Origin of the sequence: Streptomyces sp. NPDC048291 (genome assembly GCF_043201715.1) — a bacterium.
Classification (GTDB): domain Bacteria; phylum Actinomycetota; class Actinomycetes; order Streptomycetales; family Streptomycetaceae; genus Streptomyces.
Genome location: NZ_JBICZC010000017.1, coordinates 56,083 through 281,025, shown reverse-complemented (window position 1 = coordinate 281,025; position 224,943 = coordinate 56,083). Strand labels below are relative to the sequence as shown.

The window sequence follows — 224,943 nt, the reverse complement described above, 5'->3', positions numbered from 1 at the left end:
GAGACGTCCGTGGGAAAGGCCGCGAAGAACGCCGACACCGGCGGCAGGTCGATGGGCAGCCTCGGCAAGGGCCTCAAGGGCGCCTCCCTCGCCCAGAAGGGTCTGAATCTCGCCATGTCGGCGAGCCCCTTCGGGCTGGTGATGACACTGCTGACCCCGCTCATCGCCCAGTTCGTCAACATGGACAAGATCACCGCGCTGCTGCAGAAGGGCGTCTCGTACGCCATGAAGCACATCGGCACGGCCGTCGGCAGCCTGGTGAAGAACGCCGGCCCGCTGCTGCGGGGCCTCGGCAACGCCATGCTCGCCCCGATGACCGGCCTCGCCACCGCCCTGAACGGCCTGCTCGGCGCGCTCGCCGGCATCCACATCAGCATCCCCGACTGGGTCCCGAAGTTCGGCGGCCGCTCCTTCGGCTTCCCCCGCCTGAGCGTCCCGGTCCCGCACCTCGCCACCGGCGGTATCGTCACCGCCCGCAGCGGAGGCACCCTCGCCCTGCTCGGCGAGGCCGGCGAGAACGAGGCGGTCATCCCGCTGTCCAAGCTGGAGCGCATGCTCGGCCACGGCGGCCGCCTGCGCACCCTCACCGCGGCCGTGGAGAAGCTCGCCGAGCGCCCGGTCGTCGTCCAGGTCGACTCCCAGGAGATCGCCCGCGCGGTGTTCCTGGGCCGGCGCCAGCTCGCCCGCCGCTAGCGGAACCGGAGCCCCCGCACACGTACGCCGACGGCCACCCCGTCGGCTTTTTTCATGCCCTCCGCCAGGAACCTTCAGGAGTCCCCATGGGAAACCTCTGGATCGGCCGCCCCGGCTCCATGACCGAGATCGACCAGGCAGCCAAGTCCTTCGACCGCAGTGCCGACCTCGGCGTCAGCGAGTTCAAGTCGCTCGGCGGCCGGGTCACCGTCACCCGCAACCAGGCCCCCGTCCGCCGCCTCAAGCTGTCCTGGGACCTGCTCGCGCCGGCCCACGCCCGCGTCCTGGACCGGCTCGCCCGCCGCGTCGACGGCTCCGGGCCGGTGTACGTCTTCGACCCCGCCGCCGGCAACGTTCTCGCCCCCGCGCAGGCCCTCGGCCGCGGCGTGTCCGGCGCCACCGACATCACCGGGCTCGCCCAGTGGTTCCGGACGACGTCCACGGGCACCGTCGCCGAGAGCACGACGGCCGCCGGAACCTTTGGCTTCACCGCCGCCGACGCCACCAGCGCGGTGGCCTGGCGGTGCACGGCGACCGCCGGGACCTTCCCGGTCGCCCCGGGCCTGGTCGTCTCCTTCCGCGCCCCGACCGCGATCGCCGCGCTCGGCACCACCGCCAAGGTCGGCATCGACTACAAGAAGGCGGACGGCAGCTACCTCGGCTCGTCCACCGCCTACGGCCCCCTCGTCACCGGCACGGCCCCCGCGGACGCCGTCTACGCGACCCCCACCGCCACCCCCGGCGCCGCGGGCACCTACTCCCTCGCCGGCGCCTGCCTCACCTACGGCGGCACCGCCGAGGACGGCGTACCCGGCGACGGCCTCCCCCCGCTGGCCATCACCAACTACAGCGACGCCCCCGGCCGCCCGCTGCCGTACCGGAACATCGGTCTCGACCTGGTGGAGGTGTCCGGTGCAGCAGGCTGACGCCACAACGACCGCCGCGCTCGCGGCCGGTGAGCGCACGACCGCCCACAGCACCCGGCTCGGCGGCACCGACGTCTCCGCGCAGATGCAGTCCTGGCAGCTGGAGCGGTCGTACGCCACCGATCTGCCGCCCGCGATGCGGGCCTTCGCGGGGTCGTCCGCGGCCCAGCTCCAGCTCCAGGTGTCCGGCGGGAACGGCACCCCGGCGCCCACCCTGTACGCCCCCTGGGCCGACCGGACCACCGGGGACGTCGCCCGCCCGGGCCAGTCGGTCGTACAGCGCGGCAGCGTGGGAGGCGGCGCCGCACTGCCCGCGTTCCGGGGCACCGTCCGTACCCGGTCCGCGCAGGCCGGCACGGACACCGTGCAGCTCACCGCGCTGGACGGCGCCGAGCGGCTGCGCGGACCGGCGCTGCTGCCGAAGCCGTACGCCGGATTCCGGCTGGGCCGTCCGGTGGCCACCGCGACCTGGTGCGTGGACGAGCTGCTGCGCCAGGCGGGCGTGTGCTCCAGCCCGCCGCCCCGCTACCCGGACTTCGCCGAGGGCCGGCCGCTCACCCTCGTCCACGCCACCCTGCACGGCGGCTTCGCGACCCCGTACGGCCAGCCGGAGACGCTGCCCGAGGCGGACCAGTACACCTGGACGCGGGACGGTGCCCCGCACGCGATGGCGCTGCTGCCGCTGAAGACCGGCGTCACCGCGAGCTGGTTCCCGCGCTCCCGGGTCACGGTGCCGGGGAGCCGGCTGCTGCTGGAGGCATGGGTCAATCCCGCGACCGGACCGGGCGACACCGTCCGCATGGACCTGGTACTCGACCGCACCGGCGGTGCGACCGGCACCCTGCGGCTCCAGGTGAACTTCGCGACCGGGCAGCTCACGGTCGGCTCGGGCACCACCGACGGCGCGTTCCTCAACGCCAACTGGAACAACATCACCTCCGTGCAGGCGCTCAGGGGCGTCTGGCACATCGGTGTCTTCATCGACACCGTCACCACGGGCACCACCGTCTACCCGACCGTGCAGCCCCGGCTGACCGGCCCGGACGGGACGGTGTTCATCGGGTCGCTGTACACGATCACCAACGACTACGGGATCCAGCCGGCCTCCGAACTGCGCGAGCTGAAACTCGTCACCGACCTGGCCGTCGAGGGAATCCAGCTCACCAGCGGGCTCACCGCCATGCCCACGGCGCCGGTCTTCGACCAGACGGACACGTGGACGAAGGCCGTCGAACTGGACGACGCGGTGGTGCCGTTGTACTCGGTGCCGCGGGTGTCCGGTTCGCAGTGGGAGGTGGTCGGGCAGATCGCCAGAGCGACCATGTCGACCGCCGAGTTCGACGAGCGGGGCATCTTCCGCTGGCGCAACCACACCCGCTTCGCCACCACACCGACCGCTGCGGACCTCACCCTCACCTCGGTACGGGACATCGCCTCGCTCACCCTCACCGAGGAGATCGACGCCTGCCGCAACTACGTCAGCCAGCCGGCCAAGATCTGGGAGGACTTCGGCGTCGACTCGGGCACGACGTATTCCGACACCGTCGTGCGGACGGTCCCGGCGAACGGCACGCTGACGGTGTCGTACGTCATGGCGGACGAGGAGTTCGACATCGGTCCGCCGAGCACCGACGACGACTCGGTCACCACCGCCGGCAGCCAGGTGCGTTTCGCCACCACCAAGGCCGGCACCACGGCGGTCAAGGGCGCGGTCGACGTCCTGACCCGCCGTGAGGACGGCTACCTGGTGGTCCGGTTCACCAACCGCACCTCGCAGGCCCTGTACACGGCGAAGAAGGACGGCACCGGGTCGGTCTATCTGGAGACGCTCAAGCCGCGGGCGGATCCGGTGGACCGGTCGGCCGTCGCCTACGTGGCGGGGACGGCCAGCGAGCGGTTCTACGGCCGCCAGGAGCACACCGGCGAGAGCACCGACTGGATCCAGGACCTGGCGTCCGCCCAGGCCATCGCCGACACGCTGTACGCCGCCGGGGCGTACCCGGTGCCGGTCATCGGGGACGTCGAGGTGCTGTACGACCCCCGGGTGCAGCTCGGGGACGTGATCAGGCTGACCGACACCTCCGGCACCCTCCTGGACACCCTGGCCTGGGTGATCGGCATCAGCACGACGGCAGCGGCCGACGGCGGCGTGCAGCAGACCCTGACCCTGCGCGGCACCGAGCCCAACGGCACGCCCGCCGACTACGGGCTGACCCCCGACGCCCCCGACGCCCCGCCCGTGGTGACCCTGTCCACGTACGCGGCGGTCACCGCCGCCTTCCCGACCCTGTCCGCACTCACCGCCTCGGGCCTCACCTGGGGCGAGATCATGGAGTCCGCGTATGTCTGAGACGGCCACCGATCCCGTCCCCGTCACCCTCGACGACGAGCAGCTCGCCCGGCTGGCGGCCGCGGTCGCGGCCGGGCTGGCCGAGTACCTGGCACCGGAGTCCAGGACGGCGTCGCCCACGGAGGTGACCGAGGCGGTCGCCGAACCGCCGGAGGAGGAACCGGCCGACCCCGGAGCGGGGGACGGCGCGGACGCCTCCGCTCCCAGCGAGGAGATCCCGCTGCCGGCGGACTCCGCGACGGAGACGACGCCGGCCGACCCCGCGCCCGCGGAGGAGTAGCGCTCCGCCCCGCCGCACCCCGAGACCTCGCACCGAGACCCCGCCCCGAGCCGATTCCGGCCGGGGTTTTCTCGTGCCCGCATCCCTCCAGGAAGGCACCCCATGGCCACACCCCTCTCCGCAGACGCCCTCCTGTCGGCCCTCCAGGCCGAAGGCGTCCCCGTCGTCGAGCACGACGGCTGGCGCACCCACAACAGGGCCGGACACGGCGCCTGGGGCCCGGTGAACGGCGTGATCATCCACCACACCGTCACCTCCGGCACCACCACCTCCGTCAGCATGTGCTTCAACGGCCGCTCCGACCTGCCCGGCCCGCTCTGCCACGGCGTCATCGCCAAGGACGGCACGGTCCACCTCGTCGGCAACGGCCGCGCCAACCACGCCGGCAGCGGCGACGGCGACGTCCTCGCCGCCGTCGTCGCCGAGAGCGCCTCGCTCCCCGCCCCCGACGAGAACGACACCGACGGCAACGTCCACTTCTACGGCTTCGAGTGCGTCAACCTCGGCGACGGCAAGGACCCCTGGCCCGACGTCCAGCTGGACACCATGGTCCGGGCGTCGGCCGCGCTCTGCCGGGCGCACGGCTGGAGCGCCCGGTCGGTCATCGGCCACAAGGAGTGGACGAACACCAAGATCGACCCGCGCGGTTTCGCGATGGCCGACTTCCGCAGCCGGGTCGCGGCCCGCCTCGCGACGCGGGTGCCCTCCCCCGGCACCCCCGCCCACCAGCCCTTCCCCGGCGCCGAGTGGTTCAGGAAGAACCCGAAGTCGGCGATCGTCACCGCGATGGGCAGGCGGCTGGTCGCGAGCGGCTGCTCGGCGTACACCTCCGGTCCCGGCCCCCAGTGGACCGACGCCGACCGGGCGTCGTACGCGAAGTGGCAGCGCAGGCTCGGCTACACCGGCTCCTCGGCCGACGGCTGGCCGGGGGCGAAGTCCTGGGCGGCGCTCAAGGTCCCCTTCGTGAAGGAGGTCTGACCCGTGACGGAACCGACCAGGCGCACCCTGCGCACCGTCGTGCAGACAGCCGTCGGCCTGTGCGTCCTGCTGCCGGCGGTCGTCGACGCCGCCGGCATCCCGGACACCCTGCCCTGGGCCGCCGGCGCGCTCGCCGTCGCCGCCGCGGTCACCCGGGCGATGGCCGTGCCCGCCGTACAGGCGCTGCTGCCCTCGTGGCTGCGGACGGGGGGTGCCGATGACCGACCCTGATCCGAACGACCCGATCACCGTCGCCCTGGAACTGGAGCGGCTGCGCGGCACGCTGGAGGCCGGGTTCGCCCGCGTCGACGGCGCGCTCGCGCTCCTCGTCCAGCGCAGCGACCAGACCGACAGGCAGCTCGCCGACCACGAGCGGCGGCTGGACGCCCTGGAGCGGACCCGGTGGCCGCTGACGAGCATCGGCGCGCTGGCCGCCGTGGCGGCCGTGGTCGTCACGGCACTGGAGATCACCGCGCGCTGACAGGGCACGGAACGCCGAAGGGCGGTCACCCCGTACGAAACGGGGTGACCGCCCTTCAGAACCAACTACTACTGGTTGTACGGACCGTAGTCGTAGTCCTCCAGCGGAACGGCCTGGCCGGAGCCCGTGCCGAACGGCGAGTAGTCGATGTCGTCGTAGCCGACGGCCGAGTACATCGCGGCCTTCGCCTCCTCGGTCGGCTCGACCCGGATGTTGCGGTAACGGGACAGACCCGTACCGGCCGGGATGAGCTTACCGATGATGACGTTCTCCTTCAGACCGATGAGGCTGTCGGACTTGGCGTTGATCGCCGCGTCCGTCAGGACTCGGGTCGTCTCCTGGAAGGAGGCCGCGGACAGCCACGACTCCGTCGCCAGCGACGCCTTCGTGATACCCATCAGCTGCGGACGGCCGGAGGCCGGGTGACCGCCCTCCTGGACCACACGACGGTTCTCGTGCTCGAACTTCGAGCGCTCGACCAGCTCGCCGGGCAGCAGCTCGGCGTCGCCGGACTCGATGATCGTCACGCGGCGCAGCATCTGCCGGATGATGATCTCGATGTGCTTGTCGTGGATCGACACACCCTGCGAGTTGTACACCTTCTGGACCTCGCCGACCAGGTGGACCTGGACGGCACGCTGACCCAGGATGCGCAGCACGTCGTGCGGGTTGGTGGCACCCACGGTGAGCTTCTGGCCCACCTCGACGTGCTCGCCCTCGCTGACCAGGAGACGGGCACGCTTCGAGATGGGGTAGGCCATCTCGTCGCTGCCGTCGTCCGGGGTGACGACGATCTTCTTGGTCTTCTCGGTCTCCTCGATCCGCACGCGGCCCTGGGCCTCGGAGATCGGGGCGACACCCTTCGGGGTACGGGCCTCGAAGAGCTCGACGACACGCGGCAGACCCTGGGTGATGTCGTCACCGGCCACACCACCGGTGTGGAAGGTACGCATCGTCAGCTGGGTACCGGGCTCACCGATGGACTGGGCGGCGATGATGCCGACCGCCTCACCGATGTCGACCAGCTTGCCGGTGGCCAGCGAGCGGCCGTAGCACATGGCGCAGGTACCGACGGCGGACTCGCAGGTCAGGACCGAGCGGGTCTTGACCTCGGAGACGCCACGGGCGACCAGCTCGTCGATGAGCACGTCACCGAGGTCGGTGTTGGCCGGGGCCAGCACCACGCCGTCGACGACGATGTCCTCGGCCAGCGCACGGGCGTACACGCTGGTCTCGACGTTGTCCGCCTTGCGCAGCACGCCGTCCGCGCCGATCTCCGCGATGTGCAGCTTGAGGCCGCGCTCGGTGCCGCAGTCCTCCTCGCGGATGATGACGTCCTGCGAGACGTCCACCAGACGACGGGTCAGGTAACCCGAGTCGGCGGTACGCAGGGCGGTGTCGGCCAGACCCTTACGGGCACCGTGCGTGGAGATGAAGTACTCAAGCACGGACAGGCCCTCACGGAACGAGGCCTTGATCGGACGCGGGATGGTCTCGTTCTTCGCGTTCGACACCAGACCACGCATACCGGCGATCTGCCGCATCTGCATCATGTTTCCTCGGGCACCCGAGTCAACCATCATGAAGATGGGGTTCGTCTTGGGGAAGTTCTCGTTCATCGCCTCGGCGACCTCGTTGGTCGCCTTGGTCCAGATCGCGATGAGCTCCTGAGTGCGCTCTTCCTTGGTGATCAGACCGCGCTCGTACTGCTTCTGGACCTTCTCGTCCTGGGCCTCGTAGCCGGCGACGATCGCCTTCTTGGCCTCGGGGACGACGACGTCGGAGATGGCCACGGTGACACCGGAGCGGGTGCCCCAGTAGAAGCCGGCCGCCTTCAGGTTGTCGAGCGTCGCCGCCACGATGACCTTGGGGTAGCGCTCCGCCAGGTCGTTGACGATCTCGCCGAGCTGCTTCTTGCCCACCGAGTAGTCGACGAACGGGTAGTCCTCGGGCAGCAGCTCGTTGAAGAGCGCGCGGCCCAGGGTGGTGCGCAGCCGGAAGGTGTCACCGGTCTGGTACTCCGGCTCGCCCTCCTCGACGGCCGGCGGGGTCCAGCCGCGCGGCGGGATGGTGCCCACCGGGAAGCGGATGTCGATCGCCGACTGCAGCGCCAGCTCGCCGGCGTCGAACGCCATGGTCGCCTCGGCCGTGGAGCCGAACGCGCGGCCCTCGCCCTTGGTGTCACGGAGTTCACCGTCGGTGGTGAGGAAGAACAGACCGAGGACCATGTCCTGGGTCGGCATCGTCACCGGACGGCCGTCGGCGGGCTTGAGGATGTTGTTCGAGGACAGCATCAGGATGCGGGCCTCGGCCTGCGCCTCCGCGGACAGCGGCAGGTGCACGGCCATCTGGTCGCCGTCGAAGTCCGCGTTGAACGCGGTGCAGACGAGCGGGTGGATCTGGATGGCCTTGCCCTCGACCAGCTGCGGCTCGAAGGCCTGGATGCCGAGGCGGTGCAGGGTGGGCGCACGGTTCAGCAGCACCGGGTGCTCGGCGATGACCTCTTCGAGGACGTCGTACACGACGGTGCGGCCGCGCTCCACCATGCGCTTGGCGGACTTGATGTTCTGCGCGTGGTTCAGGTCGACCAGGCGCTTCATCACGAACGGCTTGAAGAGCTCCAGCGCCATGGCCTTGGGCAGACCGCACTGGTGCAGCTTCAGCTGCGGGCCGACGACGATGACGGAACGCGCCGAGTAGTCGACTCGCTTGCCGAGCAGGTTCTGACGGAAACGACCCTGCTTGCCCTTGAGCATGTCGCTCAGGGACTTCAGCGGCCGGTTGCCGGGACCGGTGACCGGGCGACCACGACGACCGTTGTCGAAGAGGGCGTCCACGGCCTCCTGGAGCATGCGCTTCTCGTTGTTCACGATGATCTCGGGCGCGCCGAGGTCGAGAAGCCGCTTCAGGCGGTTGTTGCGGTTGATCACACGGCGGTACAGGTCGTTCAGGTCGGAGGTCGCGAAGCGGCCACCGTCCAGCTGCACCATCGGGCGGAGGTCCGGCGGGATGACCGGCACGCAGTCGAGCACCATGCCCTTGGGGCTGTTGCTGGTCTGCAGGAACGCGGAGACGACCTTGAGGCGCTTGAGCGCACGGGTCTTCTTCTGGCCCTTGCCGGTGCGGATGATCTCGCGGAGCTTCTCGGCCTCCTCGTCGAGGTCGAAGGACTCCAGGCGCTTCTGCAGCGCCGCGGCACCCATCGAGCCGTCGAAGTACGTGCCGAAGCGGTCACGCAGCTCGCGGTAGAGGAGCTCGTCGCCCTCCAGGTCCTGGACCTTGAGGTTCTTGAAGCGGGTCCACACCTCGTCGAGGCGGTCGATCTCGCGCTGCGAACGGTCGCGCAGCTGCTTCATCTCACGCTCGGCACCCTCGCGCACCTTGCGGCGCACGTCGGCCTTGGCGCCCTCGGCCTCCAGCTCGGCCAGGTCGCTTTCCAGCTTCTTGGCGCGGGCCTCCAGGTCGGCGTCCCGGCGGTTCTCGACCTGCTGGCGCTCCACGGAGACGTGCGCCTCCAGGGAGGGCAGGTCGCGGGTGCGGCGCTCCTCGTCGACGAACGTGATCATGTACGCCGCGAAGTAGATGACCTTCTCGAGGTCCTTGGGAGCCAGGTCGAGCAGGTAGCCCAGCCGGCTCGGGACACCCTTGAAGTACCAGATGTGCGTGACGGGCGCGGCCAGCTCGATGTGGCCCATCCGCTCACGGCGCACCTTGGCGCGGGTCACCTCGACGCCGCAGCGCTCGCAGATGATGCCCTTGAAGCGGACGCGCTTGTACTTGCCGCAGTAGCACTCCCAGTCCCGGGTGGGGCCGAAGATCTTCTCGCAGAAGAGCCCGTCCTTTTCCGGCTTGAGGGTGCGGTAGTTGATCGTCTCGGGCTTCTTGACCTCGCCGTGGCTCCACTGACGGATGTCGTCCGCGGTGGCCAGGCCGATCCGGAGCTCGTCGAAGAAGTTGACGTCGAGCACTATGCGTCAATCCCTCTCAGGGTTGTGAGTCTTCAGGTCTGAAACGGGGGCCTGGGGGTCGGCGGGCCCTGATGGCTCAGGGCCCGCCGGACTCCCGTCAGACCTCTTCGACGCTGCTCGGCTCGCGCCGGGACAGGTCGATGCCGAGCTCCTCCGCCGCGCGGAAGACGTCCTCGTCGGTGTCACGCATCTCGATGGACATACCGTCGCTGGACAGCACCTCCACGTTCAGGCAGAGCGACTGCATCTCCTTGATGAGGACCTTGAAGGACTCGGGGATGCCGGGCTCGGGGATGTTCTCGCCCTTGACGATGGCCTCGTAGACCTTCACGCGGCCGGTGACGTCGTCGGACTTGATGGTGAGCAGCTCCTGGAGCGCGTAGGCGGCGCCGTAGGCCTCGAGGGCCCACACCTCCATCTCGCCGAAGCGCTGGCCACCGAACTGCGCCTTACCACCCAGCGGCTGCTGGGTGATCATCGAGTACGGGCCGGTCGACCGGGCGTGCAGCTTGTCGTCGACCAGGTGGTGGAGCTTGAGGATGTACATGTAGCCGATGGAGATCGGGTCCGGGAACGGCTCACCGGAGCGGCCGTCGAACAGCCGCGCCTTGCCGGTCGGCTGCACCAGGCGGTCGCCGTCCCGGTTCGGGATGGTGTGCTGGAGCAGACCCGCCAGCTCGTCCTCGCGGGCACCGTCGAAGACCGGGGTCGCGACGTTGGTGCGCGGGGCGACCTGGTCGGCGCCGATGGCCTGGAGCCGCTGGGCCCAGTCGTCGGCGAGACCGGAGACGTCCCAGCCGCGGCTGGCGAGCCAGCCGAGGTGGATCTCCAGGACCTGTCCCGGGTTCATTCGGGACGGCACACCGAGCGGGTTGAGGATGATGTCGACCGGGGTGCCGTCCTCCAGGAACGGCATGTCCTCGATCGGCAGGATCTTGGAGATGACACCCTTGTTGCCGTGCCGGCCGGCGAGCTTGTCGCCGTCGGTGATCTTGCGCTTCTGCGCGACGTAGACGCGCACCAGCTGGTTCACGCCCGGCGGCAGCTCGTCGCCCTCCTCGCGGTCGAAGACGCGCACACCGATGACCTTGCCGGTCTCGCCGTGCGGCACCTTCAGCGAGGTGTCACGGACCTCACGGGCCTTCTCACCGAAGATCGCGCGCAGCAGGCGCTCCTCCGGCGTCAGCTCGGTCTCGCCCTTCGGGGTGACCTTGCCGACCAGGATGTCACCGGCGATGACCTCGGCGCCGATGCGGATGATGCCGCGCTCGTCGAGGTCGGCGAGGACCTCCTCGGAGACGTTCGGGATGTCCCGGGTGATCTCCTCGGGGCCGAGCTTGGTGTCACGGGCGTCGACCTCGTGCTCCTCGATGTGGATCGAGGAGAGGACGTCGTCCTGCACGAGGCGCTGCGACAGGATGATCGCGTCCTCGTAGTTGTGACCCTCCCACGGCATGAACGCCACGAGCAGGTTCTTGCCGAGCGCCATCTCGCCGTTCTGGGTGGCGGGACCGTCGGCGAGGACCTGGCCCTCGATGATCCGGTCGCCCTCCAGGACGATGACCTTCTGGTTGACCGAGGTGCCCTGGTTGGAGCGGGCGAACTTGGCCAGGCGGTACGTGATGTACGTGCCGTCGTCGTTGGCGGTGGTGATGTAGTCCGCGGAGACCTCCTGGACCACACCGGCCTTCTCGGCCTTGACCACGTCGCCGGCGTCGACCGCGGAGCGGTACTCCATGCCGGTGCCGACGAGCGGGGACTCGCTCTTGATCAGCGGCACGGCCTGGCGCATCATGTTCGCGCCCATGAGGGCACGGTTGGCGTCGTCGTGCTCCAGGAACGGGATCATGGCGGTCGCGACCGACACCATCTGGCGCGGCGAGACGTCCATGTAGTCCACGTCGTCACCGGCGACGTAGTCGACCTCGCCGCCACGGCGGCGGACGAGGACACGGGCCTCGGAGAAGCGCATGTCGTCGTTGAGGCCGGCGTTGGCCTGCGCGATGACGAAGCGGTCCTCCTCGTCGGCGGTCAGGTAGTCGACCTCGTCGGTGACCTGGCCGTCGACGACCTTGCGGTACGGGGTCTCGACGAAACCGAACGCGTTGACCCGGCCGTAGGAGGCGAGCGAGCCGATCAGGCCGATGTTCGGGCCTTCGGGGGTCTCGATCGGGCACATGCGGCCGTAGTGCGACGGGTGCACGTCACGGACCTCGAAGCCGGCCCGCTCACGGGAGAGACCACCCGGGCCAAGAGCCGACAGACGGCGCTTGTGGGTGAGACCCGACAGCGGGTTGTTCTGGTCCATGAACTGGGACAGCTGGCTGGTGCCGAAGAACTCCTTGATGGAGGCGACGACCGGCCGGATGTTGATCAGGGTCTGCGGCGTGATCGCCTCGACGTCCTGGGTGGTCATGCGCTCGCGGACGACGCGCTCCATACGGGCCAGGCCGGTACGGACCTGGTTCTGGATGAGCTCGCCGACGCTGCGCAGACGACGGTTGCCGAAGTGGTCGATGTCGTCGGTCTCGACGACGATCGTGCCACCGCTGTCGCCGACCGTCTCGGTCTCGCCCGCGTGCAGCTTGACCAGGTACTTGATCGTCGAGATGACGTCCTCGACGGTCAGCACACCGGCGTCCAGCGGGGCGTCCGCGCCCAGCTTCTTGTTGACCTTGTAGCGGCCGACCTTGGCGAGGTCGTAGCGCTTCGGGTTGAAGTACAGGTTCTCGAGCAGCGTCTGCGCGGCCTCACGCGTGGGGGGCTCGCCCGGACGCAGCTTGCGGTAGATGTCGAGCAGCGCGTCGTCCTGGCCCTGGGTGTGGTCCTTCTCCAGGGTGGCGCGCATGGACTCGTACTCGCCGAACTCCTCGAGGATCTGCTCGGTGGTCCAGCCGAGCGCCTTGAGCAGCACGGTGACCGACTGCTTGCGCTTGCGGTCGATGCGGACACCGACCATGTCGCGCTTGTCGATCTCCATCTCCAGCCAGGCACCCCGGGAGGGGATGATCTTGGCGGAGAAGATGTCCTTGTCGGACGTCTTGTCGATGGACGAGTCGAAGTAGACACCGGGCGAACGGACCAGCTGCGACACCACGACACGCTCGGTGCCGTTGATGACGAAGGTGCCCTTGTTCGTCATGAGCGGGAAGTCGCCCATGAAGACCGTCTGGGACTTGATCTCACCGGTCTCGTTGTTGGTGAACTCGGCCGTGACGAAGAGCGGGGCGGCGTACGTGAAGTCGCGCTCCTTGCACTCGTCGATGCTGTTCTTCGGCGGCTCGAAGCGGTGGTCGCGGAACGTCAGCGACATCGACCCGGAGAAGTCCTCGATCGGGGAGATCTCCTCGAAGATCTCCTCCAGACCGGACTTGGTGGGGACGTCCTGACCGGACTCCAGAGCCTCCTCGACCCGACTCTGCCAGGCGGTGTTGCCGAGCAGCCAGTCGAAGCTCTCGGTCTGCAGCGCGAGCAGGTTGGGAACCTCGAGAGGCTCCTTGATCTTTGCAAAGGAAATGCGCAGCGGGGCGGTGCTGGCGCCGTTGTTCATATTCGCGTTCGAGGCAGTGCGCGAGGCGGCCAAGAGGGGGTCCTTCCGAGGGCTCGGACTCACTACGCGCTCCCCGGTCCCTTCCCGGACACAGAGACAGAAACCCCAGTTCAGAGGAGGTTCGGTCGTCGGCATTCGGGTGAGGGCAGACCCCTGGTGACGGGCAGGGGATAGCTAACAGGCAGCGCAAAGGGTCAGTGTAGCCACTTGGCACACTGATGTCCAGTCCCCATTTTCTGAGACCCTCTTCATCGTCAACGCCTGCGTCATGCCTGCCCTCAACGCACGTTGATACTGCCCTCTTCGTCGCCGATCCATGCCTCGGATTCGGACCGTTCTGGCGACGCGTCCTGAGAATTGCGCGCTGCGTGCGGTTCGTCAAGGCCCCCTTGCGCAAACCCGGTGCGCCAGGGACACGACGAAGATCACCATACCCCCCGCCGTCACGGGTGCAAGGCAACCGTGGTCGGCCTCCCGGGAACGCCGAAGAGCGACCACCCGGATGGATGATCGCTCTTCGCGGTCTGCGCGTTACAGCCCCCGAGGGGGTGTTTCAGCACACAGGGGTCTGGACGACCCCGGAGGTGTTACTTGACCTCGACGGAGGCGCCGGCGCCCTTGAGGGACTCGGCGGCCTTCTCGGCGGCGTCCTTGGCGACCTTCTCGAGGACGGGCTTCGGGGCGCCGTCCACGAGGTCCTTGGCCTCCTTCAGGCCGAGCGAGGTCAGCTCACGCACGACCTTGATGACCTGGATCTTCTTGTCGCCGGCGCCGGTGAGGATGACGTCGAACTCGTCCTTCTCCTCCTCGACCGGGGCGGCGGCGGCCGGGCCGGCCGGGGCGGCGGCAACCGCGGCGGCGGCGGTGACGTCGAACTTCTCCTCGAACGCCTTCACGAACTCGGAGAGCTGGATCAGGGTCATCGTCTCGAACTCGGCGAGCAGTTCGTCCTGGGTGAGAGCCACGATGGCTTTCCTTCCACTAATTCGGCTGGTGCCGTATGTACATGTCTGGCGGGCGTACGTTCGGCCCGCTACGACCGTTGCCTTCGGCGGGCTGCCTCAGGCGGCGGTCATTTCGCGAGCCGAGTTACTCGGCACCGCCCTGCTCGTCCTGCTTGGCGCGAAGCGCGTCCACGGTGCGGACGAGCTTCGACGGGAGCGCCTGGAAGAGCTGAGCAGTCTGCGTCTGCTTGCCCTTCAGGGCGCCCGCCAGCTTGGCGAGCAGAACCTCGCGGGACTCGAGGTCCGCAAGCTTCTTGATCTCGTCGGCGGACAGCGCCTTGCCGTCAAGGACACCGCCCTTGATGACGAGGTTCGGGTTGTCCTTGGCGAAGTCACGAAGACCCTTCGCCGACGTCACCGGGTCACCGGTGATGAAGGCAACCGCCGTCGGACCGTTGAACAGGTCGTCGAGCGTCGAGATCCCGGCCTCGTTGGCCGCGATCTTGGTCAGCGTGTTCTTCACCACGGCGTACTGGGCGTCTTCACCGAGCGAACGACGCAGCGTCTTGAGCTGCGCCACGGTGAGACCCCGGTACTCGGTCAGCACGGCGGCGTTCGAGCTACGGAACTGCTCCGTCAGCTCGGCTACCGCGGCAGCCTTGTCGGGCCTTGCCATAGAGCGTCGGCCTCCTTCCGGGTGATGAGGACCGCTCAGAAGGGGCCGGGAAAAACGAAACGCCCCGGCGCAGGCGCACGGGGCGTAGCTCGACCGAAATCACATACGCGACGCATGCGGCTCCGGGAGCACTTCCACAGTCACCTGCGCGGGTCGTCCGCGGTTCAGCGGATCCTTCGGCCACCGCACCCTCTTACGAGCACACGGCAACGACCAGCGGTCTTTGGCTTCTCCGGAAGAGTACGGGACCTGTGCGCCGTCGAGCAAATCGGTCCCCTGCCGCCGACCGCTCAGGAGGTCAGCCCGGTCGCGCCCTGCTTCTTGAGCAGCGACTCGAAGTCCTCGGTGTCGCCGGCCGGGGGCTTGCGGGCGCTGACCTTCACGCCGTAGTCGCTGTAGTGCGCGGTCTGGGTCATCGTGCCGGTCGCCGTGGCGGCCTTCTCGGTCTTCTTGACCAGCAGGTCCTGGTCGTTGACCCAGATGTCGACGGTCTCGGTGCTGACGCCGGCCTGGGTGAGCTGCTTCTTCAGGGCGGCCAGCTGGCCCGCCGTGAGGCTGCTGCTCCGCCCGGCCAGGTCGGCCACGTCCACGGTGCCCGCGTAGTGGGTGGTGGCCTGGCCGTCGACCGTCTCCGCGCCGACCTTCCGCACGTCGCCGGAGGCCAGCAGCATCTGCACCGACTTGTTGGGCGTGGTGTTCTGCATCTGGTCCTTGAGCAGGGCACCCGAGCCGCCGGCGACGGAGGCCAGGTCGTCGTACCCGTACCGGATCCAGTGCTTGCCGCCCGTCTGCGCGGCGAACGTGTCACCCATCTTCGCGTAGTAGGCGTCGGGCAGATAGCGGGCCTCCATCGACGTCGTACCGAGCTTGCGCATCAGCTCGGCCGTGCTGCCGCCGGTGTAGGTGATGGTGACGGTGCCGGATATGCCGTCGTCCCAGGCGAGGCTGCCGTCCGTCGTCATGGACAGCAGGGAGCCCATGGTCGTGGTGGAGCGGACCCGGGCGGAGTCGGCCTTGTCGGTGGACTTCTCCGCGGAGCGCAGCGCGGCGATGGGGCTGACCCTGGTCGCGGCGCGGGCACCGGCCCTGTCCTCCTTGCCGGAGCCCCCGGACCCTCCCGAGCTCCCGGAGCCTGCCGCCGAGCTGCAGGCGGCCACTCCGGTCAGCGCGGCCGCCACCGCGACCGAGACGGCCGTACGACGCACTCGCCTGCTCTTCATCCCGCCCACCCCCATGAAGGTCCCGTCCCCCGGTCCCGTACCCCGACGCTAACCCAGGGCACCGACAACGCGCCGGGAGTCGCTCAAACAGCAGGACGGGCCCCGCGACCTCTCGGTTGCGGGGCCCGTCCTGTTGGTGTCGCGTCCCTGACGCGGCTACCGGACCGAGCGCGGGGCTCAGACGGCGGCCGGGTCCTCCTCGGTGAGGAGGTTGCGGGTGCGGTTCGGGTCGACCGGGATGCCGGGGCCCATGGTGGTGCTGACCGCGGCCTTCTTGATGTAGCGGCCCTTGGCGGCGGACGGCTTCAGACGGAGGATCTCCTCCAGCGCGGCGCCGTAGTTCTCCACCAGCTTGTCGTCCTCGAAGGACGTCTTGCCGATGATGAAGTGCAGGTTCGAGTGCTTGTCGACGCGGAACTCGATCTTGCCGCCCTTGATCTCGGTCACAGCCTTGGCGGTGTCCGGGGTCACGGTGCCGGTCTTCGGGTTCGGCATCAGACCACGCGGGCCGAGGACGCGGCCGAGGCGGCCGACCTTGCCCATGAGGTCCGGGGTGGCGACGACGGCGTCGAAGTCCAGACGGCCCTTCGCCACCTCGTCGATCAGTTCGTCGGCGCCGACGATGTCGGCGCCCGCGGCACGCGCGGCCTCGGCACGGTCACCGGTCGCGAAGACCAGGACCCGGGCGGTCTTGCCGGTGCCGTGCGGGAGGTTCACGGTGCCACGGACCATCTGGTCGGCCTTGCGCGGGTCGACACCCAGGCGGAAGGCGACCTCGACGGTGCCGTCGAACTTGGTCGTGGAGGTCTCCTTGGCGAGACGGACGGCCTCGAGCGGGGCGTACAGCTTCTCCCGGTCGATCTTCTCGTCCGCAGCGCGGAGAGCCTTGCTGCGCTTGCTCACAACTTGCTCCTGTGTGTTCCGAAGGAGTCGTGGTGTACGGGCCGAGCAGGCCCTACCACGGTGGTTCTACGAAGGTGGGGTTCAGCCCTCGACCGTGATGCCCATGGAACGGGCGGTGCCGGCGATGATCTTCGACGCGGCGTCCAGGTCGTTGGCGTTCAGGTCGGGAAGCTTCGTCTGGGCGATCTCCCGGACCTGCGCCTGGGTGATCTTGGCGACCTTGGTCTTGTGGGGCTCGCCGGAGCCCTTCTCGACACCAGCGGCCTTGAGGATCATCTTCGCGGCCGGCGGGGTCTTGGTGACGAAGGTGAAGGAGCGGTCCTCGTAGACCGTGATCTCCACCGGGATGACCCAACCGCGCTGCGACTCGGTCGCGGCGTTGTAGGCCTTGCAGAACTCCATGATGTTGACGCCGTGCTGACCGAGCGCGGGGCCGACCGGCGGGGCCGGGTTCGCCGCACCGGCGTTGATCTGGAGCTTGATGAGCCCCGTGACCTTCTTCTTCTTGGGAGGCATAGCTCTCCGGGTCCTTTCATTTCGGGTCCTGCCTACGCGAGGGGACCAACCCGAACGCAGGCATACCGCACAACGATAACGGGTATAGATGCGCGGCCAAAAACCGAGCAGGTCAGGGGCCGGAAAAAGGCGCCTGACCTGACACGGACGTCCTTCGGGGCGCCCCGAAGGGGGCGCGGGGAACTGCGCGAACAGCCCCCACCGACCCGCTGCTGAGGTAACTACCTCAGTTCTTCTGGATCTGATCGAACGAGAGCTCGACCGGCGTCTCGCGCCCGAAGATCTCCACCAGACCCTTGACCTTCTTGGAGTCCGGGTTGATCTCGTTGATCGTCGCCTGCAGCGTGGCGAACGGACCGTCGGTCACCGTCACCGAGTCGCCCACCTCGAAGTCCAGCACCTGGACCTCGACCTTGCGCTGCGGCACCGGCTTGCCCTCGGCCTCCGCCGCCTCGCGCGCCGCCTTCTCCTCGGCCTCCGGCGCGAGCATCTTGACGATCTCGTCCAGGGTCAGCGGGTAGGGGTCGTACGCGTTGCCGACGAAGCCGGTGACGCCGGGGGTGTTGCGGACGACGCCCCAGGACTCGTTGGTCAGGTCCATACGGACGAGCACGTAACCGGGCAGCTTGTTCTGCTTGATGGTCTTGCGGTCGCCGTTCTTGATCTGGACGACCTCTTCCTGCGGCACCTCGGCCTGGAAGATGTAGTCCTCGACGTTCAGCGAGACGGCGCGCTGCTCCAGGTTGGTCTTCACGCGGTTCTCGTAGCCGGCGTACGTGTGGATGACGTACCACTCGCCGGGGAGCAGCCGCAGCTCCTCGCGCAGCGCCTGGACGGGGTCGACCGGCTCGGCGGGCTCTTCCTCGACGACGTCCTCGACCTCTTCGGTCTCGTCGGCGTCCTCGTCCTCCACCGCGTCCTCGTCCTCGACGTGGACGGCGGTCTCCTCGGCCGGCTCCCCCAGTTCGGCCTCGGCAGCCTCGAACTCGTCCTGCTCGTCCGCGCCCTCGACGATGTCAAGCTCGTCTTCGACGGCCTCTTCGGGCTCGACGGCCTCGACGGCGTCGTTCAGGTTCGGGTCAGACACGATGGCTGCTTCTTCCTGGATACATAGGGGTGGAACATGCGAAAACGGGCGCCGGTACCACGGCGCCCTTCGCTCTGTGCTCAGCCGAAGACGTACTTGGCCGCGTGGTTGAGTCCATAGTCAATCACGGTCACCAGAGCGATCATGATGGCGACGAAGAAGATCACCACGGTGGTGTACGACGTCAGCTGGTTTCGAGTCGGCCAGACGACCTTGCGGAGCTCCGCGATGATCTGGCGGTAGAAAGTGGCAAGACGCTTCAGCGGACCCTTCTTGGCCCGCTTGCCGCCCTTGCGGCCCTTCTTCTTGGACTCCTGCACCTCATCGGCATCAGGCGTGTCGATGGAGCCCACGGCGTCCGTCATTCGTCCTCACCTGGTCCCGGGTCATGGCCGTGCCGCGCCCGGTTTCTGGAGCCGCACGGCGGTGCAATGCTTGTACGTACATGCGCACACATCCTGGCGGTGTGTGTAGCAGGGCCGGAGGGACTTGAACCCCCAACCGCCGGTTTTGGAGACCGGTGCTCTACCAATTGAGCTACGACCCTTTGCTGTGTCCCCAACGTACCGCATCCGACCGGGTGCCCGGTGTGCACCGGCTCAGGCACGGCTGTTGGAGGCCAACGAGTGGAGAGTGTACGTGGTCCGCGGCGCCGCGTCGAACAGAAAGCGGCAGTCCGGGCCGACCGTACGGAAGATCGTCCTGGCCCGGGGGCGGATCCGCACGCTTGTTCATGGTTCGGCCCGTAGTTGTTCAGTCCGTGAAACCGGCGTGCCGGGCAGGTTTCCGGTCTGAAACGATGGGCCCCATGAGCGCTGCAACCCCTCCCACCGAGCGCCGGGTCTCCGCCCGAGTCGGCGCGATCTCCGAGTCCGCCACCCTCGCCGTGGACGCCAAGGCCAAGGCCCTCAAGGCCGCCGGGCGCCCGGTGATCGGCTTCGGCGCCGGTGAGCCCGACTTCCCGACGCCGGACTACATCGTCGAGGCCGCCATCGAGGCCTGCAAGAACCCGAAGTACCACCGCTACACCCCGGCCGGGGGCCTGCCCGAGCTGAAGACCGCGATCGCCGCTAAGACGCTGCGGGACTCCGGCTACGAGGTCGACGCCTCCCAGGTCCTCGTCACCAACGGCGGCAAGCAGGCCATCTACGAGGCCTTCGCCGCGATCCTCGACCCGGGCGACGAGGTCATCGTCCCCGCCCCGTACTGGACGACGTACCCGGAGTCCATCCGCCTGGCCGGCGGTGTCCCGGTGGAGGTCGTCGCCGACGAGACCACCGGCTACCGGGTCTCAGTCGAGCAGCTGGAGGCGGCCCGCACCGAGAAGACGAAGGTCGTGCTCTTCGTCTCCCCGTCGAACCCGACCGGCGCGGTCTACAGCGAGGCCGAGACCGAGGCGATCGGCCGCTGGGCCGTCGAGCACGGCCTGTGGGTCCTCACGGACGAGATCTACGAGCACCTGGTCTACGGCGACGCGAAGTTCACCTCGCTGCCGGCGATCCTGCCCGAGCTGCGCGACAAGTGCATCGTCGTCAACGGCGTGGCGAAGACCTACGCCATGACCGGCTGGCGGGTCGGCTGGGTCATCGGCCCCAAGGACGTCGTCAAGGCGGCCACGAACCTCCAGTCGCACGCCACGTCGAACGTCTCCAACGTGGCGCAGGTCGCCGCCCTGGCCGCCGTCACCGGTGACCTGGAGGCCGTGGCGAAGATGCGCGAGGCCTTCGACCGGCGCCGCCAGACGATCGTCCGGATGCTCAACGAGATCGACGGCGTGGTCTGCCCCGAGCCCGAGGGTGCCTTCTACGCCTACCCGTCGGTCAAGGCGCTGCTCGGCAAGGAGATCCGCGGGAAGCGCCCGCAGGACTCGGTCGAGCTGGCCGCGCTGATCCTGGAGGAGGCCGAGGTCGCGGTCGTCCCCGGCGAGGCCTTCGGCACGCCCGGCTACCTGCGCCTGTCGTACGCGCTCGGCGACGAGGACCTCGTCGAGGGCGTGAGCCGGATGCAGAAGCTGCTGGCGGAGGCGAAGGGCTGACCGCCCACAGCGCACAAGCGGGTCCCCGGCCGAGCCGGGGGCCCGCTTGTGCGTTCAGGCACGCGCCCGTTCGGGAAACTCGCTGCCTGGACCAGGATTTCTACGGCAGGATCCTGGAGTGACTCCGCCCCTGAGGGCTTCCCGTTCGGCTGATACCCAACGGCGGACAAGCCCTGTCCGGCACCTTTCGGCACGGAGCGGAGCCTAGCGCACACGGAGAGTTCATGGAGACGGTTCGAGACGTCCGGCTGCTGCCGAAAGCCCACCTGCACCTGCACTTCACTGGTTCCATGCGGCCGAAGACAGTCCTGGAACTGGCCGACAAGTACGGCGTACGCCTCCCCGAGGCGCTCACCGACGCACTGACCAGCGGCGAACCACCGAGACTGCGGGCCACCGACGAACGGGGCTGGTTCCGCTTCCAGCGCCTGTACGACGCCGCGCGCTCCTGCCTGAGAGAGCCCGAGGACATCCGGCGCCTGGTCCGGGAGGCCGCCGAGGAGGACCTGAAGGACGGCTCGCGCTGGCTGGAGATCCAGGTGGACCCGACCTCGTACGCCCCGCGCCTGGGCGGTCTGATCCCGGCCCTGGAGATCATCCTGGACGCGGTCGAGACGACCTCCCGGGAGACCGGCCTCGGCATGCGCGTCCTGGTGGCCGCGAACCGCATGAAGCACCCCCTGGACGCGCGCACGCTGGCCCGGCTCGCCGTCCGGTACGCGGACCGGGGCGTGGTCGGCTTCGGGCTCTCCAACGACGAGCGGCGGGGCATGGCCCGGGACTTCGACCGGGCGTTCCACATCGCGCGCGAGGGCGGGCTGCTGGCGGCCCCGCACGGCGGCGAGCTGACCGGCCCGGCGTCGGTCCGGGACTGCCTGGACGACCTGAACGCCTCCCGGATCGGGCACGGCGTGCGGGCCGCGGAGGACCCGAGGCTGCTCAAGCGGCTGGCGGACCGGGAGATCACCTGCGAGGTGTGCCCGGCCTCCAACGTGGCCCTGGGCGTCTACGAGAAGCCCGAGGACGTCCCGCTGCGCACCCTCTTCGAGGCGGGCGTCCCGATGGCCCTGGGCGCCGACGACCCGCTCCTGTTCGGCTCCCGGCTGGCCGCGCAGTACGACATCGCGCGCGTGCACCACGCCTTCACCGACGCCGAACTGGCCGAACTGGCCCGCCAGTCGGTCCGGGGTTCGGCGGCACCGGAGGACGTGCAGGCCGGGCTCCTGGCGGACATCGACGCCTGGCTGGTGGCCCCGGTCGCCTGATTCCCGGTCACGCCCCGGTGGCGGCGAGCCCGCCGAGCAGGGTGCGGGCGATGCGGGCGGCGAACGTGTCGACCGGCGGGCGCTCGCCGGTCTCCGTCGCCTCGTAGGAGAAGACGCGCTGGACGCAGGCGCCGAGCAGCAGGGCGGCGGCCGCGGACGTGTCGGCGTCGGCCCGGATCCGGCCGTGCGCCTGCTCGGCGCGCAGGTAGCCGTCCAGGGCCCTCATCGGTACATGCGGTCCCGCGCCGATGGTGCGCAGTTTGTCGTCGAGCTTCCGCTTGAGCTGCTGCTCGGCGTAGAGGGAGGCGGCGATCGGGAAGCTCGCCTCGTAGAAGAGGGCGGCCTGCCGGGCGATCCGGGTGAGGTTGTCCTCCAGGCTGCCCCGGCCGGGTTCGACGGTGAGCTCGCCGAGGAGCGGGAGAAGCCGCGGCAGCCGCTCGGTGAGCACGTGCACGAACAGCTCTTCCTTGCTGGGGAAGTACTTGTAGAGGGCCGCCTCGGAGCAGCCGGCCGCCCTGGCGATCTCCTTGGTGGTGGCACGGGCGAGCCCGACGGTGCCCATCAGCTCGTGAGCGGCGTCGAGGATGCGGACCCGGGCCGGTTTCTGCTCCATGGCATTCAAGGATCACATGCCCCTTCCTGCGGCTTCGACGGACTTCCCCGAAGGGCCTTGACTGGTGAGTGAATACTTACCCACTCTAGGAGGAGGCACGGGTGAGTGAATACTCACCCACCACCCTTTGCCGTGCTGGAACGGGAGCAGTCATGAATCTCACTGTGTTCGGCGCGACCGGCGGGATAGGCCGGGAGCTCGTCCGTCAGGCGCTGGCCTCCGGCCACCGGGTCACGGCGGTCGTCCGCGACCCCGCCCGGCTGACCGTGACCGGCTCCAGCCTGGAGGTGGTCCGCGCGGACCTCACCGACCCCGAGGTGATCCGCCCGGCAGTGACCGGCCGGACCGCGGTCCTGTCCGGCCTGGGCCCGCGCAGCCGCGGCGACGCCGGCGTTGCCGCCCGGCTGACCCGCACGGTCCTGGCCGCCATGGAGGCGGAGGCCGTACGACGGCTGGTGGTGGTCAGCGCCGCCCCGGTGGGCCCGGAACCGGACGACGGCCTCCTGGACCGCTCCATGCGCGGCCTGGTCTCCGCCGTCCTCAAGCCGGTCTACGACGACCTGCGCGAGATGGAGGCCGACCTGTCCCGCAGCGGCACCGACTGGACCTCCGTACGCCCGCCGCGCCTGCAGGACAAGCCGCTGACCGGCACCTACCGCACGGTGGTGGGCGGCTTCCCGCGCAAGGGACGCTTCATCGCGCGGGCGGACGTGGCCCACGCGATGCTCGCGATGGTCGAGGACGCGGGGACCGTGAAACAGGGGGTGGGGGTGGCCTACTGAGCCCCCGGCCCGTGGCGCCCGCCTCGCTAGAGGCTCACGCCGACGGTCACCGGTTCGTTGACCAGGGTCACGCCGAAGGCCTCCCGGACCCCGGCGACGACCTCCCGAGCCAGCTCCAGCAGCTCCTCGGTCGTGGCCCCGCCCCGGTTGGTCAGCGCCAGTGTGTGCTTCGTGGAGATCCGGGCCGCGCCGCTGCCGTACCCCTTGGCGAACCCGGCCCTGTCGATCAGCCAGGCCGCCGAGGTCTTGGTACGCCCGTCCCCCGCAGGGTAGGCGGGCGGCTCGGCCACGTCGCCCAGCCGCTCGCGCACGCGCGCGTGGAAGGCGGCGAACTGCTCGTCCGTGAGGATCGGGTTGGTGAAGAAGGACCCCGCCGACCAGGTGTCGTGGTCCTCGGGATCCAGCACCATGCCTTTTCCGGCACGCAGCTTGAGCACGGCCTCGCGGGCGTCGGCGAGCGGCACCCGGTCCCCCGGCTCCGCCCCGAGCGTCCGCGCGGCCTCCGCGTACCGCACCGGCGCCGACAGCCCGCCCGCATCCTCCAGCCCGAACCGGACGCGCAGGACGACGTACCGCTCGGGGTCGGCCTTGAACCTGCTGTGCCGGTACGAGAACGCGCACTCGTCGTTGGCCAGCGTCACCGTCTCGCCGGACCGCCGGTCGTACGCGACGACCTCGGTGACGGTCGAGGAGACCTCCTGCCCGTACGCCCCCACGTTCTGGATGGGCGTGGCCCCCGCGGACCCCGGGATGCCTGCGAGGCACTCGATGCCCGCGAGGCCGGCTTCGACGGTGCGGGCGACCGCGTCGGTCCACACCTCACCGGCCGCCAGTTCCAGCGTCGTACCGCGCAGTTCGAAACCGGTGGTGGCGATGCGCAGGGCGGTGCCCTCGAAGCCCTTGTCTCCGATGACCAGGTTCGATCCGCCGCCCATGACCAGCAACGGGGTCCCGCTGTCGTCGGCCGCGCGGACGGCGGCGACCACCTCGGCGTCGGTGGTCGCGGTGACCAGCCGGGCGGCGGGGCCGCCGAGCCGGAAGGTGGTGAGGGGGGCGAGGGGGGCGTCGTGGAGTTCCTGCACGCGCCCAAGACTACGAGACGCCGCCGGCGGCCCCGCCGCCACGAGCCGCACGTGCGCGTGGGGCCCCGTCTCCGGCGGAGACGGGGCCCCACGCGCACGTGCGGTCAGCGGTCGTCAGCCGCTCACGGTCTCCAGCGCCGGGGCCGGCTCGCCTTCGGCCACGAGCCGCGCGGCCCGCCGCCGGCCGGGGATGGCCAGGGCGGCGATCCCGGCGACGGCCACCACGGCCGAGCCGGTGAACAGGGCGGGCTTCAGTCCGTCCACGAAGCTCTGGGCGCTCTCGTAGCCGCCCTGGGCGGAGAAGATGGACGACATGACCGCGACGCCGAGCGCGCCGCCGACCTCGCGCAGCGCGTTGTTGGCACCGGAGGCGATGCCCTGTTCCTTCGGGCGTACGGCGGACATCACCAGGTTGGCGGCCGGGGCGAAGTACAGGGCCATGCCGATGCCGCTGACGATCAGGCCGGGCAGCTGGGCCGCGTAGGAGGCGTCGGCGGTGACGACGTAGGCCAGGTAGCCGAGCCCGGCGGCCTGCAGGAAGAGTCCGGCCGCGACGACCGGACGGCCGCCCATGCGGTCGGACAGGATGCCCGCGATCGGCGCGACGATCATCGGCATGCCGGTCCAGGGCAGCATCCTGAGGCCCGCCTCGGTGGGCGAGTAGCCGAGCACGCCCTGCATGTACTGGCTGAGCAGGAAGATCGACCCGAACATCCCGAGGAACATCAGCAGGCTGGCCGCGTTGATCCCGGAGAACGCGCGGGAGCGGAAGAGCCGCATCGGCAGCATGGGGTTCTTGGCGCGGCTGCCGTGCAGGACGAAGCCGATGAGCAGGGCGGCGCCCGCGAACAGCCCGGTGAGCACGAGCGGGCTGGTCCAGCCGTCGGCGGGGCCGCGCACCAGGCCGTAGACGATCCCGAAGAGTCCGCCGCTGGCGAGCAGGGTGCCGGGGAGGTCGAGCGGGGCACCGGTGCCGTGCGACTCGGCGAGGCGGAGGCGGGCCAGCGGCAGCAGGGCGAGGCCGAGCGGCACGTTCAGCCAGAAGATCCAGTGCCAGGACACGTGTTCGGTGAGGCTGCCGCCGATGAGCGGGCCGGAGGCGACCGCGAGCCCGTTGACGGCGCCCCAGATGCCGTACGCCATCCCGCGCCTGGCCTCGGGCACGGCGGCCGTCAGCAGGGTGAGGGTGAGCGGCATCATGACGGCCGCGCCGACGCCCTGCACCGCGCGGGCGGCGATCAGGGAGTCGATGCCGGGCGCCATGGCCGCGGCGGCGGAGGCGCCGGTGAAGACGGTGAGTCCGACGAGGAAGAGCCTGCGCCGGCCGAAGCGGTCGCCCAGGGCCGCGCCGAACATCAGCAGGACGGCGAAGGTGAGCGTGTAGGCGCTCACGGTCCATTCGAGGTCGTCCAGGGCTCCGCCGAGATCCTTGCGGATGGACGGCAGGGCGGTGGTGACGACGAGGTTGTCCAGGGCCGCCATGAATCCGGCGACGCTGGTGATGACGAGCGCCCATCCGGCGCCCCCGCGACGTGCGGTCTCTTGTGACATCGCTCCCCCAGAGCGTGTTCTGTGTCGATGAGACACTGATTAGTTATTGATCACTAATTTTCTGGCCCGTGAAAAAGGGCCCGGGCCGGGAACGGCGGACCGCCCCGTCACCCGTCGCTGCACTTGTCCAGCCGCCCCGTGGTCCCGGCGTCCTGGTACATCCCCTGCCAGACCCGGTGCCCGGGCGGAAACCCCATGGCCGCATAGGTGTTGATGAGCATCCCTTTGGCCAGGAAGGTCGTGGTGCGGTCGACGTCCGCCCCCGAGATCAGGTGGACGGTGTCCCACAGCCGCTCCCAGCCGGCCCGCACGAGCTCGCCGAACTCGTGCTCGCCCTCCGCCTCGGCCGCCGCGACGGCGATGTACGTCTGCATCTGCATCTGGAGCCGCTCCGGCCGCTCCTGGATCAGCTGCACATACGCCTCACCCATGGCGTGCAGGGCCTCTTCGTCCCGCAACCCCTCGGCCGCCTTCTCGAAGAGATCGCACATCTCGTCGATGCAGCGCAGCGAGGCGACGGCGAAGATCGCCTTCTTGCCCGGGAAGAGCCGGAAGAGATACGGCTGCGAGACCCCGACCCGCTTGGCGATCGCCTCGGTGGAGGTGCCGTAGTAGCCCCTCTGCGCGAACTCCGCGATCGCCGCGCGGATGACGCTTTCGCGCCGCTCCTCTGCGCTCATCCTGACCATGCGAGAAAGTTAGTACTCAATCACTAACTACGTCAAGGGGGTCCGACCGCCGCGTTCCAGGAGCCGCATGCGCGAGCGGGGCGGTCCCGTACACGTAAGGGGTGCCCCGCCATGGAGGGCACCCCTTACCGGGTCGCCGGGCTCAGCCCAGCCGCACGACCGCCCGTGACATGCCCAGCACCTTCTGCCCGGCGCTCGTCGCCGTCAGGTCGACGCGCACGGTGTTGTCGTCGAGCTTGGCGGCGACCTTGCCGCTGACCTCGACCAGGGCGCCCTGGTCGTCGTTCGGGACGACTACGGGCTTGGTGAAGCGGACGCCGTAGTCCACGACCGCACCCGGGTCGCCGGTCCAGTCGGTGACCACCCGGATCGCCTCGGCCATGGTGAACATGCCGTGCGCGATGACGTCCGGCAGGCCCACCTCCCTGGCGAACTTCTCGTTCCAGTGGATCGGGTTGAAGTCCCCGGAGGCGCCCGCGTACCGCACCAGCGTGGCGCGGGTCACGGGGAAGGTCTGCGCCGGCAGTTCGGTGCCGACCTCGACGTCCTCGTACGCGATCTTCGACGTCATCGGATCCTCACGCCCCGCCTTCTTCTTCGTCCGCCGCGCGGGCCACCAGCTTGGTCAGGGCGCTCACCACGAGCTCGCCGGCCTCGTCGTGGACGTCGCCGCGGATGTCGATGATGTCGTTGCCCGCGAGGGACTTGACGGCCTCGATGGTGGAGGTGACGCTCAGTCGGTCACCGGCGCGGACCGGGCGCTTGTAGGCGAACTTCTGGTCGCCGTGCACCACCCGGCTGTAGTCCAGGCCGAGCTGCGGGTCCTCGACGACCTGGCCGGCCGCGCGGAAGGTGATCGAGAAGACAAAGGTCGGCGGGGCGATCACATCGGAGTAGCCGAGCGCCTTGGCGGCCTCCGGGTCCGTGTACACCGGGTTGGTGTCACCCACCGCCTCGGCGAACTCACGGATCTTCTCCCGGCCCACCTCGTAGGGCTCGGTGGGTGGGTAGGTCCGTCCCACGAAGGACTGGTCGAGCGCCATTGGCCCGGCACCTCCTGATGTCTGCTGTGCTGCCCCACAAAGTAGCGGGAAAGGCATCGGCCGAAACGCCGTGAGGCCGCCCCCGAGTCGGGGACGGCCTCACGGACGAGCCTGTTTGTTATCGCGTTTCGCGGTGCGCAGTGTGCGCGTTGCAACGCGGGCAGTGCTTCTTCATCTCAAGACGGTCCGGGTTGTTACGCCGGTTCTTCTTGGTGATGTAGTTCCGCTCCTTGCACTCCACGCAGGCCAGCGTGATCTTCGGGCGGACGTCGGTGGCAGCCACGTGAGTGCTCCTTGACGAACGGGTGGGATGGTTTAACGCATAGAAGAGTAGCCGATCGAAGGACCGACCCCGCAATCGGCTACCGTCAGTAGCGGTGACCGGACTTGAACCGGTGACACAGCGATTATGAGCCGCTTGCTCTACCGACTGAGCTACACCGCTTTGATGAGATCAGTCCCCGCCTCGCGACGGGAACCTCTCACACCAGAGCCCCAATACGGAATCGAACCGTAGACCTTCTCCTTACCATGGAGACGCTCTGCCGACTGAGCTATTGGGGCGAGCGATGAAGACATTACACGCTCGGCCGCCGTTCGCCCAAATCCGTTTCCCGCCGCCCTTCCCGGCCCCTTCCGCACGGCTCACGACGGCCTCCCGGGCCCCTTCCGGCACTCCCCACGCGCGCGTACCGAACCGTTCCCCGCAGGTCCGACGGCTCCGGTACGACTATTGCGCTCCTCCCCGCCCCGCGCGGCTCGCCACCCTAGGCTCGACTCACTCTGCGTGATCTTGAGTCCCATGCCTGGACCGACCCTCATGGAGCGCGATGCCCGACAGCCAGCCGCAGCCGCCCTCGTCGTCGTCCAATCCGCAGGGTTCCCCGGGCCGGCCCGACCCCGCCGCACTCCTGCTGTGCGGGGCGCGGCTCACCGACGGCCGGACCGTGGACGTACGGCTGGGCTGCGGACGCATCGAGGCGGTGGGCACGGCAGGCAGTCTGGCGCCGGGCCCGGCGCGCACGGGCGGCACGCGCGTGGACCTGACCGGCTACCTCCTGCTCCCCGCCCCGGCCGAACCGCACGCCCACGGCGACACCGCGCTCTCCGCCGAACACGACGGCCCCGTCTCGTACGAACCCGAGGACGTGCAGCGCCGCGCCACGGAGGCGGCCCTGTTGCAGCTGGGGCACGGCGCGACGGCGGTACGCGCGCACGTGCGCGTGGGCGACGTCCAGGGGCTGGGCGCCCTTGCCGCAGTCCTCCAGGCGCGCCGCTCGCTGCGCGGGCTCGCGGAGCTCACGGCGGTCGCGATGCCGCGCGTGCTCACCGGGATCGCCGGCGCCGACGGGCTCGCCATACTGCGGGACGCCGCGAAGATGGGCGCTTCCGTGATGGGCGGCTGCCCCGACCTCGACCCCGACCCCACGGGCTACGCGGAGGCGGTCCTGGAGGTGGCCTCCGAACACGGCTGCCCGGTCGACCTGCACACGGACGCCACCGACCCGGCGAGGCTGGCCAGGCTCGCGGCGATGACCGCCGGCATGCGCCCCGGCGTGATCCTGGGACCGTGCGCCGGGCTCGCGCGCCTGCCCGCCGAGGTGGCCGCACGGGTCGCGGACCAGCTCGCCGCGGCCGGGGTCACCGTGGTCTGCCTGCCCCAGGGCGGCTGCGGTTCCGTGGACCGCCGCGGCACGGCCCCGGTACGGCTGCTGCGCGCGGCCGGCGTCCGGATCGCCGCGGGCAGCGGCGCCCTGCGCGACCTGTCGAACCCCGTCGGCCGCGGCGACCCCCTGGAGGCCGCCTACCTCCTGGCCTCCCGGCACGGCCTGCGCCCCGAGGACGCCTACGACGCCGTGAGCGGCGCCGCCCGCGCCGCCCTCGGCCTTCCCGAGGTCCGCGTCGAGGCCGGCTTCCCCGCCGAACTCCTCGCGGTACGCGGCGACCACCTGGCCGGCGCGCTCTCCCTCGCCTACAGCCGGATCGTGGTGCACCGGGGGCGCGTGGTGGCACGCACGAGCGCGGTCCGTGAGTACTGCAACTCGGCGGTGGCGGCGGAACTGGGCCTGCCCCGGCAGGGGCGTGGGGAGTTGTCCTGAGGGACTCGGGAACGCGGGCGCCGACGCGCGGGCCGGGGCGCGGGAGCGCGCGCCGCGGAGGGGGGCTCCCCTCAGCACGTTCGAGCCGGACCGGCGCGCCAGGCGGAGCCACCCGGGCGCGTGGGGCGCGTGAAGTCGTGCAGCGGATGCGGGGCTTCGGGCGTACGGTCTGAAACATGCGCATTGTCATCGCTGGTGGTCATGGTCAGATCGCGTTGCGGCTGGAGCGGCTGCTCTCCGCGCGCGGGGACGAGGTCGTGGGGATCATCCGGAGGGCCGAGCAGGGCGACGACCTGCGGGCGGCCGGCGCCGAACCGGTGCTGCTGGACCTGGAGTCGGCGTCGGTCGAGGAGGTCGCGGCGCTCCTGCGGGGGGCGGACGCGGCGGTGTTCGCGGCGGGCGCGGGACCGGGCAGCGGCACGGCCCGCAAGGAGACGGTCGACAAGGGCGCGGCGGTGTTGTTCGCGGACGCGGCCGTGCGCGCGGGCGTGCGCCGTTTCGTGGTCGTCTCCTCGATGGCCGCGGATCCGGCGCACCGGGGCGACGGCGTCTTCGACGTGTACCTGCGGGCCAAGGGCGAGGCCGACGCGTACGTGTCCCGGCAGGACGCCCTGGACTGGACGATCCTGCGGCCCGGTTCGCTGACGGACGCGCCGGGCACCGGTCTGGTGCGGCTGGAGGCGCACGCGGGCCGGGGCGCGGTCACCCGCGACGACGTGGCCGCCGTACTGGCGGAGTTGGTGGACACCTCGGCGACGGCCGGCCTGACCCTGGAGCTGATCGGCGGGTCGACGCCGGTCACGGTGGCCGTGAAGTCGGTGGCCGGGAACTGAGTTCTCAGAACAGCGGCAGCTGGCCGGGGAACTCCGGCACGACGTAACCGTCCAACGCGGGCTCCACGGCCCCGATCAGGGCCTGCTGCCGCGAACCGGAACAGGAGACCAGTTCCCCTGCCTCGCGCGCCCCGGGCGGGTCGTGCCGCGCGAAACGGCCCGCCACGACGGCGATTTCACGGCGGCACACCGGGCAGGTTCTGCGTCGGGAGGACATGTGTTCAGTGTGCCCCGGGACGGGGCGTCCGTGACGGACCGCTCCCCGGCCGCCTCGCCGACGAGGCGCCTCCATGATCTTCATCACGGGCTTCCACGCCAAGGCGTACACACGGGCACATGACGATGGGCCCGTGACCTGCTTGGTAGCAGGTCACGGGCCCATCGTTCCCGTGTGGCGGCGCCAGGATTCGAACCTGGGAAGGCTGAGCCGGCAGATTTACAGTCTGCTCCCTTTGGCCGCTCGGGCACACCGCCGGGGTTTTGTCATCAGCTCGAACCGCTTTGCGGCGGTGCTCCCTGGCAACGACGTAAACAATACCCGATTCACAGGGGTGCTCCGCCACCCGATTGATCGCCGCCCGCGGGACGCGGGATGGCTAGGCTGGTGCGGATACGGCCCGGTCCCCACCCCGGGCCCGGCGGCCGCCGTCGCGTGCCGCAACGCATCCCGTCACACCCCCCGATACAAGGAGCCACAGGACATGGCCGACTCCAGTTTCGACATCGTCTCGAAGGTCGAGCGGCAGGAGGTCGACAACGCCCTCAACCAGGCCGCCAAGGAGGTCTCGCAGCGCTACGACTTCAAGGGCGTGGACGCCTCGATCGCCTGGTCCGGCGAGAAGATCCTGATGCAGGCGAACTCCGAGGAACGGGTCAAGGCGATCCTCGACGTCTTCCAGTCGAAGCTGATCAAGCGCGGTATCTCGCTGAAGGCCCTGGACGCCGGTGAGCCGCAGCTCTCCGGCAAGGAGTACAAGATCTTCGCGTCGATCGAGGAGGGCATCTCCCAGGACAACGCGAAGAAGGTCGCGAAGATCATCCGCGACGAGGGCCCCAAGGGCGTGAAGGCCCAGGTCCAGGGCGACGAACTGCGTGTCAGCTCCAAGAGCCGCGACGACCTCCAGGCCGTGATCGCGCTCCTGAAGGGCCAGGACTTCGACTTCGCGCTCCAGTTCGTGAACTACCGGTAGGCAGCGCCTTCGAAGTACGAGAAGGGCGGGCACCGCGTCGTGCCCGCCCTTCTGGTGCTTCCGGTGCTTCTCGTGCTTTCCGTGCGTCGGCTGCGGCCGGGGGTGGTCAGTCGCGCGCGTTGCCGAACAGGATGCGGTAGGCGATCAGCAGGACCAGCGAGCCGCCGATCGCCGCCGCCCAGGTCGCGCCGTCGTAGAAGTTCTTGGTGATCGGGTGGTCCAGCCAGCGGGCCGATATCCAGCCGCCGAGGAACGCGCCCACGATGCCGATCAGGGTCGTGCCGATGAAGCCGCCCGGGTCGCGTCCCGGCAGCAGGACCTTGGCGATGGCGCCGGCCAACAGTCCCAGGATGATCCAGCTGATGATGCCCATGACCTGAACCTGCCCTTCCGCGCTGTGTTCTCACTGTTCCGGCCCTGTGATTTCGGTTCGGGCCGGCTGTGCCGGACGGGTGGTGCCGGGCGGGCCGTCCGAGCCGTCCGCATGTGTCCGCAGCGCGTGTGTTCGTGCCTTGTCGATGACGAGGACGCCTGGGCGATACCGCACGGTTGCGGTGATCAGTAGGGTGCGCCGCATGGCTTCCTCTCCTCCCTCTGACCTGCGGCGCACGCTGGGCGTGCACGACGCCGTGATCGTCGGCCTGGGCTCGATGGTCGGGGCCGGGGTGTTCTCCGCACTGGGCCCCGCGGCCCGCGCGGCCGGGTCGGGGCTGCTTCCCGCGCTGGCCGTCGCCGCGCTGGTCGCCTACTGCAACGCCATGTCCTCGGCGCGCCTGGCCGCCCGGTACCCGCAGTCGGGCGGCACCTACGTGTACGGGCGGGAGCGGCTCGGCGCCTTCTGGGGATACCTGGCGGGATGGGCGTTCGTCGTCGGCAAGACGGCGTCCTGCGCGGCGATGGCGCTCACCGTGGGCGCGTACGTCTGGCCGGGGCAGGCACACGCGGTGGCGGTCGCCGCCGTGGTGGCGCTGACCGCCGTGAACTACGGCGGCATCCAGAAGTCGGCCTGGCTGACGCGGCTGATCGTGGCCGTGGTGCTGGCGGTCCTCGCTTCCGTGGTGGTCGTGTGCCTGACGTCAGGGACGGCGGACGCGGGGCGGCTGGACATCGGTCTCCCGGCGGGCGTGGGCGGGGTACTAGAGGCCGCCGGCCTGCTGTTCTTCGCGTTCGCCGGGTACGCGCGGATCGCGACCCTCGGCGAGGAGGTGCGGGACCCTGCGCGCACCATTCCGCGGGCGATCCCGCTGGCCCTGGGGATCACGCTGGTGGTGTACGCGTGCGTGGCGGTGGCCACGCTCTCCGTGCTGGGCACGGACGGGCTCGGCCGGGCGGCCGCGCCGCTGACCGATGCGGTGCGGGCGGCCGGGGTGCCGGGGCTGGTGCCCGTGGTGCGGGTGGGAGCCGCGGTGGCCGCACTCGGCTCGCTGCTGGCGCTGATCCTGGGGGTGTCGCGGACGTCGCTGGCCATGGCCCGCGACGGTCATCTGCCTCCGGCGCTGGCCGCCGTGCACCCGCGTTTCCAGGTCCCGCACCGCGCGGAACTGGCGGTCGGCGCGGTGGTCGCCGTGGTGGCGGCGACCGCGGACGTACGGGGTGCCATCGGTTTCTCCTCCTTCGGTGTGCTGGCGTACTACGCGGTGGCCAACGCCTCGGCGTGGACGCTGGATCCCGCGTCGCGTTCGCGGGTGGTTCCGGTGGCGGGACTGCTGGGGTGCGTGGTGCTCGCGTTCGCGCTGCCGGTGGCCTCGGTGGTCGCGGGGGCGGCCGTGCTGGCGGTGGGTGCGGCGGCGTATGCCGTACGGCGGTGGGTGGCGGCCCGGTAGACACGGTGGCCGCGGACACGGCGGCCGCGCTGGGAGCCCCCGTCTCTCAGAGGGCCTGCTGCGGGGCCGTGCGTCTCCGGAAGTCGGCCCAGAGTGCCAGGTCCGTGCCCTCGTTGGTCTCCTCGTACCAGCCCGTGCCCTGCAGCCAGACGTGCAGCCAGTCGGTGAGGCTGGGCGCGTCCACGAACCAGGCGCCGTCGGCGTCGTCGGCGTTGGGCTCGTAGAGCAGGACCGTGGCCTGCGGTGCCCGGCAGTCCACGCACGCGTACATGCCACAGCCCCAGTGGGATATCGGCAGGACGCCCTCGGGCCAGGGCCAGTCCGGGTTCTTGCGGCCGTACTCGCGGTTGGTGAGGTACTGGGCGACGGCGGCCGGCTCCCCCGAGGGCGCGGAGTCGAGCAGGGGCAGCAGGCCGTACGACGGGCCGAAACCCCCGTCGCCCACCCGCTCGTAGAGCGCGGCGAGGAGGGGTGGGAGCGGGAAGCCCAGGGTCTGACCGGCGCGGTCGAGCGTGGCGGCGTCGACGGGCGCGGGGAGCGAAGGCCAGCCCCACGGGCGGGAGTTGCGGGCCTGCACGGTCACCCGTGTCAGCAACTGCTCGATCTCGGTCATGGCTTCATGATGCAGGCCGGCACCGACAATCGGGCCGGCCTGTGGACAACCTCCCGCCGACGTGCGGTCAGCGGGTCGCGAACGGCTGGTCCGTGGGGACGATCTCGCGTCCGAGCGGGAGCAGCGAGACCGGGATCAGCTTGAAGTTGGCGATGCCGAACGGAATGCCGATGATCGTCAGGCACATCGCGATGCCGGTGACGATGTGGGCGAGGGCCAGCCACCAGCCCGCGAGGACCAGCCACAGCACGTTGCCGATGCAGGAGGGGGCACCCGCGTCGCGGCGCTCCACCGTCGTGTACCCGAAGGGCCACAGGGCGTACACGCCGATACGAAAGGCGGCTATGCCGAACGGAATGCCGATGACCGTGATGCAGAGGATCACGCCGGCCAGCAAGTAGCCGAGGAACAGCCAGAAGCCGCTCAGGACGAGCCAAATGATGTTCAGGATGGTCTTCACTGCGGGCGACCTGCCATCTTCTCTAGCCGGGCGATCCGTTCCGCCATGGGCGGGTGCGTCGAGAACATCTTGGACAGTCCCTGGCCCGGACGGAAGGGGTTCGCGATCATCATGTGGCTCGCGGTCTCGATCCGGGGCTCGGGAGGCAGCGGGAGCTGCTTGGTGCCGGCGTCCAGCTTGCGCAGGGCGCTCGCCAGGGCGAGCGGGTCGCCGGTGAGCTGGGCGCCCGAGGCGTCCGCCTCGTACTCCCGGGAGCGGCTGATGGCGAGCTGGATGAGACTGGCGGCGAGCGGGCCCAGGATCATGATCAGCAGCAGGCCGAGGAAGCCGGGGCCGTCGTCGTCGTCCGAACGGCCGACCGGGATCAGCCAGGCGAAGTTGACCAGGAACATGATCACCGAGGCGAGGGCGCCGGCGACCGACGAGATGAGGATGTCGCGGTTGTAGACGTGGCTGAGTTCGTGGCCGATGACGCCGCGCAGTTCCCGCTCGTCGAGGATGCGCAGGATGCCCTCCGTGCAGCACACGGCGGCGTTGCGCGGATTGCGGCCGGTCGCGAAGGCGTTCGGTGCCTCCGTCGGGGAGATGTACAGGCGGGGCATGGGCTGGCGGGCCTGGGTGGAGAGGTCGCGGACCATCCGGTACAGGGCCGGGGCCTCGAACTCGCTCACGGGGCGTGCGCGCATCGCGCGTAGCGCCAGCTTGTCGCTGTTCCAGTACGCGTACGCGTTCGTGCCGAGGGCGACGAGGACCGCGACGATCAGACCCGTTCGGCCGAAGAAGCTGCCGATGACGATGATGAGTGCCGACAGTCCCCCGAGGAGAACTGCGGTCCTGAGCCCGTTGTGCCGGCGGTGCACGGTACGCCCTCCAAGTCGTGCGGCAGGGGAACCCTTTGCCTGCGGTGCTGCCTTCCGGTCTGCGATGCCACCGGTGTCGTGGTGTCACGTCCAGTGGACCCTTCCGCACTGGTCAACGCCAGGCGGCGGCCACTAGTTCCCTTGTGTCCGCTGTGTGCGGGGTGGGCCGACCGGGTGAGAGCCGTGCCCGGGCGCGCGTGTCGGTCCCCACGCGCGCGTGGGGACCGTCAGAACAGGCCGGCGGTGGCGAAGCGGAGTACCAGCTGCGGAGCGCCGGAGAGGACGACGCCGAGGGTGCCGGTGAGGGCGAGCGCGGCCGTGAGAGGGGCGGGGAGACGGTGCCTGACCGGTTCGCCCTCGGGGGCTCGGAACAGCAGGGCCGTCCACTGGAGGTAGTAGTAGAGGGCGATCACGACGTTGACGGCCATGACGACGGCGAGCCAGCCGAGGCCGGCGTCGACGGCCGCCGAGAAGACGGTGACCTTCGCGAACAGGCCGATGACGCCGGGCGGGAGTCCGGCGAGGCACAGCAGGAAGAAGGCCAGGAGCAGGGCGGTGAGCGGGTTCCTGGCGTACAGGCCGCGGTAGTCGGAGATCCGGTTGAGCCGCTCGGTACGGGCGACGGCGGCGGCCACGGCGAAGGCTCCGAGGTTCACGGCGGCGTACATGAGGGCGTAGGCGACGGTGGAGCCGACGGCCTTCCGGGCGTCGCCGGTGTATCCGGCGGCGGCGATCGGCACCAGCAGGTAGCCGGCCTGGCCCACCGACGACCAGGCGAGCAGCCGTACCGCGCTGTACGCGCGCGTGGCCTGCTGGCGCAGGGCCGCCACGTTGCCGACGGTCATGGTGAGCGCGGCCAGGGCGGCGAGCGCGGGGCCCCAGACGTCGGCGTACGACGGGAAGGCGACGACGGTGACCAGGATCAGCCCGGAGAAGCCGACGGCCTTGCCGACGACCGACAGGTAGGCGGCGATCGGCAGCGGGGCGCCGACGTAGGTGTCGGGCACCCAGAAGTGGAAGGGGACGGCGGCCGTCTTGAACGCGAAACCCACGAGGGTGAGGACGACACCCGTCTGGGCGAGGGTGTGCAGCTGTCCGTCGACGTGCTGGATCCGGTCGGCGACCTGGGTGAGGTAGAGGCTGCCGGTGGTGGCGTACACGAAGCTGATGCCCATGAGGCTGACGGCGGTCGCGGTCACCGAGGACAGGAAGAACTTCAGGGCCGCCTCGGAGGACCGCTTGTCGCCGTGCCGGATGCCGACGAGGGCGAAGGCGGGCAGGGAGGCGACCTCCAGGGCGACGACCAGGGTGGCGAGGTCGCGGGAGGCGGGCAGCAGGGCGGCACCGGCGGCCGAGGAGAGCAGCAGGAACCAGAACTCGCCCTGGGGGTAGCGGCTCCTGCCGTCCTTGAGGGCGGTGACGGACAGCAGGGCGGTGAGCAGGGCGCCGCCGAGGACGAGGAACTGCACGACCAGGGTGAACCGGTCGGCCGTGTAGCTGCACGCGTGCGTGGTGCCGGTCAGGCAGAAGGTGCTGCGGTCGTGGCCGAGGAGCGGGAGCAGCAGGAGGGCGGCCGCGGCGAGTCCGGCGACCGAGATCCAGCCGAGGAGCGGTTTCCTGGCCTCGGGTACGAACAGGTCGGCGACCAGGACGGCCAGGCCGACGACCGCGGTGAGGGTGGGCGGGGCGATGGCGAGCCAGTCGACGGACTGGACGAGGTTCGCGGCCAGTGGCTGGGCCAGGGCGCTCATCGGGTGCCTCCTGCGAGGAGCTGCTGCACGGCCGGGTCGGTCAGACCGAGCAGGGCCTTCGGCCAGAGTCCGGCGACGACGGTCAGGGCGACGAGCGGGGTCCAGGCCGCGAACTCGTAGCTGCGGACGTCGGCGAGCTTCGGCACTTCCCGCGATGCGGCGCCCATGCAGACGCGGCGGACCACGGCCAGCATGTAGGCGGCCGTCAGCAGGGTGCCGAAGGCGGCGATCGCCATGAAGGTCAGGAAGGCCGGGCGGCTGAGTCCGGCGGCCGGCTCGAAGGCGCCGAACAGGGCCAGCATCTCGCCCCAGAACCCGGCGAGGCCGGGCAGTCCGAGCGAGGCGACGGCGGCGAACGCGAGCAGTCCGCCCAGGCGCGGTGCCCTGCCGTAGAGCGCGGCGCCGGTCTCCTCGGCAAGGGTGTCGAGGTCGGTGGTGCCGGTGCGGTCCTTCAGGCCGCCGACCAGGAAGAACAGCAGGCCGGTGATGAGCCCGTGGGCGATGTTGGCGAACAGGGCGCCGTTGACGCCGGTCGGGGTCATGGTGGCGATGCCGAGCAGGACGAAGCCCATGTGGCCGACGGAGGAGTAGGCGATCAGCCGTTTGAGGTCGCCCCGCGCGCCGCGTTTGGCCAGGTTCAGGCAGGCCAGGGACCCGTAGATGATGCCGACGACCGCGAAGGCGGCGAGGTAGGGCGCGAAGGTGCGGAAGCCGTCCGGTGCGACCGGCAGCAGGATCCGGACGAACCCGTAGGTGCCCATCTTCAGCAGGACCCCGGCCAGCAGGACCGAGCCGACGGTCGGCGCGGAGGTGTGGGCGTCCGGCAGCCAGCTGTGCAGGGGCCACATCGGGGTCTTGACCGCGAGCCCGATCCCGATCGCCAGAACGGCGATGACCTGCACGGACGCGGTCAGCGACCGGCCGTTGTCAGTGGCGAGTGCCACCATGTCGAAGGTGCCCGCCTTGATTCCGATCAGGAGCAGGCCGAGCAGCATGACGACGGATCCGAGCAGGGTGAAGAGGATGAACTTCCAGGCGGCCCGGGTCCGGCCCGCGCCGCCCCAGCGGGCGATGAGGAAGTACATCGGGATGAGCACCGTCTCGAAAGCGAGGAAGAACAGCAGCAGGTCGAGGACGGCGAAGCTCGCGAGGGTGCCGGTCTCCAGGACGAGAAGCAGGGCGACGAAGGCCTTCGGGGAAGGCCCGGAGGGGCCCGCGGGCGGGTTGAAGTACGAGTAGAGCGCGCAGAGGAAGGCCAGCAGCGCGGTCAGGACCACGAGGGGGAGGGAGATGCCGTCGATGCCGAGGTGGATGCGCACGTCGAGTGCGGGGATCCAGCTGATGTCGGTCGTGGCCTGCATCCTCGACGGGTGGTCGTGGTCGAAGCCGAGCGCGAGGACGATCGCGGCGACGAGGATCGCGCCGGTCACGGTCACGCCGTGGCGGAGCACGGCCTGCTCGGGCGACTTCCCCTTCAGTCCGGGCGGGGCGGGCAGCAGGGCGGCGACGGCGCCGAGAAGCGGGCCGACGACGATCAATGCCAGAAGGACTTGCATCACGGACTCGCTGATATCGATCACGCCTGCTCACGCTCCCGTGGCGACGAGGAGGACGGCGATCGCCAGGACGACGGTGCCGGCGAGCAGCGCGCTCACATAGGTCTGGACGTTGCCGGTCTGGGCGCGCCGTACGGCGGCGCCGAGCAGGCGGGGCAGTGCTCCCGCCCCGCGGACGTAGGTGTCGACGACCTCGCGGTCGAGGAACTGGACGAGGCTCGCGGCGGCCAGCACCGGGCGGACGAACAGCGCGTCGTAGACGGCGTCCAGGTGGAAGCCTTCGGCCGCGTGCCGGTGCAGCGGGCCGAGCAGCAGCCGGCCGGGGTCCGCCGGGTCGGGTGCGTAGGCCACGTCGCCGAACGCGGGCCGGTGGGCGGCGACGGCCTCGGCCTCGACCAGTCCGGCGGCGCCCTCCGGGTGGGCGGCGACGGCACCCAGCGGAGCGCGGGCGGCCAGGGTCCTGGTGCGCTGCCAGGCGCCGTAGGTGACGAGTCCGCCGACGAGCGCGAGGCCGGTGCCGAGGACCGAGGTGGTGAGGGTCGGGGTGAGGGCGCGGCCGTCGAACCAGCCGGGCAGCGAGCGGTAGGCGAACCCGCCGAAGGCCAGGGAGGGGACGGCCAGGACCCACAGCACCGCGGTCATGGACAGCGGCTGCCGCCCGTGGTCCGCGGCCTCGGAGCCCCGGCCGCGGAAGGTGAGCAGCCACAGCCGGGTCGCGTAGGCGGCGGTGAGCAGGGCGGTGGCCAGGCCCGCGATCAGGACGATCCAGCCGGCGCTGCCGGGGGCGTGGTCGGTGTGGCCGGTGGCGACGTGCTCGGCGGCGCCGAGGACCGACTCCTTCGAGAAGAAACCGCTGAAGGGCGGGATCGCGGCGAGCGCGAGCAGGGCCACGGTCATCGTCCAGTAGGCGTCCGGGACGCGGTCGCGCAGGCCGGAGGTACGGGACATGACGGCCAGCGAGTTGGTGCCCGCGGCGTGGATGATCACACCGGCGGCGAGGAACAGCAGCGCCTTGAAGGCGCCGTGGGACAGGAGGTGGAAGACGGCGGCTCCGCGGTCGCCGACGGCGAGGGCGCCGGTCATGTAGCCGAGCTGGCCGATCGTCGAGTACGCGAGGACGCGCTTGATGTCGTCCTGGGCGAGCGCGGCGAGGGCCGAACCGACCATCGTGACGGCGCCCATGGCGGCGAGGACGACCATCACGGCCGCACTGGCCTCGAAGATCGGGAGGAGACGGGCGACGAAGTAGACACCGGCGGCGACCATCGTCGCGGCGTGGATCAGCGCGGAGACCGGGGTCGGGCCGGCCATCGCGTCGGGGAGCCAGGTGTGCAGCGGGAACTGCGCGGACTTGCCGGCCACGCCGCACAGGAGCAGCAGCCCGACCAGGGTGGGATGGTGCAGCCCGCCGTCGGCGACGGTGCCGAGGACCGTGGTGATGCGGAACGACCCGGCGTCGGTGGCCAGCGCGAACAGGCCGATCAGGAACGGTACGTCGCCGAGCTTGGTGACGAGGAAGGCCTTCATGGAGGCGGCGCGTGCCTCGGGGGTCTCCCAGTAGTGGCCGACCAGGAAGTAGGAGCAGATGCCCATGACTTCCCAGCCGACCAGCAGCACGATCAGGTCGCCGGAGTAGACGACCAGCAGCATCGCGGAGGTGAACAGGGAGACGAGGGCGGCGTACGAGGGGTAGCGCGGGTCGTCGCGGAGGTAGCCGGTCGAGTAGATCTGCACGCAGGTGGCGACGAAGGCGACCAGGACGGCGACGAGGGCGGCGAAGCCGTCGATGTGCAGGGCGAGTTCGATCGGGACCGAGCCGGTGGGAGTGAGCTCGGTGTGGGCGTCCACGGCCTGCCCGCCGCCCTGGTCGGCGGCGACCGTGCAGGCGAGGGCCAGCGCGGCGAGGGTCGGCAGGACCGCGAGCGGGCGGACGAAACCGGGGGCGGTGCGCCCCAGGAGCAGGCCGGCGGCGGCGCCGAGGAACGGCAGGAGGGGGACGAGGACGGCGAGGGTGGTCGTGGTCACGCGGTGGCCTCAGCCTTCTCGTCGGCCGACCCGTCAGGGGGCGTGCCGGCCGTGCCGTCCTCGTGGCCCTCGGCGGTGTCGCGGAGCCGGTCGATGTCGGAGGTGCCGCGGTTGCGGTAGACGGCGAGGACGATCGCCAGGCCGATGCCGATCTCGGCGGCGGCGATGGCGATGGTGAACAGGGTCAGGGCCTGGCCGGAGTGCAGGGTGTCCCGGGCGGTCTTGCTCAGCCAGACGTCGAAGGCGACGAGGTTGAGGTTGACGGCGTTGAGCATCAGCTCGACCGACATCAGGACGAGGATCGCGTTGCGGCGGGCGAGGACGCCGTACAGGCCGGTGCAGAAGAGGAGCGCGGAGAGAACGGCGGGATAGGCGAGGTGCATCAGCGGGCGCCTTCCTGCTCGGATTCCTGCTCGGGTTCCTGCTCGGATTCCTGCTCGATCGGGTGAATCCCGGATCCTGTGACGGATGGGGAACTCTGCGTGACGGCCCGGCCGTTCACAGGGGGCGGGGCCGACTCCGCCTTCGCCTTCCGGGACAGGACGATCGCCCCGACCAGGGCCGCGAGGAGGAGGACGGAGAGGGCCTCGAAGGGCAGCACCCAGTTCTGGAAGAGGCTGGCGCCGGTGACCTTCGTCGAGCCGGCGGCGGCGCCGTCCAGGTCGATCCAGGTGGTGCGGAAGGCGTCCACGACCACCCAGACCAGAGCGACCGCGGCGGCCACGGCGACGGCCAGCGCCACCCAGCGGTTCCCGGAGTCGGCGTCCGGGGAGCGGCCGATCGGGGCCCTGGTGAGCATCAGACCGAAGAGAAGGAGGACGACGACGGAACCCACATAGATGAGGACCTGCACCCAGGCGATGAACTCGGCGGTGAGCAGAAGGTATTCGACGGCGAGCCCGCCGAGGGCGACCACCAGCCACAGGGCGGCGTGCACCAGCTGGCGGGTGGTGACCGTGACGAGGGCCGCGCCGAAGGTGACCAGGCCGACGAGAAGGAAGGCGATCTCCACGCCGGTCGGGGACAGGAAGCCGTGCGGCGCTTGGGCGAGCGGGCTCACTCCTCCCCCTCCCCCGGTTCGACCCGGTCGGCGGCCTGGGTGGCCGCGAGCTTCTCGGCGGTCTTGCGGGCGGCGGCGATCTCCTTCGGCTCCTCCGCACCGGGGTCGAGGGCGGGCGGGGCCGGGACCGTCCACATCCACTCGCGGAGCTTGTCGCGCTCGTGGGTGAGCTCGCGGATGTCGGTCTCGGCGTACTCGAACTCCGGGGACCAGAACAGGGCGTCGAAAGGACAGACCTCGATGCAGATACCGCAGTACATGCACAGGGAGAAGTCGATGGCGAAGCGGTCCAGGACGTTGCGGCTGCGTTCCCGGCCGCCCGGGGCCGCCGCCGGGACGGTCTCCTTGTGGGAGTCGATGTAGATGCACCAGTCGGGGCACTCACGGGCGCAGAGCATGCAGACCGTGCAGTTCTCCTCGAACAGCCCGATCACGCCGCGGGTGCGCGGCGGGAGGTCCGGAAGGGTGTCCGGGTACTGCTCGGTGACCGACTTCCGGGTCATCGTGCGCAGGGTGACGGCCAGGCCCTTGGCCAGGCCCGAGCCGGGGATGGGGGCCACTAGGAGATCACCACCTTGACGATGCCGGTGAGGGCGATCTGGGCGAGAGACAGGGGGACGAGGAGGGTCCAGGAGAACTTCTGCAACTGGTCCTCGCGCAGCCGGGGATAGGTCACGCGGAGCCAGATCACGACGAAGGCGAGGAGCGCCGACTTCAGGAGGGTCCACAGCCAGCCGAGACCGTCCGCACCCCACGGGCCGTGCCAGCCGCCCAGGAAGAGGACGGTGGTCAGGCCGCACAGGACGACGATCCCGGCGTACTCGGCGAGCAGGAACAGGGCGAAGCGCAGGCCGGTGTACTCGGTGTACGCGCCGAAGATGATCTCCGAGTCGGCGACGGGCATGTCGAACGGGGGCCGCTGGAGTTCCGCGAGGCCGGCGATGAAGAAGACCAGGCCGCCGGTGATCTGCCAGGGCAGCCACCACCAGTGGAAGGAGCCGACGATGCCCGGCAGGGAGACGGTACCGGCCGCCATCGCCACGGAGGCGGCGGCGAGCAGCATCGGGAGTTCGTAGGCGAGGAGCTGGGCGGCGGTGCGCAGGCCGCCGAGGAGGGAGAACTTGTTGGCACTGGCCCAGCCGGCCATGAGCGAGCCGAGGACGCCGACGCCCATCACGGCCAGCACGAAGAACACGCCCGCGTCCAGGACCTGGCCGACCGCGCCCTCACCGGGGCCGATCGGGATGGCGAGCAGCACGAGCAGATACGGGAGGAGGGCGACCGCGGGGGCCAGCTGGAAGACACGGCGGTCCGCGCCGGCCGGGACCACGTCCTCCTTCTGCGCGAACTTCACGCCGTCGGCGATCAGCTGGGCCCAGCCGTGGAAACCACCGGCGTACATCGGACCGAGGCGGCCCTGCATATGGGCCATCACCTTGTGCTCGGTCTGCCCGACGATCAGGGGGAAGGTGAGGAAGACGACGAACACGACGAGGAGTCGCAGGGCGACGTCCAGAGCGTCGTTCACTGCGGGCCTCCTGGAGGGTCGTCGTGGGCGGCGGGGTGTTCGGGGGCGGGGTCCTCGCGGGGCGGGGCTTCGGGAGCGGGCTCGGGAGCGGGGGCCTCGGAGGCCGGAGCCTCCGGAGGGGGTTCGGAGGCCGGAGCCTCCGGAGTCGAGGGTTCGGGGGCGGAGTCCTCGTGTGCCGTCGGCTGCGCCTCGGGCGCCTCGGGCGCTACGGGCGCTACGGGCGCCTCGGGCGCCGCGGATACAGGCTCCTCCGTCCCAGTCCCAGTCCCAGTCCCCGGCTCCGTCCCCGCGCCCGGCTCCTCGGCCTTGGTCCCGGTCCCGGCTGTCCCGGTCCCGGCTCCTTCCGCCGGGTCGGCCGTCGTCTCGCGCGGCGTTCCGGCCTCCGGTTCCTCGAAGGCCGGACGGGCGTGGTGCCACGGTGCGTCGGAGCTGCGGGGGGCTGCCGGGCGAGCCGGAGTGGTCGGCGTTTCCGTCTCCTCTGCACGCTGGGAAGCGGAGCCGCCCGAGGCAGTACGCGTCCGGCGTGGCCCCCGGGGAGCAGCCGGCGGCCCCGCCGCAGCCGCCGCGCCCGACTCCGCAGTCACCTCGGCCCCTTCGGCACCCTTAGCCGCCTCGGTCGCCTCGGTCGCCTGGCTCGTCGAGCCCTCCGCGGCTGTGCGGGAGCGGCGCGCCGGGCGGTCGTCGGCCGCGCGGGGTGGGCGGGGCGGGCGGTCGCCGGTCGTGCGGCTTGGCGCGGTGCGGGCCGGGCGGGCGGGGGCGGCCGGGAGCTGGCCCTTGAGGGGGCCCCACTCGTTCGGGTCGGGGACGCCTGGGGGGAGCATCTGGCGGCGCTTGGGGCCGCCGTGCTCGGACTCGCCCGGTTCCTTGGCGCCGGGCCAGGCCTTGGCGACGCGGGCAGCGAGCACGAAGTCCTTGCGGAGGGGGTGGCCTTCGAAGTTCTCCGGGAGGAGGAGGTGGTCCAGGCCGGGGTGGCCGGTGAAGCGGACGCCGAACATCTCGTGGGTCTCGCGTTCGTGCCAGCGGGCGCCCGCGTAGACGCCGACGGCGGAGGGGAGTTCGGGGGCGGTGTGCGGGACGGTCGTGCGCAGGAGCAGGCGGCGGACCGGGGCGAGGGCGACGACGTGGGCACAGACGCGGAAGCCGGTGCCGGGTTCGTCGACCGCGCTCAGCCAGTCGAAGTAGGTGCAGGAGAGCGTCGTACGGGCGGTCTCGAGGGCGGCGAGCCAGGAGGAGGGAGGGACGTCGACCGTCAGGACGTCGTAGGACTCGTCGGCCGTGGCGTCCGTGCCGAAGAGTTCCTCGACGGGGGCCGGCAGCCAGCCGGGCGGGGCCGTCATCGGGCGTCCCCTTCGCCCTCGGCTCCGGTGGGCGCCGGTGGCCGGACCAGGTCGCTCTGGAGGGCCGCGGCGGACGGGCGGGAGGTGCCGTAGCGCTCGCCCAGGGACTCGGCCGCGATCTTCTCCTGGAGTTTGAGGATGCCCTGGAGGAGCGCCTCGGGGCGGGGCGGGCAGCCGGGGACGTAGACGTCGACGGGGATGATCTGGTCGACGCCCTTGGTGACGGAGTAGGAGTCCCAGTAGGGGCCGCCGCAGTTCGAGCAGGCGCCGAAGGAGATGACGTACTTCGGTTCGGGCATCTGCTCGTACAGGCGCTTGACCGCCGGGGCCATCTTGTCCGTGACCGTGCCGGAGACCACCATCAGGTCGGCCTGGCGGGGGCCCGGCGCGAAGGGGATCACGCCGAGGCGGATGAAGTCGTGGCGGGCCATCGACGCGGCGATGAACTCGATCGCGCAGCAGGCGAGGCCGAAGTTGAAGACCCAGAGCGAGTAGCGGCGGCCCCAGTTGAGGACGACCTTCATCGGTTCGGGGGCGAGGCGGGCGAGCGTGCCCAGCCGCTTCGGCTCCGGCAGCGGAACAGGCTCCGACGCGGTCGCGTCCGGCGTCACGTCCATGTCAGGACGCCCTTCTTGTATGCGTACAGCAGGCCGACGGCGAGGAAGCCGAGGAAGATGAACATCTCCACGAGGGTGGTCGCGCCGTAGCCGGGGGCGGCGAAGACCGTCGCCCAGGGGAACAGGAAGATCGAGTCGACGGCGAAGATGACGTAGAGGAAGGCGTAGACGTAGTAGCGGACCTGGGTGTGGGCCCAGCCCTCGCCGACGGGATCGACACCGCACTCGTAGGTGAGGAGTTTCTCGGGGGTGGGGACCACCGGGCGCAGCAGCCGGCCGGCGCCGAAGGCGACGGCGACGAAGACCACGCCGACCAGCATCAGCAACCCTACGACCGAGTAGGACGCGAAGTAGTCCGCGGCGAGGACCGCGGTCGGTTCACCGCCCACCGTCTCCCGCATCGCCCGTCCCTCACTCCCTCGACAGACCACGGACCGCAGGCCCGACCGGACCGGTGCCGTGACCTCAGTCAACTCTTGATTCGACGATCTGTACGCACGGGAGTCTAGGCCCTGATAAAGACACGGTAAGCAGGCCGTCACGCGGTGGGGCACGGCGGGACACGGCGGGAGACGGGACCGGGGCCGCCTGGTGGGGTTTTCCCCAGGGCGGCCCGGGCGGCGAACTCCATGGCGTCGTGCCACGGCACGCGGCACGCTGGCCCGTATGACCGCACCAGCACCCAGATCCCTCAGCAGCGCCGACGACGGAGAGGACCGTGAGCGGCTGCCGCCCGTGCGCTTCGCCTTCGACGGTCACACGTGGAGGGAGATCGCCCATCTCCTGCTGAACCTGCCGATGTCGCTGTTCGGCTTCGTCTACGTCGTCACGACGGTGTGGGTGAGCGGTGTCCTGACGCTGACGGTGATCGGCATACCCCTGCTCGCCGCGACCCTGGTGGGCGCCCGGCAGCTGGGGAAGCTGGAGCGGGCACGCGCGCGTGCGCTGCTGGGGGTGCGGGTGGAGGAGCCGACCCCGCTGCCGTGGTCCGGTCGCGGTGCGGGCACCGGGCGGCTGTGGATGGCGTTGAAGGACCCGGTGGGCTGGCGGACGCTGCTGTACGACTTCATCCGGCTGCCCTGGGGCGTCCTCACCTTCTGCATCACGCTGGTCTCGCTGTTCGTGCTGTGGCCGGTGCTGCCGTTCGTCGCGCGCGGGCTGGCGAACGTGGACCGGGCGATGGTGCGCGGCCTGCTGTCGCCCTCCGACGAGCTGGAGCGCCGTATCGCCGAACTGGAGTCGGACCGCGGAGTGGTCGTCGACACGGCCGCCGCCGACCTGCGGCGCATCGAACGGGATCTGCACGACGGGGCGCAGGCCCGGCTGGTCAACCTGGCGATGGGGCTCGGCCTGGCGAAGGAGAAGCTGCTGGAGGATCCCGACGCGGCCGCCACGATGGTCGAGGAGGCGCACGGTGAGGTGAAGCTGGCGCTGCAGGAGCTCAGGGATCTCGCCCGCGGCATCCATCCGGCGGTGCTGACCGACCGGGGGCTGGACGCGGCGCTGTCCTCGGTGGCCTCGCGCTGCACGGTGCCGGTCCAGGTGACCGCCGACCTGCCGGCCAGGCCGGCGCCGGCGATCGAGGGCATCGCCTACTTCACCGTCTCCGAGCTGCTGCAGAACATCAGCAAGCACAGCGGGGCGCGTACCGCCTCGGTGGACGTGTGGCGGGCCGACGACCGGCTGCTGATCCAGGTACGGGACGACGGGCGCGGCGGGGCGAGCCTGGACGGCGGCTCGGGGATGCGGGGGCTCGCGGACCGGCTGGGCGCGGTCGACGGCCTGTTCGTCGTCGACTCGCCGGCCGGCGGTCCCACGACGGTCACCGCCGAGCTGCCCTGGCGCGACCGGTCGTAGGCCTGCGCGGGGTAGCGCGGGAGTGGCGCGGGGGGGGTGGGGAAAACCCCCCTTCCAAGACGCCGACGGACTCCATGGTTCCGCGACCTGCGACAGAGCAGGGTGGAGATACGGCAGGACAGGGCTGATCAGGCTGGGAGAGGACGGGACGGCGCCGATGGCCACGGAGTACGGGCACGAGTACGGACACGGCTACAGGAACGGGCAGGACCAGGGACACGGCTACGGCTACGAGCCGTACGGCGGGCGTCGGCACCGGCTGCCGGCGGTGCTGCGGGCGCCGTTCGAGGCGCGCAGCCGGCGTGAGTTCGGCTATGTCCTGCTCGGTCTGCCGGTCGGCGTCACGCTGTTCGTGTGGGCCGTGACGATGGTGTCCCTCGGCGTCGGTCTGGTGGTGACCTTCATCGGGATCCCGCTGCTGGCGGTGGCCCTCGCCGGGTGCCGCGGCTTCGGGACACTGGAACGGGCACGCGCGCGTGGGCTGCTGAAGCTGGAGGTGGCCGATCCGGAGCCGCTGCGGATGCGCAAGCCGGGGTTCTTCGCCTGGGTCGGGGCGGTGCTGAAGAGCGGCACGTCCTGGCGTCATCTGCTCTACGCGGTCCTGCAGTTCCCCTGGTCGGTGTTCTCCTTCGTCGTCGCCTTCAACTTCTGGACGTACGGCTGGGCGCTGCTGACGTATCCGCTGTGGTTCTGGGTGTTCCCGGTGTGGGTCGGGCAGGGCGGGATCCAGCTGTACGGCGACGCGCACCACCACGTCTACCTCGACAACCCGTTCGAGATCACCGTGACCGCGCTGGTCGGACTGTTGTTCACCCTGGCCACGCCGTGGATCGTCCGGGCGCTGACGCTGGTGGACCGGGTGATGGTGACCGGGCTGCTGGGGCCGTCGAAGCTGGCTTCGCGGGTGGTGGAGCTGGAGTCGGACCGGGGGGTCGTGGTGGACACGGCCGCCGCCGACCTGCGGCGGATCGAGCGGGATCTGCACGACGGGGCGCAGGCACGGCTGGTGGCGCTGGCCATGGATCTGGGGCTGGCGAAGGAGAAGCTGCGGGAGGATCCGCAGGTCGCGGCGCGGATGGTGGACGAGGCGCACGGTGAGGTGAAGACCGCGCTGCAGGAGCTCAGGGACCTGGCCCGCGGGATCCATCCGGCGGTGCTGACCGACCGGGGGCTGGACGCGGCACTGTCCTCGGTGGCCTCGCGGTGCACGGTGCCGGTGCGGGTGGAGGTCGATCTGGTGGAGCGGCCGGCGGCGGCGATCGAGGGGATCGCGTACTTCACGGTGTCCGAGCTGCTGCAGAACGTCAGCAAGCATGCGCGGGCGAGGGGGGCGGAGGTGGATGTGTGGCGGAGTGAGGACCGGTTGATGCTGCAGGTCGTGGACGACGGGGTGGGGGGTGCGGACACGGCGAGCGGGTCGGGGCTGGCGGGGCTGGCCGAGCGGCTGGACGCGGTGGACGGGATCCTGGTGGTGGACTCGCCGGTGGGCGGGCCCACGCGGGTGACGGCGGAGCTGCCCTGGCGTGGCTGAGGGCGGGTTCTCCGCCCCCGCCGCCCCTACCCGTCCCGTCCCTCCAGGGGGTGGGCCCCCTTCGACCGCCCGTTCCGGGGGCTGCCGCCCCCGGACCCCCGCATCGGCCTCCGGCCTCGTCCTCAAACGCCGGACGGGCTGACACATGGCGCCGAGCGGCCTTCGCTTCGCCCCCAAACGCCAGACAGGCCGAAAGGGGTGCGGACCGGTCTTCGTCCGCGCCTCGCGGCCTGTTTTGGTTTGCGTCCTGTCGTTACCCGCGGGCACTCCGATCCGAATGCTGGAATGCTGGACTTTCCGACAGGGCAGGCATGTACGCCGGACGGGCTGTGGGGGGCCGGGAGATCGTGGAGGACAGGGTGCGGGTGGTCATCGCCGAGGATTCCGTGCTGCTCAGAGAGGGGCTGACCCGGCTGTTGACGGACCGGGGGCATGACGTCGTCGCGGGCGTCGGGGACGCGGAGGCGCTGGTCAAGACCATCGCCGACCTGGACGCGCAGGACGCGCTGCCGGACGTGGTCGTCGCCGATGTGCGGATGCCGCCGACACACACCGACGAGGGCGTACGGGCCGCCGTACGGCTGCGGAAGGCACACCCCGGGCTCGGGGTGCTGGTGCTGTCGCAGTACGTGGAGGAGCGGTACGCCACCGAACTGCTGGCCGGTTCCAGCCGCGGCGTGGGCTATCTGCTGAAGGACCGGGTCGCCGAGGTCCGGGAGTTCGTGGACGCCGTGGTGCGGGTCGCCGAGGGCGGTACGGCGCTCGATCCGGAGGTCGTCGCCCAGTTGCTCGGGCGGAGCCGGAAGCAGGACGTCCTCGCCGGCCTCACCCCGCGGGAGCGGGAGGTGCTGGGGCTGATGGCCGAGGGCCGGACGAACTCGGCGATCGCCCGGCAGCTGGTCGTGAGCGACGGGGCCGTCGAGAAGCACGTCAGCAACATCTTCCTCAAGCTGGGGCTCTCCCAGAGCGACGGTGACCACCGGCGTGTTCTGGCCGTTCTGACGTATCTGAACTCCTGACGGGCCGACGGCACCGTGTCGGTACCGGAAGGCGGCCAGGGGGAGGGAAAATCATGACAAGTCAGGGCGACAGGTCGTCTCAGAACTCCGTCCAGCATGCGAGCGGGCACGGGAAGGCGACCCTAACCGACGTAGGGTTGATTGCGGGATGGTCGGTGGGACGGCCACCCCCGGACAGCCGCCTCGAAGGAGGTCCAGTTCAGTGACCAGCCAGGTCAGCAGGACAACGGAACAGGCCGACGGAACCGTCGTTGGAGAGCAGCGCAAGCCGGGCGGTGTGAAGGCCGTCCGGCGCCTCGATCGGGTGATCATCCGGTTCGCGGGGGACTCGGGTGACGGTATGCAGCTCACCGGTGACCGGTTCACGTCGGAGACCGCGTCCTTCGGCAATGATCTGTCGACCCTGCCGAACTTCCCCGCCGAGATCCGGGCCCCCGCAGGCACTCTGCCGGGGGTTTCGTCTTTTCAGCTGCATTTCGCCGACCACGACATCCTCACCCCGGGGGACGCGCCGAACGTGCTGGTCGCGATGAACCCGGCGGCGCTGAAGGCGAACATCGGGGATCTGCCGCGCGGCGCGGAGATCATCGTCAACACGGACGAGTTCACCAAACGGGCGATGCAGAAGGTCGGCTACGACACCTCGCCCCTGGAGGACGGTTCGCTCGACGGCTACAGCCTCCATCCGGTGCCGCTGACCACGCTGACCGTGGAGGCACTGAAGGAGTTCGACCTCAGCCGCAAGGAGGCCGAGCGCAGCAAGAACATGTTCGCGCTCGGCCTCCTGTCGTGGATGTACCACCGGCCGACCGAGGGCACGGAGAGGTTCCTCCAGCAGAAGTTCGCCCGCAGCCCCGAGGTCATGAAGGCCAACCTGGCGGCGTTCCGCGCGGGCTGGAACTTCGGCGAGACGACCGAGGACTTCGCCGTCTCCTACGAGATCGCCCCGGCGACGACGGCGTTCCCGGTCGGTACGTACCGGAACATCTCCGGGAACCTGGCGCTGGCCTACGGCCTGGTCACCGCGTCCCGGCAGGCGGAGCTGCCGCTGTTCCTCGGGTCGTACCCGATCACCCCGGCCTCCGACATCCTGCACGAGCTGTCCAAGCACAAGAACTTCGGTGTGCGGACCTTCCAGGCGGAGGACGAGATCGCCGGCATCGGCGCGGCCCTGGGGGCGGCGTTCGGCGGCTCGCTGGCCGTGACGACGACCTCCGGTCCCGGTGTCGCCCTGAAGGCGGAGACGGTCGGGCTGGCGGTCTCGCTGGAGCTGCCGCTGCTGGTCGTCGACATCCAGCGGGGCGGGCCGTCCACGGGGCTGCCGACCAAGACGGAGCAGGCGGACCTGTTGCAGGCGATGTTCGGACGCAACGGCGAGGCACCGGTCCCGGTGATCGCCCCGCGGACACCGGCCGACTGCTTCGACGCGGCGCTGGAGGCGGCCCGGATCGCGCTGACGTACCGGACGCCGGTGATGCTGCTCTCCGACGGCTACCTGGCCAACGGCAGCGAGCCCTGGCGGATCCCGGAGCTGGAGGAGCTCCCGGATCTGCGGGTGCAGTTCGCGAGCGGCCCCAACCACACCCTGGACGACGGCACCGAGGTCTTCTGGCCGTACAAACGGGACCCGCAGACCCTGGCCCGGCCGTGGGCCGTCCCGGGCACGCCCGGCCTGGAGCACCGCATCGGCGGCATCGAGAAGCAGGACGGCACGGGCAACATCTCCTACGACCCCGCCAACCACGACTTCATGGTCCGCACCCGGCAGGCCAAGATCGACGGCATCGACGTCCCCGACATCGAGGTGGACGACCCGGACGGGGCGCTCACCCTGGTGCTCGGCTGGGGATCGACGTACGGGCCGATCACGGCGGCGGTACGGCGGCTGCGCGCGGCCGGCGAGCCGATCGCGCAGGCGCACCTGCGGCACCTCAACCCGTTCCCGAGGAATCTCGGCGCGGTGCTGAAGGGGTACGACAGGGTGGTGATCCCCGAGATGAACCTCGGTCAGCTCGCCACCCTCATCCGGGCGAAGTACCTGGTGGACGCGCATTCGTACAACCAGGTCAACGGCATGCCGTTCAAGGCCGAGCAGCTCGCCACGGCGCTCAAGGAGGCCATCGATGACTGATGCGATCGACGCCACCGACCAGTTGCTCCAGCTCGTGCCGAAGGCCGAGGCCAAGCAGTCCATGAAGGACTTCAAGTCGGACCAGGAGGTGCGCTGGTGCCCGGGCTGCGGTGACTACGCGATCCTCGCGGCCGTACAGGGGTTCATGCCGGAGCTGGGGCTGGCGAAGGAGAACATCGTCTTCGTCTCGGGCATCGGCTGCTCGTCGCGTTTCCCGTACTACATGAACACGTACGGCATGCACTCCATCCACGGCCGTGCCCCCGCCATCGCGACCGGGCTGGCGACCAGCAGGCGTGACCTGTCGGTGTGGGTGGTGACCGGTGACGGTGACGCGCTGTCCATCGGCGGCAACCACCTGATCCACGCGCTGCGCCGCAACGTCAACCTGAAGATCCTCCTCTTCAACAACCGCATCTACGGGTTGACGAAGGGGCAGTACTCACCGACCTCCGAGGTCGGCAAGGTCACCAAGTCGACGCCGATGGGCTCGCTGGACGCCCCGTTCAACCCGGTGTCGCTGGCGATCGGCGCGGAGGCGTCCTTCGTCGCCCGCACCATCGACTCCGACCGCAAGCACCTGACCGAGGTGCTGCGCGCGGCCGCCGCCCACCCGGGTACGGCCCTGATCGAGATCTACCAGAACTGCAACATCTTCAACGACGGCGCCTTCGACGCGCTCAAGGACAAGCAGTCGGCCGAGGAGGCGGTGATCCGCCTGGAGCACGGCAAGCCCATCCGCTTCGGCGCGGACAACGCGCGCGGTGTCGTGCGCGACCGGCTCACCGGCGACCTGAAGGTGGTCGACGTGACCGCGGACAACGAGTCCGAGGTCCTCGTCCACGACGCCCACTCCCCCTCACCCACCACGGCCTTCGCGCTGTCCCGGCTGGCCGACCCGGACACCCTGCACCACACGCCCCTCGGCGTCTTCCGCTCGGTGGAACGGCCCGTCTACGACGTGCAGATGTCCGAGCAGCTGGACACCGCGACCGAGCAGCGCGGCAAGGGCGACCTCGCGGCGCTGCTGGCCGGCGGGGACACCTGGACCGTCGTCGGCTGACCCCACGGAGTCAGGAGTGTGGGCGGGGCCCGGACGACGCGCGTCCGGGCCCCGTCCGCGTCCCCAGGGGCCCCTCAGGCGCGCTTGGCGTCGTCGTACGCCTCCCTGGCCCGCTCCACGTCCGCCATGCGCCGCTCGGTCCACAGGGCCAGGTCCCGTACCTGCCGGGCGGCCTCGCGGCCGAGGTCGGTGAGGGAGTAGTCGACGCGCGGCGGGATGACGGGCTTGGCGTCGCGGTGGACGAGGCCGTCGCGTTCCAGGGTCTGCAGGGTCTGGGTGAGCATCTTCTCGCTGACCCGGCCGATCGCGCGGCGCAGCTCGCTGAAGCGGTGCGGGCGGTCGAGGAGCCGGATGAGGACCAGGACGCCCCAGCGGCTGGTGACGTGCTCCAGGACCAGACGGTACGGGCACATCTCCTCGCCGACGACGTACGTCTCGGCCCTCGGCGCTGCTTCGACTTCGGTCTTGGCTTCGGTTCTTGCTTCGGTCTTGGCTTCGGTTCTTGCTTCGGTTCCGGCTGCGGTTCCGGCTGCGGTTCCGGCTGCGGAGACGCTTACTGGCATGCCAGTACCTTACTTCAAAGTGGGTACTTTCTTTTGGTTAGCGCTCGCCCTAGGGTTAGCGACACCGGAACCCCACAAGGAGATCGCACACCATGAGCATCGTTGTCACCGGAGCCACCGGACACCTCGGCCGTCACGTCGTGACGCAGCTGCTGGACAAGGTCCCGGCCGAGCAGATCACCGCCGTCGTGCGCGACGAGGCCAAGGCCGCCGACTTCGCCGCCGCGGGCGTGACGATCGCCGTCGCGGACTACAACACCCCCGAGACCTTCGACGGTCTCTTCGCCGCCGGCGACAAGGTGCTGCTGATCTCCGGCAACGAGTTCGACAAGGGCCGCCCGGCGCAGCACAAGGTCGTCATCGACGCCGCCAAGGCGGCCGGCGTCGCCCTGCTGGCGTACACCAGCGCCCCGGGCAGCCTGCACGCCTCGCTGGTGGACGACCACCGGGCCACCGAGGAGGTGCTGCTCGCCTCCGGCCTGCCGTACACCCTGCTGCGCAACGGCTGGTACCACGAGAACTACACCGAGAACCTCGCCCCCGTCCTCGCGCACGACGCCGTCGTCACGGCCGCAGGCGAGGGCCGGGTCTCCTCGGCCTCCCGCGCCGACTACGCGGCCGCCGCGGTGGCCGTGCTCACCGGCGAGGGCCACGAGAACCAGACGTACGAGCTCGGCGGCGACGTCGCCTGGAGCTTCGCCGAGTACGCGGCCGAGCTGTCGAAGCAGACCGGCAAGGAGATCGCCTACAACTCCGTGCCCGCCGAGGCGATGCAGTCCATCCTGACGGGCGCCGGCGTGCCCGAGATGTTCGCCACGATCCTGGTCGACGTCGACGCGTCGATCGCCAAGGGCGAGCTGGTCGTCGACTCGGGCGACCTCTCCCGCCTGGCCGGCCGCCCGACCTCCCCGCTCTCCGAGGCGATCACCGCCGCGCTCAAGTAGGCGCACGGAAACCCGTCACCCCGGCCTGTCATGACCGTATGCCGATACGGCCATGACAGGCCGGGGTACTCGGCGCTACCTTCGTCCCGGCGTACTGACGAAACTGGGGTGAGGAGGGCCGGTGGCCGACATATCGAAGGGTGAGCGACGGACAGGGCTGGTGAACGGCTTCGCGGCCTACGGGATGTGGGGGCTGGTCCCCCTGTTCTGGCCGCTGCTGAAGCCCGCCGGGTCGATGGAGATCCTGGCCCACCGGATGGTGTGGTCCCTCGTCTTCGTCGCCGTCGCACTCGTCTTCGTACGGCGCTGGGCCTGGGCCGGCGAGCTGCTGAGGCAGCCGCGCCGGCTGGCCCTGGTGACGGTCGCCGCCGCCGTGATCACCGTCAACTGGGGCGTCTACATCTGGGCCGTGAACGCCGGGCACGTGGTCGAGGCGTCCCTCGGCTACTTCATCAACCCCCTGGTGACCATCGCCATGGGCGTGCTGCTGCTGAAGGAACGGCTGCGGCCCGCGCAGTGGGCGGCGGTGGGCGTCGGATTCGCCGCCGTCGTCGTACTGGCCGTCGGTTACGGGCAGCCGCCGTGGATCTCCCTCGTCCTCGCCTTCTCCTTCGCCACCTACGGACTCGTCAAGAAGAAGGTCAACCTCGGCGGCGTCGAGTCACTCGCGGCAGAGACCGCGATCCAGTTCCTGCCGGCGCTCGGCTATCTGCTGTGGCTGGTCGGCCACGGCGAGTCGAGCTTCGTGAACGACGGCGCCGGGCACGCCGCCCTGCTGGCCTCCACCGGCATCGTCACCGCCGTCCCGCTGGTCTGCTTCGGCGCGGCCGCGATCCGCGTCCCGCTCTCCACCCTCGGCCTGTTGCAGTACCTTGCGCCGGTCTTCCAGTTCCTGCTCGGCATCCTCTACTTCCACGAGGCGATGCCCGCCGAGCGCTGGGCCGGCTTCGTCCTGGTCTGGCTCGCCCTCGCCCTGCTCACCTGGGACGCGCTGCGCACCGCCCACCGGACCGCGCGGGCGCTCGCGGCGGCGCCTCTACCACGGCCGGCCACCCCGGTCGCGGAGACTCCCGCAAGTCAGGTGTGACTGTCGGAGCCGTCGGCTATAAGTGGGCGGCATGACGCAGACGCCCGCACCCCTGCACTGGAAGCTCGTCGTCGACGCCCGTGACCCGCACGCGCAGGCCGACTTCTGGGCCGCCGCGCTGCACTACGTGGCCGAGGACAACAGCGCGTTCGTGGCACGGCTGCTGGAGCTGGGCGCGCTGCCGGGCGCGGCCACCCTGGAGTACCAGGGCCGTGCCGCCTTCCGCGACCTGATCGCCGTACGGCACCCGGACGACCCGTACGACGAGGAGCGCGGGACGGGGCTGGGGCGGCGGCTGCTGTTCCAGCGGGTGCCGGAGACGAAGTCCGGCAAGAACAGGCTCCACATCGACCTGCACGCCGGGGAGGGCAGGCGGGCGGACGAGGTGGCGCGCCTGGAGGCGCTGGGCGCGGCCGTGGTACGGCACGTCTCCGAGCCCTCCGGGGCGTGGACCGTGATGGCCGACCCGGAGGGCAACGAGTTCTGCGTGCAGTGACGACGCTCAGGCGTTCCCGGCCGCGCGGCGGGCACGTTCGGTGAGGCGGGCCATCCGGGCGCGGGCCGACTCCAGCTCCTCGGCGTCGGCGGCGGCCGGGCCGTCCTCGGCGGTGAGCTGCGCCCACAGGTCGATCAGCTCGCGGCCCAGGCGCAGCCCGTGCTCGGGGTCGCGCACGGCGCGCCAGGCGGTCGCCGCGCTCCGCACGTTCCCGTACGCCGCCTCGCCGTCCCCTGCGTGCCGGCGCTGCCGGGCCAGGTCGAGGGAGAGGTGGAAGGCCCGCACCGGGTCGCCCGCCAGGTAGGAGATGTACGCGGTCAGCTCGCCCAGGTGCAGCACCTCGGTGTGGTTGTCGCCGAGGACCGCGGCGGCCTTGGCGACGGTGCGCTCCGCGAGCTCGGCCGCCGCATCGATACGGCCCGTCCGGACGGCCTCGTTGATCCGCGCCACCGGCTCGGTGAGCAGCGCGGCCCCCTCCGCCGTCAGCGTCACGGGCTCGTCCCCGAGCACCTCCTCGGCGACCGCGTCGAAGCCGCGGGCGGGAGTGGGAGTGGAGCGAGGGTCCGGGTCGGGACCGGGGTCGGGATACGGGTCGCGGTCGGCCGCCGGTGCTTCGGGGGCGGTGGTGACGGCCGTCCCGGAGGCCGGAGCGGGGGCAAGGGCAAGGGGGCTCATCACGGGCGGCGGGCCGAAGACGCCGGTGGGGGGCCGCACGGTGCCCGGCGCGGGCGGCAGGGGCGGGACGACGGACGGCGGGGCGGGCGGGGCCGACAGGGCGGGCAGGGCCGACAGAGCCGGCAAGGAGGGCGGTGCCGACGGGGCGGCGGGCGGTTGCGGCACCGCCTGCAACGCCTGCTGCGACTGCTGCGACCGCTGCGACCGCTGCGGGAACGTCGGGGCCGCGGCCCGCGCGGGTTCCTTCGGGGCTGATGCGGTCGGTGCCGTCGGTGCCGTCGGTGCGGGTTGCTCCTTCGGTTCGGCGACCTGTTGGGCCAGTCGTACCGGGTCGCCGGTGAAGCTGCTGGAGCCGTCCAGGTTCACCTGGAGGGGGACGACGTAGCCGATGCGGGTGTCATGGACCGTGGCGAGGACCGGGCGGCCGGTGGCGCGGGCGAGGCGCTGGAGGTGGTTGAGGACCGCCTGCTGGGGTTCCTCACCCGGGCCCGTGAACAGCGGTACGCCGTCCACGGACGCGGTCGCGCCCGCCACCCGGACGTCGACCGGTGCCAGCCGCCCCTCCTGCTGGACTTCCCGCTTCTCCTCGCGGCTGAGTCGGGACATCGGCCCTCATTCCCCCGGCGTCACCATCCGGTCGTACCCAGGTCGTACTCGTGCGTACGATCCAGTGTCTCCGCTCGGCACGACTCGCGCGTCACCGCGACGTCACAGCCTCGCACCAGGAAGGAGCGGACCGTGCGGGCCCCGCTAGGGCCTGTCTGACCATTCCCGTCCGCCTCGCGACGCCATGCACGCTCCCCCAGCCTTCGGCCGGGGGGACCCCCACTCGCCGCACCGGGCGCACACCCGAGTACGTCCGGTACGAGGGCCTACGCCCGGCACGCCGAGAGCACGCACCCGACGCCGCGAGCCCGCCCTCCGGGCGACGACGGGAATGGTCAGACAGGCCCTAGGCGGTGATGTCCCTCGTGGTGAACCGCGCCCAGGCCGCCGATCCGAACACCGCCGTGTACAGGGCCTGCAACTCCAGGTTCTTGACCAGGTCGTCCCAGTAGACGGGGTCGCGCATCAGGTCGGCGAAGGACAGCCAGTAGTGGGAGAAGAAGTACGGCTGCAGCGCGTGCAGCTGGGGTATCTGGTCAAGGATCTGGACCGTGATGAGCAGGCCCACGGTCGTCGCCATCGCCGCGATGCCGCTGTTGGTCAGGGTGGACACGAACAGGCCGAGGGCGGCGACGCCGGCCAGGGACGCGGCGACGACCAGGGCGATCAGCAGGGCGCGGCCGAGGCCGTCGGCGAAGGAGATCCGGGTACCGGAGATCGTGGTCAGGTCGCCGAGCGGGAAGAGGAGCGCGCCGACGGCGAGCGCGGAGGCCGCCACCACCAGGGTCGCGACCAGGCAGAAGGCCATCGTCGTCGCGTACTTGACGAGCAGCAGGCGGGTGCGGCCCGCCGGCGCGACCAGCAGATAGCGCAGGGTGCCGGCGTCGGCCTCGCCCGCGACCGCGTCCCCGGCGACCACCCCGACGGCCATCGGCAGGAAGAACGGGAGGGTCGCGGCGAGCGCCGTGAACACCAGGAACAGTCCGTTGTTGGTGACCTGGGCGATGAACGCCGGGCCGTCGCCGCCGCCCCGGCCGGCCTCCCCGCCGCCCCGCGTCTCGATCCTGACGGCGATCCCGACGAGGATCGGCACCGCCGCCAGTACGCCGAGCAGGGCGAGGGTGCGCCAGCGGCGGAACGTGGTGACGAGTTCGCTGCGCAGCAGGCCGAGGCTCCACAGCGGGTTCGGCCGTACGGCCGCTGTGTCCGCCGGCTCCACGACGGTCAGGTCAGCCCGCGACATCGAAGCCCTCCCCGGTCAGTGCCACGAACGCGTCCTCCAGCGAGGCCCGTTCCACGGTGAAGCCACGGACCCGGACGCCGGCCGTGACGAGCGCCGCGTTCACCTCGGCGAGGTCGCGCTCGGGCGGCTCGCCGGTCACCCGGTCCTCGGCGACGACGACGTCCGCGACGCCCTGTTCCTTGAGCACCCGGGCCGCTTCCCCGGGGTCCGGGGTGGTCACCACGAGCCGGCCGCGGGCCCCGGCCGCCAGGTCGGCCACCGCGCCCTGGGCGATCAGCCGTCCCTGTGCCATGACGGCCGCGTGCGTGCAGACCTGCTCGATCTCGTCGAGGAGGTGGGAGGAGAGGAACACGGTGGTGCCGTCCCCGGCCAGTTCCCGGACCAGGGTGCGGATCTCCCGCATGCCCTGCGGGTCGAGGCCGTTGGTCGGCTCGTCCAGGACCAGCAGCCTGCGGGGCTGGAGCAGCGCGGCGGCGAGGCCCAGGCGCTGCTTCATGCCGAGGGAGTAGGCCTTCGCCTTCTTCGCCGCGGCGGCCCCGAGGCCCACCCGGTCCAGCGCGGCCTCGACGCGGGCGCGCCGGGTGCGCGGGTCGGCGGCGGGGTCGGCGGCGTCGTACCGCAGCAGGTTGTCGCGGCCGGAGAGGAAGCCGTACAGCGCCGGGCCCTCGATGAGGGCGCCGACGTGCGGCAGTACGGCGCGGGAGGCGCGCGGCATCGGGTGGCCGAGGATGCGGGCGGTGCCCGAGGTGGGTGCGATCAGGCCCATCAGCATGCGGATGGTGGTGGTCTTGCCGGAGCCGTTCGGGCCGAGGAAGCCGAAGACGCTGCCCGCGGGGACGGTCAGGTCGAGACCGTCCACGGCGAGCTGTCCGCCGCGGTAGCGCTTGGTGAGGCCGCGGGTGTCGATGACACCCGCGGCCACCGGCGCGCCCTCCGCCGGGTCACCCGGGCCTCCGAGGTGCCCGGAGACCGCGGAGCCCGCGGAGTCACCGGGGTCCTCGGAGCCCCCGGGGTCCTCGGAGCCCCCGGGGTCCCCCGGGTCCCCGAAGTCCTCCGGCTCCCGCTCCGCGGCGGACGGTCGGTCCATCGGCTCCCTCGATTCGTCGTGCGGCGGAGGGTACTGACCGCACCCGCGCCGCCCTCTCTGCTACCCCGCGTCGGCGGCCTTCACCAGCGCGGCCTTGTCCACGGCGCCGACGTACACCTTCCCGTCGTCCGTGATCAGGGCGTTGATCAGCCGGGTGGAGAAGACGGTGCCCTTGCCGAACTTGCCGGAGACGGGGTCGCCGAGCGAGCCGAGGAAGCCGCTCAGGTCGCCGCTGCCGGAGGCGGAGCCCGAGGCGGAGCCGGTGGGCACGCCGCCCTTGCTGCCGCTGTCCAGGACGGCTATGGAGTTCCAGCCCTTGCCGAGGACGTCGAAGCCGGACTTGTCGAGGCCCTCGGCGGAGCCGTGGCCGGGCACCTCGGAGGCCTTGCCGCCCCGGTCCTGTCCGTCGGCCTTGCCGCCCTCGGCACCCTTGCCGGTCTCGTCGCCCTCGGTGACCTTGGCGCCCTTGGGCGGGGTGAAGTCGAAGGTCGAGGCGGCCGGCTTCGCGAAGCTGACCTGGGTGTAGCCGGCGTCGACGACGGCCGCGCCGCCACTCGACGGGGTGAGCGTGAACTTCAGCGGCGTACCGGTCTTGGCGTCCACCGCGATGCTGATCGCGCCGACCGTCGTACCGGACTGCTTGGGCTTGATGACGAGCCGGTAGGCGTCCCGGCCGGCCACCTGGGCGGTGCCGTCGACCGTGACCGACGTGGTGTCGTCGACCGACTTGAGGACCTCGTCGGCGAAGTCCTTGGGCGTGGCCGGGGTCTCGTGCCGCTCGGCCTTGCCGGAGTCGGCGACGGTGGAGTGGTAGACCTCGTCGGACTTGCTGTCGTAGCCCCACACGTCGGTGCCGTTGTGGATGAGGCTGTACTCGGCGCCGCTCTCCAGCACCGACACCTTCTGCTTCTCGGGGCCGTCGGCGGCCACCCGCAGGGTGTGCGTGCCGGAGGCCAGCTCGGTGAGCTTGCTGGTCGGGTCGGCGGACGAGCCGTCGCCGCTGCCCTGCGTCGCCCCGGACAGCAGGCCGCTCTCCAGACCGCCGAGGTCGGGCAGGCCGAGGTCGGTGCTGATCTTCACGGTGCCGGACAGCTGCTGCACGTCCGACTTGGCGATCTTGTCGATGAGTTCCTGCGCGGTGATCTTCGGCAGGTTGGGGTCGCCCGAGCTGGCGAGCGCCGGGACCAGGCCGATGGTGGCCGCGGCCACGCCCACCACCGCGACCGGAACGACGTACCGTGCGGTCTTGCGCCGCCGCTCGGCGCGCAACTCGGCGCGCAGCTCGTCCTCGGCCTGCGCGGCCCCCGTGCTGTCGTCGGATTCGTACGGTGCCATGTGTGCCTTACCTCCGTCGTCGGCGGCGGCCGTCCTCGCACGTGTCCCACCCTGAGCCGCCATTCTCACCCGAATCGGTGAGCGGTGGTGATTTCCGTGGTTTCCATCTCACCAAATCGGAGGCGGGCAGGCGTCAGACCACGGAGCCAACTCGGCGTACACCTGCGGTATGACACAAGGGCGAAGGCGCCTCCCCCGACCCGTAGGGGTCGTGTGGTGAAGGCGCCTCCCGGCACGCGCTGTGCCTGCGCAGATCACGTGCCGTGTCCGCTCAGTGCTGCACGAACACGTAGTCCGCCCGGTAGGGGACGCCGACGACGGCGCCCGGGGTGCAGGTGCCGGCCGGGGCGACGCCGCCGACGGTGTTGAGGCGCAGGATCTCGCCGGTGCGGGCGAGCAGCCCGTGCTTCTTGCCGGTCCGGGTGGCTTTGAGGTCGAGTTCGGGGATGTTTCCGGTGCCGTTGGCCGTCTTGGTCAGGACGGCTCCGGTGACCGCGGTGCCGTCGGGTGCGACCCACTGCGGGGTACCGGAGTTCGGTGCGGTGAAGGAGTGGCGGATGCCGCCGCCGAGCCTGGCGCCGACGTCGCGCTGGGCGAAGGCGTAGCCGCCGCCGTCGGCGGGCTTGCACTCGTAGATCTGCTTGCCGGTGACGACGGAGGCCAGGAAGCCGCCGTTCTTCAGGTCGGAGACGGTGGTGACGGTGTGCAGCTGGCCGCGGAGGGCGCCGCCGGGGAACTCGGCGGTGTGCAGGTTGGCGTAGAAGGCCCCGGGGTCGGTGGTGAGCTGCTTGAGCAGGGCCTTGTCGGTGACCTTGACGGTGCCGGTGACGCTGTGACCCTTGGCCGTCTTCAGCAGTTTCCCGAAGTCGATCTTGACGCCGCCGTTGGTGCCCTTGGCGCCCTGATGGATGTGCAGGTCGGTCGGCCCGCCGGTACCGCGCCAGGTCACGGCGACGGTCACCTTGTCCCCCTTGACCCGGATGAACTCCAGCGCCGCGCCGTCCTTGTCGCCGACGGCGGGCCCACCGGCGACGGGCACCTCGTTGGCACCGCGCAGGCCGGCGACGAGGACGACGGAGGTGGTGGCGCCGTGGCCGGTGGAGCTGTGGCCGGTGGAGCTGTGGCCGGTGGCGGCGGATGCCGGGACGGCGATACCGCCGAGAGCGGTGACGGTGATGGCAGCGGCGACGAGGCTCTTGCGGCGCGTTGCGTCGATGACCATGATTCCGTTTTCTCCCCCTGTGTCAGCCGACGCCCCCTGCGTCGGCTTCTGGGTGGGAGTACGGAACGCGTCCCGGATTGGACTCAGTCCAACAATGTGACCTGAGCCACATATCGGACTATCCGGCTATCCGGCTCGGTGCACCACCGCATCGCACAGCTCGACCAGCGCCGTCTTCGGGTCGCACTCCGGCAGCGGACCCAGCGCGGCCCGCGCCTCCTCCGCGTACCGGACCGCGTCCCGGCGGGCCTGCTCAAGCGCCGGATGCGCCCGCAGCGCCGTCAGGGCCTCCGCGTGCCGCGCGTCGTCCGTGAGGTCGGAGTCCAGCAGCTCGCACAGGGCGATGTCCTCGGCCAGCCCCAGCCGGGCCGCCCGCTCCCGCAGCCGCAGCACCGGAAGCGTGGGCACGCCCTCACGGAGGTCCGTCCCCGGGGTCTTGCCGGACTCGCGCGAGTCGGAGGCGATGTCCAGCACGTCGTCGGCGAGCTGGAAGGCGACACCGAGCCGTTCGCCGTACTGGGTGAGGACGTCGACGACCGTCTCGTCGGCACCGGACAGCATGGCTCCGAAGCGGCAGGAGACCGCGACCAGCGAGCCGGTCTTGCCACTGAGCACGTCGAGGTAGTGCTCGACCGGGTCACGGCCGTCCGACGGGCCTGCCGTCTCCAGGATCTGACCGGTCACCAGCCGCTCGAACGCGAGGGCCTGGACCCGGACCGCCTCGGGTCCGAGGTCGGCGAGGATCTGGGAGGCCCGGGCGAAGAGGAAGTCTCCGGTGAGGACGGCGAGCGAATTGCCCCAGCGGGTGTTGGCGCTGTCGACACCGCGCCGCACGGCGGCCTCGTCCATGACGTCGTCGTGGTACAGCGTGGCCAGGTGGGTGAGCTCGACGACGACGGCCGACGGCACGACACCGGGTGCGTACGGGTCACCGAACTGCGCGGCGAGCATCACCAGCAGCGGGCGGAACCGCTTCCCCCCGGCCCGCACGAGGTGCTGCGCCGCCTCCGTGATGAACGGGACCTCGCTCTTGGTGGCTTCTAGCAAGCCCTCCTCGACAGCCGTCAATCCGGCCTGGACATCGGCTTCCAGAGCCTGGTCCCGCACGCTCAGCCCGAACGGCCCGACGACGGTCACGAGGGGTCTCCTGTCTGCTGGTGTCTACTGGCGATTACACGGTTTGTCGATAGGTCGCTGCCATCACTCAAGTCAGCGTATCCGGTCAGGTTTCGATCACCGATAGCGCCCACGGTTACACCCCGGGCGCTATCGGATCACGACCGTTATGTTTTTGATCAGCTGATACGACCTGACATCCAATGACTTAACAGGAAGTGCGGGCAGTTGTCCCGAACCGAGGCCCGGGCCGTGTCCCGAACCGGACCCCGCACCGGGCTCTCCGGACGACCGCCGCCCGCGATCGACCCCGCTCCCCCGGACCGACGTCACCTGCCCGGGCGCACCCGTCCGTACACCCTTCCTCCGCGAGAGCATGCACGACGACCTCCCCGATCCGCGTTCTCCCGACCGCGCGCGTGACGCTCGGGCGTCCACCAAGTCAACGACGGGCACCGCAGGGGAGGTTCCGCCCTCACGGTGGACACGCGCACCGGACTCCGATTCCCCGACACCCCCCTTCGACCGACGTGACGAGAATCACGCGCGCCCCCGACACCCGGACTCGCCAACCGACCGTCCCGGCCACCCCGTTGAACCCGATGAGCAGCATGCACGCGTCGCCGCAAAAACCGACAATACGGACTAATCTCAATAATTATTCGCATTGATTACCCCCAGGGAGGCAATCCGAACGAATACGAGCGAGACGCTATTCCCTCGAACCAGGAAAAGGCCGGATTCCGCGAATCCCACATGTCCCAATTTGCCGTTATTGCGGATTCGTGAAGTAGGTCACGTGGACCCTGGGGCCACAGAGGCCGCCAGGCGACCCTTCCCTCCTTTCCCTGTAGGCCAGTTGAGGGTTGGCAACAGCAAAGGATCAAGTGCCCCATACGGCACAGATCAAGGTCAATCAGCATGTTGTGTGAATCAGCCTCTTGTTCCGGACATGTGCTCTCGCATACGTTCCGGCTCGCCGGGCGGACGCCGAATCCTGCCGCCGCCCGTAGTGACCCATCAACGAGTTCATTCGCTTGGCAGGAGCGGGGGACCCAGGTAAGTCGCCGGACCGGGCGGCCGACGTCACAGAACAGACGTCGTTCCGGAACGGCTAGGGGTGAAGTCGCATCGCCTTCGGGCGGTGCGGCCGGGCACTCCCCGGGCCCGAACCCGACAGCTCACCTCGCAGGCGACGGAGAGGAACTTCGCCATGCCTGCTGTCGCTCAGCACCACCGTCCCCGCCGTAACCGCATCGTCCGCACCCTCGCCGTCGTCGGCACCGGTGCCGCCGTACTCGCCCTGCCGCTCATCGGGGCGACGGCCGCGTCCGCCGCCGGCTCCTCCACCACGACGGCCTCGACGACCCTCGCCGGGTACCCGAACAACCTCGACGGCTGGATCCGCGAGTCCCTCGCGATCATGCGGGAGAAGAACATCCCGGGCACCTACAACGGCATCTACCGCAACGTCATCCGGGAGTCCTCCGGCAACCCGCAGGCCATCAACCTCTGGGACTCCAACGCGGCCAAGGGCATCCCGTCCAAGGGCCTGCTCCAGGTGATCGACCCGACGTTCAAGACCTACCACGTGGACGGCACGTCGTTCGACGTCTACGACCCGGTCGCGAACATCACCGCCGCCTGCAACTACGCGGCCGCGCGGTACGGCTCGATCGACAACGTCCACGGCGCGTACTGACCGAAGTCCCGTCGACGTCCCTTCGGCGTCCCGCCGAGGTGCCTTCGACGTCCTACGTCAGTCGAAGAGTCTTTCGAGGACGACGGCGATGCCGTCGTCCTCGTTCGACGTGGTGATCTCGTCGGCCACCGCCCTGAGTTCGGGGTGGGCGTCGGCCATCGCCACCCCGTGGGCCGCCCACTCGAACATCGGGATGTCGTTGGGCATGTCACCGAAGGCGATGGCCTGTTCGGGGCTCAGCCCCAGACGGTCGGCGGCCAGCGCGAGCCCGGTCGCCTTGGTCACCCCGCACGGCTGCAGTTCGACGGTTCCCGGGCCCGACATCGTGACCGTCGCCAGCGATCCGACCACCGAGCGGGCCGTCGCCGCCAGTTCGTCGTCGGACAGGGTGTGGTGGCGCAGCAGCACCTTGCTGATGGGCGCGCACCACAGGTCGTCGCGCCGGGCGACGCGCAGCGCGGGCAGCGTGGGGTGGGGCATCAGATAGCCCGGCTCGATGAGCGTGAGCCCGTCCACGCCGTCCTGGTCGACCGCCGCGTACACCTGGCCGATCTCGGCCTCGATCTTGCCGAGTGCGGTCTCCGCCAGTTCCCGGTCCAGGGTGACCGACCACAGCAGCCGGTTCGACCCGGCGTCGTACACCTGCGCGCCCTGACCGCAGACCGCGAGTCCCGTGCAGCCGAGGTCGTCGAGGAGCGGGCGCACTCTCGGGGCCGGACGGCCGGTCACCACGAGGTGGCGGGCACCGGCCCGGCCCGCTCGCCCGAGCGCGGCCAGCGACCGTTCCGAGAAGGTGTCGTCGCCGCGCAGCAGCGTGCCGTCCAGGTCGGTGGCGATCAGTGAGTACGGGGAGGGTGCGACCATGATCAGAGAATACGGACAGCGCGGCCCTGGGACTCACTGTGCGTTTCGGCCTCAAGTGGCGCCCGCCGCCTCCGTGATGGGGCCGCTGTCGGTGGCGGGCGTGATGTTTTCCGAGATGCCCGAGAACTGTGCCTACTTCATGGCGGCGCTGGAACCACGGCGGTTGGTGCGCCACAGCTGGTAGAGGTGCTTCGCGCCCGGGCGCACGAAGCGGGCGAGCATGGTGACGAACGGCAGCGGGTCGTCGCCCGCCAGCCAGGCCAGCTCGGTCCCGCTCGGCCGCTTCGGTGCGTGCGGTGTCGTGTAGCCGCTGCGGCGGTAGGCGAGGAGGGCGGGCAGGTCGATGTTCTCCACCACGTAACGGTGGCCGGCGCGCTGCTCCCCCTCCGGAACGCGGCGCCCGGTCAGGTCCAGATGCATGGCGCGGACGACGTCCACCCCCGACTCGCTCTCGAAGAGCCGGAACTGGGCGCCCATGCGCGGATTGAAGTCGAGCAGCTTGTACTGCCCGTCCCGCCGGTCGAAGCGCAGGTCGAGGTCGATGACGCCGGTGAAGCCGATCTGCTTGATGAAACGCGCGGCAAGGTCGGCGAGTTCCGGGTTGTCGACGACGTACGCGTTCGCGGTCATGCCGGCGTGCGGCGGCCAGGAGCGGACCTTGACCCCTGTGAACAGGGCGCACGGATTGGAGTCGGCGTCGAAGTACGCGTGCACGATCCAGTCCTCGGCCTCCTCCCTCGGGAGGTACTCCTGGAGGATGACACCCGGATGGGTGCCCCAGTCACGGGCGAGGGTGAGCAGCCCCTCCCGGGTGGCGATCCGCGTCGTTCCGTTGACGGCGGGCTGCTTGCGCCGGACGAACGCCTCGCGGTTCTTGGCGACGATCGGGAAGCGGGCCTTCTCCGCGAAGTCGGCGATCTCGTCGTACGAGTCGGGGAAGGCGGCGGCCGGGCTCGGGATGCCGTGCTCCACGCACAGTTCGTGCAGGCCCTGTTTGCTCGCCAGCCGGCGGGGCAGTTCCGGGTCCACGCGCGGGAAGAGGAAACGGTCGCCGAGCGCGTCCTGGTGCTCGGCGATCAGGACCGCGGCCTCCTCGTCGGTGGGGATCAGCACGGTCGGACGGCCGATGCGGCGGCCGATGCGCAGCAGTCCCTCGACGAGATGGTCCGGTTCCTCGGCGCCTGTCGTCGGCCACACGAACGCCCGTTTGAGGTAACGGGACGAAGCCGCCGGCGTGTACGCGTCCTCGGTGATCGCGTACATGGGAACGCCCAGGCGGCCCAGACTGCGAATCGCGCCGACCCCGCCGTGATGCAGCGGATAGTCGCCGAACTTGACGATCAGGCCCGGCACGTCACGGTCCGCCTCGAACGGCACGCTGACGGCATTCCTGGCCACGGGTCCCCCCACGTGTCCCCCTCTACGGACCGGATCCACCCCGTCCGTGTCCCCCAAAGGACGCTAAGCCGGAATTGCCCCCTCCGACAAGGGCTATTAGGACATTGCGAACTCTTTAGACACTGCCACGACAGCCAACTCACCCGTAACGTGTGGCGCGACCACATGGAACGCCGCGCAACGCCATAGTGACGTCGCCACATGGCCAACCCCCGCGCGGCACGGATGAGAGCGAGGCAGTCACCCCATGCCCCCCTTGACCCCCTTCGAGGTCCCCGAGGGTGACCCCTTCGGCCCGCACAACCTTCCGTATGGCGTGTTCTCGACCTCCGGGAGCACGGAACGGAGGGTCGGCGTCCGCCTCGGCGACCATGTCCTCGACGCCGGAGCCGCGGCCCTCGCCCTCGGCTCCCCGTACGCCACCCTGCTCGCCCGCCCGACCCTCAACCCGCTGCTGGCCGCCGGCCGCACCGCCTGGTCGGACGTGCGGCGCGCCCTGACCGCCTGGGTGACCGTGCCCGCGCACCGCGAGACGCTCGCCCCCCTCCTGCACCCGCTGGCCGGGGTGACCCTGCACCTCCCCTTCGAGGTCGCCGACTACGTCGACTTCTACGCCTCCGAGAACCACGCCCGGAACGCCGGCCGCGTCTTCCGCCCCGACGCCGCCGAACCGCTCACCCCCAACTGGAAGCACCTGCCGATCGGCTACCACGGCCGCGCGGGCACGGTCGTGGTGTCCGGGACGGACGTCGTACGGCCCTCGGGACAGCGGAAGGCGCCCACGGACCCGGCGCCGGTGTTCGGCCCTTCGGCACGGCTGGACATCGAGGCCGAGGTCGGCTTCGTCGTCGGCACGCCCTCGCGGCAGGGCAGCACGGTGGCCCTGGCCGACTTCAGGGAGCACGTGTTCGGCCTGTGCCTGCTCAACGACTGGTCGGCACGGGACATCCAGGCCTGGGAGTACGTCCCGCTCGGCCCGTTCCTCGGCAAGTCGTTCGCGACCTCGGTGTCCGCGTGGATCACCCCGCTGGACGCCCTGGAGGAGGCACGGGTCGCCCCGCCGCGGCGGACGCACCCGCTGCTGCCGTACCTCGACGACAGCACGGAGGAACCCACCGGCTACGACCTGCGGATGTCGATCGCGATCAACGGGCAGACGGTGTCCGAGCCGCCGTTCTCCACCATGTACTGGACCGCCGCCCAGCAACTCGCCCACCTGACGGTCAACGGTGCCTCCCTGCGCACCGGCGACCTGTACGGCTCCGGCACGGTGAGCGGCGCGGAGCCCGGACAACGCGGATCGCTGCTGGAGCTGACCTGGAACGGACGCGACCCGCTCGAACTCCCGGACGGGAAGCGGACGTACCTGGAGGACGGCGACGTGGTGACGATGTCGGGATGGGCTCCGGGACCGGGCGGCAGCCGGGTGGGGCTCGGGGAGGTCAGCGGGCGGATCGTGACGGGGTGAGGAGCGCGCAGGACCGGGGAACGGAAGGGCGCGCCCGGATCGTCGTCGTCACCTGACTCGGGACGCCCGGCACCGTCATACTGACGGGACACGCACCATGCGATGCGCCCGCACGCGCACCGTGCGAGGCGTCGGCGCACGCACCACGTGACGCGCCGGCGCCCGCACCATGTCACGCCACGGCGTATCACCCCCGCACCGCGGACCACCCGCGCACATCTCCGATCAGGAAACGGAGCCCCGGCATGACCGTCTGCCTGCTCCTGCTGACCGTCGTCGCCCTGACGGCCGCGGTACCTGCGCCGCGCGCCCTGGTGCGGTCCCTGTGGCCGGAGCGGGAACCGGTGGTCGCGCTGTGGGTGTGGCAGTGCCTGGTCGCCACCGTGCTGATGTGCTGCCTGGCCGCGCTGACCCTGGGCGCGGCGGCCGTCTTCCACACCGTGCGCGACCGGGTCTTCGCGCCGGCACCACCGGCGGTCACCGCCGCGTACGACCTCTCCGTCGCGCCCCTGTGGGCGGTCGCCCTCACGGTGCTGCTGGCGTCCGGGGCCGCGTGGACGACGGCGATGCTGGCGCGCGAGCTGGTCGAGGCCCGGCGCCGCCGCGACCGGACCCGCGCACACCTGCGTGAGCGGGCACCCGAACTGCCGGCGGGGCTGCCCGCGGCACGCGGACCGATGCTGGTGCTGGAGGACGAGTACCCGGACGCCTGGTGGATGCCGGGCCATCCGCCACAGCTGGTCGTGACGACGGGGGCGCTGCACCGCCTCACCGACCACCAGCTCGACGCCGTGCTCACCCACGAAAGGGGCCACGCGCGCGCCCATCACGACTGGCTGCTCCACCTGTCCAGCGCCCTGGCCACGGGCTTCCCGCGCGTGCCGCTCTTCTCCCACTTCTGCGACCAGACCCACCGGCTCGTCGAACTCGCCGCGGACGACACGGCGTCCCGCCGCTGCGGCCACCTCACCACCGCACTGGCCCTGATCGAACTGAACCAGCACCGCGGCGTCCTGTCCTGCGCGTCGAGCCGCCGGCTGCTGGGCGAGCGGGTCGACCGCCTGCTCGAACCGCCACCACGGCTGCTGCGCCGCCAGCGGGCCCTGACGACGACGGTGGCCGCCCTGGTCCCCCTGCTGCCGCTCCTGATCGCGTTCGCACCGGGGCTGACGGCACTCGGCTAGCCCCTCGGCCGCCGCCAATTGATTCGACTCCCCACGGGGGCGCGGAGATAGCCTCGGCACTGTCTTCGTCCGACGGGGAAAGTCAGGGGGCTGCGGATGCAGGGGCAGGACTGGGTTGAGCAGGCGGGCGAGCTTTTCGAAGCGGCGATGTTCGGCGGGGACACCTCCGCGCTGGACCGCTCCGACGAGGTACTGGACGCGGTCGAGGCGCGGCTCTCCATGGCACGGGGCAAGGTACTGCACGTGCGCTTTCTCGGCGGCCTCGAAGAGGACAGCCAGGAGCCGGCGTTCTTCGAGCGTGCGGCGGAGTTGTACCGGCGGCTGGCGGACGCGTCGGGTGAGGCCGACGCGTTGTTCTGGATCGGCTGCTGGCACCAGGTGGTGAAGGGCGAAGGCGCCACCGGCAGACCGTACTTCGAGCAGTCGTACGCGCTGGCGAGGTCCGTCGACGACCGGAGGACGATGTCCTACGCGGTGCGCCACCTCGGTTTCGTCGACCGGGACGCGGGCGACTTCGACCGGGCCCGCGAGAAGCTGACCGAGTCGGTGACGCTGCGCCGGGAGATCGCCTTCAGGCCCGGGGAAGCGGCGGGCCTGGTGGCCCTCGCCTACCTCGCGGCCGAGACCGGCGACCGACCGGCGGCACTCCGGCACCTCGACGAGGCCGAGGCGGTCGCCCGGAGCTGCGGAGCCAAGGCGGTTTCGGGGTGGGTCGAAGAGGCCCGCACGTCGATGAGCGCCTAGGGGCCGGTGCGCCGGGTCCTACATCCAGTCCTCCGGTTCCGGTTCCGCGTCCATCTCGGGCCAGTGGTCGTCGTCCCCGGTCCCAGGTGCGGCGGGGGCCGCGGCGGGCGGCGTCTTCAGGGCCGCGAGCGCCTTGAGGACGCCCTCTCCGTACGTCATGAGCTTCTTCTCGCCGACCCCGCCGATGGTGGCGAGTTCGGCGACGGACTCGGGCCACCGGCTGACGATCTCCCGCAGGGTGGCGTCGTGGAAGATCACGTAGGCGGGTACACCCTGTTCGCGGGCCTGCTCGGCGCGCCAGGCGCGCAGGGCCTCGAAGGCGGGGAGCAGTTCCGGGGGCAGCTCTGCCACGGCGGCCTTGGCCTTGCCCTTGCCGGAGGACCCGGAGGATCCGGAGCTTCCGGCCGCTCGCGAGACCGCCGGCTTCTTCGGCTCCTTGCGCAGCGGGACCTCGCGCTCCCGCCGCAGGACCGTCCCGCTGCCCTCGGTGAGCACCAGGGTGCCGTACTCGCCCTCGACCGCGAGCAGTCCCTGGGCGAGGAGCTGCCGGACGACGCCCCGCCATTCGCCTTCGTCGAGGTCGGTGCCGATACCGAAGACGGACAGCTGGTCGTGGTCGAACTGGATGACCTTGGCGGTGCGCTTGCCCAGCAGGATGTCGACGATCTGGACGGCGCCGAACTTCTGCCCGCGTTCGCGCTGGAGTCGTACGACGGTGGAGAGGACCTTCTGGGCGGCGACGGTGCCGTCCCAGGTCTCGGGCGGGGTGAGGCAGGTGTCGCAGTTGCCGCAGCCCGCGGCGTCGGGGTCCTGGCCGAAGTAGTTGAGAAGCTGGCCGCGGCGGCACTGGGCGGTCTCGCACAGGGCGAGCATGGAGTCGAGGTGGGCCTGGGCGCGGCGGCGGAAGGCCTCGTCGCCCTCGCCGGACTGGATGAGCTTGCGCTGCTGTATGACGTCGTTGAGGCCGTAGGCCATCCAGGCGGTGGAGGGCAGGCTGTCGCGGCCGGCGCGGCCGGTCTCCTGGTAGTAGCCCTCGACGGATTTGGGCAGGTCGAGGTGGGCGACGAAGCGGACGTCGGGTTTGTCGATGCCCATGCCGAAGGCGATGGTGGCGACGACGACCAGGCCGTCCTCGCGCAGGAAGCGGGACTGGTGGGTAGCGCGGGTGCCCGCGTCGAGGCCCGCGTGGTAGGGCACGGCGTCGACGCCGTTGCGGGTCAGGAATTCGGCCGTGGTCTCGACGGACTTGCGGGAGAGGCAGTAGACGATGCCCGCGTCGCCCTCGTGTTCCTGGCGGAGGAAGGTGAGGAGCTGCTTCTTGGGGTCGGCCTTGGGGACGATCCGGTACTGGATGTTGGGCCGGTCGAAGCTGGCCACGAAGTGCCGGGCCGTCGGCATATGCAGCCGCTCGGTGATCTCCTGGTGGGTGGCGTGGGTGGCGGTGGCCGTGAGCGCGATGCGCGGCACGTCGGGCCAGCGTTCCCCGAGGAGGGAGAGGGAGAGGTAGTCGGGGCGGAAGTCGTGGCCCCACTGGGAGACGCAGTGCGCCTCGTCGATGGCGAAGACGGCGATCTTGCCGCGGCCGAGCAGGTCGAGGGTGGAGTCCAGTCGGAGCCGCTCGGGGGCCAGGTAGAGCAGGTCGAGCTCGCCCGCGAGGAACTGCGCTTCGACGACGCGCCGCTCGTCGAAGTCCTGGGTGGAGTTGATGAACCCCGCGTTGACGCCGAGGGCGCGCAGGGCGTCCACCTGGTCCTGCATGAGGGCGATGAGCGGTGACACCACGATGCCCGTACCCGGTCTGACCAGGGCGGGGATCTGGTAGCACAGTGATTTTCCGCCGCCGGTGGGCATGAGGACGACGGCGTCGCCGCCCGCCACCACATGCTCGATGATCGCTTCCTGCTCGCCCCGGAAGGCGTCGTACCCGAAGACCCGGTGCAGCGCGGCCAGTGCCTCGCTGTCCGCCGGGCCGTGCGCCTGTGGCGCCCCCGGCGTCTCGGTCGTCCCTGGCATCTCGTCGGTCCCGCCCGTCCCGCCCATCGTCGTGTCCCCCGTACGTCGTCCTTCGACCACTGCCTCCACGATAGGGGTCCGGACCGACAGCGCCGGAGTTATCCACAGGCTGCCCGCCCGGGAGAGGGGTTCCGGTGCGGGGTTCCCCCGTCCGGCGGTGTCCTCGGTCCTGTCCTCAGCCCTTTGGCGGTCTTCGCGTGGCGGCCGGGAAGAGGCGCGGGCGATGCTGCACGGGCGGGACCGGGGAGGCCCGCGTCGTACGGAGGCCCCGCGCTCGCGTGCCTCTTCCGCCCCAAGGAGCATCAGGATGTCTCTCAGGTCCCGCACCGCCGGCGCCGCGCTGGCGCTGGCCGTGCCGTTCGCTCTGGCCGCGGTCCCCGCCGACGCGGCTCCCGTGCCCGATCCCGACCCGTTCGCGTGGACGGATCTGACCCCGACGTACACGGCGACGGCGGACTACCAGTACGAGCCGTTCGCGGTCACGGACGGGTACGCCCGCGCCGCGGCCGACGCCTGTGACAAGGACGGCCAGGGCGGCGCGGGCTACCACTACGTCAAAGCCTCCGCCGTCGGCAGTCTGGACCCGGCCGAGCCCGCGGGTCTCCTCTACGAGACCGACGCCGACGGCAACCGTGCCCTGGCCGCGGTCGAGTGGATCGTGCGGGCGGGCAGCGGGACCACCGCGCCGGCGTTGTTCGGACAGCAGTTCCAGCCGACGACGGTTCCCGGTGTCACGGGGCCGGTGTACACGTTGCGCGCGTGGATCTGGAAGGACAATCCGAGCGGTCTGTTCGCGCCGTGGAATCCCACGGTGACGTGCCCGTAGTCCTGGGCCGCACACGCGCGTGGGCCCCGGCTCCTGTTCGGGAGCCGGGGCCCGGGGCCGTGCGGGATGCCTCAGCGCACGAACACTCCGGCCTGGCTCGCCAGGTTCAGGAAGTACTGCGGTGCGACACCGAGCACCAGGGTGACGGCGACGCCGAGGCCGATCGCCGCCATGGTGAGCGGTGACGGCACGGCGACCGTGGGCCCCTCGGGCCTCGGCTCGCTGAAGAACATCAGGACGATCACGCGGATGTAGAAGAACGCGGCGATCGCGGACGAGATCACACCGATCACGACGAGCGGGACCGCCCCGCCCTCGGCGGCCGCCTTGAACACGGCGAACTTTCCGGCGAAGCCGGAGGTCAGCGGGATGCCCGCGAAGGCCAGCAGGAAGACGGCGAAGACGGCTGCCACGAGTGGCGAACGGCGGCCGAGCCCGGCCCACTTGGACAGGTGGGTGGCCTCGCCGCCCGCGTCGCGCACCAGGGTGACCACGGCGAACGCTCCGATGGTCACGAAGGAGTAGGCGGCCAGGTAGAAGAGGACGGACGACACGCCGTCCTTCGAGGTCGCGATGACGCCGGCGAGGATGAATCCGGCGTGTGCGATCGACGAGTAGGCGAGAAGCCGCTTGATGTCGGTCTGGGTGATCGCGACGATCGCGCCGCCCAGCATGGTGATGATCGCGACGCCCCACATGACCGGCCGCCAGTCCCAGCGCATGCCGGGCAGGACGACGTACAGGAGCCGCAGCAGGGCGCCGAAGGCGGCGACCTTGGTGGCGGCGGCCATGAAGCCGGTGACCGGGGTGGGCGCGCCCTGGTAGACGTCCGGCGTCCACATGTGGAAGGGCACGGCACCGACCTTGAAGAGCAGGCCCATGACGAGCATGGCGGTGCCGATGAGGAGCAGGGCGTCGTTGCCCATGGTGTTGGCGAGGGCCGGGTCGACGTTGGTGACGGTGCCGTCGACGACCTGGGCGATGGTGGCGTAGGACACCGAGCCGGCGTAGCCGTAGAGCAGGGCGATGCCGAACAGGGTGAACGCGGAGGCGAACGCGCCGAGCAGGAAGTACTTGACGGCGGCTTCCTGCGACATGAGGCGCTTGCGGCGGGCCAGGGCGCACAGCAGGTAGAGCGGGAGGGAGAAGACCTCCAGCGCCACGAAGAGCGTCAGCAGGTCGTTGGCCGAGGGGAACACCAGCATGCCGGCGACGGCGAAGAGCAGGAGCGGGAAGACCTCGGTGGTGGTGAACCCCGCCTTGACGGCGGCCTTCTCGGTGTCGCTGCCGGGGACCGCGGCGGCCTGGGCGGCGAAGGAGTCGACGCGGTTGCCGTGGGCCTCGGGGTCGAGGCGGCGTTCGGCGAAGGTGAACAGGCCGACGAGTCCGGCGAGCAGAATCGTGCCCTGGAGGAACAGGGACGGTCCGTCGACGGCGATGGCGCCCATGGCGGCGATGTGCGCCTTGGTGGTGCCGTATCCGTCGGCGGCCAGGGCGACGACCGCCGCGAAGGCGGCGCACAGGGCGACGGCGGAGACGAACACCTGGGCGTAGTAACGGGACTTGCGCGGGACGAACGCCTCGACCAGCACCCCGACGATCGCCGCGCCGACGACGATCAGGGTGGGTGACAGCTGCCCGTATTCGATTTTCGGCGCCGGGATCTTCGTGATCGGCTCGGCTGCGGTTGTCCACAGGCTGTGGACGGCTGCTGCGCTCACTTGGCCGCCTCCACTGCGGGCTTCGGGTCGGTCTTGTGTACGTCCGACATGGTCTGCTTGACCGCCGGGTTGACGATGTCCGTGACGGGCTTCGGATAGACGCCCAGGAAGATCAGCAGGACGATCAGCGGGGCGACCACGAGGAGTTCGCGTGCCTTCAGGTCGGGCATCGTGGCGACCGCCGGTTTCACCGGGCCCGTCATCGTCCGCTGGTAGAGGACGAGGGTGTAGAGCGCGGCGAGGACGATGCCGAAGGTGGCGATGATCCCGATCGCCGGGTAGCGCGTGAACGTGCCGACCAGGACCAGGAACTCGCTCACGAAGGGGGCGAGGCCGGGCAGCGACAGGGTGGCCAGGCCGCCGATCAGGAAGGTGCCGGCGAGGACCGGGGCGACCTTCTGCACGCCGCCGTAGTCGGCGATGAGCCGGGAGCCCCGCCGGGAGATCAGGAAGCCGGCGACCAGCATCAGCGCGGCGGTCGAGATGCCGTGGTTGACCATGTAGAGGGTGGCGCCGGACTGGCCCTGGCTGGTCATCGCGAAGATGCCCAGGATGATGAACCCGAAGTGCGAGATGGACGCGTAGGCGACCAGCCGCTTGATGTCGCGCTGCCCGACGGCGAGGAGTGCGCCGTAGATGATGCTGATCAGGGCGAGCACCAGGATGGTGGGCGTCGCCCACTTCGACGCCTCCGGGAAGAGCTGGAGGCAGAAGCGGAGCATCGCGAACGTGCCCACCTTGTCGACGACCGCGGTGATGAGGACGGCGACGGGGGCGGTGGACTCCTGCATGGCGTTGGGCAGCCAGGTGTGCAGCGGCCACAGCGGCGCCTTCACGGCGAAGGCGAAGAAGAAGCCGAGGAACAGCCAGCGTTCGGTGCCGGTCGCCATGTGCAGGGTGCCGTTGGCGCGGGCCTGCGCGATCTCGGCGAGGGAGAAGTTCCCGGCGACCGTGTAGAGGCCGATCACCGCGGCCAGCATGATCAGGCCGCCGACCAGGTTGTAGAGGAGGAACTTCACGGCGGCGTACGACCGCTGCGTCGACGCGGCCTCCTCGCCCTGTGCGTGGGCGCGGTCCCCGAAGCCGCCGATGAGGAAGTACATCGGGATGAGCATGGCTTCGAAGAAGATGTAGAAGAGGAAGACGTCGGTGGCCTCGAAGGAGATGACCACCATCGCCTCGACGGCCAGGATCAGGGCGAAGAAGCCCTGGGTGGGCCGCCACCGCTTGCTGCCGGTCTCCAGCGGGTCGGCGTCGTTCCAGCCGGCCAGGATGATGAACGGCATCAGCAGGGCGGTCAACGCGATCAGGACGACGGCGATGCCGTCGACGCCCAGTTCGTACCGGACCCCGAAGTCCGCGATCCAGGCGTGCGATTCGGTGAGCTGGTAGCGGGCGCCGCCGGGGTCGAAGCGGACCATGACGACGATCGCCAGGACGAGCGTGGCGAGCGACACCAGCAGCGCGAGCCATTTGGCGGCGGTGCGCCGGGCGGCCGGTACGGCGGCCGTGGCGACCGCGCCGACGGCCGGGAGGACCGCCGTCGCTGTCAGCAGGGGGAAGGACATCGGTATCAGACCGCCCTCATCAGCAGGGTCGCGGCGACCAGGAGGGCAGCGCCGCCGAACATCGAGACCGCGTACGAGCGCGCGTAGCCGTTCTGGAGCTTGCGCAGCCGGCCGGAGAGCCCGCCGAAGCCCGCCGCAGTGCCGTTGACGACGCCGTCGACCAGGGTGTGGTCGACATAGACGAGGGAGCGGGTGAGGTGTTCGCCGCCGCGGACGAGGACGACGTGGTTGAAGTCGTCCTGGAGGAGGTCGCGGCGGGCCGCGCGGGTGAGCAGCGAACCGCGCGGGGCGACGGCGGGGACGGGGCGGCGGCCGTACTGGAGGTAGGCGATGCCGACGCCGATGATCAGGCAGACCATGGTGGCGCCGGTGACGACGCCCGCGCTGATCGGGGAGTCGCCCTCGCTGTGGCCGGTGATCGGCTCCAGCCAGTGCAGGAAGCGGTCGCCGATGCTGAAGAAGCCGCCGGCGAAGACCGAGCCGACCGCCAGGACGATCATCGGGATCGTCATGACCTTCGGGGACTCGTGCGGGTGCGGCTCGTGGCCGTGCTCGTCGGGCTGCCAGCGCTTCTCGCCGAAGAACGTCATCAGCATCACGCGCGTCATGTAGAAGGCGGTGATGGCCGCGCCGACCAGGGCGCAGGTGCCGAGGATCCAGCCCTCGGTGCCGCCCTTGGCGAACGCCGCCTCGATGATCTTGTCCTTGGAGAAGAAGCCGGACAGGCCGGGGAAGCCGATGATGGCGAGGTAGCCGAGGCCGAAGGTGATGAAGGTGACGGGCATGTACGTGCGCAGGCCGCCGTACTTGCGCATGTCGACCTCGTCGTTCATGCCGTGCATGACGGATCCTGCGCCGAGGAAGAGGCCGGCCTTGAAGAAGCCGTGCGTCACCAGGTGCATGATCGCGAAGACGTAGCCGATCGGGCCGAGACCGGCCGCGAGCACCATGTAGCCGATCTGCGACATGGTCGAGCCGGCGAGAGCCTTCTTGATGTCGTCCTTGGCGCAACCGACGATCGCACCGAAGAGGAGGGTGACGGCGCCGACGACGGTGACGACGAGCTGGGCGTCGGGGGCGGCGTTGAAGATCGCTCCGGAGCGGACGATCAGGTACACGCCCGCGGTCACCATGGTCGCCGCGTGGATGAGGGCGGAGACCGGGGTGGGGCCCTCCATGGCGTCCCCGAGCCAGGACTGCAGCGGGACCTGGGCGGACTTGCCGCAGGCGGCGAGCAGCAGCATCAGGCCGATCGCGGTGAGCCTGCCCTCGGAGGCGTCGGTGGCGTGGCCGAGCACCGGGCCGAAGGCGAAGGTGCCGAACGTCGTGAACATCAGCATGATCGCGATGGACAGGCCCATGTCGCCGACGCGGTTGACGATGAAGGCCTTCTTGGCCGCGGTCGCCGCGCTGGGCTTGTGCTGCCAGAAGCCGATCAGCAGGTACGAGGCGAGGCCGACGCCCTCCCAGCCGACGTACAGCAGCAGGTAGTTGTCGGCGAGGACGAGCAGCAGCATCGCCGCGAGGAACAGGTTGAGGTAGCCGAAGAAGCGGCGGCGGCGCTCGTCGTGCTCCATGTACCCGACCGAGTACAGGTGGATGAGGGAGCCGACGCCGGTGATCAGCAGGACGAACGTCATGGACAGCTGGTCGAGGCGGAAGGTGACGTCCGCCTGGAAGCCCTCCACCGGCACCCAGGTGTACAGGTGCTGCATCAGGGTGCGGTGTTCGGGGTTCTTGCCCAGCAGGTCGGCGAAGAGGATGACGCCGAACACGAAGGACGTCGTCGACAGGAGCGTGCCGACCCATTGGCCCACCGCGTCCAGGCGGCGGCCGCCGACCAGGAGGACGACCGCTCCGAGCAGGGGCGCCGCGATCAGCAGCGCGATCAGGTTCTCCACGATTCAGCGACCCCTTACAGCTTCATCAGGCTGGCGTCGTCGACCGAGGCCGAGTGGCGGGTACGGAACAGCGACACGATGATCGCGAGCCCGACCACGACCTCCGCGGCGGCGACGACCATCGTGAAGAAGGCGATGATCTGGCCGTCGAGATTGCCGTGCATCCGGGAGAAGACGACGAACGCGAGGTTGCAGGCGTTCAGCATGAGCTCGATGCACATGAAGACGACGATCGCGTTCCGTCTGATCAGCACACCGGTGGCGCCGATCGTGAACAACAGGGCGGCGAGGTAGAGGTAGTAGACGGGGTTCACTTCGACGCCTCCTCGCTGCGCTTGAAGTGGGCGGGCTCGACCGGGGTCCGCTCCAGCCGTTCCTCGGAGCGCTGTTCCAGGGCGCGCAGGTCGCCGAGCGCCTCGGCGGACACGTCACGGAGCTGGCCGCGGTCGCGGAGCGTCTTGCTGACGGTGAGCTCGGACGGGGTGCCGTCGGGGAGCAGACCGGCGATGTCCACGGCGTTGTGCCGGGCGTAGACGCCGGGGGCGGGCAGCGGCGGCAGGTGCTTGCCGTCGCGGACGCGCTGCTCGGACTGCTCGCGCTGGGTCTTGGCGCGCTCGGTGCGCTCCCGGTGGGTGAGCACCATGGCGCCGATGGCGGCGGTGATGAGCAGGGCGCCGGTGATTTCGAAGGCGAAGACGTACTTGGTGAAGATGAGGGCGGCGAGGCCCTCCACGTTGCCGTTGGCGTTGGCCTGCCCGGTGCCCGCGAAGTTCTTCAGGGAGGCGTTGGCGATGCCCGCGAAGAGCAGGACGCCGAAGCCGACCCCGCAGAGGAGGGCCAGCCAGCGCTGGCCCTTGATGGTCTCCTTCAGGGAGTCGGCGGCGGTCACGCCGACCAGCATCACCACGAAGAGGAACAGCATCATGATCGCGCCGGTGTAGACGACGATCTGGACGATGCCGAGGAAGTAGGCGCCGTTGGCGAGGTAGAACACCGCCAGGATGATCATGGTTCCGGCGAGGGACAGCGCGCTGTGCACGGCCTTCTTCATGAAGACGGTGGACAGGGCGCCGATCACGGCGACGGTGCCGAGGACCCAGAACTGGAAGGCCTCGCCGGTGGAGGTGGCGTAGGCGGCGAGCTGCGGGCTCATGCGTCCACCTCCTGGTCCTGCTCCCCGGGCTGCTCGCCCTTGGAGACGGCCACCTGGCGCACGGTCCCGGGCGCGGCCTCGGTGACCAGGCCCCGGTAGTAGTCCTGCTCGTCGGTCCCCGGGAAGATCGCGTGCGGCGAGTCGACCATGCCCTCTTCGAGGCCGGCGAGGAGCTGTTCCTTGGTGTAGATGAGGTTGGCGCGGCTGCTGTCGGCCAGTTCGAACTCGTTGGTCATCGTCAGCGCGCGCGTGGGGCACGCCTCGATGCACAGGCCGCACAGGATGCAGCGGGCGTAGTTGATCTGGTAGACGCGGCCGTAGCGCTCACCCGGCGAGTAGCGCTCCTCGTCGGTGTTGTCGGCGCCTTCCACGTAGATGGCGTCGGCGGGGCAGGCCCAGGCGCACAGTTCGCAGCCGACGCACTTCTCCAGGCCGTCCGGATGGCGGTTGAGCTGGTGCCGTCCGTGGAACCGCGGGGCCGTGGTCTTCGCCTGTTCCGGGTACTGCTCGGTCAGCCGCTTCTTGAACATGGCCTTGAAGGTCACGCCGAAGCCGGCGACGGGGTTCTGGAAACCGGGCTTGGTCTCCTTGGGCTCCTCAGCCATCGGACGCCTCCTTTCCATCCGCAGGTCCGTCACTGACAGTGTCCGGCCCGCCACTGACAATCAGCTCCCGCTCCCGGCGAGGGGTGCGCCGGGGCACCGGCGGCAGCTCCTGTCCGGGCAGCGGCGGTACGGGGAAGCCGCCCGCCATCGGGTCGAACGCGACCGGTTCGGCGGTCGGCTCCGCGGCCTCCTTGCCCTTGTCGCGGAACATGTCGACGACGAAGGACAGGACCAGCAGGGTGAGGACTCCGCCGCCGACGTAGAGGGCGATGTCGGCGAAGTCGTAGTTCTGGTTGCGCAGGGTCCGCACGGTCGCGACGAGCATCAGCCAGACGACGGAGACCGGGATGAGGACCTTCCAGCCGAGCTTCATCAGCTGGTCGTAGCGCACGCGCGGGAGGGTGCCGCGTACCCAGACGAAGCCGAACAGCAGCAGGACGACCTTGGCGAGGAACCAGAGCATCGGCCACCAGCCGTGGTTGGCGCCCGCCCAGACGGTGCTGATCGGCCAGGGGGCCCGCCAGCCGCCGAGGAACAGGGTGGTCGACACGGCCGAGACCGTCACCATGTTGACGTACTCGGCGAGCATGAACATCGCGAACTTGATCGACGAGTACTCGGTGTTGAAGCCGCCGACCAGGTCGCCCTCGGACTCGGGCATGTCGAACGGGGCGCGGTTGGTCTCGCCGATCATGGTGACGACGTAGATGACGAACGAGACCGGCAGCAGCAGGATGTACCAGCGGCCCTGCTGCTGGTCGACGATCGTGGACGTCGACATCGACCCGGAGTACAGGAACACGGAGGCGAACGCGGCGCCCATGGCGATCTCGTAGGAGATCATCTGGGCGCAGGAGCGCAGGCCGCCGAGGAGCGGGTAGGTGGAGCCGGAGCTCCAGCCGGCGAGGACGATGCCGTAGATGCCGACGGAGGCGACCGCGAGGATGTAGAGCATCGCGATCGGCAGGTCGGTGAGCTGCATCGTGGTGCGGTGGCCGAAGACGGAGATCTCGTTGTCGGCCGGGCCGAACGGGATGACCGCGATGGCCATGAACGCCGGGATGGCCGCGACGATCGGCGCCAGGATGTAGACGGCCTTGTCGGCGCGTTTGACGACGACGTCTTCCTTGAGCATCAGTTTGATGCCGTCGGCGAGCGACTGGAGCATGCCCCAGGGGCCGTGCCGGTTGGGGCCGACGCGCAGCTGCATCCAGGCGACGACCTTGCGCTCCATGACGATGGAGACCAGCACGGTCACCATCAGGAAGGCGAAGCAGAAGACCGCCTTGATGACGACCAGCCACCAGGGGTCGCGGCCGAACATGGAGAGGTCTTCAGCGGCGAGGTACGGGCTCATGCCTCCACCTCCTTGGGTGCCTCACCGGCGGTGGCCGCCGGGCCGATGCGGACGAGGGAGCCGGGCAGCGCCCCGGTGTCGGAGGCGACGCCGCCGCCGGCCGAGTTCAGCGGGAGCCAGACCACGCGGTCGGGCATCTCGGTGATCCGGAGCGGGAGTTCGACGGTGCCGTTGCCCGTGGTGACGGCGATGAGGCCGCCGTTCTCGACGCCCGCCTCGGCGGCGGTCGCCGCGGACACGCGCGCGTGGGCGGCGTGCCGGGTGCCCGCCAGCGCGTCGTCGCCCTCCTGGAGGACGCCCTGGTCGAGGAGGAGCCGGTGCCCGGCGAGCACGGCCTCCCCGGCGGCGGGCCTGGGCAGCGATACCGCCGTCTCCAGCGGTTCGGAGGCCTTGGGTCCGCCCCAGGCACCGAGCCGGTCCAGTTCCGCCCGCGCGGTGCGCAGGTCGGGCAGACCGAGGTGGACGTCCATGGCGTCGGCGAGCATCTGCAGCACGCGCGCGTCGGTGGGCGGGAGCCGCCGGGTCATCTGCTCGGGCTTGAGGGCGGCCTCGAAGAGACGCGCCCTGCCTTCCCAGTTGAGGAAGGTGCCCGCCTTCTCGGCGACCGCGGCGACCGGCAGGACGACGTCGGCGTGTTCGGTGACCTCGCTGGGCCGCAGCTCCAGGGAGACCAGGAAGCCGACGGACTCGAATGCCGCACGCGCGCGTGCCGGGTCGGGCAGGTCGGCGACCTCGACGCCGGCGACCAGCAGCGCGGAGAGTTCGCCGCGGGCGGCGGCCTCGACGATCTGGCCGGTGTCGCGGCCGTAGCGGAGCGGGAGCTCGGAGACGCCCCAGGCGGCGGCGACCTCCTCACGCGCGCGTGGATCGGTGGCCGGACGGCCGCCCGGCAGCAGCGCCGGCAGCGCGCCGGCCTCGATCGCGCCGCGCTCACCGGCCCGGCGAGGGATCCACACCAGCTGGGCGCCGGTGGCGGTGGCGGCCCGTACGGCGGCGGTGAGGCCGCCGGCGACCGCGGCCAGCCGCTCCCCCACGACGATCACCGCGCCGTCGGAGCGCAGTGCCTCGGCGGCCCGGGCACCGGAATCCTCCAGGCCGACGCCGCTCGCGAGCGCGTCCAGCCACTCGGTCTCGGTACCGGGCGCGGCCGGCAGCAGGGTGCCGCCGGTCTTCTCCAGGCCGCGGGTGGCGTAGGTGGCGAGGGAGAACACCTGCTGCTTGTGCTTGCGCCAGGCCTTGCGCAGCCGCAGGAAGACGCCGGGCGCCTCCTCCTCCGACTCGAACCCGACCAGGAGGACGGCGGGCGCCTTCTCCAGGGAGGTGTGGGTGACGCCCGTACCGTCCAGGTCGCGGCCGCGGCCCGCGATCCGTGCGGCCAGGAAGTCGGCCTCCTCGCTGGTGTGCACGCGCGCGCGGAAGTCGATGTCGTTGGTGTCGAGGGCCACGCGCGCGAACTTGCTGTACGCGTAGGCGTCCTCGACGGTGAGCCGGCCGCCGGTGAGGACGGCGGCCCGGGAGCGGGCGGCGGCCAGGCCCTGGGCGGCGGCTTCGAGGGCCTCCGGCCAGGAGGCGGGTTCGAGGACGCCCTGGGCGCCTCGGACCAGCGGGGTCTCCAGGCGGTCCTTCTGCTGCGTGTACCGGAACGCGAAGCGTCCCTTGTCGCAGATCCACTCCTCGTTGACCTCGGGGTCGTTGGCGGCGAGCCGCCGCATGACCTTGCCGCGCCGGTGGTCGGTGCGGGTGGCGCAGCCGCCCGAGCAGTGCTCGCACACCGAAGGCGAGGAGATCAGGTCGAAGGGCCGGGAGCGGAAGCGATACGCCGCCGAGGTCAGCGCGCCGACCGGGCAGATCTGGATGGTGTTCCCGGAGAAGTACGACTCGAACGGGTCGCCCTCGCCGGTGCCGACCTGCTGCAGCGCGCCGCGCTCCAGGAGTTCGATCATCGGGTCGCCCGCGACCTGGTTGGAGAACCGGGTGCAGCGGGCGCACAGCACGCACCGCTCGCGGTCCAGGAGGACCTGGGTGGAGATCGGGACGGGCTTCGCGTAGGTGCGCTTGCGGCCGTCGAAGCGGGACTCGGCGTTGCCGTGCGACATCGCCTGGTTCTGCAGCGGGCACTCGCCGCCCTTGTCGCAGACCGGGCAGTCCAGCGGGTGGTTGATGAGCAGCAGCTCCATCACGCCGTGCTGGGCCTTCTCGGCCACGGGCGAGGTGAGGTGAGTCTTCACCACCATCCCGTCCGTACAGGTGATCGTGCAGGAGGCCATGGGCTTGCGCTGGCCCTCGACCTCGACGATGCACTGCCGGCAGGCGCCGACCGGGTCGAGCAGGGGGTGGTCGCAGAAGCGCGGGATCTCGACGCCGAGCTGCTCGGCGGCGCGGATGACCAGGGTGCCCTTGGGCACGCTGATCTCGATGCCGTCGATCGTCAGCGTGACGAGGTCCTCCGGCGGGACCGCCGCCGTTCCCCCCGAGGAGGGGGAACTCGTGGTCACGGTCATGCGTTCACCTCCGGGCGGTCCGCCCAGGCCGTCGACTTGGCCGGGTCGAAGGGGCAGCCCCGGCCCGTGATGTGCTGTTCGTACTCCTCGCGGAAGTACTTGAGCGAGGAGAAGATCGGGGACGCCGCGCCGTCGCCGAGGGCGCAGAAGGACTTGCCGTTGATGTTGTCGGCGATGTCGTTGAGCTTGTCGAGGTCGGACATCACGCCCTTGCCGTCCTCGATGTCGCGCAGCAGCTGCACGAGCCAGTAGGTGCCTTCGCGGCAGGGGGTGCACTTGCCGCAGGACTCGTGGGCGTAGAACTCGGTCCAGCGGGTGACGGCACGCACCACGCAGGTGGTCTCGTCGAAGCACTGGAGCGCCTTGGTGCCGAGCATGGAACCCGCGGCGCCCACTCCTTCGTAGTCGAGGGGGACGTCGAGGTGCTCGTCGGTGAACATGGGGGTCGAGGAGCCGCCCGGGGTCCAGAACTTCAGGCGGTGGCCGGGCCGCATCCCGCCGCTCATGTCGAGGAGCTGGCGCAGGGTGATGCCGAGCGGTGCCTCGTACTGGCCGGGGCTCGTGACGTGGCCGCTGAGGGAGTAGAGCGTGAAGCCGGGCGACTTCTCGCTCCCCATCGACCTGAACCATTCCTTGCCCTTGTGGAGGATGGCGGGAACCGAGGCGATGGACTCGACGTTGTTCACAACAGTCGGGCAGGCGTAGAGCCCTTCGACAGCAGGGAAGGGGGGACGCAGTCGCGGTTGACCACGGCGGCCTTCGAGCGAGTCGAGCAGTGCGGTCTCCTCACCGCAGATGTACGCGCCGGCGCCGGCGTGCACGGTGAGGGTCAGGTCGAGCCCGCTGCCGAGGATGTTCTCGCCGAGGTAGCCGGCCTCGTAGGCCTCGCGCACGGCCTCGTGCAACCGCCGCAGGACGGGGACGACCTCACCCCGCAGGTAGATGAAGGCATGCGACGACCGGATGGCGTAGCACGCGATCACGATGCCCTCGATGAGGCTGTGCGGGTTGGCGAAGAGAAGCGGGATGTCCTTGCAGGTCCCGGGTTCCGATTCGTCGGCGTTGACAACCAGATAGTGCGGTTTGCCGTCGCCCTGCGGAATGAACTGCCACTTCATCCCGGTGGGGAACCCCGCGCCGCCGCGGCCGCGCAGTCCGGACTCCTTGACGTAGGCGATCAGGTCGTCCGGTGACATGGCGAGCGCCTTGCGGAGCCCCTCGTATCCTTCGTGCCTCCGGTAGACGTCGAGCGTCCAGGACCGGTCCTCGTCCCAGAAGGCCGACAGCACGGGTGCGAGCAGCTTCTCGGGACTGGTGTCCTTCAGGTCGGGTGCCACCGTCATCACTCCCCCTCCTCTGCGGACGGTGCTTCCTGGGATCCCTGGGCGCGTGGATGGACCACGCGTGCGGTCTCGCCCTTGGCCAGGCGCAGGCCCACCAGTGAGGCGGGTCCGGCGCTGCCGCTCTCCTCCACGGCCCCGGGCCGCTCGTCGGGGAAGCCGGCCAGGATCCGCGCGGTCTCCTTGAAGGTGCACAGCCGGGCACCGCGCGTGGGCTCGACGTCCCGGCCCGCGCGCAGGTCGTCGACGAGGCGGGTGGCGCTGGCCGGGGTCTGGTTGTCGAAGAACTCCCAGTTGACCATCACGACGGGCGCGAAGTCGCAGGCCGCGTTGCACTCGATGTGCTCCAGGGTGACCTTGCCGTCGTCGGTGGTCCCGCCGTTGCCGACGCCGAGGTGCTCCTGGAGGGTCTCGAAGATCGCGTCGCCGCCCATGACCGCGCACAGGGTGTTGGTGCAGACCCCGACCTGGTAGTCGCCGGAGGGCTTGCGCCGGTACATGGTGTAGAAGGTGGCGACGGCGGTGACCTCCGCCGTGGTCAGCTCCAGGACGTCCGCGCAGAACTGCATCCCGGTGCGCGTGACGTGCCCTTCCTCCGCCTGCACGAGGTGCAGCAGCGGCAGCAGGGCGGACCTGGAGTCGGGGTAGCGGGCGACGACGTCGCGCGCGTCCGCCTCCAGGCGGGCCCGGACGTCGTCCGGGTAGGCGGGCGCGGGCAGCTCGGGCATGCCCAGGCTGACACCGCGCTCCGAGGAAGAGGTGGTCACCGGTCGACGCCTCCCATCACGGGGTCGATGGACGCCACCGCGACGATGACGTCGGCGACCTGGCCGCCCTCGCACATCGCCGCCATGGCCTGCAGGTTGGTGAAGGACGGGTCGCGGAAGTGGACCCGGTAGGGGCGGGTGCCGCCGTCGGACACGGCGTGCACGCCGAGTTCGCCCTTGGGGGACTCGACGGCCGCGTAGGCCTGGCCGGGCGGGACGCGGAAGCCCTCAGTGACCAGCTTGAAGTGGTGGATCAGGGCCTCCATGGAGGTGCCCATGATCTTCTTGATGTGGTCGAGGGAGTTGCCGAGTCCGTCCGGCCCGAGGGCGAGCTGGGCGGGCCAGGCGATCTTCTTGTCGGCGACCATGACCGGTCCGGGCTGGAGCCGGTCCAGGCACTGCTCGACGATCCCGAGCGACTGGCGCATCTCCTCCAGGCGGACCAGGAAGCGGCCGTAGGCGTCGCAGGTGTCGGCGGTGGGGATCTCGAAGTCGTACGTCTCGTAGCCGCAGTACGGCTGGGCCTTGCGCAGGTCGTGCGGGAGGCCCGCGGAGCGCAGGATCGGGCCGGTGGCACCGAGGGCCATGCAGCCGGCCAGGTCGAGGTAGCCGATGTCCTGCATGCGGGCCTTGAAGATGGGGTTCCCGGTGGCGAGCTTGTCGTACTCCGGGAGGTTCTTGCGCATCTTCTTCACGAACTCGCGGATCTGGTCGACCGCGCCGGGCGGCAGGTCCTGGGCGAGGCCGCCGGGGCGGATGTACGCGTGGTTCATCCGCAGGCCGGTGATGAGCTCGTAGAGATCGAGAATCATTTCACGATCACGGAAGCCGTAGATCATGATCGTGGTGGCGCCGAGTTCCATGCCGCCGGTGGCGATGCACACCAGGTGGGAGGAGAGCCGGTTCAGCTCCATCAGGAGCACCCGGATGATGTCGGCGCGCTCGCTGATCTGATCCTCGATGCCGAGGAGTTTCTCGACGGCGAGACAGTAGGCGGTCTCGTTGAAGAAGGACGTCAGGTAGTCCATGCGCGTCACGAACGTGGTGCCCTGCGTCCACGTGCGGAACTCGAGGTTCTTCTCGATGCCGGTGTGGAGGTAGCCGATGCCGCAGCGGGCCTCGGTGACGGTCTCGCCGTCGATCTCCAGGATGAGGCGGAGCACTCCATGGGTGGACGGGTGCTGGGGACCCATGTTGACGACGATGCGTTCGTCGTCGGCGCGGGCCGCGGACTGGACGACCTCGTCCCAGTCGCCGCCGGTGACCGTGTATACGGTGCCCTCGGTGGTCTCCCGCGGAGTTGCGTGCTGCGTGCTCATGAGTACGACCTCCGCTGGTCCGGAGCCGGGATCTGGGCGCCCTTGTACTCGACGGGGATGCCGCCGAGGGGGTAGTCCTTGCGCTGCGGATGGCCCTGCCAGTCGTCCGGCATCATGATCCGCGTCAGCGCCGGGTGACCGTCGAAGACGATTCCGAAGAAGTCGTAGGTCTCGCGCTCGTGCCAGTCGTTGGTCGGATAGACGGAGACCAGGGACGGGATGTGCGGGTCGGCGTCCGGGGCGCTGACCTCCAGGCGGATCAGCCGGTTGTGGGTGATGGAGCGCAGGTGGTAGACGGCGTGCAGCTCGCGGCCCTTGTCGTGCAGGTAGTGGACGCCGCTGACGCCGGTGCACAGTTCGAAGCGCAGGGCGGGGTCGTCACGCAGGGTGCGGGCGACGCGCGGCAGGTGCTCGCGTTCGACGTGGAAGGTGAGCTCGCCGCGGTCGACGACCGTCTTCTCGATGGCGTTGTCCGGGAGCAGTCCCTGTTCCTCCAGGGCGCCTTCCAGTTCGTCGGCGACCTCGTCGAACCAGCCGCCGTAGGGGCGGGTCGCCGGTCCCGGGAGCCGGACCGAGCGGACCAGGCCGCCGTAGCCGGAGGTGTCGCCACCGTTGTTCGCGCCGAACATGCCGCGCTGGACGCGGATCTCCTCACCGCCCTGGCCGCGCTGGCCGGGGAGGTTGTCGGCGGCGAGGTCCTTCTCCGGGTTGACCCCGTTGTGGCCGTTCGCGTCGCTCACCGCAGCAGCCCCTTCATCTCGATCGTGGGCAGGGCCTTGAGCGCCGCCTCCTCCGCCTCCCGGGCCGCTTCCTTCGCGTTGACGCCGAGCTTGGAGGTCTGGATCTTCTGGTGGAGCTTGAGGATCGCGTCCATCAGCATCTCGGGGCGCGGCGGGCAGCCCGGCAGGTAGATGTCGACGGGGACGATGTGGTCGACGCCCTGGACGATCGCGTAGTTGTTGAACATGCCGCCCGAGGACGCGCAGACGCCCATGGAGATCACCCACTTCGGGTTGGGCATCTGGTCGTAGACCTGCCTGAGCACCGGCGCCATCTTCTGGCTGACCCGGCCGGCGACGATCATGAGGTCGGCCTGGCGGGGTGAGCCGCGGAAGACCTCCATGCCGAAGCGGGCCAGGTCGTAGCGGCCGGCGCCGGTCGTCATCATCTCGATGGCGCAGCACGCGAGGCCGAAGGTGGCGGGGAAGACGGACGCCTTGCGCACCCAGCCCGCGGCCTGCTCGACGGTGGTCAGCAGGAATCCGCTCGGCAGCTTTTCTTCGAGTCCCATGTCTAAAGGCCCCTCAGTCCCATTCCAGGCCGCCGCGCCGCCAGACGTACGCGTAGGCGACGAAGACGGTGAGCACGAAGAGCAGCATCTCCACGAGCCCGAAAACACCCAGGGCGTCGAAGGTGACGGCCCAGGGGTAGAGGAAGACGATCTCGATGTCGAAGACGATGAAGAGCATCGCCGTCAGGTAGTACTTGATCGGGAAACGCCCGCCGCCGGCCGGCGTGGGGGTCGGCTCGATACCGCACTCGTAGGCTTCGAGCTTGGCGCGGTTGTACCGCTTCGGACCGATCAGCGTGGCCATGACCACGGAGAAGATCGCAAAGCCTGCCCCGAGGGCTCCCAGTACGAGGATGGGCGCATAGGCGTTCACCGCTCCTCGCTCCTCTCAGTCGGCACTGACTGGTGGCGGTTCGGATCGGGCTCCCCACCTGCCTCGTCCGTCCCGCGAACCCCGCGCGTCCCGGGCGAAGATCGCGAACATGTGAAGCAGGTCACAAGCCCAACTGCCTCGCATCTTATGCCCGCCACTCTGTGATCTGCGACACGGGGTATTACACAAGCTTTGTGATCTCCACCACCTGACGATCGATCATGAAGTCGGATGAGCGGTGATCTTCACACACGAAGCGTTCGCTTGATCACCAGACGTGACATTTTCGACCGTCTTCGCAGACGGGAGGGGGTTTCGAGCGGGCGTCTCCATATCAAGAGGGTTCCCCTGCATGCAAATTCGCGATGGACCGGACGCCTTGATAGTGCGCCGCATTCACACATCAGAGGGAGGCGTGAGGGGTGATGTGGACGCGTGCACGCGTTCACGAACCCGGGACGCGCGAGACGCACCCCCACCGGTAACCGTTCCGTGACCTCCGCCACATTCATGAGAGGCGTCTGAGAGCGGGGCTTGGCCAACCATCCGAACCGATGGTAGGCGGGGGGCAATCCGGACGTAACAGCGAAAGAGCGTGATCACGGGCTTGATCACAGGCGTCCGCAATGTCCGTTACGGCGTCAATAAAGAATGACGCGCGAGGGATTCACCGGCTCCATTGAGCAACTGTGGCGCAGCACACGTTTCTTGTAGATATGAAGGAGCCCCTGATACCGGTTGTTCCCATGTCCCACACCGCTCACATACGCAGCCACCGGAAGCCCCGCCGCAGCGCGACGACAAGCATCGCCGTGCGCGCCGGAGTTGCCAGTGGCGTCCTCGGCATGGCAGCGGCGGGCGCGGCCTCGGCGAGTGCCGCCGAACCCGTGACGCAGACGCTCGAACTGCCCACTCTGACGGCCGACCTGGCCACCCAGGTGGCCCAGTCCGCCGACGCCACGCAGCAGGCCGCGGCGAACTACACCCTCCAGGCCGAGCGCGACGCGGCAGCCGCAAATGCCGCGAAGCAGGCCAAGGCGGACCTCGCCGAGGCGAAGCAGAAGGCCGAGGCCAAGAAGAAGAAGGCCGAGGAGGCCCGTAAGGCCGCCGCAGAGCGCGCCGCTTCGCGCAGCGCCGAGCGGACCACCCTCAGCGCCACCGCGAGCTCCAGCAGCTCCACGAGCACGTCCACGGCGACCGGTTCGGCCGCCGCTGTGGTCGCCTTCGTGAAGGCGCAGATCGGCGACGCCTACGTCTCCGGCGGCACGGGCCCCAACTCGTGGGACTGCTCGGGTCTCGTCCAGGCCGCCTTCAAGTCGGTCGGCGTCAGCCTGCCGCGCGTCTCCCAGGACCAGTCGACGCAGGGCACCCAGGTCTCGCTGAGCAACCTCCAGCCCGGCGACATCCTCTACTGGGGCAGCGCCGGCAGCGCGTACCACGTGGCGGTGTACGTGGGCGACGGCATGTTCGTCGGCGCGCAGAACCCCTCCAGCGGCGTCGGTGAGCACCCGCTGTCGTACGACCCGCCGACCGGCGCGGTGCGGGTGCTCTGACAACCCGGGCAACAAGGACAACTCAGGCATCACGCAAGCACGGTAGGGCCGCAGCCGCTCGGGGGCAGCGGCCCTTCCGGCGTTCCCGCCACGCCCCGGATCACCCCGCCACGGATCGCCACTCCGTGCGCCGCTCTCCCTCCGGTTGTCCACAGGCCGCAGGCCGCCACGGGGGTTTTCCACAGGCTCGCCCGTGATCCGGTGACTCCTGGGATGCTCGGTGCACGCCGCTCGTACGGAGCGGCGGACCCGAGATCCGAGAAGGAGACACCGCGATGCCACGCGTCTTCGTCCAGGGAAGCCCCATGGACCACTACCCCCGGCACGCCCCCGAGGCCCGGCGCGGTTCGGTGCGCCGGATCACCGAGACCGGCGAGGACGTCCTGCACAAGCCGTGCCGGGACGTCACCGAGTTCGGTCCCGACCTCGCCGCGCTCGTCGACGACATGTTCCTCACCATGTACATCGCCGAGGGAGCCGGCCTCGCCGCGAACCAAGTCGGGGTCGATCTGCGCCTGTTCGTGTACGACTGCCTCGACGACGACGGTGTCCGACATGTCGGGCACATCGTCAACCCCGTACTGGAGACACCGACCCTGGCCGGACGGCGACTGCTGGAGGAGGGCGAGGGGTGCCTGTCGGTGCCGGGTGCCGTGATGGACGTACCGCGGCCGGACCGGGCGGTCGTGCACGGACGGGACAAGGACGGCAATCCGCTCACCGTAGAGGGAACGGGGTATTTCGCCCGCTGTCTGGCGCACGAGACCGACCATGTGAACGGGCGCGTGTATCTCGACCGGCTCTCCAAGCGGGAGCGGAAGGAAGCGCTGCGGCAGATGACGGACCGGCGGGAGGACGTCTACGCCCGCCGGGCCGCCAACATCGAGGCGATCGGCTCCTAGGAGCGGTCAGGCCTTCGGGGCCGCCTTGCTCAGGCCGTTGATGATGCGGTCCATCGCGTCGCCGCCGGTCGGGTCGGTGAGGTTCGCGAGGAGCTTCAGGGTGAACTTCATCAGCAGCGGGTGGGTCAGGCCGCGCTGGGCGGCGATCTGCATGACCTTCGGGTTGCCGATGAGCTTCACGAAGGCGCGGCCCAGCGTGTAGTAGCCGCCGTAGGTGTCCTTGAGGACGCGCGGGTAGCGCTGCAGGGCCAGCTCACGGCCGCTGGGCGTGGCCCGCGCGTGGGCCTGGACGATGACGTCGGCGGCGATCTGGCCGGACTCCATGGCGTAGGCGATGCCCTCGCCGTTGAAGGGGTTCACCAGGCCGCCGGCGTCGCCGACCAGGAGCAGGCCGCGGGTGTAGTGGGGCTGCCGGTTGAAGGCCATGGGGAGCGCGGCGCCGCGGATCGGGCCGGTCATGTTCTCGGGGGTGTAGCCCCAGTCCTCGGGCATGGAGGCGCACCAGGCCTTGAGGACCTCGCGCCAGTCCAGTTCCTTGAAGGAGTCGGAGGTGTTCAGGACGCCGAGACCCACGTTGGAGGTGCCGTCTCCCATGCCGAAGATCCAGCCGTAGCCGGGCAGCAGGCGGTCCTGGGGGCCGCGGCGGTCCCAGAGTTCCAGCCAGGACTCCAGGTAGTCGTCCTCGTGCCGGGGGGAGGTGAAGTAGGTCCGGACGGCCACGCCCATCGGGCGGTCCTCGCGGCGGTGCAGGCCCATCGCGAGGGAGAGCCGGGTGGAGTTGCCGTCGGCGGCCACGACCAGGGGCGCGTGGAAGGTGACTTCGCGCTTCTCCTCGCCGAGCTTGGCGTGCACTCCGGTGATCCGGCCGGTGCGGTCGTCGACGATCGGGGCGCCGACGTTGCACCGCTCGAACAACCGCGCACCCGCCTTCTGGGCCTGGCGGGCGAGCTGTTCGTCGAAGTCGTCGCGTTTGCGGACCAGGCCGTAGTCGGGGAAGGAGGCGAGATCCGGCCAGTCGAGCTGGAGGCGGGTGCCGCCGCCGATGATGCGCAGGCCCTTGTTGCGCAGCCAGCCGGCCTCCTCGGAGATGTCGACCCCCATGGCCACCAGCTGTTTCACCGCGCGCGGGGTGAGTCCGTCGCCGCACACCTTCTCGCGCGGGAACTCGGTCTTCTCCAGCAGGAGGACGTCGAGGCCGGACTTGGCGAGGTGGTACGCCGTCGTGGAGCCGGCTGGCCCCGCGCCGACGACGATGACATCGGCGGTGTTTTCGGAGAGGGGCTCGGTCACGGCAGGGTCTCCCCAAGGCTCGAAATCTGCGTGCCGACCGGCACGGGACATGGGCAGTCTATTCAGCGGTACTGATCACCCGGCTGAAGGGCTGCCCCTGTGAACCGAGCTCTCCCCGCGGTACGGCTGCGTGTACCCACGCACGAGGACGCGTTCGCCTGGCACCGGGTCTTCGACGACCCGGAGGTCATGGAGTTCCACGGCGGCAGCTCCGCCGAGCTGTCCGTCTACGAGGAGCTCACCGCGCGCCAGCGCCGGCACGACGCCGAGCTCGGCTTCTGCCTGTGGACGATGACCGACGAGGCCGGGCAGGTCATCGGGTTCACCGGCGCCCAGCCGTGGCCGCGGCAGTGGGGTCCCCGGGGGGAGATCGAGATCGGCTGGCGGCTCGGACGGGAGTACTGGGGCAAGGGGTACGCGACGGCGGCGGCGCTGATGACGGTGGAGCGGCTGCGGGCGGCGGGGGTGCCGCAGGTGGTGGCGATGGTGCGGCCGGGCAACGAGCGGTCCGTCGCGGTCACCCGGCGCCTCGGGATGGAACCGGCCGGGACCTTCCCGCACCCGCGGCTCCCGGAGGAGGCGCTCTGCTTCCGGCTCGACCTGCGGGGCGACGGCGCGCACGGTTACACAGAGTAACGATCTGTTACAGAAAGACACTTGGCGCTTCCGGGCGCCCTGTGCCACGGGTTACTCTTCCAGTACCGCTGGGGGTGACATCTGTGCATATAACACCCAAAACACCCGAAGTGCGTGTGCCACGGCTGGTCGGGCTGATGGCCGTGGACGCGCGCGAGACCGCCCGGTCTCAGGGTCTGTTCCTGAACGCGCCGGACCGGCCGGACTTCCATCTCGCGGTCGTCGACTACATCGTGCGCCAGTTCCCGCAGCCCGGTGCCGAGGTGCCGCGGGACTCGATGGTGTACGTGTGGTTCGACTTCGGCGAGGGCGAGGGCGGCGGGGGCGTGCGCGAGCCACGCATCCCACGACCGCCCACGGGCGGACTGCAACGGGAGCTGGACCAGCCCGGGGACGCCTTCGAGGTGAGCAGCCTGTGAGTCGGCGGCCGGGTCCCCGGTCGGGACTCAGGCCTCCTTGAAGCCCCGGTGCAGGGCGACGATCCCGCCGGTGAGGTTGCGCCAGGCCACCTTCGACCAGCCCGCCGCGCGCAGCCGGCCGGCCAGCGCGGGCTGGTCGGGCCAGGCGCGGATGGACTCGGCGAGGTAGACGTAGGCGTCCGGGTTGGAGGAGACCGCGCGGGCGACCGGCGGCAGGGCACGCATCAGGTACTCGGTGTAGACGGTCCGGAAGGGCGCCCAGGTCGGGTGCGAGAACTCGCAGATCACGACCCGCCCGCCGGGCCGTGTCACCCGGTACATCTCGCGCAGGGCCGCGTCGGTGTCCTGGACGTTGCGCAGCCCGAAGGAGATCGTCACGGCGTCGAAGGTGTCGTCGCCGAACGGCAGCCGGGTGGCGTCCCCGGCGGTGAAGGGCATCCAGGCGTTGCGCCGCTTGCCGACCTGGAGCATCCCGAGGGAGAAGTCGCAGGGCACGACGTAGGCGCCGGCCCTGACGAACGGCTGGGAGGAGGTGCCCGTGCCGGCCGCCAGGTCCAGGATCTTCTGCGCGGGGCGCGCGTCGACCGCCCGGGCGACCTCCTTCCGCCACTGCCGGTCCTGGCCGAGCGACAGCACGTCGTTGGTCAGGTCGTACCGTTCCGCCACGTCGTCGAACATCGAGGCGACTTCGTGCGGCTGCTTGTTCAGGGAGGCGCGGGTCACGCTCGCCATTCTTGCAGCACGCCCTCAGGGGAGGAGCTTCGGCTTCTTCTTCGCGGCCACGTCCTCCACCCAGCCGCACGCCACGACGAACACCGCGATCAGGATCCAGCCGACGCCGAACATGAACCACTGGCTGTCCAGCGGGAGCCACTTCTCGAACGCGGGCACGTTCCACATCTGGTCGATCAGCGGGACCGCGAGGACCAGCGCGATCTCGTGCCAGAGGTAGATCGTCACCGCGCGCGCGTTGAAGATCGTGACCGTCCGGTCGGCCTTCCTGTACCGGGTCAGCCAGGCGAAGTCGATCTTGAAGTAGGCCTTCGCCCACATCAGCAGCATCACGAACCCGGCCGACCAGAAGGCCTGCGCGAGGGGGTTCTCGTCCAGGTCGTAGGTGCCGAAGTCGGCCTGGTGCGAGAAGGCGTACCAGCCGCCGTAGCCGACGGCCGCGAGCGAGCCGACGACGACCAGGGCCGGCTTCATCCGCTGGAGCACGCCGTCGCGGTGCGCGAAGCCGAGGATCCAGCAGAAGAGGTACGTCGACAGGTCCCACAGGGCGGAGCCGAAGCGGTTGTCGGGGCCGGCCCAGACGAAGTTCAGGACCAGGATCGGGGCCAGCGACGCCAGGAGCACCGGGATCGGGGCCTTGCGGAAGATCCACAGCAGGGCCGGGGAGAGGAGGACGAACCAGAGGTAGGTGCGGAGGTACCAGAGGATCTCCCAGGCCTGCTCGCCCCACGCGTTGCCCGGCGGGTCGCCGAGCGGGACGACCCAGTAGACGATCTGCCAGCCCGGCATCCAGTCGTGGATCAGCATCGCGAGGACGACGAAGAAGCCCCAGAACCAGAAGGGCGGGAGGAGGCGCCGCAGGCGGCTCTTGACCACCTTGAGCGCGGGGCGCTCCAGGGACTTCGCCATGAGGGTGCCGGCGAGGCCGAACATGATGCCCATGGAGGGGAAGACCATGCCGCACCAGGCCCAGCCGAAGGTGTGGTAGGTGACGACGCGGATGAGGGCGACGGCGCGGAGGGTGTCGAAGTAGCGGTCCCTTGCGGGGGGCTTGGGCCGGGGGTCCGGGTCGGCGTCCTTGGCGTCCGTTGTCTCGGTACCCGGAGTTGTCGGCTGTGCCCACCCGTTCCGCCGTGCGGAACGATTGCCCACAGCGGTGGCGGTAGCGGTGGCGGCGCCAGCGGCAGTTGAGTCCGGTTGCGGCTCCGGCTCCGGCTCCACCAGGGGCAGGGGGGCCGTCTGGTCGGGTGCCGGGGGGTAGGTGTAGTCGGGGTACGGCTGCTGTACGTACTGCTGCTGGTTGCCGTACGGGGTGTGGTCGTAGCCGTTGTAGCCCTGCTGGTACGGGTTCTGCTGGTACGGGTTCTGCTGGTCCCAGGTCATCAGCCGCTCACCCCCGCCGGGGTGCCGACCTCGCCGGTGCGCTTGAGTTTCTGCCAGCGCAGGCGGCCGCCGGTGAGGGCGGTGATGCAGGAGTGGATGAGGACGAGGTACATCATCTGGCGGTAGGCCAGTTGCTGCAGCGGCATCATCGCGAGGTAGCGGTACTTCTCCTTGTCGAGGCGGAACGCGTAGGCGGCGCAGGCCAGTTGGATGCCGAGGACGGCGAGCCAGGCGAGCAGGGCCGCCTCGAAGTCGACGAAGATCATGGAGTAGACCGTGAAGACGTCGATCAGCGGGGCGAAGACCGGGGTGACGATCTGGAAGAGGACGACCAGGGGCATGCCGACGCGGCCGAAGCGGCCCGACGGGCCCTTGTCCGTCAGGGACTTGCGGTGCTTCCAGAGGGCCTGCATGGTGCCGTAGGACCAGCGGTAGCGCTGGGACCACAGCTGCTTCAGCGAACCGGGCGCCTCCGTCCAGGCCTTGGCGTGCTCCTGGTAGACGACCCGCCAGCCGGCGCGGTGCATGGCGATGGTGATGTCGGTGTCCTCGGCGAGGGTGTCCTCGCTCATGCCGCCGACCCCGAGGACCGCGTCGCGGCGGAACGCGCCGATCGCGCCCGGGATGGTGGGCATGCAGCGCAGCAGGTCGTACATGCGCCGGTCGAGGTTGAAGCCCATCACGTACTCGATGTGCTGCCAGGCCCCGATGACCGTGTTGCGGTTGCCGACCTTCGCGTTGCCGGCGACCGCGCCGACCTCGGGGTCGGCGAACGGCTGCACGAGGTGCCGTACCGTCTCCGGCTCGAAGACCGTGTCGCCGTCCATCATCACGACGATGTCGTAACTGGCGTTGCGCACGCCGTTGTTGAGGGCGGCCGGCTTGCCTGCGTTCTCCTGGCGGATGACGCGGACGTTGTGCATGCCGAGCTTGTCGGCGGCGGCGCGGGCGATCTCCGAGGTGCCGTCCGTGGAACCGTCGTCGACGACGATGACCTCGATCGGGTGGGTGCTCTGCGCCAGCGACTCCAGGGTGTTGGCGATGCACTCCTTCTCGTTGTACGCCGGGACGATCACGCTCACCGGCCGGGTGACCGTCGGACCCCAGCTGAACCGGCGCTTGTTGCGCTGTCTGTAGTGGCGGCGGGCGATGAGCAGCATCATCCCGAAGCGGCCCATCACCGCCACGCCGACGACGAACAGCAGGCCGGACAGGAGCGGCAGGGCCCACTCGGCTATCGCGACCGCCACGATGAGGGCCTTGCCCTCGTAGAGGGTCATACCGCCGGCCGTGCGGTGGGCGGCCTGGAGGCGGGAGACGGTGGTGGTGCGGGTGCCACTACCGGTACCGCTCCCCGTGCCGCTTTCGGGGGCGGTGCCGCCCTCGCCGTTCGGGCCGGTGCCGGTGCCGTTCGGGGCGGTGCCGCCGGACTGGGAACCCGTGCCGGTGCCCGTGCCGCTGCCGGTGCCCGTGCCGGTTCCGGCCACGCCGGCCTCGGTGACCCCGGTGCCGGTCTGGGTGTTCGAGCCGGTGCCGGCGGAGGCGGCCTGCTGGCCCGACGCGGTGTTCCGCTTCTCGATGACACCGCTGACGGTGGTGAAGGTGTAGCCCTTTGCCTTCATCTTCTTGATGTACTGCGGCAGTGCCTTGATCGTCTGCGAGCGCTCGCCGCCGGCGTCGTGGAAGAGGACGGCCGCGCCCTTGGTACCGCTGGGCGTGGCCCACTTGACGATCTTCGAGACGCCAGGCTTCTTCCAGTCGTCGCTGTCGGTGTCGACGAAGACGCTGGTGTAGCCCTCCTTGCCGAGCTTCTTGTAGACCGGCCAGCTGTAGTTGTCGATGGCGTCCGTCTCGGAGGAGTACGGCGCGCGGAAGAGGGTCGTGGTGATCCCGGCCGCGCCCGCGAGCGCGAGCTGGGTCTGCTGCATCTCGCGGTTGACCCGGGCGTCGCTCTGGTACGACAGGTCGACGTGGGTGAAGGTGTGGATGCCGACCTCGTTGCCCTGCTGGACCATCGTCTTCACGATGCTCGGGTAGCGCGACACCATCGAGCCGACCAGGAAGAACGTGGCGGGCACGTCGTACTGCTCGAGGATCTTGAGGACCTGCGGGGTGTACGTCGGGTTCGGGCCGTCGTCGAAGGTGAGCGCGATGGTCTTGGAGGGGACCGAGACGGTGCTCGCCTGCCCGCCCCGGAAGGTGAGGATCGGGCCGCCGTCGAGGACCTTGTCCGGCACCTTGCTGGAGCTGGCGCCGGTGCGGACCCGCTGGTCGCCGCCGACCTCTGCGCGCAGATAGCCGTCGAGCAGCATCACGCAGGTCAGCGCCAGCAGAAGCAGCAGGGCGAGGATGACACGTGGTTTCTGCAGCGCCGCGGCCCGGCCCGCCGCCCGCTCGATGCGGGAGGGGGCGCGCCTGCGGCCGCGTGCGGACGTCGGAGTAGTCATGGGGAGAGGCCTGCGTTCCCGGTCAGTCGGCGGTGGCGGATGCGGAGGCGGACGGGGTGGCGGTCGCCGAGGGCGGTGCCGAGGGGCGACCGCTCGGCAGGCCGGCCTGGCGGCCGATGCCGCCCTGCGGGCGCTCGCCGCCGGGGGCGTTGCCGGCGCGCGCGAAGTCGGGGATCAGGGAGTCCGGGGTGAGCGAGGTTCCCCAGCCCATGAAGGCGGCGCCGAGCACTCCGGTGTAGGCGAGGCAGACGACGCCGAGGAGGAGGCCGACACGCCGCAGCACCTTGGAGCGGCGCCCGGAGGAGTCGACGAAGACGGGCCCCTCGGCAGACCCGTTGCCTTGTTTGCGGCGGCGACCACGCCCCGCGGCGCGGCTTTCGATGGCAGGCTCGGATTGCATTCCACAGATATTAGGGAGTCTTTATGTGACCGCCTTCGGAGTTCTTGTGAAGCGCCCATGAGAAACGCCTTATCCTGTCTTTTCACTGAGAGATTCTGTGAACACCTGCGGCGGCGGACCAGGGTGGGAAACCACCGGAAAACCCCTTTCGAGCTGCACCTTTCACCCTCTTTGCACCCTTCGTTCCATGAAGTTTCTATGTATCGACCGAACCGTTGAACACCGTGACCGTGTGAGACGTTTTCCTTTTGAATCAGGCTTTGTTTCGAGCCTGAGACACAAATCACGAGAGCGGGTGCATCTTAATGCGGAGTTTCCTCAGGCCGGCTGCTGGGCTTACCTGCCTGTTTGCCATGGCAGTCACGGGGTGCTCCTCGGGCTCCGACGGCACGTCGGACGCGGCGCCCGCACCGTCGAAGCCGTCGGCGTCCGCGAGCGCGACCGACGGCTCGGAGGGGTCCGGCACGTCGTTCGCGCCCTACGTCAGCGCGACGGAGGCCGCCGACACGGACGCCGCCGGATCGCCCTCGACGTACAACCTGGCCTTCGTGATCGCCAGCGGCAGCACGTGCACGCCGGCCTGGAACGGGACGGAGGCCATCGGCACTTCGACCGTGAAGTCGCGGATCTCCAAGCTGAAGAAGGACGGTGCGACGGTCCGGGTGTCCTTCGGCGGGGCCTCCGGCAAGGAGCTGGCGACGACGTGCTCCAGCGCGACGAAACTCGCCGCCGCGTACGGCGCCGCGCTGGACGCCGCGGGCTCCACGCAGGCCGACTTCGACATCGAGGGCGACACGCTGACCGACTCCGACTCGGTCGCGCTGCGGTCGGAGGCGATAGCGCTGCTCCAGAAGGAACGGCCGGACCTGGAGGTCTCGTTCACCCTCCCCGTGATGCCGTCGGGGCTCGACTCGGACGGCCTCGCGCTGCTGGAGTCCGCGAACAAGTACGACGTGCAGGTCTCGACGGTCGACATCATGACCATGAACTACGGCGAGTCGTACGACGGGGACATGGGCGACTACGCGGTCACCTCGGCGAAGGCCACGCAGAAGCAGCTGAAGACGGTGTTCGGGCTGTCGGACGCGGGGGCGTGGGGCGGGATGGCGCTGACCTCGATGATCGGGGTGAACGATGTCGACGGGGAGACGTTCACGCTGTCCGACGCGAAGGATGTGCGGGCGTTCGCGGAGGAGCAGGGGGTCGCGTGGGTGTCGATGTGGTCGACGTTCCGGGATGTGCAGTGTGAGAGCGGGACTGCTTCGCAGGATGACGCCGCGACCGATTGCAGTGGGGTGAGTCAGAGTTCGGGTGCGTTCGGGGAGGCGTTTGCCGGTTGAGTGTCGGCTGCGGGTGGGTGGGGGCTGGTCGCGCGGTTCCCCGCGCCCCTGAAGGGGCGCGTTCCTGAGGGGCGTTGAGACATCACCTTCGCCTGTGAACCAGGCGGCCCGCGCACACCGTGGCGATGCACTCCCCCGTTTCGTCGAATACCGCCAGGTCGGCCCTGGTGGTTTCGGTGAGGCGGGGGCGAGGGGCGTGGGGCAGTACCAGGACGTCGTTGCGGGCCGCGGCGGCTCGGAGTTCCGGGGAGTCGGTGTGCCGGTCGAGGACGGCGGTCGCGCCGGACTTCAGCACCGCGTGTACGCGTTCCCGCGGGGTCGGGGCGGCCGGGAGGGCGTGTTCGTGGACGCGCGCCGGGCCGAGTACCCCGGGCCAGTTCCGCACCCGGGCGCCCGGGAAGCGCTCCAGCAGGTCCGCCCGGGTCCCCACCGCGGTGATCCGGTCGCCCTCGACCACGACGGCGCCGTCCGCGACGGCGGCACCGTCCCAGTCGCGGCGAACCTCGTCCGCCGCGTGAATCGTCAGCACGACCGGGTCAGTTGGCGCTGAGCAGCTTCAGCTCGGGGTGGGCCGTCCCGCCCTCGATCGCGGTCGAGGAGATGTGGGACATCACCCGCTCGTCGACCGGGTCGTTCGCCGGGTCGTCGTGGACCACGAGGTGCTCGTACGTCGTGGCGCGCTGCGCCGGGACGCGGCCCGCCTTGCGGATCAGGTCGATGATCTCCAGGCGGTTGGAGCGGTGCTTGGCACCGGCGGAGGAGACGACGTTCTCCTCCAGCATGATCGAGCCGAGGTCGTCCGCGCCGTAGTGGAGCGAGAGCTGGCCGACCTCCTTGCCGGTGGTCAGCCAGGAGCCCTGGATGTGGGCGATGTTGTCCATGAAGAGGCGGGCGATGGCGATCATCCGCAGGTACTCGAAGAGCGTGGCCTGCGTGCGGCCCTTCAGGTGGTTGTTCTCGGGCTGGTAGGTGTACGGGATGAAGGCCCGGAAGCCGCCCGTGCGGTCCTGGACGTCCCGGATCATGCGCAGGTGCTCGATGCGCTCGGCGTTGGTCTCGCCGGTGCCCATGAGCATGGTCGAGGTGGACTCGACGCCCAGCTTGTGGGCGGTCTCCATGATCTCCAGCCAGCGCTCGCCGGACTCCTTGAGGGGCGCGATGGCCTTGCGGGGGCGTGCGGGGAGCAGCTCCGCGCCGGCGCCCGCGAAGGAGTCCAGGCCGGCCTCGTGGATGCGGGTGATGGCCTCCTCGACGGAGACGCCGGAGATCCGGGCCATGTGCTCGACCTCGGACGCGCCGAGGGAGTGGATGACCAGCTGCGGGAACGCGTCCTTGATCGCCTTGAAGTGCTTCTCGTAGTACTCGACGCCGTAGTCCGGGTGGTGGCCGCCCTGGAACATGATCTGGGTGCCGCCCAGCTCGACCGTCTCCGCGCAGCGGCGCAGGATGTCGTCGAGGTCGCGGGTCCAGCCCTTGGCGGTGTCCTTGGGGGCCGCGTAGAAGGCGCAGAACTTGCACGCCGTGACGCACACGTTCGTGTAGTTGATGTTCCGCTCAATGATGTACGTCGCGATGTGCTCGGTGCCCGCGTACCGGCGGCGGCGCACGGCGTCGGCGGCGGCGCCCAGCGCGTGCAGCGGGGCGTCGCGGTAGAGGTCGAGCGCCTCCTCGGGCGTGATGCGTCCGCCCGCCGCGGCACGGTCGAGGACAGACTGGAGGTCGGCCTTCTCGGTCACCAGGGCTTTCCCTTCGGCAGGGTTCGTGGACGGACTCCGCCAGCCTACGCCAGCCGCTCCGGCAGGTCGGCCTCGGTCCTGCCGAGCACGATCTGGTCGAAGAGGGCGCCGCCGCCGTCCGTGCGCACGCCGAGCTGGGTGATCTTCTTCAGCCTGCCGGTGCTCGCCGCCCACAGGTCCAGGCGGACGGTCCGCCAGCCGTCGGCCGGGAACTCGTCGGCCGGGACCGTGATCTGGGTCAGCACGGTGTCGGGGGACCCCCACTTCGAGATACCGGCGTTGACACCGAAGTACTGGTCGTCGCCGTCCGCCTCCAGGCTGCCGCCGGGCCCCAGCCGCAGGCCGATCCCGGTGGTCCCGGCGCCGAGCGCCTTCCAGGCGAACTGGAGGTACCGGTACTGGCCCGGGGCGCTCGGGTGCTCGGTGATCTCGAAGTCCCAGTCGTGCATCGTGTCCAGGAAGAAGGAGCCGTGCCGGATGGGGTACTGGGCGCCGGGCAGCGCCACGGGCACCCGCAGGCACCTGTTGCCGGTGTACGCGCCGCCCTCCTGGATGCCGACGACGTGCGGGCCGTCGAGCAGCAGGTCCTCCATGTCGTCCACGCGGTCGTCGAAGAGGACGGCGAGGCCGTTGTCCTCCACCACGTCCCGGTGGGAGGGGCCGAGGACCCTGCCGTGGAAGACCAGTTCGCCGAGCCGGAGGTTGCCGGCCGGCCAGGTGGAGCCGCCGGTGGTGACGAACCGGAAGCGTCCGGAGTGCAGCGGCGGCTCGATGGCGTGGCTGTGCAGGGCCTGGTCGGAGAGGAGCATCGGACCGTCCCGCCAGGCGCCGGCCCGGGCGTCCCACCACTGGAGCAGGACGTCCCGCAGCCAGGACTCGGGGTGCGCGGGGTCCTCGGCGATCGTGACGCCGGTCAGCTCCAGCTGGTAGCGGAAGGTGTCCACCGTGAAGCGGAAGCGGTGGTCCGAGCCGGTGGCTCCCATGCCGTTCAGGAGCGTCCGGTTCAGCCACGGTGCGGCGGGCGGATCGGCGCTGCCGTCGGTGAGGAGGCCGAAGAGCTCGTTCGGGTCCTGGGTCATGCCACGGTCCGGATCGACCGTCCTCATGCCGAGATAGGCGTGCGTCCGCACCAGGAGGTTGGGGGTCAGCGGGCAGGCCTCGGACCGCGCGTTGCCCCACTCCGCCCGCACCACCGGCACCGGGTCGGGGGCCCGCAGCTTCGGCCGGATGTCCGTCTCCGCGGGGACCAGCCGGGTCCGCCAGCGCTCCTCCAGATCGGCGTCGTAGCGGATCACCGTGCCCATCCAGGTGGCCACCAGCAGGTCGCCGTCGGGCAGCCAGGCCGGCACCGGGAGGGCGCGCAGGTCGGTCGCGGTGAGCAGGGTCCCGTCGCGTTCGAGTACGGACAGGGTGCCCAGCTCGCTGCCCACGGCGATCCGGTCGGAGTCGGGCGAGACGCGCGGCCGGCGCAGGAAGTCGTCCCCGGTGTACGTCCACAGCAGCCCGCCCCCCGTGTCGAAGGCGCGGAGCTGGTTGCCGGTGGTGACGGCGAGGAAGGCGCCGTCGGCCGAGAGGGAGACCTCGCTCGCCGCGGTGGGCAGGGTGTTGGCCAGGGTGCCGTCACGGATCACGAAGACCCGGCCGCCGTCGGCCTCGGACGCGATCACGGCCGTACGCCGGTCACCGCTGACGGCCGCGGCCCCGAAGGCCCCGCCGAGGCTCCCGCTCTCGGTGGTGGCGAAGGTCCACAGGGTGCGGCCGTCCGCCGCGGAGAGGCCGGTGACGGTGTCGTCGGCGAAGGTGATCAGGGTGTCGTCGTCGAGGGCGAGGAGGCGCAGCGGGGTGCGGCGGTTCTCCTCCCACCAGGGGTGCGTCCACTTCTGGAGCCCCTCCTCGTCCCACACCGCGAGGCCCAGGTCGCCGCAGGAGGCGGTCCACGAACCGCCGGGCGCCACCGCGAAGTTGTTCAGCCCGTAGTCGTAGCCCCACTCGCTCTTCGACCAGTCGGTGGCCTTCTTCGGCAGGCCGAACAGGGCGTACCGGCGCTGTGCCCGTCCGGCGGGGTCGAGCTGGTAGAGGTGGTAGCCCTCGGCGGAGCCGACGTCGAAGCCCTGGACGGCGAAGCCGTCGGGGCGGGCGGTGGGGGCGTAGGCGAAGTGGTGGCCGACCCGCTGCCGCCAGCGGGTGCGGCCGGTGGCGAGGTCGAGGCCGTACAGGTTGTGGTCCCAGCCGAAGACGTTGAGGGCGGCGGTGCGGCCGTCCGCGGCGACCGCGATGTCCCGGACGTGCGGGCCGAACCCGTCCGCGGAGGCGGTCGGCAGCGGTTCGTGCAGCAGCGGGACGATCGCGTAGAGCCTGGCCGGTACGGTCCGCAGGTCCGCGGTGAAGACGCCGTCGAGCAGCGAGACCGGTGTGCCGGTGAGCACGTCGACGACCTGGTGCAGCAGGGGCAGCCGCACCTTCAACCTGGCCTGCACGGGCAGCCGTTGGGCGCAGAGCAGCCCCACCCGCCAGGCGGTCTCCGGCTCCCAGTCGGGCATGGTGTTGTTGACGGCCCAGATGTACGTGATGTCCCCGGCCGTCCGTTCGCTGAGCAGCACCTCGGGGTTGTCGCACTCGGCGACCGGCGGGACGGCGGCCAGCGCCCCGGCGACGGCGGCGCCCTGCGCGAGGAAGGCTCGGCGCAGGCGGTAGTAGGAGGTGTCGTCGCCCTGCCAGGCCGGTTCCCGCACGAGGTCGACCTGGTCGAACCCGAAGCCGAGCGGGCGGAAGGCGGTCGGGTACCTGGGGTGGCAGGTGTCGTCGGCGTACACGTTGGCCCGTACCGCCCGCAGCGCCTCGTCGAGTTGCGGATCGAGGTCGACCTTCTGGCCCACGAGGAGTACGGCCTGGTAGCCGCGGAGTACGTCGGCGGTGACGTCCTCGGTGAAGACGAAGGACGCGGGGCGGTGGGCGTAGAGGCAGGCGTTGTAGGCGTCGTAGAGGCGGGCGAAGTAGAGGCTGGCGAGCCAGCCGCCTTCGTTGGTCTCCAGTCGCAGCATCCGGGTGGAGACGACGATCGCGATCCGGTCGGCGGAGCGGGCGCCCGCGACGGTGGGGGCGAGGCGGGCGATCAGGTCGAACGCGGCGCGCTGGACCGAGGTCTTGCCGGCTCCTCCGGAGCGCGGCTCGCCGCGCCGCCAGCCGCTGCCGCCGGTGCGTTCGGCGTAGGCGGCGACCGGTTCGACCTGGCGGACGCCCTCGTCGGGGACCAGGCCGGTGCCGTTCGGGCCGCGCAGCACCTGCTGGAACAGCGTCGGCAGGATCATTCCGCCGGTGCCGTCGTCGTTGGTCAGCTCCGGGTGGCCCCAGACCGGTTTGCCCGGCCGCCGGTAGAAGTCGACCATGTGGGCGGTGGCCAGCATCACCTGGATCTGCTCGCCCTGGTAGTGCAGGTCGACCTCGTCGGCCTGGGCGAACAGCACCGGGGGCACGGTCTGGGGCTGCCGGTAGGGCGGGGTGAGGGCGGTGGTCAGGGCGGGGGTCAGGTCAGGGGCCGCGTCGTCGAGTGCCTTGCGGAACGCCTCCGCCGCGGTCGGCTTCAGCGTGATCGAGCGGTCGGTCACGGTGTCGAGCACGGGCGCCCAGGTGGGATCGCCGTCGGCGATGGCCCGCAGGCGGGCGTCGTACTCCGTCCGCTCCGCGTCGCTCTCCGCGGCGGCCACGCCCACCGGGCCGTTCCACCAGTTGGCGCCCCAGGTCCAGCCGCGGAAGGCGGCGTAGGCGGCGAGCCGGTCGGTGGTCGTCGTGAGGTCGTTCACCAGTTTCGGCATGTCACGGGACTCGTAGTTCTTCGGCCAGTTCAGCGGCAGGATGGCGTCGTTGAAGAGGAGTACCGCCTGTTCCTCGATGCCGTACGCGCCGTAGCCCGCGATGGTCCGGCGGCCCGCGTCCTCGAAGACGGCCTTCTGCCAGTGGACGGCGGCCGGTGACCTCCTCAGCCTGCCGACGATCTCCCCGTCGGCCTCGTAGTCGGCGGAGAAGGTGCGGCCCCAGTTCACGCCGAGCCGGTCGACGGCGAGGTTGAGACCGAGCGCCCGCATCCTGGCCAGGTGGGCCCCGACCAGGTCCGGCACGTCCGCGAAGAGCGGCAGCCGGGCGGTGGCCGGGTCCTTGACGGCCTCGCGGGGGTCGACGGGGAAGCAGGCGTGGTTGGGGGCGTAGATGTCGGAGTACAGGGTGAGGTGGAAGTCCGGCCTGGTGGCCAGTCCCGGCCCGATCTCCAGGTACTGCGGGGCGACGGTGAAACCGGCCGGCGCGTCCGCGTCGACGACGTACCGTCCGGGCTCCAGGGCCGCGGTGGTCTCGGGGCCGATGTCCAGCCGGCCGGCGCCCGTGGCGTCCAGGTGAACGGCGTCCCACTCCCGGACCTCGGACCCCGCCCGGGTCAGCACGACCCGTACGGCAGTCGGCAGCGGCACCCCCGAGGCGGCCCGGGCGGCGATCACGACGGTGACGGCCTCGCCGCGGCCGTAGTGGAGGCGGTTGAGGCCGACCGGCGGCTTGTCGACGCCGTCGCGGTCCTTGTCGACACGGCAGCTCATCAGGGCCAGCGAGCCCTGCCGGCCGCCCTCCGGGTAGATCTCGACGACGCCGTCGAGGACGTACTCGCTGACGCGTCCGCCGACGTCCGGCGACACCCGCACCTGGTACAGCCCGCGGGCGTCGGCGGGCGGGGTCACCGTGCCGCCGGACAGCGGGAGTTCGGTGAACTCCGGCAGGCCGAGCGGGCGCAGCCAGACCCGGAAGCGCGGCCGGCCGGTCCAGCTTCCCGGGGTGTGGGTGACGGTCAGCGGCACGGGCCGGCCGGCGGTCCACACGTCGGCCTCGTACTGCACGCTCAACCGCTCGACGTCGGCGAGCACCGGGCCGAGCGCGGTCCCGTGCACGGCGTCGTACACCTCGACCAGGCAGAGCGGGTCGTCCCGTTTGACGTGGTACTTCTGGTCGCGGAGCCGCAGGTGCTGCACCTGGTGGCCGTCGTCCGGCAGCGCGATGGTGCCCGGTGCGTACGCCTTCTGCCCGAGGCTCCCGCGCTGGTAGACCCGCAGCTCCTGCCTGCCCCGGCCCTGGACGATCACATGGAGTTCGCCGTCCTCGTTCGCGTCGAAGCCGCCGAAGAGCCCGCCCGAGACCCTGACCTCGTCGGACCAGAGGAACTGCCCGCGGAGATCGGTGGCGCAGAGGACGCCGGACGCGCCGTTCCCCTCCTTCGACCACGCGGTGTAGATGCGGTCGGCGCCCTCCGCCACGCGCAGGCCGACCGCCGTCTTGTTCGAGACGGCTTCTCTCGGCAGTCCGGTGAGGGGGATCTCCTGGCTCACGGTGGCGTCGGGGTTCAGCCTGAGCACGCGTCGCCGGTGCTGGTCGAGGGCGTAGAAGGCACCGGACGCGGCGGCTTCGAGGCCGGAGGGCGAGGTGTAGCCGAGGGTGTCGTCGGCGGCGAAGTCGTCGCAGTGGCCGAGTCGGGTGAAGTCGGCGTCGTAGAAGACGATCCGGTGCTGGAAGTGGTGCTCCGCGACGGCGATCACCCCGGCCGCGTTGGCCGTGACGGCCAGTGCGGCGGCGCCGACCCGGACGAAGCGGCGGGAACCGTCCGGGCCCAGCCGCAGCAGCCGCCCGTCGGGGGTGCCGCCGGTGACCAGGTAGCGGTTGTCGTCCAGGCCGTACCCCAGTTTCAGGTTCGGTACGTCGAAGACGGGGTGGTACCGGGATACGACCTGCTCGATCTTCCTTGCGCTCACTGCGGCTCTCCCCCGCTCGCGCCGATCACGGCCGACCCGCGGTTCATGATGGGCGCGGGCCTGCCCCAGCATCGCCAGACGCACAGGAAACGCACAATCACCGCACCGGGCGAGTGGTCGAACCCCCTTACGGGCGCCTGGAGTTCTACGCGGGCGCTCGGGGTGCTACGCCGTGTACGCCCCCACCAGCAGTCCGGCGAACGCCCCCGCGATCAGGAACGGCCCGAACGCGATGGCCGTCTTGCGCCCCGCCCGCCGTACGACGACGAGCGCGCCGCCGTACAGGGCGCCGAACAGGAACCCGGCGAAGGTGCCGAGCAGCACGGTGGGCCAGCCGTACCAGCCGAGGACGGCGCCCGTGCCGAGGGCCAGCTTGACGTCGCCGAAGCCCATGCCGCCCGGGTTGACGAGGAAGAGGACGAAGTAGGCGGCGCCGAGGGCCAGGGCCGCGTAGAGGGAGCCGAGCCAGTCGCCGGCGTGCTCGGGGAGCAGGGCGGCCACGCCGAGGAGGGCGAGGGCGGCGGTGGCGAGGGGGAGCGTGAGGGGGTCGGGGAGGCGCTGGACGCGGAAGTCGACGACCGCGAGGAGTACGGCGACGGGGGCCAGGAGGAGCCAGACGATCAGCTCCGGGCGGGTGCCGGTGGCCAGGGCGAGGGCTGCGCAGGCGAGGGCGGTGGCGAGGGCGAAGGAGGCGGGTGCGGGTGCGGGTGCATGGGTGGTTGCGGCCTTGGTGTTCCCACCAGCACCACCCGTGACCGTCTCGTCGTCGGGTGCGGGTGGCCCCTGTGGGGCGTTCTCGCCGTCGGCGGCCGCGGGTTCGTCGGCGGGGGGCCGTCCGTCGTGGACCGCGGGTTGGTCGCCGGCAGGCCCGGTGGTGGTCGTGCAGGTGGTGCAGGGGGTGGGGCCCAGCCAGCCTCTGATGGGGTGGCCGGTGGGGCAGCGGGTGTGCCACTTCTCTCCCGGCGGTGCCGAGAAGCGGTACGCGGCGCGGGGCAGCAGGGTGCCGGTGGTCGCGCCCCAGAGGGCGGCGGCGGCCGGGAGGGCGAGGTCCAGGGCGGTCGTCATCCGGTCGCGGCGGCGCCGTCGCGCCAGGTCGGGAGGAGTTCGTCGAGGAGGGCCTCGGTGCGCGGGGGCAGGCCGCGCGCACCGCTGCGGGCGATCAGGTCGGCGGCGAGGGCGCGCAGCCGGTCCGGGTCGCCGGTGGCGTGCGTGGCGCGCAGCAGCTCGTTCCAGAGGCGCTCGTCCGCCGGGGCGGTCCTGAGCGCCGCGCCGAGCGCCTCGATCGCCTTCTCCGCACGGTCCTTCTCCAGGTGGAACGCGGACAGCGCGAGACCGATGTCGGCGACGAGCAGCGGCAGCTGGGCGTCGATGATCTCGTGGGTGAGCCAGCGGTAGCGGCCCTCCGCGCGGTCGGCGAGCAGCGGGCCGCGCACCAGGACGAGCGCGTCGGTGAGCAGCCGGCCGCGGACCGCACGGCTCTCGACGCCCTTGCCCTGGGTGGCCTCGTAGTAGAGGGAGCGCAGCACGTCCAGGTCGGAGACGACGGACTTGGCGAGCGTGAGGCGGCCGGCCGCGCCCGCGCGGAGCCGGGGGCTGCCGTCGGGGTCGGTGCCGAGCCAGCCGCGCAGCCGCTCCAGGAGGGCGTCGCGGACGTCGTCCGGCACGCCCCGCGGCCACAGCGCGGACGACAGCACGCGCGGGTGCACGCCCTCGCGGTGCAGGAGGAGCAGCGCGAGCGCCTCGTGCAGGAGGGGGCTGCGCTCGCCGTCGGGGGTGTCCAGGCCGATGATCTCGTACGGCCCGACGAGCCGCGCGTACACCGCGGGACGGCCCTGCTCGCTGATGTCGACGAGGAACGGCGGGGCGTTGGTGGGTCCGTCGGGGTCGCGCTCGGGGTCGGCCTCCACGAAGAGTTCGACGACCGCGCGCTGCTGGACCGCGGGCAGCAGCTGGGCCTGGAGTTCGAGGCCGAGCAGCGGGGCGAGGAGCCTGCCGTCCGGGGTGATCTCCATCGCCCAGGCGGCGCCGGGCAGGTCGTCCCGCTCGCTGCCGACCAGGTAGCCGATGCCCAGCCTCGCGGCGTCGGCGGCGAGTTCGGCGAGGCGCACGGCGTCCTCGGCGGACGGCTGGGTGGCGAGCAGGACGAGGTTCGGCGCCCAGCGGGTGTGCTGGGCGGGCCCGGTCCGGCCGGTGAGGACCGAGTGGTGGTCGGCGGCGCCGAGCGCGCCCCGCCGCTGCCGGGTCTCCGCCTCCATCGTCTCGAACAGCGCGTCCACGTCGTCGAGATGGCGCAGCCGGTTGGGGGCGAGCGGGGTGAGGTCCGCGCCGAAGCCGACGAGGGTGATGGTCATCCGGTCCGACCAGCCGTTGGTGGCGAGTTCGGCGGCGACGGAGGCGAACACGGCGGCCCGGTCGGCCTCCCGGCCGCTCAGCGAGACGATGCCGGGCACGGCCTCCAGGTTGAGCAGCAGCCGCGAGTCGTCCATGGTGCCGAGGCTGACCAGACCCGGGTACGGGGCCGCCGCGTCGGTGTCCTCGTAGCGCTCGGCGTCCGCGCGGGACAGCGTCCAGAACGTCTGGTCCTGGCCGAGCTGCCAGGGCGCCGGGGGCTTGCCGGCCGGCTGGGCGAGCTGAAGGTGCAGGTCGCCGTGGCTGAGCCAGGCCGCGTAGACGACGGGCAGGGAACGGGACTCGGCGGTGAGGGCGGCGGCGAGCCCGCGGAGCGACCGGTCGAGCAGCCGTACGCCCTCCGGGTCGGCGCCGACCAGCAGCGCGTCCTGCACGTCCTGGGCGTCGCCGTCCGGGATCGGCGGCTCCATGCCGCGACGGCCGCCGACGGCGCCGAGCGCCGACTGCCACAGGGCCTGCCGGCGCCGGCGGCCGAGGGCGGCGAGCAGGCCGGCGGCGAGCAGCGGGGCGCCGAGGAGGGCCTCGGAGAGACCGAAGGAGTGGCCGAAGGAGCTGTTCCCGGACTCCTGCGCGTGTGTCGCAGGGGTGGCGGCGTCACCGGCGGGGCGCTGGCTGGGCACGGTGATCTGGGCGGTGGCCCCGTCCCCGCCCGCCTGCTGGCCGCCGCCCTGCTCCTGGTGCTGCTGCTGGTGCTGGGCGTGGTCGCCGGTCTGCGCGTAGTCGCCGATCTGCTGCCGGACCTCGGGCGAGACGTGCGCGTCGGGGTTCGCGACGAGTTCGCCGCCGTGCGCGTCGCCGGGCATCTCCATGATCCAGCCGGGGCGGATGAGGCTGGCCTCGGAGAGCCGGGAGCCGTCGGGCTGGACGCGGTCCTTGTTGAGCTCGTAGATCTCCTTGTACCGGCGGCCGTCGCCGAGGTGGCGCTGCGCTATCTCCCACAGGGAGTCGTGGTGGCGGCCCTCGGGCGGCTGGATCCGGTAGTACTTCGTGGCCCCGTGCGTGGCGGTGGAGCCGCCCTGTTCGGCCTGGGCCGCGGCATGGCCGGCCTGCTCGGCGAGGGCGGCGGCGGTGCTCTTCGCCTGCTCCTGCTGCTGGGCGAGGATGCCGGGGGTCGCCTGGGCGGTGGCCACCGTGCCCTTCTGGTTGCCCTCCAGGCTGTGGCCGAGCTGGGAGAGGCCGGGGGTGAAGCTGGCGGCGGTGGCGCCGACCAGCAGCAGCGCGGCCACCAGTTGACGGGCGAGCAGCTGGCTGGGTCCGGCGCCGGGGACCCGGCCGGGCAGGCCGACCCCGGAGAGGGCGGCCTTGACCTCCACCAGCACGCAGGCCGTGAACTGGGCCCAGGCCAGCCACACGATGACGGTCAGGGTGTTCAGGAACACGTCGACGCCGATCGGCTGCGACAGCCAGTCCATGCTGGGCGCGGTGCGCGGCAGGGGCCAGCCGACCGTCAGGGCGAGGGCGCCGGGGATGCCCACGACGAGGACGAGCAGCAGCACGAAGGCGAGGAACGCCTTGACGACGTCCCCGAAGGTACGCCGACGCAACCGCACCGGCTGCGGGGTCCGGTTCCGCGGACCCGACGGACCGCTGCCCGCCGGCCTTCCCGTCGAGCTTGATGTGCTGCGTCGCGCCATGGCGGGTGTCCCGGGGTCGTGTGTGGAAGGAGTCGGCCGGGGGCACATCGAGCCAGCCGAGGTCCCCTTGACGATCCTATTGACTGGCACCGACAGCGTCGAAGGGGTGGAACGGCCAACCGCCGCCCGAATTCTCCGCTTTCGCCAACCCGTTCCCCATTGGCCGGAGTTACCGCCGACCGCCCCGTACACGCCTCCTCCACACACCCCGCACAACCCGCGCGGCCGGCACCGCCCGCACGGCCCGTCAGCCGCCGACCCGCAGCGAGGACAGCAGGAAGCGGGTGAGGGCGGAGGTCGGGAAGCTGATCGCCGCCACGCCCTCCTCCGCGCGGAGTTCGACGACCGTGCGGGAGTCGCCGTACGGGCGTACGTGCACGTTGCCGAGTACGGCCGGACCCGCCAGGCCCTCCTCCAGCAGGGCCCGCGCGAAGGTCCAGGTGACCTCCTCGCCGTCCAGGGAGATCCACGGCGGGAAGACGAAGTGCACGGCCTGCGGGTCGGCCGAGGTGTAGCGGAGCGTCGCGGGAACCGCCACCTCCTGCTCGTCGGCGGTGAGCAGGCGGGCGCCGGTGGGCTGCTCGAGCGTGATGGGCACGGGGCGTCTCCGGGGGTGCGTGGTGAACCGTCGTACAAGTGAGAGCGCCGGATCTCGGGTTGATTACGCGGGAAACACAAGGAAGTTGAGTGACATGCGTCACTTCTTGATGCGCTTGAAACTTTGCTTGAAAGTTTCGTCATCTACGCTGACAAACCTTCTCCCGCCCTGAGCCCGGCAACTGGAGCGTTCCGCCATGCACGACGGTTCCTCTGCAGTGATCAGCACCACCGCCTACGCCCGGATCTACGAGGAACAGCAGCCGCGGCTCGTCGCGTACGCCCGCTCCCTCACCCGCAACGCCTGGGTCGCCGAAGACCTCGTCGCCGAGGCGCACTTCCGGGTCTGGCGGCGGCTGGCCGAGGGCCACGAGATCGACAACGTGTCGGCGTACCTGACGACGACCGTCCGGCACCTCGCGTACGCCGCGAACGGTGCCGCGCGGGAGACGCCCCGCGACCCGCACGAGGACGAGCAGGCCGAGTCCGGCCGGCACGGCGAGGACCCCGCCGAGCAGGTCTCCTCCGTCGACCTGCTCGTCCGCGTCCTGGCCCAGTTGCCCGAACGCTGGGTCAAGGCCCTCTGGCTGGCCGAGGCGGAGGGCCAGCCACTCGCCCAGATCGGGCCGCAGTTGGGCACCAAGGAGGGCGCCACCGCCGTCCTGCTGCACCGCGCCCGGGAGGGGATGCGGCAGGCCTTCCTGCGCACCCAGACCGGGGCCCCGGACGACCCGGCCTGCCAGGTCCACTGGAGCCGGATGCCCGCGTACGTGCGTGGTGGCGCGACGGAACGCCAGTCCGACCGGCTGCTCGCCCACGTGGACACCTGTGCGGACTGCCGGACCCGGCTCGCCGCCCTGATGAGTGCCAACGACCGCCTCCCGGCCCTGGTCGGCCCGGCCCTGCTGGTGTTCGCGGTGGGCGGTACGGCCGGCAAATTCCTGCTGACCCTGACCACCGCCGGAGCCTCGGCGGCCGGCCACGCGGGCGGCGGCGGAGCGGGGAGCGGGCTGCTGCACGGCGTACGGCAGGCCACCGGTGTCGCCGGCACGAAGGCGCCGGTGGTGGTCGCGGCGGCGGGCGCGATGGCGGCCGGTGCGGTGGCGCTGGTGCTGATACTCGGCCCCGCCCAGTCCGCCTCCGTCCCCGCCCGGACCCCGGTCGCCGACGCCCCCGTGGCGCAGGCGCCGGTGGCCGGACAGCCGGCCACCCCGACGGACGCCCCCACCACGCGGCCGGCGGCGACAGAGACGGTACGGCCGCAGACCGCACCCAAGGGCGGCCCCACGGCCGTCGCCTCCTCCCCCGAACCCACGACCGCGTCGCCGTCGCCGTCGCCGTCGGGCAGCGACGACAACGGCTCGACGGCCGAACCCGGCGGCAACACCCCCGGGAACGGCGACAGGAGCAGCCCTCCCCCGGCCCCGGCCCCGGCCCCGGCCCCGACGGAGCCGACACCACCCACCGCACCAACGGCCCCGGCCCCGCCCACCGCACCGACCCCACCCGCCGATCCCACGCCCCCGGCGGATCCCACACCCCCGTCGGACCCCCCACCCGTCACGGACCCCGCCCCAGGCCCGGTCACCCCGCCCGACGACGACTGCCCACCCCGGCACAAGGGGCGCCCTGAAGGGGCGCGGGGAACTGCGCGACCAGCCACAACGGAGCCACAGACGAACACCGACACACAGCGGCCCTCCCAGCGGAGCGCCTAGGCGGCTAACCGACCTCGTTCTCCGCCGTAGCCTCGCCGTGCACCACGATCGCGCCGCCGTAGAACATCCCCGTGAAGACCGGTTCGTACGTCAACTGGACCTCGACCTGGACCTGTTGCGCGTCGGCGGCAGTGCAGTGCGTGCCCGCGACATCCGCGGTGGACATGTCCATCTCGCGGGCGAAGGTCTTCACCCGGGCGTCGCAGTCCTGGAAGTTGATCGGCGCCTCGCCCTGGTTCTCGTACAGCTTCTCCAGGTCGATGTCCTGGGCCGCGTAACGGGCCGCCTGTTCCGCGATGTCGGCGGCCCGTTCGCGCTTGGAGATGGACAGGCCGCCGTCGATGACGAACGCGGACAGGGTGAGGAAGACCAGGGCGAAGATGATGACCGCGCCCGCCCCCGAGCCCCGGTCGTCGAGGCGGAGCCGGCGCGCGGTCCACCAACTGCGCAGCACCGCAAGGCTCATGCCGCCCTCCGGAACGGGTCGAGGGGCGAGGAGAACGTCGAGGTCAGGGTCGTCGGGATGTCCAGGCCCAGCATGGCAAGACCCCGCACCCGGCAGCTCACCTCGACCGTGAAGATGCCGCCGGACTCGAACCCCGCGCTGGTCTGGACGACGGAGACCGGCCCCGAGCAGACGTCGGACAGGTCGGCGTCGGCGGCCTTCTGGGCCTCCGACATGGCCGTGGCGTGGTCCTTCTGGATGGACCCGGCGCGGGCCGCGTCCCGTGCGGCGCCGTCGATCGCGCCTCGTCCGTCGACGAGTTGGCCGAAGGCGACCAGGACCAGGATGAACATGATCATGACCGGGGCGAGGATGACGACCTCGACGGTCGACAGCCCCCGGTCGTCGTCCAGGGCTCTTCTCTCCGTGGCGGACATCTAGTTCCTGTCCTCCACGAACCGCTCCACCGGTCCCGCGGACCGTGCGTGCACCGTCAGGTCCAGGCCCGGGAACACCGTCGGGATGCGGGCCGTGATCTCGACGCCGACCGTGGTCTGCTCCGGCTGGAGCATCTGCACGTCGGGCGAGAGGACCAGCTGCGGCCCGAGCTGGCTGATGTAGGAGTCGACCACGTCCTTGGCCTCGCCGCGCCAGGCGCCGGGCTCCGCGTCGGCGGTGGCGCGGGCCTTGCGGGCGCCGGCCTGGGCCGCCGCCTGGGCCACGTGGTCGGCGAAGAAGTACAGCGCGAACTGCACCGTCGCGAAGATCATGAAGAACAGGACGGGGGTGAGGAACACGAACTCGATGGCGGTCATGCCCGAGTCGCCGCGCGCGGCCGCTGCCCGGCGGCGTATCCAGCCGCGCAGGCCCCTGCTCGCGCCCGCGGACATCCCCGTCACCCCCGTCACCCCTGTCACCCCCGTCGTGGTCGTGCTCGCCGGCTCAGCAGGTCCCGCTCGCGTTGGCGCCCTTGATGCAGTTGCCGACCTTGTTGGCGCCGTCGCTGAGCGCGGCGTTGATGATCGCGGCCACCACGCCGACGATCGCCACCACGACCGCGGAGATGATGACCCACTCGACGGCGGAGGCACCGCGGTCGAGTTCGCCGGAGCGGGCGCGCTGCACCCGGCCCTGGAGGAAGGTGACCAGGAAGTCCATGGCCGGGATCCCGGTGCTGAAGTTCCGTGTGTTCATGATGACTTGTCCTCTCGAAACAGCAGTTGGCGAAGGTTCTCGATTCAGCTCGGGTCAGCTCACACCTGGAACACCCGCATCGCCGCCGGGAAGATCAGGAAAACCAGGAAGCCGGCGCACAGCAGCAGCTGGGCGACGAGCATCGACTGGGACTTCTCGCCCGCGCTGCCCTCGATCTCGGCGAGTTCGCGGTGGCGCATGGTCTCGGCGCGGGAGGCGAGGGACTCGCGGACCTTGGCGCCGTCGTCCGCGACCAGGGCGAGGGAGGCGGAGAGGTCCTTGAGCTCCTCCACGCCGAGTTCCTCGCCGAGCGCGCCCAGCGCCTGCCACTGGCTGACGCCGGTGATGCGGGCGTCGGAGAGGGCGTTGCGGATGCGCTGGTTGGCCCAGCCGTCGGAGACCTCGGCCGCCGCCATCAGGGCCTCGGGCAGGCCGCGACCGCCGGCGAGGCTCATCGACACCAGGTCGAGGTACGCCCCGATCACGCGCCGCAGATCCCGGCGCTTCTCGGCCGCGTCCCGTCGTACCTCCAGGTCGGGCAGGAAGAAGAACAGGGCCGCGCAGGCCAGGGCCAGCCAGACCGGGATGACCGGGTTGTGGCCGAAGCCCATCGTGTAGACGACGGCGAACAGGAAAGGACCGAAGATCAGGCCGGTCGCGGCGAGCAGCACCTTGGTCGCCAGGAACCTCTCCCAGCTGCGGTCGAGGACGGCGAGGTCGGCCCGGAGCGAGCGCTGTTCCCAGCCCTGCTGCCGGTAGAACTCGGCGACGCGCTCGCCGACCTCGGCGCGCAGCGTGCCGAGCCGGCCGGTGTCCTGTGTCTGCCGCGCCGACTCGTAGGCCGCGCCGCGGGCCCGCATCGCGTCGATCCGGGCGACCTGGGCGACCGCGCTGCGCCTGGACGGCAGCAGGGCGCGGATGAGGACGTAGACGCCGAGTCCCAGGGTCACGCCGACGATGATCGGCATCGTGAGGTTCACCGGCGTACTCCGTCCTCGGTGGGCAGCGTCTGCTGACCGGGCTGACCTGGCTGGCCGGGAGCAGTGCGGGGCGGCCGTACGAACTGCACGGAGGACTGGTCGCGGACCAGGAACCGCTCCGGGGTCTCGATGGTGGACAGCTTGCGCAGCCACCAGAAGCCGAGCGCGAACAGCCCGCAGACCAGGGCGAGGACCAGCTGGCCGACGGCGGTGCCGTACGGCGAGACGAAGTCGCGGTTGAAGACGGCGAGGCCGAGGACGAACGCGACCGACACGGCGACGACGATCTGCACCGAGCGCCGGGTGGACGCCCGCTGGGCCATCACCCGCTGGCGCATGTCCACTTCCTCTCGCGACGACTTGGCCAGCGCGCCAAGGACCTGGCGCAGACCGGGGCCGCGGAGGCGTGCGTTGAGGATGAGGGCGGCGACGATGATGTCGGCGGAGGCGTCGTCGATCTCGTCGGCGAGGTGCTGGAGCGCGTCGGGCAGCGGGGTGCGGGCGCGCAGCCGGTCGACGAGGGCGTCGAGGTGCGGTCGCAGGATCGGTGCCGCGGCCCGGGCGGAGGCCGGGATGGCCTGTTCCAGGCCGACCGCGCCGGCGATGGTGTCGCGCAGCGACTCGGTCCAGGAGGCGAGGGCCTCCACCCGCTTCATCGCGGCCCGCTCCTCGGCGGCACCGCCGAACAGCTTGTCCCAGAAGAAGACGAGGACGCCGGCGGCGATGCCGGCCACCGCCCAGCGGGTCAGCAGCAGCACGACCAGGCCGATGATGGCGGCGAGGGAGCCGCGTTGGCCGGCGAACCGGATGAGCTCGGCGGCCCGTTCGTTCGCCTTCTGCTTCTCGTGCTCGGGCTTGGCGGGCAGGCCGCGGACCGCCAGGACCAGCAGCGCGAGTCCGCCGCCGACGGCGACACCGCAGCCGAGGGCGTAGAGGACCGAGGTGGAGAAGAGCCCGCCCATGGAGCCCAGGGAGGCGAAGGGGTTGAGGTTCATGTCATGTCACCCCCACGCCCCGTGCGGCTGGTAGCCGTAGGCCATCAGGTCCTCCAGGCAGGCTATGGGCGCGTGCGGGACGACCCGGCCGTCGTGGGCCTCCGCGAACACCTCGCTGGACAGCACCCTGCCGTCCACGCCGTTGACCTCGCGGACCGAGGTGACCATGCGCTGGAGACGGCCGCCGGTCTGGTAGTTGTTGCGCCGCTGGATGAAGACGACGAAGTTCACCGCGCCCGCGATCAGCATCTGGCTGGCCTCGATGGGCAGCCGCTCGGAGGCCTGGAGCGCGTAGGTCGAGATGCGGTTGAAGACCTCGCTGGAGCTGTTGGCGTGGATCGTCGACAGGGAACCGTCGTTGCCCTGCGACATCGCGTTGAGCATGGTGACGATCTCGTCGCCGAGGACCTCGCCGACGATGACCCGGGAGGGGTTCATGCGCAGGGACCGCCGGACCAGCTCCGCCATGCTGATGGTGCCCTGGCCCTCGGAGTTGGGCAGCCGCTCCTCGAACGCGACGACGTTCGGGTGCAGGTCGTGGAAGGTGTCGAGCCCGAGCTCCAGGGCCCGTTCCACGGTGATGAGCCGCTCGTGCGGCGGGATCTCGTTGGCGAGCGCCCGCAGCAGGGTCGTCTTCCCGGCGTTCGTGGCCCCCGCGATCATGATGTTCTTGCGGGCGCGGACGGCGCAGGCCATGAAGTGCGCCACCTCGGGCGTGAGCGTCCCGTTCCCCACCAGGTCGGAGATGAAGACCTTGCCCATGCGGGCGCGGCGGATGGAGAGCGCGGGCCGCCGGGTGACGTCCATGACGGCGGAGAGCCGGGAGCCGTCGGGCAGCCGGAGGTCGAGCTGCGGGTTGGCGGAGTCGAAGGGCCGCGACGACAGACCGGAGTAGGCACCGAGCACCTGGATCAGCTCGACGAGCTCCTCGTCGGTCTCCGCGACGGGATCCCCGACGGCCTCCCGTCCGTCGCTGAACCCGACGAAGACCTGGTCGCACCCGTTGATGTCGATGTTCTCGACGTCCGGGTCGTCGAGCAGCGGCTGCAGCCGCCCCACGCCGAACAGCGCCGCGTGCACGGCGGCCGCGTACTGCTCCTCGGTCTCCGCGTCCAGCGGGGTGCGCCCGGCGTTGATCTCCGCGCGGGCGTACTCCTCCAGGATCTGGGCTATGACCGCGCGGGCGTACTGCCGTTCGTCCTCGGTGGACATCGGCGTCACGCCGGACGTCTGGTCCTGCCGGCGCTGCTCGGCGATCCGGTCGCCGGCGTCCTGCCGGAACCGCTTGACCAGCTGGTGGTCGACAGCCGTCATCGGCCGGCCCCCGCGTGGGGCGCCTGCGGCGGTACGGAGGCCGGTACGGTCCAGGCGGCGCCGTACTGCTGGTGGAGGTCGGCGGTGACCTTGCGGGCCGAGCGGATCAGCAGGGACTTGTCGAGGCGCCCGCGCTTGCGGCCGGCCAACTGGTCGGCGCCGGCCGGGTCGTCGGCGATGGTGCCCACGACGCGGGCGCCGGTCTGGGCGTGCACGAGCATGTCGTTGACCTGGTTGACCAGCTTGCCTGCGCCGGACGGGTCGGCGACCAGGATCACCCCGATCAGCGGGGTGGCGAGGGCTGCGGCACCGCGCGGGCCGCCGTGCAGCTTCTGCGCGAGGGCGGCGGCCCGGTCCCGGACCCGGGCGAGCGCCTCGGGCTCGGTCCGCGAGACCAGCAGGACGAGCGCCGCGTGCGGGAACATCTCCACGGCCGGGGTGTCGCCGCTGATCCGTCCGCAGTCGGCGATGACGTCGGCCGGGGCGTTCGGGGAGTCGGCGAGCGAGGCGAAGGCGTGCCCGAGCGTGGGCCACAGCCCGGCGAGCCCGGCCGCGTGCTCGGCTATCCCGAGCCCGACGAGCACTTCGAGCCCGCCGCTCAACGGCTGCACGTGGTCCCAGAGTTGGTCCGGTACGAGGCCTCGTCGCGCGGTGGCGGCGATGGACAGCATGCCGGTGTTCGGGTTCAGCGGTCCGCCGTGCGCGGCGGCACTGCGGTAGACCAGGTCGCCACCGGCCGGGTCGGCCTCGGCGAGCAGGACCCGACGCGGCCAGACCGCGGCCAGCGCGACGGCCGTGGTGGTGACGCCGGGGGAACCCTTGTCGGCGGCGATTGCGATGAGCGCCATGGGGTGGGGCCGCCTTCTAGTTGCCGGTGCCGGGTACGAGGACGAGGGCGACCGAACCGGTGGCGGCGGCCTGGGCCAGCACGGCGGCGTCGCCGCTGTCGACGGTGAGCGTGACGGCGAGGTTGGTGCTGCTGACGAGGGAGCTGTCGCCGTTCTTGACGTCCGGCACGTAGCTGACCCGGGCCCGGTCGACGATCGGGGAGTCGCTGCCGTCGGAGGACGAGGAGGAACTGCCGGTGGTGGAGGAGCCGTTGCTGCTGACGCGGTAGGCGGCGACGATGTCGCCGTTCTTGAGGCCGACCGGGTACTGGCCCTCCTTGAGGGAGAGGCCGACGGTGGCCTTGCCTGCGGCGAGGGTGCTGCCCTTGTCGAACATCTGCCCCATGACGACCGTGTCCTTGTAGATGGTCGTCTTGGCCTTGTACGACTCCAGGCTGCCGAGCTGGGACCACTTGACGTAGTTGATGCTGTCGTCGGCCGCGACCAGCACGGACGTCACGTTGTCCTTGTTGACGGACTCGCCGGGCTGGATGTCGGCGGTCACCTTGATGACCTCGATCCGGTCACCGGCCTGCAGCACGAGGGTCGTCGCCCCCAGCGCGCCGAGCAGGATCAGCAGCACCGCGAGCGCGGCCAGAGCGGGCTTGCGTTCACGCGGGGCGGTGGGAAGCCGGTCACCGACCGAAGGCTGAGCCGGTCCGGCGGAACGACCGGCGCCCGCCCCCGTACGCTCTTGGATCTTCACGCAACCGCTCCCCGTTACAGCCAAGACAGTGTCTGTCAAGAACTCTGAAAACCTGTCGACGCTCGTCACCGCACCTACCGGCACAGCGCAAGCGGACACTCCACACCAATCACCCCGATCCGGCCAAATACTCGGCCGCGGGGTGAGTGTCAAGCGCTCGCACCGTATCAGCCGCACATAAGCCCCTCAAGGCGCGGCCGGACTCCTTGACCTCACTGAAATCGTCGTTGCGATCTGCAACGGCGGTGGCCTGCGCGGTGGTTGGGACTCTGGTCACATCAAGGGATGCCGGAGTGTGCGCCGGTGAATCCTCCCCGCCCTGATCGCGGCCGGTCGATGCCCGGCGCCGTCACCGTGCGCCCATGAGGCCTGCACGAAGTGCTCACGACGGCGGCCGGTTTCGGACGGCGCCCCGACTAGGATCACGGATCACCCGGCCGGGCGAGGGGTTTCGCCGCCGTGAACGACCGTGAGGATGGCAGACCGTGACCGTGCCGCAGCGCCACTCCTGGCAACCCCCGGAGGGCGAGGGGCTCGTGGCGCGCGCCCCGGTGTCCTTCGCGACCGGCGCGGCGGACCGGGTCCAGGGCAGGCGCTGGTTCCGCGACACCGAACGGCGCGACATACAGGGCGAGTTGCCGGACTGGCCGGCCGGCCCGGCATACCGGCTCAAGTCGAGGATCGGCTTCGTCGTGCGAGTCGTCCTCGGCGGCGTGTTCCTCCTCGGCGTCCTGGCTGTAGCCGTGATCTTCGACGGCAACGTGCCCTCCGGCGGCGGCTCCCGCGGCTCCGGCTCGCTGGGCAGGAGCGAGGACCCGGAGAACGAGGAGACGGACTTCCCGGTGCTGTGGGCCGCCCCCGGCACGACCGCCCGTACCCTCCCCTGGGAACTCGACCCGGCCCGCCGCCCCGACACGGACGTCACCCACCTGGTCCTGACCGACCGCCGCCTGCTGGTCCTCGGCGGCCTTCAGGATCCCAGGGACCCTTGGGAGGAAGTCCTGTGGGAGACGGACCTGAGCACGGTGGCCGCGGTCGAGCGGCGTCCGTATTCCGTCGGCGGACGCGACTTCCGGGTCGTGTTCGCCGACGGCTCCTGGTGCCGCCTGACGTCCCTGGAGGGCGAGGGCCTGGTCCGCGGCCTGACCGCGGCCCGCCCTTCCGACTCGACTAGTCAGTGACCCGTACGGTCCGTGCCAGTTCGTCGGTCAGCTCGCACAGGGCGTCCGTGTGGACCGGTGCCTGCCAGGACGTCAGCAGGACGAGCCCCCACGTCTCGTCGGCCCGGATGCCGTACGCACACGTCTCCATGATCGTCCCCAGCCCGTCCCTGCCGACGTCCCGGACGTACGCGTGCCGGACGCGCACCGCGGGCCCGGCGGGCAGGGTACGGAGCTCGGCCTCGGGCGGCCGGTAGGAGTCGGCGGTGGGGGCGGCGAGAAAGCGCCGGAGGAGGTCGACGGTCAGGGCCGGGTACGTGTCGTCGGCGACCAGCGCCGACAACTCGATCCGGGCGAGCTCCCCGAGCCGCGGCTCCGGCACGTACGACAGCGCGGTGACCGGCCCGCGCCCACGGGAGTCGGCGGCGGCCTCCCGGAGTTCGGCGGCGAGGGCGCCGAGCAGCTTCGGGTCGCCGTCCGGGCCGACGCGGCGCGCGGCGGCCTCCGCGGCCCATGTGTGCAGGTCGGCCTCCGGCACGCGCACCGGCAGGGACACGGCGTCCTCGGGCACCTTCATACGCACCGTGGACGCGGCGAAGTCGGGCATCAGGCCATCCATTGCAGAGTGCGGGCGACAGCGTCGAAGAGGCCGACCAGGGCGTCCGCCAGCGGCTCCATCGGCGTCGAGAAGGAGAGCAGCAGCCGCTGGTCGCCGTTCGGGACGGCGAGGTAGACGTCCAGGTGCGTGACAGCGAGCTTGTTGCCGTCGGGGTCGTCGGCGGCCGGGCGGCGCAGATAGCGGTGGCGTACGGCGGGACCGGCGGGGAGGTCGACGAGGGTGACGTCCGCCGCCTCCGCGGTCGTACGCAGGGCGAGGGAGCGGGCGATGTCCCCGAGGTCTCCGGCCTCGGTGCCGGGGGCCGGCCGCAGCAGGGTGACGACCAGGCCTGCGGAGACCGGGACCTGGCCGAGGACCTGGTTCATGACGTACATCTCGACGCCGCCGTTGGCGTGCGCTGCCTCGGCCTGCTCCCGCATCCGCTCCGCGAGCGCGGCCTCCAGCTGCGGGGTGGCGTGGGTGCGCCGCAGCCCCCGCTTGACGACCTTGTCGATACGGTGCGCCCACCGCTCGGGATCGAGCACGATCCGCTCCCACTCCTCGGGAACGGCGAGGCGGTAGTCGGAGGGAGGTGCGGTGGCCGTACGGGCAGTCCCGCCTGTCATATCGCCGACCCGATCGCCTGGTCGTACCGCTTCCGCCGTCCCATGGCCACGACCGTCACCGGCGCCAGCACGAGCACCACGGCGGCGCCCAGGCAGACGTAGCCCTCGGGGACTCCGCCGATCGCGGACTTGGTACCGAGGGAGGGCTTGTAGTGACCTGCCGGGTCGACGACGGCCGTGGTCGTCTGCCCGACCCGGTCGGCACAGTTCTCCTTGTTGTCGATCACCTCGTGGACCGACCCGTCCCGCAGCCGGACCCTGCAGTACGTCTCACGGGTCCCGTGCGTCCACTGGTGGGTCGGCGTGGCGATGGTGACCGTCTGCTCCACCCCGCGCAGCTGCAGGTACCAGGCGTTGGCGAAGTACGAGCCGGCCAGGACCAGCACGAGATAGGCGGCCGCGGTGACGTACCGGGCGACGGGGGCCCCTCGGGAGTCACGGGTCTTGAAGGCCACCCAGATGACCGGCAGTCCGAGCAGCAGCCCGACGAACGCCGCCGCCTTGCCGATGAACAGGCTGGAGAGCAGACAGACGACGACCGACACGACGGCCACCAGGAGCAGCCGGGCCCACGGCCACACCGGTGTTCCGCCGCCGTAGCCGCCGTATCCGGCCCGCGCCGGACGAGGATTGGTGACGGCGTCGGAGAACTCGGCGAGGATCATGCGTACCCGCCGCATGCCGTCCGGGCCCGCCGCGATACGGCGCAGCTCCGGCAGCCCCATCCCCACTTCCTCCAGCGACCGCTGCCATTTTTCCGGTAGTTCCGCGAACAACTCGTCGACGGACCGCTCGTCGTCACTCGCCACGTGATCCTTGCTCTTTCCGCTCTGGGATTCCGACAGCCGACCAAGTCAGCCGCTGGTGCTCCAGTGCCAGTTGTAGAACGGTGTTCCGCCGGCCCCGATGCCCGGAATCTCCTTCGTCCCCTGGAGGAAGTTCGGCCCCGTGGCCCACGGCTCGCTGGAGTGCGTGTGTGCCAGGTTCGACCAGCCGGCCAGGAGCGGCAGCACCTGGCTGCCGTAGTAGAGGGCCTTGGCCTGACCGGCCATGGTCTTGAACGAGGAGTCCCCGATCTCCGACAGCTTGGGCGCCGATTCCGCGAAGGCCTTGGCCGCCCGGTGCACTGCGGGGGCATCGCGGATGTCGGTCGCGTACGCCTTGAGGTTCAGCGACTCCTTGACCACCGAACGCATCCGCGGCAGGAGTTTCGTGGGCCCTTCGGACAGCGCCTTGCCGATCTCTCCGGGCTTGACCCCGTTGAGCGTCTCGGCGAGTTCCCGGGCCGCCGTCGGATTCAGCCCGACCTCCCGGGCCAGCTGCAGGTCCTTGACGGCGGAGGCGCCCCGGGCGGCCATGGCCGCCTCCTTGGCCGTCGTCCCCAGGACCCGCCCTGCGCCGAAGGAGAGCACGCCGATGACGTCGATGGCGACGTCCAGCCAGGTGCCCTTGCCGTCCAGCGCCGAAACGGTGTCGCAGACCAGGGCGACGACCGAGGCGATGAGCGCCAGCGCGCCGAGCACCTCGCCGAGGATCGGCACCCAGCTGAGCGCGAGGGCCAGCACGCCCAGCACGGCCGCGGCCACCCCGGCCCAGTGCCCGATGTCGGCGACCCAGTCCTGCCAGCCGTCCCACCAGTGGTGCTTGGGATCCTTCAGCCCGTCGCCGTCGACGGCGTCCCGTATCGCCTTGGCGGCGTACCCGGCCTGCGTGTCCCGGTAGTCGAGCGCGGCCCGAATCTCGCGTTTCGCGGCGTCGAGATCCCCGTCCGAGGCCTCCTTCTGCCGCTTCAGCTTCTGCTTGTCCGGGTGGTTGTCGTCACCGGACGGATGCTGGTCGATCTGCTTCTGGTAGTTACCGCTGTCGGCATCGGCAGCCGCGGCCTTCTTCAGCGCCGAACGCACGCGATTCTGCGCGTGGTTGAGGGCGGTGGCCCAGTTCTCCCGCACGGTGTCGGCGATGGGCTCGTACGGCACGGAGGAACCGAGCGCCGCCCCCGCCGCCGCGTACCGCCGATGCGACTGGCCGAGCAGCTTGACGGTGTCCCCGGTCTTCGCGGTGAACGCCTTCCCGGCGTCCGAGTCCCACCCGTTCCCGTCGACGAGGTTGTTCAGCTTGCCGGCCTGCTCCTCGATCAGCCGGGCGGTGTCGGAGATCCGCTTCCCGAGCCGGGCCACCTCGTACGGGTCCCCCGGCGTGAACTCCCTGTCGTCGTACCGGGCCGTCTGCCAGTCGACGCCGGCGAAGTCGTGATCGCTCACTTGTCCCCCGGCTGAGCCTTGACCAGCGCGTCGGCAAGATGCTGATCGACCCCGTCGTAGGCCTTCGCCGCCTCGCCCGCGGTCTTGCCGAGGAACTCCAGCCCGTCGCAGAGCTGCTTGCGCTTCTTCTTCCAGTCGTCCGCGAAGTCACCGAGGGCATCGGCCACCTCGCCTGACCCGATCTCGGAGCCGTACGAGTCGACGAGATCCTTCGCATGTTCAAAGTTGGACTTCAACTTCGCGACAGATCTGCTGATCTCCCGCAACTCACTCGTGGACACCTTGACGTGGTCCGCCACCGCTACCCCCGTGAACACCTGCCTACCGACCGCCCCGCGAGACGCAGAGGGCCAGGGTCACTGTGTGTCGAGGGTTTTGGGGGCTACAACCAATGGACCGCAAAGGGAGCTCAAAGGAGGAGTGACGTCCACGTCAGGTCAACGCAACCTCCACAAGGTCCACGCGTCCGCTCCGGGTCGGTGACACGGCACGCCACCACCACGGGCCGCCCCCTCCGGTGGACACCCCGAATGTCCGCAATCACCATGTTTACAGTGAAGTTCGCGGTGGCGAAACCCGGGACCTCACGGATACCGTTTGCAGTCTTGCCGAACTTCATTCTCACGGGGGAGTCCACAGTGAAGCGCCGCACCATGCCCGTTGCCGCCGCGCTCGCCGCGACCGCAGCTCTGCTGCTGACGGCGTGCGGAGGCGGGGACGACAGCGCCAAGGACAAGAACGACAAGATCACGGGGGCCGGGACGGAAGCGTCGGGTTCTCCGTCACCGTCCCCCTCCGCCTCGGTCGACAAGAACGCGCCGACGTTCGCGTTTCCGTCGGACATCACGGTGACGGTTGACCGGCAGTCCACGGGAGACGACACGAAGGACGCGATCCTGCGCGACGTGGCGTACTCGACCCAGGCCAATATCGAGGCCTTCGGCAAGGGCGACGGCAAGACCACCAACATGAGCCGTTACTTCGGTGGGGCGGCCTTCACCTATTGGTCCCAGCGTGTTGCAACCCTCAAGAAGCAGGGCCTCACGCTCACGGGTCACTACCGGTACTACGACTTCGAGGTCACCGACGTCGCGAACGGCAAGACTGCGGCCGCCCGTTACTGCGAGGACCAGAGCACGGCGTACGGCAAGGAAATCAAGACGAACAAGGTTCTGCGTACCAAGCCGAGCAACAAGGACTTCGTCCTGTACACCCTTCAAGCCGCCCGGGACTCCGCCGGTGACTGGCAGGTCACCCAGCAGAACTGGAAGAAGGGGGACGCGGCATGCGTCCAGGGCTAGGACGCGGCGCAGTTCGGGCCGGAGTCCGGATGGCCGTGGCCGCAGGCCTCGTCGTGGCAGTGGGGGCCGGGTTCCCGGCCTACGCCGGTGATCCCAAGACAGGTGATGACACCGGGACCGGCGGACAGCCTCCTGCCGACCCCGGCGGGAACCCGGGAGCCGACTCCGGCGGTGATTCGGGCGGCAGCTCCGGCAGCGGATCCATCGGTGCCCACATCCAGATCAACCAGAGCAGGACCGGCGGTTCCGGCGGTTCCGGCGGTTCCGGCGGCTCCACGTCCAAGGCCACGTCCTCGGACGCCAACTGGAAGCCCCCCGTCTGCTGGTACGAGCCGATGTACACGCCGGACGAGTACGAGAACTTCATCGACTCCTCGTACAAGGGCGCCCAGGAACCGGCCGCGAGCTACGCGAAGAAGCGTGCCGACGAGGGCTACCACAAGGGCGACAAGGGGCTGTGGTGGCAGGTGCAGTTCCGCAACGACGACTACACCGACGCCTGTCCCGTGACCCCTGCCAACTGGGAGATCTGGGTCCCGCCCGCTCGGCCGAAGGCGGACCCCAACCAGCTGACCCCGGAGATCCTCTCCGAACTCGCGTACAACTCGACGAAGTTGCCGAAACCCCCCGTCGTACTGAGCCCGGACCCCGACCGGCTCAAGGTGAACCTCGGTACGCGGGTGAAGTTCGAGGGGGACTTCGACCGGGTCTGGACGACCGCCAGCATCGACTACAAGGGCGTCGGGATGGCCGCGACGACCGTCGCGACTCCCGTGGCCCTGAGGGTCGACGCGGGCACGTCGGACGCCGATCCGCAGACCTGCACGTACGGCCTGGTGAAGGGCGACAACGGCTACACGGTCGACAGCAAGGACGCGGCCTGCAACGTCACCTACCTCCACTCGTCCGGGACCGGCACCTACCCCTTCAAGGCGTCGATCACCTGGAAGGTGACGTGGACGGACTCGGCCGACCCGGACGGACCCGCACGGCAGCCGGGACTGCCGGACGGCCTGTCCACCTACGAGCAGAACGTGACCGTGAAGGAAATCCAGGCGGTCAACCGCTGACGAGACACGAGCGGCCCACGGGGTTCCGGCTCCGGGCCGCTCCGGGAGAGCGGAATCCGACATGAGTGACCTGCGCCTCGAAGACACGATCTTCCAGGACCTGAAGAGGACCTTCTCGTCCATCAGCGACCGCATGGAGACCACCCGCCGCACGCTCCGCAGCGCGGACGCCTCGGCCGTCGGCGAGAAGCAACTCGTCGAAGACGTACAGGACTTCGCCGACGACTGGGGCTACGGCATCAAGCAGCTCGGCAAACACACCCAGGGCGCGGTGAAGATGATCAACAAGATCGGGGAGAGCTTCGGCAAGCTCGACCTGGACCTGGCCGAGTCCCTCAAGGCCCCGAAGCAGAAGGGCAAGTGACGTGGCTGGGCAACGGCCTGCCTTCCCCCACATAGGCTGGGACCCCACGCCGGGCAGCGTGGAGGACACCCGCGACCTCGCCAAGCAGCTCGGCAAACTGGCCGGCGAGCTGGGTACGGCGCTGGGCGAGTTGGAACGTATCGAGTGCGGGGCTTGGAAGGGCAAGACCGCGATCACGTTCACCGACTACATCGACAAGGACGTCACCCCGCTCGTCCGAAAAAGCCACGACTCCTTCGACAAGGCCTCCCGTGCCCTGCACCGCTGGGCCGACGACCTCCACGAGTTCCAGGTTCGGGCGGACCGGCTGGAGAAGAGCGCCGGAGAAAAACTCGACGCCAAGGCCGACGCCCAGGCCAAGGTCGGCAGCGACGGCAGCATGGAACTGGCCAAGGCGTCCAGCGCGGTGGACGGGGTCATCCAGAAGGTCCACGAACTGGAAGAGGAATACCGCCGAGCCGCCCGGCAGATCGGCAAGGAACTCGACAAGGCCGCCGACATCGCGCCCGACGAGCCGGGCTTCTGGGACAAGCTGGGGCACGGAATCGAGGATGCGTGGAATGCCACGGGGAAGTGGCTGGAAGATCACGCGGACCTGATCAAGATGGTCGGCGACATTCTGAGTGACCTCACAGCAGTGCTCGGCCTTCTGGCCATCATCACGCTCCCCTTCGAGCCCTTGGGAGCGATCTTCGGTGCGGCAGCCATTCTCACCAGCGGGCTGGCCTTGTTGTCCCACTCGATTGCCATGGCGGCTGGAGCGGACGTCACCTGGATGCAGCTGGGGCTGGACGCACTCGGTCTACTGCCGGGCATCGGCGCCTTCGGCAAGGAGGGCGTGGTGGTCGAGAAGGGGGTGGCGGAGTCGGCGGAGACGATCTTCGGTGCCGGGTTCAAGGATCTGGGTCCGGCGGCCTCCCGGAACTTCGTCTCCTTCGGTGAGAAGGCCGAGGCAGTGATGGGCGGGAAACGCGTGGGATCCTTCGGGAAGACCGTAGCGCTCTGGGGCAAGAGTCCGATGCGGTTGGTGGGAAGCGACAGCACGAAACTGAACCGCCTGGCCGGCGTCATGAACGCGGGTTATCGGCAGGGACAGACACTCGGCACGAAGTCCTGGAATCTACTCACGCCGGAGAAGATGGCTGTCGACCCGTTCAGCAAACTGGGCCGCGGCATCGACGGAGCGTTCAAGATCGGCCCGAAGGCGGTCAGTATCGTCAGTGCCGCGCATGAACACTTCACCGCGGGTGATCGCCTCGACGAAGCCGCAACCGCCCACTGACGACCGAAGGCACACTGCATGACTACCTGGCAACCTCGTCCCGGAGAACTACTGCTCACCCGGTGCCTCGTCACCTTTGCCACCGGTGTCGCCCCCAAGGTCTCCGGCATGCGCTGGTTCCGCGACACGGAGCGGAACGACATCCAGGGTGCCCTCCCTGGCTGGCCCGACGGACCGAAGTACACCCTGCGGAGCGAGAATCGTGGCCAGGCTCGTTCCGCCGGCCGGTCCGGGCTGATCGGACTCTTTGCAGTGGTCGTGGGTGGCCTTGAAAGCCTGGCCGGGTCCGGCAGCACCATCAAGGGACCGTCCGGCCCTGTCAAAACACCACCGGAGGACCCGGAGAACGAGGTCGAGGACTTCCCGGTCATGTGGGCTGCACCGGACACTCTTGCCCGCACGCTGCCCTGGCAGCTCGATCGAGGTCGTCGGCACGCCTCTTATCAGACCAAAGCGTTCGTCACCGACCAACGAATCATCCTCATCGGGTATCCGGGTGGCCGCCCCAACGATGCCGAGGTCCTGTGGGAGTGCGACCGCCGTGACATCGCGGCTGTGGAGAGGAGGGCGTACAGCAGGGACAAGGCGGATACGGTCATCCGCTTCACCGACGGCTCTTGGTGCCGCCTTCACGTACACACCGGTGAGTGGTTCCGCTACCTGACCGTCCCGAACGAGCTGGTTCCCCTCGACGCACTCACGCCCGGGCAGCGCCGCACAGTCGACGGCATGGTCGCAGAGAGCGGCTTCGCCGCTCCCCCCGTGGTCAGCCGACGGCCGAGCGGCAACTTCCTCGCCGAACAACTGGGCCCAGAGGACCCGCCGATCGGGCAGCGCATCGCCGTGATCCGTCTGATGGGCCCTGACGGCGAAGAAGTGAAGCCCCAGCCCGGCGACTACGCTTTCTGACCGATCGCGACTTCAGGACAGTTTCCATGGCCACCCCCACAGATGTCCCTCCGCCCGCTCCGGACACCGACGACAGCCCTGTCCCACCAATGACGTTCGTCGCCCCCGACGGCTTCTTCGCGCTCCCGCTCGCCGGCACCCCGGAGGAACGCGCCGAACTCGCCCACACCTTCGTGCGCGAGCTGTACTCCCGGGGCGACGAGACCATCTGGACCCCCGCGGCTCCTTACTTCGAGGCCATCGCCGAATATCTCTCGGACAGCGGTCTCGCGTACTCCGCGCTGGGCCTGTTCTCCGCGGACGACGGCGGTGTTGTCCAATGCGCCTTCACCGTGGCCGCCGTCCAGACGGATCAGATGGATCCGGAGATCGCGGCGCAGGGCATCCTCGCCGCGCTGAGTAGCGATCCCCTCAACGACGCCCGCTGGATGGACCTGCCTTGCGGCCCTGCGGTCTCCTGCGTCACCCTGCGCGAGCTGAGCCTCAACCCAGCGATCACGGCAGACGGCCGTCCCAGGAAGCTGCTGACCGGTCAGATCGAGGTCCACGTTCCATTCCCGACCGGCCCGTACACCGCCGTCTTCACCCTTCATACCGCATCCACCGAATACTGGGGGGAGTTCTGCGACGGAACCGTGGCGATCCTACGGACCGTGTCCTTCCCCGCTCCTGAGAACAGCATGGGCTCGTCAGGACAAGGTGACGGCAGAACCGACGAGTCGACCTTGGCGAACTGAGCGCCCGCACGCCGGTACGCCCGGCGCCGACACCCGAGAAGAAGCGGGCGGGTGGCGGGCTGCTGATGCCGAATGTTGAACAGGGCAGTGAACAGGGTGGCAAGGGCCACGCAGTGCAGTGCGCAGCCCCTTCAGACGTTCGATCCGCCCCCTTTGCGGGCGTCACCGTCTGACTCCGGCACCCCGATGACGTACGTCCCCTTCGCGGGTAGCGTCGCGACCAGCCCTCGCTTTCGGAGTTCCACGATGGCACGGCGCACGGTGCCGATGCTCACACCGTACAGATCCGTCATGGCGCGCTCGCCAGGCAGAGCGGCCCCTTGCGGCAGTTTCCCAGAGGCGATGTCCGCCGCGATGGCGTCGGCGAGTTTCACGTACTCGTAGCGCGGAAGCTCGGTCATATCTCCACCGTGCCGCAGCCCTACGCACATCGCAGGAGTAGAACGCGTCCCGCCGCAGTGGGACGCGGAATGTATCTGAGGGGTGCAGGGGGACGCAGTTACCGGTATGGTCGAAATGACAGGACCCCGGCGAGGTGGCTAGACCTCCCGGGGCACGGCCAACGCTTACAAGGAGCGTCGACATGCACGACCTTATCCCCCGCGCCCTCCAATGGCTGCGCCTCCTCTTCGCCCCCGGCACCGGGAAACGGCGCCGCCGCCCCGAACGTCCGCCCTTCCCCCACCTCCACCTCACCCTCGTACGCTGCCCCCTCACCACCGCGCCCCTGGACCTCCCCGGCCACCGCTCGCCGTACGGCCTGGCCACCCTCCTCGACGGCACCGACTCCGCCCTCGTCCGCCCCTATCTCGCCTCCCACGAACGCGAGGCCGCCCTCCAGCAGCGCCGCCGCCTCGCCCTTGTACTCGCCGCCGACTTCGGGATCGACCTCGACCAGCACGTGATCGGCGCGCCGGAGGTGGCTGCGTGATGGAACTGGCAGACAACTGCGCAAGCGGCACCGCGCAGGGCCATCCGCACGCCCTGGCCGTCCCCCGCCTCCTCCCCTGGCCCACCCCCGAGGGCAAGCCGTGCTACCTGGTCACGGACAACAACGGCGGGTACCTCTCCCGTCTCGCCGACGACCTGGAAGCCGCCCAGCTCGCCACCGGAACCGACCTGCTCGGTCGTGCCCGCCTGGTGCTGGAAGACCCCATGTCGCCGTACACGGAGGTTCGCTACACCGGTATCCGTCTCGCCGAGTGCCTCACCGACGCGCTGCGCGTCGCCGAGTCCCGGGGCCTGCGCATCGTCGGAGCGGACGACGACAAGGACAGCGAAGGCACCCGTGGGCGGGCAACGCTGAACGTAAGGAGCGAAAGGCAGGCGTAACCGCAAGAAGCCGCAGGCGTTCGCGGGTCATAACGCCCACGCCGCCATACAGACTCCGACCATCCGCTCCTGACCGACACACTCGGGCTCCTCCGTTCCACCCACCACCGCTCGGAACTCACCCTGTGCATCCACAAGGTTGACGCACAGGGTGAGGCAGCCGGGGACCACGTCAGGCTTGAGATCCTGGCCGACGGTCGGGGCGAACCGCTGCCGCACGCATCGGCATACCCGCCGTACGCCCGTCCGAGCTGCAAGACACCGCGATAGCGAAACGGAACTCGCGCCGTACGGCGCCACGGACACGGCACACGAACGCGTCCGACCTCGTCATCCGTTCAGGCACGATCAGGACACAGCTCACACCTCCGAGCACCCCATGCGCCCAGGATTATCACCATTCACAGCGAAGTTCGCGCTGGCGAAACCGAGAAGCTCCCCGATAGCGTCGGACCTCTTGAATGGACTTTTGTCTCACGGGGAGTTCACTGTGAAGCGCCGTACTTTGCCCGCCGCTGCCGCACTGGCGGCAACCGCAGCGCTGCTGTTGACCGCCTGCGGCAGCGGGGACGACAAGGCCAGCGACAACGACAAGATCGCCGGGGTCGGCCAGGGGACGAAGACGCCGACGGCTTCGGCATCAGCTTCGGGAGCACCGGCAGAGGACAAGCCGGACGGCGTGGACGTGTCCCTGCCCAAGGACATGGACCTGAACATGGTCTTCGACTGGCCCAAGCCGAAGGACAAGAACGAGGCGGCTGCGATGGAGGATGCCGCGAACTTCCTCCGCTCCATCTACCGGGGCATCGACAAGCGCACGACCAAGGACGCTGCGGTGACCACCTACGCCACAGGGGACGGGCTCCACTACGCACAGGTGCAGATCAACGACTGGATCAAGGGCGGTTGGACGGCGACCGGCACGGAGCGTCACTACGACGTCAGTACCCGGTCCACCACAAACGGCCAGGCCGTAGAGGTGGCGTTCTGCGTGGACTCAACCAAGTTCTATGGCAAGGAGATCAAGACTGGGAAGGTCTTGAAGACCAAGCCCAGCCTCGCCGACTTCGACTACTTCAAGATCGTAATGGCCAAGTTCCCCACGGCCGATGACCTGTGGCAGGCGTCCAAGGTGTACGTCCAGACCAAGGCGGCGAAGTGCCAGTGAGCGGATCGCGTCGCGTACTGCTCGGCGCCGGGGCACTGACTCTGCTGCTCAGCCTCCTCCTCGCGGAACCGGCCTACGCTCAAGGGCCGTCGAGCAAGGGCAGGGGCGCCGACACAGAACAGACGGGCGGCAAGGACAACACCAGCATCTACGCCGCCGCCCGCATCCAGTACTCCGGCGCCGTAACCAAAGACGGCAGCACCGGAAACGTCACGTCCTCCGACGTCAACTGGACCCCGCCGCCGTGCTGGTACGCCCCGTACCTCGGTGCCAAGGACTTCAAGAAGAAGATGTCCGAGCAGATCGACAGCGCCAAGAACACGCCCGGCATGGGCGGTACCGCGGGTGCGGCGATCGGTGAGATGCAGCGGCACTACGAGGACGAGTACGGCTGGACGGACACCCCCGGCTACAAGGACTACAACGTCGACAAGGACGGCGACGGGATGTTCTGGGCTGCGGTCGAGAATCCCGACGAACCCGACATCCTCAAGCGGAGTTCGTGTAACGACCTCCCGTTCTGGGTCGAGAACGGCGACGCCCCGCCGGCCCGGTACGAAGAGGCCCTCAGCCCGGAGATCCTCGCCGCCCTCGCGTACCAGCGCATGCAGTTGCCCGACACCAAGGTGACCCTCGCGCCCGAGGCCACCACCAAGGTGAACCTGCCGACCTGGGCCTGGCTCGACAAGGCCGTCTTCGACGAGGTGCAGGCCACGGCGGCCATCGACGTCCCCGGTTTCAACATCCGGGCCACGACCACCGCGAAGCCCGTCGCCCTCAAGCTCGAACCCGGCACCGCGGACGCCGAGACCTTCCCCGCCTCCGGCGAGTGCGTCTTCAACGCCGACGGCTCCATCGGCCATCCCTACGCCAAGGGAGACGCGGGCAAGACGCCGCCCTGCGGCATCCGGTACCTGCACTCCTCCGGTGACGGCGTCTTCAAGCTTCGGGCGACGATCACCTGGAAAATCTCCTGGACGGGTACCGGCAACACGGGAGACGACCTGCCCGACGGCACCTTCGGAACCACGCAGGACATCACCGTGCGGGAGATCCAGGCCGTCGTTCGCTGATCAGGGGCATGCGGCCGGCGGAGCTTCGTTCCGCCGGCCCCACAGAACGCGGCATCCGAACCGATGCCCCTCACATGATCCACCGCAACGACTCCGCGATCGAGTCGCAGAGCCTGCGCATGGGGCCGTTCACTCCGCTGAGCGGCACCGCGAACGCCAGGGCCAGATAGCCGACGCCCCCGGGCATCCGGACGTACAGGTCCAGCGTCGTCGGGCCGACGACGCGCACCGCCTCCCCCGCCGGAAGGGTGACGGCCGAGACCTCTGCCCCGGCCTGGTTCTGCCGTTCCTTCGCTTCGAACGACTCCCGTAGGTCCTCGGGAGTCAGTCCGCCGGGCCGGGGAATCAAGGAGACGATGAGTGAAGCAGGCAGAATGCCGCCGCCTTCCAGCTCCGGCCTCAGGAAGAACTCCAGCGCACCGGTCCTGGCCGCGGCCTCAGCGGTGTTCCGCAGGGTCGCCCAGGTCTCCTGCTTGATCTCGGCCGGAACGTTCTTTCCGTCGGCCTGGTGGTCGACGAACGTCTTCAGCTGGGCACGCCAGCGCTCCTGGGCGAGGTCGATGCGGAACCAGTCCCGCGGGACCAGAAGCCGGTAGTCCCTGGGAGGTGCCGTGGCGTCGGGCTCCGTGGTCACGCCGGCATCACTCTCGGCTTGCCCGAGTCGTCGAACAGGCGGACGCTCTTCACGACACCGGCGAACATGGCCGAGAAGACGTCCCAGGCCTGGGGTGTGGGAGTGCCCATCTCCAGGACCAGGACCGTTCCGTTGTCGAGCGGTATCTGGACCTGGATGAAGGAGGTCACCACCGGTTCGTCGGCCCCGGAGGCGGTGAGGCTGCCGGGCAGGCTCCCCTTCCGGGTGCCGATGCAGGACACGGCCGGACCGCAGGGCAACTCGATCTCGCTGACCTGGCCCATGTCGAGGTGACGGATCGTCGAGCCCAGGAATGCGACGGGGCGGGTGCCGGCCCGCGCATCCAGGTCGATCATGCTGACGGCGACCGTCGCCGTGCACCGAGCCCCGTCCACCTCCGTCATGACGAAGCCGGAGTACTGGATCCCGGCCTCGACGAAGGAGTCGTAGTGCGCGGCGACCATGACCGCCCACTCCAGTTGCACCTCGAAGGTGGCCTCCGGCATCACGGCACGGGCCAGTTCGACGAGTTGCTCGGCCGTCTCGTCCAGACTCTCCGCGTCCATCGGGATCTCGAAGAACCCCTCCGGCATGATCCAGCGGACATCGATGCCCGGGCCGCCGAGCGAACCTTGAACATTCTCTTCAGCTGTTGCGGCGCTCACGACAGGCCTTCTCCATCGACGGTCTCTGCTTCGTCCACTTCGGGACGGAACGTGGCCGCGAATGGATACGGGCCGTAGTGCGGATAGTGAGCGGGTACATCTGCCCCGCCTCTGCGCGCTAGATGCGCCAGCTCCCGGTAGGCACGCGCGCGGGCCCGGAGGTTCTGGCGAACAGGGTTCCCCCAGTGCAGAGCGGCAGTGCGTACGAGGACGGCGAGCAGGATCAGTACGACGGCACAGGCCGCGGCCGCATAGACGAGTCGTGCGGTATCCGACTCCCAGAACTGAACCACGCCGCCCCAGTACACCGCCGCGCCAAAGCCGATGAGCGCCAGGGGCACACCGGTCTTGAACCCCGCGTTGAACAGCGCGGTCTCGTCCTCATGCCGAAGCCGGAGCATACGAAGGACCCGCCGGTCGTCCAGGAAGTCGAAGCGGAGTTCGTTGCCCGACCGCTCTGCGAAGGCCTTGGCGGCCGGGACGGCGGCAATCACCTCACCCGGGACGAGCCGCGCGGTCTCTGCTCCCCTGCGGCCGACGAACTCCCATTCGCCGAGGTCGGTCGAGTCGCTCACCTGGATCACCTTCTTGATACGCGGCTTGAACGGACTTCAGAGCGCCTACGCGGCCAGCGCCGCGTGGAACGGCTTCGGCGAAGGCTGAGGCGACGGCGACGGGGTCGGTGTGGACCTGGTGGGTTCCGGCTCCTGGTAGCCGGTGGTCCCGCCGTTCTCGCCGCTGAACATCCTGTGGAGCGCGCTCGCGAGACCGTTGCCCTTGATGACCCCGGTGATCTGCTTGCCACCGATGGGGACGAATTTTTCCGGAAGACCGGCGACGTTGAGCCGCTGCCCGACTTTGAGACCTTGGGCAAGGACCTTGTTCGTCAGGCCGACGCTGAGACCGTTGAGGAAGTTGTGCCCGACTCCGGCAAGAGCACCAGCACCCACTTTGCCCAAGGTGCCTGCTTTGAAGAGGGCCGTGAACTTTTCCATGCCTCTGAGTCCAGAGAGAGCCTTGAAGCCCTTGAGCGCACCGAGCCCGGGAAGGACTCCCAGAAAGTCGGTGCCGAGCTTGAGCCAGTTGACCTTCCCACCGCGCACCGTCATGTCGTAGGCGTGCCCTGCCAGCGCCGCCGCGCTGGTGAGTACCGCGAGGGTGGCGAAGACGGGAACCAGGAACTGCAACGGCGGGATGAATGCGCAGACGACTGCCAGAACGGACAGGATCGCGGAGATATTGGAGAACGTGTCGGCCCAGTCGGCGAGCCAGTTCATGAATCCGCCGGGGTCACGCACCGAGTCGTGGTGGACCACATCCTTGATGTGGCGGGCGGCACGGTCCCCGGCGTCGTCGAAGATGTCCCTGGCGTCTTTGACTTCCTTGCGCGCCTGACCGATGCGATGCAGCGCGTCGTCGCGCTTCCTCTCCCAGCGTTCGTACTCGGGCTTGTCCGCCTCGGGTATCTGACTGACGAGGTACTTGTCCGTGAACTTCTTCACTTCTCGATCGGCGAGATCGTGATCGGACTTGGCCTCGCGGTAATCCGTCAGGGCCTTGTCAGCCTTCTTCTGCGCTCGCTGCAACTCTCCGGCGAACTCCTTGGATTCGCCTTCGGCCACCTTGGTGCCCAATGCCTTGGACGCCTCGTCGTACCGCTCGAACGCCTTCTTGAGCCGGTCTCCGGCGCCGTCGGCGATCTCGTTGAAGGCGCGGCCGGCGTCACTGTCCCAGCCCTCCACCGAGGACAGGGCCTTGATCACGCGCGCCTGCTCGTCGATCGTGTCGGCCATCTGCCGCAACTTGCCTCCGAGGGCGGCGACTTCGTCAGGGTCTCCCGGAGTGGGATCTTCGTCCCACAGCGGCGGCCAGTCACCGGATCGCCTACTCACTTCTTGCCCCTCCCCGTGTTGTCGGCAATTGCCTTGGCCAACTCATGGTCGATCTCTTCGTACTTCTGGGCCGCCGCTCCGGTGTAATCGGCGAGCTTCTTCAGTTCCTTCGACAGGGTCTTGCGCGTCTTCTTCCAGGTGGTGCTGAACTCGTCGAAGGCGTCTTTCAGTCCACTGTGCCCAAGTCCGTCCTCGTAACCGTCCGAAGGGTTCCCGTGCTGGTCAAACTCATTGTGGAGCTTGCCCAGTGTTCGAGAGCACCCCTTGATCATGTCGAGGTCGTACCTGATTCTGTCGGCCATTGAAAATTCCCCCATCATGGACATGAGACACTGCCGCGAGACTTCCTCCGGCGAACTACATGGAAGGTGGGACGGGTTTGTCCGCGAGTACCGACCACACCGTGCGGGACCGGCTCGGCGTCACGCCCGACGCAGCGGTCTGGTGCACGATCGGCAAGATCCCGGAACCGCCTGCCGAAGTGCACCGGGCAGCCGGATCGGCGCCCTTGCGTCCCGCCTTCATCAGGCCGCTGGGCATGCTCGGAGTCGCGCTGGGCATGCCCTTGCTCTTCATCGGCAAACTGTTCGGTCTCCTCGGCGCGGGTGAGGAGGCCCTCCAGCGGATGCTGTCGACGACCGGGGAACAAGAGCGTCACCGCGCCGCGAAGCTCGAAAAGAAGCAGCGTGACGAGGCCGTCGTCGAGCTCGGCCTCGACAAGACCTTCGACGGCGACTGGAACGGGGCGGCCGGCCGCCTCCTCCTGCAGTGGTACAGCCATTCCTCCCACCACCAACGTCTTGTCGCACTCGCCGGGGACCGCATCCTGCTGGCCGCTCCGCCCAAGCGGGTGTCGATCCGCCGCGACGCCCTCATGCAGGTCGTCGCCGAGATACCCACCGAAGAAGCCGTCCTTGCGGACCCCCTCCTCGCCTTCAAGGTCAGGAACGAGAAGCTGGTCCTGCGTTTCAAGGACGGCTCGTGGCTCACTCTGACGACCGTGCAGTGGGACAGCGAGCTTCACACGTATCTGAAGCGCCATCAGCAGCCGGGCGCGGCCCGGGCAACCGAAGCCTGACAGCCAAGTGCGACGGAGCACAGCACGTGCTCCGTCGCACCCGGTCGTTCAGCGGCCTCGGACTTTACTAACCCTTGGCCTGCTTCGCCAGCGAGTCGTCCAGCTGCTCGTACGCTTCCTTGGCCTTCTTCAGGAAGTCGGACAGGCCGTGGAGGCCCTGGATCGTCTTCGTCGCGCCCTTGGTGAAGTCCTTCATGGAGTCGTCGTACGCTCCCGAGGCCTTCTGGGTGGTGAAGCCGTTCTCCACCAGGGCGGAGACGCGCTTCTCGACGTTCTTGATCTTGTCCTCAAGATCGTGCATGTCCTTGATCAGGTCGCCTGCGACCTTCTCCATCTCGGCATATGTGAGATCCGTGTCTTTGCCGGCCATGACGGCTCCCTCCCGTTCGTGTGGCCTCAGGGCCTTCCCCCGTGGCACCGTTCGCGCGGATCCTTGGCCATGGCATGGCCGTCCGCACGAGCAAAGATCCTACGGGGGTGACGCGTGCGACCGCACGGGCCTTGTGCGGCGGAACCGTGAACCGTCCACATCCCGTTGCACCCGGGAAAGTGCGGACGGCTAAGGTCACTTCCACTGTGTTGGGTGCTCTAGGTGTGTTGGGGGACGGAACGTGCGCCTGAGTCTGACCGTGGTCGACCCGGTCGGCGGTGCCACCGCCGACGTGGTGCTCGACGCGGATCCCGAGTCCACCGTAGGAGACGTCGCGCGGGAGCTGGCCCGGCAGGTCGGTCTCGGGTATCCGGATCCCGGCGAGGGCGGCGCCCAGGTCATCCCCATCGGCGCGCACCGCCAACAGGCCGCCGCCGTCCAGGTGTCCGGGCCGCTCGCCTACGTCGACGGGTACGCCCTCGACCCCGCCGCCACCGTCGTCGGCTCGCCGCTGCGGGACGGCGTCGTCGTCAGTCTCCACGATCCCGCCGGGTGTCTGCTCGGTGAGCCCACCGGTGTGGTGGAGTTCCGGGTCGCGGGCGGCCCGGCCGCCGGCGCCGTGCACCGGCTCGGGGTCGGGCGGTACGACATCGGTACCGGGCCCGCCTCCCACCTCCGCGTCGAGGACCCCGAGTTGCCCGCCCGCGCCGCCACGCTCACCATCGCCATCGACGGCACCTGCAAAGTGCAGATACACACCGAGGACGCCCGGCTGGACGGGGAGGAGGCGGAGAGCGGCGGTGACTGGCCGCTCGGGGCGCAACTCGCCCTCGGCAACACGCTGCTCGAAATCGCCGGGTACAGCCCGCCCAACGCCGCCCTCAAGTGGTCCGACGACGGTGCCGGTCTCGACTACAACCGGCCCCCGCGGCTGCGCCCCGCCGACCGGCAGACGCACTTCTCGCTGCCCAACCCGCTCAGCGACTACGAGGCCCGGCCGCTGCCCTGGCTGATGGCGCTGCTGCCGCTCGTCGGTGCCGTCGTCTCCGTGATGATGTTCGGGCGCTGGTACTACCTGATCATGGCGCTGATGAGCCCCCTCATGCTCTTCGGCAACTACTTCATGGACAAGAAGCACGGCCGGAAGTCGCACGCCAAGCAGCTCAAGGAGTACAAGGAGCACAAGGCGCGGATCGAGGAGGAAGCGCAGGAGGCGCTCGTCGCGGAGCGGTCCGCGCGGCGGGCCGCGGTGCCGGATCCGGCGGCCGTGCTGACGTACGGCACCGGGCCGCGGACGCGGCTGTGGGAGCGGCGGCGCACCGACGCCGACCATCTGCTGATCCGGTTCGGCACCGGACGCGTGCCCTCCGAGGTCGAGCTCGACGACCCCGAGCAGGACGAGCACAAGCGCAAGGTCCGCTGGTACATAGAGGACGCCCCGGTCGGTCTTTCGCTGCGCGACCTCGGGGTGATCGGAGTCGCCGGGCCGGGCGACTCGGCGCATGCGCTGGGCCGTTGGGCCGTCGCCCAGACCGCCGTCCTGCACAGCCCCATGGACGTGCAGTTCTACGTCCTCACCGACAACGACGCCGGCGCACGCTGGGACTGGATGCGGTGGCTGCCGCACTCCCGGCCGGGCGGCGGGCAGGACGTGAACGTCCTCATCGGCACCGACTCCGAGACCGTCGGCGCCCGCGTCGGCGAGCTCACCCAGCTCCTCGACGGCCGGCAGAAGGCCCTGCAGAAGGGCGGGCGGAGCAAGACCGACGGGCCGGCCTTCTCCGACCCCGACATCGTCGTCGTGTGGGACGGCTCGCGGCGCCTGCGGTCCATGCCCGGTGTCGTACGGCTGCTGAAGGAGGGGCCGGGTGTCGCCATCCGCTCCCTCTGCCTCGACGAGGAGGAGCGGTTCCTGCCCGGGGAGTGCCAGGGGGTCGTGGTCGCCGAGCCGCGGGCCACCAAGGAGACCGCGCAGGCGGCGCCCGTGGCCCAGCAGGCGGTCGGCGGGTTCCCGTCCTTCCAGGCCTGGCATCCCCAGAGCGGCAACGGCGGCGAGGAGCAGGCTCCGCAGGACCTGGAGTTGAGGCTGCGCGTCGAGCAGAGCGGGGCGCTGCGCAAGCTGGGCGTACGGCCCGACTTCGTCTCCGCCGCCTGGTGCGGGCGGCTCGCCCGCTCGCTCTCCCCGCTCCGCGACATCAGCGGCGAGAGCGAGGACTCCGCCCTGCCCGCCGCCAGCCGGCTGCTCGACGTGCTCCAGCTGGAGCCGCCCACGCGGGACGCGATCTCCGCCCGCTGGCGGATGGGCGGGCAGTCGACGATGGCGGTCATCGGGGAGTCGTACGACGGCCCGTTCGGCATCGACCTGCGGCGCGACGGGCCGCACGGGCTCATCGCCGGTACCACCGGTTCCGGCAAGTCCGAGCTGCTGCAGACCATCGTGGCCGCGCTGGCCGTCGCCAACACCCCCGAGAACATGACCTTCGTGCTCGTCGACTACAAGGGTGGCTCGGCGTTCAAGGACTGCGTGAAGCTGCCGCACACCGTGGGCATGGTCACCGACCTCGACGCCCACCTCGTGGAGCGGGCCCTGGAGTCGCTGGGGGCGGAGCTCAAGCGGCGCGAGCACATCCTCGCCGCCGCCGACGCCAAGGACATCGAGGACTACCAGGACCTCGTCAAGAGAGATCCGTCCCGCTCCCCGGTGCCCCGACTCCTCATCGTCATCGACGAGTTCGCGTCGATGGTCCGTGATCTGCCCGACTTCGTCACCGGACTCGTGAACATCGCCCAGCGCGGCCGGTCCCTCGGCATCCACCTCCTGCTCGCCACCCAGCGGCCCTCCGGTGTCGTGTCGCCCGAGATCCGCGCCAACACCAACCTCCGGATCGCGCTGCGCGTGACCGACGCCGGTGAGTCGACGGACGTCATCGACGCGCCGGACGCCGGGCACATCGCGAAGAGCACGCCGGGACGGGCGTACGTCCGGCTCGGGCACGCCTCGCTGGTCCCCTTCCAGTCGGGGCGGGTCGGCGGACGGCGGCCGGGCGCCGCGGACCCGGCCACCCTCGCGCCCTGGGCCGGGGCGCTGTCCTGGCAGGACCTCGGGCGGGCCGCGCTGCGCAAGCCGAAGTCCGAGGCGAAGGAGGACGACGAGATCACCGACCTGAAGGTGCTCGTCGACGCCGTCCGCGAGGCCAACACCGCCCTGCGGATCCCGGCCCAGCACTCCCCGTGGCTGCCCGCCCTCGACGACATGCTGCTGCTCGACGACGTGCCGGCCGTGCAGGCGCAGGGTTCGCTGCCCGCCGCCGCGTACGGGGTCGAGGACCTGCCGGCCGACCAGGCCCGCCGCGCGGTCGCCGTCGACTTCGCGACCTTCGGGCACCTCATCATCGCGGGTGCCCCGCGCACCGGACGCTCGCAGGTGCTGCGCACCATCGCCGGTTCGCTGGCCCGCACCAACTCCTGTGCCGACGTGCACCTGTACGGCATCGACTGCGGCAACGGCGCGCTGAACGCGCTGACCCGGCTGCCGCACTGCGGCGCGGTCGTCGGCCGCAACCAGACCGAGCGGGTGGAACGGCTCATGGCCCGCCTCTCCGGTGAGCTGGGCCGCCGTCAGGAGCTGCTCGCGGACCGGGGGTTCGCGGACGTCGGGGAGCAGCGGGCCGCCGTGCCGGAGGCCGAACGGCTGCCGCACATCGTGCTGCTTCTGGACCGCTGGGAGGGCTGGCTGCCCACCCTCGGCGAGCTGAACCACGGTGACCTCACCGACCAGATCATGGTGATGATGCGGGAGGGCGCGAGCGTCGGCATCCATCTCGTCCTCACCGGCGACCGGCAGATCCTGGCCGGCCGGATCTCCTCCCTCACCGAGGACAAGTACGGTCTGCGGCTCGCCGACCGCGCCGACTTCTCGATGCTGGACATCAACTCCCGCAAGGTTCCCGAGGAGATCCCGCCCGGCCGCGCCTTCCGCAGCGAGACGGCCGCCGAGACGCAGTTCGCGCTGCTCTCCGCGGACACCACGGGGCAGGGCCAGAACGCGGCGATCGTCGCGATCGGCGAGGCGGCCGAGGCCCGCGACGCCCAAGTCGAGCGCTCCCGGCGCCCGTTCCGGGTGGACGTGCTGCCCAGCCGGATCTCCTTCGAGGACGCCTGGGCGATGCGTACCCCGGCCGCGGCGGCCACTCCGCTGTGGGCCCTGGTCGGCGTCGGCGGCGACGAACTCACCGCCTTCGGACCGGACCTGGCGCAGGGCGTCCCGGCCTTCGTGATCGGCGGTCCCGCCAAGTCCGGCCGCTCCACGACCCTGTTGGGCTTCGCCCGCTCCTACCTCGCCAACGGCGTACGCATCGTCGTCGCCGCGCCCCGGCAGTCCCCGCTGCGTGAACTCGACGGCCGGGACGGTGTGTTGAAGGTCTTCACCGGGCGGGACGTGGACGAGGACGAGCTGACGGAGGTGCTGTCGTCGGCGTCCCCGGCCGAGCCGATCGTCGTGCTCGTCGACGACGCCGAGGTGCTGGACGACTGCGACGCCGAGGGTGTCTTCAAGCGGATCGTGGAGCGCGGCACCGAAGAGGGCCTCGCCGTGGTCATCGCCGGTGACGAGGACGAGATCTGCGACGGCTTCTCGGGCTGGCAGGTCGACGCCAAGAAGGCCCGCCGGGGCATCCTGCTCTCCCCGCAGGAGTCCGGCTCCGGCGAGCTGATCGGCATCCGCACCACCCGGGCCATGGTGGGCGGCCCGATCCAGCCCGGCAAGGGCATGCTGCACCTCGGCAGCGGGGAGCACGTCACGGTGACGACCCCGCAGTAACCGCGGGCGGTCGCAGGGTGGGCGCGGACCGGCCGCAGGGCCTTCGCGGACCGGTCGGGAGGCCTTCGCGAGGTGGGCGCGGACCGGTAGCGGGGCCCTCGCGGGGCCTTCGCGGGGCAGGGGACCCCGGGTCCTCAGTCCCCCGTCTTCGACATCACCGCGACCGGGTTCCCCTCCGCCGAGCTGTTCGACGTGTAGACCAGGTCGCCGTGGCTCGGGGTCAGGTAGACGGTGTTCGTGGCGGGGTCGCAGCCGTCGTGGTTGCCCTTGGCGCCGGTGGAGGAGGCGACGATCCTGGCCGCCGTCACCGATCTCAGCCTGAGGATGTCCGTACAGACCCCGCCCAGCTGGTCGGTCTGCCGCAGGCGGCCCAACTCCTGGCCCACCGAAGCCTGTTCGACGGTGACCCGGAAGGTGCCGATGGGCAGGTTGCCGGACAGGGCGGTCGCCGAGCCCTCCCAGGTGCCGAGGTAGGCCGCCGGGATCTTCCCGTCCCCGGCCGGGGACGACGCCGATGCCGAGGGCGACTTGGCGGTGGCCCCCGCGTCACTGTCCGTCCCGCCGTCGGCCCGGAGGAACGGCTGCACCAGGAACCCCACCCCGACGGTGACCACCGCCAGCGCGGCGGCCACCGCGAGCGCGACCGTGCAGCTCACCCGTCGCCCGCGGCCGTCCGCGCCCGGTACGGCGGTCGCCGCGACGCTCACGGACACCTTGCCGGGCTTCCCGAGTGTCTCGGGCGTCCCCTCCGCCGCGGGCGCGGCATCCCGCGGCTCCGGTACGACCGCGGGCGGCACCGTCGGTTCCGGTACGACCGCGGGCGGCACCGTCGGTTCCGGTACGACCGCGGGCGGCACCGTCGGCGGCGGGCCGAACTCCCCGGCCACGGAAGGGGTGCTGAACTCCACCGGCCCGGTCACCGGCCAGGGCGCCGGTACGACGGCCGGCACGGCCTCCGCCGCCTCCAGGTTCAGCACCTCCACCGCGCTCCGGCTCACCCGCTCCACCAGCGCCCCCGGCAGCCACCCGCCCGCCACCAGCCGTGCGGTCCCCTCGGGCGCCAGCCGCCGGGCCACCTCCGCCGGGCCCGGCCGCCGCTCCGGCTCCTTCGCGAGGCAGGCCTCGGCCACCTCCCGCAACTCTCCGCTCAGCGAGCCGAGTTCGGGCTCCTCGTGGACGACCTTGTAGAGCAGGGCGGCCGAGGAGTCCCCGGGGAACGGCGGCGCCCCGTTGGCCGCGTACGCCAGTACGGCGCCGAGGGAGAAGACGTCCGCCGCGCCCGTGGCGCCCTTGCCGAGGATCTGCTCCGGGGACATGTATCCGGGCGAGCCGATCGACACCCCCGAGGACGTCAGCGAAGCCGTGCCGTCGGTGGCGCGGGCGATGCCGAAGTCGATGAGGAGCGGTCCGTCGAGGGTCAGGAGCACGTTCGAGGGCTTCACGTCCCGGTGCACGAGCCCGAGTTCGTGCACCGCCGTCAGCGCCTCGGCGAGTCCCGCGCCGAGCGCCCGTACCGTGTGCGCGGGCAGCGGGCCGCCGTCGGTCACGGCGGCCGTCAGGGAGGGGCCGGCCGCGTAGGCCGTGGCGACCCAGGGCACGGGGGCGTCCGGGTCGGCGTCCAGGACGGAGGCGGTCCAGGCGCCGCCGACCCGCCGCGCGGCCTGCACCTCGCGGCGGAAGCGGGCGCGGAACTCCTCGTCCAGGGCGAAGTGCGGGTGCACGATCTTGACGGCGACGGAGCGGCCGCCGGCCGATCGGCCCAGATAGACGCGGCCCATGCCGCCGGAGCCGAGCCGGCCGAGCAGCCGGTACGGTCCGACGGTTGTGGGTTCGTCGCCCGCGAGCGGCTGCATGCGCCCTCACCCCCCAGAGAGTTCAGCTGAAGCCTATTCGCTCCGCGGGTCGGGTGGTTGTTTTGCCGCGGGCCCGGTGGGGGCTGGTCGCGCAGTTCCCCGCGCCCCTTACGGGGCGCTCTGTGCGGGGCGATCCTTACGGGGCGCTCAGCAGGTCGACCTTTACGTCTGCCGGGAAGCCGGTCGTCGGGCCCACCCTGCGGGCGAACTCCGTCACCGCGGCCAGCTGGGGGGCGCCGAAGCTGAAGTCGAGGGTGGTGAAGTACTGGGCGAGGGTCGCCTCGTCGAACTCCTCCCAGCGGGCGGCCTGTTCGGCGACCTTGGCGACCTCCTCCAGGGAGAGGTTGCGGGAGTCGAGGAAGGCGCCGTGCACCTCGCGGGTCAGGTGCGGTTCGCGCTCCAGGTAGTCCCGGCGCGCCGCCCACACCGCGAAGACGAACGGCAGGCCCGTCCACTCCTTCCACAGTGCGCCGAGGTCGTGCACCTGGAGGCCGAAGCGCGGGGCGTCCAGCAGGTTGGCGCGCAGGGCCGCGTCGCCGATGAGCACCGCCGCGTCCGCCTCCTGCATCATCAGGCTGAGGTCGGGCGGGCAGGTGTAGTACTCGGGCTGGACGCCGTAGCGATCGGCGAGCAGCAGCTGGGCGAGGCGGACCGAAGTACGCGAGGTGGAGCCGAGGGCGACCCGGCGGCCGTCCAGCTGGTCCAGCGGGACCTGCGAGACGATCACGCAGGACATCACCGGGCCGTCGCAGCCGACGGCGATGTCCGGGAAGGCGACCAGGTCGTCGGCGTTGCGCAGGAACTCGACGAGGGTGATGGGCCCGATGTCGAGGTCGCCGCGCACCAGCTGCTCGCTGAGCTTCTCAGGGGTGTCCTTGGTCAGCTCGAAGTCGAGAAGGGTGCCGGTTCTCGCGAGCCCCCAGTAGAGGGGCAGGCAGTTCAGGAACTGGATGTGGCCGACGCGCGGCCGGGTGCGAGAATTGTCCACATCGCGAGACTAGACCCCATGGGGTAGCGTGCTGGGACCGCCCCCAGCCTCCGGTGTCCGACCGCCCTTCCGGTCAACCCACCCTCGGGGCGATTCAAACGTCCGGGTGACGTGATCTTGGCCCCTGTTGCTTTCGGCTGCCTACATGCTAGGCTCAACGCAAGTTGCAGTTTGGTTTCCCTTGCAGTACAGAGCCTGCGGAGCATGTAACCGTGGGCTCTTGTCGTTTTCAGACGTATGCAGTTGTGCGGCACTTAGTTTGTTTTCACACTTGCAGGTTCTGGAGCAGGGCGACCCTTTTGGGCCCAAGGAGGGCTTATGGCTACCGGAACCGTGAAGTGGTTCAACGCCGAAAAGGGCTTTGGTTTCATCGCCCAGGAAGGCGGCGGCCCCGACGTCTTCGTCCACTACTCCGCGATCAACGCCAACGGGTTCCGCTCCCTGGAGGAGAACCAGCAGGTGAGCTTCGACGTCACGCAGGGCCCGAAGGGTCCGCAGGCGGAGAACGTCACCCCCGTCTGATCTCAGACAAACCAAGTCTGATCGCAGACTGAGTGCAGTACCCAAGGAGCCCCGCGCCGTCAGGCGACGGGGCTCCTGCCTTTTCCGTCCCCGTTTACACGTGCTGCATCACCAGCACGAACGTGGTGCCGGGCGCCAGCGCCTCGTACACATGCGGAATATCGCCGCGATATGTCAGGTAATCACCGGGGTTCAATTCGACGGTTTCTCCGCGTGGCCCCGCCTTAACCTGCCCGCCGCATACGACGAGATGCTCGACCGTTCCCGGAATGTGCGGCTCGGACTCCCGCGCCACGCCCGGCTCCATCCGCAGGTGGTAGAGGTCCCGGCGGACTCCGGGCGGGCAGGACGACAGCAGGGTGGCGGCGAAGTCGGCCCGCTCCGACGCGACCGTGGGCCCCTCCCCCGCCCGGATCACCTGAACGCCGGACACCGGCGGCTCGACCAGCACGCTGAACGGCACGCCGAGCGCCACCCCGAGCGACCACAGCGTCTCCACGCTCGGGTTGCCGCCGCCGGCCTCCAGCTGGGACAGCGTGGACTTCGCGACGCCGGCCCGTTTCGCCAGCTCGGACAGGGAGAGTCCGGCCCGGGCCCGCTCGCGCTTCAGCGCCCCGGCGATCCACTCCATCGGAAGCCGGTCCGGCCGGCCGGTTGCTTCGGACATCTCGTTCGTTCGCTCCATCGGTACGACCGTTCGCCTTGACGAACACCACCCTACGCGTTCACCATAAAGAACATGCGTTCGCCAAACCGAACAGCCCGAACAACCCACCCCGGGAGAACAGCCTCCCTGGTCCGGGACAGTTCACTCGTCTGGCTGGCCGGTGGGATCGTCGGCGTCTCCTTCGGCGCGGTCAGCGTCGCCGGCGGCCTGCCCGTGTGGGTCCCGGTCGTCATGTCCCTCGTCGTGTACGCGGGCTCGGCCCAGTTCAGCGCGGTCGGCGTACTGCTCGCCGGTGGCGGCCCGCTGGCCGCCGCGGCCACCGGCCTGCTCCTCAACACCCGTACGGCGGCCTTCGGCCTGGCCGTCGCCGACCTGCTCGGCCCCGGCCGGGCCACCCGCCTGCTCGGCGCCCACCTGGTCACCGACGAGACGGTCGCCTTCGCCCTGGCCCAGCCGGACCCGGCCCGCCGCCGGGCCGCGTTCTGGATCTCGGGCCTCGGCCTGTTCGCCGCCTGGAACGTGGGGGTGGCGGCCGGCGCCCTCGCGGGCGGCACCCTCGGCGACACCGCCCGCTACGGCCTGGACGCGGCGTTCCCCGCCGTCCTGGTCGCCCTGGTCCTGCCCGCCCTCCGCGAGGACGCGGGGGTCCGCCGAGCAGCCCTGCTCGGCGCGGCTATCGCCCTCGCGGTGACCCCCGCCGTCCCCGCCGGGGTCCCGGTCCTGCTCTCCCTCTGCGCCCTGGTGGTGGTACGACGATGAACGCAACGGTGGTCATGATCCTGGCCCTCGCCCTCGGCACGTACGCCTTCCGGCTGGTGGGCCCGGCGCTGCACGGCCGGGTGGAGATCCCGGCGCGGGTCCAGGAGCTGGCGTCGGCGGGAGCGGTGGTCCTGCTGACCGCACTCCTCGCGACCGGCGCACTCACGGAGAACGGCGGCTTCACGGGGTGGGCGCGCCCGGCCGGGGTGCTGGTGGCCGGCGTACTCGCGTGGAGGAAGGCGCCGTTCGCGGTGGTGGTCGTGGGGGCGGCGGCGGTGACGGCGGCGCTAAGGGCGGCGGGGCTGGGGTAGAGGAGGCGAGTGGGCAGGCGCTGCCGGTCGCCGTGGAGTGATCAGGAGAGTACGAGGATCAGGGTCTCGGTGGGGGTGATCCTGCCTTCGGCACGGTGGCGGAGGATCTGGAGGCCGGCGGCGACCCGGCGGTAGAGGGCGCCCAGGGCAGGATCGAAGGCGTCGTCGTCGGCCAGCGCGGCCAGCGTGAAGGCGGCGACCTCCATGTGGGCGAGGTGGACGCGCCAGAGGCCTTCTCCGGCACCGGGATCGGGCAGCGATCGGGCCAGCGACTCCAGTTGCCGCGCCAGCCGACTCATCAGCACGCCTCCGTACTTCGGCCGGTTGTCGGAAGCCGGCGTGCGTGCGACGGCATCTTCGAGCACAGGGATGATCTCGTCGTCGTGGACCGTGACGCGCCAACGCGTCTGCACGCTCAGCGGGTCGGCCACCCGCTCGACGAATGCGCGCAGGCGTCTTCTGTCCCGCGACGAAGCGTCCGATTCGCTGAACGTGAGCCACCGCAGCAGCCGGTAGGCGGAGAACGCTGCTTCGAGCAGGTCCGTCTCGGCGGGCGGAGCGGGGTAGAGCCGGTCGAGGTCGTCGGCGAAGGCCCGGCTGCGAGCGGTCGTCTCGGGAAGAGGAGCGGGGCCGTAGCCGGAAGCGACGAGGATTTCGAGGGCCATGCCGAGAGCAAGGGGGAGGCTGCCGTATCCGTCGGCAACTACGTCGGCGATTTCCCGAGCGGCAGGGAGAACCTCCGATCCGTCCTGAGCGCGGCCCGCGAGTTTGTCGGCGGCGAGAAGGGCGGCACGGCGCAGACGGACGTCGACATCCTGGGACAGGCCGACGACAGCGAGGACCTCTCTCAAGTCGACGTGCAGACCGTCCATGTGGTCGAGGCCGAGGCGGACGGCACGGTCGAGGTTGCGGGCGAGAGCGAGCGTCAGGGCGAGGGTGGCGTCGAGGTCGTAGTCGGGGGCGGTGAACTCGGCGTCATGAAGGCCGCGGACGTGTGCCAGGGTCGCCGTGAGGGCGACCAGGTCGAGTCCCTCGGGAAGGCTCGTCCCGCCCGACCACGGATGTGGAAGGCCGTCCGGAACCCACAGCTCGGGCAGAGCCCCCGGCTCCATGGCCGCGTGCCACACGCTGTGTCCGGGTACGCGGCTGGTCAAGGTGAAGGCCGGGTCGGTGACCTCCGCGTGGGTGGGCAGGCGGACGGTGGTGCCCTCGGGGAGGAGGTCGTTGATCCAGTCGACCAGTTGCACCGCCTCGGTGCGGGTGATGCCCACGGCGGGGTCCGCCGGCCTCGGCCCGGTGGGCTTGCCGGTGAACAGGCCGTACAGCTCGCGCGTGACCGGCCGGACCGTGACCTGGGCGTCGTCGCTGAGCCGTACCGTGTCGCGGAGTTGGCGGGTGACGGTGACCGCGGTCATCAGGCGGCGGCGCGGGGTGCCGGCCGGCTCGTCCAGGAGTTGCCGGCGCAGGGTGTCGAGGCGGACCGCGGTGACCGGGGACAGTTCCGTGGCCTGTTCCGCGCAGTCGAAGGCCAGGGCCAGCGTCCGGGTGGTGTTGGCCGCCAGGCACGCCTCCACGATCGGGGCCGGATCCGTACGGGCCGCGTACAGCAGCGTCGTCTCCCGCCACCAGTCCGCGTCGATCCCGGCGACGAGCACGTCGACGAGCCGGCGGTGCTGGATGTGCAGGGCCGCGAGGTGTTCCTGGAGGGTGAGGTGGGCGAAGGCGTACAGGCCGTGTTCGCGCTCCACCAGGAGTCCGCTGGTCACCACGGAGGCGAGGAAGGCGTCCGGGCCGGTGGTCGCGGCGACCCTGGCCAGCGCCGGTTCCAGCAGTTCGGCGGCCTGCCCTGCGGCGATGTCGCGACGGCCCTCGGCCATCATCGTGTACGCCAGTTCCCGCAGCACCACCTCCTTCTTCGCCCCCGGCACCTCGTCCGCGACCGTCGCCACGTTCTTCGCCTCGGCCCTGCGCCAGAGCAGCACCTGGCAGATCTCCGCGTACAGCTCCGCCCGGCTGCCGGGCAGCGCGCCCCGGTACCGGTGCACGTTCGCGATCATCGTCAGCAGCAGGGGGTTCGCCGCCAGGTCGTACAACACCGAACGGTCGCGCAGGCGTCGGATCAGGTCCTCCGCCTCCGCCGCCGCCCGCGTCTCCACCCCGGCGTCGTGCACGCCCGTGCTCAGGCGCTCGATCGTCCGGTACCAGCCGTGCAGGAAGCGGGAGATCTGCTCGCCGGTGAAGCGGCGCACCTGGAGGACGCGGGCGCGGTTGAGGGGGGCGGTCCGGTAGCCGTGGGGACGGGAGGTGAGGACGAAGTCGTTGCGCTCGTACCGCTCGACCTGTCTCTCCGCCCACGCGGAGACGTGCCTGCGGTCCTCCTCCCGGGCCACCTCGTCCAGACCGTCGAGCAGCACCAGGCAACGCCCGTCCCGCAGTTGCTCCTCGAACCAGCCCTCGGGTTCCGGTGGTTCCAGGCTGCCCACCGACGCCGTGATGATCTGCGGGAGCGTAAGAGAGGGGTCCGCCGTGATCGCCTCCGCGTGGTCGCGGAGGTAGAGGAGTACCGGTACACGGCCGTGGGAGTCTCCCGCCAGCCGCAGCGCCAAGTGCTTGAGCAGCGTGGTCTTTCCCGTGCCCGGTGCGCCGATCAGCGCCAGGCATGCGCCCTGCTCGCCGTCCAGGAACTCGTCGATCGACTGCCGCGCCCCGGGCCCGGGTACGGCACCGGCCAGCGGTTCCCGTTCCGCCGTGTGCACCGGTCCCGGCGCCACGCTCACATCGACGAACACCTCTTCCAGCCCCGGCGTGTAATCCCCGCGCGTGGCCAGCCCCTTGAGATCGACGAAGCGGTGCGTGCTGCGGACATGACGCCGGTACGACTGCTCGAACCTCGACGTCCGCCGTTGCAGCCAACGGTCGATGGTGTCGGCGACCCGCGTCACCCAGCGGCCCTGCAACTCCCCGAAGACCTTGCCCGCGAAGCCGGTCACGACCACCAGCACCTCGTACCCGACCAGTGCGCAGGCCGCGAGGACCGGGTGCCGCGCGACGCCGGAGTGGTACGCCGCCCCGAGGGCACCTGGCGGCACAACCGTGACCGCGACCAGGCCGACCCGAGCCAGAACCGCCGATCCTCCCCCGTCCCCCATCGCCGCGGCCCCCTACGAGGAGGCGATCCCCGTCAGAAACGCCGACCAGGAGGAGAGGGAGAGGGTCAGGTGGGGGGCGGCTCTGCGCTTGGAGTCGCGGATGTGGATGGCGGAGGGATGGGTGCGGACTTCGAGGCACTCGCCGCCCCCGCCGCTGCTGTACGACGACTTACGCCAGGTGTAGGCGGCTTCGACGCAATCGCCGCCCTCGCCGCTGCTGTAGCTGGCCTTGAACCAGGTGAGTTCCTCGCTGCTCATAGCTGCTCCAGCTTCCCTTCGATCAACACGCGGGATTCCATGGGCGGTAGAGCCATCGCCCGCATGATCCCATAGCGGTCCGCGATCTTTCGGACCTCTTCCAAGTCGGTGATGAGCCGGGGGTATCCCTGCGCCTCCGTGTACGCAACCTGCGCATGCTTCTTGGGGGTCAAGAGGTTGAACGCACTGTCCAGGTTGGGATGTTCCTGGACCTTGGTTGGCATCACCTGGATCTCCACGTTCCGCATAGCGCCGACGCGCAACAGGCGTTCCAACTGCACCTTGTGCACGCGTGGTCCACCGATCGGCCGGTCCAGCACGACCTCTTCGATTACGTAACTCACGACAGGCGAGGGCCACTTCTCGAAGACCTGCTGACGCGAGAGTCGGTCGGCAACCCGCCTCTCGATGGTCTCCTCGTCGAGGAACGGGCGACGTTTGGCGAACACAGCCCTCGCGTGATCCTCGGTCTGGAGCAATCCATGCACCGCATGGTTGGAGTAGTGATGCAGCTCGACAGCCTCGGCCTCAAGCACCGCGTATCCCCTGTACCACTCGGGATGCCGCGTCCGCGCCCTCTTCATCGCCTCCTTCAGCTCAGGGATCGCCGCGACCAGCAACCCCCCGGCCCCCAACAACTCGTCCGCCTTCACGAGCATGTCCGGCTGCGGGACGCGCACCCCCCTCTCCATCGCCGAGATGGCATCGGGGCCGTACCCCACCATCGCCCCGAACTCCTTCTGCGTGAGCCCCGCCCGCTCGCGCAGCAGCTTCAGCATCTTGCCCAGGGCTGTGATGAGCCCCGTCGTCCCGTCGGCCTCCGCCGGAGTCTCCGGCCTCCGCTCCTGCTGTACGTCCGTCACGCACCCACCGCCTCGACGTCCTCGTGGTCACGGCCGACGACCCGTACGCCTCACCCGACACACCCGTACGGTCACCGTGAGTCGCGCGATCGCCCCTGGTCAGGGTACGGAGAACCGACCACGCTCTGTCACGTGAACGCCGAAATCTCCACCCCCACCGCCGAACTGACCCAGCGTCTGAGCGCCACCCCACGCGGCGCACGGCTGGCCCGCCGCCTCGTGGCCAACGCGCTGGACACCTGGGGTCACCCCTACGACGGCGACCTGAACCACACCGCCCAGCACCTGGTCGCGGAGCTGGCCGCGAACGCCGTCACCCACGGTCGCGTCCCCGGCCGGGACTTCGAGGTGCGGCTGCTGCTGCTCGCCGAGGACGACACCCTCCGTATCGAGGTGAGTGACGCGAGGGGCGACCGGGGGCTGCGGTTCGTGACGGATCCGGAGGCGGACGGGGGACGGGGGTTGGTGCTCGTGTCGTTGCTGGCCCGTACCTGGGGGGTCACCGGGCGGGACGTCGGCAAGACGGTGTGGGCCGAGCTCGGGTTGTCTGTCAGTGGCGGCCGTTAGGGTCCGCGGCATGACAGCCGACTTCCTGGACGCCACCCGTACGTTCTACGACGCGATCGCCTCCGACTACGCGGACCGCTTCCGCTCCGAGTTCGCCAAGAGGCCCGTGGAGAGGGCCATGTTGGACGTGTTCGCCGAACTCGTGGGCCCCGGCGCCGAGGTGGCCGATCTCGGCTGCGGTCCCGGCCGGGTGACCGGTCGGCTGGCCGCGCTGGGGCTGTCGGTCTTCGGCCTCGACCTCTCGGAGTCGATGCTCGCCATCGCCCGCCGCGAGAATCCCGGACTGCGCTTCCTCCAGGGCTCGATGCTGGACCTGGAGGCGGCGGACGGGGCGTTGGACGGCGTGCTGTGCTGGTACTCGTCCATCCACACGCCGGACGACCGGCTGCCGGCGCTGTTCGGTGAGTTCCGGAGGGTGCTGCGGCCCGGCGGGCGGCTGCTCCTGGCGTTCCAGGTGGGGGACGTGGCACGGCGGCACGAGAACCCCTGGGGGCATCCGGTGACGCTGGACTTCCTGCGGCGGCGGCCGGAGCGGATGACGGCCCTGCTGGCCGACGCCGGGTTCACGCTGTACTCCAGCACGGTGCGGGAACCGGACGCCGGGCTCGGGGAGGTCAGCCCGCAGGCCTTTCTGCTGGCCGAGCGCTAACGGGCCGACATGGACCCGCGACCACGCGATCGGCCCGTCCTCACCCCTGGGCGAGCCGCTCGCGCAGCAGGGTGCGCACGGAGACGGGTTCGCGGCCGAGCAGCTGGGCCAGCGCGGGGTCGGGGGTCGCGAACTCGCCCTCGCGGGCGGCGGTGAAGATGGTCAGGAGCTGGTCGGCCGTTTCGGCGGGCACGCCGCCGGCCACCAGGCGGGCGTGGAACATGGCGTCCGGTGCGGTGGTCCGGGTGACGGTTCGGCCGGTGAGCTCGCTCACGAGGGCGGCGAGGTCGGCGAAGGTGAGCGCCTCGGTCCCGGTGAGCGGGGGCGTCGGCCCCTCGAACCGGTGGCCCTCGTCCGCCAGGATCACCGCCGCCGCCTCTGCCAGGTCGGCGTGCGCCGTCCAGCAGACCGGGCCGTCGGCGGGCAGGGCCACCTCTCCGGCGGCCAGGCCCGGGGCGAGGAAGTCGAGCCCGCTGGCCGCGTGGAAGCCGTTGCGCAGAGAGGTCCAGGGGATGCCGGAGGCGGCGAGGGCCTCCTCCGTGGCCGCGTGGTCGCGGCAGGCCTGGAAGCGGGAGGTGGGGCTCGCACCCATCTGGGCGGTGTAGAGGATCCGGCGGGCGCCGGCCGCGACGGCCGCGGCTATGGCGGTGCGGTGCTGCCGTACGGTCTCCTCGCCCATCCGGTCGACGGAGACGATCAGTATCCGGGTGCCGCCCTCGAAGGCGTGTGCCAGGCCTGCCGGTTCGGTGAAGCTGCCCTGCCGTACCCGCACGCCCCGGTCCGCGAGGGCCTGCGCCTTCTTCGGGTCGCGGACGCTGACGCCGACCCGGTCCGCCGGTACGCGGGCCAGCAGGTGCTCCACGGTCTGGCTGCCGAGCTGTCCGGTGGCTCCGGTCACGATGATCATGATGTCCTCCGACTACGACGTTCTGCGACGTTGATAACAACGGAAACATCTCAACGATAACATCGATACTAACGATGGAAGCAAGGGGGCGATATCGTTGATACATGCCTTCCGGATCACGTGCCACGAACGCCGCCACCGGCTCCGCCCCCGACACCCGGCAGCGCGTCATCGACGCCGCCATCGGGCTGCTGGAGCGCGAGGGGCGGGACGCCGTCACCACCCGCGCGGTCGCCGTTGCCGCGGGGCTCCAGCCGCCGGCCATCTACCGGCTGTTCGGCGACAAGGAGGGGCTGCTGGAGGCGGTGGCCGAGCACGGCTTCGCCGCCTTCCTCGCGAGCAAGCGCGTCGTCCCGGACCCCGAGGACCCGATCCAGGACCTGCGGGACAGCTGGGACCTGGCGGTCCGGTTCGGTCTGGAGAACCCCGCGCTGTACTCGCTGATGTACGGCGACGTCGCGCGCAGCGACTCGCCGGCCTTCCGGACCGGGCTGGAGATCCTCCGGGGCCGGGTCCGGCGGCTGGCTGTCGGCGGGCGGCTGCGGGTCGGCGAGGCCCTCGCGGCCAATGTCATCCACGCCACGGCCCGCGGCGCCGTCCTCACTTGGCTGTCCATGCCGACGGGCGACCGCGACCCGGCGCTGCTGACCACCCTCCGGGAGGCGATGGTCACGGCCATCACCACGGAGGAACCCGCCGTACGCACCGCGGGCCCGGGCGGCGCCGCCCGGGCCCTGCGTGCCGGCCTCCCCGACCAGACGGTCCTCAGCCGGGCCGAACAGCACCTCATGACCGAGTGGCTGGACCGCCTGGCCGCCGACGCTTAGGACACCGCCGCGCGCCGGCCGCCGGGCGGCCCTCCGTACCTGCTACCAGGCCACCGGCAGCTCCAGCGGGAACCGGCGGATGGTCTCGGTGTCCCAGCGGACCTCCTCCGGGCGCACCGCCAGGCGGAGGTCGGGGAAGCGGTCCAGGAGGCGGCCGACGGCGACCTCCAGTTCGGCCATCGCCAGGGGGACCGCGATGCACCGGTGGCCGCCCCAGCCGAAGGTCATGTGGGGGGCGACCGGACGGTCGGGCACGATCTCGTGCGGGTCCGGGTAGCGGTCGGGGTCGCGGTTGGCCGTCAGGTACGAGACGTGGACGAAGTCGCCGCGCCGGATGAGCACCCCGTCGAGTTCGACGTCCTCCAGCGCCACCCGGGGAATGCCCACGCCCTTCCGGAAGGGGATGTACCGGAGCAGTTCGTGGAGGAACTCCGTCAGGTCCTTCTGGTGCGCGTAGGCGTACTCCGCCAGCTCCGGGCGGGTCAGCAGCAGGTACATGATGTTGCTGATCTGGCAGGTCGCCGTGTCCTGGCCGCTGAGCGTGAGCGTCAGCAGCAGGACGGCCAGTTCCCTGTCGTCGAGGTGGTCGTCACCGTCCCGTGCCTGGACGAGCAGGCTGACGAGGTCCGTGCCGGGGGCTTTGCGGCGTTGGGTGACGAGTTCGCCGAAGTAGGCCGTCAGGTCCTGCTTGGCCGCGCGGGCGACGTCGCGGTTGCCCGAGCCCAGCACCAGCAGCCGGTGGACCTGCTCCTGCATCCGGGGCCACTTCGCGCGCTCGATGCCCAGCAGGTCCATGATCGTGTGCTGGGGAAGAGGGTCGGACAGGTGCCGGACCAGGTCGGCCGGCGGGCCCTCGGACTCCATCTCGTCCAGCAGCCGGTCCGTGAGGAGGGAGATCCGGTCCCGCATACGGTCCACATGCTGCTGGGTGAAGACCTGGGTGGCCAGATGCCGGATCCGGCTGCTGAGCGGCGGGTCCATCACGTTGATCGACTCGGGGGAGACGATCGGCTCGGCCGTCATCCGCGGATAGTCGTACTCGATGATCGCCGCCCGGCTGAACCGGGGGTCCGTGGTCACCTGCTGCACGGACTCGAATCTGCTTACCAGCCAGGCGTCCGAGTCGCCGTACGGCAGCCGGATGGTGCCGAGGGACTCGCGCTCCATGAAGCCGGCCAGGGCCGGATCGAACTCGAGGGCCTCGCTGAAACCGAAGGGACAGTTGATCGCCTGCACGTTCTTCTCCTTCGTAGGTCGGCCGCTCAGTGGAACGGCACGACATTGGTTGCGTGGACGGCGGCGCGCAGGTCCTTCGCGAGCCGCACGGCGTCGCCGATCGCCCAGTAGTGGAGAAAGAACAGGCGCGGCTCGTCCATCAGGTTGTGGTGGTGGAGTTCGACGATGCCGACCCCGCCCTTGCGCAGGAACTTCAGGACCGGCTGGACCTCGCCCGCGGTCATCACGAAGTCACCGTTGATCGCGGCCCTTCCCCGGCCGAGCGGCTGGAAGTTGATGGTGGTCACCGAGCCGAGGCCGGTCGGCAGGATCATGTCCCCGTCCACGATCTGCTCCGCGCGCGCCCAGACGCTTTTGTAGGTGCCCTCGTCCTGGGAGCCCTTGCTGCCGAAGGCGTCGTCGATGCCCTTGGTGTCCAGGTCGAGCGTCGGGGTGGTGGGTGGCCGGTGGGGCGGGGTGCCGGTGCGGTCGAAAGCCGCGCGCAGTCCCCTGGCGATGGGTACCGGGTCGTGGCTGTGGGCGTGCAGGTGCAGCCACCACAGGGCGGGCTGGTGGGAGAGCAGATGCTTGTGTACGGCGTTGATGGCGATGCCGTGCGCGAGGAGCGCGTCGGTGAAGCCGTCCATTTCGTGCTCGGTGACCACCGCGTCGCCCATCAGCAGGTGGCTGCCGTCCTTGTACCGGACGAAGGCGGTGTGGGTGCCGAGGGCCAGCGCGGTCTCGATCCGCACACCCCGGGAGAACACCTTGAGGTCCCGGCGGGGCAGGCCGGTGTGGTACATGTACCGCTTCATGTCGCCCGGTCGCCCCAGGGCCTTGGTCACCTCTGCCCAGTCGGCGAGCTGGGTCGGCTCGGGTTCGACCAGGGCGCGCGGGTGTTCGTGGGAGAGGGCGCGCGCGGGCGGGGTCGCGGCGCCCGCGAGGACGGGGGCCACGGCACCCGCAGCGAGGACGCGGCGACGGGTGGTGGCCGGTCCGGGGAGCGCTTCCTGCTGCCGGTCGTCAACCATGGTTAAACCTCCTGGCGCGATGGAATCACGGGACCTGCCCGGGTCCCGTGATTCCATCGCGCCGGTGGGGCCAGGTGGACTAACACAAGTCACCGGGCACGGAGGCGGACCACTCCGCGTGACGGCCGCGGATCACCTTCCGCAACGGCCGCGGATCACTTCGCGTACAGGCCCTCGATCTCCGTCGCGAAGTCCTTCATGACCGCCTCGCGGCGCAGCTTCATCGAGGGGGTCAGATGCCCGGCCTCCTCGGTGAAGTCGACGGGGAGCATCTCGAAGCGGCGGATGGACTCGGGGCGGGAGACGAGTTTGTTGGCCTCGTCGACCGCGCGTTGCAGGACGGCCCGCAGCTCGGCGTCGTCCAGGAGGAGTTCCGGCGGCACCGGGTGCTTGCCGTTCATCTGGCGCCAGTGGGTGAGGCCGTCCCGGTCGAGGGTGATGAGGGCGCTGACGTACGGCAGCCCGTCGCCGATGAGCATCACCTGGGAGATGAGGGGGTGCGAGCGCAGCCAGTTCTCCAGCGGGGCCGGGGCGACCGACTTGCCGCCGGCCGTGATCAGCATCTCCTTCTTGCGGCCGGTGATGGTGAGGTAGCCCTCGTCGTCGAGTTCGCCGAGGTCGCCGGTGGCCAGCCAGCCGTCCCGGGTCGCCGGGACGACCCCGCCGGCCGCCGGGTCCCAGTAGCCGCGCAGGACGTGGTCGCCGGCGACCAGGATCTCGCCGTCGGCGGCGATCCGGACCTTGGTGCCGGGCATCGGCCAGCCGACCGTGCCGAGGCGGGGCTTCAGGGGCGGGGTGCAGGTGCTGGCGGCGGTGGTCTCGGTCAGGCCGTAGCCCTCGTAGATCTCGATGCCCGCCCCTGCGTAGAACGCGGCGAGGCGGCGGCCCAGCGGGGAGCCGCCGCAGATGATGTGGCGGACCCTGCCGCCCATGGCGGTGCGGATACGGCGGTAGACGAGGGGGTCGTAGAAGGCGCGGGCGGTCTTCAGGGCGCGGCCGGGCCCGCTGCCGGTGCCGGTCTGTTTGGCCTCCAGCGCCTCGCCGTAGCGCTGCGCGACCGCGGTGGCCCGGTCGAAGACGGAGACCCGGCCGCCCGCCTCGGCTTTCGCCCGGGCGGTGTTGAAGACCTTCTCCAGCATGTAGGGGATGGTGAGGAGGCAGGTCGGTTTGAACCCGGCGAGGTCCGGGAGCAGGTCCTCGGCCTTGAGGCTGGGGGCGTGGCCGAGGCGGACCCCGGCGCGGACGCAGGCGATCGCCACCATGCGGCCGAAGACGTGGGACATGGGCAGGAAGAGGAGGATCGAGACCTCCTCGTCGTTGCGCGCCTTGAAGATCGGGTAGAGGAGTTCGATCGCGTTGTCGACCTCGGCGAAGAAGTTGCCGTGCGAGAGGGCGCAGCCCTTGGGGCGGCCGGTGGTGCCCGAGGTGTAGATGAGGGTGGCCAGGGTGTCGGGGCCCAGCATGCCCCGCCGTACGCCCACCTCGGCGTCCGGCACCGGTGCGCCGGCCTCCGCGAGCCGGTCCACGTGCCCCTTCTCCATCACCCACAGGTGCCTGAGGTCGGGCAGCCGGTCGAGTTCGGGGCCGAGCGCGGCGGCCTGTGCGCTGGTCTCGGTGACCAGGGCGACGGCGCCCGAGTCGTGCATGATCCAGCGGGTCTGGAAGACGGAGGAGGTCGGGTAGATCGGCACGGTCACCAGGCCGGCCGCCCAGGCGCCGAAGTCGAGGAGGGTCCATTCGTACGTCGTCCGGGCCATGATCGCGATCCGGTCGCCGGGCAGCAGCCCCTCGGCGATCAGGCCCTTCGCCACGGCCTGCACCTGGGCGGCGAACTGAACGGCCGTCACGTGGTCCCAACGGCCTTCGTCCTCGGCCGACTTGCGGCTGAGCACCACGGCGCCCGGCTCCGCCTCCGCGTTCTCGAACGGCAGGTCGGCGAGCGAGCCGTGCCGCATCGGGGGCGCGAACGGCGGTACGTACGCCTCCCGTACCACCCCGTCCAGCCGCTGCACGAGGGGCTCGACCAGGATCGGGTTCCCGTCGTAGTCCGTGGCCTGGATCGCCGCGCCGGAGGAGAGGGGGACGGCGGCGTTCGGATAAGAGGACGTGGACACGGGGCGGCTCCTCGGGCGTGCAGCGGTGAACTGCTTGCTGCATGACGTACGTGCCTCGCGCACCGAGGCGTTCACCGGCACCGGGCCTCAGGAAGGGGTTACCGGCGGTTCAGGCTGGAGATCGTACGGGGCCGCTGTGGCGGGGTTGTGGGTTTTCGGGGGTTGTCCGGGGCCGGGCCTGTGCAATCCCGGAGGTTACGTGAGGGTCCTTCACGTTCGGCCCGTTTCCCGGTACTTGACAGCTGTGACATAGGCTTACCTACGGTAACCTTACTCCAGAGTCAGGAATTGGGCCATATGTGGGGCGTGGCGGCTGTGGAGCGGGTGCGGGTGGGTGGGGGCTGGTCGCGCCCACGCGGCGGCAGCCGCATGTCAAACGCAGCCCCGCGCCCCTAAAGGCAGGGCGCTTCCGGCACCGGCATCGAAGGGAAAACTCTGTGATCGTCCTTGACCGGGCTCCTTCTCTCGGGCCCCTGCTCGCGCTGGGTGCGCTGCGGTCGCCTTTCAAGAGGCCGGGTGCTGATGCCCCTTTCTCCCGCACCCGGCTCGTGCTGCCCGGGGTCCGTGCCGATCTCGGGAAGCTCGCCGCGTACGAGCGGGTGTGCGGGTTCGCCACCGGGGAGGACGGGCTGCCGGTCACCTACCCGCACGTGCTGGGGTTTCCGCTGGCCATGCGGCTCATGAGCGCGCGGGAGTTCCCGTTGCCGCTGCTGGGGCTGGTGCACACCTCCATCGAGATCGAGCGGTATGCCGAGCTGCCAGGCGGCGGTACGTACGACATCGCCGTCCACGTCGAGGAGTTGCGGCCGCACCGGCGGGGCACCGAGGCCACCGTCGTGACCGGGGTGCGGGTCGGCGAGGACGTCGTATGGGAGTCGCGCAGTACGTATCTCGCGCGGCACCGTACGCGGCACTCCGGCGAGACGGCGCGGGACGAACCCGGTCGCCCGCCGCTGCCCGTGGTCGAGGAGTGGCGGATCGCCGGGGACGTCGGCCGGCGGTACGGGGCCGCCTCCGGGGACCGCAACCCCATCCACCTGCACCCGCTCACCGCCCGCCTCTTCGGCTTCCCCCGGGCCATCGCGCACGGCATGTGGACCGTGGCCCGCTGCCTGGCCGCGCACGGGGTGCCGACGGCGGCCCGTGTGCGGGCGGATTTCCGGGCGCCGGTGCTGCTGCCGGGCACGGTCGAATACGCCGCCGCGGACGGCCGTTTTCAATTGCACAGCGGGGACCGGGTGCACGTCGAGGGCAAAGTGCTCCCACACGTTGCCCTTTGATCCGCCAACGCTGTACAAAAAGTGTGTTTCGCCTGTCTGTGCAAATCCTGTCAGGGAATAGCGAATCCGCAGGTCACAGCCGATCCTGAGGCTTTGTCCACAGGGCACACCCAGCTCGCCCAAGGCTCCGCGAAGGAATCCCCCATGTTGTGCTCAGAATGCGTCCTTAACCTCAGCTCACTTTTATGATCCATTGCACGAAGGGCACTGAGCATGCCTCCCAGACGCGTCGCAGTAATCGCCGACTCTGACACCCGTTGGAAATGGGGGGCGTCGGTGGCCCGGCAGCTCGCCCCCGACTGCGCGCTGGACGCGTACTTCCTGCGGGGCCGGTCCACGCCCACCGAACGGCAGCTCGCCGAGATCGGCATCGAGCCCGACAGCCGGCGCGAGGTGCCCGCCGCCGCACTGGTCGACGACGAGGAGCTGGCGGCGGCCGACGTCGTGGTGCTCGCGGTCCTCGGCGGCACGGTCCTGGCGCTCGTGCACAGCCTGGGACGCGCCTGGGAGGGCCGGCTGCACCGGCCGGTCACGGTCAGCGGGTACGTCGGCGTGGTCTACGAGAAGATGGTCGACGGCCTCATGACCCGGGCCGGCACGGACCTGGTGCTCGCCAACTCCGACCACGACACCCGCCGCTTCCGCTCCGTCTTCGCGAGCGTCGGCGTCGACCCCGGCTCGGTGGTCGAGTGCGCGCTGCCCTTCCTCGGCGGCGCCCCCTACCGGCCCTCCGCCGACCGGCCGTTCACCGTCACCTTCGCGGCCCAGCCGTCCGTGCCCAAGGACCGCGCGTCCCGGCTCCGGCTCCTGGAGCGCGCCGCCGCCCACGCACGCCTCTATCCGGAGCGGCTCGTGCTGGTCAAGCTGCGCAGCCTGCCCGGCGAGCAGACCACCCATGTGGAGTCCGACCCGTACCAGGAGCTGGTCGAGACCCTCGCCGAACCCGCGCCCGCGAACCTCCAGCTCGTCTACGGCAACATGTCCGACGTGCTGGACCGCACCGACCTGCTGGTCACGGTGAGTTCGACGGCCGCCCTGGAGTCGATGCACCGGCGGATACCCACCGCGATCCTCACCGACTTCGGCGTCCGCGAGGCCCACGGCAACCACTACTTCGTGCACTCCGGCTGCCTCGCCTCCTGGGACGACATCGACGCGGGCGCGCTCCCGCAGCCCGACCCGGAGTGGGCGGCGGCCCAGGGCATCGGCAAGAGCGACCCGTACGCGGCGGCCCGGACCCGCATCGCCGAGCTGCGCGCCGCCGGCCCGCTGCGGCCGCTGCTCCCCTACTACACACCGCAGACCGCCGCTACCTACCTCGCCGGCATCCTCCGCAACAACGGCCTCGACGAAGCGGGCCGCCCCCTGCCCGTGCTGCCGGGCGCCGTGGGCCGGGGCCGGGTGAAGAAGGCCGTACGGCGGGTCGCCGGGCGGGGCGCCAAGAAGCTCTACCGCGTCGGCCACCAGCGACTGGCGCCCGCCCTGCGGAGGTGGGGGGCGGTGTGACGGACCGGGCCGGTCACGGCGGGGACCAGGGCCGGCCCTCCATCAGGTCGCCCAGGCCCGCCCAGGCGAAGTTCATCAGGGTCGCCGCCGCCTGGCGTGCCGTCACTCCCGGGGTGGCGTTGGCCCAGGCGGCCAGCGACTCGGCGGCGCCCACCAGTGCCTCGGCGAGGCCGGCGACCTCGCTCTCCGCCAGGTCGGGGTCCGTGGGGGTCCCCCCGCTCGAGCGTGTTCGAGAGTGGGGGAGGGCGGCGCGGGCGGCGGCGACGATGAGCTGGGTCACGAACGCGACGATCTCCTCGCGCATCGCCGCGACCTCGGAGGCGAACCGCTCGCCGTGCGTGCGGGCCTGGAGGTGCAGCACCGACCAGCCGTCGGGGTGCTCGGCGGTGTACGTGAAGAACGCCCGGAGACCGTCCCAGAGCTGCCGGTCGGCGGGCAGCTCGCGGTCGACGCCGGTGCGGACCGCCTCGGTCAGGGCGCTCGCCTCACGGCGGATGCAGGCCGTGAACAGGTCGTCCTTGGAGTTGAGGTACAGGTACACCAACGGTTTGGAGACACCGGCGAGTTCGGCGATCTCGTCCATCGACGCGGCCATGTAGCCGCGCTGGCCGAAGGTCCGCACGGCCGCGTCCAGCATCTGCTGCTCACGTACCGCGCGCGGCATCCGCTTGGTCTTGACGGTCCCCATGGGACAAAGCCTAGTTGGGGCCGAAGGCGCGGGAGTCGCCCAGGAGCCAGGAGCTCAGGAGCTCAGGAGGAGGTCCGGGCCTGGTCCGCCGCGTCGACCGCCTCGTCCTCCTGGCTGCGGTTGGCCTCGATGTTGGCCTGCATCCGCTCGACCCGCTGCGCCACCTGCACCGAGGCCCGGTCCCGCTCCTTGCGCAGCACGACGAAGCTGATCGGCGCCGACAGGACGAGGGAGAGCAGCAGGACCCAGAGGAAGTTGGAGTCGCCGAAGCCACGCGGGAACGCGCCGGCGAAGACGAGGCCCCAGACGACGAGGAGGCAGCCCGCGAAGATACCGAGGCGCATCAGCGTGTAGCGGAGCATCTCAATCCAGTCTTCCGATGACGAAAAGGGGCACCGTCCAGTGAAGCACGCCGTGGGGCCGATCTTTCACCGGGGTCGGTCGGGGCGGGTCAGGTCAGCGGGAGCAGCATGGTGATGTCGTCGCGGTCGTCGCCGGGGGCGACGCGGACCGCGGCCGGGACCCGGCCGACCTCCTTGTAGCCGCAGGAGCCGTAGAAGTTCTCCAGGCCGAGGCCGCCGCGGCAGCTGAGCCGTATCGCGTCGATGCCGTCGAAGCCGCGGGCGGTGTCGGCGGCGGCGGCGAGGAGGTCGCGGCCGTAGCCCTGTCCCTGGTGCTTCGGGTGCACCATCACCGTGTACAGCCACACCCAGTGCGTCATCAGCCGGTGCGTGTTGAAGGAGAAGAAGGCGGTGGCGGCGACCTCGCCGGCCTCGTCGTGCCCGACGAGGAGCCGGTGGCGGCCCTCGGCCATGGCGACGAGGTGCCGGACCAGTTCCGGGCGGATCTCCTCCGCGGTGACCGGCGCGACGAACCCGACGGCGCCCCCGGCGTTCGACACGTCCGTCCACAGGCTGAGGACACCGTCGCGGAGGGCGGGGGTGACGGCGGGGTCGAGGGTGAAGGTAAGGGGCATGGCGGGATCGTATCTATTACGCGGAGGGTTGTGCGACGACTATTCGCCATACGGACCGGGTGCGTTGTCGAGTGCCGGTGCGCCGTGGCTTGTCGCGCAGTTCCCCGCGCCCCCAAAAGCAAAAGAAGGGGCGCGGGGAACTGCGCGAACGGCCCCCACGCACCCGCACCCGACAACGCACCGTCGGCCGGGCTCAGACCCGCATCGGCTGCGGGGACTCGCGGCGCGCCGGGTCCGGGCCGTCGTACTCGCGGATGATCTCGTAGCGGGTGTTGCGCTCCACCGGACGGAAGCCCGCGTCGCGGATGAGGTCCAGCAGGTCCTCACGGGTCAGCTTGTTCGGCGTGCCGTAGTTGTCCGCGTCGTGCGTGATCTTGTACTCGACGACCGAGCCGTCCATGTCGTCGGCCCCGTGCTGCAGCGCCAGCTGCGCCGTCTGCACACCGTGCATGACCCAGAAGACCTTCACGTGCGGGACGTTGTCGAAGAGCAGGCGCGAGACCGCGAAGGTCTTCAGGGCCTCCGCGCCGGTCGCCATCTGGGTCCGGGCCTGGAGCCGGTTGCGGACCTTGCCGTCCTTCACGTCCACGAAGTCGTGCTGGTAGCGGAGCGGGATGAAGACCTGGAAGCCGTTGGTCTCGTCCTGGAGCTCGCGCAGGCGCAGGACGTGGTCCACCCGGTGCTTCGGCTCCTCGATGTGGCCGTAGAGCATCGTGCAGGGCGTCTTGAGACCCTTCTCGTGCGCCAGGCGGTGGATCCGGGACCAGTCCTCCCAGTGGGTGCGGTGGTCCACGATGTGCTGCCGGACCTCCCAGTCGAAGATCTCCGCGCCGCCGCCGGTGAGGGACTCAAGACCCGCGTCGATCAGCTCGTCGAGGATCTCGGAGGCCGACAGGCCGGAGATCGTCTCGAAATGGTGGATCTCCGTCGCCGTGAAGGCCTTCAGGGAGACGTCCGGGAGGGCCGCCTTCAGTTCGCGCAGCGACCGCGGGTAGTAGCGCCACGGCAGGTTCGGGTGCAGGCCGTTGACGATGTGCAGCTCGGTGAGGTTCTCGCCCTCCATCGCCTTGGCGAGCTTCACCGCCTCCTCGATGCGCATCGTGTACGCGTCCTTCTCGCCCGGCTTGCGCTGGAACGAGCAGTACGCGCAGGACGCGGTGCACACGTTCGTCATGTTGAGGTGGCGGTTGACGTTGAAGTGGACGACGTCACCGTTCTTCCGCGTCCGCACCTCGTGGGCGAGGCCGCCCAGCCAGGCCAGGTCGTCCGACTCGTACAGCGCGATGCCGTCCTCGCGGGTCAGCCGCTCACCGGCCCTGACCTTCTCCTCCAGCTCACGCTTGAGCCCGACGTCCATGCCCACACCTCTCTACGACGACTCCGACAACGTTACGCCCCCACCCATACGGCCCTTCGGGCCTACGCCTCTTCGGGCAGTTCCCCGACCCGGTTCTCCCACTTCGTGGACAGCACGATCGTGGTACGGGTCCGGGAGACGCCCTTCGTGCCGGACAGCCGCCTGATGGTCTTCTCCAGGCCGTCCACGTCCGTGGAGCGCACCTTGAGCATGAAGGAGTCGTCGCCGGCGATGAACCAGCAGTCCTCGATCTCCGGCAGGTCCCGCAGCCGCTGCGCCACGTCCTCGTGGTCGGCCGCGTCCGAGAGGGAGATGCCGATGAGGGCGATGACGCCGAGGCCGAGCGAGGCCGCGTTGACGGTGGCACGGTAGCCGGTGATGACCCCGGCCGCCTCCAACCGGTTGATGCGGTCGGTGACGCTGGGTCCCGACAGTCCGACGAGGCGGCCCAGCTCAGCGTACGAGGCCCGGCCGTTCTCCCTCAGGGCCTGGATGAGCTGCCTGTCCACGGCGTCCATGCGATCGAAGCCTTCCGCTGAAAGTTCCCGAAGTAGATGAGAGGTGGTGCAGAGGTACGACTACTTGCTTCCGCTACTTGCCCGCGCCGCCGCCGAGGTCGCCCGTCCAGCGGCGGTAGAGCCGGTGCCCGACGCCCGCCGCGTCCAGCACCCGCCCGGCGACGAAGTCGACCAGGTCCTGGATGTGGGTCGCGCCCGCGTAGAAGGCGGGTGAGGTGGGGACGACGACCGCCCCGAGGTCGTCCAGGGTGACCAGGTGGCGCAGGGTCTGGCCGTTCAGCGGGGTCTCGCGGACCGCGACGACGAGCGGCCGGCGTTCCTTGAGGGTGACGCTGGCCGACCGCTGGAGCAGGTCCTTGGAGAGGCCGAGGGCGACCCCGGCGACGGCGGCGGTGGACGCCGGCACGATCAGCATGCCCTTCGCCGGGTACGACCCCGAGGACGGCCCCGCGGCCAGGTCCCCGGCGCTCCAGTACCGCACTCGGGCGAGGTCCACCGCGAAGGTCCCCGGCTTGCCGTCGGCCCCCCGCGCCAGCCATTCCCCCAGGTCGTCCTGCCAGTGCGCGTCCCGGAAGGAGATCCCGGTCTCGTCCAGCAGGGTGAGCCGCGAGGCCCGGCTGACCACCAGGTCGACGCTCTCCCCCGCGTCCAGCAGGGCACGCAGCACAGCAGCGGCATACGGCGTTCCGGACGCCCCGGACACCCCCACGATCCAAGGCACGCGCTGCGTTTCTCCTGCGTTCACACCACGAGCGTACCGGCGCGCCCCATCGTGTTCAGGACGGGGCGGCAGCCTGGAACCATCCCCGGACAAGCGGGGAGCACTTGACCGTGAACGGATCCATCGGAATCGCCCTCGGATCATCCCTGCCGTGGCAGGGATGTCGGACGACGCAACCGGTGACGGGCCCTGGGATCGGCCGGTGGACCGCCGCCACTCGGACGGGCTAGACGGCGAGCCCTCGCAGCAGCAGGTCGATCAGTGCGCAGACGAAGAGGCTGATGCCGATGAAACCGTTCGTCGAGAAGAACGCGCGGTTGAGGCGGGAGAGGTCGTGCGGGCGGACGATGCTGTGCTCGTACAGGAACGCGCCCGCCACGATCACCAGGCCCAGCCAGAAGAAGGCACCGGCGTCGGTGGCGATCGCGTACCAGACGAACAGGGCCGTGACGATCGCGTGGCAGACCCGCGCCCCCCAGATCGCCGCCGGGATGCCGAAGCGGGCCGGGACCGACATGACGCCGATCTCGCGGTCGGTCTCGACGTCCTGGCAGGCGTAGATCAGGTCGAAGCCGCCGATCCAGATGCCGACGGCGAGGCCGAGGATGACCGCGTCCCAGGACCACTCGCCGGTGATCGCCAGCCAGCCGCCGATCGGGCCCATGGCCTGGGCGAGACCGAGGATGGCCTGCGGGAAGTTCGTGAACCGCTTGCCGTAGGGGTAGACCACCATCGGGATCACCGCGACGGGGGCGAGCGCCAGGCAGAGGGGGTTCAGGAGCGCCGCCGAGCCGAGGAAGACCGCGACCGCGATCAGCGCGCCGGTCCAGGCGTGCTTCACGCTCATCGCGCCGGTGACCAGCTCGCGGTGGGCGGTGCGCGGGTTCCGGGCGTCGATCTCGCGGTCGATGATCCGGTTGACGGCCATGGCGAAGGTGCGCAGGCCGACCATGCAGATCGTGACCAGGAGCAGCCGGCCCCAGTGGATGTTCCGGTCCAGCTCGAACATCGCGGTCAGCGCGGCGATGTACGCGAAGGGCAGCGCGAAGACCGAGTGCTCGATCATCACCAGGCGCAGGAAGGCTTTCGTCCGTCCCGGCTGCGGGAGGGCTGCGGAGGCGGAGCTCACAGGCCGTACTCCTTCCAGCGGCGGTCGACCTTCGCCGCCGTATCCGGGTCCGGCAGGACCATGTCCGGCCAGCCCCCGTCCCGGGTGTAGCCCTCCTCGGGCCATTTCTTCGTCGCGTCGATGCCCGCCTTGCCGCCCCAGAACTGCTGGTAGGAGGCGTGGTCGAGGTGGTCGACCGGGCCTTCGACGATGCTCAGGTCACGGGCGTAGTCGGTGTTGCCGAGCGCCCGCCAGGCGACCTCGTGCAGGTCGTGGACGTCGCAGTCGGAGTCGACGACCACGATCAGCTTGGTGAGCGACATCATGTGCGCCCCCCAGACCGCGTGCATGACCTTCTGCGCGTGCTTCGGGTACTTCTTGTCGATCGAGACGATCGCACAGTTGTGGAAGCCGCCGGACTCGGGGAGGTGGTAGTCCACGATGTCCGGGACGATGATCTTCAGGAGGGGCAGGAAGAAGCGTTCCGTGGCCCGGCCCAGCGGGCCGTCCTCCGTCGGCGGGCGGCCGACGACGATCGACTGGAGCAGCGGGCGCTTGCGCATCGTCACACAGTCGATGGTCAGCGCCGGGAACGGCTCCTGCGGGGTGTAGAAGCCGGTGTGGTCGCCGAACGGACCCTCGGGCAGCATCTCGCCCGGCTCCAGCCAGCCCTCCAGGACGACCTCGGCGTTGGCCGGGACCTGGAGCGGGACGGTCTTGCAGTCGACCATCTCGATCCGCTTGCCCGCGATGAACCCGGCGAACAGGTACTCGTCGATGTCGCCGGGGAGCGGCGCGGTGGAGGCGTAGGTGACGGCGGGCGGGCAGCCGAAGGCGATGGCGACCGGGAGCCGCTCCCCCTTCCGCGCCGCCACCTGGTAGTGGTTGCGGCTGTCCTTGTGGATCTGCCAGTGCATGCCGATGGTGCGCTTGTCGTGGCGCTGGAGCCGGTACAGGCCCAGATTCCGGATGCCGGTCTCGGGGTCCTTGGTGTGGGTCAGCCCCAGGTTGAAGAAGGAGCCGCCGTCCTGCGGCCAGGTGAAGAGCGCCGGAAGCTGGTCGAGGTCGACGTCGTCGCCGGTCAGGACCACCTCCTGCACCGGTGCCTCCTTGACCTTCTTCGGCGGTACGTGCGCCATCGCGCCGAGCTTCCCGAACGCCTCGCGCACGCCGACGAAGCCGTGCGGCAGCTCGGGGCGGAGCAGCCCGCCGATCTTCTCGGAGATCTCGCCGTACGACTTCAGGTCCAGGGCCTTCAGCAGGCGCCGGTCGGTGCCGAACACGTTCATCGCGAGGGGCATGCTCGACCCCTTCACGTTCTCGAAGAGCAGCGCCGGTCCGCCGGCCTTCTGCACCCGGTCGACGATCTCCCCGACCTCCAGATACGGGTCGACCTCGGCCTTGACACGCTTGAGGTCTCCCTCGCGCTCCAGTGCCCGGAGCAGGGAGCGAAGATCGTCGTAAGCCATGTGTCCCAGTATCGGCCACCGGGGGTCGGGGCCCGGTCACCGCCCCCTGCGTACTCGTCGGCCGCTAGTGTGGCCGCCATGCTCAGGTATCTGCCCTACTTGCTGGTCCTCGCCCTGTGGATCTACGCCTTCGTGGACTGCCTGAACACCCCCGAGGACGAGGTCCGCGCCCTGCCGAAGCTGGCGTGGGTGTTCGTCATCCTGCTCTTCGGCGAGGTCCTGGTCGGCCCGGTGGCCTGGCTGGTGGCCGGCAAGACCCGCCAGCCGCGCGAGCGTTGGGTCGCCCCGGACGACAACCCGGAGTTCCTGAAGTCCCTGAAGCCGGACGATCCGCGCACCGACTGACCGCGGGATCCCCGGGATCCTAGAGAAGGGCCTTGACCTGCGCCGCCGTCAGGGCCCGCTGGAACACCTGGACCTGTTTGATGGAGCCCGGGAACCAGTCGGTGGGGCCGGTGGGGCCCGTGGCGCGGCCGATGGTGAGGGGGCCTTGGGCGGCGGTGGGGTTGGTGTCGTTGATGCCGGCCTCCTGGGTGCCGCCGACGTAGAGGACGAGCTGGTTGCGCAGGCCCTCGTAGACGCCGACCAGGTGGGTCCAGGTCCCGGCCTCGGGGACGCTGTACGACAGGGCGCGCAGGCCGGGGCGGGCGAAGGCCCAGCGGTTCTCGGCGGGCGAGTACTGGAGGTAGAAGCCGCTGACGACGCCCGCGTCCTGGGCGACGGCGGTGGCGAAGGACGTCGGCTGCCCGGTCAGGCACACCCAGGCCGAGACGGTGAAGCCGCGGCCCCTGCCGGTTCTGAGCACGGACCCCCGGGTGACGATCTGGCTGGAGCCGCCGTCGAAGAGCGCGGCTCCGTCCTTGCCCCGGCCCCAGCCGACGGCGGTCGCGGTGCCGTCGTAACGGCCGGTGTCGTCGGCCGCGACCGTCCCGGAGGTCTCCTCCAGCGGCCACGCGGCGAGCGGCGAGGGCACGGAGACGGCACCGGCACCGGCGGGGTGCTGTGCGGCCTTCTTGTTCCCGGCCCGGTTGAGGACGTGCGCGACCGGTACGGCCCCGAGCGCGGCGACCGCGAGAACTCCCCCGGAGACGAGCAGCGCGCGGCGGCCCACCCCGCCGCCCGGAGCGGCGACGGGTGTCGGGGGGTCGTACGGCGCCGGGGCGGCCCGGGTGAGCGGGCGGGTGGCGGCGGGTGCCGGGGCGGATCCGCCCGTGAGCACGGTCCGGGGGTCCGCGGCCGGTCGGGCGAGGAACGCCGTGGTGCCGGCGGCCGGGCCGATCCTCGTCAGGATCTCGCGCGGGGTGGGACGGTGGGCCGGGTCCTTCGCCAGGCAGTCCGCGACGAGGGCGGCGAGGGCCGGGTCGCCGACGGCGGTGATGTCGGGTTCGTCGTGCACGACCCGGTACAGCAGGGCCGGGGTCGGCCCGTTGCCGAAGGGGTTGCCGCCCGTGGCCGCGAACGCCAGCACCGCGCCCAGCGCGAACACGTCGCTCGCCCCGGTCACCTCCTCGCCCGCCACCTGCTCCGGCGACATGAAACCGGGCGAGCCGACCATGAGCCCGGCCCGTGTGATCGTGACCGACTCGACGCTGCGGGCGATGCCGAAGTCGATGACCCGCGGCCCGTCCTCGGCGAGCAGCACGTTCGACGGCTTGAGGTCGCGGTGCACCAGCTGCGCCGCGTGGATCGAGGTGAGCGCCTCCGCCAGCCCGGCGGCGAGTTCGAGAACGGTGGCGGCGGGCAGCGGTCCCCGTTCGGCGACCGCGTCCTGGAGCGAGGGCCCGGCGATGTAGCTGGTGACCAGCCAGGGCAGCGGGGCGTCCGGATCGGCGTCCACGACGGGTGCGGTGAAGGCACCGCTCACCTTGCGGGCGGCCTCCACCTCACGCCGGAACCGTGATCTGAACTCGGGCTGTCCCGCGACCAGTTCGGCATGGACCACTTTCACGGCGACGGCCCGGCCGCCCGGGGAACGGCCGAGGAAGACCCTCCCCATCCCGCCCGCGCCGAGCCGCCTCAGCAGCTGGTAGTCCCCGACGGATCGCGGATCGCCGGGCTCCAGAGCTGCCACGACCCCTCCCGCACCACTGACTCCCGAAGACCCGGCCAGCATAGGACCGCCGACCCCGCCGCTTGGCCGATTCCGGTTCCCCCGGGGCAAGTTGCCCCGGGGTCTGCCCTTGCGGACAAGTCCGGGCCGGGCTCCCGCGGCGCGGGCGACGACGGAACGGGGCCCTCAGCAGGGCGAGTCGGGAAGGTGCTCGCGTGCCCACTCGCCCAGGGCCTTCAGTGACGGCTCCAGTGCCGACCCCTGGGCGGTGAGGCGGTACGAGACCCGCAGGGGTGGGCCCTCGTCGACCTCGCGGACCACGAGTCCGGCGGTGGCGAGTTCGGCGAGCCGGTCGGAGAGCATGCGTTCGCTGATGCCGGGGATGGCGCGGCGCAGGTTGGCGAAGTGCGTGGGCTGATCCATCAGGACGGACAGGATCGGGCCGTTCCAGCGCTTGCCGAGCACTTGGAAGACGCGCGTGATGCCGGCATCGACACCTTTGCACGCTTCCGGGTCATGGGCCTGCTCCACCGCCATGGGATCAGGGTACAGCCCCACAGAAAGGAAGGGGATGAAAAAAAGTAAGCACCTGTGTTATCTATAGCTGAGTACGAATCCTCAGCCCCCGCGGCTCTGCCCTGGGCCCGTGTATCCGGAGACCTCTCATGGCCACGCTTCTCCACATCGACTCGTCCCTCCTCCCCGGCGGCGCCTCCTCCTCCCGTGCCGTCACCGACGCCTTCCGTACGGCCTGGCTGGCACAGCACCCCGACGGCGAGGTGATCTACCGCGACCTGGCCGTGGACCCCGTACCGCACCTGAACGCGGCCGCCCACACCGCCGGTTTCGCCGACCCCGCCGACCACAGCCCCGAGCAGGCGGACGCCTTCGCGGCCCGGGTGAAGCTGATCGAGGAGCTGGAGCAGGCGGACGCGCTGCTCATAGGTGCCCCGATGTACAACTTCACGATCCCGTCGACGCTGAAGGCCTGGCTGGACAACGTGGTCCTGTTCGGCCGCACGATGGGCGAGACGCCGTCCGCCAAGGGCACGCCGGTCACCGTCGTCGCCAGCCGCGGCGGCTCGTACGCGCCGGGCACCCCGCGCGAGCCCTTCGAGTACGTCCAGAACTACCTGACCGCGGTGCTCTCCGACGGCCTCGGCCTGGACGTCGACTTCATCGTGCCGGAGCTGACGATGGCCCCGCAGAACCCGGCGATGGCCGAGCTCGTGCCGCTCTACGAGGCCTCCCGCGACCGCGCCCTCCAGGACGCGGCCAGCAAGGCGAAGGAGCTGGCGGACCGCCTCGCCGCGTGACGGACGCACCGGCCCCGGGCCCCCGGTCCGGGGCCGGTTGCGCCGATCGGCCCAGCAGCACATGCGGCTCCGGTGGCGGGCGGTTGTGATGGACGCGTTCCGACCCCCGACGCCCAGGAGGCAGTCATGCGCATCCGTTCCCTCGCCGTCACCGGCGCCGTCGCCGCGGCCCTCGCCCTCGGCGGCAGCACCGCCGCGTTCGCCGACAACGGCGCCGAAGCCACGGGTACCGCGTCCAACAGCCCGGGGGTGCTGTCGGGCAACGTCATCGAGGTCCCGGTCGACGTCCCGGTGAACGTGTGCGGTGACAGCATCGACATCATCGGCCTGCTGAACCCGGCGGCCGCCAACGCCTGCACCAACGGCTGACCCGGGCCGCGCGACAGGTATCGTCCGAGGACTTCCGGGGGCACCGCGCCTCCGGAAGTCCTCGCATGCGTGCAGGTTGTACGCCGGTGAGCCGCCCGAAGCGGACAGTGCGCCCCTGGGCCGGGCCGGGAGCGATCCCGACACTTACCTCGTATGACGACTGCTCCCGCCGATTCCACCACCAGTAGCGCGCCCGAGTACGGCGACCGGGTCATCGCCGTGGAGGCGGCGGGCTCGGAACCCATCCCCGAGGCCGAACGCCACGGCAGCCCGCTCCAGTTGCTCTGGACCTGGGCCTCCCCCAACATCGAGTTCGCGACCGTCTACATCGGCGTGATCGCGGTCCTCTTCTTCGGTCTCGACTTCTGGACGGCGACCGCCGCGATCCTGCTGGGCACCGCGATCGGCGCGCTCACCCAGGGCGTGCTCTCACTGGACGGGCCCCGGTTCGGCGTCCCGCAGATGGTGATCGGCCGCTTCTCCTTCGGCTTCCTCGGCAACATCCTGCCCTCCGCCGCCAACGGCCTGCTGGCCGGCGTCGGCTGGTTCGCGGTGAACAGCGTCAGCGCCGCCTTCGCCCTGAACACGCTGACCGGCCTGCGCCCGCTGCCCTCTCTTCTCCTCGTCGTGGTCGCCGAGATCCTCATCGGCTTCATCGGCCACAACTTCGTGCACACCTTCGAGAAGTACGCGTTCCCGGCGCTCGCGGTGATCTTCCTGCTGGCCGGGGTGTGGACCTTCAAGGACGCGGACCTCGGCGGGGGCGGTTCGGGCGGCGGTGTCGGCGGCTTCCTGCTCGCGTTCAGCGCGGCCTGGGGCTACGCGGCCGGCTGGAACCCGTACGCCACCGACTACTCCCGCTACCTGCCGCGCACCGCGAACAAGGTGAAGACGGTCCTGTGGCCGGCCGTCGGCCTGTTCGTGTCGGTCTCCATCGTCGCCGTCATCGGCGCGGCCTCGGCCACCATCATCGCCCCCAAGGACGCCACCCCGACGGCCGCCTTCACCGGCCACCTCCCCGGCTGGCTCGGCGACCTCGTCCTGCTCGCCATCATGCTCGGCGGGGTCTCGGCGAACGCCCTCAACGTGTACTCCGGCGCGATCTCCATCGCCTCCTTCGGCCTGAAGCTCCCCGCCTGGCTGAGCCGCAGCGCCCTGGTCGTGGTCTCGGGCATCGCCGGCACGGCGGCCGCCTGGGCCTCCCTGGACGACGCGGGCGCCGCCTACGAGGCGTTCCTGCTCGTCATCGCGTACTGGGTGGCGCCCTGGCTGGGCGTCGTCCTCGTGGAACGGTGGCTCCAGCGCCGTACCGCCACGGACGAGGAACTCTCCGCCCGCCTCACCGACCGCTCCTTCACCAACTGGCCCGGCCTCGCCGCCCTGCTCATCGGCGTCGCGGTCTCCGTCCCCCTCTTCTCCAACCAGGAGGACTACGTCGGCTACGTCCCGAAGCACTGGCCGTCCTTCGGCGACATCACCCCGGTGGTCGGCTTCGCGATCAGCGCCCTGCTGTACACGGCCCTGCGAAGGCGCCCGCGCCGGTAGCGCCCTCGCCGGAAGCGCCCCAAAGGGGCGCGGGGCTGTATTCGATATGCGGCTCCGCCGCGTGGGCGCGACCAGCCCCCACGGCGCCGCACCCGACCGACGGCCCTCCCCCTATTCGTCATCCCGCAGCCGCCGCCAGATCCGGCTCCGGTGCAGCAGGACCAGCGAACCGACGACGGCGACCAGCTGGAGCCCCACGGCGAGCAGCCAGAACTCGTCCCTGGTCTCCAGCCGGTTCGTCAGGAACTCGAAGTTCATGCCGAAGAACCCGGTCAGGAACGACAGCGGCAGGAAGATCACCGACACGATCGCCAGCCGGTTGATCACCCCGTTCTGCTCGCCCGCGACCAGCGAGCCGTAGCTGGCGAAGGCCCGCCGGGTGGCGTCCTGGAGCGACTCGATGTCCGCGAGGACCAGCCGAGCCGCCCGCTGGAACTCCTGGGCGAGCCGCTGCCGTTCCACCGGGAAGTCGGGGCTCATCATCCTGCGGGTGATCACCTCGTCGACCCCCTGGAGGTACGGCAGCAGCGCGTGGTGCAGGACGGCGGAGTGGCGGCGCAGCTGGGACAGCCGGTAGATCTGCTCGGGGCGCCGCTTCTCGAACATGTCGTCCTCCAGCTCCTCCACCTGGAGCAGCGCCTCCACCGCGGCCCGGCGGAACGTCGAGAGCGCCTCCTGGAGCAGCAGGAACAGCGCGGCCACCGCGTCGCGCGGCCGTTCCCTTCGCACCAGTGCCGTGATGTCCCCCGGCAGGCCCGCCCAGTGGCCCCAGTGGACGGCGACCAGGAAGCGTTCGGAGGCCAGGGCGTGCGCCTGGTGGACCTGGCCGCCCCTGACCACCGGCACGACGAACCCGGCGGTGTCGCCCAGGAACTCGGCCCGCGGGGACCCCTCCCGCCGGCCGAACCACTCCAGATCCTCCTCGTCCAGCCCGAGCTGCCGGACCACCGGCTCCTCGGCCGGGCCCGGTTCCCCGGGCAGTTCGACACCGAGGAGCAGGAACGGATCGGTGGCGAGCCGCCGGCGTGCCTCCGCCGTGGAGACCGTCGTCATGCCCCCGTCCGGCACCGACACCACCGTCACGATCATCGATCGCCCTCACCGCTGATCCCGTCGCCCACGCTCCCAGCCTGCGGGCGGCCCGCGGTACGCGCACCCGCTGCCGCCCCGACCAGGTGCGGGCCGTCCGGGCGAGACGGCACCCCGCGCCTAGGCGCTCCGCCGGAAGTGCCGCGCCATGCCGTCTGCCGACTGCTGCGCCGTCGTGGCTGATCGCGCAGTTCCCCGCGCCCCTTTAGGGCGCGTACCCGCGGCGCCCCGCACCACCCGCTGCGCGCAGGCCGCCGTCAGGAGTTCGCCCAGCAGGTCGGGGTCGTCGATCTCCAGGCCGAGGAGGGACTCGATGCGTTCCAGGCGCTGGTAGAGGGACTGGCGGCCGATGTGCAGGAGGGCGGCCGTGCGGGTCGGGGAGCAGCCGTGGCGCAGGTGCACCTCCAGGGTGCGGACCAGGTCGCTGGGGTGGGCGGCCTCCCAGGCCAGCAGCGGGCCGAGGGTGTGCTGGACGAGCGCGGCGAGCCGGTCGCGGTTGGCGGCGACCCCGCCGCGGGTCAGCTCGCGTTCCAGGGCGAGGGCGCGGGCCGAGGTCACCGTCGGGCCCTCGGGCGCGGCCGGTTCGGCGGGCGGCACGGTCAGGGCGAGTTCGAGGGTGGTGCGGGCCGCGCGCAGCGTCTCGCTCCAGTGCAGCCAGCCGCCGGGGCCGACCGCGTGGCCGACGGCGACCGTGGCCCCCGCCTCGGCGGCCCCCCGGAACGCCTCCTGCACGGCCCGTACGGGATCGCCGGGAACCGCGGCCGGCACCGCGAGCAGGGCCAGGACGTCCCCCGGGAACACGGCCCGCAGCACCCCTGCCCCGCCGAGCGCGCGGACCGCCCGGTCCACCGCGCCCACGCCCCGGCTGCCGTGCAGCGAGACGCCGAGCAGCCGGGCGCCGGGGCCGGGGTGGAACCCGGCGAGCGCGGCCCGCGCCTCCACCTCGGGCTGGTTGAGGGCCTGCCCGTCGGCCAGGTCGGCGAGGAGCGCCACCGCGTGGTCGTCGCCCCAGGGCCGGACGACCGTACGGCGGCCGGACAGGCCCCGGGCCACGATCGCCCGGTTGGCGGCCTCCGTGATCCGCACGAACGGCACCACCCGGTGCAGGGCGAACAGCGGCAGCCCGAGCCGGCCGGCCTCGTCGGTCACCTCGGGCGGCATGCCGGGCAGGGCGCGCCCGACCTCGACCGCGAGTCCGGCCGCGCCGCGGGCCGCCAGCTCCCGGACGTACCGGCGGCGGACCTCGTCGTCGGCGTCGGTCAGCCCGAAGCCGTTGGTGAGCAGGAGTTCGCCGCCGTCGAGGAAGTTGGCGCCCTCGTAGACCTCGCTGGAGTGCACCCAGCGGACCGGGCGGTCGAGGGCGGCCTCACCGGCGAGGAGTTCGGGGCGGGCCGCCCGCACCGGGTCGAGGGCCAGGACTTCGCGGAGGGTGAGTGCGGGCACGGCGACCTCCAGGGGACGGGCACGGCCGCTGACATTTCGTCCGGCCGGGGGTTGCCCGGAGGGTACTTTCCGCACGTTGCCCTCGTGTTTCGGCCACAGGAGAGTGAAGACATGGATCAGTCACAAGACCGGGCCCGGCTCGCCGCCGCCGTGGCCGAGGCCCGCGCCGGGCTCGCCGAGGGGGGCATCCCGATCGGCGCCGCGCTCTACGGCGCCGACGGCACCCTGCTCGGCCGCGGCCACAACCGGCGCGTCCAGGACGACGACCCCTCCATGCACGCGGAGACCGCCGCCTTCCGCGCGGCGGGCCGGCAGCGGTCGTACCGCGGCACCACCATGGTGACGACCCTGTCGCCGTGCTGGTACTGCTCGGGCCTGGTCCGCCAGTTCGGCATCTCCCGGGTCGTGATCGGCGAGGCGGCCACCTTCCACGGCGGCCACGACTGGCTCGCCGAACACGGTGTGGAGATCGTCCTGCTGGACGACGAGGAGTGCACCGCGCTGATGCGCGACTTCATCAACGACCACCCGGCTCTGTGGAATGAGGACATCGGTGAATGAGCCCCGGCCCCGTATCCCCACCATCGATCTGCGTCCCTGGCTGGCCGGTGACCCGGCGGCCCGCGAGGAGCTCGCCCGGACCGTCGACTCCGCCCTGCGGACCGCCGGCTTCCTGCTCGTCACCGGGCACGGGGTCGCCCCGGAACTGCGCACCGCCGTACGGGAGGCCGCGCGCCGGTTCTTCGCCCTTCCCACCGAGACCAAGCAGGCGTACGAGGCGAAGGTCGGCGGGCGCGGCTGGCTCGGGCCCGGCGCGGAGGCCAACGGCTACTCCGAGGGCACCGAGACCCCGCCCGACCTGAAGGAGTCGCTGACCTTCGCGACCCACGAGCCGTTCGACGACCCGGTCGTCAACGCGGAGTGGTACGCGCCCAACGTGTGGCCGGCCGAGGTGCCCGAACTGCGCACGATCTGCGCGGAGTACCTGGACCGGATGGCCGAGCTGGAGAAGGAGCTGCTGTCCCTGCTCGGGTACGCGCTCGGGCTCGAACGGGACTTCTTCTCCCGGCACATGGACCATCCGACGTACGGCTTCAACATCAACTGGTATCCGGGGACCGAGGTGCTCGGCGAGCCCGCGCCGGGCCAGTTCCGGATCGGGCCGCACACCGACTTCGGGACGGTGACCATCCTGGACCGGCAGGCCGGCAAGGGCGGTCTCCAGGTGTACACCGACGAGGGCGGCTGGGAGGACGCGCCGTACGACGCCGACGCCTTCACCATCAACATCGGCGACCTGATGGCCCGTTGGACCGGCGACCGGTGGCGGTCGGGACGGCACCGGGTGCTGCCGCCGCCCGTCGACGCACCCGCCGAGGAACTGATGTCCCTCGTCTACTTCGGCGAGTGCACCCCGGGCACGACCGTCGAGTCCGTCCCGGCGCCGGTCGGCCGGGTCGCCTACCCGCCGGTCGACTCGCACGTGTACCTGCGGGAGAAGCTGGACTCCATCACCGTCGGCTGATCCCACAGCGTCAGGATTCGTGACCCAACAGTCACCACGCGATCTGGCCCGGAGCAACTCCCCCTTCCTACACTCGTGTTGAGGGGGGACTTGCCTTGCACAGACGGCTGCACGGGCGCGGAGCGCTGTTCGACGTCGAGCCGGCCGGGCTCGTGCCGAGAATCGTCGGGTTACGGCCGTACCAGCATCGTGTCCTTCCCCTCGAACACCCCGGTGAGCTGCCGTTCGTCGTGCTGACCGGGGCGCGGGGGCTCGGCAAGAGCGCGGTGCTCGGCGAGTTGCGGGACGCGTACAAGGGGCACACCCCGGTCGCGCTCGTCGACTGCGCCGAGCCGCAGTTCGCGGGCCCGCCGCCGGAGCGGCCCGCCGAGTCCTGGTCGCCGGTCGCGCAGGCGCTGCTTGCCGTCGCCGAGCAGCTCGCCGAGCCGGTCACCGGCGCCGGGCGGATCACCTTCCCGCGGCTGATGTCCGGCCTGGTCGCGGTGGCCGCCGGCGGCTGGGGCGACGCGGAGGCGGAGCGGATCCGGCGCGAGGTGGAGCGGATCCTGCTGCTGAACGAGAGCGGCTCGTGGATCAGCGGCTTCGCCGGGCGGTGGGCGGGGAAGGTGGCGGCGAAGGTCGTCGCCGCCGCGACCGGGACCGGGCCGCTGGTCTCCGGCGCCATCGAGGCCACCCTGGAGTCGATCGCCGAGGGCTTCGCCAGCCGCCGCCACCAGAAGGCGTCGGTCTGGTACCGGACGTACCCCAACGCGGGCGGGCACGCCCAGCGCGGGCTGATCCTGCTCTCCGGGCACTTCCGCGCGGGCGGCACCTCCCGCGAGCACGCCGAGCGGTATCTCGTACGGGCCCTGCTCGCCGACCTGACCGAGGCGTACGCGGGTGTGCTGCCCCGGATGCAGCGGCTCGGCCGGCCGCTGGTGCTCGTCGACAACGTGCAGACCGGACCCGGTCCGGGCCTGCTGGAAGCGGTGCTCAGGGACCGCGCCGAGGGCATCGCCGACCAGGTGGCCTTCGTCGCCGGACTGCGCGGCGACGGCCGGCGGCTGCTGCGCGGCGGGGTACGCCGGGAGCTGGCCGGGGTCGCCCGGCGCGCGGAGTGGACGCCGGACCCGGCCGTGCCCTCCTCGCGGGCGCTGCTGGTCGCGCTGCCGCCGCTGACCCCCGACGACACCCTGCACCTGGTCGGCGCCCCCGCCGCGCCCCGGCTCCCGCAGGCCGTGCACCGGCTGACCGGCGGCAACCCGCTGGGCGTCGAACTGCTCGCCGAGGCCGCGGCCCAGCATCCGGAGCGCGCCGGATCGCCGGCCGACCTGCTGACCGCCGACGTACGGCCCGTCGAGGACGGCCCCGCCGCCCCCGCCTACCTCCTGCTCCTCGACCGGCTGGTCCCCGCCGACCGCCTCGACGAGCTGACCGTCCTCGCCGCCGCCCACGACCACGACTCGGCGTGCGCGCTGGCCGCCGCGCTGCTCCCGGACGACTTCGGCCCGGCCGACGTACGCGCCCTGCAGAACCGGCTCGCCCAGGAGGGACTGCCCGCCGTGCCCGGCCAGTTCGTCGGCGACCCCTTCGTACGGACCCTGCTGCTGCTCCGGCTGCACCTGCGGGACGCCGACCACAGCGGCTGGCGCACCGCCCACGAGACGCTGATCGCGTACTACACCGAGGACCGGCAGCACCGGCCGGACGGGACGGACGGGACGGCCCGGTTCCGGCTCCACCACCAACTGGCCCTGGGCCGGACCGGACCGGCCGTCGCCCACCTGCGCGACACCTTCCCGGTCGTGGACACCCGCGCCTGGCTGCGGAACCTGCGGTTCGTCGCCGCCGCGCCCTACTTCCACGCCCACGACGCCGAAGGCCGCGACTCCACCGGCCACGGCGACCGGCGGGCGGCGGTGGCGCTCGGCCGCACCGACGCCCAGCAGCGGGTGCCGGACGGCGTGGACGGCGTACTGCACCTGCGGATACGGCGGTTGCTGCACGCGGTGTGGCTGCTCGGCGATCCGCTGGTGCTGCCCGACCCGAAGGTCGGCGACCGGCTCCGCTTCGAGCTGGAGCAGCTGTCCAACCTGCGGCCGGCCGGCAACGCGCTGCTGTGGCGGGCCTCCCGCAACTGGCCGGCCGCCGCGCTGGCCGGCCGTCCGCCGACGGCGGACGGGGCGGACGCCGGGGACGGGGACGACGACGAGGGCGACGCGGGTGACGACGAGCGGAGCGGGGTGGCGTGATGGCGGGGCGGGGCGTGGGCACGTGGGTGCGTGAGGGCGTCTGGGAGATTCCGCTCCGCCGGTATCTGGCCCTGCTGGTCACGGCCGCGGTGATCGCCGGGCTGGTCGTCGGGGTGCGGGCGGCCGTCCACGACGACCGGTCCTGCGCGCCGGGGGTGGCCCGCCCCGAGGGCAGCGACGAGTGCGTGGGCGTGGCGACGGCCGGGTACGACTTCGGGCAGCCGCGGCTGCGGGACACCGTGCGGGCGATCACCCGGGAGAACGCCCGCCTGAAGCCCGGGAGTTACGTCACGGTCGCGGTGATGCTGCCGTACACGGCGACGGCGGCGGCCAGCCTCGCCGACATCCGGCACGAGCTCCAGGGCGCCTACCTCGCCCAGTACCAGGCCAACCACGACTCCAACGGCCAGTCCCCGGCGATCCGGCTGGTGCTGGCCAACCCCGGGGCGACCAGCCGGTACTGGCAGCCGATGGTCACGCGGCTGGCGGGCATGACCGGCGGCACGGACCGGCTGCGGGCGGTCGCCGGGGTAGGGCAGAGCACCGACAACAACAAGAAGGCCGTCAGGGAGCTGACCCGGCTGGGCATCCCGGTGATCGGGTCCTCGATCACCGCCGACGACCTCGCCAACGGGCAGGGCGGCAAGGACCCCTACCCCGGTCTTGCCCGGGTCTCCCCCACCAACACCGACGAGGCCCGCGCCCTCGCCTCCTTCGCGAAGGTGAGCGCCGGCCGGGCGCTGCTCGTCTACGACAAGCCGGGCGACCCGTACACGCGGACGCTCCAGACGTCGTTCGCGGCGCTGATCAAGGGCTCGCCGTACGAGCCGCAGCCGTTCACGCCGCCGGCCGACCGCAGCAGGGAGGGGACCACCGCGAACACCTTCCGGCAGATCACCAACCTGGTCTGCGACACCTCGCGGACGACGGACACGATCCTCTTCGCCGGCCGCCACACCCAGCTGCGGCAGTTCATCAACGCGCTGGGCGGACGGGGCTGCCAGGACCGGAGGTTCACGGTGCTGACCGGGGACGAGGGGTCGTACCTGACCGGCGAGACGAAGCTGGACCGCGGCGCCCTGCGGCACAACCTCTCCGTCCGCTACACCGCCCTCGCCCATCCGGACGCGTGGGGCAGGGGGAGCCCGAGGACGGGCGGTTCGGCGGCGGACATGGCGACGCTGACCGGGCTTCTGAAGAGCGCGGCGAAGGCCCCGGTGGGGCCGATCGGGCCGGTCGCCCTGGACGACGGGCAGCTGATCATCGCCTACGACGCGATACGGCTGGCGGTGCACGGGATCCGCGAGGCGGTGCCGGAGGGGAGGTCCGTGCCGGCACTGGCCGACGTGGGGTTGCAGTGGCCGCAGGTGAAGGGGTCGCTGCGGGTGGACGGGGCGAGCGGGTGGATCTGCCTGGACGCGCACGGGAATCCGTACGACAAGGCGGTGCCGATCGTGGAGCTGCGGGCGGAGGGTGGGTCGCGGTTCGTCCGGATTGCGTGGCCGGAGGGGAGGCCGCCGGGTTCGGAGTGTCTGCCGCCGTCGTGAGCTGCGGGTCCGGTGGGGGCTGGTCGCGCCCACGCGGCGGAGCCGCATATCGACACGGCCCCGCGCCCCTGACGGGGCGCTACAGCTCGCCATGCCTTCAGGGGCCCAGGGATTCAATCAGGCGTTCGAATCGTGCCCGCCATGCCGGCTCCGTCTCGCCCTCGCCCTTGAACTCGTGGGTGAAGCGGAGGGTGCTGCCGGTCTCCCCGTCGCGCTCCAGGTGGAAGCGGATCCTGCCGCCGGCTTCCACGGTGTACTCCGCGATGCGGTCGACGTCCCACGCGGTCACCGTGCCGGTGCCCAGGTCGCCGAGGGTGACCGTGCCGCCCAGTCTCGGTTGCAGGACGTCGACCGGTGTGCACCAGGCGGCCAGGCCCGCCGGGGTGGCGAGGCTCGGCCAGACCTGGTCCGTCGGCCGCGGCAGTCGTACCAGGAAGTGGAGGATGTGCGTTCTCCCGTGGGTCCGACTGGTGCCCTGTTCTATGGAACCGGCCATGACACCAGCCTGACCCCGGCCTCCGGGATCCGCACCCCTAGGGGCGCACCCCCGCCTTGTCGACCACGGCCCGCGCCATGGCCGACGTGCCGCCCGTCGCCGTGCCGTGCAGGTCTTACAGTCGCTCCCCCGAGGAGCGCGTACGTCAGGCGGTAGGCGTGGTTTTGAAGTGCTCTCCCAGCTGAAGCCCGGAGATTCCCTCTCCTCCCGCTACCTGCGCAAGGAGTACGACACTCACGTCCGCCGCCACCTGTGGGGCGGCCACTTCTGGTCCGGCTCCTACTTCGCCGGAAGCTGCGGCGGGGCGCCACTGACCGTCGTCCGCCAGTACATCGAAAACCAGCGGCACCCTGTGTAACCGCCGTCGTAAGCGCGGGTCAACAGCGCGGATCCATGCCCACGACCGGAGTCAGAGCAGTTCCGAGACATGCTCCACCACCGCTCTGAAGGGCGGAGCTCTGCGCAAGATCAAAGGCAGACCGAGCGCGCGCAGGTGTCGAAGAGGGCGGCGAAGGCGTCGTGGTCTCCGGCGCGGATGCGTCTTCGCAGATGTGTGTCCACGTCCTCCTACCTGTCGTACGACGAAGGCCGGTTCCCGTGAGCTGGATCACTCACGGGAACCGGCCTCGGCCGGACGGGGTCAGACGCCGGCGTAGGAGTGCTTGCCGGTGACGAAGATGTTGACGCCGTAGTAGTTGAAGAGCCAGCAGCCGAAGGCGATCATCGCCAGGTAGGCCGCCTTGCGGCCCTTCCAGCCGGCGGTGGCGCGGGCGTGCAGGTAGCAGGCGTAGGCGACCCAGGTGATGAAGGACCAGGTCTCCTTGGGGTCCCAGTTCCAGTAGCGGCCCCAGGCGCTGCCCGCCCAGATCGCGCCCGCGATGATCGTGAAGGTCCACAGCGGGAAGACCGCCGCGTTGACGCGGTAGGCGAACTTGTCGAGGGAGGCCGAGGCCGGCAGACGCTCCAGGACCGAGGTGGCGAAGCTGCCGGGCTTGCCGCCGTTCTCCAGCTTGCTCTCGTACGCGTCCTTGAAGAGGTAGAGGATCGTGGCGACCGCACCCACGTAGAAGACGGCACCGCAGAAGATCGCCGTCGAGACGTGGATGTACAGCCAGTACGAGTGCAGGGCCGGGACCAGCGGCTCGCTCGCCGTGTAGAGGACGGTGACTGCGAGGCCGAGGTCGAGCAGGACCGTGGTGATCAGGAAGAGGCCGAGCCAGCGGACGTTCTTCTTCAGGGCGAGGAGCGTCAGGTAGACGGCGACCGCGACCGTGGAGAACGTGATGTTGAACTCGTACATGTTGCCCCACGGCGCCCGCTGCACGGAGGCCGCGCGGGTGACCACGCCCGCCAGCTCCACGAGGAAGGCGAGGACCGTGAGGGAGATCGCGATCCGGCCGTAGAGGTCGCCCTGCTCGTCGCCGCCGTGCGCGCCGGGCCCGTCCGGCACGTCCCGGGAGCCGGCCGCGGACCGCACGACCACCTGCGGGCGCTCCAGCACGGTCGTGCCGCCGGCCTTCTTGACCGTCACGGCCGGCGCCTTCTTCGCGTCCGCCGTGGTGGTGAGCGCGTTGGCGGTGCGCGCCACCCGGCTGCGGCTGCCGAGCAGCCACTCGAAGATGTAGGCGAAGAACGCCAGCGTGTAGACGGCCATCGAGGAGTAGACGAGCGTGTTGCTCATGCTCGCCAGATGCTCGTTGGTCGCGGCGAGGGTGGTTGCGTCGAGCGCGGTTGCGGCGGCGGAAGTCATCGCTTCTCAGCCCCTTCGGCAGGTACGACTTCGGGGTCGGGGGATTCTGCGGGGTCGTCGTCAGTGGTGTCGTCGGGGTCGGGGGCCCCCGGCGCCTGGTCGTAGAGGATTCCGGCGAGGTCGCCGAGTTCCTCGGGCACCTTCGCGGACTCGCTGCGGCCCAGCCCGCCCATCTCGACCACCGTCACGCCGTCGGGACCCTGCACCGCGCGCACCCACACGCGGCGGCGCTGGATGAACAGCGAGGCGGCCAGGCCGAAGATCGCGGCGAGCGCGCCGCCCAGCGCCCAGCCGCTGCCGGGCTCCTGGACGATCTCGAAGCCGGCCCATTCCTTGACGTCCTTCTCGAACGTCACGGACCCGGCGCCGTTCGGCAGCTGCATGGTCTGCCCGGGCTTCAGGTTGTCCCGGAACTGCGCCCCCTTGGAGTCCTTGAACTCCTTCATGTGGGTCTTGTCGAGCTGGTACACGCTCTGCGGGATGCCCGAGTTGACGCCCAGGTCACCGTGGTACGGCGTCAGGTTCAGCACCGGGTTGTCGAGCGCGGGGAAGCTGGAGAGCACCGAGGACCCGCCGGCGTACGTCGGCAGGAAGAACAGCGAGATGCCGAGCTGCTCGCCGACGCCCTTGGCGTTCTGGTAGCCGTCCATCACCTTCACCACGCCCTGGGAGGTGACGTTGGCGTCGAGCGGGAGCAGCGGGACGGCGTCGTGGTAGACGACCTTGCCCTTGCTGTCGCGGACGGTGATGACGGGCGCGTAGCCGTGGCTGACGAGGTAGACCTTGGCGTCGTCGATGTGCAGCGGCTCGTTCACCTTGATGGTGGTCCGCTTCGACTTGCCGTAGGCCCCCTCGCTGTAGTCGATGTCCGCCTTGAAGGAGACCGCGGTGCCCTTGCTGGGGCCGCTGGTCTGGTAGGTCGCGGAGAAGTTCTTCAGGTCGAAGCTGAACGGCACCAGGTCGTCGGTGCTGAACATGGAGCCGGACTTGAAGTCGTCGTACTGGAGGATCGAGTTGGCGAACCCGTCGCCCTCGACGACCAGCTTGGTGCCGTCCGACTTGTACATCTGGCCGGAGGCGAAGGCGATCAGCAGGACGATCAGCGCGATGTGGAAGGCCAGGTTGCCGAACTCGCGGACGTAGCCCTTCTCGGCGGCGACCGCGTCCCCGGCGAGGTGCGCGCGGAAGTGCCGCTTCCGCAGCAGCTTCAGCGCCGCCGCCCGGACCTCCTCGGGCTCGGCCGCGGTCCGCCAGGTCGTGTACGCGGGGAGCCGGTCGAGCCGCTTCGGGGCACCCGGCGGCCGGCCGCGCAGCTGGCCCACGAACTGCCAGGCGCGCGGGATGATGCAGCCGACGAGCGAGACGAACAGCAGGATGTAGATCGCCGAGAACCACACCGAGCTGTAGACGTGGAACAGGCCGAGCTTGTCGTAGATCGGCGACAGCGTCTTGTGGGCCTTGCGGAAGTCGTCGACCTTGGAGATGTCCGCGCCGGACTGCGGGATCAGCGAGCCGGGGATCGCACCCAGCGACAGCAGCAGGAGCAGCAGCAGCGCGACCCGCATCGAGGTGAGCTGCCGCCAGAACCAGCGGGCCCAGCCGACGACCCCGAGCCCGGGGGCGGCCGGCGGCTCGGCGGGGGCGGTGGAGAGCTGCGAGCCCGCCGCCCCGAGGTCCGGCTCGGTGTTCTCGGTGTGCTCGGTTTCGGTCTTGCTCATCGATCAGATCCCCACAGTGAAGCCGTCGGACCAGCCCTGCATCTCCTGCACGAGGCTGTCCCAGGCCCCGGTCAGCAGCAGCACACCGGTCACGATCATCATCGTGCCGCCGATGCGCATCACCCAGACATAGTGGCGCTTGACCCAGCCGAAGGCGCCGAGTGCCTTGCGGAAGGCGACCGCGGTGAGCACGAAGGGGACACCGAGGCCCAGGCAGTAGGCGACTGTCAGTATGGCGCCGCGCCCGGCGCTCGCCTGGTTGAAGGACAGACTCGTCACGGCCGACAGGGTCGGGCCGATGCACGGCGTCCAGCCGATCCCGAACAGGGCGCCCAGCACCGGCGCCCCGGCCAGCCCTGCCACCGGTCGCCGGTGGAAGCGGAACTCGCGCTGGGTGAACCAGGGCATCATGCCCATGAAGAACACGCCCATGGCGATCATCAGCACCCCGAGGACCTTGGTGAGGACGCCGGACTGCTCCTGGAGGGTCTGGCCGAAGTAGCCGAACAGGGCTCCGCCGGACACGAACACGGCGGTGAAGCCGAGGACGAAGAGGGAGGCACCGGCCGCCATCCGGCCGCGCCGGGCCTCCGCCAGATCGGTGCCGGCGACGCCCGTGACGTACGAGAGGTAGCCGGGGACGAGGGGCAGCACGCAGGGCGAGAAGAAGGAGACGAGTCCGCCGAGCAGCGCGACCGGCAGGGCGACCAGCAGGGCGCCGTTGAGGACGGTCTCGTTCCGGCCCGTCTCGGCCGCGACCGTGAGGAGTGCGCTCACGTCACTTCTCCGCGACGACCGGCTTGACCATCTTCAGCAGGGACTCCTCGCTGAGCGCCGCCAGCGAGCGCGCCGCGATCTTCCCCTGCCGGTCGAGTACCAGGGTGGAGGGGATGGCCTGCGGGTTGAGCGTGCCCTTCTTGAAGCGGAGCATCAGCTTGCCCGTCGGGTCGTACAGGCTCGGGTAGTCGATGCCGTTCTGCTTCTCGAAGGCGACCGCGGCACCGGTGCTGGTGTCGCGGGTGTTGATGCCGACGAACTGGACGCCCTTGCTCGCGTACTCCTTGGCGACGGAGGCGAAGTTGGGCGCCTCGGCCCGGCAGGGGCTGCACCAGGAGCCCCAGACGTTGATGACGACGACCTTGCCCTTGTAGCTCGCGACGTCCAGGGTGCCGCCGTCGATGGTCTTGCCGGACAGGTCGGGGGCCGCCGCGCGGTGGCCCTCCGCAACCGTGTCGATGCCGTCCTTGCCGGTGACGAAGTTGGTGTTGCCACCTCCGCCGGAGGTGCCGCCGTTGCCGCACGCGGACAGGGTCAGGGCTGCCGCGGCGGCCGTGGCGCCGAGCAGGAGGGCGCGGCTACGGGTACTCATGTGAAAAGTTTCGCATGCCCGTTCTGAGGATCTTGCGCACCCCCCTGGGTCCGGGATTCGCCCCTTTTCAGGCCGCCGCGCCCTGCTTGAGGAGGCCCTTCCAGCCACCCGCCGGACGCTGTCCGACGTCCAGCGTGCGCAGCTTCGCCAGCACCTCCGGCTTCTGGACGTCCATCCAGTCCACGAACTGCCGGAAGGAGACCAGCCGGACGTCGGCGCCCTTCTCCTTCTCGCGGGCGATGTGCTTGAAGGCCTGCTCGACGGCGTCCATGTAGATGCCGCCGTTCCACTGCTCGAAGTGATTGCCTATGAAGAACGGTGCGCGGTTTGTCGTGTATGCACGCTCGAATCCCGATATGTACGCCTGGGCCGACTGGGTCCGCCAGCCCGGGTAGTTGTAGGCGGGGGCCTTGGTCGAGTTGACCGACTGGTTGGCGAGCATGTTGTAGTCCATGGAGAGGACCTCGAAGGAGTGGCCCGGGAACGGTATCTGCTGCAGCGGCAGATCCCAGATGCCCAGCTTCTTCTCCGGCCAGACCTGCCGGCCGCCGGGCGAGGAGGCGTCGTAGCGCCAGCCGAGCTCGCGGGCGGTGGGCAGCAGGTTGTTCTGGCCGAGCAGGCAGGGGGTACGGCCGCCGACCAGCTCCTTGTCGTAGTCGAAGGGGAGCGAGGGCAGGTCGGTCCAGCCGGAGTTGCTGCGCCACTCCTTCACGAACGCCTTGGCCTGGTCTATCTCGCTGCGCCACTGCTTGGGCGTCCAGTTGCCGACGGTGCCGTAGCCGCCGCAGAAGTGGCCGTTGAAGTGGGTGCCGATCTCGTGCCCTTCGAGCCAGGCCCGGCGGACGTTGGTGAGCGTCGCCTTGATGTGCTCGTCGGTGAGGTAGCCGATGTCGGAGGCGCCGCGGGGGTTGTTCGGGGGGTTGTAGAGCCGTTTCTTCGACTCCGGGAGCAGGTACAGCCCCGAGAGGAAGAAGGTCATGGACGCGCCGTGCTCCTTGGCGAGGTCGAGGAAGCGCGGGAAGAGGCCGTTGCCGACCTCGCCCGCCCCGTCCCAGGAGAAGATCACGAACTGCGGCGGGGTCTGGCCGGGCGCCAGCGGCTCGGGGGCGGCGGGCTGGTGGGGCTGCTTGCCGGTGCGGGAGGTGGAGCCGTCGCCGAGGGGGCGGGCGCTCGCGGTCGGCTTTTTCGACGGCTGCCGGGCGGAACCGCCGGCATGGTTCGTACCGTCCGACGGTGTGTGCGTGCCGCAGCCGGCGAGGCCGAGTCCGGCCGCGGCGCCCGCGCCGACGCCGAGTAGTCCCCTTCGGGTGAAGGTCCGCATGGTTCCCCGATTCGTCACGTCCTCTGGTGGTCACCCACTCAGAGGGCGGGACGAACGGGCAGGTTCCGCAAGGAACCACATATTTTCAGACTAATTTCATGAAGCGGGGTTTAAGCGGCGTGGCGCGGGCGCCGCCTGTGGCTCACGCCCCGAAGGCCTTGTCCTTCCCCTTCACCGGCTTGGCGCCGGCGCGGAGATGGGCCGGAACGAGGTCGATGGCCGGCTCGGAGTACCCCACGGAAACGATCCTGTCGCCCTCGTATGTGAAAGTCGTCAGGGAGGCCAGGGTGCACTGGCGCTTGCGCGGGTCGTGCCAGAGCCTGCGGTTCTCGACGTACGACCGCAGGATCCAGATCGGCAACTGATGGCTGACCAGCACGGCCTCGTGCCCGCGGGCCCGGTCCCTGGCCGTGTCCAGCGCGCTCTTCATCCGCACGACCTGGTCGACGTACGGCTCGCCCCAGGACGGCCGGAACGGGTTGACGAGGTACTTCCAGTTGGCCGGGTTCTTCAGCGCACCGTCGCCGACGCCGAAGGTCTTGCCCTGGAAGATGTTCTCGGCCTCGATGAGCCGCTCGTCGGTACCGAGGTCGAGCCCGTGCGCCTTGGCGATCGGGGTGGCGGTCTCCTGCGCGCGCTCCAGCGGGGAGGCGCCGACATGGACGACGTCCCGGCCGGCGAGGTGCTCGGCGACCCGGTCGGCCATCTGCCGCCCGAGCTCGGAGAGGTGGTAGCCGGGGAGTCTGCCGTACAGCACGCCGTCCGGGTTGGCCACTTCCCCGTGCCGCATCACGTGGACAACGGTGATGTCGCTGTTGGTACCGCTGTTGATGCCGCTGTTGGTGCCACTGTTGGTGTCGCTCACGCCGTGGCCTCCGCGGCCGCTCGGGCCGCTGCCGGGAGGGCGTCGGCGATCTTCTGGACGGCCCGCTCGTCATGGGCCGTGGAGACGAACCAGGACTCGAAGGACGACGGTGGCAGGTAGACGCCGTCGGCGAGGAGCGAGTGGAAGAAGGCGGTGAACCGGAAGGACTCCTGGCCCCGCGCGTCCTCGTAGTTGCGCACCGGACGGTTGGTGAAGAAGACGGAGAACATGTTGGAGGCGGTCTGCACCTGGTGCGCGACGCCCTCCTTGTTCAGCGCCTCGCCGACGAGCCCCTGGATCTGCTCCGACACGGCGTCGACCTTGTCGTACGCGGCGTCGTCGAGCAGCCGCAGCTGGGCGAGTCCCGCGGCGGTGGCGACGGGGTTCCCGGAGAGGGTGCCGGCCTGGTAGACGGGCCCGGCCGGGGCGAGGTGCGCCATGACGTCCGCGCGCCCGCCGAAGGCGGCGGCCGGGAAGCCGCCCCCCATGACCTTCCCGAAGGTCATCAGGTCGGGCACCACGCCGTCGATCCCGAACCATCCGGCCCGGCTGGTCCGGAACCCGGTCATGACCTCGTCGGAGATGTACAGGGCGCCGTTCTCCCGGCAGGCGTTCTTCAGCCCCTGGTTGAACCCGGGCGCGGGCGGCACGACGCCCATGTTGCCCGGCGAGGCCTCGGTGATCACGCAGGCGATCTCCCCGGGGTGCCGGTGGAAGGCCTCCTGCACCGCCTCCAGGTCGTTGTACGGCAGCACGATCGTGTCGCCGGCCTGGGCGCCGGTGACGCCGGGGGTGTCGGGCAGCGCGAAGGTGGCGACGCCGGACCCGGCGGCGGCCAGGAGGCTGTCGACGTGTCCGTGGTAACACCCGGCGAACTTGATCACCTTGGTGCGCCGGGTGAACCCGCGGGCGAGTCGGATGGCGGACATGGTCGCCTCGGTACCGCTGCTGACCAGCCGGACCTGCTCCAGCGGCCCGATCCGGGCCACCATCTCCTCCGCGAGGGCGACCTCGCCCTCACCGGGGGTACCGAAGGAGGTACCGCGGGAGACGGCTTCCCGGACGGCTGCGATGACCTCGGGGTGCGAGTGCCCGAGGATCATGGGCCCCCACGAGCACACGAGGTCGACGTACTCGCGCCCGTCGGCGTCCGTCAGGTAGGCCCCCTTGCCGGAGACCATGAACCGGGGGGTGCCGCCGACGGCGCGGAAGGCGCGCACCGGGGAGTTCACGCCGCCGGGCGTGACGGCGGAGGCGCGGTCGAAGAGCGCCTGTGAGGCGGGCGCGTCGTAGGGATAGGGCGTTTCGCTCTGGGCACTCATGACGTGCGGCTTCTCCGACTTCTCGGACTCCGGATGCTGGGTGACCTCCTCAGGGTAGGCGGAGGAGGGCCGTCCTCTCACAGCGGAGGACGGCGGTCCCCGCACAGCGCCCGGGGCATCTGCGAGACTGTGACCCGATACACCCAGCTCATCCGGTACGCAGGCGGCCGGAGGCTGTAAAGATCCTGCGGACTGATGTTTCGACGCACGTTTCGGCGGGCGGCCGTGGGGGAGGTCACTGACACGATGATCGGGTTGCGCGGCGGGGGCCACGCGTCCTAGAAAAGCAGTCGGGTGGAGATATGCATCGCGGTGGCGGACTGGGCGAGGGGACCGATGACCTGGGTCCTCGACGTGCCGAGCGGGGAAGGCACCGGCGCGACGCGGAGGATTCGGCCGAAGCAGCACGTCAGGAACAGGGCGTACCGAGTGAGTCGGACCGGCGCGACCGACGTATCGATCAGCGGGACCGCGATCAGAGGGATCGGGGCCAGCGGAGCGAGCGGCGGATCGACCGTCTGCAGACCGGGAGCAGGAATGGTGGTCGGGTGGGGGTGACGTACAAATACTTCGGCGCTCCGGACGGCGCGACCGCGGCCCGGGTCCCGATCTCGATGCGCCCCGAGGAACTCGGCGGCGACGAGCTCGGCATGAACGGCATGTTCACGAAGATCAAGCCGGAGACCATGGCCGCGATGGTGCTGACGGGCATCGAAGGCGTGCCGCTGCACAAGGTGCCGCCGCTGGAGCTGGTGGTGCTGCACCCCGACTACGCGGTCGTGAAGCTCCCCATGACGGTCGTCGACCCGCTGCGCGGCATAGGCGAGGAAGCGGTCGGCGCGGCCGCCTTCATCTGGTCGACGGTCCCGGACCGCGGCGGCCCGCGGGACGCGTTCAACGTGTACCAGCTGCTCCACGAGTGGCAGGACTTCTCGCACCGGCTGCACGAGGCGGGGCATCAGCCGTATTGCCTGGTGTGGCCCTGAGCCGAGGCTTCCGGGTTTCCCGCGGATCGGGCGGGCGGGGTCTTCGGGCCTCGCCCTTTTGTTCGTGGCGACCGGGCCTGGGCCAGCGGGACGTGAAGTGACGTGAAGGTCACAAGGCCGCATCCCGTCGCGGGATGTTGGGCAGATAACCCGGCCGGATCAACCCTGACACGAGGAGCGTCAAGGCCGTGACCGCCGCACCTGCCTCTGTCCCGACCGCGCCCGGCGGGCTCCCGCTGATCGGGCATGCCCATCTTCTGGCGCGGACCCCGCTGCCGTTCATCACCTCGCTCCGCGACCACGGCAGCGTCGTCCGCATACGTCTGGGCCCGACCCCCGCATACGTGGTCACCGATCCCGTGCTCACCCGCACCGTCCTGGTCACCGAGGCGGCGCACTTCGCCAAGGGCGGGAAGATCTTCGACGTCCTGCGGGGTGTCTTCGGCGACGGTCTGGCCACTGTCGACGACGGCGAAACCCACCTGCGCAACCGCCGCCTGATGCAGCCCATGTTCAACAGGGCCCATATCGCCACCCGCGGCAACGCCATGATCGACCAGGTCGGGTCCATGGTCGGCGCGTGGGAGGACGATCAGCTCCGCGACGTGTTCGCGGACATGAACGACGTCACCCTCGCTGCCTTCCTCGTCGCTCTCTTCGGCATGGACCTACCCGCGGACCTGCAGCGGGAGTTCACCGTCCTCATGCCCGTGATTATGAAAGAAACGATTCGGCAGACTCTCCTGCCGCCCTGGGTGACCCGGCTGCCGCTGCCCGCGAACCGCGCCCACCGCCGGCGCGTCGCCCGCCTGCGCGTCCTCATCGACCAGGCCATCGACCACCACTCCGGCCGGTCGGCCGGCACACCCCCCGCAGCCACCCCCGGTCCCGCGGAAGCCGCAGGGTGCCCCCACGAGACCGCCGCCGGCAACGAACGGGCCGGGTTGTTCGAAACCCTGCTGGCGGCCGGGGACCGGTTCACCCGCCGACAGCTCCAGGACGAAGCCATCACCCTGATGAACGCGGCGATCGAGACCACGGCCACCGCCCTCGCCTGGACCCTGTACGAGCTCACCCGACACCCCGAGATCGAACAGCGGCTGCGCGCCGAACTCGCCGCCGTCTGCACCGGCCGGCCCCTGCGCCAGGAAGACCTCGACCGGCTCCCCTACGCCCGGCAGGTCCTCCAGGAAGCCGTCCGCAAGTACGGGCCGGCCTGGATGGTGACGCGAACCGCCACCCGGGACGTCGATCTGGGCGGACACCGCATCCCCCGGGGCGCCGACGTCGTGTGGAGCCCCTACCTCCTCCAGAACGACCCCGCCCACTTCCCCGAACCGGCCGACTTCGACCCCGACCGCTGGCCCCCCGACCGCGTACCCACGACCCGCGATTCCCTCTTCGCCTTCGGGGACGGCCGCCGCAAGTGCATCGGAGAGAACTTCGCCTGGACCGAGATGCAGATCATCCTGGCGACCGTCCTGCAGACCTGGCCCCGCCTCCGCCTCGCCTCCCGGCCTCCCCGCCCCCAGACGGCCATCACCGTCAAGCCGGACCGACTGGCCATGACCTTCGCGGCCTCCTGACCGGCGGGCGGTCAGGCAGACGGGGGTTCGGCGGTCGGCGGTCGGTCGCCCACGCGTCACTCGTACCGGTACTTCAGCGAGTCCGCCTCCGTCTGTTCGATGTCGGAGATCGTCAGTTCCGGCATGCGCAGCTGGGCCAGGGTCACCTCGGCCGAGGTCGGCTGGGCGTCGGCCGGCAGCCACTGGTCCGGCTTCCAGGCGCCGCTGCGCAGGAGGGACTTGGGGCAGTGCGGGTAGACCTCCTCGATCCCCACCACCAGCGCGCTGGCCGGCGGCTTGCCCACGGCGGTCAGCTGTGAGAGCAGCTCGGGGCGGGTGGAGACGCAGGCCCGGCCGTTGACCCTGAGCGTCGTGGTGCGTCCCGGGACGACGAACAGCAGCCCGGCCCGTCCGGTGGCGATGACGTTCTGGAGGGTGTCCAGGCGCTTGTTGCCGGTCGCGTCCGGTATCGCCACCGTGCGCGCGTCCAGGACGGAGACGAACCCGGCGGGGCCGCCGCGCGGGGAGACGTCGCAGTTGCCCTCGGCGTCCGCGCTGGCGACCAGGACCAGCGCCGAGCATCCGATCAACCGCCGGGTCTCCTTGGTGAGTTCGGTCATCTGCTTGCGCACGGCCGCCGCGCCGGGAAGGGCGTAGACCCGGCGCAGCTCCTCCCGGTCGGACACGGCGTCGAGGCGGAGCGAGTCGAAGGCGCTGCCGGCCGGAGATGTCGTCATGCCCCCGACAGTAGTGGGCCGACCTGCGACTGCTCGCCCCGGCGATTTCGCTACAAGTTCCGAAATTATTCGTGACGGCTCGGCCATTCCGGTGCAACACGGCCTTCGTAGCTTCGCAGTCAGCAATATCGCTGCTTTCCCGCGAAATCCAGGAGCCCCCGAATGCCCCTCCCCTCCAGACGCGGTGCCCTGAAGCTCTCCGCCGGCCTGGCGCTGCTCGGTGCCGGTGCCCTCACCGGCTGCGGCCGGGGCGACGCCACCACCGCCGCGAAGTCCTCCGCCGCGCCCGTCGACGACTCCCCGGCCACCGGCACCCTCAAGGTCTGGGCCGCCCAGGGCGACGCGGACGTCCTGGACAAGGTCGTCAAGCCGTTCAAGGCCGCGAACCCGAAGCTGACGGTCGAGTTCACGCTGATCCCGAACGCCGAGTACTACACGAAGCTCCAGTCGGCGATCGCCGCGGGCAAGGGGCCGGACGTCGCCCAGTTCTTCCCGGAGTCGCAGGCCCAGTTCCTCGATCCGTCGATCCTGCGGGCGGTGCCGGACGGCCTGGTCGACCCGAAGTCCTTCTTCGGCAGCCTCTGGGACGCCGGTGTGGTCGGCGACGTCGCCTACACGGTCCCCTGGTACGCGTACACCTACGCGCTCGTCTACCGCTCCGACCTCGCCGCGAAGGCGGGCGTCAAGGCGCCGACGACCTGGGCACAGATGGTGCCGTTCCTCAAGGCGCTCCAGGGCGCCGGGGCCGGGCACGGTCTCGGGGCCGACATCGGCTGGGACGTCTTCAACGGTCAGGACGTCGCCATGTACGCCTGGCAGGCGGGAGGGACGCTGCTCTCCGGTGGGAAGTGGACACTGGACACGCCGGAACTGGTGGACGCGCTCACGTACAACGCGTCGTTCTTCACTTCCAAGGTCGCCGACCCGAGCGGCCCGACCTTCCTGGACGCGCAGCCGTACTTCGTGTCCGGGAAGACGGCCATGATGATCACCGGGCCGTGGGTGGTCGGGCAGCTCGACACCGCGGCGAAGAAGGAGGGCTGGACGGCCGCCCATGTCGCCACCGCGCCACTGCCGGCCGGTTCCTCGGGCAGTGTCTCCTTCTCCGCGGGCGGCACCTGGGGCGTGCTCGCGGACGGCGGCAACGCGGACGCGGCGTGGAAGTTCGTGCGGTACCTCGCGAAGCCGGCCACCCAGGTCGCGCAGTACAAGGCGTACAGCTCGCTGCCGGCCGTCGTCTCCGCCTGGGACGACCAGGCGATCAAGGGGCAGCCGCTGCTCGACGCCTTCCTGACCCAGCTGAAGAACACCCGGGCGTTCCCGCGGGTGACCACCTGGCAGCAGGTCGCCACCCGGCTCGGCAAGGAGATGGAGGCCGTGGCCAAGGGCACCGAGAGCGCGGCGAAGGCCGCGGCGAACGTGCAGGCGTACGCCGGGAGTCTCGGCACGGGAGCGAAGTGAGGGCGGCCCGCCGGACGGCCGTCGGCTGGCTGTTCCTCGCGCCGTTCACGCTGGTCTTCCTGCTCTTCACGGCCGTCCCCGCCGTCGCCGCGCTGGGCTTCAGCCTCACCGACCTGCGCGGCTCGGACCTGCGGCATCCGTTCGCGGTGAACTTCACCGGCCTGGAGAACTACGTCCGGCTCTTCCAGGACGACAGTTTCGTGCGGGACGTCCTCAACACCGCGCTGTTCGTGGTCGTCGGAGTGCCGCTGACCATGGCGGCCGGGTTCGGTCTCGCCCTCGCGTTGAACTCCGGCATCCGGCGGCTGCGCGGCGTGTTCCGTACGGTGTTCTTCGCGCCGGTCGTCACCAACGTCGTCGCGGTCGCGCTGATCTGGCGGTACGCCTTCAACCAGGACGGCACCGTCAACAGCGTCCTCGCCGCGGTCGGCCTGGCCGGGCCGAACTGGCTGGACGACACCCACCTGGCGATGCCCGTGGTCATCGCGCTCGGCGTCTGGCGCAACTTCGGCACCGCGATGGTGCTGTTCCTCGCCGGGCTCCAGGCACTCCCGCGGGACGTGTACGAGGCCGCGGCACTCGACGGGGCGGGCCGGTGGCGGCAGCTGAGGCACATCACCCTGCCGATGCTGATGCCCACCACCCTGATGGTGTCGGTCCTGCTGACCGTCTTCTACCTCCAGGTGTTCGACGAGCCGTACCTGCTCACCGACGGCGGCCCGCTCGGCTCCACCGAGTCCGTGGCGCTGTACACCTACCACCAGTTCGGCTCCGGCGAGCTGGGCGTGTCGTCCGCCGCGTCCTTCGTGATGCTGGTGCTGGTGGCCCTGGTGAGCGTCGTCCAGTTCCGACTGCTGAGGCCCCGCTCATGACCGCCGTAGCCACGTACCAGAACGCCGAACCCGCCACCGACGACCGGATCTCCGTACGCCGCCGGTCTCTCGCCCAGCCGCTGCTGTACGGCGCGCTGGTGCTGTGCGCGCTGCTCACCCTGCTGCCGTTCGTGTGGGTGGCCGGCGGCTCGCTGCGCAGCCTCGACGAGATCCGCTCCGACCCCGGCGCCTGGCTGCCGCACCATGCCACCCTGGACAACTTCGTCCGGCTCTTCCGGACGCAGGGCTTCGGCCGGTTCCTGGTCAACAGCGTGGCCGTCGCGGCCATGGTGGTCGCCGGCAACGTGGTCGCCGCGTCGGCCGCCGGATACGCCCTCGCCAAGCTGGAGTTCGCGGGCCGGCGGCTGGCCTTCGGGGCGGTCATGGCCGCGCTGATGGTGCCGGTCACCTCGGTGTTCATCACCCAGTTCGTGATCACCGTGGACCTGGGGCTCGCGGACACCCTGACCGGGATCGCGCTGCCGTCCCTGGCGCTGCCGCTGTCGGTGTTCATCATGCGGCAGTACGCGCTGTCGATCCCCGACGAGCTGCTGGAGGCCGCCCGGATCGACGGGGCGGGCGAGTTCCGGATCTTCTTCCGGATCTTCCTGCCGCTGGCCGGACCCGCCGTCGCGACGATCACGATCATGTCGTTCCTGTACTCGTGGAACAACTTCATCTGGCCGCTCGTCGTCGCCCAGAGCATGTCGACGTACACGCTGCCGGTGGGCCTCGCCGCCACCAGCCAGGCGGCGGCGCACGTCACCGACTACGGCCTGATGCTCGCCGGAGCGATCGTCGTGATGCTGCCGGTACTGGTCCTCTTCCTGTGCCTGCAGCGGTACTTCGTGCAGGGTGTCGCCGGAACGGGGATGCGGTGACCGCGACGGATCGGGTGCGGGCGCCCGCGGGCACGGTCGTCGGCCGCCGAACGGGCCCGGTACGGCGCTTCCTCGGCATCCCGTACGCCGAAGCGCCCGTCGGCGTACGGCGGTTCGCCGCGCCGGTCCCGCGCGGCCGGTTCCGGGAGCCGTACGACGCCTCCCGGCACGGCGCCACCGCGCAGCGGGTGCCGCTGTTCGCGACGACCACGATCCCGGAGCCGTCCGTGCCGGGCGAGGACGTGCTGAACCTGGGCGTCGTCGCCCCGGCCGGCGCCGACCGCTGCCCGGTCCTGGTGTGGATCCACGGCGGCGGATTCCTGGCGGGGAGCCCGGCGAGCCCCTGGTACGACGGGCGTTCCCTCGCCCGCGCCGGGATCGTCACCGTGACGGTCGGATACCGGCTGGGCGTCGACGGGTTCGCGCCGCTGGACGGCGTACCGGCCAATCTCGGACTGCGCGACGTGCTGCTGGCGCTCGACTGGGTACGAGAGAACATCGCCGCGTTCGGCGGTGACCCCGGGCGGGTCACCCTCGCCGGGCAGTCGGCCGGGGGCGCGGCGGTGCTGGCACTGCTGTCGTCACCGGCCGCCGAGGGCCGCTTCCAGCAGGCGGTGAGCATCTCCGGCGGCCTCTTCGAGGTACGGCGGGACAGCGCGCGCGACTTCCTCGAACGGGTGGGGGAACGGCTCGGCGTACCGGCGACGCGGGACGGGTTCGGCGGCGTTCCCGTCGAACAACTACAAAGGACGGTAAGAGATTTGAGGGACGGGGAGGCGCTGGTGCTCGGGCCGGTCACGGGGGACGACATCCTGCCGGTGACCGTCGCCGAAGGGCTGGCAGGGCACGGGCTCGGCGTACCGGTGCTGCTGGGGTCGACCGGCGACGAGTTCGACGGCGGCGGGGACGGTGCGTCCGCCGCCCGCGCCGCCGGCACCCGGATCACCGACACCCTCTTCCGGGCCGCCTGCCCACGCGTGGCGCGCTCCCGGCGGGAGGCCGACGCCGGGACCTGGCTGTACTCCTTCGAGTGGCCCTCGCCCGTCACCGGCGGCGCCACGCACTGCGCCGACCTCCCGTTCTTCTTCGACCTCCTCGACGCACCGGGCGTCCGGGAGGCCCTCGGCCCGCGTCCGCCCGCGGAACTGGCCGCGCCGATCCACGCCGACCTGGTCGGCTTCGTGCACGGACGGCCGCCGTCCTGGGCACCGGCGACCGGCGGCCCCGGCGACCCGCTGCGCGAGTACGGCCGCCCCGGCGCCCCGCCCGCCGCCGACACCACGGGCGGGTACGACCCCGTGCTCCCCGTACCTCCTGTGCTCCCCGCGCGCCCCGCGCTCCCCGCCGCCCCGTCGGACGCGGAGGCGCGCTGATGGCCGGGATGAACCAGAGCGCCGTACGCCGGGTCAACACCTCCGTGATCCTGCGGGCGTTGGCGGTGTCGTCCGGGCCCACGACACTGACCGCCCTCGCCGAGCGGACGACCCTGTCCCGGCGCACCATCGAGCTGATCCTCGAATCCCTCCTGACCGCCGGCTGGGTGACGGAGCTGGACCGGGTGCCCACCCGGGGCTGTGCCGGCCGCCCGGCCCGGCGGTACGAACTGCGGGCCGAGCACGCCCTGCTGGCGGCCGCGCGGATCACCACGGAGGACGTGTCCGCCGTCGTCGCCGACGTCCGCGGCCGGATCCTCGGCCGCGCCCACCGGCCGTTGCGCCGCTACCTGGACCCGCAGGCCTCGCTCGACGACGTGGCGACGCTGGTGCGGGAGGCGCTGGCGGACGCGGGCGGGTCACCGGAGCGGCTGCGCGCGGGTGCGCTGGCCGGCGGCGGCGCGATCGACGACGACGGAGTGGTACGGCGGCTCGTGCACACCACCCGCTGGGAGGGCGTGGACCTGCCGGCGGAGCTGACCCGCCGGCTCCGGATGCCCTGGTTCGCGGACAACGACTCCAACCTCGGTGCGCTGGCGGAGCGTTGGCGCGGCGTGGCCGGTGACCACGAGAACGTCGTATGGGCGGTGCTCGGCAACCGGACCGGCCTCGGCATCCTCATCCGGGGCGCGGTGCACCGGGGACTCGACGGCGCGGCCGGCGAGATCATCGAGGCCTCGTCCATGCCGACGGACTCGGTCGCGCACCGGCCGGTCGCCTGGCTGACCTCGCCGGAACCGGACCGCCGGAGCATCGCGCTCGCCCGTTTCGCCGCCGCCCGGGCGGGCGAGGCGGCCGCGCTCGCGGAGGTCGACGAGCTGGTGGCGAACATCGCCTCGATCCTCACCACCCTGTCCTGGACGGTCGCCCCCTCCCTGATCGTGCTGGGCGGCGGTCTCGAGGACGCGGCCGACGTGCTGCTGCCCCGGGTCCGCGAGGCGCTGCGCGCCGCCCGCACCCCCGCGGTCGAGCTGCGGGCCACCTGCCTGGGCCGCGACGCCGCCCTCGTCGGCGCCGTCAAGCTGGCCCTCGACCGCATGGACACCGAGCTGTTCGGACCCCTCGTACCGGCCCTGTGATCCCGTCCCCCTCTCCCCTCCCCGTCCCCCTCTCCCCTCTCCCCTTCCCCTCCCCCACGCCACCGACCTACGGAGTCTCTGTGACCGACACCCCCCACAGCCATGTCCTGATCGTGGGCAGCGGCATCATGGGCGCCCTCGTGGCCCGGCTGCTGCGCGAGTCCGATCCGGCGCTGCGGATCACCATGGTCGACGCCGGCACCCCGATCGGCGACGCCCCCGGCCGGCACCTGCACGACCTCGACGACCCCGGCCTGTGGGCCCGCTACAACGAACGGGTCGCCACCGGCATCCAGGGCATGTACACGGGAGCCGAGGTGGTGCGCAAGGTCCCCGGCAGCCTCACCGCGCTGCCGCCGGGCATGTACCACGCGCTCGCCTTCGGGGAGGACGCCGAGGCGATGCCGCAGGCCGCGCTCGCCTGGAACGCGGGCGGCATGGGCGTGCACTGGACGGCCGCGACGCCCTGGCCGGCCGGGCACGAGGTGTTCGACTTCGGGGACCCGGCCGGCTGGGCCGAGGACCTCGCCACCGCACGACGGCTGCTCGCGGTGACCCCGGCCGCGATCGGCCCGACCGCGACCGGGCACCTGGTCCTCGACGTGCTGCGCCGCCGCTACGACGGCATCGGGCCCGCCGACCGGCGCCCGCAGCCGATGCCCATGGCCGTCGCGGCGACGGCCGCCGGGCCCATGCCGCGCACGGCACCCGGGACGATCTTCCCGGCGCTCGCGACCGGCACGGACCCCGCCTTCACCCTGGTCACCGGCACGCTCGTCACCCGGCTCCTGGTCACGGACGGCCGGGTCACGGGCGCCCGGCTGCGCCGGATAGCCGACGGCGTCGACGGCATCGACGGCATCGATGGCGCCGAACGCGAACTGCACGCCGACGCCGTCGTGGTGTGCGCCGACGCGCTGCGCACCCCGCAGCTGCTGTTCGCCTCCGGCGTCCGGCCGGACGCCCTGGGCCGCCGGCTCAACGAGCACGCCTTCATCACCGCCCAGGTGCTGCTCGACCTCGACCGGTTCGGCATCGGCCTCGACGACCTCCCGCTGCCGCGCCCCGGCGAGTTCAGCACCGACTCCCTGTGGCTGCCGCACAACGGCACCGCGCAGCCGTTCCACGGCCAGATCATGAACCGGACGTACGTCGACGAGGCCGGCCGGCCGCTCGCCCACTCGGTCGGCATCTCGCTGTACGTCCCGTTCGAGTCACGTCCGGAGAACCGGCTGGTGTTCTCCGAGTCGGACACGGACCTGGCCGGAATGCCGCGGATCGGCGTCGAGTTCGCCGCCTCCGCCGCCGATCGCCTGCTGACCGACCGGGCGCTGGACGAAGTCCGGTCGCTGGCGGAGGAGTTCGGTCCCTTCGATCCCGGGACGGAGAGCGCGCTGCTCCCGCCCGGCTCCTCGCTCCACCTGACCGGCACCGTCCGCGCCGGCCTCGCCGACGACGGGACCAGCGTGTGCGGCCCGGACGGCAGGGTGTGGGGCCACGACAACCTGTACCTCGCCGGCAACGGCGTGATCCCCACCGCGATGGCCGCCAACGTCACCCTGACCGGCGCGATCACCGCCGTACGGGCCGCCCGCGCCGTCACCGCGCAGACCGCGCAGACCGCTCACCGGCGGGACGCCGCGCGCACCGCCCCTCGACAGAAGGACTTCGCATGATCGACATCGTGAGAGAGTTCCGGCTCTCGCTGCCCGCGTGGATCGACGACGAACTGGCCGACGTGCCCGCCGTCGTCCCCGACCGGGCGGACCGGATGCGGCTCGTGCACCGGCTCGCGGACCGCAACTGGCGCGAGGGGAACGGCGGTCCGTTCGCCGCGCTCGTCGCCGAGCAGGACACCGGCCGCATCGTCTCGGTGGGCGTGAACGTCGTCCTGGCCTCCGGCGTCTCCAGCGCCCATGCCGAGGTCCTCGCGCTCGGCCTCGCCCAGCGGGCGACCGGCGGCTGGGACCTGGGCGGCGAGGGTGTCCCGGCCCACGAACTGGTCGTCAACTGGCGTCCGTGCGTGCAGTGTTACGGCGCCACGCTGTGGTCCGGGGTGCGCGGCCTCGTGGTCGCCGGGGAGGGCCCGGAGCTGGAGGAGATCACCACCTTCGACGAGGGCCCGCTCGGCGCGGACTGGGCCGAGCAGTTCGAGGCCCGCGGCATCAAGGTCGTGGGGGACGTGCTGCGCGAGGAGGCGCTGACGGTGTTCCGCGCGTACCGGGAGGCCGTCGACGGGGACCGGGTCGCCGTCTACAACGCCCGGGGAGGCTCCGAGTGACACCGCGCTTCGCCACCGACGTCATCACCTTCTACCACCCCGACTTCTGGGGGCTCGACTCCGCGGACGCGGTGCGCGACTGGGCCCTCGCCCACCCCGTGGCCTTCTGGGAGCGGGTGCTGGCGGCGCTGGCCGAGTCCGGCGTGACCGGCATCGAGCTGACCTTCGCGCCCGGCGACATCGCCTCGGCGGTACGCGCGTTCGGCGGCGCGGCGGCGTTCCGGCGCGAGCTGGCGGCCCGCGGGCTGTCCGTGGTGAGCGCCTTCGTCGCCGACGGCGCCGCCCCGGACTGGCGGGACGAGGCCGGCCTCCCGGCGATCGTCGCCGACGCGGAGCGCCGCGCGGCCTTCCTCGCCGAGGCCGGCGCGGGCATCCTCGTCGCCGGACTGCCGATGCGCAGGACGTTCGGGACCCGCCCGCCGTTCTTCGTCGACGCCGCCTACATGAACCGGATGGCCGCCGTCGCCCACGCCGTCGGCGAGGCCGTCGCCCGGCACGGGGTGCGGCTCGCGCTGCACACCGAGTCCAACAGCACCCTCTGGTACGAGCGGGACATCGACCTGTTCATGGCCCTCACCGACCCGCAGTACGTCTGGCTGTGCCCCGACTCCTGCCACATCGCCCTGGGCGGCGGCGACCCGGTCGCCGTGGCCCGCCGCCACGCCCCGCGCATCGCCCTGGCCCACTGGAAGGACGCGGTCGCACCGATCGACGTACACCTCACCGTCGACGAGACCGTCTACTCCCGGCAGCAGCCGTACATGGCCGAACTGGGCCAGGGCACCGTGGACTGGCGGGGCTGGGCAGCGGCCATGTCCCGAACGCCGGGCGCAGGGACGGTCCTCATCGAACTCGACGAGGCGCCCGACCCGGTGTCCGCCCTCCGGACGGGAACGGCCGTCGCCCGGGCAGCGATCACCGCGGCCGCGCACGCTCTCCCACGGCCGACGCCTACGACGCCGGTGGCACCGTAGGCCGGGGGCAAAGCCTTTCGTGGGCTGTTGATCTCCGCCGCGGCGAACCCGACACTGTGCTGGTTGTGTGGCGTGCCCCCATCGGGGCCGCCGACGGAGGGGAACCGACGGAACATGAGCAGACCGATACCGGGCACCGTCGAAGTCGCGGTGCGCCACATCCTCAGCGACAAGACGACCGGCATCCTCACCAGGACCCGCAGGATCACCTGGAAGGACAGCGTGTTCCGGGTGCGCCGCCCGGCGTCCGGCACCCAGAGCGTGGAACTGACCTGCCCGGTCTGCGACGCCTCCCTGCTGGCCGAGGTCCGCACCGAGACCCGTACCCGCCGGACCGGCGCCGTCCTGCTGGTCCTGGCCGCCCTGAGCGTCGTCGTCTTCGTCGCGGCGTTCGCCTACGCCGTCCACGAGGGCGGCCGCACCCTGCCCGAGGGCCAGTCGCTGCCGACCGCGTTCCCCGTCAGCGTCGTCTCGGTCTTCGTCACGTTCGTCGCCGCCCCGGTGCTCTTCCTCCGGGGCCGCCGCTACAACGGCGTCAGCATGCTGGACGCCCCCAAACCACGCCGGAGGCACGGCATCGTCCCGGTGCGCGGCTGAGCACCGGAGGCCGCGCCCCGGGCACGACGCACCGCGGGTGAACCACGACGGCTCAGTTCGCCGACGCGGTGGTGTGGTGCGGGCGGTTGCGTATCAGGAGGGCCGAGACCAGGGCCGCGCACAGGAAGACGGCGGCGACGACGGTCATGCCGGCGTGGACGCCGGAGGTGAAGGCGTCGCCGACCGCGGCGGTCACCGGGGGCGGGGTGGCCCCGTGGCCGCCGGTGCCCGTGGCGACGGCGTGCTCGACCGCGGGCCAGGCCACCCGGGGGACGTGGTGCGCTTCGAGCCGGTCGGGCAGCCGGGACTGGAGCCGGCTCGCGAGCAGTGCGCCGAGGAGGGCGGAGCCGGTGACGGAGCCGATCTGGCGGAAGGCGTTGACGGCTCCGGAGGCCATGCCGGCGTGTTCGTGGGAGACGCTGACCAGCGCGGCGGCGGTGCTGGGCGCGGCCACCATCCCGGACGCGGCGCCGAAGAGCACGTACAGCCACCACACCCGGGCGTAGGGGGTGGTCGGATCGACTGTGGTGAATCCGGCCGTGGCGGCGGCTCCGACGAGGAAGCCCACGGTGAGCGGGAGTTTGAAGCCGGTACGGCGGATCACGCGCCCGGTCGCGTAGGCGACGACGACGTACACGCCGAAGAAGGCCAGCAGCCGCCAGCCCACGTCCAGGGCGGACAGCTGCTGGACCCGCTCGTAGAAGAGCACCGACAGGATGGCCACCCCGGTGAAGCCGAACAGGGAGACGGCCGCGACGAACATGACCGCGCTGAAGGACGCCGACCGGAACAGGCTCATGTCCAGCATGGGGGTACGGGCGGACCGCTCGACGAGGACGAAGCCGCCCAGGGCCACGGCCGCGAGGATCCAGGCGGTGAGGATCCGGGGGCTGGTGTAGCCGTCGTGCCCGCCTTCGATGAGGGCGTAGACGAGGGCGGCGATACCGACGGCGGCCAGGATCTGGCCGGGGATGTCGAGTTTGCCGGCGGGGCCGCGGGACTCGGCGACGAAGACGGCGGCGGCCATGGTGACGACGGCGAGGGCGGCGGTCGACAGGAAGACGGTGTTCCAGTGGAAGTGGCCCAGCAGGGTGCCGGCGATCAGCGGACCGGCCGCGAGCCCGATGCCGGAGGCGGCGGCCCAGGCGGTGACGACCTCGGTGCGCCGGTGCGGGTCGGGGAAGGCGGCGCCCAGGATGGCCAGGCTGTTGGGCAGGATGAGGGCGCCGCCGACGCCGGAGATCAGCTGGCCGGCGATCACGCCTCCCGTCGAACCCGAGGCGTAGACCGTGAGCGATCCGACGATCATCACCACGGCGCCGGCGAGGAAGGCGCGCTTGCGGCCGTAGAGGTTGCCGATGGTGCCCGCGGACATCACCAGACTGGCCACGAGCAGGGTGTACGCGGAGGGGATCCAGACCAGGCCGGTCGGCGAGACGTGCAGGTCGTCCTGGATGGCCGACAGGGCCGACACCGACGCGGTGATCAGCAGGAAGGTCGTCATGGCACCCAGGCACATGGCGACGAGCGTGACGGTCGCGGAGCGCCGGGAGGGCTGGTGGGGCCGGTGAGTCCCATGGGAGGGGAGGGGGTCGCCGGGATGTCGGCCGGTCGGCTTGAGCCGGCCCGGGGCGGGGGAAGGGGTCGGGGCGTCGGGGGCCATGGTGTCCTCGTCTCGGAGCCGGGCTGCGGGCAGCGGACAGCGGTCAGCGGAAGGGCGGTCGGCGGCGCCGTCGCGGATCCCAGCTGACTTACGATTGCAGAAGTCAGCCGTGACGCTATAGGCTGACTTCGCATGAGGCAAGCCAGCTGCGGGGCACGGAGGACGGAACGATGGACGGCGAGCTGAAGGACCCGCTGCAGGACCGGGACGCCTGGTCCATGGCCAACTGCTCCGTCGCCCGGACGCTGGAGATCGCCGGCAACAGGACGGCGCTGCTGATCATGCGCGAGGCGTTCCTCGGCACGCGCCGGTTCGACGACTTCGCCCGGCGGGTCGGCATCGGCGAACCCGCCGCCTCGGCCCGCCTGAAGGAACTGACCACCGCCGGACTGCTGGAACGGGTGCCCTACCAGGAGCCCGGCCAGCGGACCCGGTACGCCTACCGGCTGACCGAGAAGGGACGGGACTTCCTGCCCGTCCTCACGGCGCTGCGGCAGTGGGGCGACACCTGGGCCGCGGACGAACAGGGGCCCCCGCTGGTCGTTCGGCACAAGGACTGCGGCGCCGAGGTGCACGCGGTGCTGCGCTGCGACGACGGCCACGACGTGCCGCGCGGGGCGTCGTCCGTCGAGGCCGGGCCGGGCCTCATCCGCGTCGCCCCGGACAGCCCCTGACCCCCACGGCACCGGGAAACACACCACCGAAGCACTCGGAAGTACGACGCCGAAGCACCACACCGAAGCACCACGAGGAGTTGCCTTGACGCACGACGCCGGCCCCGGGCAGGGGTCCAGGTCACGTACGTTCGGCTGGGACGATCCCGCCGTCTCCGCCGCAGCCGTCCCGCACCACAGCGGCCTCGACTTCCTCCGCGAGATCCTGGCCGGGCGGCTGCCCGCGCCGCCGATAGCCGCCACCCTGGGCTTCACCCTGGAGGAGGCCGAGTACGGCCGGGCGGTCTTCGTGCTGGTCCCGGGCGAGGAGCACTACAACCCGATCGGCAGCGTCCACGGCGGCGTCTACGCCACGCTCCTCGACTCGGCGGCCGGCTGCGCGGTGCAGTCGGTGCTGCCGCAGGGCACGGGGTACACGTCGATCGACCTGACGCTGAAGTTCCTGCGCCCGGTCACCGTCGACACCGGCAAGGTCCGCGCCATCGGCACGGTCCTCAACAGCGGCCGTCGCACCGCCCTCGCCCAGGCCGAGCTCCGCGACTCCGAGGACCGGCTGCTGGCCCACGCCACCAGCAGCTGCATGCTCTTCCCGGTCCCGGCCCGCTGACCGCCGACCGCCGCAGGTTCACCCGCAGGAACCCCGCCGCCCCCAACCACCGTACGAGCGGCAGGACTTCAGTCACCGGTGGGGCGGTCGGGCTCGTCGGCGGGCTCCGTGGGTGTGGTGGGCAGGGGGCGGACACTGCCGACGACCAGGGCGGCCGCGACGAGCAGGGCCGCGACGACGGCCAGGGCGCGGAGCACGGTGATGTCGTGGCCCAGGAGGCCGATGGCGGGGGCCCGGCGAGGAAGGCGCAGTGGACGGACACGGCTTCGCCGATCCGAGGAACCGGTGTGCCCGGGGTGGCCCGGGGCCGTGAGCCGGGTCAGCGGATGCGGGCGACGCCCGCGTAGATGCCGGCGTCCGGCTCCTGGGCCGGGGCGGGGGCGGAGCCGAGCCAGTGCGTCGACGTGACCAGGCCGGGGGAGACCAGGTCCAGGCCGTCGAAGAAGCGCTCCACCTCCGGGCGGGCGCGGAAGGCGAGTTTGATGCCGCCCTTGGCGTACTCGGCGACGACCTGTGCGGCGAGCTCCGGGTACACGTCGGAAGCGGCGTGCGACAGGATCAGGTAGCTGCCCGACGGCAGGGTGTCGACCAGGGCGCGGACGATCCCGTGGGCGTCCTGCTCGTCGCTGATGAAGTGCATCAGGGCGATGAGGGAGAGGGCGACCGGGCGGTCGAAGTCCAGGACGTGCCGGGCGTGCCGGACGATCGCCTCCGGGTCGCGCACGTCGGCCTGGATGTAGTCGGTCGCGCCCTCGGGCCGGCTGACCAGCAGCGCCTCGGCGTGCCGGAGGACGATCGGGTCGTTGTCGGTGTAGACGACCTTGGCCGACGGCACGATCTTCTGCACGATCTGGTGGAGGTTCGGCTCGGTCGGGATTCCGGTGCCGATGTCCAGGAACTGGTCGACGCCCTGCTGGGCGAGGTACGCGGCGGCCCGGTTCATGAACTGACGGTTCTGCCGGGCGGCGTCCCGAGCCTCGGGCGGCAGCTTCTCGCCGACGGCCTCGTCGACCGGGTAGTTGTCCTTGCCGCCGAGCAGCCAGTCGTAGACCCGCGCGGGGTGCGCCCTGCTGGTGTCTATCGGCAGGGACGGCTGAGGGCTGGTCGTCATGGCAACTCCATCGCGCCGGGGAGACGGTGAGAGACCGAGGTCGTGGTGATCGTACTCGGGCATCTCATCTGCCCTGGCCACGGGGCGACTTGGGCCCACGACGACAGGTGGACCCTTCAGAGGGTGAGCAGTTCCTCGTGGAAGCCGCCGAACCGCCGCTCCGGGGCGAGGAGATGGATCTCCAGGATCCAGTGGCAGGTGCGGCCCGCCTTGTCGGTGCGGCGCAGCGGGGTGTCGTTGCCGGGCGTGATGTACGACTCGACGTCGGCGCCGTCGATCGTCTCGTGCGGGAACTCGCCGACCAGGTGCCCGGCGTGCCAGCCGCCCAGCTCCCAGCCGGCCTCCTCGGCGAGCCGCTCGACCTCCGCGTACAGCCGCGCGCCGGTGATGTCCGGGTCGGCCTCGAAGAACCGCCGGCCGGCGGCGAACACCCGGGGGAGGTCGGCGCGGAGGCGGTGCTTGACCGGGTCGTCACCGAGGACGAAGGTACGGCCGAAGTCGGCCTCGTACTCCTCGAAGATCGGCCCGAAGTCGGCGAAGACGATGTCGTCCGCGCCGATCACCCGGTCCGGCGGGTTCTCCCGGTACGGCAGCACGGTGTTCGGCCCGGAGCGCACGATCCGCTTGTGCCAGTGCCGGGTCGTGCCGAACAGCTCGTTCGCCAGGTCCCGGATCCGGTCGCTGACCGCCCGCTCCCCCGCACCGGGCACGACGAGCCCGCGCTCCTCGATCTCCGCGAACAGCCGTACGGCCTTGCCCTGGGCATCGAGCAGGCGCGCCGCGCGCGTGGGTTCGTCATCCGCATCCGCCATGGGCCGAACCTAGTCAGCCCCGGTCGTCCCGGGCAACGGGGTTCCGCAGGGCCGTGGCCAGCCGGAGGCTCTCCTCGACGGCGTACGGGAGGTCGGTGACCGGGAAGAGCGTGTGCCGTACGGTCCGTTCGGCGTCGACGACCAGGATCAGGCGCTTGTGCCGCAGCCGGCCGGCACCCCGGAAGACCGGCAGGCGCAGGGCCGCGGCCAGCCGGTGGGCGGCGTCGGAGAGGAGCGGGTACGGGAGCCGCTCGGCGCGGGCGAACTCCTGCTGCTCGTACGGGAGTTGGGTGCTGACACCGCGTACGTCGACACCCGCGCGACGGAAGTCGGGCCAGGCATCCCGGAAGAGCCGGTTCTCCAGTGTGCAGCCGGCGGCACCGGGGATCGGGCCCCATTCGACGCCGGTGCCGGGGTAGGCGAACAGCACGGTGGCGGGGGCCCGGGGTGAGACGACGGGGAGGTCGGCGTGGGGAAACTCGGCGCGGGGGAGGTCGGTGTCTTCCGCGCCGGGTGCGGTCCCGACGGTCGCCGGGAGTTCGAGGCCGTCCGGCAGGCGGGTGCCCGGCAGAGCGTGGACGCGGGCGTGTTCGGCGCCGTCGGCGTCCGCCGTCGCGGTGAGGGTGCCGTCGCCGAGGGCCCAGCGGTCGCCCCAGTCCTGCATGGCGACGAGCACCGGGAGCAGTGCCGTACCGGCGTCGGTGAGCAGGTACTCGTAGCGCACCGGACGCCGCTGGTACAGGGCGCGCCGCAGGACACCCTGGGCGACCAGCCCGCCGAGCCGCTCGGTGAGCACCTTCCGGGACAGGCCGATCTCGGCGGCCAGCGCGTCGAACCTGACGTGTCCGCGGGCCACCTCCCGCAGCACCAGCACGTTCCACCAGTCCCCCAGGACCAGCGCGGCCCGGGCGACGCCACACGTCTCGTCGGCGTTGTGCATCCTCATGCACCCATAGTAAGTTCCCTTTCGAGACTCACTTTGTTTCCAATCGGAACTTACCGCCCACCGGTGAACCGAGCCGCGGGCCAGGCGTGAGGAGTTGCACCGTGACCGCCATCAGCCGCGTCGTCGCACGGGAGATCATCGACAGCCGGGGCAACCCCACCGTCGAGGTCGACGTGGAACTCAGGGACGGCTCCCTCGGCCACGCCGCCGTCCCGTCCGGGGCCTCCACCGGCGCGAGGGAGGCCGTGGAACTCAGGGACGGCGACCCGGCCCGCTTCCACGGCAAGGGAGTCCTGCGCGCGGTCGACGCCGTCAACGAGAGCGTCGCGGACGCCGTCGTCGGCCTCGACGCCGAGGACCAGGCCACCGTCGACCGCACGATGACCGAACTCGACGGCACCGACACCAAGTCCCGCCTCGGCGCCAACGCCCTGCTCGGCGTCTCCCTGGCCACCGCCAAGGCCGCCGCCACCGCCCACCGCCTCCCGCTGTACCGCTACGTCGGCGGGATCGACGCCCGCCTCCTCCCGGTCCCGATGATGAACATCGTCAACGGCGGCGCCCACGCCGACAACCCGCTCGACTTCCAGGAATTCATGATCGCCCCGATCGGCGCGGCCACCTTCACCGAGGCCGTCCGGATGGGCTCCGAGGTCTTCCACACCCTGCGCGGCAACCTGCTCGCCGCCGGCCACAGCGTCAACGTCGGCGACGAGGGCGGCTTCGCCCCCGACCTGCGCACCGCCGAGGAAGCCCTCGACTTCGTCGTCCGCGCCATCGAACAGACCGGCTACAAGCCCGGCACCGACATCACCCTCGTCATGGACCCGGCCAGCTCGGAGTTCTTCCGCGACGGGGTGTACGACTACACAGGCGAGGGCGTCCGCCGCACCCCCGCCGAACACGCCGACCACCTGGCCACGCTCGTCGACCGCTACCCGGTCGCCTCGATCGAGGACCCGATGGCCGAGGACGACCACACCGGCTGGCGCGACCTGACCGCCCGGCTCGGCGACCGCGTCCAGCTCACCGGCGACGACGTCTTCTGCACCAACGAGACCCTGCTGCGAGCCGGCATCCGCGACGGCATCGCCAACTCCGTCCTCGTGAAGGTCAACCAGATCGGCACCCTCACCGAGACCCTCGCCACCGTCGCCACCGCCCACCGCGCCGGCTACACCGTCGTCATGTCCCACCGCTCCGGCGAGACCGAGGACACCACCATCGCCGACCTCGCCGTCGCCACCGGCTGCGGCCAGATCAAGACCGGCTCCCTCTCCCGCGCCGACCGCACCGCCAAATACAACCAACTCATCCGCATCGAACAGGACCTGGGCCCCCAGGCCCGCTACGCAGGCACCGAGGCCCTGGGCCTGCGCCGCTGAGCCGAGGGGACCAGCGGGCGGGTCCGGCGAAGCCCGCTGCGGTTCGGCAGCGCCATCGAGGGCGCGAGCCGTAGTGCCCCGTCAGGAGCGCTGGGGGTCCCCCGGCCGAAGGCTGGGGGAGGAACGGCGCGACAAGCCACCACGGCGCCGCAGACGGCAGACGGGCGCATCGCGGCGCTTCCAGCGGAGCGCCCAGCCGTCAGGGTTCAGGTGACCGGGTCGGCGGGGCGCTCCGGAGCGGCAGCAGGCTGACGCCGTTCGCGGCCGACCCGTCCCGGCCCCCGTCACGTCGCTCCCCGTCCCGGTTCGCCCCGTGCGTCGTCTCGGTGTCGGACCACCACTCGGCCCACCAGTCGGCGCCGTCCTCCAGGTAGCGCAGCAGGATGCCCTCGCGCAGGGCCCAGGGGCAGATCGCGAGGCTCCTGACGCCGCTCAGCTTCATCGCGGTGTGGCCGACGACCGCTCCCGCCAGGCTCTGCCGGGCCCGGGGCGCGGAGATGCCGGGCAGGCCGGAGCGCTCGGTCACCGGCAGGGCGGCCAGCCGGTCGCTCGCGCGGCGCAGGTCCCCCCGGCGCAGGGTCCGCTCGGCGAACGGGCCGTTCCGCCCCGGGGCCGCGCCGCACAGCCGGGCCAGCTGCTGGAAGGTGCGGGAGGTGGCGACGACGGTGTGCGGGTGCTCCCAGCGGATGCGGGCGGTCGCGTCGCGCAGCTGATGGCGGGCCCGGCGGCGCAGGGCACGCAGTTCGTCCGGCGTCGGCGGGCCGTCGTGGCCGAGGAACTCGTTGGTCAGCCGGCCCGCCCCGAGCGGCAGCGAGACCGCGAACTCCGGCATCCGGCCCCGCCCGAAGGCCACTTCGAAGGAGCCGCCCCCGATGTCGAAGACGGCCAGCGGCCCGGCCCGCCAGCCCATCCAGCGCCGGACGCCGAGAAAGGTGAGCTCGGCCTCCACCTCGCCGGGCAGCACGCACAGCCGTACCCCGGCCTCCTCGGCCACGGCCCGCAGGACGGCCGCGCGGTCGGGTGCGTTGCGGACCACGGCGGTGGCGAACGCCAGGGGTTGCGGGGCACCCCACCGGCGGGCGACCTCGACGGCCTTGCGGAGCGCCCTGACCAACTGCTCGGTGGCCTCCGCCCCGAAGTACCCGTCGGCCCCGACCTGTTCGGACAGGCGGAGCTTCCACTTGGCGGTGTGCACCGGCAGCGGCACCCCGCCCGCCGCGTCGGTCACCACCAGCCGGACCGTGTTCGATCCCGCGTCCACCAGGCCCACTCTCATGGGGCTTCACGTACCCAGTGCGGCCGGGGTGATGCGGTACGCGTACGGAAGTTGTGCGCCGGAAGGCACGAAGGTGTGCACAGGCGTGTGCACAGCCGTGTGTACGGACGGGGGACGCCGCGGCGGTCGCCTGCCCGCCCGCGGACGCTCCGCCCCTGCCTGACGGACCCGCCGCGCCCGACCGGCTAACTTGTGGAGTCGACATCAGGACGAACCCCGACAAACCATCTCTTCCTCTACCGTTAGGCGGCCCGCCATGAGCCTGAGCATCCGCAACCAGATCCCCGGCACCGTCACCGCCGTCACCCCGGGCGAGGTGATGGCGACCGTGAAGGTCCGGCTCGACGGCGGCCAGGAGCTGACCGCGGCGATCACCCTGGAGGCGGTCCGGGAGCTGGGGCTCGCCGAGGGTTCGGCCGTACGCGCGATGGTGAAGTCCACCGAGGTCGCCCTAGCCACCGGCCGGGTGCCGGGTGTGTCCATCCGCAACCAGCTGCCCGGCACGGTCAGCGACGTGGCCACCGGCGGGGCGATGGCCACGGTCAAGGTCGCCGTGGACGGCGGCCATGACCTCACCGCGGCGATCACCAGGGACGCGGTCGGCGATCTCGGTCTGACGGCCGGTGCGCCGGTCGTGGCGCTGATCAAGGCGACCGAGGTGTCCCTCGCGACCGCGTGACCCGCTCGGGCGCGCCGGTCACTTCTCGCCGTGCTGCCGCCGGATCCTGGCGGCCACCTCGTTCTCCTCCGTCTCCCACCAGGGGCGGACCCGCTCGGCGGCAGAGGCCGCGGTGGCAGGGGCGGCGGCCGTGACGGCCGCAGGGGCGGGGGAGGCCGCGGGGACCACGGCGAGCTGCTCGTCCAGGTGGCGGTCGAGGGCCGCCGTCTGGACGCGCTCCGCCCGCGCCCACTGGAAGAGGAGCGCCAGCAGGAACGGCAGGGCGACCAGCTCGGCGATGCTCAGCATCGCGCCGCCGCCGATCTGCTGGTCCTGCCGGACGTCGGGGGCCCAGGACGGGTGGTGGTGCAGGTACCACGCACCGGCGATCAGCGTGCCGTGCGTCATCACGACGACCCCGGGGACCGCGTCGATCACACCGTCCAGGAAGACCAGGGCCGCCCGCACCGGATGGGTGCACCAGGCCGGCAGGGTCTCCTCGCGGGTCAGGACCGGTACGACGAAGAGGCAGCCCGCGACCAGCAGGTGCAGGTACATCAGCTCGTGCAGCCAGCCCACGCGCAGCGCGGTGGCGAAGTACGGGGTGAAGTAGACGGTCAGCTCGGTGGCGAGGACGAGGGCCGTGCTGACCAGCGGGAAGGTCAGGAGGCGGACCACGCGCCCGGTCATCGCGCGACGGACCCGCGCCGCCGCACCCGCCGGCAGCGCCTCCACCGCCAGCCGCAGCGGGTCGCCGAGGGCCAGGCCGAGCGGGGCCAGGAGGTCGAGCAGGATGTTCTGCACGGCCGCGGGCCAGAACAGCACCTGGTCGTAGACGGCCAGGCCGGACATCGTCGCGACGACCAGCGCGCCCAGGCCCAGCACCACGAAGGCCGCGGAACGCGCGGGCGACCAGGCCCCGCCCCCGGCGCGCACGCGTCGCACGCCCCAGCCGTACAGCCCGCCCAGGGCCACGACCAGCAGCAGCGCGGGTACGTCGAGCTGCCACGACGTCAGCAGCCGGCCCACGGTCAGCTCGGCCATCCGGCTCACGCTCCTTCGGTCGGGGACGAAACGGGTCAGGACAGTCCACGCGACGCTATACCCGTCCTGCTTCGCCACCGCATCGGGGCTCGTGCAGAATCGGCGCAATCACCGCGCGGTGATCGGCACGGTTCTCAAGGGGGGATCCATGTTCGGAAAGCGGCTCATAGTGAGCGGAGCCATCGCGATTCTGATCGGCACGCTCGGCGCATGCTCCGGAGGCTCGGACGGGAGCGGTAACGGGAACGGAGTCGACAACGGCGTCAACGGCGTCACCCAAGGACAGGACGACACAGGGACGGGGACGGGGACGGGCACCGGCTCCGGCACCGGCACCGGCTCCGGCGGCACCGCGTCCGCCCAGGACGACACCGTCCGCGGGCTGAAGGACTCCGTGCGGCACATCACCCCGAAGACCACCCGGGCCACCCGCCCCCGCCTGGTGAAGAAGTGCACCACCGCCACGCGCCGGGTCCGGCACAGTTCCAGCAGCGGGACCGGCAGCAGGCGCAAGACCCGTACCTGGTACACGACCGAGCGGTACCGGTCCTGCACCAGGGTCCACCGCGGCACCGAGACCTACCGGAAGACGGTCCGCACCGAGAAGTGGTGCGTGGAACTGGACGACGTGAACGGCGACAAGCGGCGCGACGACGTCTGGTACCGGGTCGGCCGCCCGGTCTACGGCGACGCCCTCGCCGCGGACGAGCACGCCCGGCTGGAGTTCTCGCCGGTCGCGGACGGCTGCTGAGCCGTCCGCGACCGCGTCACAGTTCTGTGCCGGACCGAGGTGAGCGTTGTTCGCCTTCGTTCGACCGTGCCTAAGGTGATCAGCACGGCTCGCGGATCTTGACCACCTCCGTCGCCGTACAGGGGACGCGAGAGCACGGGGGCTTTTTCATCATGGGGGAACGATCCGTCACGCCCCGGCGCCTGCCGACGCGGCCGGCCGCCGCGCTGCTGGCCGCCGCCGGAATCGTCGCCGGGGTGCTGGTCGGCAGGCCGGGGCTGGAGTCGGTGGCGGGGTGCGGGACGTCGGGGGACCTGTATCCGTCGCAGACCGCGAAGGACTGGGTGTCGTACGCCGACCACGTCGTCGTCGCCAGTCCGACCGGGGAGCGCGAGACGAACCGGCGGACCTACGCCAAGGGGCCCGTGGCCTACGCGATGGACCGGCTGGTGAGCTTCCGGACGGACAGCAGGCTGTGGTCGCGCACCTCGCCCCGGCACGCCCTCGGCGCCACCTTCGACATGGTGGCGCCCGGCTGGGAGGTCTACCGGTCCTCCGGCACCCGCGTCGCGGAGATGGCGACCGACGCGCCCCGCCTCCAGGTCGGCCACACCTATCTGCTCGCCCTGCGCCGGCACGAGGGCGGCTGGGCGGTCCTCGGCGAGGGCGGGGCGGTGCCCTTCGACGACCACACCGGCGACCAGGGCGAGTGGTGCGGACGCGTGCTGAGCAAGGAGGACGTCGCCGAGGGCGAGCGCTTCTCCCGCCGCGCCGACCACAGCCTGGAGAAGGCACTGCTGGGACAGGACGAACAGGCCGCCAGAAGCGCCCTGGACCGCGCGGCCCGCAGCTGAACCCCGCCCCACGGTTCTTCACGTCCGACCACATCCGGCCACATCAGGCCACGTCCGGCCACGTCCGGCCACGTCCGGCCACAGGGTGGTACGACTGTCCCTGTCCTGCCCGGGCGAACGCGACCTGACCGAACTCGCCCTGCCCGCCCGCCTCCTGGGCGGCGCGGGTGCCGGACGGCTCTCGTCCCGCCTGACCCTCCAGTACACAGGCACCCACATCTCCCCCACCGAAATGGCATGAACAGTTCACCTGCTCTCCATGTTCGACGCGTTGGTGCGCAAGGAACCGGCCATTGACTCAACCCGCGCGGCAACCCGTTGGAGCCGTGTAGGGGGCAATTCGTTTCCGTATAGGGGGGGCACAGTGGTGTCCGCGCTCAAGGGTTCCGCAGGGGCGGAATCCGAAAGACCCGTGCCCAGGCAGCTGTCGGCCGCCCGGGGGCTCGGGGACCGGATCTTCCGGGTCCAGTTGACGGCCTCCGGCGTCATCGTCCTCGCCATCATGGCTGCCGTAGGGCTGTTCCTGCTGCTCCGGGCCGGACAGGCGCTGCGGACCAGAGGGATCTGGGACTTCCTCACCACCGCCGAATGGCAGCCGGACGTGCACCGCTTCGGTATCGCGGCCGTGCTCACCGGCACCCTGCTGATCGCAGCCGTGGCCGTCACCATCAGTGTGCCGCTGGCCCTCGGGACCGCGCTGTTCATCTCGGACATCGCACCCCGCCCGCTGCGCCGCACGCTGGTCTCCATGGTCGACCTGATGGCCGCCGTGCCGTCCGTGGTCTACGGCCTGTGGGGCCTCTTCTTCCTCCAGCAGCACGTGATCGGGCTGTCCCGGTGGCTGTCGGACTGGTTCGGGTGGATCCCGTTCCTGCACGTCGACGGCACCCAGCCGGGCGAGCCGCTGGCCTCCCAGAGCGTCTACACCGCCTCCACCTTCGTGGCCGGCATCGTCGTGGCCCTGATGGTCGCGCCGATCCAGTGCTCGGTGATGCGCGAGGTGTTCGCGCAGGCGCCGGCCGGTGAACGGGAGGGCGCCTACGCGCTCGGCGCCACCCGCTGGGGCATGATCCGCGCGGTCGTGCTGCCCTACGGCATGGGCGGGATCATCGGCGGCACGATGCTGGGCCTGGGCCGCGCGCTCGGCGAGACCATCGCGGTCTACCTGATCATCTCCCCGGTCTTCACCATCCAGCCGCACATCCTCCAGACCGGCTCGAACTCCGTCTCCTCCCTCATCGCCCTGCACTACGGCGATGCCTCGACCTTCGGCATGTCGGCGCTGATGGCGGCGGGCCTGGCGCTGTTCCTGCTCACCCTGGCGGTCAACTTCACCGCCTCCTCGATCGTGGCGCGGTCACGGTCCGGCGCACAGAGCGAGGCGTGACGATGACCGTCGTAGACCTTGAGAAGGGCGCTCCCCAGGACGCCCCGCAGGACGCCCCCAAGAGCACCACCGTCATCGCCTCCGCGGAGATCTCGGCGGCCTCGGCCGCCGCGCTTCCCGACCTGCCGCGCCGGATCGGCGGGGTCACCCGCTCCGGTGTGCTGTCGGTGTTCGGCGCCGCCGCCTCCGGGCTGTGCGTGACCGTCCTCCTCTTCGGCGAACTCGCACCGTTCTCCGGCGCATTGGGGTTCTTCGTCACCGCCTACCTGGCTTTCCTAGGTATCTACGCGGTGTTGACAGGGCTTGAGGAGGACGGGCAGGCGGTACGGGACCGGGTGATGACCGTCGTCCTGTGGTCGGCGGGCGGCCTGATGTTCGCCGCGCTCACCATGGTCGTCGGCTTCACCGCGTGGCGCGGCCGGGAGGCCCTGCCGCACGCCAACTTCTTCACCCAGGACATGCAGGCGGCGGGCCCGCTCGACCCGCTGACCAACGGCGGCATCGCGCACGCCATGCTCGGCACGCTCATCATGATCGCCATCGCGCTGGCGATCACGGTCCCGCTGGGCCTGGCCTGCGCGGTGTACCTCAACCAGATACCCGGCCGCTTCTCCCGGTTCGTCCGCACGATCGTCGAGGCGATGACCGCGCTGCCGTCCATCGTGGCCGGCCTGATGGTCTACGCGGTCTGGATCCTCGGCCTCGGCATGCAGAAGTCGGGCCTCGCGGCCGGCTTCGCGATCAGCGTGATGATGCTGCCGATCGTGATCCGCGCGGCGGACGTGGTGCTGCGCCTGGTGCCGGGCAACCTGACGGAGGCCTCGGAGGCCCTGGGCGCGCCCCGCTGGCGGACGGTGTGGCACGTGGTCCTGCCGACGGCCCGCTCGGGCCTCGCCACCGCCGTCATCCTCGGCACGGCCCGCGGCATCGGCGAGACCTCCCCGGTCCTGCTCACGGCGGGCTTCACGGCGGCGCTCAACGCCGACCCGACGAACGGCCCGATGGTCTCCCTCCCGCTGGCCGTCTTCAACTTCGTCAAGTCCCCCGAGCCCACGATGATCGCGCGCGGCTTCGGCGCGGCGGCGGTCCTGATGGCACTCGTCCTCGTCCTCTTCGTGATCGCCCGCGTGATCGGTGGCCGCGGCCCCGGCCACCAGAACAAGCGCCAGGCCCGCAGGGCGGCGAGGGCGTCCCGCCGGGACACCACGAGATTCGCGGACCTCCACACGCCGGGGCTGCAGTTGTTCGAGACCGGTTCGCCTGAAGGCGACGGCGGGACCGAGCGCCCCGAAGGGGGCGCGGGGTTGCATCAGTCAGCGGCTCCGCCGCGGAGCGTGCCCAACCCCGACGCACCGGCAGCCGACGACGGCGAGCAGTCCCCCGAAGACAACGCACCCGCACCCGCCGACGGCGAACCCGCCCCACAGGGGCCACCCGCACCTGACAACGAAACTCGCACGGGTGGTGCGGGTGGGAACACAGACCCTGCAACAGGAGACAGTCACTGATGTCCAGCCAAGTCATCAACGCCCTGAGACGGCTGGGCATCCTGGCCGCACTGCTCGGCATCATCGGCACCCTCGCCGGGACCCCGGCCGTCGCCGACTCCTACACCCCCATCGCCGGCGCCGGCTCCACCTGGGCCGAGAACGCCGTCGACCAGTGGCGGCGTGACGTCAACAAGAACGGCATGCGCATCAGCTACGCCGGCACCGGTTCGTCGGACGGCCGCCGCCAGTTCCTGTCCGGCACCGTCGACTTCGCCGTCTCCGACATCCCGTTCCAGACGAACCCCACCGACGGCAGCGCGGCCGAACGCCCCGCGAAGGGCTCGTACGCCTACATGCCGATCGTGGCCGGCGGCACGGTGTTCATGTACCACCTCACCGTCAACGGCAAGAAGGTCACCAACCTCCGCCTCTCCGGCGACGTGGTCACCAAGATCTTCACCGGGGTCATCAAGAGCTGGGACGACCCGACGATCAAGGCCGACAACCCCGGCCTGCAGTTGCCGCACCGCAGCATCGTCCCCGTCGTCCGCTCCGACGGCTCCGGCTCCACCGCGCAGTTCACGATGTGGATGGCGAACCAGCACAAGTCGCTGTGGAACGCCTACTGCGCCAAGGTCGGCCGCTCGGGATCGTGCGGGCAGACGTCGTACTACCCCACCGTCTCCGGCATGATCGCCCAGTCCGGTGACCTCGGCGTCGCCGGTTACGTCGCCCAGAACTACGGCGAGGGCGCGATCGGGTACGTCAACTACTCGTACGCGCTCAACGCGCACTACCCGGTCGCCAAGGTCCTGAACCACGCGGGCTACTACACCGAGCCCACCCCGCAGAACGTGGCGGTCTCCCTCCTCAAGGCGAAGATCAACACCAACAAGAACTCGGCGGACTACCTCACCCAGCAGCTCGACGGCGTCTACAACGACAGCGACAAGCGCAACTACCCGCTGTCCAGCTACTCGTACATGATCCTGCCGCTGAAGGTGCAGGGCACCTTCACCGAGGCCAAGGGCAAGACGCTCGGCGCGTTCTCGTACTACTTCATGTGCCAGGGCCAGCAGCAGGCGCCGAACCTCGGCTACTCGCCGCTCCCGATCAACCTCGTCCAGGCCGGCTTCGACCAGATCCGCCGGATCCCGGGCGTGCAGGCGCAGAACATCAACATCAAGAACTGCAACAACCCGACCTTCACGGCCAACGGCGAGAACCGGCTCGCGCAGACCGCGCCCTACCCGGCCGCCTGCGACAGGAAGGGTGCCGCGCCCTGCACCAGCGGCAGCGGCGGCGCCACGACCAGCTCCGGCAACAGCAGCGGCGGCTCCACGGGCGGTTCGACCGGTTCCACCGGCACCGACTCCAGTGGCGGCTCCACCGGTGGCGGCACCGGCACGGGCGGCAACAGCGCCCAGCCCTCCGTCGACCCGGACACCGGCCAGACCATCTCCCCGAACGGCGGCACGGGTACCGCCTCCGGCGGTACCGGCGCGGGCGCCGACGGCACGGTGGCCCTCGCCCAGCCCGTCGCCGTGGCCACCGGGCACGGCTGGACCGGCACCCAGACGCTGATGCTGCTGGCCGCGGTCCTGGTCTTCGGCCTGCTCCTGCTGCCCTCGATGGTCTCCCGCCTGGTCGGCAGCAAGGCCGCCGGCAACGCCAACGGCACCAGCCGCTCCGACGACGGGAATTCGCGATGAGACGCACCCGGATACGCAACGCGCTGATACGCCTGCTGGCCGGCGCCACCGTCGGCGCCCTCGCCGGACTCGCGGTCGCCCAGACCGCCCCCACGGCCGCCGCGGCCACCGACTCCGCGGTGACCGTCTCCGGGCGCGGCGAGTTCAAGGACATGAGGTTCACGGTCTCGCAGACCAAGGACCTCACCAGCCAGGCCGTCACGGTCAGCTGGACCGGCGGTACCCCGACCACCTTCGCGGGCACCTCGTTCAACACCGACTTCGTGCAGATCATGCAGTGCTGGGGCGACGACGACGGCACGGTCCCGTCCAACCCGGGCCCGTCGCGCACCCAGTGCCAGTACGGCGCCTCCCCGACCACCAACCGCACCAGCTGGCCGGGCAACGGCCAGGACGACACCCGGCAGATCTTCTACAGCGCCGACCCCACCAACTACGGCCAGGACAACCGGTACGGCGCCGCCAACCCGAACGCCCCGGGCGAGGTCCCGTTCAAGTCGGTGGACGGCACCACGATCACCACCAACACCCAGAACAACGCGCTGTTCAACTACAACACCACCAACGAGATCGACTTCGGCCGCACCGGCACCAACGGCACCGGCAAGGAGTTCTTCGAGGTCCAGACCGCCAACGAGGCACCCCACCTCGGCTGCGGCATCCCCGTCACCACCGGCGGGGTCACCAAGCCCCGCTCCTGCTGGCTGGTGATCGTCCCGCAGGGCCACCTGGACCTGGACGGCAAGCCGTACGCGGACCAGAGCCAGGTCAACGCCGGCTCCCCGGTCTCCTCCACCAACTGGAACAACCGGATCGCGGTCAGGCTGGACTTCAACAGCGTCGGCAGCAACTGCGCCCTCGGCGCCGAAGAGCGCCCCACCACCGGCAGCGAGCTGGCGGCGGACGCGATGACCAGCTGGCAGGCCCAGCTCTGCTCGGTGGGCAAGGTCTACGGCTACACCGAGCTCGGTGAGCCCGACACCCGGTCCCGGCTGATCTCGGACGCCTCCTCCACGGGCCTGGCCTTCACCACCCGGAAACTGGGCGCGGACGCGGGCACCAGCGCGCCGTCGGGGACGACGACCTACGCACCGGTCGCGCTCTCCGGAGCGGTCATCGGGTTCACGATCGAGCGCAGACCCAGGTCCGACGCGCCGGACAGCATCAGGAAACTCGCCGGCACCAAGGTCGAGTCCATCAAGCTCGACCAGCGCCTGGTCGCCAAGCTGCTCACCGAGTCGTACCGCAACTCCCCCTGGGGTTCGGTCATCAACGGCACAGCGGCCAAGGGGTACGGCTGGACGAAGAACAACCCGGCCGGTATCGCCTCCGACCCCGAGTTCATCGCCCTGAACCCGGAGTTCCAGTACCTGTCGGTCGCCGAGACGCCGGCCACCGACACCGACCTGATCACCTCGCTCGGCCACTCCGACACCGCCCGCGCGATCTGGCAGTGGATCCTCGCCGACAAGGACGCCCGGCAGTTCCTCGCCGGTGTCCCCGACGACGACGGCATGCGGGTCAACCCGTACTACAGCACCAACGCCGACCTGAACCCGACCGGTATCGCCTTCGACCCGTCGAGCACCGACGACTACCCGAAGAGCGACCCGTGGTGCACGGTGCCGCCCGGCTCGGACGCGCCGTCCACGGCCACCCAGTGCATGACCGACTTCCACCCCTACGTGGACGACATGCACTCCGGCGCCCTGCACACCCGGCGCGCGGACACCCTGTGGAAGTCCAGCTGGGACGCGCTGTCCAGCCCGCAGTCGTACAAGAGCCCGGGCCCGCAGACGGTCGGCTCGCGCTTCATCATCACGATCACGGACACCGCCTCCGCGGCCCGGTACGGCCTGCAGACCGCGGACCTGAAGAACACCGCCGGCAAGTACGTGGCCCCGAGCACCGCCAGCCTGACCGCGGCCGCCGCGACCGCCACCGGCTCCGGCGTCGCCGAGATCACCCCGGCCAACGCCACCGCGAAGGGCGCCTACCCGCTCGCCGAGCTGGTCTACGCGGCGGTCCGGCCCGGCAAGGAGAGCAAGGCGGCGCGCCAGGACTACGCGGCCCTGCTGCACTACGCCGCCGCGACCGGCCAGACCCCGGGCGCCGACCCGGGCAAGCTGCCCGACGGCTACGCCCCGCTCTCCTCGAAGCTGCGCGCCCAGACCGTCAAGGCGGCGAACTCGCTGCTCACCTACACCGGACCGACCTCCACCGGCGGCTCGGCCGACGGCGGCGGAACCGACACCAGCGGCGGCGCCCCGTCCGGTACCGACGGCGTCAACGGCGGCGCGACCGGCGGCGCCGGCACGGGTACGCCGGCCGACGGCGCCAGCACCTCGCCCAGCGCCAAGCCGTCCTTCGACGGCGGCAAGGCGCTGGAGACCACCGCGGCCGGCAACACCCCGGCCGACCCGGCCACTCCGCTGCGCTATGCGGTGCCGGTCGGGGCGGCGCTCGGGGCAGTCGCCGGAGTGGGCGCGCCCTTTGCCGGCGGCAGGCAGCTGTCGATCGCCTCCGTGACGACGGCAGTGCGTCGGCTGCGGGTGCGTCGTGGCCGGCCGCGCAGTTCCCCGCGCCCCTGAAGGGGCGCCCACAGACGGCCGTCCGCCCCGAAAGGCAGTCGGGGCGGACGGTTCGCACCACCCTGCCAGATCCTCTGGCAACACCCAGCTAGCTAGCTCTCGTCAGGAGACTCTCGATGCGCAGAATGCGCTCTTCGGCGGCGTTCGTCGCCGCTGCCGTGGTGGCCGGCGGCCTCGCCCTCGCCACCCCGGCGGTCGCCGACCCGGACGCCGGTGCCTTCCGCCAGCTGGTCGGCGTCGGCTCGGACACCACCCAGGACGTCCTCAACGCCCTGGCCGGTGACACCGTCAACGGCACCAGCTACTCCGGCACCGCCGTGAAGTCGGCGAACGGCGCGGGCATCGCGTCGTACGACGCGATCGAGCCCGGCACGGGCTCCACCACCTCCTCCATCAAGACCCGCACGGGCGGCCCGTCCTTCCTGCGCCCGAACGGTTCCGGCAACGGCCGTCTCGCCCTCAGCGAGGCGCTGACCGGCGACAAGTACCCGACCAGCGCCGGTGTCTCGATCAGCGGCCAGGTCGACTTCGCCCGTTCCTCCGGCGGCCCGTCCGTCTCCGGCACCGCGCTGACCTACATCCCGA

At 70.9% G+C, this 224,943-nt stretch carries 211 protein-coding genes, 4 tRNA genes and 1 riboswitch (2 of these 216 cut by a window edge); of the genes, 86 read left to right on the top strand and 129 right to left on the bottom strand.

Annotation, left to right across the window (positions count from 1 at the left end; all coding sequences use genetic code 11):
- The 7 genes from ACGF5O_RS40645 to ACGF5O_RS40615 all read left to right on the top strand — a co-directional run.
- Positions 1-693, top strand: the 3' portion of a protein-coding gene (locus ACGF5O_RS40645; RefSeq protein WP_393814951.1) for a hypothetical protein. Its footprint begins 408 nt before the window's first position; the window shows 693 of its 1,101 coding nt (coding positions 409-1,101); its start codon lies off the left edge, out of view; its stop codon occupies positions 691-693.
- Positions 694-779: 86 nt separating this feature from the next.
- A complete protein-coding gene (locus tag ACGF5O_RS40640; protein WP_393814950.1) occupies positions 780-1,619 on the top strand; it encodes a hypothetical protein in 840 nt (279 codons plus the stop codon).
- Positions 1,606-3,969 carry a hypothetical protein gene (locus tag ACGF5O_RS40635; protein ID WP_393814949.1) on the top strand — a complete coding sequence of 788 codons (2,364 nt, stop codon included), beginning with the start codon at positions 1,606-1,608 and terminating at the stop codon, positions 3,967-3,969. Before ACGF5O_RS40640 ends, ACGF5O_RS40635 begins: the two co-directional genes overlap by 14 nt.
- The gene (locus tag ACGF5O_RS40630) at positions 3,962-4,249 is read left to right on the top strand and encodes a hypothetical protein (RefSeq protein WP_393814948.1); all 288 of its coding nucleotides are present in this window, start codon (positions 3,962-3,964) and stop codon (positions 4,247-4,249) included. The genes ACGF5O_RS40635 and ACGF5O_RS40630 overlap by 8 nt, the downstream gene beginning before the upstream one ends.
- A 102-nt stretch (positions 4,250-4,351) precedes the next feature.
- On the top strand, positions 4,352-5,227 hold the full coding sequence (locus tag ACGF5O_RS40625; protein ID WP_393814947.1) for a peptidoglycan-binding protein: 876 nt from the start codon (positions 4,352-4,354) through the stop codon (positions 5,225-5,227).
- 3 nt (positions 5,228-5,230) lie between these two features.
- Positions 5,231-5,458: a hypothetical protein gene (locus tag ACGF5O_RS40620; RefSeq protein WP_393814946.1), complete on the top strand. Its 228-nt coding sequence runs from the start codon at positions 5,231-5,233 to the stop codon at positions 5,456-5,458.
- Positions 5,445-5,708 (top strand): hypothetical protein, encoded by a 264-nt coding sequence (locus ACGF5O_RS40615; RefSeq protein ID WP_393814945.1) that lies wholly within the window; start codon positions 5,445-5,447, stop codon positions 5,706-5,708. The genes ACGF5O_RS40620 and ACGF5O_RS40615 overlap by 14 nt, the downstream gene beginning before the upstream one ends.
- 68 nt (positions 5,709-5,776) lie before the next feature.
- Here the strand turns inward: ACGF5O_RS40615 and ACGF5O_RS40610 are convergent, their stop codons facing one another.
- The 10 genes from ACGF5O_RS40610 to ACGF5O_RS40565 all read right to left on the bottom strand — a co-directional run bounded on the left by ACGF5O_RS40610 (position 5,777) and on the right by ACGF5O_RS40565 (position 19,119).
- Positions 5,777-9,676 carry a DNA-directed RNA polymerase subunit beta' gene (locus ACGF5O_RS40610; RefSeq protein WP_393814944.1) on the bottom strand — a complete coding sequence of 1,300 codons (3,900 nt, stop codon included), beginning with the start codon at positions 9,674-9,676 and terminating at the stop codon, positions 5,777-5,779.
- A gap of 97 nt (positions 9,677-9,773) precedes the next feature.
- On the bottom strand, positions 9,774-13,259 hold the full coding sequence (gene rpoB / locus ACGF5O_RS40605) for a DNA-directed RNA polymerase subunit beta (RefSeq protein ID WP_393814943.1): 3,486 nt from the start codon (positions 13,257-13,259) through the stop codon (positions 9,774-9,776).
- Between the two features lie 554 nt (positions 13,260-13,813).
- Complete coding sequence (gene rplL, locus ACGF5O_RS40600; RefSeq protein ID WP_316773961.1) at positions 13,814-14,194, bottom strand: 50S ribosomal protein L7/L12; 381 nt, start codon at positions 14,192-14,194, stop codon at positions 13,814-13,816.
- 121 nt (positions 14,195-14,315) lie between these two features.
- The gene (gene rplJ, locus ACGF5O_RS40595) at positions 14,316-14,846 is read right to left on the bottom strand and encodes a 50S ribosomal protein L10 (RefSeq protein ID WP_361282886.1); all 531 of its coding nucleotides are present in this window, start codon (positions 14,844-14,846) and stop codon (positions 14,316-14,318) included.
- 290 nt (positions 14,847-15,136) lie between these two features.
- On the bottom strand, positions 15,137-16,066 hold the full coding sequence (locus tag ACGF5O_RS40590) for a hypothetical protein (protein WP_393814942.1): 930 nt from the start codon (positions 16,064-16,066) through the stop codon (positions 15,137-15,139).
- Between the two features lie 177 nt (positions 16,067-16,243).
- Positions 16,244-16,969 (bottom strand): 50S ribosomal protein L1, encoded by a 726-nt coding sequence (gene rplA / locus ACGF5O_RS40585; RefSeq protein ID WP_189268819.1) that lies wholly within the window; start codon positions 16,967-16,969, stop codon positions 16,244-16,246.
- 81 nt (positions 16,970-17,050) lie between these two features.
- On the bottom strand, positions 17,051-17,485 hold the full coding sequence (gene rplK, locus ACGF5O_RS40580; RefSeq protein WP_362743545.1) for a 50S ribosomal protein L11: 435 nt from the start codon (positions 17,483-17,485) through the stop codon (positions 17,051-17,053).
- A 226-nt stretch (positions 17,486-17,711) separates the two neighbouring features.
- Positions 17,712-18,572: a transcription termination/antitermination protein NusG gene (nusG, locus tag ACGF5O_RS40575; RefSeq protein ID WP_362600969.1), complete on the bottom strand. Its 861-nt coding sequence runs from the start codon at positions 18,570-18,572 to the stop codon at positions 17,712-17,714.
- An 80-nt stretch (positions 18,573-18,652) separates the two neighbouring features.
- Positions 18,653-18,937, bottom strand: coding sequence for a preprotein translocase subunit SecE (secE, locus tag ACGF5O_RS40570; protein ID WP_093499675.1), 285 nt, complete (start codon positions 18,935-18,937; stop codon positions 18,653-18,655).
- A 109-nt stretch (positions 18,938-19,046) separates the two neighbouring features.
- Positions 19,047-19,119, bottom strand: a tRNA-Trp gene (locus ACGF5O_RS40565).
- 261 nt (positions 19,120-19,380) lie between these two features.
- Between ACGF5O_RS40565 and ACGF5O_RS40560 the strand changes: the two genes are divergently transcribed.
- On the top strand, positions 19,381-20,607 hold the full coding sequence (locus tag ACGF5O_RS40560) for a pyridoxal phosphate-dependent aminotransferase (protein WP_393814941.1): 1,227 nt from the start codon (positions 19,381-19,383) through the stop codon (positions 20,605-20,607).
- Between the two features lie 224 nt (positions 20,608-20,831).
- Positions 20,832-21,872, top strand: coding sequence for an adenosine deaminase (locus ACGF5O_RS40555; RefSeq protein ID WP_393814940.1), 1,041 nt, complete (start codon positions 20,832-20,834; stop codon positions 21,870-21,872).
- 7 nt (positions 21,873-21,879) lie between these two features.
- On the opposite strand, the gene ACGF5O_RS40550 is transcribed toward ACGF5O_RS40555, so the two are convergent.
- Positions 21,880-22,485, bottom strand: coding sequence for a helix-turn-helix domain-containing protein (locus ACGF5O_RS40550; protein WP_393814939.1), 606 nt, complete (start codon positions 22,483-22,485; stop codon positions 21,880-21,882).
- Between the two features lie 152 nt (positions 22,486-22,637).
- Here ACGF5O_RS40550 and ACGF5O_RS40545 point away from each other — a divergent pair, with 152 nt between their 5' ends.
- Positions 22,638-23,267: an NAD(P)-dependent oxidoreductase gene (locus ACGF5O_RS40545; protein WP_393814938.1), complete on the top strand. Its 630-nt coding sequence runs from the start codon at positions 22,638-22,640 to the stop codon at positions 23,265-23,267.
- Positions 23,268-23,293: 26 nt separating this feature from the next.
- Here ACGF5O_RS40545 and ACGF5O_RS40540 read toward each other — a convergent pair whose 3' ends face one another.
- The 8 genes from ACGF5O_RS40540 to ACGF5O_RS40505 form a co-directional block, all read right to left on the bottom strand.
- The gene (locus ACGF5O_RS40540) at positions 23,294-24,349 is read right to left on the bottom strand and encodes a UDP-N-acetylmuramate dehydrogenase (RefSeq protein WP_393814937.1); all 1,056 of its coding nucleotides are present in this window, start codon (positions 24,347-24,349) and stop codon (positions 23,294-23,296) included.
- Between the two features lie 114 nt (positions 24,350-24,463).
- A complete protein-coding gene (locus ACGF5O_RS40535) occupies positions 24,464-25,900 on the bottom strand; it encodes a DHA2 family efflux MFS transporter permease subunit (RefSeq protein WP_393814936.1) in 1,437 nt (478 codons plus the stop codon).
- Positions 25,901-26,007: 107 nt separating this feature from the next.
- Positions 26,008-26,589, bottom strand: a complete 582-nt coding sequence (locus ACGF5O_RS40530) for a TetR/AcrR family transcriptional regulator (protein ID WP_393814935.1) — start codon at positions 26,587-26,589, stop codon at positions 26,008-26,010.
- Positions 26,590-26,731: 142 nt separating this feature from the next.
- The gene (locus ACGF5O_RS40525) at positions 26,732-27,160 is read right to left on the bottom strand and encodes a MaoC family dehydratase (RefSeq protein WP_393814934.1); all 429 of its coding nucleotides are present in this window, start codon (positions 27,158-27,160) and stop codon (positions 26,732-26,734) included.
- Between the two features lie 7 nt (positions 27,161-27,167).
- Positions 27,168-27,632 carry a MaoC family dehydratase N-terminal domain-containing protein gene (locus ACGF5O_RS40520; protein ID WP_393814933.1) on the bottom strand — a complete coding sequence of 155 codons (465 nt, stop codon included), beginning with the start codon at positions 27,630-27,632 and terminating at the stop codon, positions 27,168-27,170.
- Positions 27,633-27,750: 118 nt separating this feature from the next.
- The gene (gene rpmG, locus ACGF5O_RS40515; protein WP_003948671.1) at positions 27,751-27,915 is read right to left on the bottom strand and encodes a 50S ribosomal protein L33; all 165 of its coding nucleotides are present in this window, start codon (positions 27,913-27,915) and stop codon (positions 27,751-27,753) included.
- Between the two features lie 89 nt (positions 27,916-28,004).
- Positions 28,005-28,077: transfer RNA gene (locus ACGF5O_RS40510), tRNA-Met, on the bottom strand.
- 46 nt (positions 28,078-28,123) lie between these two features.
- Positions 28,124-28,196 (bottom strand) — tRNA-Thr (locus ACGF5O_RS40505).
- Positions 28,197-28,462: 266 nt separating this feature from the next.
- On the opposite strand from ACGF5O_RS40505, the gene ACGF5O_RS40500 reads away from it, so the two are divergent.
- A complete protein-coding gene (locus ACGF5O_RS40500; RefSeq protein WP_393814932.1) occupies positions 28,463-29,731 on the top strand; it encodes a hydrolase in 1,269 nt (422 codons plus the stop codon).
- A 176-nt stretch (positions 29,732-29,907) separates the two neighbouring features.
- Positions 29,908-30,564 (top strand): NAD(P)H-binding protein, encoded by a 657-nt coding sequence (locus tag ACGF5O_RS40495; RefSeq protein WP_393814931.1) that lies wholly within the window; start codon positions 29,908-29,910, stop codon positions 30,562-30,564.
- Between the two features lie 4 nt (positions 30,565-30,568).
- Here ACGF5O_RS40495 and ACGF5O_RS40490 read toward each other — a convergent pair whose 3' ends face one another.
- Positions 30,569-30,781, bottom strand: a complete 213-nt coding sequence (locus tag ACGF5O_RS40490) for a hypothetical protein (RefSeq protein WP_393814930.1) — start codon at positions 30,779-30,781, stop codon at positions 30,569-30,571.
- Between the two features lie 175 nt (positions 30,782-30,956).
- A tRNA-Tyr gene (locus tag ACGF5O_RS40485) sits at positions 30,957-31,038 on the bottom strand.
- Positions 31,039-31,265: 227 nt separating this feature from the next.
- On the opposite strand from ACGF5O_RS40485, the gene ACGF5O_RS40480 reads away from it, so the two are divergent.
- Complete coding sequence (locus ACGF5O_RS40480) at positions 31,266-31,754, top strand: YajQ family cyclic di-GMP-binding protein (protein WP_393814929.1); 489 nt, start codon at positions 31,266-31,268, stop codon at positions 31,752-31,754.
- A gap of 106 nt (positions 31,755-31,860) precedes the next feature.
- On the opposite strand, the gene ACGF5O_RS40475 is transcribed toward ACGF5O_RS40480, so the two are convergent.
- Positions 31,861-32,127, bottom strand: a complete 267-nt coding sequence (locus ACGF5O_RS40475; RefSeq protein WP_393814928.1) for a GlsB/YeaQ/YmgE family stress response membrane protein — start codon at positions 32,125-32,127, stop codon at positions 31,861-31,863.
- 202 nt (positions 32,128-32,329) lie between these two features.
- Here ACGF5O_RS40475 and ACGF5O_RS40470 point away from each other — a divergent pair, with 202 nt between their 5' ends.
- Positions 32,330-33,577 (top strand): APC family permease, encoded by a 1,248-nt coding sequence (locus ACGF5O_RS40470; RefSeq protein WP_393814927.1) that lies wholly within the window; start codon positions 32,330-32,332, stop codon positions 33,575-33,577.
- A 46-nt stretch (positions 33,578-33,623) separates the two neighbouring features.
- Here the strand turns inward: ACGF5O_RS40470 and ACGF5O_RS40465 are convergent, their stop codons facing one another.
- The 13 genes from ACGF5O_RS40465 to ACGF5O_RS40405 form a co-directional block, all read right to left on the bottom strand.
- On the bottom strand, positions 33,624-34,190 hold the full coding sequence (locus tag ACGF5O_RS40465; protein WP_393814926.1) for an SMI1/KNR4 family protein: 567 nt from the start codon (positions 34,188-34,190) through the stop codon (positions 33,624-33,626).
- Between the two features lie 67 nt (positions 34,191-34,257).
- Positions 34,258-34,650, bottom strand: a complete 393-nt coding sequence (locus tag ACGF5O_RS40460; protein ID WP_393814925.1) for a YccF domain-containing protein — start codon at positions 34,648-34,650, stop codon at positions 34,258-34,260.
- Positions 34,647-35,510, bottom strand: a complete 864-nt coding sequence (htpX, locus tag ACGF5O_RS40455; RefSeq protein ID WP_089099496.1) for a zinc metalloprotease HtpX — start codon at positions 35,508-35,510, stop codon at positions 34,647-34,649. The genes ACGF5O_RS40460 and htpX overlap by 4 nt, the downstream gene beginning before the upstream one ends.
- Positions 35,511-35,737: 227 nt before the next feature.
- On the bottom strand, positions 35,738-37,261 hold the full coding sequence (locus tag ACGF5O_RS40450; protein WP_393814924.1) for an NADH-quinone oxidoreductase subunit N: 1,524 nt from the start codon (positions 37,259-37,261) through the stop codon (positions 35,738-35,740).
- Complete coding sequence (locus ACGF5O_RS40445) at positions 37,258-38,841, bottom strand: NuoM family protein (protein WP_393814923.1); 1,584 nt, start codon at positions 38,839-38,841, stop codon at positions 37,258-37,260. Before ACGF5O_RS40445 ends, ACGF5O_RS40450 begins: the two co-directional genes overlap by 4 nt.
- Positions 38,842-38,847: 6 nt before the next feature.
- The gene (locus tag ACGF5O_RS40440; RefSeq protein ID WP_393814922.1) at positions 38,848-40,842 is read right to left on the bottom strand and encodes an NADH-quinone oxidoreductase subunit L; all 1,995 of its coding nucleotides are present in this window, start codon (positions 40,840-40,842) and stop codon (positions 38,848-38,850) included.
- Positions 40,839-41,225: an NADH-quinone oxidoreductase subunit NuoK gene (gene nuoK / locus ACGF5O_RS40435; RefSeq protein ID WP_393814921.1), complete on the bottom strand. Its 387-nt coding sequence runs from the start codon at positions 41,223-41,225 to the stop codon at positions 40,839-40,841. Before nuoK (ACGF5O_RS40435) ends, ACGF5O_RS40440 begins: the two co-directional genes overlap by 4 nt.
- Positions 41,225-41,902 carry an NADH-quinone oxidoreductase subunit J gene (locus ACGF5O_RS40430; protein ID WP_393814920.1) on the bottom strand — a complete coding sequence of 226 codons (678 nt, stop codon included), beginning with the start codon at positions 41,900-41,902 and terminating at the stop codon, positions 41,225-41,227. Before ACGF5O_RS40430 ends, nuoK (ACGF5O_RS40435) begins: the two co-directional genes overlap by 1 nt.
- Positions 41,899-42,462, bottom strand: coding sequence for a NuoI/complex I 23 kDa subunit family protein (locus tag ACGF5O_RS40425; protein WP_393814919.1), 564 nt, complete (start codon positions 42,460-42,462; stop codon positions 41,899-41,901). Before ACGF5O_RS40425 ends, ACGF5O_RS40430 begins: the two co-directional genes overlap by 4 nt.
- Positions 42,462-43,430, bottom strand: coding sequence for an NADH-quinone oxidoreductase subunit H (locus ACGF5O_RS40420; RefSeq protein ID WP_393814918.1), 969 nt, complete (start codon positions 43,428-43,430; stop codon positions 42,462-42,464). Before ACGF5O_RS40420 ends, ACGF5O_RS40425 begins: the two co-directional genes overlap by 1 nt.
- A complete protein-coding gene (locus ACGF5O_RS40415) occupies positions 43,427-44,767 on the bottom strand; it encodes an NADH-quinone oxidoreductase subunit C (RefSeq protein WP_393814917.1) in 1,341 nt (446 codons plus the stop codon). The genes ACGF5O_RS40420 and ACGF5O_RS40415 overlap by 4 nt, the downstream gene beginning before the upstream one ends.
- On the bottom strand, positions 44,764-45,384 hold the full coding sequence (locus tag ACGF5O_RS40410; RefSeq protein WP_393814916.1) for an NADH-quinone oxidoreductase subunit B: 621 nt from the start codon (positions 45,382-45,384) through the stop codon (positions 44,764-44,766). Before ACGF5O_RS40410 ends, ACGF5O_RS40415 begins: the two co-directional genes overlap by 4 nt.
- Positions 45,375-45,785: an NADH-quinone oxidoreductase subunit A gene (locus ACGF5O_RS40405; protein WP_393814915.1), complete on the bottom strand. Its 411-nt coding sequence runs from the start codon at positions 45,783-45,785 to the stop codon at positions 45,375-45,377. Before ACGF5O_RS40405 ends, ACGF5O_RS40410 begins: the two co-directional genes overlap by 10 nt.
- A 265-nt stretch (positions 45,786-46,050) precedes the next feature.
- On the opposite strand from ACGF5O_RS40405, the gene ACGF5O_RS40400 reads away from it, so the two are divergent.
- The 5 genes from ACGF5O_RS40400 (at position 46,051) to ACGF5O_RS40380 (ending at position 52,985) form a co-directional block, all read left to right on the top strand.
- Entirely contained in the window at positions 46,051-47,241 is a 1,191-nt protein-coding gene (locus ACGF5O_RS40400; protein ID WP_393814914.1) for a sensor histidine kinase, read from the top strand.
- Between the two features lie 157 nt (positions 47,242-47,398).
- Positions 47,399-48,772, top strand: coding sequence for a sensor histidine kinase (locus tag ACGF5O_RS40395; protein WP_393814913.1), 1,374 nt, complete (start codon positions 47,399-47,401; stop codon positions 48,770-48,772).
- A gap of 311 nt (positions 48,773-49,083) precedes the next feature.
- On the top strand, positions 49,084-49,791 hold the full coding sequence (locus ACGF5O_RS40390; protein ID WP_393814912.1) for a LuxR C-terminal-related transcriptional regulator: 708 nt from the start codon (positions 49,084-49,086) through the stop codon (positions 49,789-49,791).
- Between the two features lie 202 nt (positions 49,792-49,993).
- On the top strand, positions 49,994-51,922 hold the full coding sequence (locus ACGF5O_RS40385) for a 2-oxoacid:acceptor oxidoreductase subunit alpha (protein WP_393814911.1): 1,929 nt from the start codon (positions 49,994-49,996) through the stop codon (positions 51,920-51,922).
- The gene (locus ACGF5O_RS40380; protein ID WP_393814910.1) at positions 51,915-52,985 is read left to right on the top strand and encodes a 2-oxoacid:ferredoxin oxidoreductase subunit beta; all 1,071 of its coding nucleotides are present in this window, start codon (positions 51,915-51,917) and stop codon (positions 52,983-52,985) included. Before ACGF5O_RS40385 ends, ACGF5O_RS40380 begins: the two co-directional genes overlap by 8 nt.
- Before the next feature lie 74 nt (positions 52,986-53,059).
- On the opposite strand, the gene ACGF5O_RS40375 is transcribed toward ACGF5O_RS40380, so the two are convergent.
- Positions 53,060-53,398, bottom strand: coding sequence for a helix-turn-helix domain-containing protein (locus ACGF5O_RS40375; protein ID WP_362591193.1), 339 nt, complete (start codon positions 53,396-53,398; stop codon positions 53,060-53,062).
- Between the two features lie 242 nt (positions 53,399-53,640).
- Here ACGF5O_RS40375 and ACGF5O_RS40370 point away from each other — a divergent pair, with 242 nt between their 5' ends.
- The 3 genes from ACGF5O_RS40370 (at position 53,641) to ACGF5O_RS40360 (ending at position 56,075) form a co-directional block, all read left to right on the top strand.
- Complete coding sequence (locus ACGF5O_RS40370) at positions 53,641-54,492, top strand: SDR family oxidoreductase (protein ID WP_393814909.1); 852 nt, start codon at positions 53,641-53,643, stop codon at positions 54,490-54,492.
- Between the two features lie 121 nt (positions 54,493-54,613).
- A complete protein-coding gene (rarD, locus tag ACGF5O_RS40365) occupies positions 54,614-55,579 on the top strand; it encodes an EamA family transporter RarD (RefSeq protein WP_393814908.1) in 966 nt (321 codons plus the stop codon).
- 31 nt (positions 55,580-55,610) lie between these two features.
- Positions 55,611-56,075, top strand: a complete 465-nt coding sequence (locus ACGF5O_RS40360; RefSeq protein ID WP_393814907.1) for a VOC family protein — start codon at positions 55,611-55,613, stop codon at positions 56,073-56,075.
- A 6-nt stretch (positions 56,076-56,081) separates the two neighbouring features.
- Here ACGF5O_RS40360 and ACGF5O_RS40355 read toward each other — a convergent pair whose 3' ends face one another.
- From ACGF5O_RS40355 to ACGF5O_RS40330, 6 genes are all read right to left on the bottom strand, one after another.
- Complete coding sequence (locus ACGF5O_RS40355; protein WP_393814906.1) at positions 56,082-57,356, bottom strand: tetratricopeptide repeat protein; 1,275 nt, start codon at positions 57,354-57,356, stop codon at positions 56,082-56,084.
- Between the two features lie 346 nt (positions 57,357-57,702).
- The gene (locus ACGF5O_RS40350) at positions 57,703-58,599 is read right to left on the bottom strand and encodes an ABC transporter permease (protein WP_393814905.1); all 897 of its coding nucleotides are present in this window, start codon (positions 58,597-58,599) and stop codon (positions 57,703-57,705) included.
- Complete coding sequence (locus tag ACGF5O_RS40345; RefSeq protein WP_393814904.1) at positions 58,586-59,686, bottom strand: ATP-binding cassette domain-containing protein; 1,101 nt, start codon at positions 59,684-59,686, stop codon at positions 58,586-58,588. The genes ACGF5O_RS40350 and ACGF5O_RS40345 overlap by 14 nt, the downstream gene beginning before the upstream one ends.
- A 60-nt stretch (positions 59,687-59,746) precedes the next feature.
- The gene (locus ACGF5O_RS40340) at positions 59,747-61,021 is read right to left on the bottom strand and encodes an outer membrane lipoprotein carrier protein LolA (protein ID WP_393814903.1); all 1,275 of its coding nucleotides are present in this window, start codon (positions 61,019-61,021) and stop codon (positions 59,747-59,749) included.
- A gap of 271 nt (positions 61,022-61,292) precedes the next feature.
- The gene (locus ACGF5O_RS40335) at positions 61,293-62,243 is read right to left on the bottom strand and encodes a CHRD domain-containing protein (protein WP_393814902.1); all 951 of its coding nucleotides are present in this window, start codon (positions 62,241-62,243) and stop codon (positions 61,293-61,295) included.
- A gap of 126 nt (positions 62,244-62,369) precedes the next feature.
- Positions 62,370-63,380: a polyprenyl synthetase family protein gene (locus ACGF5O_RS40330; protein WP_393814901.1), complete on the bottom strand. Its 1,011-nt coding sequence runs from the start codon at positions 63,378-63,380 to the stop codon at positions 62,370-62,372.
- 990 nt (positions 63,381-64,370) lie between these two features.
- Positions 64,371-64,567: riboswitch (cyclic di-AMP (ydaO/yuaA leader) on the top strand.
- 5 nt (positions 64,568-64,572) lie between these two features.
- On the opposite strand from ACGF5O_RS40330, the gene ACGF5O_RS40325 reads away from it, so the two are divergent.
- Positions 64,573-65,061 (top strand): transglycosylase SLT domain-containing protein, encoded by a 489-nt coding sequence (locus tag ACGF5O_RS40325; protein WP_393814900.1) that lies wholly within the window; start codon positions 64,573-64,575, stop codon positions 65,059-65,061.
- A 57-nt stretch (positions 65,062-65,118) separates the two neighbouring features.
- On the opposite strand, the gene ACGF5O_RS40320 is transcribed toward ACGF5O_RS40325, so the two are convergent.
- Together ACGF5O_RS40320 and ACGF5O_RS40315 are read right to left on the bottom strand one after the other, a co-directional pair.
- Positions 65,119-65,925, bottom strand: a complete 807-nt coding sequence (locus ACGF5O_RS40320; protein ID WP_393814899.1) for an HAD family hydrolase — start codon at positions 65,923-65,925, stop codon at positions 65,119-65,121.
- Positions 65,926-66,057: 132 nt separating this feature from the next.
- Positions 66,058-67,302 (bottom strand): ATP-grasp domain-containing protein, encoded by a 1,245-nt coding sequence (locus ACGF5O_RS40315; RefSeq protein WP_393814990.1) that lies wholly within the window; start codon positions 67,300-67,302, stop codon positions 66,058-66,060.
- A gap of 277 nt (positions 67,303-67,579) precedes the next feature.
- Here ACGF5O_RS40315 and fahA point away from each other — a divergent pair, with 277 nt between their 5' ends.
- The 3 genes from fahA (at position 67,580) to ACGF5O_RS40300 (ending at position 70,719) form a co-directional block, all read left to right on the top strand.
- On the top strand, positions 67,580-68,791 hold the full coding sequence (gene fahA / locus ACGF5O_RS40310) for a fumarylacetoacetase (protein ID WP_393814989.1): 1,212 nt from the start codon (positions 67,580-67,582) through the stop codon (positions 68,789-68,791).
- Between the two features lie 245 nt (positions 68,792-69,036).
- Entirely contained in the window at positions 69,037-69,975 is a 939-nt protein-coding gene (locus tag ACGF5O_RS40305; protein WP_362590696.1) for a M56 family metallopeptidase, read from the top strand.
- Between the two features lie 96 nt (positions 69,976-70,071).
- Positions 70,072-70,719, top strand: a complete 648-nt coding sequence (locus ACGF5O_RS40300) for a tetratricopeptide repeat protein (protein ID WP_393814898.1) — start codon at positions 70,072-70,074, stop codon at positions 70,717-70,719.
- An 18-nt stretch (positions 70,720-70,737) separates the two neighbouring features.
- On the opposite strand, the gene recQ is transcribed toward ACGF5O_RS40300, so the two are convergent.
- Positions 70,738-72,759, bottom strand: coding sequence for a DNA helicase RecQ (recQ, locus tag ACGF5O_RS40295; RefSeq protein ID WP_393814988.1), 2,022 nt, complete (start codon positions 72,757-72,759; stop codon positions 70,738-70,740).
- Between the two features lie 280 nt (positions 72,760-73,039).
- On the opposite strand from recQ, the gene ACGF5O_RS40290 reads away from it, so the two are divergent.
- Complete coding sequence (locus ACGF5O_RS40290; RefSeq protein ID WP_393814897.1) at positions 73,040-73,558, top strand: hypothetical protein; 519 nt, start codon at positions 73,040-73,042, stop codon at positions 73,556-73,558.
- A 71-nt stretch (positions 73,559-73,629) separates the two neighbouring features.
- On the opposite strand, the gene nuoN is transcribed toward ACGF5O_RS40290, so the two are convergent.
- From nuoN to ACGF5O_RS40220, 14 genes are read right to left on the bottom strand one after another with little or no spacing between them, the layout of a single operon-like run.
- Positions 73,630-75,279, bottom strand: coding sequence for an NADH-quinone oxidoreductase subunit NuoN (gene nuoN, locus ACGF5O_RS40285; RefSeq protein WP_393814896.1), 1,650 nt, complete (start codon positions 75,277-75,279; stop codon positions 73,630-73,632).
- Entirely contained in the window at positions 75,276-76,847 is a 1,572-nt protein-coding gene (locus tag ACGF5O_RS40280) for an NADH-quinone oxidoreductase subunit M (protein WP_393814895.1), read from the bottom strand. Before ACGF5O_RS40280 ends, nuoN begins: the two co-directional genes overlap by 4 nt.
- A 5-nt stretch (positions 76,848-76,852) precedes the next feature.
- Entirely contained in the window at positions 76,853-78,748 is a 1,896-nt protein-coding gene (gene nuoL, locus ACGF5O_RS40275; RefSeq protein ID WP_393814894.1) for an NADH-quinone oxidoreductase subunit L, read from the bottom strand.
- A gap of 14 nt (positions 78,749-78,762) precedes the next feature.
- The gene (gene nuoK, locus ACGF5O_RS40270) at positions 78,763-79,062 is read right to left on the bottom strand and encodes an NADH-quinone oxidoreductase subunit NuoK (RefSeq protein ID WP_046726439.1); all 300 of its coding nucleotides are present in this window, start codon (positions 79,060-79,062) and stop codon (positions 78,763-78,765) included.
- Positions 79,059-79,901 carry an NADH-quinone oxidoreductase subunit J gene (locus tag ACGF5O_RS40265; protein ID WP_393814893.1) on the bottom strand — a complete coding sequence of 281 codons (843 nt, stop codon included), beginning with the start codon at positions 79,899-79,901 and terminating at the stop codon, positions 79,059-79,061. Before ACGF5O_RS40265 ends, nuoK (ACGF5O_RS40270) begins: the two co-directional genes overlap by 4 nt.
- Positions 79,898-80,506 carry an NADH-quinone oxidoreductase subunit NuoI gene (gene nuoI, locus ACGF5O_RS40260; RefSeq protein ID WP_393814892.1) on the bottom strand — a complete coding sequence of 203 codons (609 nt, stop codon included), beginning with the start codon at positions 80,504-80,506 and terminating at the stop codon, positions 79,898-79,900. Before nuoI ends, ACGF5O_RS40265 begins: the two co-directional genes overlap by 4 nt.
- Positions 80,499-81,863, bottom strand: a complete 1,365-nt coding sequence (gene nuoH, locus ACGF5O_RS40255; RefSeq protein ID WP_393814891.1) for an NADH-quinone oxidoreductase subunit NuoH — start codon at positions 81,861-81,863, stop codon at positions 80,499-80,501. The genes nuoI and nuoH overlap by 8 nt, the downstream gene beginning before the upstream one ends.
- The gene (locus ACGF5O_RS40250; protein ID WP_393814890.1) at positions 81,860-84,364 is read right to left on the bottom strand and encodes an NADH-quinone oxidoreductase subunit G; all 2,505 of its coding nucleotides are present in this window, start codon (positions 84,362-84,364) and stop codon (positions 81,860-81,862) included. The genes nuoH and ACGF5O_RS40250 overlap by 4 nt, the downstream gene beginning before the upstream one ends.
- Complete coding sequence (gene nuoF / locus ACGF5O_RS40245) at positions 84,361-85,707, bottom strand: NADH-quinone oxidoreductase subunit NuoF (RefSeq protein WP_393814889.1); 1,347 nt, start codon at positions 85,705-85,707, stop codon at positions 84,361-84,363. Before nuoF ends, ACGF5O_RS40250 begins: the two co-directional genes overlap by 4 nt.
- Positions 85,707-86,471, bottom strand: coding sequence for an NADH-quinone oxidoreductase subunit NuoE (gene nuoE, locus ACGF5O_RS40240; protein WP_393814888.1), 765 nt, complete (start codon positions 86,469-86,471; stop codon positions 85,707-85,709). Before nuoE ends, nuoF begins: the two co-directional genes overlap by 1 nt.
- A complete protein-coding gene (locus tag ACGF5O_RS40235; protein ID WP_362590745.1) occupies positions 86,468-87,790 on the bottom strand; it encodes an NADH-quinone oxidoreductase subunit D in 1,323 nt (440 codons plus the stop codon). The genes nuoE and ACGF5O_RS40235 overlap by 4 nt, the downstream gene beginning before the upstream one ends.
- Positions 87,787-88,530 carry an NADH-quinone oxidoreductase subunit C gene (locus ACGF5O_RS40230; RefSeq protein WP_362590748.1) on the bottom strand — a complete coding sequence of 248 codons (744 nt, stop codon included), beginning with the start codon at positions 88,528-88,530 and terminating at the stop codon, positions 87,787-87,789. The genes ACGF5O_RS40235 and ACGF5O_RS40230 overlap by 4 nt, the downstream gene beginning before the upstream one ends.
- Positions 88,527-89,081, bottom strand: a complete 555-nt coding sequence (locus ACGF5O_RS40225) for an NADH-quinone oxidoreductase subunit B family protein (RefSeq protein ID WP_053654534.1) — start codon at positions 89,079-89,081, stop codon at positions 88,527-88,529. Before ACGF5O_RS40225 ends, ACGF5O_RS40230 begins: the two co-directional genes overlap by 4 nt.
- Before the next feature lie 13 nt (positions 89,082-89,094).
- Positions 89,095-89,454: an NADH-quinone oxidoreductase subunit A gene (locus ACGF5O_RS40220; RefSeq protein WP_007383963.1), complete on the bottom strand. Its 360-nt coding sequence runs from the start codon at positions 89,452-89,454 to the stop codon at positions 89,095-89,097.
- Between the two features lie 746 nt (positions 89,455-90,200).
- Between ACGF5O_RS40220 and ACGF5O_RS40215 the strand changes: the two genes are divergently transcribed.
- A complete protein-coding gene (locus ACGF5O_RS40215; RefSeq protein WP_393814887.1) occupies positions 90,201-91,007 on the top strand; it encodes a C40 family peptidase in 807 nt (268 codons plus the stop codon).
- Between the two features lie 275 nt (positions 91,008-91,282).
- Positions 91,283-91,909 carry a peptide deformylase gene (gene def, locus ACGF5O_RS40210; RefSeq protein WP_393814886.1) on the top strand — a complete coding sequence of 209 codons (627 nt, stop codon included), beginning with the start codon at positions 91,283-91,285 and terminating at the stop codon, positions 91,907-91,909.
- A gap of 6 nt (positions 91,910-91,915) precedes the next feature.
- Here the strand turns inward: def and ACGF5O_RS40205 are convergent, their stop codons facing one another.
- Complete coding sequence (locus ACGF5O_RS40205; RefSeq protein WP_393814885.1) at positions 91,916-93,250, bottom strand: geranylgeranyl reductase family protein; 1,335 nt, start codon at positions 93,248-93,250, stop codon at positions 91,916-91,918.
- 48 nt (positions 93,251-93,298) lie between these two features.
- Here ACGF5O_RS40205 and ACGF5O_RS40200 point away from each other — a divergent pair, with 48 nt between their 5' ends.
- Both ACGF5O_RS40200 and ACGF5O_RS40195 read left to right on the top strand, forming a co-directional pair.
- Complete coding sequence (locus ACGF5O_RS40200) at positions 93,299-93,835, top strand: GNAT family N-acetyltransferase (RefSeq protein ID WP_393814884.1); 537 nt, start codon at positions 93,299-93,301, stop codon at positions 93,833-93,835.
- 110 nt (positions 93,836-93,945) lie between these two features.
- Positions 93,946-94,254: a PASTA domain-containing protein gene (locus ACGF5O_RS40195; RefSeq protein WP_393814883.1), complete on the top strand. Its 309-nt coding sequence runs from the start codon at positions 93,946-93,948 to the stop codon at positions 94,252-94,254.
- Positions 94,255-94,281: 27 nt separating this feature from the next.
- Here the strand turns inward: ACGF5O_RS40195 and ACGF5O_RS40190 are convergent, their stop codons facing one another.
- Genes ACGF5O_RS40190 through ACGF5O_RS40175 form a run of 4 tightly spaced genes read right to left on the bottom strand, consistent with a single transcriptional unit; the run spans position 94,282 to position 99,216 of the window.
- Positions 94,282-94,977 carry a demethylmenaquinone methyltransferase gene (locus tag ACGF5O_RS40190; RefSeq protein WP_093508105.1) on the bottom strand — a complete coding sequence of 232 codons (696 nt, stop codon included), beginning with the start codon at positions 94,975-94,977 and terminating at the stop codon, positions 94,282-94,284.
- Between the two features lie 24 nt (positions 94,978-95,001).
- Positions 95,002-96,369: an acyltransferase family protein gene (locus tag ACGF5O_RS40185; RefSeq protein ID WP_393814882.1), complete on the bottom strand. Its 1,368-nt coding sequence runs from the start codon at positions 96,367-96,369 to the stop codon at positions 95,002-95,004.
- Positions 96,369-98,816 carry a bifunctional polysaccharide deacetylase/glycosyltransferase family 2 protein gene (locus ACGF5O_RS40180; protein ID WP_393814881.1) on the bottom strand — a complete coding sequence of 816 codons (2,448 nt, stop codon included), beginning with the start codon at positions 98,814-98,816 and terminating at the stop codon, positions 96,369-96,371. The genes ACGF5O_RS40185 and ACGF5O_RS40180 overlap by 1 nt, the downstream gene beginning before the upstream one ends.
- A gap of 22 nt (positions 98,817-98,838) precedes the next feature.
- The gene (locus tag ACGF5O_RS40175) at positions 98,839-99,216 is read right to left on the bottom strand and encodes a hypothetical protein (protein WP_351708859.1); all 378 of its coding nucleotides are present in this window, start codon (positions 99,214-99,216) and stop codon (positions 98,839-98,841) included.
- Between the two features lie 305 nt (positions 99,217-99,521).
- On the opposite strand from ACGF5O_RS40175, the gene ACGF5O_RS40170 reads away from it, so the two are divergent.
- Entirely contained in the window at positions 99,522-100,556 is a 1,035-nt protein-coding gene (locus ACGF5O_RS40170) for a chitinase (protein WP_393814880.1), read from the top strand.
- Positions 100,557-100,638: 82 nt separating this feature from the next.
- Here the strand turns inward: ACGF5O_RS40170 and ACGF5O_RS40165 are convergent, their stop codons facing one another.
- The 6 genes from ACGF5O_RS40165 to ACGF5O_RS40140 all read right to left on the bottom strand — a co-directional run bounded on the left by ACGF5O_RS40165 (position 100,639) and on the right by ACGF5O_RS40140 (position 112,716).
- The gene (locus ACGF5O_RS40165; protein ID WP_393814879.1) at positions 100,639-101,085 is read right to left on the bottom strand and encodes a hypothetical protein; all 447 of its coding nucleotides are present in this window, start codon (positions 101,083-101,085) and stop codon (positions 100,639-100,641) included.
- A 7-nt stretch (positions 101,086-101,092) separates the two neighbouring features.
- Complete coding sequence (gene mqnC, locus ACGF5O_RS40160) at positions 101,093-102,292, bottom strand: cyclic dehypoxanthinyl futalosine synthase (protein WP_362648165.1); 1,200 nt, start codon at positions 102,290-102,292, stop codon at positions 101,093-101,095.
- 44 nt (positions 102,293-102,336) lie between these two features.
- Positions 102,337-108,075 carry a WD40 repeat domain-containing protein gene (locus tag ACGF5O_RS40155; RefSeq protein ID WP_393814878.1) on the bottom strand — a complete coding sequence of 1,913 codons (5,739 nt, stop codon included), beginning with the start codon at positions 108,073-108,075 and terminating at the stop codon, positions 102,337-102,339.
- Between the two features lie 165 nt (positions 108,076-108,240).
- Positions 108,241-109,140 carry a prepilin peptidase gene (locus ACGF5O_RS40150; RefSeq protein WP_393814877.1) on the bottom strand — a complete coding sequence of 300 codons (900 nt, stop codon included), beginning with the start codon at positions 109,138-109,140 and terminating at the stop codon, positions 108,241-108,243.
- Complete coding sequence (locus tag ACGF5O_RS40145) at positions 109,137-112,118, bottom strand: BTAD domain-containing putative transcriptional regulator (protein ID WP_393814876.1); 2,982 nt, start codon at positions 112,116-112,118, stop codon at positions 109,137-109,139. The genes ACGF5O_RS40150 and ACGF5O_RS40145 overlap by 4 nt, the downstream gene beginning before the upstream one ends.
- Before the next feature lie 247 nt (positions 112,119-112,365).
- Entirely contained in the window at positions 112,366-112,716 is a 351-nt protein-coding gene (locus ACGF5O_RS40140) for an SsgA family sporulation/cell division regulator (protein WP_351487492.1), read from the bottom strand.
- Positions 112,717-112,912: 196 nt separating this feature from the next.
- Here ACGF5O_RS40140 and ACGF5O_RS40135 point away from each other — a divergent pair, with 196 nt between their 5' ends.
- Positions 112,913-114,433 (top strand): sigma-70 family RNA polymerase sigma factor, encoded by a 1,521-nt coding sequence (locus ACGF5O_RS40135; protein WP_393814875.1) that lies wholly within the window; start codon positions 112,913-112,915, stop codon positions 114,431-114,433.
- A 4-nt stretch (positions 114,434-114,437) separates the two neighbouring features.
- On the opposite strand, the gene ACGF5O_RS40130 is transcribed toward ACGF5O_RS40135, so the two are convergent.
- The 9 genes from ACGF5O_RS40130 to ACGF5O_RS40090 are packed head-to-tail and all read right to left on the bottom strand — an operon-like array spanning position 114,438 to position 120,954.
- Positions 114,438-114,899: a TadE/TadG family type IV pilus assembly protein gene (locus ACGF5O_RS40130; protein WP_393814874.1), complete on the bottom strand. Its 462-nt coding sequence runs from the start codon at positions 114,897-114,899 to the stop codon at positions 114,438-114,440.
- Positions 114,896-115,315, bottom strand: a complete 420-nt coding sequence (locus ACGF5O_RS40125; RefSeq protein WP_393814873.1) for a TadE/TadG family type IV pilus assembly protein — start codon at positions 115,313-115,315, stop codon at positions 114,896-114,898. The genes ACGF5O_RS40130 and ACGF5O_RS40125 overlap by 4 nt, the downstream gene beginning before the upstream one ends.
- The gene (locus ACGF5O_RS40120) at positions 115,316-115,768 is read right to left on the bottom strand and encodes a TadE family protein (RefSeq protein WP_393814987.1); all 453 of its coding nucleotides are present in this window, start codon (positions 115,766-115,768) and stop codon (positions 115,316-115,318) included.
- Positions 115,769-115,820: 52 nt separating this feature from the next.
- Positions 115,821-116,072 carry a hypothetical protein gene (locus tag ACGF5O_RS40115; RefSeq protein ID WP_362590812.1) on the bottom strand — a complete coding sequence of 84 codons (252 nt, stop codon included), beginning with the start codon at positions 116,070-116,072 and terminating at the stop codon, positions 115,821-115,823.
- A 59-nt stretch (positions 116,073-116,131) separates the two neighbouring features.
- A complete protein-coding gene (locus ACGF5O_RS40110; RefSeq protein WP_393814872.1) occupies positions 116,132-117,052 on the bottom strand; it encodes a type II secretion system F family protein in 921 nt (306 codons plus the stop codon).
- Positions 117,049-118,014, bottom strand: coding sequence for a type II secretion system F family protein (locus ACGF5O_RS40105; protein ID WP_393814986.1), 966 nt, complete (start codon positions 118,012-118,014; stop codon positions 117,049-117,051). Before ACGF5O_RS40105 ends, ACGF5O_RS40110 begins: the two co-directional genes overlap by 4 nt.
- Before the next feature lie 39 nt (positions 118,015-118,053).
- Positions 118,054-119,361 carry a CpaF family protein gene (locus ACGF5O_RS40100; RefSeq protein ID WP_393814871.1) on the bottom strand — a complete coding sequence of 436 codons (1,308 nt, stop codon included), beginning with the start codon at positions 119,359-119,361 and terminating at the stop codon, positions 118,054-118,056.
- On the bottom strand, positions 119,358-120,209 hold the full coding sequence (locus ACGF5O_RS40095; protein ID WP_393814870.1) for a hypothetical protein: 852 nt from the start codon (positions 120,207-120,209) through the stop codon (positions 119,358-119,360). The genes ACGF5O_RS40100 and ACGF5O_RS40095 overlap by 4 nt, the downstream gene beginning before the upstream one ends.
- A 16-nt stretch (positions 120,210-120,225) precedes the next feature.
- Complete coding sequence (locus tag ACGF5O_RS40090; RefSeq protein ID WP_393814869.1) at positions 120,226-120,954, bottom strand: hypothetical protein; 729 nt, start codon at positions 120,952-120,954, stop codon at positions 120,226-120,228.
- Positions 120,955-121,439: 485 nt separating this feature from the next.
- On the opposite strand from ACGF5O_RS40090, the gene ACGF5O_RS40085 reads away from it, so the two are divergent.
- Positions 121,440-122,135, top strand: coding sequence for a hypothetical protein (locus ACGF5O_RS40085; RefSeq protein ID WP_393814868.1), 696 nt, complete (start codon positions 121,440-121,442; stop codon positions 122,133-122,135).
- Here the strand turns inward: ACGF5O_RS40085 and ACGF5O_RS40080 are convergent.
- The 5 genes from ACGF5O_RS40080 to ACGF5O_RS40060 are packed head-to-tail and all read right to left on the bottom strand — an operon-like array spanning position 122,125 to position 125,898.
- Complete coding sequence (locus ACGF5O_RS40080; RefSeq protein ID WP_393814867.1) at positions 122,125-122,721, bottom strand: hypothetical protein; 597 nt, start codon at positions 122,719-122,721, stop codon at positions 122,125-122,127. The genes ACGF5O_RS40085 and ACGF5O_RS40080 overlap by 11 nt on opposite strands.
- Positions 122,721-123,338: a hypothetical protein gene (locus ACGF5O_RS40075; protein WP_393814866.1), complete on the bottom strand. Its 618-nt coding sequence runs from the start codon at positions 123,336-123,338 to the stop codon at positions 122,721-122,723. Before ACGF5O_RS40075 ends, ACGF5O_RS40080 begins: the two co-directional genes overlap by 1 nt.
- Positions 123,335-124,147 carry a hypothetical protein gene (locus ACGF5O_RS40070; RefSeq protein ID WP_393814865.1) on the bottom strand — a complete coding sequence of 271 codons (813 nt, stop codon included), beginning with the start codon at positions 124,145-124,147 and terminating at the stop codon, positions 123,335-123,337. The genes ACGF5O_RS40075 and ACGF5O_RS40070 overlap by 4 nt, the downstream gene beginning before the upstream one ends.
- Positions 124,148-124,192: 45 nt before the next feature.
- Complete coding sequence (locus ACGF5O_RS40065) at positions 124,193-125,599, bottom strand: hypothetical protein (RefSeq protein WP_393814864.1); 1,407 nt, start codon at positions 125,597-125,599, stop codon at positions 124,193-124,195.
- Positions 125,596-125,898, bottom strand: coding sequence for a type VII secretion target (locus ACGF5O_RS40060; RefSeq protein ID WP_366890171.1), 303 nt, complete (start codon positions 125,896-125,898; stop codon positions 125,596-125,598). Before ACGF5O_RS40060 ends, ACGF5O_RS40065 begins: the two co-directional genes overlap by 4 nt.
- A 231-nt stretch (positions 125,899-126,129) precedes the next feature.
- On the opposite strand from ACGF5O_RS40060, the gene ACGF5O_RS40055 reads away from it, so the two are divergent.
- From ACGF5O_RS40055 to ACGF5O_RS40030, 6 genes are all read left to right on the top strand, one after another.
- The gene (locus tag ACGF5O_RS40055; RefSeq protein ID WP_393814863.1) at positions 126,130-126,900 is read left to right on the top strand and encodes a hypothetical protein; all 771 of its coding nucleotides are present in this window, start codon (positions 126,130-126,132) and stop codon (positions 126,898-126,900) included.
- 29 nt (positions 126,901-126,929) lie between these two features.
- Positions 126,930-127,970 (top strand): hypothetical protein, encoded by a 1,041-nt coding sequence (locus tag ACGF5O_RS40050; protein WP_393814862.1) that lies wholly within the window; start codon positions 126,930-126,932, stop codon positions 127,968-127,970.
- A 61-nt stretch (positions 127,971-128,031) separates the two neighbouring features.
- A complete protein-coding gene (locus tag ACGF5O_RS40045; protein ID WP_393814861.1) occupies positions 128,032-128,334 on the top strand; it encodes a hypothetical protein in 303 nt (100 codons plus the stop codon).
- A gap of 58 nt (positions 128,335-128,392) precedes the next feature.
- Positions 128,393-129,616 (top strand): enoyl-CoA hydratase/isomerase family protein, encoded by a 1,224-nt coding sequence (locus ACGF5O_RS40040; protein ID WP_393814860.1) that lies wholly within the window; start codon positions 128,393-128,395, stop codon positions 129,614-129,616.
- A gap of 18 nt (positions 129,617-129,634) precedes the next feature.
- Positions 129,635-130,525, top strand: coding sequence for a hypothetical protein (locus ACGF5O_RS40035; protein ID WP_393814859.1), 891 nt, complete (start codon positions 129,635-129,637; stop codon positions 130,523-130,525).
- Positions 130,526-130,614: 89 nt separating this feature from the next.
- Positions 130,615-131,262, top strand: a complete 648-nt coding sequence (locus ACGF5O_RS40030) for a hypothetical protein (RefSeq protein ID WP_393814858.1) — start codon at positions 130,615-130,617, stop codon at positions 131,260-131,262.
- A 131-nt stretch (positions 131,263-131,393) separates the two neighbouring features.
- Here the strand turns inward: ACGF5O_RS40030 and ACGF5O_RS40025 are convergent, their stop codons facing one another.
- Positions 131,394-131,663, bottom strand: coding sequence for a winged helix-turn-helix domain-containing protein (locus ACGF5O_RS40025; RefSeq protein WP_393814857.1), 270 nt, complete (start codon positions 131,661-131,663; stop codon positions 131,394-131,396).
- A gap of 182 nt (positions 131,664-131,845) precedes the next feature.
- On the opposite strand from ACGF5O_RS40025, the gene ACGF5O_RS40020 reads away from it, so the two are divergent.
- From ACGF5O_RS40020 to ACGF5O_RS40005, 4 genes are all read left to right on the top strand, one after another.
- A complete protein-coding gene (locus ACGF5O_RS40020; protein ID WP_393814856.1) occupies positions 131,846-132,193 on the top strand; it encodes a hypothetical protein in 348 nt (115 codons plus the stop codon).
- Positions 132,193-132,594, top strand: a complete 402-nt coding sequence (locus tag ACGF5O_RS40015; protein WP_393814855.1) for a hypothetical protein — start codon at positions 132,193-132,195, stop codon at positions 132,592-132,594. Before ACGF5O_RS40020 ends, ACGF5O_RS40015 begins: the two co-directional genes overlap by 1 nt.
- Positions 132,595-133,084: 490 nt before the next feature.
- Positions 133,085-133,762 (top strand): hypothetical protein, encoded by a 678-nt coding sequence (locus ACGF5O_RS40010; RefSeq protein WP_393814854.1) that lies wholly within the window; start codon positions 133,085-133,087, stop codon positions 133,760-133,762.
- Positions 133,753-134,835 carry a hypothetical protein gene (locus ACGF5O_RS40005; protein ID WP_393814853.1) on the top strand — a complete coding sequence of 361 codons (1,083 nt, stop codon included), beginning with the start codon at positions 133,753-133,755 and terminating at the stop codon, positions 134,833-134,835. The genes ACGF5O_RS40010 and ACGF5O_RS40005 overlap by 10 nt, the downstream gene beginning before the upstream one ends.
- 70 nt (positions 134,836-134,905) lie before the next feature.
- Here ACGF5O_RS40005 and ACGF5O_RS40000 read toward each other — a convergent pair whose 3' ends face one another.
- From ACGF5O_RS40000 to ACGF5O_RS39980, 5 genes are read right to left on the bottom strand one after another with little or no spacing between them, the layout of a single operon-like run.
- Positions 134,906-135,469, bottom strand: a complete 564-nt coding sequence (locus tag ACGF5O_RS40000; RefSeq protein ID WP_393814852.1) for a hypothetical protein — start codon at positions 135,467-135,469, stop codon at positions 134,906-134,908.
- On the bottom strand, positions 135,466-136,134 hold the full coding sequence (locus ACGF5O_RS39995; protein ID WP_393814851.1) for a hypothetical protein: 669 nt from the start codon (positions 136,132-136,134) through the stop codon (positions 135,466-135,468). The genes ACGF5O_RS40000 and ACGF5O_RS39995 overlap by 4 nt, the downstream gene beginning before the upstream one ends.
- Positions 136,131-136,709, bottom strand: a complete 579-nt coding sequence (locus ACGF5O_RS39990) for a hypothetical protein (RefSeq protein WP_393814850.1) — start codon at positions 136,707-136,709, stop codon at positions 136,131-136,133. The genes ACGF5O_RS39995 and ACGF5O_RS39990 overlap by 4 nt, the downstream gene beginning before the upstream one ends.
- Positions 136,710-136,754: 45 nt before the next feature.
- On the bottom strand, positions 136,755-138,026 hold the full coding sequence (locus ACGF5O_RS39985; RefSeq protein WP_393814849.1) for a putative T7SS-secreted protein: 1,272 nt from the start codon (positions 138,024-138,026) through the stop codon (positions 136,755-136,757).
- A complete protein-coding gene (locus ACGF5O_RS39980) occupies positions 138,023-138,328 on the bottom strand; it encodes a WXG100 family type VII secretion target (RefSeq protein WP_393814848.1) in 306 nt (101 codons plus the stop codon). Before ACGF5O_RS39980 ends, ACGF5O_RS39985 begins: the two co-directional genes overlap by 4 nt.
- Before the next feature lie 101 nt (positions 138,329-138,429).
- Between ACGF5O_RS39980 and ACGF5O_RS39975 the strand changes: the two genes are divergently transcribed.
- On the top strand, positions 138,430-139,104 hold the full coding sequence (locus tag ACGF5O_RS39975) for a hypothetical protein (RefSeq protein ID WP_393814847.1): 675 nt from the start codon (positions 138,430-138,432) through the stop codon (positions 139,102-139,104).
- Between the two features lie 67 nt (positions 139,105-139,171).
- Here the strand turns inward: ACGF5O_RS39975 and ACGF5O_RS39970 are convergent, their stop codons facing one another.
- The gene (locus ACGF5O_RS39970) at positions 139,172-139,474 is read right to left on the bottom strand and encodes a WXG100 family type VII secretion target (protein WP_358918953.1); all 303 of its coding nucleotides are present in this window, start codon (positions 139,472-139,474) and stop codon (positions 139,172-139,174) included.
- A gap of 241 nt (positions 139,475-139,715) precedes the next feature.
- Here ACGF5O_RS39970 and ACGF5O_RS39965 point away from each other — a divergent pair, with 241 nt between their 5' ends.
- Positions 139,716-144,293, top strand: coding sequence for an FtsK/SpoIIIE domain-containing protein (locus tag ACGF5O_RS39965; RefSeq protein ID WP_393814846.1), 4,578 nt, complete (start codon positions 139,716-139,718; stop codon positions 144,291-144,293).
- A gap of 134 nt (positions 144,294-144,427) precedes the next feature.
- On the opposite strand, the gene ACGF5O_RS39960 is transcribed toward ACGF5O_RS39965, so the two are convergent.
- A complete protein-coding gene (locus tag ACGF5O_RS39960) occupies positions 144,428-146,146 on the bottom strand; it encodes a serine/threonine-protein kinase (protein WP_393814845.1) in 1,719 nt (572 codons plus the stop codon).
- A gap of 136 nt (positions 146,147-146,282) precedes the next feature.
- Positions 146,283-147,134, bottom strand: a complete 852-nt coding sequence (locus ACGF5O_RS39955; protein ID WP_393814844.1) for a menaquinone biosynthetic enzyme MqnA/MqnD family protein — start codon at positions 147,132-147,134, stop codon at positions 146,283-146,285.
- A 318-nt stretch (positions 147,135-147,452) separates the two neighbouring features.
- Between ACGF5O_RS39955 and ACGF5O_RS39950 the strand changes: the two genes are divergently transcribed.
- Positions 147,453-147,656, top strand: coding sequence for a cold-shock protein (locus tag ACGF5O_RS39950; protein ID WP_007490911.1), 204 nt, complete (start codon positions 147,453-147,455; stop codon positions 147,654-147,656).
- A gap of 94 nt (positions 147,657-147,750) precedes the next feature.
- Here ACGF5O_RS39950 and ACGF5O_RS39945 read toward each other — a convergent pair whose 3' ends face one another.
- Complete coding sequence (locus ACGF5O_RS39945; protein WP_393814843.1) at positions 147,751-148,341, bottom strand: helix-turn-helix domain-containing protein; 591 nt, start codon at positions 148,339-148,341, stop codon at positions 147,751-147,753.
- Between the two features lie 54 nt (positions 148,342-148,395).
- Between ACGF5O_RS39945 and ACGF5O_RS39940 the strand changes: the two genes are divergently transcribed.
- Together ACGF5O_RS39940 and ACGF5O_RS39935 are read left to right on the top strand one after the other, a co-directional pair.
- Positions 148,396-149,082 (top strand): AzlC family ABC transporter permease, encoded by a 687-nt coding sequence (locus tag ACGF5O_RS39940; RefSeq protein ID WP_393814842.1) that lies wholly within the window; start codon positions 148,396-148,398, stop codon positions 149,080-149,082.
- Positions 149,079-149,393: an AzlD domain-containing protein gene (locus ACGF5O_RS39935; RefSeq protein ID WP_393814841.1), complete on the top strand. Its 315-nt coding sequence runs from the start codon at positions 149,079-149,081 to the stop codon at positions 149,391-149,393. Before ACGF5O_RS39940 ends, ACGF5O_RS39935 begins: the two co-directional genes overlap by 4 nt.
- Positions 149,394-149,434: 41 nt before the next feature.
- On the opposite strand, the gene ACGF5O_RS39930 is transcribed toward ACGF5O_RS39935, so the two are convergent.
- From ACGF5O_RS39930 to ACGF5O_RS39920, 3 genes are read right to left on the bottom strand one after another with little or no spacing between them, the layout of a single operon-like run.
- Positions 149,435-152,542, bottom strand: coding sequence for an NACHT domain-containing protein (locus ACGF5O_RS39930; protein ID WP_393814840.1), 3,108 nt, complete (start codon positions 152,540-152,542; stop codon positions 149,435-149,437).
- Between the two features lie 12 nt (positions 152,543-152,554).
- Positions 152,555-152,800, bottom strand: coding sequence for a DUF397 domain-containing protein (locus ACGF5O_RS39925; RefSeq protein WP_393814839.1), 246 nt, complete (start codon positions 152,798-152,800; stop codon positions 152,555-152,557).
- Positions 152,797-153,663: a helix-turn-helix domain-containing protein gene (locus tag ACGF5O_RS39920; protein WP_393814838.1), complete on the bottom strand. Its 867-nt coding sequence runs from the start codon at positions 153,661-153,663 to the stop codon at positions 152,797-152,799. The genes ACGF5O_RS39925 and ACGF5O_RS39920 overlap by 4 nt, the downstream gene beginning before the upstream one ends.
- Before the next feature lie 132 nt (positions 153,664-153,795).
- On the opposite strand from ACGF5O_RS39920, the gene ACGF5O_RS39915 reads away from it, so the two are divergent.
- Together ACGF5O_RS39915 and ACGF5O_RS39910 are read left to right on the top strand one after the other, a co-directional pair.
- On the top strand, positions 153,796-154,230 hold the full coding sequence (locus ACGF5O_RS39915) for an ATP-binding protein (RefSeq protein ID WP_393814837.1): 435 nt from the start codon (positions 153,796-153,798) through the stop codon (positions 154,228-154,230).
- A 10-nt stretch (positions 154,231-154,240) separates the two neighbouring features.
- On the top strand, positions 154,241-154,879 hold the full coding sequence (locus tag ACGF5O_RS39910; protein WP_393814836.1) for a class I SAM-dependent methyltransferase: 639 nt from the start codon (positions 154,241-154,243) through the stop codon (positions 154,877-154,879).
- Between the two features lie 40 nt (positions 154,880-154,919).
- On the opposite strand, the gene ACGF5O_RS39905 is transcribed toward ACGF5O_RS39910, so the two are convergent.
- Positions 154,920-155,786 (bottom strand): NAD(P)H-binding protein, encoded by an 867-nt coding sequence (locus tag ACGF5O_RS39905; RefSeq protein ID WP_393814835.1) that lies wholly within the window; start codon positions 155,784-155,786, stop codon positions 154,920-154,922.
- 104 nt (positions 155,787-155,890) lie between these two features.
- Here ACGF5O_RS39905 and ACGF5O_RS39900 point away from each other — a divergent pair, with 104 nt between their 5' ends.
- Entirely contained in the window at positions 155,891-156,613 is a 723-nt protein-coding gene (locus tag ACGF5O_RS39900) for a TetR/AcrR family transcriptional regulator (RefSeq protein ID WP_393814834.1), read from the top strand.
- 42 nt (positions 156,614-156,655) lie between these two features.
- Here ACGF5O_RS39900 and ACGF5O_RS39895 read toward each other — a convergent pair whose 3' ends face one another.
- The 3 genes from ACGF5O_RS39895 to ACGF5O_RS39885 form a co-directional block, all read right to left on the bottom strand.
- Positions 156,656-157,849 (bottom strand): cytochrome P450, encoded by a 1,194-nt coding sequence (locus ACGF5O_RS39895; protein WP_393814833.1) that lies wholly within the window; start codon positions 157,847-157,849, stop codon positions 156,656-156,658.
- Between the two features lie 26 nt (positions 157,850-157,875).
- Positions 157,876-158,859 (bottom strand): DUF1259 domain-containing protein, encoded by a 984-nt coding sequence (locus ACGF5O_RS39890; protein ID WP_393814832.1) that lies wholly within the window; start codon positions 158,857-158,859, stop codon positions 157,876-157,878.
- Between the two features lie 155 nt (positions 158,860-159,014).
- On the bottom strand, positions 159,015-160,919 hold the full coding sequence (locus tag ACGF5O_RS39885) for an AMP-dependent synthetase/ligase (RefSeq protein ID WP_393814985.1): 1,905 nt from the start codon (positions 160,917-160,919) through the stop codon (positions 159,015-159,017).
- Between the two features lie 491 nt (positions 160,920-161,410).
- Here ACGF5O_RS39885 and ACGF5O_RS39880 point away from each other — a divergent pair, with 491 nt between their 5' ends.
- Together ACGF5O_RS39880 and ACGF5O_RS39875 are read left to right on the top strand one after the other, a co-directional pair.
- Positions 161,411-162,253 (top strand): MaoC family dehydratase, encoded by an 843-nt coding sequence (locus tag ACGF5O_RS39880; protein WP_393814831.1) that lies wholly within the window; start codon positions 161,411-161,413, stop codon positions 162,251-162,253.
- Between the two features lie 213 nt (positions 162,254-162,466).
- Entirely contained in the window at positions 162,467-163,759 is a 1,293-nt protein-coding gene (locus ACGF5O_RS39875) for a DUF6716 putative glycosyltransferase (protein WP_393814830.1), read from the top strand.
- 13 nt (positions 163,760-163,772) lie between these two features.
- Here the strand turns inward: ACGF5O_RS39875 and ACGF5O_RS39870 are convergent, their stop codons facing one another.
- From ACGF5O_RS39870 to ACGF5O_RS39835, 8 genes are all read right to left on the bottom strand, one after another.
- Positions 163,773-164,447 carry a TetR/AcrR family transcriptional regulator gene (locus ACGF5O_RS39870; protein WP_393814829.1) on the bottom strand — a complete coding sequence of 225 codons (675 nt, stop codon included), beginning with the start codon at positions 164,445-164,447 and terminating at the stop codon, positions 163,773-163,775.
- 62 nt (positions 164,448-164,509) lie between these two features.
- Positions 164,510-164,809: a DUF4229 domain-containing protein gene (locus tag ACGF5O_RS39865; RefSeq protein WP_393814828.1), complete on the bottom strand. Its 300-nt coding sequence runs from the start codon at positions 164,807-164,809 to the stop codon at positions 164,510-164,512.
- A gap of 89 nt (positions 164,810-164,898) precedes the next feature.
- Positions 164,899-165,423: a GNAT family N-acetyltransferase gene (locus ACGF5O_RS39860; protein WP_393814827.1), complete on the bottom strand. Its 525-nt coding sequence runs from the start codon at positions 165,421-165,423 to the stop codon at positions 164,899-164,901.
- Positions 165,424-165,616: 193 nt separating this feature from the next.
- Complete coding sequence (mqnE, locus tag ACGF5O_RS39855; protein WP_362590936.1) at positions 165,617-166,780, bottom strand: aminofutalosine synthase MqnE; 1,164 nt, start codon at positions 166,778-166,780, stop codon at positions 165,617-165,619.
- 62 nt (positions 166,781-166,842) lie between these two features.
- Positions 166,843-167,298: an Lrp/AsnC family transcriptional regulator gene (locus tag ACGF5O_RS39850; RefSeq protein WP_089099612.1), complete on the bottom strand. Its 456-nt coding sequence runs from the start codon at positions 167,296-167,298 to the stop codon at positions 166,843-166,845.
- A gap of 73 nt (positions 167,299-167,371) precedes the next feature.
- Positions 167,372-168,019 (bottom strand): UbiX family flavin prenyltransferase, encoded by a 648-nt coding sequence (locus ACGF5O_RS39845; protein ID WP_393814826.1) that lies wholly within the window; start codon positions 168,017-168,019, stop codon positions 167,372-167,374.
- A gap of 226 nt (positions 168,020-168,245) precedes the next feature.
- Positions 168,246-169,148 carry a menaquinone biosynthesis prenyltransferase MqnP gene (mqnP, locus tag ACGF5O_RS39840; RefSeq protein ID WP_393814825.1) on the bottom strand — a complete coding sequence of 301 codons (903 nt, stop codon included), beginning with the start codon at positions 169,146-169,148 and terminating at the stop codon, positions 168,246-168,248.
- Positions 169,145-170,596: a menaquinone biosynthesis decarboxylase gene (locus ACGF5O_RS39835; protein WP_393814824.1), complete on the bottom strand. Its 1,452-nt coding sequence runs from the start codon at positions 170,594-170,596 to the stop codon at positions 169,145-169,147. Before ACGF5O_RS39835 ends, mqnP begins: the two co-directional genes overlap by 4 nt.
- 78 nt (positions 170,597-170,674) lie before the next feature.
- Between ACGF5O_RS39835 and ACGF5O_RS39830 the strand changes: the two genes are divergently transcribed.
- Positions 170,675-170,941, top strand: coding sequence for a PLD nuclease N-terminal domain-containing protein (locus tag ACGF5O_RS39830; protein WP_390043152.1), 267 nt, complete (start codon positions 170,675-170,677; stop codon positions 170,939-170,941).
- Positions 170,942-170,960: 19 nt separating this feature from the next.
- Here the strand turns inward: ACGF5O_RS39830 and ACGF5O_RS39825 are convergent, their stop codons facing one another.
- Entirely contained in the window at positions 170,961-172,667 is a 1,707-nt protein-coding gene (locus tag ACGF5O_RS39825; protein ID WP_393814823.1) for a protein kinase, read from the bottom strand.
- 165 nt (positions 172,668-172,832) lie between these two features.
- Positions 172,833-173,183, bottom strand: coding sequence for a winged helix-turn-helix transcriptional regulator (locus ACGF5O_RS39820; protein ID WP_393814822.1), 351 nt, complete (start codon positions 173,181-173,183; stop codon positions 172,833-172,835).
- Positions 173,184-173,311: 128 nt separating this feature from the next.
- On the opposite strand from ACGF5O_RS39820, the gene ACGF5O_RS39815 reads away from it, so the two are divergent.
- From ACGF5O_RS39815 to ACGF5O_RS39805, 3 genes are all read left to right on the top strand, one after another.
- Complete coding sequence (locus ACGF5O_RS39815) at positions 173,312-173,962, top strand: FMN-dependent NADH-azoreductase (RefSeq protein WP_393814821.1); 651 nt, start codon at positions 173,312-173,314, stop codon at positions 173,960-173,962.
- A 126-nt stretch (positions 173,963-174,088) separates the two neighbouring features.
- Complete coding sequence (locus ACGF5O_RS39810; protein WP_393814820.1) at positions 174,089-174,331, top strand: chaplin; 243 nt, start codon at positions 174,089-174,091, stop codon at positions 174,329-174,331.
- A 153-nt stretch (positions 174,332-174,484) separates the two neighbouring features.
- Complete coding sequence (locus ACGF5O_RS39805; protein WP_393814819.1) at positions 174,485-175,876, top strand: purine-cytosine permease family protein; 1,392 nt, start codon at positions 174,485-174,487, stop codon at positions 175,874-175,876.
- 111 nt (positions 175,877-175,987) lie between these two features.
- Here ACGF5O_RS39805 and ACGF5O_RS39800 read toward each other — a convergent pair whose 3' ends face one another.
- Positions 175,988-176,965, bottom strand: a complete 978-nt coding sequence (locus ACGF5O_RS39800) for a CorA family divalent cation transporter (protein WP_393814818.1) — start codon at positions 176,963-176,965, stop codon at positions 175,988-175,990.
- Between the two features lie 120 nt (positions 176,966-177,085).
- On the bottom strand, positions 177,086-178,408 hold the full coding sequence (locus ACGF5O_RS39795; protein WP_393814817.1) for a PucR family transcriptional regulator: 1,323 nt from the start codon (positions 178,406-178,408) through the stop codon (positions 177,086-177,088).
- Positions 178,409-178,519: 111 nt separating this feature from the next.
- Here ACGF5O_RS39795 and ACGF5O_RS39790 point away from each other — a divergent pair, with 111 nt between their 5' ends.
- The 4 genes from ACGF5O_RS39790 to ACGF5O_RS39775 all read left to right on the top strand — a co-directional run bounded on the left by ACGF5O_RS39790 (position 178,520) and on the right by ACGF5O_RS39775 (position 183,711).
- Positions 178,520-178,969 carry a nucleoside deaminase gene (locus tag ACGF5O_RS39790; protein ID WP_393814816.1) on the top strand — a complete coding sequence of 150 codons (450 nt, stop codon included), beginning with the start codon at positions 178,520-178,522 and terminating at the stop codon, positions 178,967-178,969.
- Entirely contained in the window at positions 178,962-179,933 is a 972-nt protein-coding gene (locus ACGF5O_RS39785; protein ID WP_393814815.1) for an isopenicillin N synthase family dioxygenase, read from the top strand. The genes ACGF5O_RS39790 and ACGF5O_RS39785 overlap by 8 nt, the downstream gene beginning before the upstream one ends.
- Positions 179,934-180,028: 95 nt before the next feature.
- Positions 180,029-182,164 carry a hypothetical protein gene (locus ACGF5O_RS39780; protein ID WP_393814814.1) on the top strand — a complete coding sequence of 712 codons (2,136 nt, stop codon included), beginning with the start codon at positions 180,029-180,031 and terminating at the stop codon, positions 182,162-182,164.
- Entirely contained in the window at positions 182,164-183,711 is a 1,548-nt protein-coding gene (locus tag ACGF5O_RS39775) for a hypothetical protein (RefSeq protein WP_393814813.1), read from the top strand. The genes ACGF5O_RS39780 and ACGF5O_RS39775 overlap by 1 nt, the downstream gene beginning before the upstream one ends.
- Before the next feature lie 97 nt (positions 183,712-183,808).
- Here the strand turns inward: ACGF5O_RS39775 and ACGF5O_RS39770 are convergent, their stop codons facing one another.
- Entirely contained in the window at positions 183,809-184,207 is a 399-nt protein-coding gene (locus ACGF5O_RS39770; RefSeq protein ID WP_393814812.1) for an SRPBCC family protein, read from the bottom strand.
- Positions 184,208-184,376: 169 nt separating this feature from the next.
- Between ACGF5O_RS39770 and ACGF5O_RS39765 the strand changes: the two genes are divergently transcribed.
- Positions 184,377-184,565: a transposase gene (locus tag ACGF5O_RS39765; protein ID WP_393814811.1), complete on the top strand. Its 189-nt coding sequence runs from the start codon at positions 184,377-184,379 to the stop codon at positions 184,563-184,565.
- Positions 184,566-184,847: 282 nt separating this feature from the next.
- On the opposite strand, the gene ccsB is transcribed toward ACGF5O_RS39765, so the two are convergent.
- The 7 genes from ccsB to hemL form a co-directional block, all read right to left on the bottom strand.
- Entirely contained in the window at positions 184,848-185,957 is a 1,110-nt protein-coding gene (gene ccsB / locus ACGF5O_RS39760) for a c-type cytochrome biogenesis protein CcsB (RefSeq protein ID WP_393814810.1), read from the bottom strand.
- Positions 185,954-187,675 (bottom strand): cytochrome c biogenesis protein ResB, encoded by a 1,722-nt coding sequence (locus ACGF5O_RS39755; protein ID WP_393814809.1) that lies wholly within the window; start codon positions 187,673-187,675, stop codon positions 185,954-185,956. The genes ccsB and ACGF5O_RS39755 overlap by 4 nt, the downstream gene beginning before the upstream one ends.
- Positions 187,676-187,678: 3 nt before the next feature.
- A complete protein-coding gene (locus ACGF5O_RS39750; RefSeq protein ID WP_393814808.1) occupies positions 187,679-188,452 on the bottom strand; it encodes a cytochrome c biogenesis CcdA family protein in 774 nt (257 codons plus the stop codon).
- A gap of 1 nt (position 188,453) precedes the next feature.
- Positions 188,454-189,044, bottom strand: a complete 591-nt coding sequence (locus ACGF5O_RS39745; protein WP_393814807.1) for a TlpA family protein disulfide reductase — start codon at positions 189,042-189,044, stop codon at positions 188,454-188,456.
- 67 nt (positions 189,045-189,111) lie between these two features.
- Entirely contained in the window at positions 189,112-190,365 is a 1,254-nt protein-coding gene (locus ACGF5O_RS39740) for a hypothetical protein (RefSeq protein ID WP_393814806.1), read from the bottom strand.
- A gap of 142 nt (positions 190,366-190,507) precedes the next feature.
- Positions 190,508-191,155 (bottom strand): histidine phosphatase family protein, encoded by a 648-nt coding sequence (locus ACGF5O_RS39735; protein ID WP_393814984.1) that lies wholly within the window; start codon positions 191,153-191,155, stop codon positions 190,508-190,510.
- Positions 191,156-191,226: 71 nt separating this feature from the next.
- Positions 191,227-192,552, bottom strand: coding sequence for a glutamate-1-semialdehyde 2,1-aminomutase (gene hemL, locus ACGF5O_RS39730; RefSeq protein ID WP_393814805.1), 1,326 nt, complete (start codon positions 192,550-192,552; stop codon positions 191,227-191,229).
- A gap of 302 nt (positions 192,553-192,854) precedes the next feature.
- Here hemL and ACGF5O_RS39725 point away from each other — a divergent pair, with 302 nt between their 5' ends.
- Both ACGF5O_RS39725 and ACGF5O_RS39720 read left to right on the top strand, forming a co-directional pair.
- The gene (locus ACGF5O_RS39725) at positions 192,855-193,538 is read left to right on the top strand and encodes a hypothetical protein (protein ID WP_393814804.1); all 684 of its coding nucleotides are present in this window, start codon (positions 192,855-192,857) and stop codon (positions 193,536-193,538) included.
- 188 nt (positions 193,539-193,726) lie between these two features.
- Complete coding sequence (locus tag ACGF5O_RS39720) at positions 193,727-195,124, top strand: cytochrome P450 (protein WP_393814803.1); 1,398 nt, start codon at positions 193,727-193,729, stop codon at positions 195,122-195,124.
- A 56-nt stretch (positions 195,125-195,180) separates the two neighbouring features.
- Here the strand turns inward: ACGF5O_RS39720 and ACGF5O_RS39715 are convergent, their stop codons facing one another.
- Positions 195,181-195,840: an MSMEG_1061 family FMN-dependent PPOX-type flavoprotein gene (locus ACGF5O_RS39715; protein WP_393814802.1), complete on the bottom strand. Its 660-nt coding sequence runs from the start codon at positions 195,838-195,840 to the stop codon at positions 195,181-195,183.
- Positions 195,841-196,002: 162 nt separating this feature from the next.
- Between ACGF5O_RS39715 and ACGF5O_RS39710 the strand changes: the two genes are divergently transcribed.
- The 9 genes from ACGF5O_RS39710 (at position 196,003) to ACGF5O_RS39670 (ending at position 205,418) form a co-directional block, all read left to right on the top strand.
- Positions 196,003-197,301, top strand: a complete 1,299-nt coding sequence (locus tag ACGF5O_RS39710) for an extracellular solute-binding protein (protein WP_393814801.1) — start codon at positions 196,003-196,005, stop codon at positions 197,299-197,301.
- Positions 197,298-198,173 (top strand): carbohydrate ABC transporter permease, encoded by an 876-nt coding sequence (locus tag ACGF5O_RS39705; protein WP_393814800.1) that lies wholly within the window; start codon positions 197,298-197,300, stop codon positions 198,171-198,173. The genes ACGF5O_RS39710 and ACGF5O_RS39705 overlap by 4 nt, the downstream gene beginning before the upstream one ends.
- The gene (locus ACGF5O_RS39700; RefSeq protein WP_393814799.1) at positions 198,170-199,054 is read left to right on the top strand and encodes a carbohydrate ABC transporter permease; all 885 of its coding nucleotides are present in this window, start codon (positions 198,170-198,172) and stop codon (positions 199,052-199,054) included. The genes ACGF5O_RS39705 and ACGF5O_RS39700 overlap by 4 nt, the downstream gene beginning before the upstream one ends.
- Positions 199,051-200,427 (top strand): carboxylesterase family protein, encoded by a 1,377-nt coding sequence (locus ACGF5O_RS39695; protein WP_393814798.1) that lies wholly within the window; start codon positions 199,051-199,053, stop codon positions 200,425-200,427. Before ACGF5O_RS39700 ends, ACGF5O_RS39695 begins: the two co-directional genes overlap by 4 nt.
- An 8-nt stretch (positions 200,428-200,435) precedes the next feature.
- A complete protein-coding gene (locus ACGF5O_RS39690) occupies positions 200,436-201,566 on the top strand; it encodes an ROK family protein (RefSeq protein ID WP_393814983.1) in 1,131 nt (376 codons plus the stop codon).
- A gap of 80 nt (positions 201,567-201,646) precedes the next feature.
- A complete protein-coding gene (locus tag ACGF5O_RS39685; protein WP_393814797.1) occupies positions 201,647-203,242 on the top strand; it encodes a GMC oxidoreductase in 1,596 nt (531 codons plus the stop codon).
- A complete protein-coding gene (locus ACGF5O_RS39680) occupies positions 203,239-203,847 on the top strand; it encodes a nucleoside deaminase (RefSeq protein ID WP_393814796.1) in 609 nt (202 codons plus the stop codon). Before ACGF5O_RS39685 ends, ACGF5O_RS39680 begins: the two co-directional genes overlap by 4 nt.
- Positions 203,844-204,821: a sugar phosphate isomerase/epimerase family protein gene (locus ACGF5O_RS39675; RefSeq protein WP_393814795.1), complete on the top strand. Its 978-nt coding sequence runs from the start codon at positions 203,844-203,846 to the stop codon at positions 204,819-204,821. The genes ACGF5O_RS39680 and ACGF5O_RS39675 overlap by 4 nt, the downstream gene beginning before the upstream one ends.
- Before the next feature lie 114 nt (positions 204,822-204,935).
- A complete protein-coding gene (locus ACGF5O_RS39670; RefSeq protein ID WP_393814794.1) occupies positions 204,936-205,418 on the top strand; it encodes a hypothetical protein in 483 nt (160 codons plus the stop codon).
- A 52-nt stretch (positions 205,419-205,470) separates the two neighbouring features.
- On the opposite strand, the gene ACGF5O_RS39665 is transcribed toward ACGF5O_RS39670, so the two are convergent.
- The gene (locus ACGF5O_RS39665; RefSeq protein WP_393814793.1) at positions 205,471-206,937 is read right to left on the bottom strand and encodes an MFS transporter; all 1,467 of its coding nucleotides are present in this window, start codon (positions 206,935-206,937) and stop codon (positions 205,471-205,473) included.
- 314 nt (positions 206,938-207,251) lie between these two features.
- Here ACGF5O_RS39665 and ACGF5O_RS39660 point away from each other — a divergent pair, with 314 nt between their 5' ends.
- Both ACGF5O_RS39660 and ACGF5O_RS39655 read left to right on the top strand, forming a co-directional pair.
- Positions 207,252-207,755 carry a winged helix-turn-helix transcriptional regulator gene (locus tag ACGF5O_RS39660; RefSeq protein ID WP_393814792.1) on the top strand — a complete coding sequence of 168 codons (504 nt, stop codon included), beginning with the start codon at positions 207,252-207,254 and terminating at the stop codon, positions 207,753-207,755.
- Positions 207,756-207,840: 85 nt separating this feature from the next.
- Entirely contained in the window at positions 207,841-208,362 is a 522-nt protein-coding gene (locus ACGF5O_RS39655) for a PaaI family thioesterase (RefSeq protein ID WP_393814791.1), read from the top strand.
- Between the two features lie 68 nt (positions 208,363-208,430).
- Here ACGF5O_RS39655 and ACGF5O_RS39650 read toward each other — a convergent pair whose 3' ends face one another.
- From ACGF5O_RS39650 to ACGF5O_RS39635, 4 genes are all read right to left on the bottom strand, one after another.
- Entirely contained in the window at positions 208,431-208,559 is a 129-nt protein-coding gene (locus ACGF5O_RS39650) for a hypothetical protein (RefSeq protein ID WP_393814790.1), read from the bottom strand.
- 122 nt (positions 208,560-208,681) lie between these two features.
- Positions 208,682-209,473 (bottom strand): SAM-dependent methyltransferase, encoded by a 792-nt coding sequence (locus ACGF5O_RS39645; RefSeq protein ID WP_393814789.1) that lies wholly within the window; start codon positions 209,471-209,473, stop codon positions 208,682-208,684.
- A 116-nt stretch (positions 209,474-209,589) separates the two neighbouring features.
- Positions 209,590-210,285: a M24 family metallopeptidase gene (locus ACGF5O_RS39640; RefSeq protein WP_393814788.1), complete on the bottom strand. Its 696-nt coding sequence runs from the start codon at positions 210,283-210,285 to the stop codon at positions 209,590-209,592.
- Between the two features lie 13 nt (positions 210,286-210,298).
- Positions 210,299-211,231 (bottom strand): winged helix-turn-helix transcriptional regulator, encoded by a 933-nt coding sequence (locus ACGF5O_RS39635; RefSeq protein WP_393814787.1) that lies wholly within the window; start codon positions 211,229-211,231, stop codon positions 210,299-210,301.
- A 101-nt stretch (positions 211,232-211,332) separates the two neighbouring features.
- Here ACGF5O_RS39635 and eno point away from each other — a divergent pair, with 101 nt between their 5' ends.
- Positions 211,333-212,616, top strand: a complete 1,284-nt coding sequence (eno, locus tag ACGF5O_RS39630) for a phosphopyruvate hydratase (RefSeq protein WP_393814786.1) — start codon at positions 211,333-211,335, stop codon at positions 212,614-212,616.
- 199 nt (positions 212,617-212,815) lie between these two features.
- On the opposite strand, the gene ACGF5O_RS39625 is transcribed toward eno, so the two are convergent.
- Positions 212,816-213,892 (bottom strand): Ppx/GppA family phosphatase, encoded by a 1,077-nt coding sequence (locus ACGF5O_RS39625; RefSeq protein WP_393814785.1) that lies wholly within the window; start codon positions 213,890-213,892, stop codon positions 212,816-212,818.
- A 256-nt stretch (positions 213,893-214,148) separates the two neighbouring features.
- Between ACGF5O_RS39625 and ACGF5O_RS39620 the strand changes: the two genes are divergently transcribed.
- Entirely contained in the window at positions 214,149-214,571 is a 423-nt protein-coding gene (locus tag ACGF5O_RS39620) for a molybdopterin-binding protein (protein WP_393814784.1), read from the top strand.
- 18 nt (positions 214,572-214,589) lie between these two features.
- Here ACGF5O_RS39620 and ACGF5O_RS39615 read toward each other — a convergent pair whose 3' ends face one another.
- The gene (locus ACGF5O_RS39615; RefSeq protein ID WP_393814783.1) at positions 214,590-215,594 is read right to left on the bottom strand and encodes a cytochrome c oxidase assembly protein; all 1,005 of its coding nucleotides are present in this window, start codon (positions 215,592-215,594) and stop codon (positions 214,590-214,592) included.
- 148 nt (positions 215,595-215,742) lie between these two features.
- On the opposite strand from ACGF5O_RS39615, the gene ACGF5O_RS39610 reads away from it, so the two are divergent.
- The 8 genes from ACGF5O_RS39610 to ACGF5O_RS39575 all read left to right on the top strand — a co-directional run.
- Positions 215,743-216,345 carry a hypothetical protein gene (locus ACGF5O_RS39610; protein ID WP_393814782.1) on the top strand — a complete coding sequence of 201 codons (603 nt, stop codon included), beginning with the start codon at positions 215,743-215,745 and terminating at the stop codon, positions 216,343-216,345.
- A 152-nt stretch (positions 216,346-216,497) separates the two neighbouring features.
- Positions 216,498-217,178, top strand: a complete 681-nt coding sequence (locus ACGF5O_RS39605; protein ID WP_393814781.1) for a hypothetical protein — start codon at positions 216,498-216,500, stop codon at positions 217,176-217,178.
- Between the two features lie 85 nt (positions 217,179-217,263).
- Positions 217,264-217,419: a hypothetical protein gene (locus ACGF5O_RS39600; protein WP_393814780.1), complete on the top strand. Its 156-nt coding sequence runs from the start codon at positions 217,264-217,266 to the stop codon at positions 217,417-217,419.
- Positions 217,420-217,590: 171 nt separating this feature from the next.
- Positions 217,591-218,565, top strand: a complete 975-nt coding sequence (pstC, locus tag ACGF5O_RS39595) for a phosphate ABC transporter permease subunit PstC (protein WP_393814779.1) — start codon at positions 217,591-217,593, stop codon at positions 218,563-218,565.
- Between the two features lie 2 nt (positions 218,566-218,567).
- Entirely contained in the window at positions 218,568-220,073 is a 1,506-nt protein-coding gene (gene pstA / locus ACGF5O_RS39590; protein ID WP_393814778.1) for a phosphate ABC transporter permease PstA, read from the top strand.
- Entirely contained in the window at positions 220,073-221,767 is a 1,695-nt protein-coding gene (gene pstS / locus ACGF5O_RS39585; protein ID WP_393814777.1) for a phosphate ABC transporter substrate-binding protein PstS, read from the top strand. The genes pstA and pstS overlap by 1 nt, the downstream gene beginning before the upstream one ends.
- Positions 221,764-224,358 carry a hypothetical protein gene (locus ACGF5O_RS39580; RefSeq protein ID WP_393814776.1) on the top strand — a complete coding sequence of 865 codons (2,595 nt, stop codon included), beginning with the start codon at positions 221,764-221,766 and terminating at the stop codon, positions 224,356-224,358. Before pstS ends, ACGF5O_RS39580 begins: the two co-directional genes overlap by 4 nt.
- A gap of 116 nt (positions 224,359-224,474) precedes the next feature.
- Positions 224,475-224,943: the 5' portion of an Ig-like domain repeat protein gene (locus ACGF5O_RS39575; RefSeq protein ID WP_393814775.1), read on the top strand. Its footprint extends 1,526 nt past the window's final position; the window shows 469 of its 1,995 coding nt (coding positions 1-469); its start codon is at positions 224,475-224,477; its stop codon lies beyond the right edge, outside the window.

Excerpts from the sequence above, each read along its gene's own strand:
- ACGF5O_RS40640 (WP_393814950.1), top strand. The coding sequence starts at position 780 with ATGGGAAACCTCTGGATCGGCCGCCCCGGCTCCATGACCGAGATCGAC.
- ACGF5O_RS40630 (WP_393814948.1), top strand. The coding sequence starts at position 3,962 with ATGTCTGAGACGGCCACCGATCCCGTCCCCGTCACCCTCGACGACGAG.
- ACGF5O_RS40625 (WP_393814947.1), top strand. The coding sequence starts at position 4,352 with ATGGCCACACCCCTCTCCGCAGACGCCCTCCTGTCGGCCCTCCAGGCC.
- ACGF5O_RS40615 (WP_393814945.1), top strand. The coding sequence starts at position 5,445 with ATGACCGACCCTGATCCGAACGACCCGATCACCGTCGCCCTGGAACTG.
- rplJ (WP_361282886.1), bottom strand. The coding sequence starts at position 14,846 with ATGGCAAGGCCCGACAAGGCTGCCGCGGTAGCCGAGCTGACGGAGCAG.
- ACGF5O_RS40590 (WP_393814942.1), bottom strand. The coding sequence starts at position 16,066 with ATGAAGAGCAGGCGAGTGCGTCGTACGGCCGTCTCGGTCGCGGTGGCG.
- rplK (WP_362743545.1), bottom strand. The coding sequence starts at position 17,485 with ATGCCTCCCAAGAAGAAGAAGGTCACGGGGCTCATCAAGCTCCAGATC.
- secE (WP_093499675.1), bottom strand. The coding sequence starts at position 18,937 with ATGACGGACGCCGTGGGCTCCATCGACACGCCTGATGCCGATGAGGTG.
- ACGF5O_RS40560 (WP_393814941.1), top strand. The coding sequence starts at position 19,381 with ATGAGCGCTGCAACCCCTCCCACCGAGCGCCGGGTCTCCGCCCGAGTC.
- ACGF5O_RS40555 (WP_393814940.1), top strand. The coding sequence starts at position 20,832 with ATGGAGACGGTTCGAGACGTCCGGCTGCTGCCGAAAGCCCACCTGCAC.
- ACGF5O_RS40550 (WP_393814939.1), bottom strand. The coding sequence starts at position 22,485 with ATGGAGCAGAAACCGGCCCGGGTCCGCATCCTCGACGCCGCTCACGAG.
- ACGF5O_RS40545 (WP_393814938.1), top strand. The coding sequence starts at position 22,638 with ATGAATCTCACTGTGTTCGGCGCGACCGGCGGGATAGGCCGGGAGCTC.
- ACGF5O_RS40535 (WP_393814936.1), bottom strand. The coding sequence starts at position 25,900 with ATGTCACAAGAGACCGCACGTCGCGGGGGCGCCGGATGGGCGCTCGTC.
- ACGF5O_RS40530 (WP_393814935.1), bottom strand. The coding sequence starts at position 26,589 with ATGGTCAGGATGAGCGCAGAGGAGCGGCGCGAAAGCGTCATCCGCGCG.
- ACGF5O_RS40525 (WP_393814934.1), bottom strand. The coding sequence starts at position 27,160 with ATGACGTCGAAGATCGCGTACGAGGACGTCGAGGTCGGCACCGAACTG.
- ACGF5O_RS40520 (WP_393814933.1), bottom strand. The coding sequence starts at position 27,632 with ATGGCGCTCGACCAGTCCTTCGTGGGACGGACCTACCCACCCACCGAG.
- ACGF5O_RS40500 (WP_393814932.1), top strand. The coding sequence starts at position 28,463 with ATGCCCGACAGCCAGCCGCAGCCGCCCTCGTCGTCGTCCAATCCGCAG.
- ACGF5O_RS40495 (WP_393814931.1), top strand. The coding sequence starts at position 29,908 with ATGCGCATTGTCATCGCTGGTGGTCATGGTCAGATCGCGTTGCGGCTG.
- ACGF5O_RS40490 (WP_393814930.1), bottom strand. The coding sequence starts at position 30,781 with ATGTCCTCCCGACGCAGAACCTGCCCGGTGTGCCGCCGTGAAATCGCC.
- ACGF5O_RS40480 (WP_393814929.1), top strand. The coding sequence starts at position 31,266 with ATGGCCGACTCCAGTTTCGACATCGTCTCGAAGGTCGAGCGGCAGGAG.
- ACGF5O_RS40475 (WP_393814928.1), bottom strand. The coding sequence starts at position 32,127 with ATGGGCATCATCAGCTGGATCATCCTGGGACTGTTGGCCGGCGCCATC.
- ACGF5O_RS40470 (WP_393814927.1), top strand. The coding sequence starts at position 32,330 with ATGGCTTCCTCTCCTCCCTCTGACCTGCGGCGCACGCTGGGCGTGCAC.
- ACGF5O_RS40465 (WP_393814926.1), bottom strand. The coding sequence starts at position 34,190 with ATGACCGAGATCGAGCAGTTGCTGACACGGGTGACCGTGCAGGCCCGC.
- ACGF5O_RS40450 (WP_393814924.1), bottom strand. The coding sequence starts at position 37,261 with ATGAGCGCCCTGGCCCAGCCACTGGCCGCGAACCTCGTCCAGTCCGTC.
- nuoK (WP_393814921.1), bottom strand. The coding sequence starts at position 41,225 with ATGCACCTCGCCTATCCCGCCGTTCTCTCCGCGCTCCTCTTCTGCACC.
- ACGF5O_RS40415 (WP_393814917.1), bottom strand. The coding sequence starts at position 44,767 with ATGACGGCCCCGCCCGGCTGGCTGCCGGCCCCCGTCGAGGAACTCTTC.
- ACGF5O_RS40410 (WP_393814916.1), bottom strand. The coding sequence starts at position 45,384 with ATGGACGTGACGCCGGACGCGACCGCGTCGGAGCCTGTTCCGCTGCCG.
- ACGF5O_RS40405 (WP_393814915.1), bottom strand. The coding sequence starts at position 45,785 with ATGCGGGAGACGGTGGGCGGTGAACCGACCGCGGTCCTCGCCGCGGAC.
- ACGF5O_RS40400 (WP_393814914.1), top strand. The coding sequence starts at position 46,051 with ATGACCGCACCAGCACCCAGATCCCTCAGCAGCGCCGACGACGGAGAG.
- ACGF5O_RS40395 (WP_393814913.1), top strand. The coding sequence starts at position 47,399 with ATGGCCACGGAGTACGGGCACGAGTACGGACACGGCTACAGGAACGGG.
- ACGF5O_RS40390 (WP_393814912.1), top strand. The coding sequence starts at position 49,084 with ATGTACGCCGGACGGGCTGTGGGGGGCCGGGAGATCGTGGAGGACAGG.
- ACGF5O_RS40380 (WP_393814910.1), top strand. The coding sequence starts at position 51,915 with ATGACTGATGCGATCGACGCCACCGACCAGTTGCTCCAGCTCGTGCCG.
- ACGF5O_RS40375 (WP_362591193.1), bottom strand. The coding sequence starts at position 53,398 with ATGTGCCCGTACCGTCTGGTCCTGGAGCACGTCACCAGCCGCTGGGGC.
- ACGF5O_RS40370 (WP_393814909.1), top strand. The coding sequence starts at position 53,641 with ATGAGCATCGTTGTCACCGGAGCCACCGGACACCTCGGCCGTCACGTC.
- ACGF5O_RS40360 (WP_393814907.1), top strand. The coding sequence starts at position 55,611 with ATGACGCAGACGCCCGCACCCCTGCACTGGAAGCTCGTCGTCGACGCC.
- ACGF5O_RS40355 (WP_393814906.1), bottom strand. The coding sequence starts at position 57,356 with ATGTCCCGACTCAGCCGCGAGGAGAAGCGGGAAGTCCAGCAGGAGGGG.
- ACGF5O_RS40350 (WP_393814905.1), bottom strand. The coding sequence starts at position 58,599 with ATGTCGCGGGCTGACCTGACCGTCGTGGAGCCGGCGGACACAGCGGCC.
- ACGF5O_RS40345 (WP_393814904.1), bottom strand. The coding sequence starts at position 59,686 with ATGGACCGACCGTCCGCCGCGGAGCGGGAGCCGGAGGACTTCGGGGAC.
- ACGF5O_RS40340 (WP_393814903.1), bottom strand. The coding sequence starts at position 61,021 with ATGGCACCGTACGAATCCGACGACAGCACGGGGGCCGCGCAGGCCGAG.
- ACGF5O_RS40335 (WP_393814902.1), bottom strand. The coding sequence starts at position 62,243 with ATGGTCATCGACGCAACGCGCCGCAAGAGCCTCGTCGCCGCTGCCATC.
- ACGF5O_RS40325 (WP_393814900.1), top strand. The coding sequence starts at position 64,573 with ATGCCTGCTGTCGCTCAGCACCACCGTCCCCGCCGTAACCGCATCGTC.
- ACGF5O_RS40320 (WP_393814899.1), bottom strand. The coding sequence starts at position 65,925 with ATGGTCGCACCCTCCCCGTACTCACTGATCGCCACCGACCTGGACGGC.
- ACGF5O_RS40305 (WP_362590696.1), top strand. The coding sequence starts at position 69,037 with ATGACCGTCTGCCTGCTCCTGCTGACCGTCGTCGCCCTGACGGCCGCG.
- ACGF5O_RS40300 (WP_393814898.1), top strand. The coding sequence starts at position 70,072 with ATGCAGGGGCAGGACTGGGTTGAGCAGGCGGGCGAGCTTTTCGAAGCG.
- recQ (WP_393814988.1), bottom strand. The coding sequence starts at position 72,759 with ATGGGCGGGACGGGCGGGACCGACGAGATGCCAGGGACGACCGAGACG.
- ACGF5O_RS40290 (WP_393814897.1), top strand. The coding sequence starts at position 73,040 with ATGTCTCTCAGGTCCCGCACCGCCGGCGCCGCGCTGGCGCTGGCCGTG.
- ACGF5O_RS40280 (WP_393814895.1), bottom strand. The coding sequence starts at position 76,847 with ATGTCCTTCCCCCTGCTGACAGCGACGGCGGTCCTCCCGGCCGTCGGC.
- ACGF5O_RS40265 (WP_393814893.1), bottom strand. The coding sequence starts at position 79,901 with ATGAGCCCGCAGCTCGCCGCCTACGCCACCTCCACCGGCGAGGCCTTC.
- nuoI (WP_393814892.1), bottom strand. The coding sequence starts at position 80,506 with ATGGCTGAGGAGCCCAAGGAGACCAAGCCCGGTTTCCAGAACCCCGTC.
- nuoH (WP_393814891.1), bottom strand. The coding sequence starts at position 81,863 with ATGAGCCCGTACCTCGCCGCTGAAGACCTCTCCATGTTCGGCCGCGAC.
- ACGF5O_RS40250 (WP_393814890.1), bottom strand. The coding sequence starts at position 84,364 with ATGACCGTGACCACGAGTTCCCCCTCCTCGGGGGGAACGGCGGCGGTC.
- nuoF (WP_393814889.1), bottom strand. The coding sequence starts at position 85,707 with ATGACGGTGGCACCCGACCTGAAGGACACCAGTCCCGAGAAGCTGCTC.
- ACGF5O_RS40235 (WP_362590745.1), bottom strand. The coding sequence starts at position 87,790 with ATGAGCACGCAGCACGCAACTCCGCGGGAGACCACCGAGGGCACCGTA.
- ACGF5O_RS40225 (WP_053654534.1), bottom strand. The coding sequence starts at position 89,081 with ATGGGACTCGAAGAAAAGCTGCCGAGCGGATTCCTGCTGACCACCGTC.
- ACGF5O_RS40215 (WP_393814887.1), top strand. The coding sequence starts at position 90,201 with ATGTCCCACACCGCTCACATACGCAGCCACCGGAAGCCCCGCCGCAGC.
- def (WP_393814886.1), top strand. The coding sequence starts at position 91,283 with ATGCCACGCGTCTTCGTCCAGGGAAGCCCCATGGACCACTACCCCCGG.
- ACGF5O_RS40205 (WP_393814885.1), bottom strand. The coding sequence starts at position 93,250 with ATGTCCCGTGCCGGTCGGCACGCAGATTTCGAGCCTTGGGGAGACCCT.
- ACGF5O_RS40185 (WP_393814882.1), bottom strand. The coding sequence starts at position 96,369 with ATGACCTGGGACCAGCAGAACCCGTACCAGCAGAACCCGTACCAGCAG.
- ACGF5O_RS40180 (WP_393814881.1), bottom strand. The coding sequence starts at position 98,816 with ATGACTACTCCGACGTCCGCACGCGGCCGCAGGCGCGCCCCCTCCCGC.
- ACGF5O_RS40175 (WP_351708859.1), bottom strand. The coding sequence starts at position 99,216 with ATGCAATCCGAGCCTGCCATCGAAAGCCGCGCCGCGGGGCGTGGTCGC.
- ACGF5O_RS40170 (WP_393814880.1), top strand. The coding sequence starts at position 99,522 with ATGCGGAGTTTCCTCAGGCCGGCTGCTGGGCTTACCTGCCTGTTTGCC.
- ACGF5O_RS40150 (WP_393814877.1), bottom strand. The coding sequence starts at position 109,140 with ATGACGACCGCCCTGGACCTCGCCCTCCCGGCCGCCGCCGCCCTCTGG.
- ACGF5O_RS40145 (WP_393814876.1), bottom strand. The coding sequence starts at position 112,118 with ATGGCGCGACGCAGCACATCAAGCTCGACGGGAAGGCCGGCGGGCAGC.
- ACGF5O_RS40135 (WP_393814875.1), top strand. The coding sequence starts at position 112,913 with ATGCACGACGGTTCCTCTGCAGTGATCAGCACCACCGCCTACGCCCGG.
- ACGF5O_RS40130 (WP_393814874.1), bottom strand. The coding sequence starts at position 114,899 with ATGAGCCTTGCGGTGCTGCGCAGTTGGTGGACCGCGCGCCGGCTCCGC.
- ACGF5O_RS40125 (WP_393814873.1), bottom strand. The coding sequence starts at position 115,315 with ATGTCCGCCACGGAGAGAAGAGCCCTGGACGACGACCGGGGGCTGTCG.
- ACGF5O_RS40120 (WP_393814987.1), bottom strand. The coding sequence starts at position 115,768 with ATGTCCGCGGGCGCGAGCAGGGGCCTGCGCGGCTGGATACGCCGCCGG.
- ACGF5O_RS40115 (WP_362590812.1), bottom strand. The coding sequence starts at position 116,072 with ATGAACACACGGAACTTCAGCACCGGGATCCCGGCCATGGACTTCCTG.
- ACGF5O_RS40105 (WP_393814986.1), bottom strand. The coding sequence starts at position 118,014 with ATGGGCGGGCTCTTCTCCACCTCGGTCCTCTACGCCCTCGGCTGCGGT.
- ACGF5O_RS40100 (WP_393814871.1), bottom strand. The coding sequence starts at position 119,361 with ATGACGGCTGTCGACCACCAGCTGGTCAAGCGGTTCCGGCAGGACGCC.
- ACGF5O_RS40095 (WP_393814870.1), bottom strand. The coding sequence starts at position 120,209 with ATGGCGCTCATCGCAATCGCCGCCGACAAGGGTTCCCCCGGCGTCACC.
- ACGF5O_RS40080 (WP_393814867.1), bottom strand. The coding sequence starts at position 122,721 with ATGCCCGACTTCGCCGCGTCCACGGTGCGTATGAAGGTGCCCGAGGAC.
- ACGF5O_RS40075 (WP_393814866.1), bottom strand. The coding sequence starts at position 123,338 with ATGACAGGCGGGACTGCCCGTACGGCCACCGCACCTCCCTCCGACTAC.
- ACGF5O_RS40055 (WP_393814863.1), top strand. The coding sequence starts at position 126,130 with ATGTCCGCAATCACCATGTTTACAGTGAAGTTCGCGGTGGCGAAACCC.
- ACGF5O_RS40050 (WP_393814862.1), top strand. The coding sequence starts at position 126,930 with ATGGCCGTGGCCGCAGGCCTCGTCGTGGCAGTGGGGGCCGGGTTCCCG.
- ACGF5O_RS40045 (WP_393814861.1), top strand. The coding sequence starts at position 128,032 with ATGAGTGACCTGCGCCTCGAAGACACGATCTTCCAGGACCTGAAGAGG.
- ACGF5O_RS40035 (WP_393814859.1), top strand. The coding sequence starts at position 129,635 with ATGACTACCTGGCAACCTCGTCCCGGAGAACTACTGCTCACCCGGTGC.
- ACGF5O_RS40030 (WP_393814858.1), top strand. The coding sequence starts at position 130,615 with ATGACGTTCGTCGCCCCCGACGGCTTCTTCGCGCTCCCGCTCGCCGGC.
- ACGF5O_RS40025 (WP_393814857.1), bottom strand. The coding sequence starts at position 131,663 with ATGACCGAGCTTCCGCGCTACGAGTACGTGAAACTCGCCGACGCCATC.
- ACGF5O_RS40020 (WP_393814856.1), top strand. The coding sequence starts at position 131,846 with ATGCACGACCTTATCCCCCGCGCCCTCCAATGGCTGCGCCTCCTCTTC.
- ACGF5O_RS40015 (WP_393814855.1), top strand. The coding sequence starts at position 132,193 with ATGGAACTGGCAGACAACTGCGCAAGCGGCACCGCGCAGGGCCATCCG.
- ACGF5O_RS39980 (WP_393814848.1), bottom strand. The coding sequence starts at position 138,328 with ATGGCCGACAGAATCAGGTACGACCTCGACATGATCAAGGGGTGCTCT.
- ACGF5O_RS39970 (WP_358918953.1), bottom strand. The coding sequence starts at position 139,474 with ATGGCCGGCAAAGACACGGATCTCACATATGCCGAGATGGAGAAGGTC.
- ACGF5O_RS39960 (WP_393814845.1), bottom strand. The coding sequence starts at position 146,146 with ATGCAGCCGCTCGCGGGCGACGAACCCACAACCGTCGGACCGTACCGG.
- ACGF5O_RS39950 (WP_007490911.1), top strand. The coding sequence starts at position 147,453 with ATGGCTACCGGAACCGTGAAGTGGTTCAACGCCGAAAAGGGCTTTGGT.
- ACGF5O_RS39945 (WP_393814843.1), bottom strand. The coding sequence starts at position 148,341 with ATGGAGCGAACGAACGAGATGTCCGAAGCAACCGGCCGGCCGGACCGG.
- ACGF5O_RS39940 (WP_393814842.1), top strand. The coding sequence starts at position 148,396 with ATGCGTTCGCCAAACCGAACAGCCCGAACAACCCACCCCGGGAGAACA.
- ACGF5O_RS39935 (WP_393814841.1), top strand. The coding sequence starts at position 149,079 with ATGAACGCAACGGTGGTCATGATCCTGGCCCTCGCCCTCGGCACGTAC.
- ACGF5O_RS39930 (WP_393814840.1), bottom strand. The coding sequence starts at position 152,542 with ATGGGGGACGGGGGAGGATCGGCGGTTCTGGCTCGGGTCGGCCTGGTC.
- ACGF5O_RS39925 (WP_393814839.1), bottom strand. The coding sequence starts at position 152,800 with ATGAGCAGCGAGGAACTCACCTGGTTCAAGGCCAGCTACAGCAGCGGC.
- ACGF5O_RS39910 (WP_393814836.1), top strand. The coding sequence starts at position 154,241 with ATGACAGCCGACTTCCTGGACGCCACCCGTACGTTCTACGACGCGATC.
- ACGF5O_RS39905 (WP_393814835.1), bottom strand. The coding sequence starts at position 155,786 with ATGATCATCGTGACCGGAGCCACCGGACAGCTCGGCAGCCAGACCGTG.
- ACGF5O_RS39900 (WP_393814834.1), top strand. The coding sequence starts at position 155,891 with ATGCCTTCCGGATCACGTGCCACGAACGCCGCCACCGGCTCCGCCCCC.
- ACGF5O_RS39890 (WP_393814832.1), bottom strand. The coding sequence starts at position 158,859 with ATGGTTGACGACCGGCAGCAGGAAGCGCTCCCCGGACCGGCCACCACC.
- ACGF5O_RS39875 (WP_393814830.1), top strand. The coding sequence starts at position 162,467 with ATGCCTCCCAGACGCGTCGCAGTAATCGCCGACTCTGACACCCGTTGG.
- ACGF5O_RS39870 (WP_393814829.1), bottom strand. The coding sequence starts at position 164,447 with ATGGGGACCGTCAAGACCAAGCGGATGCCGCGCGCGGTACGTGAGCAG.
- ACGF5O_RS39865 (WP_393814828.1), bottom strand. The coding sequence starts at position 164,809 with ATGCTCCGCTACACGCTGATGCGCCTCGGTATCTTCGCGGGCTGCCTC.
- ACGF5O_RS39860 (WP_393814827.1), bottom strand. The coding sequence starts at position 165,423 with ATGCCCCTTACCTTCACCCTCGACCCCGCCGTCACCCCCGCCCTCCGC.
- mqnE (WP_362590936.1), bottom strand. The coding sequence starts at position 166,780 with ATGGACGTCGGGCTCAAGCGTGAGCTGGAGGAGAAGGTCAGGGCCGGT.
- ACGF5O_RS39850 (WP_089099612.1), bottom strand. The coding sequence starts at position 167,298 with ATGGACGCCGTGGACAGGCAGCTCATCCAGGCCCTGAGGGAGAACGGC.
- ACGF5O_RS39835 (WP_393814824.1), bottom strand. The coding sequence starts at position 170,596 with ATGGCTTACGACGATCTTCGCTCCCTGCTCCGGGCACTGGAGCGCGAG.
- ACGF5O_RS39830 (WP_390043152.1), top strand. The coding sequence starts at position 170,675 with ATGCTCAGGTATCTGCCCTACTTGCTGGTCCTCGCCCTGTGGATCTAC.
- ACGF5O_RS39820 (WP_393814822.1), bottom strand. The coding sequence starts at position 173,183 with ATGGCGGTGGAGCAGGCCCATGACCCGGAAGCGTGCAAAGGTGTCGAT.
- ACGF5O_RS39815 (WP_393814821.1), top strand. The coding sequence starts at position 173,312 with ATGGCCACGCTTCTCCACATCGACTCGTCCCTCCTCCCCGGCGGCGCC.
- ACGF5O_RS39810 (WP_393814820.1), top strand. The coding sequence starts at position 174,089 with ATGCGCATCCGTTCCCTCGCCGTCACCGGCGCCGTCGCCGCGGCCCTC.
- ACGF5O_RS39805 (WP_393814819.1), top strand. The coding sequence starts at position 174,485 with ATGACGACTGCTCCCGCCGATTCCACCACCAGTAGCGCGCCCGAGTAC.
- ACGF5O_RS39800 (WP_393814818.1), bottom strand. The coding sequence starts at position 176,965 with ATGATCGTGACGGTGGTGTCGGTGCCGGACGGGGGCATGACGACGGTC.
- ACGF5O_RS39790 (WP_393814816.1), top strand. The coding sequence starts at position 178,520 with ATGGATCAGTCACAAGACCGGGCCCGGCTCGCCGCCGCCGTGGCCGAG.
- ACGF5O_RS39775 (WP_393814813.1), top strand. The coding sequence starts at position 182,164 with ATGGCGGGGCGGGGCGTGGGCACGTGGGTGCGTGAGGGCGTCTGGGAG.
- ACGF5O_RS39770 (WP_393814812.1), bottom strand. The coding sequence starts at position 184,207 with ATGGCCGGTTCCATAGAACAGGGCACCAGTCGGACCCACGGGAGAACG.
- ccsB (WP_393814810.1), bottom strand. The coding sequence starts at position 185,957 with ATGACTTCCGCCGCCGCAACCGCGCTCGACGCAACCACCCTCGCCGCG.
- ACGF5O_RS39755 (WP_393814809.1), bottom strand. The coding sequence starts at position 187,675 with ATGAGCAAGACCGAAACCGAGCACACCGAGAACACCGAGCCGGACCTC.
- ACGF5O_RS39745 (WP_393814807.1), bottom strand. The coding sequence starts at position 189,044 with ATGAGTACCCGTAGCCGCGCCCTCCTGCTCGGCGCCACGGCCGCCGCG.
- ACGF5O_RS39740 (WP_393814806.1), bottom strand. The coding sequence starts at position 190,365 with ATGCGGACCTTCACCCGAAGGGGACTACTCGGCGTCGGCGCGGGCGCC.
- ACGF5O_RS39735 (WP_393814984.1), bottom strand. The coding sequence starts at position 191,155 with ATGCGGCACGGGGAAGTGGCCAACCCGGACGGCGTGCTGTACGGCAGA.
- hemL (WP_393814805.1), bottom strand. The coding sequence starts at position 192,552 with ATGAGTGCCCAGAGCGAAACGCCCTATCCCTACGACGCGCCCGCCTCA.
- ACGF5O_RS39725 (WP_393814804.1), top strand. The coding sequence starts at position 192,855 with ATGCATCGCGGTGGCGGACTGGGCGAGGGGACCGATGACCTGGGTCCT.
- ACGF5O_RS39715 (WP_393814802.1), bottom strand. The coding sequence starts at position 195,840 with ATGACGACATCTCCGGCCGGCAGCGCCTTCGACTCGCTCCGCCTCGAC.
- ACGF5O_RS39710 (WP_393814801.1), top strand. The coding sequence starts at position 196,003 with ATGCCCCTCCCCTCCAGACGCGGTGCCCTGAAGCTCTCCGCCGGCCTG.
- ACGF5O_RS39700 (WP_393814799.1), top strand. The coding sequence starts at position 198,170 with ATGACCGCCGTAGCCACGTACCAGAACGCCGAACCCGCCACCGACGAC.
- ACGF5O_RS39690 (WP_393814983.1), top strand. The coding sequence starts at position 200,436 with ATGAACCAGAGCGCCGTACGCCGGGTCAACACCTCCGTGATCCTGCGG.
- ACGF5O_RS39680 (WP_393814796.1), top strand. The coding sequence starts at position 203,239 with ATGATCGACATCGTGAGAGAGTTCCGGCTCTCGCTGCCCGCGTGGATC.
- ACGF5O_RS39670 (WP_393814794.1), top strand. The coding sequence starts at position 204,936 with ATGAGCAGACCGATACCGGGCACCGTCGAAGTCGCGGTGCGCCACATC.
- ACGF5O_RS39665 (WP_393814793.1), bottom strand. The coding sequence starts at position 206,937 with ATGTGCCTGGGTGCCATGACGACCTTCCTGCTGATCACCGCGTCGGTG.
- ACGF5O_RS39660 (WP_393814792.1), top strand. The coding sequence starts at position 207,252 with ATGGACGGCGAGCTGAAGGACCCGCTGCAGGACCGGGACGCCTGGTCC.
- ACGF5O_RS39645 (WP_393814789.1), bottom strand. The coding sequence starts at position 209,473 with ATGACGACCAGCCCTCAGCCGTCCCTGCCGATAGACACCAGCAGGGCG.
- ACGF5O_RS39640 (WP_393814788.1), bottom strand. The coding sequence starts at position 210,285 with ATGGCGGATGCGGATGACGAACCCACGCGCGCGGCGCGCCTGCTCGAT.
- ACGF5O_RS39635 (WP_393814787.1), bottom strand. The coding sequence starts at position 211,231 with ATGAGGATGCACAACGCCGACGAGACGTGTGGCGTCGCCCGGGCCGCG.
- ACGF5O_RS39625 (WP_393814785.1), bottom strand. The coding sequence starts at position 213,892 with ATGAGAGTGGGCCTGGTGGACGCGGGATCGAACACGGTCCGGCTGGTG.
- ACGF5O_RS39620 (WP_393814784.1), top strand. The coding sequence starts at position 214,149 with ATGAGCCTGAGCATCCGCAACCAGATCCCCGGCACCGTCACCGCCGTC.
- ACGF5O_RS39615 (WP_393814783.1), bottom strand. The coding sequence starts at position 215,594 with ATGGCCGAGCTGACCGTGGGCCGGCTGCTGACGTCGTGGCAGCTCGAC.
- ACGF5O_RS39610 (WP_393814782.1), top strand. The coding sequence starts at position 215,743 with ATGTTCGGAAAGCGGCTCATAGTGAGCGGAGCCATCGCGATTCTGATC.
- ACGF5O_RS39605 (WP_393814781.1), top strand. The coding sequence starts at position 216,498 with ATGGGGGAACGATCCGTCACGCCCCGGCGCCTGCCGACGCGGCCGGCC.
- pstA (WP_393814778.1), top strand. The coding sequence starts at position 218,568 with ATGACCGTCGTAGACCTTGAGAAGGGCGCTCCCCAGGACGCCCCGCAG.
- pstS (WP_393814777.1), top strand. The coding sequence starts at position 220,073 with ATGTCCAGCCAAGTCATCAACGCCCTGAGACGGCTGGGCATCCTGGCC.
- ACGF5O_RS39580 (WP_393814776.1), top strand. The coding sequence starts at position 221,764 with ATGAGACGCACCCGGATACGCAACGCGCTGATACGCCTGCTGGCCGGC.